The following is a 225,135-nucleotide window of genomic DNA, read 5'->3' as shown; positions in this document are numbered from 1 at the left end:
TCAGGATCATCAGCGAACCGATGATGGCGTGGCTGGCCTCGGTGTGGAGCAGGTGGCAGCCCAGAATGCAGAGGATGGTGATGAGCGAAGCGGTGGAGATGGTGCGGAACCCGCCGCCTATGGGGTGCCGCCCGCAGAACAGCAGATAGGCGTTGGCTGCACAGCCCGCCACCGCAGCGACCAGCGCGGCCCGCAGCGTGCCGCCGAAGATCAGCGCAAAGCAGAACGCGCCCGAAAGCCCGGCCAGAAGCTGCACCCGGCCCTTCGGGAAGGGAATGCTCTGCGCCTGCACCAGGCGGCTCTCGGCTTCGTCGATGGTGGTCACGCTGCCCTCTGCGATCTGACGGGACAGCTGGTTCACCGCAGCCACTCGGCTCAGATGGGTGGTACGGCTGGGCACGTTGCGCACCTCGCTGATCTCGGCGGTGCCCGCACTGGCAAAGATGCCGTTGGTCAGCACATAAACGTGGAACTCCCGCAGGTGGAATGACCGGGCCATGATCTCCATGGTCTGCTCCACCCGGAACACCTCGGCACCGTTTTCCAGCAATGTCTGGCCCGCCGCCATGATAAAATCCATGATGCGGCGGCGCAGTTCTGCGTCGGGATACAATTCCCTGCCGTTCATTGCGTCTCTCCTTACTGTGCCGCAAAGGGCATACGTTCTTGATTTATAAGATAGCATGTCTTGCCCTCTCAGTCAACGCCTTTGGCGTTGCCAGCTCTCCCGCAGGGCGAGCCACTGGCGAACCGGTCTTGGCCGTGCTGACTGCACAGGCCCATGCTGCCGGAAGGCGACGGGCCTTGCTGCTCAGGCAAACGGCTGCTGGCAATGAGGACAGGGCCCGGCCGTTCGGGAGCCGCAGGCGGCAGTGCGCAGGTCTACCCGGCCTGCCAAGGGCTCTCCTTTTGGGAGAGCTGGACGCAAAGCGGCCTGAGAGGGTATTCCCTACCAAAAAACTTCGTTGAAAGGGTTGACAAATGCCGAAAAGGGGATTAGAATAAAGCCAATATCACAAAAATGGCTGTGAAGAGAAGAGTAGGCCTTCGCATTGATCCTTACCAGAAAGCCCGGGCGATGGAAAAGGGCAGGAAACAGGAAGCTGAAAATGGTCTCGGAGCTGTGCGGGCGAGGTGCATGAGCGCTAAGTTCGCAACGGGATGCGCCCGTTACAGCGTCCGGCTGTAAGCAGTGGGAGGAGGAAGCCGCTGCCGCAGCATTGAGGCTGTGCCCGCAAGGGTGCGGTAAACCAAGGTGGTACCACGGAAGTTTTATGCGCTTTCGTCCTTGTGGGCAGTTGCCCGCCGAGGACGGAGGCGCTTTTTTCGTGCTTTCGGCTGCACAAGGCGCAGAAAAATGTGCTGCGCAGTGCAAAAAAATGATGGAACAACAAGAGAGGGAAAACATTATGTCTAAGATTTCGCGTCGTGATTTTCTGAAAGTTACCGGAGCTGCAGCTGCTGCAGCTGCCCTGACCGCATGCGGCGGTTCTTCTTCCACCGCAAGCAGCACCGCTTCTTCCGCTGCCGCCTCTTCCGAGGTGGTCAAGAAGCTGGATAAGATCAGCGTGGCTGTGCCCAACGACACCACCAACGAGGCACGCGCCCTGACCCTGCTGGAGAAGAACGGCTTCTTTAAGCTGAAGGCTGATGCAGGCCTGACCGCAACCGCAAAGGACATCGAGGAGAACCCTCTGAATGTTTCCGTCGATGAGGTCGAGGCTGCTCAGGTGCCCAACGTCCTGCAGGACGAGGACTACGCCGTCATCAACTCCAACTACGCCATCTCCGCTGGTCTGGACCCCATGACCGATGCTCTGGCAATGGAGGACGGCACCTCTGCTTACGTCAATATTCTGGTCTGCAAGGACGGCAATCAGGAAGAGCCGAAGATCAAGGCTCTGGCCGCTGCTCTGCAGAGCCAGAAGGTGAAGGACTTCATGGATGAAAACTACAAGGGCGCTGTGGTGTCCGTTGTGGAGAACCCCACCGACGGCTATGACTCCTCCATCGACTACGATGCACTGAACGGCGAGACCGTCAGCTGCGCTGCTACTCCGGCTCCTCACTGCGAGGTTCTGGAGATCTGCAAGGACATCCTGGCCGAAAAGGGCATCACGCTGGATATTCAGGAATACGACGACTACATCATTCCCAACAACATCGTTGAGGACGGCCAGTGCGATACCAACTATTTCCAGCATCAGCCGTATCTGGACGACTTCAATGCAGAGCACGGCACCCATCTGGTGACGGTTGCCGGCATCCACGTGGAGCCTATGGGCATCTACGGCGGCAAGCAGAGCGACCTGTCTCCCATCGAGGGCTAAGCTCTCCGTCTGATTCAAAGGAGCATTTCTGTGATCGAGATCAAACATCTTTCCAAGACCTTCCAGATGAAGGACGGCGCGGTGAATGCGCTGAAGGACATCAACCTCACCATCCCGGATGGTTCCATTTATGGCATCATCGGCATGTCCGGTGCGGGCAAATCCACGCTGGTGCGCTGCATCAACCTGCTGGAGCGCCCCACCGAGGGCAGCGTCGTCATTGACGGCGTGGAGATGGAAACGCTTTCGCCTGCCGAGCTGCGCGCCCGCCGCCGCGATATCACCATGATCTTCCAGCAGTTCAATCTGCTGATGCAGCGCAGCTGTCTGAAGAACATCTGCTTCCCCATGGAGCTGGCCGGTGTGAAAAAGGCGGATGCCGAAAAGCGTGCCAGAGAGCTGCTGGAAGTGGTGGGCCTGCCCGATAAGGCCAACGCCTACCCGGCACAGCTGTCCGGCGGCCAGAAGCAGCGCATTGCCATTGCCCGCGCACTGGCAACGGACCCCAAAGTTCTGCTCTGCGATGAAGCCACCAGCGCACTGGACCCCAACACCACCCATGCTATCCTGACCCTGATCAAGGACATCAACAAGAAGCTGGGCATCACGGTGGTGGTCATCACCCATCAGATGAGTGTTGTGGAAGAGATCTGCGATCACGTTGCCATTCTGGACGGCGGCGTCGTGGTGGAGGAAGGCTCCGTGCAGGAGATCTTCTCGAACCCCAAAACGCCCGCAGCAAAGCGTCTGGTGGCACCCAACGGCGGCAGCGCCGCACGGGATCTGTCCAGCTTTGCACCGGACGACCATGTGGTGCGCGTCACCTTCAACGGTTCGTCCACGGCAAAGCCGCTGGTGGCAAGCCTTGCCGCAGAAAAAGGCATTCTGGTGTCGGTACTCAGCGCCGATACCCGTGATCTGAGCGGCCAGTGCTACGGCTCCATGCTGCTCAAGCTGCCCACTGATGTGGAGCAGGCAAAGCAGGCTGCGGCCTATATGCGCGCCCAGCCCGGCATTACGGTAGAGGAGGTGACCGGCGAATGAGTATTGCAGATTACGGCTTTGCCATCTGGGAGACATTTTACGTAACGGTCCTTTCCACCGCGTTTGCGCTGGTGCTGGGCCTGCCGCTGGGTGTGCTGCTGGTGGCCGGTGATAAGGACGGCATTCTGCCGCTGCCCGGCTGGCTGATGCACATTCTCAACATCGTTATCAACATCCTGCGCAGTGTTCCGTTCCTGATCCTGATGATCTGTGTATTCCCGCTTACCCGTGCCATCGTGGGTACCACGGTGGGTACCAAAGCCACCATCGTTCCGCTGGTGGTGGCAGCCTTCCCGTTCGTGGCGCGTCTGGTGGAGACCAGCCTGCGCGAGCTGGACGAGGGCGTGGTGGAAGCGGCCCAGAGCATGGGCGCAACGCCGTTCCAGATCATTACCAAGGTGATGATCCCGGAATGCCTGCCCGGCCTGATCTCCAGCATGACCACCGCACTGACCACCATTCTGGGCTACTCGGCCATGTCCGGTGTCATTGGCGGCGGCGGTCTGGGCAAGATCGCTTTGTCCTACGGCTATTACCGCTACCAGACCGATATCATGATCGTGTGTGTCATTTTGCTGGTGCTGATGGTTCAGGTGTTCCAGACTTTGGGCACTGCTTGGGCCACCAGAAGCGATAAGCGGCTGCGGAAGTAACTCCTTCAGTCGCACTTCGTGCGCCAGCTCCCTCGGAGAGGGAGTCTCTGGCGAAGAGGAAAACTTTCCGGTATTGCCAAAGCCGAAAGGCTTTGACGGAAGGAGTCCTCTCCTCATTTTGCCCCCGAACGGGAACTAAAATTTAACGTTTCAATTCCCCGCCGGAGGCTGCAGCACTCCTGCGGGGAATTGTGCTATATGGACAAACCCAGTAAAGGAGTATGTAGTTGAATCGCGATACCATCTGTGTGCAGGGCGGTTACACCCCCGGCAACGGCGAACCCCGCCAGATCCCCATTATCCAGTCCACCACCTTCAAGTATGCCACCAGCGAGGACATGGGCAAGCTGTTCGATCTGGAAGCTGACGGCTACTTCTATTCCCGTCTGCAGAACCCCACCTGCGACCTTGTGGCTAAGAAGATCTGCGAGCTGGAAGGCGGCACGGCCGCAATGCTGACCAGCAGCGGTCAGGCTGCAAACTTCTTTGCCCTGTTCAATCTCTGCGAAGCAGGCGACCACATCGTGGCATCCAGTACCATCTACGGCGGCACCTTCAACCTGATCTCCGTCACCATGAAGAAGATGGGAATCGATGCCACCTTTGTTGATCCGCTGTGCACCGAGGAAGAATTGAACGCCGCATTCCAGCCCAACACCAAGGTGGTGTTCGGCGAGACCATCGCAAACCCGGCCCTGACCGTGCTGGACATTGAGAAGTTTGCCAAGGCTGCTCACGCCCACGGGGTGCCGCTGATCGTGGACAACACCTTTCCCACGCCGGTCAACTGCCGCCCCTTTGAGTGGGGCGCGGATATCGTGACCCACTCCACCACCAAGTACATGGACGGTCATGGCGCGGTGCTGGGCGGTGCCATCGTGGACGGTGGCAAGTTCGACTGGATGGCCCATGCCGAGAAGTTCCCCGGCCTGTGCACCCCGGACGACAGCTACCACGGCATCACCTACGCCGAGCGTTTCGGCAAAGAGGGTGCCTTTATCACCAAGGCTACCGCGCAGCTGATGCGTGACTTTGGCTCCATGCAGTCGCCCATGAACGCCTACATGCTGAACCTCGGTCTGGAAAGCCTGCATGTCCGGATGCAGCGCCACTGCGCCAACGGCATGGCTGTGGCAGAGTTCCTCGAAAGCCATCCCAAGGTGGCCTATGTGAACTATTGCGGCCTGGAGTCCAGCCCGTACCATGCACTGGCGGAGAAGTATCTGCCGAATGGCAGCTGCGGCGTGGTGTCCTTCGGCCTGGCCGGCGGACGCGAAGCCGCCAGCATCTTTATGAAGTCTCTGCGTCTGGCAGCCATCGAGACCCATGTGGCCGATGCCCGCACCTGCTGCCTGAACCCTGCATCCAGCACCCACCGCCAGATGAACGATGAGCAGCTGAAAGCCGCCGGTGTGCCCGCAGAGCTGGTGCGCATGAGCTGCGGTCTGGAAAGCAGCGAAGACCTCATCGCAGATATTGCACAGGCACTCGACAAAATCTGATCCCGAAGGAGAAATCGTCATGCCCCTGATCATCCCCAAAACGCTCCCCGCCTACGACGCCCTCTATGAGGAAAATGTCTTCGTCATGCATCGTGAGCGCGCCCTTGCCCAGCACATCCGCCCGCTGGAAATCCTGATCCTGAACCTGATGCCCACCAAGATCACCACCGAGACCCAGATCGCCCGTCTGCTGGCAAATACCCCCCTGCAGGTGCACATGACCCTGCTGCAGACGGCCAGCCATGCGGCGACCCATGTCTCCACGGCGCATCTGGAGGCCTTTTACAAGACCTTCGATGAAGTGAAGAACAACCGCTACGACGGCATGATCATCACCGGCGCACCGGTGGAGACCATGGACTTTGAGCAGGTGGATTACTGGCCGGAGCTGTGCGAGATCATGGACTTCAGCGAGACGAATGTCTACTCCACCCTGCATGTGTGCTGGGGTGCACAGGCTGGCCTGTACTACCACTACGGCGTGCACAAGCAGCTGCTGCCGGAAAAGATGTTCGGCGTGTTCGAGCACCGGGTCACCCGCCCGTCGAACCCGCTGGTGCGCGGCTTTGACGAGGTGTTCTATGCGCCCCACAGCCGCCACACCGGCATCAGCCGCGAGGATGTGGACAACTGTAAGGCTTTGCGCATCCTTGCCGAGAGCGATGCGGCCGGGCCTTTCCTCATGAGCACCGAGAACGGACGGCAGATCTTTGTCACCGGCCACCCGGAATATGACAAATACACGCTGGATTCAGAGTACAAGCGGGATGTGGCAAAGGGCCTGCCCATCGCCATTCCGAAGAACTACTACCCCGGCGACGATCCGGAGCAGCCGCCGCTGTTCCGCTGGCGTGCCCACGCCCACCTGCTGTATGAGAACTGGCTGAACTACTATGTCTACCAGAACACGCCGTATGACCTGGGGGCCATGGAGCGGGTGAAACACGAAAAATAAAAGCACTGGTCCAAAGGAGGATGCTGCAATGGGAATCGAAACGAACAAATGGGGCTTCCGGGTCGGCAGACTGCCGCACGGCCCCCGGAACAAGATCAGCGATGTGCCGGGCGTGACGGTGGGGCACTGCACACTGGCGGACGGCAATGTCCAGACCGGCGTGACGGCCCTGCTGCCGCATCCGGGCGATGTGTTCCACGATAAGGTGCTGGCGGCCAGCCATGTCATCAACGGCTTCGGCAAGACGACCGGCCTGGTCCAGATCGACGAGCTGGGGACGCTGGAAACGCCGATCCTGTTCACCAATACCCTCAGTGTGGGCACCGTGGAGACGGCACTGGTGAAGTATATGCTGCAGCGTAATCCGGACATCTGCGAGACCACCGGCAGCGTGAACCCGGTCGTCTGCGAGTGCAACGACAGCGGCCTGAACGACATCCGGGGCCTGCATGTGACCGAAGAGCATGTCTTTGCCGCGTTGGCCGACTGCCGGGCCGACTTTGCCGAAGGTGCCGTCGGAGCCGGGCGCGGGATGCGCTGCCACGGCCTGAAAGGCGGCATCGGGTCGGCATCCCGGCAGGTGGAGCTGGACGGGAAGACCTACACCATCGGTGCGCTCGTCCTCTCGAACCATGCCGTTTTCGATGACCTCGTCGTGGCGGGGACGCCCATCCAGACACTGCTGGATGCGAAGATCCCGCCCCATGAGGACAAAGGCTCCATCATCACGGTGTTGGCTACGGACATCCCGCTCAGCGAGCGCCAGCTGCGGCGGCTCTGCCACCGGGCGCTGGTGGGCCTGTCCCGCACCGGCTCCTACTGCGGCAACGGCAGCGGCGAGATCGTGATCGCCTTTACCACGGCCAACCGGATGCCGCATTACGCCGACACGGCCATCCTGCCCATGGCCATCCTCCACGATGACGCCATCAACCCGCTCTTCCGCGCGGTGGCAGAATGCGTGGAGGAAAGCGTTCTGAGCAGCCTGCTCCACGCCGAGACCGTGACCGGAAATCATGGCCGGACGGTGCGCTGCCTGACCGAATTGCTGGAACAATAAACAAAAGCGGGAAACGCTTCCGTGTTTCCCGCTTTTGTTGCATCTTGTCGAAATCTATGCTATACTAAATCTGCTGCTTAGGTAGCAAGGCACTGCACATACGGCAGGCGGTTGGCCTACACTTCCCGAAAGGGGGTGAGGCAATGCGTATTACATTCCATATTGGTGAATTTACGATCACCATTATCGTGAAAAAACGCTGAACCGCCACCTCGGCAAAGGCGACGGTTCAATTTTTGAACTAACCTGATAGCAAGAGGTCAACCGCTTGTCGCAGTGCCTTCTTTGATTTTAGTATAGTGCGTTTTATCGTTTTTGTCAAGTGCGGCGGGAGTTATTTCCGCCGCGTTTTCTTCTTGCGCACGCTGTAGCCAAAGGTGCCCAGCTTTTTGCCCAGTGCCAGATAGTCGCCGTGGCTGTAGACGATGAGCTTTGCCTTTTCGAGACACAGCTTGCCGTTTTCGTCCAGCAGGCTTTCGTCCACATCGCAGGCTACGACCTCTGCCAGAAAGAGGTCATGGCTGCCCAGTGAAATGACCTGCGTGACCCGGCATTCGAGATTGACCGGGCTTTCTTCCAGAATGGGGCAGTCGGTCAGCACGCTGCCGGGGGCAGAATGCAGGCCGCAGGCGGCAAATTTATCCACATCACGGCCGCTTTTTACGCCGCACCAGTCCACCGAACGCACCAGCGCTTCGGTGGGCAGATTGATGGCAAACTGCCCGCTTTCCTGAATGAGGTGGTGGCTGTAGCGCTCCGGCCGAACGCTGATGGACACCATGCTGGGCTGGGTGCAGATGGTGCCCGTCCAGCCGATGGTGATGAGATTGGGCTTTTCCAGCCCGCCGCAGGACACCAATACTGGCGGTTCCGGGTTCAGCAGGGTGCTGCCCCGCCAGCTCTGTTTGCTCATCCGTGATACTTCCTTTCGTAGGGTGCCCAGGTGCGCTCGCTGATGATGTAGCGCGGACGGGCTTTCGTCTCCATATAAATTTTGCCGATATACTCGCCGATCACGCCTAAGCACACCAGCTGCACGCCGCTCATGAAGCAGACGATGCACACGATGGAGGCCCAGCCGGCCACACTGCTGCCCATGGCGGCGCACACGATGGCCCAGATGACTCCGATAAAGCCGACCAGGCTCACGGCGATGCCAGATCCGGTAATAAGGCGGATGGGCTTGTTGGAAAGGCTGGTGATGCCGTCAAAGGCCAGTGCCAGCATCTTGCTCAGGGGGTAGTGGCTCTCACCGGCAAGGCGTTCGTGACGCTCGTAGGTGACTACCTCGCTCTTGAAGCCAACCAGCGGCACCATGCCGCGCAGGAAAATGTTCACTTCCCTGTAGTCGGCAAAGCTTTCCAGCACACGGGTGCTGATGAGGCGGTAGTCTGCGTGGTTGAACACGATGTCTGCGCCCAGAGCGTTCATCACATGGTAAAAGCCCTCGGCGGTGAAGCGCTTGAAGAAGGTGTCTGTATCGCGGCGGCTGCGCACGCCGTAGACCACCTCGGCACCGTCCAGATACTTTTTAACCATCTCGTCCATGGCGTTGATGTCGTCCTGACCATCACAGTCGATGGAAATGGTAACATCGCAGTTGCCGCTGTGCAGTGCCTCCATCAAGCCTGCCAGCACGGCGTTCTGGTGGCCGCGGTTGCGGCTCTGGGAAATGCCGATGAAGTGTTCATCTTCCTTTGCGAACCGGCAGATGAGCTCCCAGGTGGAATCGCGGGAGCCGTCGTTCACGAACAGCACCCGGCTCTTCTCGCTCACAAGGCCCTTTTCGGCCAGCGACTGGAGCTTCTGCAAAAACATCGGGGCCGTGATGGGCAGGACCTTTTCCTCATTGTAACAGGGGATGACGATCCAGAGAATGGGTTTGGACATGAAATGTTACCTCGTTTTATGGATTGTACGCAGGAACGGGCCGTCAGAGCACCATCTGCCGCAGCGCATCCGGCTGCAGCAGCTTGAAGCTGGAACGGTAGGTGTCCAGCAGGCCGTCCCGCTGCATCTGGCTCAGCTCGCGGGAGAGGGCGCTGCGGTCGCAGTTCAGGTAATCTGCCAGCTGGATGCGGGAGAACGGGATGCTGAAGGTCAGGTTGCCAGCCCGCTCGGCTTCACTGAGCAGATAGGCGCACACTTTGGCCCGCAGGCTTTTGAGCACCAGCAGGTCGATGCGGCGGGAGAGGGAAAAATATTTATCGCTGATGGTGCGCACAAGGTTCTGCAGCGCCTGCTGGTGGGCGGCGCTGCCGTCCGAGAGGAGCAGCCGCTCATAGGGGAAGAGCAGCACCTCGCAGCTGGAAGCTGCCACCACGGTGACGGGGCTGTCCAGACTGGAACCGCTCAGCACATCGCCGAACACGCCGCCCGGCCCCATCCGGGTGATGGGCACACGGGCCCCGCCCGGCGCAGGGCGGTAGGCTTCGATGCTGCCGGTGAGCACGATGCCCACCCGGCGGTTGGGCATCCCCGCCTGCACCAGGGCTTCGCCCTTGCCGTAGCTGCGGATCACCGCACCCAGCTCGCTCAGCAGAACGCGGAGCGCGTCGTCTTCGATGCCGGTGAAAAGAGAGGTCGATCGTAACAAAGGAAGAATGTTTTCCATAGCCGTCCTGTGAGGTTTTCTCCGGGCCCTCACCGCCCACTGGCGATTCCGTTGCGCGTGCAACGGTATTTTTGGCTCTATTATAGTAAACTTGAGCCTGTAAAGCAAATGTTTTTCGAAAAATTTGCAAATTTGTTCACGATTGGAACAGATCAAGAGAGGAAGGAACAACACAATGATGAAAAAACTGACATCCCTGCTGCTGTCGGCGGCACTGCTCGTCGGGATGCTGGCCTGCGGGGCATCGGCCAAGACGAACACCACCGTCCGGGTGGCCGGCCTGAAAGGCCCCACCACCATGGGTCTGGTGAATCTGCTGGCCATGGAAAAGAACGGAACAGCTTCCCAGAACTACGACCTGCAGCTTTACGGCGCTGCCGATGAGATCGTGCCCAAGCTCATCAAGGGCGAAGTGGACATCGCCGCCATCCCGGCCAACCTCGCCGCAACCCTTTACCAGAAGACCAGCGGCGGCATCCAGGTCATGGCCGTCAACACGTTGGGCGTGCTGTACGTAGTGGAAAAGGGCGACACCGTCCACCGCTTTGCAGACCTGAAGGGCCGTACCATCCTGTCCACCGGCAAGGGCACCACGCCGGAGTACGTGCTGCGCTATCTTCTGAAGGCCAACGGCATCGACCCGGACAAGGATGTGAAGATCGAATATTACAGCGAGGCATCTGAGGTGACTGCCCAGATGGCTGCCACGAAGAAGGACGCCATCGCTGTGCTGCCCCAGCCCTATGTGACTGCCGCCCAGATGAAGGACAGCAGCCTGCGCGTCGTGCTGGACCTGACCGAGGAATGGAACAAGGTCGCGGATACCCAGCTCATCACCGGCGTGACCGTGGTGCGCACCGCCTACGCAGAGGAGCACCCGGAGGAGGTCATCAACTTCCTGAAGGACTACCAGAAGAGCGTGGAAGCTGCCAACACCGATCTGGACGGCACTGCCGCTCTGTGCGAGGAGCAGGGTGTTGTGGCCAAGGCGGCCATTGCCAAGAAGGCCCTGCCCAACTGCAACATCGTCTACCGCATCGGCGACGAGATGAAGGCAGACGTCAATGCCTATCTGCAGGTGCTCTATGACGCTTCGCCCGCCGCCGTGGGCGGCAAGCTGCCGGATGCAACCTTCTACTACACCGAGGCCACGGTGGCCAAGCGTGTGCAGAAGGCATTCCAGCGCCTGGTCAACTCGCTGAAGTAAACAGGACTTCCATAAAAAAGTGCCGTGCAGCCGCACGGCACTTTTTCATGGGAACAGGAACCCGACCAGAAGCCCCGCCGCTGCCGGGACGACCCAGCCGAAGCCATAGGCCCCCAGCGGCAGGGCGGCGACGAAGGCGGCGGTGAACGGCAGGGCCGCAAGGACGCTCTGCATGGCCGTCAGTGTGACGGTGCAGACGTAGACGCTCCGTTTCTGGAACGCTTTGGGCAGGAACGACAGCGCGATGAGCACGATGGCTGCCGGATACAGTGCGCCCAGAACCGGGGTGGACAGCCGGATGATGCCCGCCAGCCCGATGTTGGAGATGAGCATACTGGCGGCGGCGAAAAAGCCCGCGAGAGCCGGGTAGGGGATGCGGGGGAGCAGGAGGTGGAAATACTGCCCCACACAGGCGATTAGGCCCACGCAGGTGTTGAAGCATGCGATGAGGAAGATGGCCGCTAAGAGCAGCTGCCCGGCCCGGCCGAACAGGGCACTGGCAAGGGCAGAGAGGACTTCGGCACCGGTGGTGCAGTCCGGCGCGGCGGCACCGGTCAGCGCGCCCACATGGCCCAGCATGGCGTAGACCACCAGCATCAGCCCACCCGCGAGGAAGCCCGCCCGGATGGTGTTCTGACGGATGGCGTTTTCCTCAGTGACGCCGAGGGCCTGGATGTTGATCGCGAGGACGGCCCCGAAGTTCAGCCCCGCGAGGGCGTCCATGGTCTGGTAGCCGCCCAGAATGCCTTCGAATGCAGGCAGGCGGGCATAGGCGGCGGCAGGGAAGCCGTACTGCGCGGCCACCGGGTGGAGCAGACAGCCCGCGAACAGGACGAAGATCAGCGCGATGAGGGCCGGGCAGAGGATGCGGCCCAGCCAGTCGGTAAGCTTTTCCGGATGGAGCGCCACGAGGAACGCCGCCGCAAAGAAAACGATGGAGTAGCCCAGCTGCAGACCGCGCCCGCCGCCCACCAGAGGCACCAGCATCTGGAACGAGGTGCTGGCTGTGCGGGGGATGGCGAGGCATGGCCCGATGGAGAGATAGACCAGAATGGTGAACACGAGGGAAAATTTCGGGTGGACCCGGCTGGCAAGCTGGTCGAACCCGCCCGCTCTGGCCACGGCCACCACGCCTGCGATGGGCAGGCCGATGGCGCTGACGGCGAACCCGGTAAAGGCAGGCCAGAAGTTGGAACCGGCCTGTGCGCCGAGATGGGGCGGAAAGATCAGGTTTCCGGCTCCGAAGAACATCGAAAACAGCGTAAAACCGAGGAGCAGGCGCTGCCTGACGGGGAGCTTCTGCATGGGGGAGGGCCTCCTTTCCGGGCGGGATGCCCGATGAACTACTTTACAGTATAGAAGCGAAAACTCCTCACGTCAAGAAAAAGAAAGGTGAAGAATTGTATTCTATCACATGATATGCTATCTTATAAAAGAAAAAACAGGGAACGGGAAGGAGCGGACGAACGCAATGAAACAAACGAAAAAAAGCCGCCTGGAAAAGTGGGCGGCGGCGGGATTCTGGCTGGCGGTCTGGCAGGCTGCGGCCATGGCCGTGGGGCAGGAGGTCTTTCTGGTGTCACCGGTGCAGACGCTGGGCACCCTGCTGGAACTGCTGCCCCAGGCGGAATTCTGGCAGCGCATTGGCTTCAGTGCCGGGCGCATCCTGCTGGGCTTCGGGCTAGGGGCGGTGTCCAGTGTGGTGCTGGCCGTGGCCGCCGGGCGCTGGGCGTGGGTGGAAGCCCTGCTCGCGCCGGTGCTGCAGCTGGTCAAAGCCACGCCGGTGGCAAGCTTTATCATTCTGGCGCTGGTGTGGGTGCGGGGGGCATCGCTTTCGGTGCTCATCAGCTTTTTAATGGTGCTGCCCGTGCTGTACGGTGCGGTGCGCACCGGCATCCAGAGCGCAGACCCACAGCTGTTGGAGATGACGAAGGTGTTTCGCCTTCCGCTGGGCCGACGGCTGCGGGCGGTGTGGCTGCCTGCGGTGCTGCCGGCCTTCCGGCAGGGATGCAGCGTGGCCCTTGGCATCTGCTGGAAGAGCGGCGTTGCCGCTGAGGTGATCGGCCTGCCCAATGGCAGCATCGGCGATGCACTCTACCGGGCCAAGATCACCCTTTCCACCGGGGAGCTGTTCGCATGGACGTTTGTGATCATCCTGCTCAGCGCCGGGTTTGAAAAGCTGTTCCTGGCCCTGCTGGACAGAGCCGTGGCCCGTGTGCTGGGGGAAGAGGGTGTGTAAAATGCAATACAAACTGGAAATTTCGAACCTGACAAAACGCTTCGGAGAAAAAACGCTCTTCGAAGCGCTGGACCTGACCGTTACCGGCCCGGTCATCCTCTGGGCACCCAGCGGGTGGGGCAAAACGACCCTGCTCCGCATCCTTATGGGGCTGGAAGTGCCTACCTCCGGCACCGTGACCGGCGTGGGGAAGGTGGGGGCTGTCTTTCAGGAAGACCGGCTCTGCCCGCAGCTGAACGCCATCCAGAACGTGGAACTGGTGCTCCCGGATGGGAAAACGAAATACAGAGAGCAGATCCACAACGACTTTTTACAGATTGGATTGGATAAAGCCGCCCTCTCGCTCCCGGCACGAAAGCTGTCCGGCGGGCAGAAACGCCGTGCGGCCCTGCTGCGGGCACTCTGGGCCGAGAGCGACACCCTGCTGCTGGACGAGCCGTTCACTGGCATGGACCCCGACACCATGAAAAAGCCGCAGCGCTGCTGAAGGAGCGCTGCGGCGAAAAGGTCGTTCTGCTGGCCACCCACGATCAGGAGGCCATTCAGGAGCTGGGGTGGCGGGTGATGGAATTATAACAATTCTGCCAGGATGCTGTTTTGCACGATCAGCCCGGCGGGGGTCAGCGCAAGGGTGCGGCCGTCGAAGGACGCATAGCCGTTCTTGACGCAGTTTTTGACAAAGGCAAGCTGCGACGTGGAAAATTCCTTCCCGAAGCGGGTCTTGTACTCTACCAGGTCCAGCCCCTTGCGCAGACGCAGCTGTAAAATAAGGTAGTCCTCTGCGCCGCAGCTGCCGTCCATCACCGGGGCGGCGGCATCGTTCAGGAAAGCGGCGGTGTCCGGCGGGTAGTAGAACCGTCTGCCGCCCATGCAGGAGTGCGCCGCCGGGCCAAGGCCCAGATAGTCGCCGCAGTCCCAGTAAATGAGGTTGTGTCTGCCCTCATAGCCGGGCTTTGCAAAGTTGGAGATCTCGTACTGTTTGTAGCCGTGGTGTTCCAGCTGCTCGACGGCGTAGAGATAAAAGTCCGCCGCTTCGTCCGGGGAGGGCAGCCCCTCCGGCGGATGCCGGCCAAACGCGGAGTCCGGCTCGATCTTCAGCAGATATGCCGAAATATGGGTAGCCCCACCACCCTCGATCAGTTCCAGCGTTTCGTCAAACTCGGCTTCGGTGTAGTGCGGCAGTGCCAGCATGATGTCGCCGCTGATGTTCTCGAAGCCTGCCCGCCGCGCGGCTGCGAATGCCGCCCGCGCCTGCCGGGCCGTGTGGGGGCGGCCCAGCGTTTTCAGCTGGCTGTCCCGCGCAGACTGGACGCCGAAGGAGATGCGGTTGATGCCGGCTTCCCGGAAGGCGCAGAGCGATGCTTCGGTGACCGTTTCCGGGTTGGCTTCCAGCGTGACCTCGGCACCGGGGCGGGGAGACGCTGCCGCGATCAGCCGGGCGGCATCCTCCGGGGCCAGCAGGCTGGGCGTACCGCCGCCAAAATAAAGGGTGTCCGGGCGGAGCGGAGCATCCGGCGAAAAGCGGTGCAGCTCCCGCAGCAGGGCGTCCACGTATGCCGAGGGGACGCCCCGCTGGCCGGGTGCGGAATAGAAATCGCAGTATCTGCATTTGGAAAAACAGTACGGAATGTGTAAATAAAGCCCAAGAGACATACAATATCACAGCCTTTTTCATGAAACGTTCATTTCTATGCAGTATACTATATTCCGTAGACCGGAGCAAGGCTCCGGAACAAGATGGGAGGACCTTACCATGGATTACAGAAATTATAACCGCGGCTATGCGGAGCCTACGATGAGCGCATCGGACTATATGAACCGCACCTATCGCTGGATGGCCAGCGGGCTGCTCATCACCTTTGCAATGGCCTATATCACCGCGACAACTCCGCTGCTGTATCTGGTCGATTCGCTTTACCTTGTGCTCACCATCGCTGAGCTGGCCCTCGTGTTCGTGCTCAGCTCTCGTGTACAGACCATGTCGGTGCAGGGGGCAAGGGCGACCTTCTTCGGGTATGCACTGCTCAACGGCATGGTGCTGAGCTACTACTTCCTCGCCTTCTCGGTGGGGACGCTGATCTTAGCCTTCCTTGCCACTTCGCTGTACTTCGGCCTGATGGCGGTCTACGGCACCACCACCCATAAAGACCTGACCGGCTGGGGCCCCCGCCTGATGATGGCACTGGTGGCCATGCTCATCACCGGCTTTGTGGGCATGCTGTTCGGCTTCGGTTTTGGCGGCTCGGTGCTCTACTGCGGCATCGGCCTGGTGGTGTTCATGTTGCTGACCGCCTATGATACCCAGAAACTGCAGCAGATGTACAGCTATTACGCTGCCGACGCCGAAATGGCGGAAAAAGCTTCCATCTACGGCGCACTGACGTTGTATCTGGACTTCATCAACATCTTCCTGTATGTTGTGCGCCTGCTGGGCATGAACAGCCGCCGCCGCAACTGACGATCCTAAAAAATAAGGGATGTGCCCGCCGGGCACATCCCTTATTTTTTATAAGAACAACTGAATAAACCCTGCGCAGCCATCGCACACTACAATCAGAATTTGGACCGTACACAAACGATGATTGGAGTAACGAACCATGGAACAACTCAAAAGATTTCTGCGGGACAAGGGGTTTGCGCTGGCGCTGCTGGCCTGTCTGGTGGCCGCGGCTGCGGCGGGCGTCTGGGCCGTGCGAACCGTCCGGGACGAGCTGAAGGAGAACCTTGACGGCCTGAACGAGCCGGACAGCACTTCGACCTTGCCCGGCATCGACGAAGACCTGACGATCATCCCGGAGGAGGAATATCCCGAATGGCAGCAGCCTACTACGCCCGCCGCAAACAGTGTGGCCAATGTCCCCAAGGCCGACCCGGCCCCCAAAGCCGGGTCTTCAACGTCGTCTGCTGCCTCGTCTGGGCAGGCGTCTGGCTCTGGTTTGGTGCACGAACCCTCCGCACTGCAGGGCGCATCCTCGCCTGCCAGCAGTTCAGCTGCGCCTGCCTCCACGCAGCCCGTCTCGGGCAGGGTCTTGAACGCCTACAGCGGCGATGAGCTGGTGTACAGCAGCACCCTTGGCGACTGGCGCACCCACAACGGCATCGACTATGCAGCCCGCGAAGGCGAAGCAGTTCCTTCCCCGGTGGACGGCAGCGTGGTGCTCGCTGGTGCCGATGGCAGCTGGGGGCCGGTCGTGGCCGTGAAGGACAGCGCAGGCCGTGTCTGGCGGCTCTGCGGTGTGGCCAGCCCCAAGGTGAAAGAGGGCGACACCGTGTCGGCCGGGCAGGTGCTCGGCACCGTGGGCAGCGTGAGCTGCGAGTGCGCCGAGGAGAGCCACCTGCATCTGGAAGTGAAGCAGGGCGACAGCTATCTGGACCCCGCAGCGTGCAGGAACTGAATCAGCGGCCCGCCGGAGGGAAAAAGCCCCCGGCGGGCTTTTTTGTGTGGGGATTTCCAGCAGTTCCGGGCTGGGAAGCGATTGCATTTGGAAGCCGATTCTGGTATGATACAATAGAACAAGTTTCGACAGAGCGTGAACGCAGGAGGAAGCAGGATGGCAAAGGTGTTGATCGTGGGCGGCGGTGCGGCCGGGCTGATGGCGGCGGGTGCCGCCGTGCGGCAGGGGCATCAGGTGACGGTGCTGGAACACATGGACAAGCCCGGCCAGAAGATCCTTGTCACCGGCAAGGGCCGCTGCAATGTGACCAACGACTGCCCGGCAGAGGAGTTTCTGCGCCATGTGCGCACGAACCCGCGCTTTCTGTATTCGTCGCTGGGGGCCTTTCCACCGGCAAAGACCATGGAACTGTTCGAGGGCCTTGGCGTGGAGCTAAAGGTGGAGCGCGGCCGCCGGGTGTTCCCGGTATCTGACAAGGCCGAGGAGATCCGGCAGGCGCTGCTGCGCTACGCCGAGGAGGCCCGCATCGTCCGCGACGGGGCCCAAAAACTGCTGCTGGAGCCGCTGGCCCCGGTTGAGGAGGCTGCCCCTGCGGTGCCGGAAAACCCGCGCCACCCCAAAAAGAAAAAGCCCGGTGCGGCCTGCCGCTGCGTCGGGGTGCGGGGCACCTCCGGCCGGGAGTACCGGGCGGATGCCGTGCTGGTGGCCACCGGCGGCGTGAGCTACCCCACCACCGGCTCTACCGGCGACGGCTACAAACTGGCCCAGCAGGCCGGGCACACCCTCATCGAGCCGGTGCCCAGTCTGGTCAGTCTTGTGAGCCATGACGCGGACTGCAAAAAGATGATGGGCTTGGCGCTGAAAAACGTCACCCTGACCCTGTTCGAGGACAGCAAGGCCATTTTTGACGAGCAGGGCGAAATGCTGTTCACTCATTTTGGCATCAGCGGCCCGCTGACTTTGAGCGCATCCAGCCATCTGGGCGACATGAAAAAACACAAGTATCATGCGGAGATCGACCTCAAGCCCGCTCTCAGCGAGGAGCAGCTTTATGACCGCATCACGCGGGATTTTGCCCTGCTGGCAAACCATGCGGCGCAGGGCGCGCTGGTAAAGCTTTTGCCGTCCAGTATGCAGCCGGTGATGGTGGCGCGCTGGGGCATCGACCCGGCTACCAAGGCAAACCAGATCACCCGGGAGCAGAAGAGGGAGCTGGTGCAGCTGATGAAGCACTGGCGGGTGTCCATTGATGCCCGGGGCGATCTGGCCCACGCGGTGATCACCAGCGGCGGCGTGTCCGTGCGGGAGGTGGACCCCAAAACCATGCAGAGCAAAAAGGCGCTGGGCCTGTATTTTGCGGGCGAAGTGCTGGATGTGGATGCCTATACCGGCGGCTACAACCTGCAGATCGCCTTCTGCACCGCACAGAGTTTTGCAAATAATTTATAATTTATATAGAAGGAGACATACACATGATTTCTGTTGCGATCGACGGGCCTGCAGGTGCAGGCAAATCTACGCTGGCACGCCGTTTGGCGGCTGAAATGGGCTATATTTATGTGGATACCGGTGCCATGTACCGCGCCATCGGCCTGTATGCCCTGCGCGCAGGCAAGGACCCCAAGGACAACGAGGCCGTCAATGCACTGCTGCCGGAGATCTCGCTGCGGCTGGATTCGGTGGACGGCGAACAGCACATCTACCTGAACGGGGAGGACGTCAGCCGGCTCATCCGCACCGATGAGGTGGGCATGGCGGCTTCGGCTGTGGGGGCCAACCCGGCAGTCCGCGCCTTTTTGCTGGATCAGCAGCGCGATATGACCCGGACCCAGAACGTTCTGATGGACGGCCGCGACATCGGCACGGTGGTGCTGCCGGATGCCACGGTGAAGATCTTCCTCACCGCCACGCCGGAAGCCCGCGCCACACGCAGGTGGAAAGAGTATCAGGAGAAGGGCGTGGACATCTCCTTTGAAAAGGTGCTGGAAGATGTGAAACAGCGCGATTATCAGGACACCCACCGCGAGGCTGCCCCGCTGAAGCAGGCCGACGACGCCGTTCTGCTGGACACCTCTGAGCTCAACTTTGAGCAGAGCCTGGATGCCATGAAACAGATCATCGCATCCAAGGTCTGAGAGGAGCGCAATGGTACTCTATTATATTTTGCTCCCGCTGGCGTGGATCGTGTTCCACATCGGGTTCCGGGTGGAGTGCATCGGCCGGGAGAATCTGAAGAAAGTCCGGACGAACGGCTGCATCATCGCACCGAACCATGTCTCCGCCATCGACCCGGTGTTCGTGGTCATCACCCGGTTCTGGGGGCGGCGGATGGTGGTCTTTGCCAAGAAGGAACTGTTCGAGATCAACGCCCTGCTCACATGGTTCTTCCGCTGGATGGGGGCGCTGTGTGTGCGCGGCACCCGCGAAGAGCTGGATGTGATCGACCAGACGGTGGAGGCCTGCCGGAACGGCGGCACACTGCTCATCTTCCCGGAGGGCACCCGCGAAAAGGACGGGAAGCTTCTGCCGCCCAAGAGCGGACTGTTCGTCATTGCGGCGCAGGCGGCGGTGGACGTGGTGCCGGTGCGCATCCTTTACGACACACCGGACGGCAGGATGAAGCTGTTCTGCAAGGTGAAGGTCGTCTACGGCGAGCCGATGCCTGCAGAGCAGTTTGCCATGGAGAGCCGCCGCGACCTGAAGACCCTGCGGGCCAACAAGCAGGCGCTTCTGGACGCATGGGAAGAACTTGGGCAGCAGGCTTGAGTGCACAGGCTTACCCTCTCAGGCGCTTCGCGCCAGCTCTCCCTAGGGGAGAGCTTTTAATCGAACGATAAACTTTATCGAGAATTGCCAAAACCTCCCACTTTGGGGGAGGTGGCATCGCGCAGGCGATGACGGAGAGGGTAAGGCCGATCAAGACAGGAGGATAACATGGAGATTCGTTTGGCGAAGACGGCGGGGTTCTGCTTTGGTGTCAAGCGGGCGGTGGACCTGACGTATAACCTGCTGGATGGGGGCCACAAGGTGGCAACGCTGGGGCCGCTCATCCACAACCCGCAGGCTGTGGCCGATATGGAGCGCCGGGGGGCGCTGGTGGCCGACACGGTGGATGACATCCCCGCCGGGTACGAGGTGGTCATCCGCAGCCACGGCGTGCCCCGCAGCATTTACGACACGCTGGAGCAGCGCGCCCTGGTCTACCACGACGCGACCTGCCCCTTTGTGAAGAAGATCCAGAACATCGCCGCCAGGGCGGAGGCCGAGGGCGCAGTGCTGCTGGTGGCAGGCGACAAGACCCATCCGGAGGTGCAGGGGATCGTGGGCCACACCCGCGGAGAGGTGTTCGTTTTTGCCGATCTGGCCGAGTTGAAGGCATGGAAAGGCCCCTCTGACCCGCAAAAACCCCTGTTTGCAGTTGCACAGACCACATTTCAGGTTACAAAATGGCAAGAAAGTTCGGAGTTTCTCAAAAAAGCCTATACAAACGCCCGAATTTTTGATACAATATGTAATGCGACGTGGGCGAGGCAACAGGAAGCGGAAGACCTCAGCCAAAAATGCGACATCATTGTTGTCATTGGCGGTCATCATTCTTCCAATACCCAAAAGCTGGTACAGGTCGCCGCAAAACACACGCGTGCCGTAACGGTCGAGACAGCGAGCGAACTTCGGCCGGAATGGTTTGCAGATGTTAAAGTGGCGGGCGTGACAGCCGGGGCTTCAACGCCATCGTCTATTATTGAGGAGGTACTTAACAGTATGAGCGCAGAAATCAATGACAGCATGAGCTTTGAGGAGATGCTGAATGCATCCGAGGAAAAGCGTGTTCATGCAGGCAGTATTGTGAAAGGAATCGTGACCAGCATCTCTGCCAACGAGATCCAGGTGGATATCGGAGCGAAGCAGACCGGCTTTGTCAAGCTGAGCGAGCTGACCGATGATTCCTCCGCCAAGGTCGAAGACCTGGTGAAGGTTGGCGATGAGCTGGACCTCATCGTCGAGAAGGTTATGGATCAGGATGGCGTCATCCAGCTCTCCCGCAAGAAGCTCGCATCTCGCAAGGGCATGGAAGAGATCGCTAAGGCCGCTGAGTCCGGCGAGGTCGTCGAGGGCGACGTCACCGAGTTCAACAAGGGCGGCGTTGTGGTCAACGTCAAGGGCGTCAAGGTGTTCGTTCCTCGTTCTCAGGCTACTATGCGCCGTGATGAGGACTACACCGCTCTGGTTGGCCAGCACGTTCAGCTGGTTGTCACCGAGTGCTCCGGCCGCAAGATCGTCGGCAGCATCAACAAGGTGACCGCCGAGCAGAACAAGGCAAAGCGTGAAGAGTTCTGGGCAAACGTTGAGGTGGGCAAGACCTACACCGGCGTTGTCAAGAGCCTGACTTCTTACGGTGCATTCGTCGATATCGGCGGTGTGGACGGTCTGTGCCACATCAGCGAGCTGAGCTGGAACCGCATCAAGCATCCTTCCGAGGTCGTCTCCGTTGGTGACACCATCGAAGTGTATGTGAAGGACATCGACACCGAGAACCACAAGGTCTCTCTGGGCTACAAGAAGGCCGAGGACAACCCCTGGGAGCAGCTGAAGAACAACTACCCCATCGGCAGCACCTTCCATGCTCCGGTCGTCTCCCTGACCAAGTTCGGTGCATTCGTCCGCATCCTGCCGGGTGTTGATGGTCTGGTCCACATCAGCGAGATCAGCAATGACCGCGTTGAGAAGGTCTCTGACGTACTGAAGGTCGGCGATATGGTCGATGTGAAGCTGCTGGATGTCGACTTCGACAAGAAGCGCATCAGCCTGTCTATGAAGGCCCTGCTGAACGACGACGCTGAGTAATCAGCCTTTCGTTCGGAAGAAAAGCTTCTGACACAATGCGATCAACAGCCCCGTTGCCGGGAAAACGGCGGCGGGGCTGTTTTTTATCCCCTCGCAGGCAGGCCCTGCGGTTGAGGAAACGTGAGTTTTATGATACACTGGATCAAAAAACACTGGGAAGTGCTTTCCTATCTCATCTTTGGTGTGCTGACCACTCTGCTGAACATTGTGCTGTATGCGCTGTTCAACAAGCTGTTTGGCTATACAGCCGCCAACAGCTGGGGCAATGTGCTGGATAACATCATCTGCATCCTGTTTGCCTACTGCACCAACCGCGCCTTTGTGTTCCGCAGCAAAACGCAGGGCAAGGCCATGGCGAGAGAATTTGGTGCATTCGTCACCTGTCGTCTGGGTACAATGCTGCTGGACACTGCAATTATGCTGGTGCTGGGCAATCTGCTGGCTGCGCAGGGTGCAGCGCTGATGGACGAGCTGATGCAGGGGGTGCTGAGCGTGGTGGCCCACTGGCTTGGCCCGGATACGGCCATCCAGATGGCAGCCTCCTATGCAGGCACACCGGCGGGGGTCACGGATGGTTCTGCCGCTATTGCCGTCATCGGCGGTGCAGACGGCCCCACGGCGATCTTCGTTACCAGCCGCTACAATGCGCAGGCACTGTGGGGCCTTGCCGTGAAGGTCTTTTCCAATGTACTGGTGATCGTGCTGAACTATGTGTTCAGCAAGCTGATCATTTTTAAGAAAAAGTAAGCAGAACCCTCTCAGTCGCTTGACGGCGACAGCTCTCCCGAAGGGCGAGCTTTTTTTGCAGGAGAAGAAAAACTTCTCCTCCGAGCATAAAGCTCCCCCATTCGGGGGAGCTGGCATCGAGCGTATGCGAGATGACTGAGAGGGTTTTACAAATCATCAACACTTTAGGAGGTACGGTTTTATGAAGCGTGGTCTGAAAGGTTTTGCATTTCTGGTCTCCGGTCTGGTGCTGGGCATCATTGGTGCAACGGTCTCAGCAACTGCAATTGCCCTGAGTGCTGTCGGCATGGCAAAGGTGCGCCGTGCCAGCAAGTAAAAAAGGAGAAAAAAACATGACTCGTGAAGAAATTCTCTCCCATGTCGATCACACCCTGCTGAAGCCGGAGGCCACCTGGCCCCAGATCCAGACCCTGTGTGACGAAGCCATTGCAAACCACACCGCATCCATCTGCATCAACACCTGCTACGTCAAGCAGGCGGTGGAGTATATGGCGGGCCGCATCCCGGTATGCTGCGTGGTGGGCTTCCCTCTGGGTGCCATGGATACCGCCAGCAAGGCGTTTGAAGCCAAGACTGCCATTGAGAATGGTGCCGCCGAGGTGGATATGGTCATCAACATCGGCCGCCTGAAGAACAAGGAGTACGATGCCGTGCGCGAGGACATCCGCGCCGTGAAGCAGGCGGTGGGCGACAAGGTCCTGAAGGTCATCATCGAGACCTGCCTGCTGACCGACGAGGAAAAGGAAAAGATGTGCGATATCGTCTGCGAGGCAGGCGCGGACTACATCAAGACCAGCACCGGCTTCTCCACCGCAGGCGCAAACTTCCACGATGTGGAGCTGATGGTCAAGGGCGTGCATGGCCGCTGCAAGGTCAAGGCTGCCGGCGGCATTTCTACCGTGGAGGACATGGAGACCTTCCTTGCGCTGGGTGCTGACCGTCTGGGCACCTCCCGCGCTGTCAAAATTCTGAACGGCGAGCAGGCAAAGGGTTACTGAGTTTTTTCAACAAAAGCACAGCGAAAGCTGTGCTTTTGTTGCTCAAACCGGTCTTCTTAATCAATTTTGGAATGTTGTATAAAAAGAGTCAGACTGTTCTTGACATTTCGACGAAGAGATGATAAGATATTACGCAGAAAACAACTGAATACCGACTTATCAAGAGCGGCTGAGGGGACAGGCCCTGTGAAGCCCGACAACCTGCGCGTGAGCGCAAGGTGCCAAATCCTGCGGGAAACCGAGAGATAAGAGTGCAACGCTCAGAGCTTCGGTTCTGAGCGTTTTTGTTTGCGCAAAAAATCTTGATGCCGTGTAGGAAGCTGTGAATGGATCACCACATTTTATGGAGGACAACTTTTATGGCAAGACACCTGTTTACTTCTGAGTCCGTCACCGAAGGACATCCCGACAAGATCTGCGACCAGATCTCGGATGCCATTCTGGACGAAATCCTGACCCACGACCCCAATGCCCGCGTGGCCTGCGAGACCTGTGCATCCACCGGCCTTGTGCACATCATGGGCGAGATCACCACCAACTGCTATGTGGATTTCCAGAAGGTCGTCCGCGAGGTGGTGGCAGATATCGGCTACACCCGCGCAAAGTTCGGCTTTGATGCCGACACCTGTGCCGTCATCTCCAACATCGACGGCCAGAGCCCCGACATCGCACTGGGCACCAACGATCAGGTGGGCGGTGCAGGCGATCAGGGCATGATGTTCGGCTATGCCTGCGATGAGACCCCGGAGCTGATGCCTATGCCCATCAGCCTTGCCCACAAGCTGGCAAAGCGCCTGACCGAGGTGCGCAAGAACGGCGAGATGGACTATCTGCGTCCGGATGGCAAGAGCCAGGTCACTGTGGAGTACGATGAGAACAACAAGCCCGTGCGTGTGGATGCTGTGGTCATCTCCAGCCAGCACAGCGACAGCGTCAGCATGGAACAGCTGCGCGCCGATGTGATGGAGAAGGTCATCAAGGCCACCATCCCTGCCGAGCTGCTGGACGAGAACACCAAGTATTACATCAACCCCACCGGCCGCTTCGTTGTGGGCGGCCCGCAGGGTGACACCGGCCTGACCGGCCGCAAGATCATCGTGGACACCTACGGCGGCTATGCCCGTCACGGCGGCGGTGCCTTCTCCGGCAAGGACCCCAGCAAGGTGGACCGCAGCGCTGCCTATGCGACCCGCTGGGTGGCAAAGAACATCGTGGCTGCAGGTCTGGCCAAGCAGTGCGAAGTGCAGGTGGCGTATGCCATTGGCGTGGCAAAGCCTGTGTCCATCATGGTGGATACCTTTGGCACCGGCACCGTCTCGGATGAGAAGATCGAGCAGGCTGTGGAAAAGGTGTTCGACCTGACCCCCGCCGCCATCATCCGCGAACTCGACCTGCGCAAGCCCATCTACCGCAAGCTGGCCGCATACGGCCACATGGGCCGCGAGGATCTGGGCGTGAAGTGGGAGAACACCGACCGCGTGGATGAACTGAAGGCCGCTGTGGCAGCGCTGTGATCGGCATAAGAAACTGAAAAAACGGTCCGGGACCTTTCCGCTGGGAGAGGCCCCGGACTATTTTTTGTGTCGAAGAAGGCGGGTTTGTATGAAAAAACTGTGGTTTTTGTAAAAAACTCACAGAGTCCTACGGATTTTGGAATAACAGCTGTGCAAGGCGCAGAAAATCCGCTCATGGGGGAATTTTTTGGTGTCGAAACGGAGATTTTGTGATAGAATAGAAACAGATATGGACTTCAGCGGTCCTGTTGTCGGCTTGGTTTAAGGAACATGAAGGAGTTGTAACAATGTCTAACGAAGTTAACCCGATGGCATTTTTTCAGGAGCCCAGCGTTGCAGATCTGCGTCTGCTGGCCTGCCCCGGTGCAGAGGAACTGACCGGCCTGATCGACAGACACCTTGTCGAGTGGGCAAAGTCTGCCGGTGTGGAGAAGGATAGCTTCATCATCCCCTGCGACTGCCCCCGCTTCCAGAGTGGCGATGCCAAGGGTCTGGTGAAGGAGTCGGTGCGCGGCGACGATATCTTCATCGTGGTCGATCCCGGCAACTACAGTGTGACCTACAAGCTGTTCAACTACGAGAACCACATGTCTCCGGACGATCACTTCGCCAACCTGAAGCGCCTGATCCAGGCAGTGGCCGGCAAGGCACACCGTGTGTCGGTTATTATGCCCAGCTTGTACGGCGGCCGTCAGCATCGCCGTGTGGTGCACGAAAGTCTGGACTGCGCTGTGGCCCTGCAGGAGCTGCAGACCATGGGTGTGCGCAACATCATCACCTTTGATGCTCATGACCCCCGCGTGCAGAACGCTGTGCCGCTGATGAGCTTTGATAACGCAATGCCCACCTATCAGGTGCTGAAGAGCCTGCTGAAGAAGGACCCGGACCTCTCCTTTGATAAGAGCAAGTTTACCGTGGTCAGCCCGGACGAGGGCGCCATGAACCGCAACATGTACTTCTCCAGTGTGCTGGGCTGCAATCTGGGCATGTTCTACAAGCGCCGCGATTACACCCGCGTGGTGAATGGCCGTAACCCCATCGTTGCCCACGAGTATCTGGGCGAGAGCGTGGAAGGCAAGACCGTCTTCATCGCGGACGATATCATTGCTTCCGGCGAGAGCATGCTGGAGGTCGCCAGCAACCTGAAGGAGCGCGGCGCTGCCAACATCATCGCCAACGCCACCTTCCCCCTGTTCACCAGCGGTCTGGAGAAGTTCGACAAGGCTGTGGCCGAGGGCAAGCTGACCTATGTTGTGGGCACCAACCTGACCTACCGTATGCCTGAGCTGCTCACCCGCGACTGGTATGTGGATGTGGATGTTTCCAAGTACGCTGCCTACTTTGTGGTGGCTCTGAACCACGACATGTCTGTTTCCAGCATCATTGACCCCATCAAGAAGATCGAGGCTCTGCTGGCAAAGCGCGGCTGATCAAACGCAAACCAAAAGGGAGGCTTCCTGCGAAGGAGGCCTCCCTTTTTAGCGTCCGGAAAAGGGTCTGGTTTTACAACGTCCCGTCCTTCAGGCAGCGCACGAGGGCGGGCACTTCGTAGAGGAGCATGAGGACCCAGCCGACGGCGTAGCTGTAGGGCAGCGCCTCGATGTCCATGTGGAGGATGAGGACGAAAACGGCGGCAGCGGCCACACGGCCTGCCATGTTGAGCATACTGCTGTTGAGGGTGATCTTCAGGTCGCCCAGGCCGCGGAAGCCGCCTTGCACACCGTTGGTGAGGGCAGGCATCAGGTAGAACAGGGAGACGAGCCGCAGAAAGCGGACACCAAGCTCCACGACTTCGGGTTGGTCTGCGAAGAGGCGGATGATGGGTTCGGCGCAGACGTAGCAGAGGATCGTGATGCAGACGGCGTAGACGGCTTCGATCTTCAGGCCGCAGAAGAAGCCCTTGCGGACGCGGTCCTTTTTCCCGGCACCCCGGTTCTGCGCCATGAGGGTGGTCATGGCGTGGCCGATGTTCTGCTGCGGGGTATAGGCAAAGTCGTCAATGCGGGAAGCAGCGGTAAAGGCAGCCATAGCGTTGACACCCATGGTGTTCACGATGGCCTGCACCGCGATCTTGCCAAGCTGCACGGTGGCTTGCTGCATGGCGCTGGCCCAGCCGTAGCTGACGGTCTTTTTCAGCAGGGAGCTGTCAAAAATGAGCCAGCGGCGGCCAAGCTGCAGGACGGGGATCTTCCAGCGGATATAGACGAGGCAGAGCGCACAGCAGGCGGCTTCGCTGAGGACGGTGGAAAGCGCACAGCCTTCCGAGCCCCAGGCCAGAACCTCAACAAAGAACAGGTCGCCGCCGATGTTCAGCACAGAGCTGATCATCAGGAAATACAGGGCACTCTTGCTGTCGCCCAGTGCACGCATGGTGGCGGCAAGGAAGTTATAGAAGAAGGTGAAGATCAGGCCTGCAAACACGATGCGCAGGTAGTTCACCGCGATGGGAAGGATCTCTTCCGGGACCTGGAGCAGCCGCAGCAGGGGATTCGCCAGCAGGATGCAGACCAGCGAGAATGCCAGCGAGAACACGGTGCCTGCAATGGCGGTGGTGGACACCTGACGCTCCATCAGCTGGGTATCACCGGCACCGAATGCGGTACTGACCAGAATGCCGGCACCCAGACACATGCCGTTGATAAAAAGGATGGCCAGAGTCATGAGCGGGTTGGAGGTGCCGACGGCGGCAAGAGCTTCCTCGCCCACGAACTTGCCCACGATGATGCTGTCGGCGGCGTTGTAGGTGAGCTGGAACAGGTTGCCCAGCACGAGGGGAATGGTGAAGTTCACCAGCAGCGGTGTGATGCTGCCGGTGGTCATATCTTTTGTCATGGTAGATGCTCTTTTCTGTTGGAATCAAAAATTCAGGTTCTGCCGTCCGCTGAGGATGACGAGGGCCGAACGGCTGGTGCCCTTGGCCAGCAGCTGCGCAGCGGCGTGGAGGGCGGCACCGGCGCTGAGCGAAGCGGGGATGGCATCGGTGATGAGGACCTTCTGTGCGGCGCGGGCGGCGTCGGAGCGGGTGACGGCGGCGACGTTGTCCACCACGTAGGCATTGTAATTTTTGGGAATGAAGCCGAAGCCCATCTCCGGGATGCCGTGGCCGCCCGTGAACCCGCCGCTGAGGGCCTGGCTCTCAAACGGCTCGACCGCCACCATCCGGACGTCGTTCGTCCAGGCTTTGAGCGTTTCGCCCACGCCGGTGATGGTGCCTGCGCTGCCCACGCTGACCACGACGCTGTCCACAAGGCTCCTGCCCTCCCGCGCGATGGCTTTGGCGATGGCGGGGCCGGTGACGCGGCGGTGGTATTCGGGGTTGTTGTCGTTGGCGAGCCAGTTCATATAGTACCAGCCGTTCTCCGCAGCTTTGCTCTCGGCCAGCGCCCGCGCACCGGCCAGACCGTTCCGGGCCGGGGAGTGCAAAATCTGGGCACCGAGGCGGAGCAGATACTCCTGCCGCAGGGCGGGGGCATCTTCCGGCATGGCGATCACGATGGGGTGTCCGGCGGTGCGGCTGGCCAGAGTCAGTGCCGCCGCAAAGGCACCGGTGGAAGCTTCGATGATGGGCTGGCCGGGGGCCAGCGCATGCTGCTCTGCTGCAAGGGCCAGCATCCCTTCGGCAAGGCCGTCCCGGGCCGTGCCGGTGGGGCCTGCAAAGTCCAGATAGGCATACAGCCGTCCCTTCAGCCCGCAGGCGGCAGCATAGCCGCGCAGCTCCACGATGGGGCAGGGCAGCAGGGTCTGGTAAAAGTTCGGATAAATGGCCACGAAATTCCTCCTTCGGTGGGATACATTATAATAATCCTAACGCAAAGCGGGCGGGGCGTCAAGCTGCACTTTGGCAAAAATGGAGAAAATCCGCGAAAAAATCTGGCAGAGTGATGAAGAAAAGCCTTGACAAGGGGCGAACAGTCTGCTATACTCCGTATGTAAAGCAAAAAAACTTTACAAACGATGGAAGGTCAGGGCAGAAACGCACAATGGCAAAAGATCTGGAAATGGGCTATCTGCTGGACTTTTACGGCGAGGTGCTCACCGAGAAACAGCGCGAAATGCTGCGCCAGTATTACAACGATGACCTTTCGCTGAGCGAGATCGGCGAGAACTTCGGCATCACCCGTCAGGGTGCGCGGGATGCCATCAAGCATGGCGAGAACGCGCTGAAGGAGCTGGAGGAAAAGGTCGGCTTTGCGGCGCGTTACCGCCGCGTGCAGCAGAAGCTGGAAGAGCTGGAGCAAATGGTGATCGATGCACGGTTCGAGTGCACCGGCCCCTACGCGAAACTTACCACCACCGAGTATGCAGCCACTTTGACCAAGATGCTGGGGATCATCCGGTCCATGGACGAGGTCAACGAGAGCTGATGCTCAGATCATTCTGAGAGGAGCACCGTACAATGGCATTTGAATCCCTTACCGACCGCCTTGCCGGTGTGTTCAAAAAGCTGCGCGGTCACGGCAAGCTGACCGAGGCAGATATCAAGGCCGCGATGCGTGAGGTGCGCATGGCCCTGCTGGAAGCCGATGTCAACTATAAGGTTGCCAAGGACTTCTGTGCAAAGGTGTCCGAGCGCGCCATGGGTCAGGAGGTCATGGAAAGCCTGACCCCGGCACAGCAGGTGGTCAAGATCGTCAACGAAGAGCTGGTTACCCTGATGGGCGGCAGCGAAGCGGCCCGCCTGAACATCAAGAACAAGGGCCAGACGATCATCATGCTCTGCGGCCTGCAGGGCAACGGTAAAACCACCCACGCCGCAAAGCTGGCAAAGTACTTTATCAAACAGGGCCGCCGCCCCATGCTGGTGGCCTGCGATATTTACCGCCCTGCGGCCATCGATCAGCTGCAGGTGGTGGGCAAACAGGCGGGCGCACCGGTCTTTACGTTGGACGGCGAAAAGCCGCCGGTCATCGCCAAAAAGGCGCTGGCACACGCCAAGGATTACGGCAATGACATCGTGATTCTGGATACCGCCGGTCGTCTGCAGATCGACGATGTGCTCATGCAGGAGCTGGTGGACATCAAGGAAGCCGTTCCTGTGGACGAGACCCTGCTGGTGGTGGATGCCATGGCCGGTCAGGATGCCGTGAACGTTGCCAAGACCTTTAACGAGAAGGTGAGCATCGACGGCATCATCCTCACCAAGACCGATGGCGATACCCGCGGCGGTGCGGCACTTTCGGTGCTGGCCGTCACCGGGAAGCCCATCAAGTTCCAGGGCACCGGCGAAAAGCTGGACGATCTGGATGTGTTCCATCCCGACCGCATGGCAAGCCGCATCCTTGGCATGGGCGATGTGCTGAGCCTGATCGAGCGCGCACAGGAGACGGCAGACGAAAAGGCTGCCGAAGAGACCGCCAAGCGGATGATGGAGAACAAGTTCGACATGAATGACATGCTGGACCAGTTCGCACAGATCCGCAAGATGGGCGGTGCAGGCGCGATGCTGAGCATGCTGCCCGGCGGCAGCGGCATCGATCCCAGTCAGGTCGATGAAAAGGCGTTCGACCGCATCGAGGCCATGATCTATTCCATGACCAAGGAAGAACGCGAGAAGCCCTCCATCATCAACCCAAAGCGCAAGCGCCGCATTGCAGCAGGCAGCGGTACCACCGTGGCCGACGTGAACAAGCTGCTCAAGCAGTTTGAGATGATGCAGAAGATGATGAAGCAGTTCAAGAAAAGCCCCAAGGGCTTTGCCCGCCGCCTGGGCGGCATGATGGGCAACCCCAATGCCTTCCGCGGACTGAAATAATTTTTGTGATACAACCCCCTTGCGGGTTTGTACAATATAATCAACATGCGCCCGCAAGGGCCGCACAAAACAATTTTTGGAGGATATTTACCATGGCAGTTAAGATTCGTCTGCGCCGCGTTGGCGCCAAGAAGGCTCCCTTCTATCGTGTTGTTGTTGCTGACAGCCGCTTCCCCCGTGACGGCCGTTTCATCGAAGAGATCGGCACCTACGATCCCAACAAGGAGCCTTCCGAGATTAAGATCGACGCTGAGAAGGCAAAGCAGTGGATCGCCAACGGCGCACAGCCCACTGATACCGTTCGCGTCCTGCTGAAGAAGTCCAACGTTCTGTAAGTAGGGGAGGGCTGACTCATGCAGGAGCTGTTGCTGGCAGTTGCCCGCGGTCTCGTGGAGGACAAGGAAGCCGTTAAGGTCACGGTGGACGAGCCTCGCGAGGACGGCACCATCGTCTACCACCTGAGCGTGGCAGAGGGAGATATGGGCCGTGTCATCGGCAAGCAGGGCCGGATCGCAAAAGCCATTCGTGTGGTGATGCGCGCGGCTGCTGTGCGGGTCGATGAAAAGGTCCTTGTTGAGATCGACTGAGCACCCTACAGGCCCTTTGCCCTTGCGGCAAGGGGCCTTTTTGATTATAGGAGCAAGATTATGCAGCAATATCTGGAAGCGGGAAAAGTTGTTACCACCCACGGCGTGCGCGGCGAAATGAAGCTGGAGCTTTGGTGCGACGGCGTGAATTTTCTCAAAAAGGTGGGCAGGCTGTACCCCTCGGCACAGGGCGGCAGGGCCTATAAGATCGTGTCCATCCGCGCACAGGGCCAGATGGCTCTGCTGCAGCTGGAAGGCGTGGACGATATGGATGCTGCCCGTGCGCTGCGGGGGCAGGTGTTCTACTTTGACCGTAATGATGCCACCCTGCCCGCAGGCCGCTGGTATGTGGCCGACCTGATCGGGTGCGAAGTGCGGGATGCCGACACCGGCAGGGTGTACGGCGTTGTGACCAGCGTGGATCACCCCGGTGCACAGGATATCTACACCGTCAAAGCACCGAACGGCAAGGAATACATGTTCCCGGGCGTGGATGCTTTTCTGAAAGAGCGCAACCCGCCGGAGGGCTATCTCCTCGTCACCCCCATTCCGGGCCTGCTGGACGATGACTTTGACAGCGAACGGGAGGAAGAGTGAGCCATGGGAATGCGTGTGGACATCGTGACCCTGTTCCCGGAAATGTGCCAGCAGGTGCTGGATGCCAGCATCATCGGGCGTGCGGCAAAGAAGGGCTTTATTGAGACCCACTGCCACCAGATCCGGGACTACACCCTGAACAAACAGAAGCAGACCGACGATTACCCCTACGGCGGCGGCTGCGGCATGGTGCTGTACGCTCAGCCCATCGCAGACTGCCTGCGTGCTGTGCAGCAGGAAGTGGCTTCACAGGGCCGTCCGGCCCCGCATATCGTGTTCCTGACGGCAGGCGGCCAGCGCTACACCGAGGAACACGCAAAGCGGCTGGCCCAGTACGATAATCTGACACTGGTATGCGGCCACTATGAGGGCATCGACGAGCGTGTGATCGATGCTTTTGCGGATGAAGAGATCTCCATCGGTGACTACATCCTCACCGGCGGCGAGTTGGCCAGCCTTGTGGTGGCGGACAGTGTGCTGCGCCTGAAGCCCGGCGTGCTGGCTGAGCAGAAGGGCTACGAGGAAGAAAGCTACTGGGACGGCCTGCTGGAGTATCCCCAGTACACCCGCCCCGAGGTGTGGGAAGGCCGCGCCGTGCCGCAGGTGCTGCTGGGCGGCGACCACCAGAAGATCGATGCATGGCGCGGGGAACAGAGCCGGGAGCGCACCCGCCTGCGCCGCCCGGAGCTGTACGAGAAGTGGTGTGAGACCCACCCTGTGACCGAGCTGCCCAAGTGGAAGCGCGGCGAGAATGTCCGGCTGGTGAAGACCGAAGAGCAGTTCCGGGCCGCTGCACAGCTCTTTGCCGAGGGACGGAAAACCGTCTGTGCTGACGGCTGGACGGCGGAATACCTGGAAACGCTGACGCCGGAAGTGTTCCTGGAGCAGTTGAAACAGGAAAAGAAGGACGGCTGGGCCTGCTACCTGCACTACACGAAGGATGTGGCGGACGGCATGGTCAGTGTGAACCACAAGACCGGCCAGGTCGAGCACCTGTTCGTGAGCGCTGCGGCACGCGGAAAGGGCATCGGTATGAAGATGCTGGACTTTGCCCGCAAAAAGCTGCCTGAATGGCCCCACCCGGAGCTAACTGTGCTGGATACCAATACCCGTGCACTGGCCCTTTACCGCCGGATGGGCTGGGCCATCGAGGGCATCGAGCTGGTGTTCGACCCGGAAAAATTTGAGGATGTGGCCGTGGAGAGCCGCCTGCTCAAGATGCGGTACGAGGGATGAAAAAGCTGCCGAAGCCTGCAAATGTCCGCCGACAGTCGAAAAAATGTTGAAAACTTTTGTATTACCCCGCCAATGACAGGGGAATAATTTTGGTATCTTTGTATAAATGGCGAAAAAAGCCCCCATTATCATTGGGAAAACCGCCAAAAATGCGCCGGGGGGCTGTACAACCGTTTCGACTTGCGCTAAAATAGTCGTAACGCAACAGGCACAGGATACAGATTCTATACCCAAAACGATATTAGATAGGAGCGCTTTACTATGTACGTGAAAGAAGTTACCGTTGAAAATCAGGTTGGTCTGCACGCTCGTCCGGCTACCTTCTTCATCCAGAAGGCTAACGAGTTCAAGTCTTCCATCTGGGTCGAGAAGGAAGAACGCCGCGTGAACGCAAAGAGCCTGCTGGGCGTTCTGTCTCTGGGCATCGTGGGCGGTACCACCATCCGCATCATCGCTGACGGCGCTGATGAGCAGGCTGCTGTTGACGGCCTGATCAAGCTGGTGGAGTCCGGTTTTGCTGAGTAATTTGTGTCTATAAATGGAGCGGCGGGGGAACCTGCCGCTTTTTGTTTTTCAAGGAGAATCCATGACCAAAGCTGAACTGTATCAGAAAGCCTGTATGCTGCCGCTGCTGCCCGGCGTTTATATCATCCGGGATAAGACGGACACCATCATTTATATTGGCAAGGCAAAGCGGCTGCGCATCCGGGTGAGCCAGTACTTCCGCGAGGGCGTGCCCCATGACAACAAGGTCAGCCAGATGATCGCCCATGCCTATGCCTTTGACGTGATCGTCTGCCAGAGCGAGTTTGAAGCGCTGGTGCTGGAAGCCAGCCAGATCAAGGCCCACACGCCGAAGTATAACATCCTGCTCAAGGATGATAAAGGCTACAGCTATATCAAGGTGACAAAGGAGCCATGGCCCAGACTCTCCTTCGTGCTGCAAAAGGAGGAGGACGATGCCGAGTATATCGGCCCCTATACCTCCAGCTTTGCGGCGCGGCAGATGGCAGAAACCGCCATGGATGCCTTTCTGCTGCCAAGGTGCAATAAGCGCTTCCCGCAGGAGATCGGCAAAGGACGCCCCTGCCTGAATGCACACATCGGCAAGTGTATGGCGGTGTGCAGTGGCAGGATCAGCTGCGAAAACTACAATCAGGCCGTCAAGAGCGCCGTGCACCTGATCCGCTACGGCAAAAAGGACATCCTGAAGATCCTCAACGAGCGGATGCAGGAGGCCTCGGACCGGCTGGAATTTGAGACGGCGGCGCTGCTGCGGGACCAGATCGCAGCCATCACCAAGGTGAGCGCCGGGCAGAAGGTCATTGTGGACCCGGATGTGGAGATGGATGTGGTGGCGCTGGCAGGCACGCCGGACAGCGTGTGTGCGGCGGTGCTGCGCTTCCGGGACGGACGGCTGACCGATAAGCGGGAGTTTTTGTTCCACGATACCTCGGACATTGCCGCCGTGCGGGAGGAATTTCTGCCCCGGTATTATCTGGATGACGAACAGATCCCCAAGATCATTGCGGTGGACGAGCTGCCGCCGGACAGCGACGCTTTGCAGCAGGCGCTGAACGAAAAGCGCGGCAGTGAGGTGCAGCTATATGTGCCCCAGCGGGGCGATAAGGCCCATCTGGTGGAGATGGCCCACACCAACGCGGTAGAGCGTCTTGCCCGGGAGAGCGGCCGCTATGCCCGGGAGGAAAAGCTGCTGGACGAGCTGGCGCAGGTGCTGGGCCTTGCAAAGCCGCCCCGGGCCATTGAGAGCTACGACATCTCCAACTGGGGCGATGGCTCCAGCGTGTGCGGCATGGTCACCTTCAAGGACGGCAAGCCCTACAAGGCGGGCTACCGCAAGTTCAAGATGAAGACGGTGGCGGGCACTGACGACTATGCATCACTGGCAGAGACTGTCTCCCGGCGGGCGGCGGCCTACGAACGGGTTCATGAGCTGGCCGCCCATGGGCAGGCCAGCGAGGATTACTTCGGCGAGAAGCCGGACCTGCTGCTGATGGACGGCGGCAAGGGCCAAGTCAGTGCGGCCAAAGCGGCGCTGGCGGGCACCAAGCTGGCGGATGTGCCGCTCTACGGCATGGTGAAGGACGACCACCACCGCACCCGCGCCATTGTGGACAGCGACGGCCGGGAAATTGCCATCAATATGAACCGGGGCACCTTTACCTTTATCACGGCCATTCAGGACGAGACCCACCGCTTTGCCAATGCCTACCGCAAGCAGCAGATGAAGCAGAAGAGTTATTCCTCCACCCTGACGGAGATCCCCGGCATCGGCCCCAAAACGGCCAAGGCGCTGATGGCCCAGTTCAAAAGCGTGGCAGCGGTGCGGGAAGCCAGCACCGCAGCGCTGGAGAATACGCCCGGTGTGGGGCCGCTGTTGGCGCAGACCATTTACGAGTATTTTCACACCTAACAAAAAATCGGACGACCGAAATGGCCGTCCGATTTTTGCTTGGTGAAGAAAAGTTAGTTTTCAGAAGAGATATCTTGACCGAAATATTTTTCGCTCAGCTCCTTCAGGGTGCCGTCGGCACGCAGATCATCGATGGCGGTGTTGATGGCATCCAGCAGGGTAGCGCTGGCATCACCCTTGCGCAGAGGAATGGCAACGTGGGATGCATCCTCGGTCTGGGCCACCAGCTTGAAATCTGCATCCGGGTGGACGTTCAGGTAATCGTAGAAGGAGACATCGGCGTTCAGGGTGGCGTCGATGCGGCCTGCGGTGAGCAGCTGGATGGTCTCTTCCAGCGTGTCGATGCCCTGTACGGTGGCACCGTAGCTCTCGGCCAGTTCCATGTAGGTGGAAGCAAGGCTGTTGGCGGTGGTCTTGCCCTTCAGGTCTTCGAAGGTCTGGATGGTGTCGTTGTCCTTCTTGACGGCAAGGGCAGTGTGGATGTAGCCGTAGGGCTCGGTGAAATCATAGGTCTTGGCGCGCTCATCGGTCACTTCCACGCCGTTGCACACGATGTCGTAGCGGCCTGCGTCCAGACCGGCAAACAGGCTGTCCCAGTCGCTTTCCACGTACTCCGGCTCCACGCCCAGCTTTTCGGCAATGGCGCGGGAGACTTCCACATCGTAGCCCACCAGAGTATCGGATTCGTCGTGGTAGCTCCAGGGCTGCCATGCGCCTTCCAGGGCAACGATCAGCTTGCCGCTGGACTGGATGGCGGCAAGCTGGTCAGCAGCCTCAGCGGATTCGCTCTTGGAACTCGAATTGCTGTTCGAACTGGACGCGTTGGAAGAGCAGCCGGACAGAGTCAGCACGCCGGCAGCGGCCATGACGCTCATAAGAGAAATAAAGGTTCTGCGTTTCATGGTATCATATCCTTTCGAAAGTAAGAGAATCAAATAGAATATAGCAGTTTGCGTTTTTAATGCACAAGCAACATCCGCAAACTGCATATCGCAAATATGCCGTTTTAATAGGGCACTATTTTTGAAACTTGCGATAAATTATGCGTGCTGCGAGATCTTCCGCAAAAATTCGCGGGTGCGCTCCTCTTTGGGGTTGGCGAAAAACTCATGCGAGGGAGCCTGCTCCACTACCACGCCGTTCTCCATGAAAACGGTCTTGGAGGAAACATTGCGGGCAAAGCCCATCTCGTGGGTGACCACCAGCATGGTCATGCCCTCTTCGGCCAGCTGCCGCATCACGGCCAGCACTTCGCCAGTCAGCTCCGGGTCAAGGGCCGAAGTCGGCTCGTCAAAATAGATGATCTCCGGGTCGGAGGCCAGTGCCCGGGCAATGGCCACGCGCTGCTGCTGGCCGCCGGAAAGCTGGCGCGGATAGTAGTCGGCTCGGTCGGCAAGGCCCACCTTTTCCAGCATCTTCATGCCAACGGCATCCGCCTGCTCTTTGGGCATTTTGCGGGCAATGATGAGGCCCTCGGTCACGTTCTGCAGGGCAGTCTTGTTGCGGAACAGATTGTAGCTCTGGAACACAAAGGCCGTCTTTTTGCGCAGCCGGGCAATGTCGGCGCGGCTGGCCTGGGCAAGGTCGAACGTCTCACCGTCAAAGGTGAGCTGGCCTGCGTCGGCAGTCTCCAGAAAGTTCAGACAGCGCAGCAGGGTGGTCTTGCCGGAGCCGGAGGGGCCGAGGATGGCCACTACATCGCCCTTTTCCACGGTCAGGTCCACGCCGCGCAGCACCTGCAGCTCGCTGGTCACTTTGCGTGCACCGGGCCGGTGGAAGATGCCTGCCTGCAGGCGGGGCTTTGTGTAGGTGAAAAAGGATTTGTGGACGTTTTTGATCTCTAACATGGACATGGTTGCCACACTCCTTTCTTACTGGAAGCCGTGGGCGTTGAGCCGACGCTCCAGCAGTGCCTGCAGCTTGGTAATGACCGTGCAGAACAGCAGATACACCACGGCCACCTCACAGTAGATGGGCAGGAAGATGTAGGTGCGGGCGGCCACGCGCTGACCGGCCATGAACAGCTCGGCCACCGTGATGTTGGACGCCAGCGAGGTGTCCTTGATCATGCCGATGAGCGAGTTGGAGAGGGCGGGCACTGCGGTGCGCAGGGCCTGCGGCAGCACGATGCGGCGCATGATCTGCCACCAGCTCATGCCCACGCAGTAACCGGCTTCCAGCTGGCCCTGCGGCACGCTTTCCAGTGCACCGCGCATGGTCTCGGCACAGTAGGCACCCTCGTTGAAGGCAAAGGCGATGACCGCAGCAGGGAAAGCGTCCAGCATGATGCCCACGCTGGGCAGACCATAAAAGATGATGAACAGCTGCACCAGCAGCGGCGTGCCGCGGATGACCCAGATGTAGAACCGTGCGATCTGCCGCAGCACCGGCACATTGGCGTACTGCACCAGCGCCACCACCACGGCCAGCACCATGGCAAGGCTGAAGGAGATGAGGGTCAGCGGGATGGTCATGGTAAGGCCTGCCGTAAGGATACGGGGCAGCGCTTCCCACAAAACGCTGGCCGTGCGGTTGGAAAGAATGGCTTCGAGCATTTGAAAAAACTTCCTTATCTGAAAAAAAGAACCTGCGGAGGTTTGATGAGAGATTTGAAAAGGAGCGTTCGGGCAGGGAATATCCTATAATTCCTACCAGAATACTATAACATGTTTTTCCAATCGGCGCAATTCGTTTGGACAAATCCCCTGTTATTCCTAAAATCGCGGGGAAACACGCGCTAACTTTGTGCAGTCTGGCAAGGAGTTGACGTTGCAGGCGGTTTCGTGTACAATGAGACCAGACGAGCCGCCCACTGCGGCGCACAACAGGCCCGCGACGAAAGCCGCGCGGCAGATTCGGAGGATTTGAACGTGACGAAACGGAAAATCGGTATCCTGGGTGCAGGTACCTGGGGCATGGCTCTGGCACGGATGCTGTGTGTCAGCGGCAATGATGTGCTGGTCTGGTCTGCCATCGAAAAGGAGATCGACGACCTGTCGAGCACCCGCGTGCACCCCAATCTGCCGGGCATGAAGATCCCGGAAGAGCTGCAGTTTACCAAGAGCATTGAGGAAGTGTGCACCGGCAAGGATGTGCTGCTGTTTGCAGTGCCGTCGGTATTTGTGCGCTCCACCACGGCCAAGGCCCGGCCCTATGTGGCCGAGGGGCAGATCATCGTGGATGTGGCCAAGGGCATCGAGCCGGACACCCTGTACACCATGACGGAGGTTCTGGCCGATGAGCTGGGCCGGGAGGGCGGCCCGAAGAAGGTGCACCTGGTAGCGCTCTCCGGTCCCACCCACGCCGAAGAGGTGGCGCTGGATCTGCCCACCACCATCGTTTCGGCCTGCCCGGATGTGGAGGCGGCACAGTTCGTGCAGGAGGTGTTCTCCAACAGCGTCATGCGCGTCTACACCAACGCCGACATCAAGGGCGTGGAGCTGAGCGGCGCGCTGAAGAATGTGATTGCGCTGGGTGTTGGCATCTCCACCGGCCTTGGCTACGGCGACAACGCCCGCGCAGCCCTCATCACCCGCGGCATTGCCGAGATCGCCCGGCTGGGCGTGGCCATGGGCTGCAACATCCACACCTTTGCGGGTCTGGCCGGTATCGGCGACCTGATCGTGACGGCGACCAGTATGCACAGCCGCAACAATCGTGCGGGCATTCTGATCGGCAAGGGCAAAAGCCCGGAGCAGGCCGTGAAGGAGGTCGGCATGGTGGTGGAGGGCATCAATGCCCTGCCTGCCGCGCTGGAACTGGCGGAGCGGTATCAGGTGGAAATGCCCATTGTGCAGACGGTGAACGCCATCGTGAAGGAGGGCATGGGCGCGGCGGAAGCCGTCCGCACCCTGATGGACCGCGACCCCAAGAACGAGCTGCCCAAGGGGTACGAGAAGTAAACCCACAACGCAAACAAAGACTGCTGCATTCCTCATTCCGGCATCGCAGAGGCGGTGCCCGGAGCGTGGAAAGGTGCGGCAGTCTTTTTGTTTTGCAGAAAAATTCAAAATATCTCAAATATTTTACCAAAATAACACCCGAAAGGGTAGTAAGACGAAACGGTTTCTGGTATACTGACTTTGTATGAAAGTTTATGAGGGGGAGTTTTTATGCCTTCAACCTATGCACACCGCTGCTTTGGCGCGGATGTTCTGACCCAGCTGCCGGAAACGCTCCAGAAGAAGATCGAGCCGTACCGTGCGCTGTACGATATAGGCCTTCATGGGCCGGACCTGCTGTTCTACTATAAGGCGCTGCAGTCCAACCCGGTGAACCGGCTGGGCAATGCGATGCACGAGCAGCCGGGCACCGTCTTTTTTGAGCGGGCGCGCGGCGTGATCCGGAACGCCAAAAACCGGGATGCCGCGCTGGTGTATGCGCTGGGGTACATCTGCCACTTTGCGCTGGACAGCACCTGCCACCCGTATGTGGAGCAGTACGTCCGCACCAGCGGCGTGACCCACTGCGAGATCGAGACCGAGTTTGACAACATGCTGCTGCGCCGGGAGGGCCGCGACCCGCTGCACGACCTGACGGCCAGCCATATCCAGCCCAGCCGCATCTGGGCGAATGTGGTGGCTCCCTTCTATGAGGGCGTCACGGTGGATGAGGTCTATCAGGCCATGACCGGCATGGTCTTCGTACACAAGATGCTGCTGGCTTCGAACCCGGTCAAGCGCTGGGTGGTGCTGACGGCCATCCGGGCAGCGGGCAAGTGGGAGTTCATGCACGGGCTGGTGGCGAACCCGCAGCCGAACCCGAAGTGCGTGGAGAGCGGCAAGCGGCTGGATGCGCTGTACCAGAGCGCCATCCCGCTGGCGGTGCGGCTCATCAACGAGTACGTGGCCGGGCTGGACACCGATGCGCCGCTGGATGCGGCTTACCAGCACACCTTTGGAGAGAATTGAGAGGGACTATGGAACAAAACAAAAAATTCAGCCCGACCGGGCTGGAACGCGCGTGGATCTTATACGATGTCGGCAACTCAGCCTTTGTGCTGCTGGTGGCGACGCTCATCCCCATCTTTTTCAACGCTCTGGCGGAAGAAGGCGGCCTGAGCTCAGTGGACTATCTGGCATACTGGGGCTATGCGGCCTCGGCTGTGACCATCATCACGGCGGTGCTGAGCCCCATCCTCGGCACACTGGCCGATACGCGGGGCTTCAAAAAGCCCATCTTCATCCTCTGCCTGTTCGTGGGCGTGGCAGGCTGCTGTGCTATGGGCCTTGCCACTACATGGCTGCCGTTCCTGATCATCTTCATCCTTGCAAAGATCGGCTTTTCGGGCAGTCTGGTGTTCTACGATTCCATGCTGGGCGATGTGACCACCCCGGACCGGATGGACGTAGTCTCCTCCCGCGGGTATGCATGGGGCTACATTGGCAGCTGCGTGCCCTTTGTGGTGTGTCTGGCGCTGGTGCTGGGCAGCGGGGCCATCGGCCTGAGCCAGATGACGGCGCTGAACATCGCGCTCTTCATCACAGCGGCGTGGTGGCTGGCAATGACCCTGCCCCTGCTGAAAACCTACCGGCAGCTGCATTATGTGGAGGTGGAGCAGCACGCCATCCGGCAGAGCTTTGTGCGCATCGGCCACACCCTCAAGCATCTGCGCGAGGATAAGCAGGTGTTCTGGTTCCTGCTGGCCTTCTTCTGCTACATCGACGGCGTGTATACCATCATCGATATGGCCACCGCCTACGGCACGGCACTGGGGCTGGAGACCACCGGCCTTTTGCTGGCCCTGCTGGTAACGCAGATCGTAGCCTTCCCTTCGGCGCTGATCTTCGGGCGGCTGTCGGCGAAGTATCCGTCTACCACCCTCATCCCGGTCTGCATCGCAGCCTACACCGGCATTGCGGTGTTCGCCTTCTTCCTGACCAGTCAGTGGCAGTTCTGGGTACTGGCCGTGCTGGTGGGCATGTTCCAGGGCGGCGTGCAGGCACTGAGCCGCAGCCACTTTGCCAAGATCATCCCGGCTGAAAAATCCGGCGAATACTTTGGCCTGTTCGACATCTGCGGCAAGGGCGCGTCCTTCCTTGGCACCATGATCGTGAGCGTGGGCAGCCAGCTGACCGGCAGCGCCAATGTGGGCGTCGGCTCGCTGATCGTGCTGTTTATTGTGGGCTTTGTGCTGTTCCGGGTGTCCTACAAAGAGGGAGTTATTACGGAGTAATGTACTCTTTTGCGCGCCAAAAGAGAACCAGAAAAGCCGCTTTGAGAAGCTCGGCGGTGGCGAAGCCATGAAAGCCCCAGTGGGGCTTTTAAGCCGCAGACCGGTTTGCGAAGCAAATGCCGCGTGTTCAGCGCGGCAAGGACGGGAGGCACGAATCAAGGGCTGCTCGCCCTTGATAATCCCAAAGAAGAAGGCTCTGCCAAAAAATCGGGCGGTGCGCCAGTCGGCGCAGACGCTTTTCCGATTTTTTAGCAGAGCCGATTTTTATTGGCTGGCCGCACGCAAAAGAGAACATCTCCGGATTGTTTGTTGCGTCTTACAGCGCACCGTGATACAATAAACAAAAATCCATTTGAAAAAGGAGAATCCCAATGAAGCAATATCCCGGTTATACCCTCGTGCGTACCGAGGACTGCCCTGAACAGCACGGAACCCTGACCGTGCTTACCCACGATGTGAGCGGTGCTACGGTGCTGCTGGTGGAAAATGAGGATATCAACAAGGCGTTTGGCATCGGCTTTGGCACCTTCCCGTCCGATGACACCGGCGTGTTCCACATTCTGGAGCACTCGGTGCTGGCAGGCAGCGAAAAATACCCGGTGACCTCGCCGTTCTTGCAGCTGCTCAAAAGCAGCATGGCATCTTTCCTGAATGCGATGACCTTCCCGGATAAGACGGTCTACCCGTTCGCTACGCCCAATGAGACCGACTTCAAAAACCTGATGGATGTCTACCTGAACGCGGTGTTCTGCCCGCTGGCCATGGTGGACAAGAGCGTGTTTGAGCAGGAGGGCTGGCACCGCAGTGCCGACGGCACCGTGAGCGGAGTGGTGTACAACGAGATGCAGGGCGCTCTGGCTGCACCGGATGCTCAGTTGGAAAATGCACTGGAACGGGCCATGTTCCCGGATACGGCCTACGGCTTTGTTTCCGGCGGCGACCCGGCCAGCATCCCGGCGCTGACCTATGAAAAGTATAAGCGGGTATATCACCGCCACTACAGCGCCGACAACTGCTGTGTGACCCTGTACGGCAGGATGGATATGGCCGAAAAACTGGCCTTCCTGGATGAACACTACCTGAGCAGGATGCCCAAGGGCACCAGCCAGCCCAGACTGACGCTGCAGGATGAGCAGCCGGGCGTCTGCGTGAACATTCCGTACTATACCGAAAACCCGGAGCCGGACGAGGTGCAGTGTGCTCTGGCATGGTACACCGGTGCCTTTGCAGACCGGGAGCGGCAGCTGGGCGTGGAGATCCTGCTGGATGCCCTGCTGGGGTCGAACCAGTCGCCGCTGAAGGCGGCGCTGCTGGCCGAAAAGCTGGGCGCAGATATTGACATTGGCTTTGACGACAGCACCCTGCAGCCGGTGCTGGAACTGGTGCTGCGCGGTGCCACCGAAGAGACCGCAGGCCGGTTTGCGGCCGGGGTCCGGAGCGCCGTGGACGACATCCTGGCCGAGGGCATCCCGGAAGACCTGCTGCTGGCCAGTCTGAACGCAGCAGAGTTTGCATCGCTGGAGCGCCCGGGCACCCTGCCAGACGGCGTGCTGGATGCCATCCATGCAGCGACCGGCTGGCTCCACGCCGGGGACCCGACCCTGCTGCTCCACACGAACCAGCTCTTCGCTGCCCTGCGGGAGAAGATGGCCTCCGGCTGGTTCAACGACCTGCTGCGGGAGCTGTTCGCGGCTGCGCCGGTGCAGGTCATTCAGGTGCCGACCCTGCCCAAGGCGGAAGAACCCGATGCAGCCCCGGCCCGTACCGACGGCAAGCTGGCACTGGACCATCCGCTGACGGTGGCAGACCTGGGCGAGGGCAGCCCCAGCGCCGAGGGCGCTGTGGGCAGCGTGGCCGGTGCGGAGCTGCTGCACCATCCTTCCAAGGGCAGTTTGTATCTGAACATCTACTACGACCTCGGCGGGCTGACCACCGAAGAAGTGCAGTATCTGGACCTGCTGACCGATGTGCTGGACGAGCTGGACACTCCGCGCCACACGGCCCGCGAGCTGAACACTCTGCGCAGCACATGGCTGGGCGACAGCCAGGCCTGCATCAGCTTCTGGACCGGGCGGCAGGCGGGGAACCCCTGCCACGCAAAGCTCACCCTGAACATGAGCCTGCTGGAACGCAGTCTGGAAAAGGCTGTGGAGCTGGGCGGCGAATGGCTGTATGAGACCCGGCTGACCGGCGCAAAGGCCGAAGCGGCCTTCGCCCGTGTGCTGAGCCAGCAGAAGTTGAACATGGAACAGCAGTTCATCCAGATGGGCAACCAGTACGCCGCCGTGCGCGCCGGGAGCCACTATTCGGTGGAGTATGCGCTGAGCGAGGCATGCAGCGGCGTGACAGGGTATCACTTCCTGTGCGCGCTGCTGGAACAGGCTGACTGGGCCGACCTGGGCCGGAAGCTGGAAGCCGTGCGGGAAAAGGTGTTGCACCACGCAGCCCTGACCGTCAGTCTGCACGGCAGCGAGGACGCCCGGAAGCAGCTGGAAGCCCTGCTGCCCGGCAGTGCCTTTGCCGAGGGGATGCGTTCGCCCGCCCGGCCCTACACCCAGGCGCTGACGGCTCCGGTGAACGAAGCGTTTATCATTGACGGCGGTGTGAACTACGACATCCTGACCTGGCCGCAGGAGCGGAAGCCGGAGCGCCGGGTGCTGGCCCGCGTGATGAGCTACGAATACCTGTGGCACAACATCCGCGAGGTGGGCGGCGCTTACGGCACCGGCATGGTGACCCGCGCCGAGACGGAGTATCTGTATACCTACCGTGACCCGCATCTGGCCGAGAGCTACGAGACCTTTGCAAATGGCCCGGCGGAACTGGCCGCCCGCGCGTACACCGAAAAGGACCTGACGGATTCCATCGTGGGCACCGTCTCCGAGATGGACAAGCCCATGAAGCCCAGCGCAGAGGCGCGGGACCTCGACCGCCGGTATTTTTGCGGCATCACTGATGAAATGATGGCGGCAGACCGCAAGGCCCTGTGCAGCGTAGACGCTGCCGCGCTGAAGGCCATGGCCGCAGAGCTGGGCACCGCGATGCAGCACGGTACCCGCGTGGCTTTTGGCAGCAAGGATGCTGTGGAAGGCGCAACGGGCCTGTTCGACCGCATCGAGACGCTGTAACACAAGATAAAAGAAGAGATCCCCCGGCGGCTGGAACGCTCTGAACGGAGAGCGGCCCGGCTGACCGGGGATCTTTGCTTTTTTACGGAGTGTCGTCCAGCGTTTCGGCGATGACATAGCGGGGGCGGCGTTTGACTTCGTCGTAGATCTTGGCGAGGTAGTAGCCGATGATGCCGAGGCTGAACATGAGCAGTGTGCCGGTGAAGAGCTGCAGCAGGATGACCGTGGTGAAACCTTCGAGCGCTTCGCCTGCAAAATAGCGGAACAACGCCTCACCGCCCACCAGAAGGGTGGCAATCAACATCAGAAAGCCCATCAGGATAACGAGGTAGAGCGGGGCCGACGTGAAGGACGCCAGGCTGGAAATGGCGTAGCGGATGAGACTGAAGGTAGACCAGCTGCTCTGCCCGGCAGTGCGGGGCTGGACGTCGAACTCCACCCGCGCTGTGCGGAAGCCTACCCACGCCGAGAGGGCGCGGTAGAAGGTGTTCCGCTCCGGCAGATTCAGCAGGACGAGCACGGCCTTGCGGTCCAGCAGCTTGAAGTCGGAGCTGCTGCGCAGGTCGGTCTTGGCCGCCTTGCTGATGAGCCCATAGAACCAGCGGGCGGCGGTGCGGTGGGCGGCGCTTTCGGTGCCGCGCTCGCGCTTGACGCCCTCCACGACCTCGATGCCCTGGGTCCAGAGCCGGTACATTTCGGGGATCGTTTCCACGGGGTGCTGCAAGTCACAGTCCAGCGTGACGCAGCAGTTGCCGCGGGCGGCCTGCAGCCCGGCGTATAGAGCTGCTTCCTTGCCGAAAGCGCGGGAGAACCGGATGCCCCGCACCTGCGGGTACGCCTGCGCCGTCTGGCGGATGACGTCCCAGCTGTTGTCGGTGGAGCCATCGTTGACGAAGAGCACCTCATAGCGGATGTGGGCGGCGGTGAGGACCTCGGCCAGCCGCCGGGCCATTTTGGGGATGTTCTCCGCCTCGTTGTGGGCGGGGAGGATGACGGAGAGAAGCGGTTCAGCGGCCAAGGTGCTCGACCTCCTTTCGGCTGAGGGTGTGCAGGGCATGGGCCTCGACCGCCCGGCCCTCGGACAGGTAGAAGGGGTGAAAATCGGTCTTCTGCGGGTCAAAGAAGGGCCCGCCCGGCTCCACGCCGCCGGGGTGGAAGAGCAGTTCGACCGGCTGGCCGCGTTTCTGCGCCAGACGGAGGTACTGCGGCAGCACGGCCCGGACGCGGTCGGCGTCCATGTGGCCGGAGAAGAGGATGCCGCAGAACAGGGCCGTGGGGATGCCGCTGCGGCGGAATGCGGGGCGGTCGAGCAGCCAGCAGCCGTTCAGCACAGCCTGCTTGACGGCATTGACGGCGGAATAGCTGCCCCAGAGCCGGGGACAGCCGACAAAGGGCGACAGCGGCTCGGCCGGGATGCGCAGATGCTCGACCGGGAGATGGTGGTCGGCGAGGACCTGCAGCAGCGTCCGGAAGACCAGCGGGATCATGTGGGTGTGCTGGTGGCTGTCGATGCGCAGGGGCGTCCCGGCGGGGAAGAGGGCGGCATAGGCGAGGAGCTGACGCTCCAGTTCCCGGTAGAGCTGGGCGGCAAAGGCCCTGCGCCGGGGCGTCAGCGAGAGGTGCAGCAGCCCGGTGAAGGAGTTGCAGAAGCTGCCGTCCGGCCGGACAAGCAGCGGGATCTCCGCAGCGGGAGAAAGGGCTTTGCCCTCCACCAGATTGAGGTGGACGGCCAGCTTCAGCCCGGAAGGGCGCAGCGCGGCGACGGCTTCTTCCAGCGAACCGTTGGGCACGATGCTGACGCTGTTCAGGCAGCCGTGAGTTTGGCAGTCCCGGATGAGGGCGTCGCCGTGGGCGGTCATGCCATAGTCATCGGCGTGAAAATAGAGGATGGGAAGTTCAGTCATCTGCATCGATCCCCTCTCCCGCCCGGATGACGATGGTATCGCCTACGACTGCGACCGAACCGGTCTGCGGCCAAAGGGGCATCTGACGGACTTCGTCCAGTGTAAGGAGCTGTTGCTTTTCTGCGCGGGTGGCAAAGGTGTAGTCGGTGGAGCAGTAGTCGTTCAATGCAGCCGTGAGGACGCTCTGGCCCACCGTCGGATCATCCGCGCGGAGGATGAGGCCGGCCGTGTAGCCGGTCATTTCCGGGGAGAGGTCGGCGGAGTAAGCCCTGGAATCGGGCAGGTGGCCGATGACGGCGATTTGGGTGCAGGCGTCCGCGCCGTCCAGCTGCTCGATGCGGTCTGCAATGCGCAGAAGGGTGCCGTAGGAGCGCTCATAGCTCATCTGGGACAGGTGATAGCAGACATTGGCCAGCACGATGCAGTAAAAGACGATGGCCCCGCCCACGAGGAGGATGGCCCAGCTCCGGAGCGCGGAAGCGCGCGGCGAGAGACCGTCCAGCCGCTCGTAGAACAGCACGAAGCTCAGATAAAAGGCGGCGTAGCCCATGGTCATCAGGTTGTGGTAATCGACGCAGGGGTTGAGGAAATAGAGGGCCGCGGCCCCCAGCGGCAGTGCGGCCAGATAGACGAGCAGGAGCCAAAAGCGGGCCGGGTCGTGCCAAAGGGCCTGCTGTACGAGGGCGGTCAGCAGGAAAACGGCCAGCAGGGCAAAGACCAGAACGTTGAGCACAAACCAGACCGTGAGGCCGTTGTGCAGGTCAAAGAAGAAGCGGAAGAAGCGGGTGATGCAGCCATGCAGAGCCGACCAGAAATGGAGCGAACCGACGGTGTCGATGCCCTGATAGTCGGACAGAGCGGTGCCGGAAAAAGCCAGAACCAGCTGCAGGGCCACAGCATAGACCGCTCCGGCCAGCACACCGCCTGCCAGAAACCGCCCCGCACTGCGGAGGGACGCGGCAGCGCTGCGGCGGTGAAAGAGCAGATCGTCCAGCAGCCAGACCAGAAGCAGGGTGATGGTGACGGTCAGATAAGCCTGATAGATGCCCACGGAGAACCACAGGCAGGCTGCCCCCGCGAAGAAGGAACGCCAGCCCGGCCGGGTGAGCAGAAGCGCGCTGAGGCAGGCGGCCAGCATGGCCAGACAGTAGCCGTCGGCGACGTATTCATAGGCAAAGGTGGATGTGACGGTGGGGAAGGCCGCGATCAAAGCCCCGGTCAGCACCAGCGCCACCGGCTTTTTCAGGTGCAGCAGCGCCGCCACGCAGACCGCCGAACCAGCCAGGAACAACAAGCCCAGCAGCAGGTTCAGCCATGGTAGGTCGTAATAGGAGCTGAGCCCGCAGGCCAGCGAGAGAAAATAGCGGCCATATTGCAGCATCTGCTGGGCATCGTACCGGAAGACGAGGGAATCCCAGTTGGGGAGCCAGTTGGCCATTTTATAAAAGTGCGCGAGCAGGCCGAACCCGAAGGCGGAGAAAAACACGAGCCGCCATTCGGGCCGGAACCTGCGGGCAAGCTGCGCAGGCAGCTGATCGGGGTGTACCATAAAAAACCTCCGAAGGTCGGAATGGAACGAATTTTAGATATAGTATAAACCATTGGAAAACGATACGCCAGCCCATTTTTATGCTTTTCCTTAAAAAATTGAGGGCAGCTCCCCCTGTTTGCGGAAAAAGAACGCGGACAGGGGGATTTTTACACGGCGAGATTGTACGGAATGGAAAACGGATTTGAAAAATTACAGAGCGGGCCTGCAAAAGGTTGCACTGTTGCGAAAAGATTATTGGTGGTATTATGTTGACAAACCAAAACGAAAGGATGTGAAATGAACCGAATGGCGCAGAAGATACGACCTTCGGCGGGCAAGGGGCTGGACAACCTGCACCGCGCCACGGACACGCTGAGCACGATGCTGGCGCAGGAGGTGAAGGAACTGAACACCCGCCAGAAAGCGGCCCGCCGCGACGGTGCAGAGGCGGCCGGGACCATGAAGGGCCTGAAGGAAGCCACTGCGGTGCTCAAAGACCTGGCTGCTGTGGCCAAGGCGCTGAACGAACAGGGCGCGGATGCAGAGGGCCGGGAGTGCGGCGTGGTGCTGCTGCCGACGGTGGAGGATGTATGAAGACAGGAACGAATGCGCCAGTCGTCTGGCGGCCCCAGCCCCGGCAGAGGGAGTTCATGCGCAGACCGGAGCCGGAGGCTCTCTACGGCGGTGCAGCAGGCGGCGGCAAGAGCGACGCGCTGGTGATCGAAGCGCTGCGGCAGGTGCACATTCCGCACTACCGGGCGCTGATCCTGCGCAAGACCTACCCGCAGCTTTCCGATCTGGTGGACAAGAGCCAGGTGTACTACCACAGGGCGTTCCCGCAGGCACAGTACAACGCCACGGCCCATGTGTGGAACTTCCCCAGCGGGGCAAAAATTTACTTTGGCTCCATGCAGTACACCAAGGACCGTACCAATTATCAGGGCAAGGCCTTCGATTTTATCGGCTTTGACGAGCTGACCCACTTTGAATGGGAAGAGTACAGCTACATGATGAGCCGCAACCGTCCCACCGGCCCGGGCACCCGGGTGTACATGCGGGCCACCACCAATCCCGGCGGCATCGGCCACGGGTGGGTGAAGGCACGGTTCATCACGCCCGCACCACCCGGCACGCCTATCACCGAGGAATACACGATAAAGCTGCCGGACGGCACCGAACAGAAGCTGCAGCGCTCGCGGGTGTTCATCCCTTCCAGCATTTTTGATAACCCCGCCCTGCTGGCAAACGACCCCGGCTACCTTGCAAGCCTTGCCAGTATGCCGGAAGCGGAAAAGCAGGCGCTGCTCTACGGCAGCTGGGACAGCTTTTCCGGGCAGGTGTTTACCGAATGGCGCAACGACCCGGCCCACTACGAAGACCAGCGCTGGACCCATGTGATCGCACCGTTCACCATCCCGAAGCACTGGCAGCTCTACCGCGGGTTCGACTTTGGCTTTTCCAAGCCGTTCTCGGTGGGGTGGTACGCAGCGGACGAGGAGGGGCGGCTGTACCGCATCAAGGAGCTGTACGGCTGCACCGGCAGGCCGAACGAGGGCCTGCGCATCGACCCGGTGGAACAGGCCCGGCGCATCCGGGAGGCAGAGCAGAACGACCCGCTTTTGCGCGGCAGGGTGATCCACGGCATTGCCGATCCGGCCATCTTTGATGAGAGCCGCGGCGAGAGCATTGCCGCTATGATGGAGCGCAGCCCGAACTTCCTGCGCTGGTCCCCCGGCGACAACACCCGGCTTGCGGGCAAGATGCAGTTCCACTACCGGCTGGCGTTTGACGGAGAGGGGCGGCCCATGTTTCAGGTGTTCAATACCTGCAAGCACTTTATCCGCACGATCCCGAACCTTGTGTACGACGAAAGCAACGTGGAGGACATCGACACCCGGCAGGAGGATCACATTTACGACGAGTGCCGCTATGTGCTGATGGAACACCCCATCTCGCCGCCCCAGCGCACGGCCCGCCCGCCGGTGGAGGACGACCCGCTGGAACTGCACCGGCAGGCGAGGTTTTATCGGATTTAGAAAGGAGTAGATTTTGGATATCGTGGAAGAAAAACTGCCCATCGGGCCGGAGGAGGTCGCCGAGGCGGCGGCTGTTCTGCAAAAGTACAAGGCAGGCAAGGCAACGCTCGACAAACGGCTGGTGGATAACGAGCTGTGGTTCCGCATGGGCCATTGGAAGAACTACCAGAACCCCATGATGCCCGGCAAGGCCCAGCCTTCCAGCGGGTGGCTGTTCAACAGCATTGCCAACAAGCACGCCGATGCCATGGACAACTACCCGGAACCGAACGTGCTGCCCCGCGCGGCAGACGACGAACAGACTGCGCGGGTGCTTTCGAGCATCCTGCCGGTGGTGCTGGAACAGGCCGACTACGAGCAGGTGTACAGCGACTGCTGGTGGCGCAAGCTCAAACAGGGCACCGGCGTCAAGGGCGTCTTCTGGGACCCGGAAGCGCACGGCGGCCTGGGCGAGATCGCCATCCGGCCCATGAATCTGCTGATGCTCTACTGGGAGCCGGGCGTGGCGGATATTCAGGCATCGCCGAACTTTTTCTCGCTGCGGATGGAGAACACCAGACAGCTGGAGACCCGCTGGCCCCAGCTCAAGGGCCACAGCGCCAGTGTGCTGGATGTGCCCCGGTTCCTCCACGACGGCGGGCTGGACACCACCGAAAAGAGCGTGGTGGTGGACTGGTACTACAAAAAGCCGGACGCCGAGGGCCGGGTGCTGCTGCACTACTGCAAGTTCTGCAACGGCGTGGTGCTGTACGCCAGCCAGAACGACCCGGCGCTGGCAGAAAGCGGCCTGTATGACCACGGGCAGTACCCCTTTGTATTTGACCCGCTGTTCGTGGAGGAGGACAGCCCGGCGGGCTTTGGCTACATCGATGTGATGAAGGACTGCCAGACGGCCATTGACAAGATGAACCATGCCATGGACGAGAACGTGCTGCTGAGTGCAAAGCAGCGGTATGTGCTCAGCGACACGGCAGGGGTCAACGAGGAAGAGCTGGCCGATTTCAGCCGGGACATCGTGCATGTGGTGGGACGGCTCAACGACGACAGTTTTCGTCCGCTGCAGACGGCGGGCCTGCAGGGCAACAGCCTGAGTTACCGCCAGAGCCGCATTGAAGAGCTGAAGGAGATCAGCGGCAACCGGGACATGACGCAGGGCGGCACTGCCGGAGGCGTGACCGCAGCCAGCGCCATTGCGGCCTTGCAGGAGGCAGGCAGCAAACTCAGCCGCGATATGCTCAAGAGCGCCTACCGTGCTTTTGCAAAGCAGTGCTATCTCATCATCGAGCTGATGCGCCAGTTCTACGACGAGCAGCGGGTATTCCGCATCGTGGGGGCCACAGGCCAGAACGAGTTCGTGCCCTTTTCCGGGGCTGCGCTCCGCCCGCAGCCGGTCGGCAGCGTGGGCGGCGTGGAACTGGGCAGCCGGGAGCCGATCTTTGACATCGTGGTGAGCGCCGCCAAGAAGAGCACCTTCAGCCGTCTTTCCCAGAACGAGACGGCCAAGGAGTGCTATCAGCTGGGCTTCTTTGCCCCGGCCAACGTCGATGCGGCTCTGGCAGCGCTGGAAATGATGGACTTTGAAGGCATTGAGAAGGTGCGTCAGAGGGTGCGGCAGAACGGGACGCTGGCCATGCAGCTGGCCGTTTTGCAGAGCCGGTTGACGGCGCAGGAACAGCCGGGGAAGGCCGCTGTGACCGGCCCCGCAGACAATTTGAGCACAAAGGCCGCGGCAGATGCCATGGGCCTTGGAAAGGAGAACCGATGATCCGTGTGATCTACAGTGAACTGGACGGCCCGGAGGGCCTGACCCTGCGGCTGGAAGCGTCCGGCCACGCGGGCTATGCCCCCGCCGGGCAGGACATCGTCTGCGCCGGTGCCAGCACCCTGATGCAGGCTCTGGTGAGCCTGCTGGCAGGGGAAAAGACCGCCCGCAGCGATGCCTGGGATGAGCCGAAAGGCCCCCGGCTGGCCGTGACCGCCGCCGCCCCGCAGGAGCCGTGGGTAGAGGGTGCTTTTGAGCTGGCCAAGGCCGGGTTTGCCCTGCTGGCTGAGCGCTACCCGGACAACCTCCGCTTTGCAGACCTGAGCCGCCGGGGCGAAGCGGCCATGATGGACCTGCAATTGTTCGCAGAGGGCGGCAGCGAGACCGGCGGCGCAGGGAGCGCCCCGGCCCTGAGCGAGGCACAGTCCCGGCAGGCCATCGCCTCCGGCACCCTGAAGCCGGGCCGGGAGGAGGCAGCGCCGCCGGAGACCCCGAAGGAGGAAATCCCGAAGACAAACCCTGGCCCGGAAGCACCCTGTCCCACCCCGGAACCGCCCCGCCCGCCGCTGCCGGAGCATCTGCCGGGCCGACAGGCCGTGGCCGCCCTGCACAGCCGCTGGGCAGCCGAAGAGGCAGCGCTGCGGCAGGTGGTGCCGGAGTTCTCGCTGAAAGCGGAGCTGCAGCACCCGGAGATGCGCCGCCTGATGCAGCTGCCCGGCATGAGGGTGCGGGATGCGTACCGTCTGGCCCACTACGAGGACGCGCTGCGCCAGACCGCCCACGCCGTGGAGCAGGGCGTCGTGGAGCGCATCCGGCAGCGGGCGTCCCGCCCGGCAGAGAACGGCACCCGCCCCGGCAGCGCCGCCGTGACCGGGGCGGATGTTTCCCGCATGACCCGCGCCCAGCGAGAAGCACTGGAACGCAAGGCCCTCCATGGGGAAGTTATCACGTTCTGAACGCAGCTCCTCTGGCAGGGGAGCGCGAATCGAAGAAGTCCGTATGTTACACCGCAAGAAAGAAAGGAAAACCGTATGAACGACACTGCAATGAAGTTTGACCTCCAGCTGTTCGCCGACCCTTCCGCCGCGCGGAACAATACCTCCGGCACCATGACCGCCGAGATGAAGACCTTCTACGAGAAGCGCCTCATCGATCAGGCAGAGCCGCGTCTGGTGCACGACCAGTTTGCGGACTACTACCCTGTGCCCCAGAACGGCGGCAAGACCATTGAGTTCCGCAAGTACGACAGCCTGCCCAAGGCATCCACTCCGCTGACCGAGGGCGTGACCCCGAACGGTCAGGCACTGAATGTGACCACCATCACCAGCGATCTGCACCAGTACGGCGGCTGGACTCCGCTGACCGACGTGCTGCAGATGACCGCCATTGACAACAATGTGGTGCAGGCCACCCGTGTGCTGGCAAGTCAGGCAGGCCGCACCATGGACAGCATTACCCGCGATGTGCTGGCGGGCGGCACCAATGTGATCTATGCGCCCAAGCTGGCCGCAGGCGGCACCGAGACTGCCGTTGCCAGCCGCAAGGCACTGGACAAGACCTGCACCCTGACCCCGAAGCTGTTCTTTCAGGCGGCGGCACAGCTGGGCGCGATGAACGCCGACCCCATTGGCGACAGCTACATTGCCATCATCCACCCCTACGCTGCCTACGACCTGAAGACCAGCAAGGAGTTCATTGAGGTGCACAAGTACGCCGACCCGGACACCATGTTCCGCGGCGAGATCGGCAAGCTGGGCAACATCCGCTTCATCGAGACCAGCGAGGCCAAGATCTGGAAGGATTCCACCTGCCCGGACGGTCTGGCTGTGTTCGGCACGCTGGTGCTGGGTGCCCACGCCTACGGTGTGACCGAGCTGGAAGGCGGCGGTCTGGAGCACATCGTCAAGCAGCTGGGCTACGGCGACGACCCGCTGAACCAGCGCGCTTCCGTGGGCTGGAAGGGCATGCGTGCGGCAGAGCGTCTGGTGGAGCAGTACATGATCCGCATCGAGAGCGTGTCCAGCTACTCGGCCAATGCGGCGGCGAACTGACCCTCTTCTTTGGCGGGCTGGTTCTGGCCCTGCGGGACGAGAAAAACGCAAGACACAAAAACAGGCAGGCCCTGCGGACGGAGGGCAGAAAGGAGAAACGATGAGCGAGAAAAAGGCAGTGCGCATTAAGCTGTTCAAGGATAACAGCCGCTACAAGGGCGATCTGTTCGTCAGCGTGAACGGTGTGAACTATAAGATCCGCCGCGGCGTGGAGGTGGAAGTGCCGCCCGAAGTGGCCGAGGTGCTGGAGCACAGCCAGATGCAGGATGAGCTGACCGCCGCCCGCATTGCGGCAGCCGAAAACGCGGCCCAGTGACCTGAGAAAACAGCGGCCCGGCCGGGAACATCGCCCTGCCGGGCTTTTTTCAAAAACGAAAGGAGTTTTGCAATGACGGTAGAACAGGCATTGGCGCGCGCACGGGAGCTGCGGCCGGGATGCAAGATCTCGGACGAGACCTGCCGCCGCTGGCTCTGCGAAGAAGATGCGCTGCTGCGCCAGCAGCTGTTTGAGAAGAGCGGGACCGACGAATACGCCGCCGCAGGGGCCGACCTCGCGTGGAGCGGGGAGGCGCTGCCCGACGATACGGTACTGCTGGTGCCGGTGCCCTTTGATGCGCTGTATCCGCACGTTCTGTGCGCCCGCATCGATGCGGCCCTTGGGGAGACCGACCGCTACGTCGGGGAGCAGGCTCAGTGCAGCGGTCTGTTGAACGAACTGGCCGTCTGGCTGCGGCAGAAGCACCCGCCCCGCTGCTGGGCGCAGTGGCGCTGGTGAGGAGGTGGACGCGATGAGCGGAACGAGCCGTGCGGCGGCAGCGACCAGCCGCACCCTGCTGCGGGCCTTTGGCGGCCTGAATGAGACGTACAGCTGCAACGAGGCCGAGGCGGGCAGCAGCAAAAATTTCAGCAGCCGGGATTTCCCGGCGCTGAGCACCCGCATCCCCCGCCGCAGGCTGCGGAGCGTCGTGCAGATGAACGGCATCTACCACCTGAACGGTCTGCTGGTAGCGGCGGGGAAGAACCTCATCTACAACTCGGATGAGACCCCGCAGGAGGCCGAGTTTTTCTGGAACGCGGTGGCGGACAGCAAAAAGAAGATGATGGGCATGGGCACCAGGGTCATCATCTTCCCGGATAAGATCGCCTTTGACACGCGGGACCGTTCGGTGACGAAGCTCGGCGCCGTGTGGGACAGCGGCGGTGCCGATGTGGTGCTGACCCCCTGCGATGCGTCCGGCAAGACCTATACCGTTTCCGGCAAGGGTACAAAGGAGCCGGAAAATCCGGCGGACGGGCAGCTGTTCCTCAAGGTGAACAACATCCAGAAGCCGTACAGCAGCGAAAGTATGCTGGAAGTCTACAACGAGGCTTCGGGCAACTGGTCGGCCATCGAGCTGAAGTGGTGCCGGATCGAGGCGGGCGGCATCGGGAAAGACTTTGCCGTCTGGGATACCGTGACGGTGAGCGGCGTGGAGGACGGCGATGATCTGCACTGGAAGGAGCTGAAAGGAGACCGCATCGTCACGGCGCGCGGCGACGACTGGGTGCAGGTGCAGGCCGAGCCGGGCGGCGATTATTTTTACGGGACCCTGACCAAGGGCCGGGAGATGTTCCGCTGGACCGGCATCGACGGCAAAGGCGCAACGATGGAAGGGAACACCGATGCCTTCCGGCTGGAACGCCGCGTGCCGGATCTGGACTACGTTACCGAGTGCGACAACCGGGTATGGGGCTGCGCGCAGAATGAGAACGTCATCTACGGCTGCAAGCTGGGCGACCCCACCAACTGGTTTTCCTACCGGGGCATTGCGGCAGACAGCTACGCAGTGACGGTGGGCAGTGATGGTGCGTTTACCGGCGCGGCCACATGCATGGGCTATGCGCTGTTCTTTAAGGAGAACACACTGCACAAGCTCTATGGCTCCAAGCCTTCGGATTTTCAGCTCACCTCGCTGCGCTGCCGGGGCGTTGCCAAAAACGCGGCGCGCAGCCTGTGTGTGCTGAACGAGACGCTCTATTATCTTTCGCCGGACGGTGTGATGGCATGGGACGGGAGCATCCCCACCAAGGTGTCCGAAAAACTGAACACGGCCCGGCTCTCCAACGTGCAGGCGGCGGTGGGCAGTGCGCTGGATGGTCGCTATTACCTCTATCTGGCGCGGGACAGCGGCCGGGAAGGAGATGCGCTCGAAGAGCGGCTCCTCGTCTACGACACCGAGCGGGGACTCTGGCAGGAGGAAGACGGCTGCTCCTACGCCATGGCCAGCACCGGCGGGCAGCTCTACCTCTGGGATGGGCACGACATCTGGGCCGCCGACCCCAGCCGTGAACGGGACTGGAAGACCACCGAGGGCGTGGAGGAAACGGTGGACTTTGAACTCATCACGGGTGCGTTCGGGATGGACGAGGCCGAGGACCGGTATCTCTCCCGGCTGACGCTCCAGATGGATGCCGTATGTGCCAGTACCGTGGAGCTGGCGATCTGCTACGACGACGGCCCCTGGGAGAAGCTGGCACAATGGGCCGTGGCCGGGAAGCAGAAGCGGTTCGACCTGCACCTTGCGCCCCGCCGCTGCGGCATGTTCCGGCTGCGGCTGACCGGCAAAGGGCAGATCACCCTGCGCAGTCTGGCGCGCACCCTTGCGACGGCGCGGGGCAGACTTATGGAACAGGAGGCATGACAGGATGGCAAGCATTTCGGGCCTGAGCAAGCTGGGCCTGCCCAAGCTCAGCGAGAACATGGACCCGGAGGATGCCCGTGCCCTGCGCAGCTACCTGTACCAGATGCAGGAACAGCTGCAGTATGTGCTGAGCAATCTGGACGTTGAGAACGTCTCGGACGAGCTGGGGGCCAAGCTGCGGAAACTGCAGTGAGAAAGGAGACTCTATGGCAAGCGACAAGAAAAAGAACTACTCCACCGAGGGGCTGAACAGCCGCCAGGAGGTGCAGGATGCACTGGCGTCGGCGGGGTATCAGCCCTCTGAGCAGGTGACGGAAGCAGAAGCGGCCCTGAAAGCGCAGCAGAGCGCTGCCCCCGGCGACTACCAGAGCCGGTATCAGGACCAGATCGACCGCACCCTGAACGACCTGAACGCGCGGAGAGCGTTCCACTACAACTACGCGCAGGACCCGCTGTACCAGCAGTATGCGCAGGCGTACACCCAGAACGCTCACAACGCCAGCGCCGATGCTGCCGCACAGGCCGCTGCGCTGACGGGCGGCTACGGCTCCAGCTATGCGGCCAGCGTGGCCCAGCAGGCCTACCAGCAGCAGATCGGGGCGCTGAATCAGGCCATCCCGACGCTGTATCAGCTGGCGCTGGACACCTACGACAGCGGCGGCGATGCACTGGTCTCCCAGCTGGACCAGCTCAACACACAGGAGCAGAACGCGCAGGGGCTGTATCAGCAGAAACTTTCGGACTATTACACCCGGCTGGAACAGCTGGGCAACGCCTACAACACGGCCTATCAGCAGGACTACGGCCAGTATCAGGACTACCTGAGCCGTCTGGACACCCTGTATGGCAACTACGCCGCGCAGGAGCAGGAGGCCGCTGCCCAGAAGCAGCAGCGGTTCAACAATGCGGTCACGGTGCTGGGCCTCATCGGCGACGCGGTGCAGATCGCGCTCTCCGGCACCACGGGCCTCGGCTCGCTGGCGGGGTCGCTCGTGAACACCGGGTACAACATCTACGCGAACAACCGTGCCTATGAGGCAGACCGTGCGGATACGGCCTGGAACCAGCAGATGCAGGAAAAGCAGGTCCAGAACGCGCAGGCGCAGCAGAAGTACGACAACGACTTTGCGCAGCAGCAGTATCAGGACAAGCTCCGCCAGCAGCAGTTCAATAATCAGGTGACCAGCGAAAAACTGAACATCGCCAAGGGCGAATGGGCCCTCAAGCAGTCCAAGGCGGCCCAGCAGGCCCAGAAAGCCAGCGCGGCCGCGGCCCAGAGAGCGGCAGCAGCGGGGGCTTCGGGCACGTCGGGTCCGGGCAGCGGGAACCTGAACGTGGGCAAGAGCGGTGTGCTGGGCAGCACGGCGGTGCCCTACACCGCCGCCCGCCTGCGCAGCCAGGGCCGGAGCGATGCCGCCATCCGGACGGAGCTGCTGAAGGAAGGCTACAGCAGCAAAGAAGTCGGGGAGATCATGAAGCAGCTCAACAGCTGAAAAAACCAGCCGCAGCGCAGAAGTGGGGGCTTCTGTGCTGCGGCTGGGGTCGTTTTGGAACGGTGGAAGCAGAGAAACGCGGGGCCGTGCTGTTCGAGTCCCACAAGGCATCCAACGTGGAGCCACGGTAGACATTCCTAATGGTCCAGGACCCGCGCACTAACCAACAGCCCACTGGGCTGTTTGTTACCCCGCCGCTGGCGGGGCCGTGCTGTTCGAGTCCCATAAGGCAACTAACGTGGGGCCACGGTAGACATTCCTAATGGTCTAGGACCCGCGGGCTAAGCGACAGCCCGCAGGGCTGATCGCTTACGGTGCTTACGCACCGCCGCCCTGTTCGAGTCCCACAGAGAAACATGAAAGAAAAAAGACCAAGAATCATTTGATTCTTGGTCTTTTTGATGAGAGGGTGCCTTGTGGGACTCGAACCCACGGTCTCCAGATCCACAATCTGGCGCGTTAACCGACTACGCTATGGGCACCACATAGATGCGCCCGAAGGGACTCGAACCCCCGGCCCACTGCTTAGAAGGCAGTTGCTCTATCCACCTGAGCTACGGGCGCACGTTGTAATCCCATTGGGTTCCTTATCTTGGGCAGGCCACCGTCGGAGGCGGGCTGCGAGAAGTATAATACCATACCCATCGGGTTCTGTCAAGCAAAAAAGTGGATTTTTTTGAAATTTTTCGGCCGGGCGGGTCGAGCAGCTCTCAGAGCAGCCGCATTCCGACGATGCCAAGAGAAAAACCGAGCAGGGCACCGGCGATGACATCGCGCGGGAAATGCACCCCGGCCAGCACCCGCAGCACACAGATGGCCACGGTGACAGCGACCATGACGCCGCCGACCGCCGGATAAAAAGAGAGCCACACGGCCGCCAGCACGGAAGCGCTCAGCGCGTGGCGGGATGGGAAGGACTGGCCGTGGGTCTCCTTTTCCACCAGCGGGGTGAAGCCGGGCTGCTCATACGGGCGGGGAAAGTTGAGCTTTTTGCGCAGCAGGGTGCCGCCCAGAAAAACGAACCCCGGCACCAGAATGGCGCGGGCGATGCACTGCATAAAATCGAGGGCGGTCTGGTCCAGCCCGCCCCGCAGCAGCCGGAACCACTGGAGGTTCAGCAGCACCAGCAGCACCGGGTAGCAGACGAACGGCACCGCCGGGAGCCAGTGGTTCAGCAGGATGACGAGCCGCTTTGCCGCCGGGTGGGCGTTCAGCCAGTGCAGGATCTTCTGATAGCGTTCCGGTGTCATGGTGCAGGCCTCCCTTGGTCAGAAACAGGTGTCCAGATAATTTTCCACATCAAAGGGTTCCGGGGTGGAATCCTTGCGCAGGTACAGCGGGTGGTGGGGGTGGCCCTTTTTGCTGCGCCTGCCAAAGGTGACCCACGGGATCTCCCGCTCCCGCGTCAGGGCCACCATCTCCCGCATGAGGCCGGGCAGATAGTCCCGCTTTTCGATCAGCGTGCCCCACGCTGCCCACATGGTGGGTTCGGTCTGGGCCAGAACGGCTTTGAGCCAGCGCAGGTTTTCGTCACACAGGGCGCGGTCTGGCACACGGTCCATATCGTTAGGGTCGGTGGCGCGCTGGGGATACACGTTGAACATGATCCAGCTGTCAAAGCCGTTGGCGGCGGCAAGACGCTCCACACTTTTCAGGGTGGGGTCCAGTGCGCCGGGCTGGGCGGTGCTGGGGTTGATGCCAATGCATACCAGCGGGTGGGTGCCAACGCGGCCCAGTACGTAACGGTAAGGCTGATATGTATGCGGCTCGTAATACCAGATGCCGCCGGGATATTCGCCTGCTTCCAGACGGGGAAGCTGTTCCGTTTGCATAGTCGTTACCTCTCAAAATACGATCTTCTTTTCTATCGTACCTGAAAATTTGACTGAAATCAACTCCTTCGGGGAGAAAATCTCCCACAAATCCAAATTTCATGGTATACTGTGCTTGGAGCCGTGTATGCTCCAAAGAGTGGAAGAAACCCTTCATTTCCCTGGAAGGAGTCTTGCTATGATAGAAGATTACAGAAATGCGCTGCGTGCGGGCCAGCGTGCTTACCGTGCCTGTGTGGCGCGCGGCCAGTCGCCGTATCTGAAAGTCCTGGATGAGATCCTGAACGGTGTGGACATCGTGGCGCAGGAGCCGCTGGGCCTTGTGGAGATCCCGGCGGAAAGCATCGTCGGCACAAAGACCAGCGGCCGTCACACCGCCTTTGCACCGAACTTTATGCCCCTGCTGGAGCCGGACACCGAGTTTGCAGGCAAGTGGTCAAACCTCTGCGATGCACATCTGGAAGAGGGCATCCACACCCCCATCATCGCCTACGAGTTCCTGAACAAATTCTATGTGCAGGAAGGCAACAAGCGGGTGTCCGTCCTCAAATATTATGAGGCTGTCACCGTCCCCGGCACCGTGACCCGGCTCATCCCGGCCCGGAACGATACGCTGGAAAATAAGATCTACTACGAATTTCTGGATTTTTATAAGCTCTCCAAGGTGAACAACGTGCGCTTCTCCAAACTGGGCGGCTATGCAAAATTGCAGACTTTGGTCTGCAAGGCGTCGGGCGAAGCCTGGACGGACGACGACCGGCTGAATTTTTCGTCGCTCTACACCATGTTCAGCCAGCAGTTCTATGCGCTGGGTGGTTCGGCGCTGGACCTGACGCCGGGTGACGCCCTGCTGGTCTACCTTTCGGTCTACCGCTATTCGGACGCCTGCCAGTCCACCCCGGCGCAGGTGCGGGAGAACCTCTCCAAGCTGTGGGATGAGATCAGGATCCTGACCGAGCCCCACGCGGTAACGCTCTCGCTGGAGCCGAACTCCGCCAGCGAGCCGCTGCTGAGCAAGCTGAACATCTTCAGCCAGAAGCCCAGCCAGCTCAAGGTGGTCTTCCTGCACGAATACGACGCCAAAACGAGCGCATGGGTGCGCGCCCACGACAAGGGCATCGAGGCCCTCAAGGCGGAATTTGGCGACCGGCTCGTCATCACCAACCGGGAAAACGTGTCCCCGGAGGTGGATGCGGAACAGATCCTGGAAGAGGTGGCCCACGACAATGCGGATGTGGTGTTCACCACCAGCATCCGGATGCGGCCTGCCTGCCTGAAGGTGGCGGCCCAGCACCCCAAGACCCGCATCCTGAACTGCTCGCTCAACGCGCCGCATCCGCTGGTGCGCACCTACTATCCCCGCATGTATGAAGTGACCTATCTGCTGGGAATGCTGGCCGGTGTGCTGACCAAGACCGACCGCGTGGGCTATGTGGCGGCAAACCCGGTGTACGGCATCCCGGCGGCAGTAAACGCCTATGCGCGCGGGATGCGGGCCGTCCGGCCGGACGGCCATGTGGTGCTCCGCTGGGCCTGTGTGCCGGTGGAGGGCCAGCCGCTGGATTTCTCCGACCGGGAGGATATCACCCTGCTCTACGCCCGCAGCAGCAATGAACCGGCGGACAGCGACCGCGACTTCGGCCTCTGCCGCCGCCTGCCGGACGGCAGCCTGAAGCCGGTGGCGCTGCCGGTGTGGAAATGGGAGACTTTCTACATCGGCATCATCCGTTCGATCTTCAATGGCACCTGGGGCAGCGAGGCCAGCGGCAAGGCAGTCAACTACTGGTGGGGCCTGCAGAGCGATGCCGAGCGGGTGGACTATTATGAAGAGCTGGCCGGCGGCACCCGCCAGCTGCTGAACATCATCGAGGAGAACCTGCGCAAGCATGAACTGGCCATCTTCCCGTCGGGCGGGCTGTATGCGCAGGGGCATGTGAAAATGGTGCCGCAGGGGGATACCTACACGCCCAAAGAGCTGATGGAAATGGACTGGCTGGGCGAATGCGTGGAAGGCGCACTGCCGCTCTACGAGGACCTCAATGTCAAAACGCGCGGCCTGATGGAGATCAATGGTCTGGGCAGCCTGAAAGGGATGCCGCTGTAACGAGCAAAAAATTCAACAGAACGGAGCATTGCGGACGTGAAGATACTTGCGATTTCGGATACCCCCTCCAAAGCACTGTGGGATTACTGCACACGGGAGCGGCTGCAGGGGATCGACCTGATCCTTTCCTGCGGGGATCTGCCGCAGAAGTATCTGGAATATCTTACGAACTTTACGGCTGCGCCCATCTTGTATGTCCACGGCAACCACGACGGCAGCTACCGCCACGATGAGCCGGGCGGCTGCATCTGCGTGGACGATGAGGTCTACGTCTGGAAAGGGCTGCGCATTATGGGACTGGGCGGCAGCATCCGCTACAACCGGGACGAAGATGCCTACCAGTACACCGAGCGGGAGATGCGCCGCCGTGTGCGCAAACTCTGGCGCAAGGCCCATCATGTGGGCGGCATCGACCTGCTGCTCACCCATGCCCCGGCAGGCGGCCTGAACGATGGCTTTGACAAGGCCCACAAGGGGTTCGACTGCTTCAACGACCTGCTGGAAGAATACCAGCCCAGGTGGTTCGTGCACGGCCATGTGCACCTGAACTATGATGCAAAGCTGCCGCGCGTGTGCACCCGCGGCAAGACCACCGTGATCAACGCTACCGAGCGCTATGTGTTCGAGATCCCGGACCCGGACCCGCAGGCCCGGCACAAATTTTTCTGGAAAAATCCCGCCTTCCCGACGGAAGAATGAAAAAGGAGAAGCCCTATGGCACAAACAGAACAACTGGCCCGCCTTGACGCATTGCAAAAGAAACTCTACGCCTATGCCTGCGCGGAGAATTCCCTCTATCTGGACGCCGTGACGGTGGCCCCGAAGAATACCGCCGAGGGCCGGGGCGTGGCTCTCGGCATCCTGGCCGGAGAGCACCAGAAGCTGATGACCGACCCGGAGACGAAGCGTCTGCTGGACGAACTGGCTGCGGCGTCCGGCTCGCTCGATGCTCTCCACAAGCGCGAGGTGGAGCTGCTGCGCCGCGAGAGCGGGAAACTGGCTCGCATCCCGGCGGACGAGTATATGGCCTACACCGAACTGACCAACCGCGCCAGCGATGTCTGGCACAAGGCCAAGGAGAACGATGATTTTGCTTCGTTCTGCCCCGTTTTGCAGGAGCTTGTGGATTACAACCGGAAATTTGCGGGCTACTACGATGCAGCCAAGGCTCCCTACGACGCCTTGCTGAACGAGTATGAGCGCGGGGTGGACACCCGGCAGCTGGACGCCTTCTTTGAGACGCTGCGGGATGGCATCGTGCCGCTTGTCCGGGCCATCAGCGAGAAGCCCCAGGTCGATGACAGCTTCCTGCATCTGGAATATCCGGTGGAGCGGCAGAAGGCCTTTGCTGACTACATCATGGAGGTCATGGGCATCGACCGTGGCCACTGCGGCCTTGGCGAGACCGAGCATCCCTTCACGCTGGAGTTCAACAACAAGGATGTCCGCATCACCACCCATTACGACCTGCACAACGTGGCCTCGTCGATGTACTCTGTTCTCCACGAGGGCGGCCATGCGCTGTACGAGCTGGGTATCCGGGATGACTTGCAGTACACCTGCCTGGCCGGCGGCGTCAGTATGGGCGTCCACGAGAGCCAGTCCCGCTTTTACGAGAACCTCATCGGTCGTTCCCGCGCGTTCCTTGAGGCCATCTACCCCAGGGTGCAGGCGTTCTTCCCGGAGCAGCTGGGCGGGGTGAGCGTCGAGCAGTTCTACCGGGCCGTGAACAAGGTGGAGCCGAGCCTCATCCGCACCGAGTCGGACGAGCTGACCTACTGCCTGCATATTATGGTGCGGTACGAGATCGAAAAACAGCTCATCGGCGGTACGCTGCGGGCAGAGGAAATCCCGGCCGAGTGGGCCCGCCTGTATCGGGAATATCTGGGCGTGGAGGTCCCCAATGACCGGGAGGGCTGCCTGCAGGACAGCCACTGGTCCGGCGGCTCCTTCGGCTACTTCCCGTCGTATGCGCTGGGCAATGCCTACGGCGCGCAGATGCTCCGCAGGATGGAGCAGGCGTTCGATGTGTTCGGGCAGGTGGCAAAGGGCGACCTCTCCGGCGTGACCGGCTGGCTGCGGGAGCATGTGCACCAGTACGGCCAGCTGCTGGAACCGGCCGACGTGGTCCGGAATGCCTGCGGCACCCTTGACCCGCAGGTGTACCTCGATTACCTGACCCGAAAGTACACAGAGCTGTACGCGCTGTAAGCTGTAAAAAACAAACACAAAAGCGGCACCGGATGCAGTTCCGATGCCGCTTTGTTGTTTCACAGTGGAGCCATCACAGTTGTGGGAACGGATGGGACACAGCCGCTCAGAGAGGGAGCTTGCCGCTGACTTTGTTCACGACGTAGTAAGCAGCTTCCTCTTCGGGCTTGATATACACCTTGCAGGACTGCACGCCAACCTTGTGGGTAGCGCGGTAATCGGCCTTGGCACGGTCTACCAGGTCAGTGATGTTGTACTGCTTGCCGCCGTGCTCAACGTAGACTTCCGGTGCCAGCGGCGGACGGCCGCGATGCGCCGTTTTGCCGGTCTTGGCAGTGGTTTTGGCGGCCTTGTCCGCTTTGGCCGTCTTACGCGCAGTCTTTTCCACAGCAGGAGCGTCTGCGGCGGTGGAGACAACGTTTTTTTTCTCAGACATGGATTCAACCTTCTTTCTCAAAAATATCTGCGCTGTATACAGCGCTGGAGGACCCCAATGAAAAGAATCGATTTCAAACGGTCACATATAATTATATAATAGTGACTTCGGAATCATTTGTAAAGAGGTTTTTCGAAAATAGGTCTGATTTCAGCAAGAATCTGCGTAAGAATCTGAAAAAGAATTACTCTTTGCATAGCTCTTCGGCACGGCGGACGATGGGGGAAAGCAGCGAAGAATCCCAATCTTCCGCCAGGACAAATAGATCGTCACAGATCTCCTTCCGGATACGGTCGGTGCTGCGCCGCTGGGCAAGTGTGAACAGCGCAGCCAGGAGCCGCAGCTTCAGGGTGCGAAGCTCCTCCGGTGCATCCCACAGCCGGGCCAGGTCGTAGTTGTCGGTGTTGCCGCAGCGCATGGTGCAGGTGGCGCAGTTGGGTGCGACCCGGTGCTTCTCGGTCTCGACGATGTCCTGCATCCGGCGCAGAGCGTCCTCGGCGGCATCTGCCCTGGCCGCCTGCCGCAGCCCGGCGGCCAGAACGTGGTCGGTGTCTTCGGTCTTCGGTTCATTGACGGTGGCGCGCGCCAGCCCGATCAGCGCGCCCAGCAAGCGGTCCCGCTGGCGCTGTGCAGCCGTCGCAGGAGCAGAAAGCAGTGAATCCATAGATCCTCCTTTTGATCGGGGAACTCTCCCCGGAATGGTGCATTCAGTATACACGAAAAACCCAAAGCTGACCAGAGATTGGGCCGTTTTGGAAAAAAATATTTTTCCGGCTTGATTTTGCGGCAGAAATAGATTATAATATCACTGTTCTGTATGGAATCAGCCGGTGTGTCGGAATGGCAGACGAGGGGGACTCAAAATCCCTTGTGCTAATAACACGTGTGGGTTCGACCCCCACCACCGGCATAAAAAGGAAGCCCTCCAGCTTGTCTGGGGGGCTTCCTTTTTATCTGCGGCGTGTGAGCGGGTCGAACAGCACGACCCTGCACAGCAGGGGAGCAATCAGCCCTGCGGGCTGTTGCTCAGTGCGCGGGAGACCCCCACCACCGGCATAGCAAGCAGCTCGAAACCGAAAGGTTTTGGGCTGCTTTTCTTTTTATCCCCTCACATCCGGCCCGTCTTCACACGTTTGTCTCCACCGGGAAACTGCTGACGGTGTGCTTGAGGGTGTTATAAACGCAGAACTGAAAAAGGGCATCGGAGCTTTCCACGGATCCAAAGGATACGGAAGGTTCCGGTGCTTTTTTGTTATGCAAAAAAGAGATGTTTTCGTGGATCGCCTGCTCCGATTCATCAAACAGGGCACAGGAAAAGAACGCTGCCAGCGTGATAGCAAGGGTACAGGAGCTTGTGCTGTTTGCTATACGCAGCTGCGTAATTGCAAGAGAGCATACGGATCGACAAAACAAAAAAGTATCCCCCACAGTGATAATGGAGGATACCGACCTTTTGATGTTGTTGTTTGAATTCTCCTATTATTTTATCATGGTTATATCTGGAATTCAATAGAAATCTTCACAAATGTACCCCACATGACCTCAGAAAAAAATCGCAGGAATTGAAACTTTTTTGCAAATTGCCCAATTCTGCATGAAAAATCCAGTTGAAAACGTAGGCGGACAAAATAAGTGGTCAGATGGGTGTCTAAGCTATAGAAGGAGACAACAATGGCACGACGGGGAGAAAATATTCGCAAACGCAAGGATGGTCGGTGGGAAGGCCGGTACATCAAGGCACGCACATCAGAAGGCAAAATTCAGTGGGGCTACGTTTACGGTACGGTCTACGCAGAGGTCAAACGGGTGCTGATCCAGAAAAAAGCAGAGGCGGGCTTCTACAACCTGAAAGAATCCGACCTGACCTTTGAGGCATTGGCCGAAGTGTGGCTGCACTCCCTGAAAAACGGCATAAAAGAATCAACATACGCGCATTATTCGTACACACTGCACAAGTATCTTCTCCCTGTTTTGAGCAAAATGCCTGTTGCATCCTTTGAAGAGAGCTTTCTGGAACAGGCCATGCAGCAGATCATCACGCCGATAGATTCCTCACACAAGCCGCTGGGGAACTCTTCTGCACGAGAATGTCTCTCCATGTTGCGCCGTATCTGCAAGTATGCCGCACATTTACGCCTAATCCGTCCGATGGAGCTGGAAGTGGCACTGCCGAAAGCGATCGACAAAATTTCTGCGCCGCTCTCCCCGGCGGAACAGCAGCGGCTTTATCGATATGTACAGGAGAACCCCACGCCTCGCAAAATCGGCTTATTGCTGGGGCTGGAATTGGGGCTGCGTATTGGCGAGATCTGCGGCCTGCAATGGGGCGATTTCGACCTGAAACTCGGCACATTGAAAATCAGCCGAACGGTCTGCCGAATTTCCTGCGGAAACGGGCATACAAAGGTAGTCATCCAAACGCCGAAAACCCGCACGTCGTGCCGGGAAATTCCAATTCCGAAACAGCTGCTTATGATGCTGAAAAAGCTGCGTGGAAATACCAGTAATGCTACATGGTTTCTATCTGGAAACGAGTCTAAGCCCACCGAACCCCGGTGTTACCGGAAAAGCATCAAGGTATATCTGAAACAGGCGACTGTCCGGCAAGTACGTCCGCACGCACTGCGCCACACCTTTGCGACCACCTGCCTGCAGGCGGGGTGCGATGTAAAGACCCTCAGCGAGCTGTTGGGACACGCCAATGCCAACATCACCTTACAGCGTTATGTGCACTCTGATCTGACCCGAAAGCGCCGGGAGATGAACCGAATATTCTCCCATCAGGTGTCCATGAGGGGCAGGGACACACAAAATATGACGTAGTGGCGCATAATTTCTTCACTGTTCCTCCATTATCACTATAGAGGATACCTCTGATTTGCGGGGGGGGGCGAGTTGTATGGCATTGCGCCTGTTTGAGCACAATGAGAAAGCGTATCGTGCGGCAGTCCGGATGATGGAACAGTATGGCAAGGCTGCCATTGTCCATCCCACCGGCACCGGAAAGAGCTACATTGCGTTCAAGCTGATCGAGGACAACCCGGAGAAGGTTGTAATCTGGCTTTCTCCCAGTGAATATATCTTCAAGACACAGCTGGAAAGCCTGAAAAGGAACGACCCGGATTTTCCGTTGGCAAACATTCACTTTTATACCTACGCCAAACTGATGTGTTGCACGCAGGCACAGCTGGACGAAATAGCAGCGCAGAAGCCTGCCTATATTATATTCGATGAATTCCACCGTGCTGGTGCTGAATGTTGGGGCGAAAGCACGGTGGCTTTATTAAAGTTATGCCCGGATGCAAAGTTTCTGGGGCTGACGGCAACAAACATCCGATATCTGGATAATAACCGTGACATGGCTGAAGAACTTTTTGATAGCCGTGTTGCGAGCAACATGACCCTTGGCGAAGCAGTCGTCATGGGTATTTTGCCTGCCCCGAAATATGTGACCACGGTCTACCAGTACCAGAAAGCACTTGCAAAGTATCAGGCGCGGGTAGATAATCTGCGAACACCGGGCATTCAGGATGTGAATCAGAAATATCTGGACGCCCTGCGCCGCGCTTTGGAACAAGCAGACGGTCTGGACAAGGTCTTTGCCCATCATATCACGAATAAGTCCGGTAAGTACATCGTGTTCTGCGCCAACAAGGAGCATATGGACGAAATGGTATCCCATGTGCCGGAGTGGTTCGCCGGGGTCAACCCGGACGTGGTGGTGTATCAGGCCTACTCGGATGACCCGAATACGGACAAGGCGTTTGCGGACTTCAAGACGGATACGAGCAATAGACTGAAATTGCTGTTCTGTATCGATATGCTTAACGAGGGCGTCCATGTAGAAGGCATTTCTGGCGTGATCCTGTTCCGACCAACGATTTCGCCCATCATCTACAAGCAGCAGATTGGCCGCGCTTTGACCGCAGGGGATAATACGACACCACTTATCCTGGATGTTGTCAATAATTTCGAAGGTCTGACCAGCATTTCCGGTCTGCAAAGCGAGATGCAGGAGGCAGTCCATCGGCTCTACGCCAATGGCGAAGGCGATAAAATCGTCACCGAGCGGTTCGAGGTCATCGAACAGGTGCACGACTGCCGGGTACTGTTCGAGCAGTTGCAGGCAAGCCTTTCTTCCAGTTGGGAGCACTATTTCTCTGAGGCCAGCATCTACTATGCGGAACACGGCAACCTGAACGTCCCGAAATTGTACACCACGCCCGGCGGTCTGAGCCTTGGGGTGTGGCTAGTGACTCAGCGCCGGGTGCGCGAGGGGCAGATCCAAGGAAATCTGACCGAGCAGCAGATCGCACGGCTGGACAGCATTGGCATGGTTTGGGGCAACCGGAAGGAAATCGCGTGGCAACGCGGCTTTGAGGTCGCAAAGAAATACCACGACACCTACGGAAACCTGATGGTGCCCGGAAAATATGTAGACCCAGACGGCTATCCCTTGGGACAGTGGATCATCAAGACCCGGCAGCAGAAGCTGAATGGACGCCTGAAGGAAGAACGCATCGCACAGCTGGATGAGATCGGCATGGTGTGGAACATTTTCGATTCCAAGTGGGAAAAGGCTTATGCGCTGGCTGCAGCCTACTACGAGGAAAACGGCAACCTGAATATCCCGCGTTCCTATGTGACAGCGGCTGGTGAACGGCTGGGACAATGGGTCGCAAGCCAGCAATGGGCGTACCCGAAAGGAAAGCTGACGGACGAGCAGGTCGAACGGCTCAACCGGATCGGAATGTACTGGGGCAATCGCAATGACCGCCAGTGGAATGAAGGCTATCAGGAGGCGAAGCGCTACTTTGATGCCCACGGCAACCTGAACGTCCCGGCAGAATATGTGTCGCCGAGCGGTTACAACCTTGGGAATTGGGTCAAACGGCAGCGGTATACCCGCCAGAATCCTGAAAAAAGCTGCGCTGTTCTGACAGAGGAACGCATAGAAAAGCTGGATGAAATCGGGATGCGGTGGGAGAAAAGCAATTTGAAGCGCCCATCTGAGCAGGCGATACAAGCCGAAACCGTTACGGCAAAAGCATGCTAAAACAAGAAATTTAGAAACAAACGCGAATTTATGTGAGGAGAAAAAATGGCTACGAATACGACTGGAATTGAGAAGAAAGTTGAAATTGACCGAAAAAAGAATCTGCATGCCCATCGGCTGTACTGGTTCGTCCGTCGTGTGCAGGATATTGTTCTGTCGTCGGTGGCGCTGGTAGTGCTGTCACCTGTTATGTTGATTACAGCGATTGCTATTGTGGTAGATGACCCATCCGCTGGCCCGATTTTCTCGCAGGAGCGTATTGGGCGCAACGGAAAACCCTTCAAGTTCTATAAGTTCCGCTCCATGTGCCCCAACGCAGAGGCAAAACTGGACGATCTGCTGGACCAGAACGAGATGGATGGCCCTGTGTTCAAGATCAAGGACGACCCCCGCATTACACGCGTGGGCAAGTTTATCCGCAAGACCAGTATCGATGAGCTGCCCCAGCTGTGGAATATCCTGAAGGGTGATATGAGTATCGTTGGTCCCCGCCCGGCACTTCCTCGCGAGGTGGAGCAGTACGGCGACTACGAAAAGCAGCGCCTGTATGTGACACCCGGCCTGAGCTGCTATTGGCAGATCGCCCCGCACCGCAACGACCTCTCTTTTGAAGAGTGGATGGATCTGGACGTGAAGTATGTCAAGGAGCGCAGTTTCTGGGTGGATTGGAAGATCATCTTTAAGACGTTCAAGGTGTGCCTGCTGGGGCATGGGGAGTGAGGATCAACATTCGAAAGTGCTAACCTTGATAGCAACGCTGGACGTGAAGGCCGTATACGCCGATGTGGATTTTGTCGTCATTGCTGCGCCCACAAATGTGCGGCCAATGCAGTTTGCTGAAGTAGGATTGTTGTAAAAGGTCAATAAAAAGCATACGAAATGCTGAAAAGGCTACTTCTTTTAAGTATGTAGAGTGCAGAAATGTCTACTCAACAAAATCAGTTGAGGTCTGATGGTCTATGGTGGAGTTGAATATACATACAAATATAATCGCTTTTGCATAAATATGCGCCGTATTTTACTCTGGAAATCGTGTTTTGTGCAGTAGGACGTTAATACTGATAACTGCATTTATCTGCGTGGTGCGGCAAAGATGCTGGGAGAAAAGTACCGCCTGAAAGTTGGGCTGTCTGGCATCATCGAGGGTAGCCTGCCGATTGGCGGTTTGTCCTCGTCGGCTTCGGTCATTATTTGCTTTTTGTCTGCATTGTGTAAGGTGAACGGCATCCATCTGGAGCCGATGGAGATGATTCTCACGGCAAAGGCGGCGGAAAACCAGTATGTTGGTGTCTCCTGCGGAAAACTCGACCAGAGTTGCGAGGTACTTTCTAAGAAAAATCACTTGCTATACCTTGACACGAAAGACGATAGTTATGAACTGATCCCCACCAGTGAGAAAATGAAGTCTTATAAGGTAGCAATCTTCTTCTCTGGCTTGGAGCGTTCTTTGAAAAACTCTAAGTACAATCTGCGGCAGGATGAGTGCAAGGCAGCGGCCTATGCACTAATGGGCTATGCAGGGATGGACTATGACACCTTTGCAAATACCCGGCTTCGGGATGTGCCTTTCGAAGTATTTGAAGCCTATAAAGATCGTCTGCTAGAATTGTGGCGTAGACGCGCAGAACACTATTACAGCGAGTTAGCTCGTGCCGAAAAGGGTGCAGAACTGTGGCGTAAAGGTGATTTGGAGAGGTACGGTCAGCTTGTTTTTGAAAGCGGAAAATCATCTATTTACAGCTATGAATGTGGCTGTGATGAACTGAAAAAACTGTATGAAATCATGGCTGATACCGATGGCATCTACGGTGGCCGCTTCTCCGGTGCGGGATTCAAAGGCTGCTGCATGGCGCTGATTGACCCAGACAAGGCCGAAGATATTGAAGCAAAGGTCACAGCAGAGTATCTGAAAGCGTTCCCGGCATTGGATGGAAAGTATAGTTTCCATCTGTGTTAGAGCGCAGATGGCGTTGAGTTGTGAGAGGGGAGCACATATAGATGAAATGCTTAATTTTGGCAGCGGGCTACGCTACACGGCTCTATCCACTGACCGAGAATTTCCCGAAGCCGCTCCTGAAAGTGGGCGAGAAGTCCATCCTTGACTGGCTGGTAGATGATTTAGTGGATACCACTGACATTAATGAGTTCGTGGTGATTTCTAACCACAAGTTCGCACAGCATTTTGAGGACTGGAAGAACGAGAAAGTTAAAACTCGGCCTTATGAGATTACTGTGATCGACGATGGCACCAGCACCAATGAGAGCAGATTGGGCGCAGTTAAGGACATCCAGCTGGCGGTGGAAAAGCTGAATCTGGCGGATGATTTGCTGGTTATGGCTGGCGACAATGTGCTGAATTTCAGTCTTTCCAAGTTTGTGGAGTTTGCAAAGAAAAAGAATACTTCCTGTGTGATGTGCCATGAGGAAAATGAACTGAAAAAGCAGCAGAAAACGGCAATCATCACGTTGGATGGCAATGACCTGATTACCAGCTATGAGGAAAAGCCGAAAGAGCCGAAAGGAAATCTGGCTGTGCCGCCGTTCTACTGCTATCGTGCCTGTGATGTAAAGCGGATTCAGGAAGCATTGAATAATGGCTGTGGCTATGATGCACCGGGTAGCTTTGCCGCATGGCTGAGCAAGCAGACACCGATGCACGCTTACATCATGCCGGGTAAACGGTATGACGTTGGCGATTTTAACAGCTATGAGTATGTGAAAAGTGTGTTCTCGAAGTAAGAGGAAACAGAAAAAGAGGAGAAAATAGTCATGAGAGATTTTAAGGATTTAAAAATCGCTGTGGCTGGAACTGGGGCTAGAGATATAATAGGGTCAACCAAGAAAAACTACGATAACTAAAGGGTTTTGACGGCTTGAGTTGTCCTTCAAAAGTTTTATTTGTTGAAAAACTGCAAGAAGTGGGAAATCCTGAGGGCTATATGTAGGTGGCTTTTGGAAGCTCTGTTTTGACCCACAAAAAGGAGCAACAAATAAAGATTGAAGGAGAGTTCAAGCCTACGGTGGATTGCCTTTATGCGACCCGCCGTGGGTTTGTTTGCTTTTGTCCATAAGGAAATAGATTTAAAAAAGATGTTTATCTTGTCGTTGCCGCAGTGACAATAGGGACGAAGAATTGGAGGACGAAATCAGTTGGAGCCAGGATTGAGGTCTGCTATACGATAATGAGATGTCACAAAAAGAACGATAGCTATATTTATGTGATTGCTACAAAAATTGGAATTTCAATATAGCGACTGCGCGGAAACAGGGCTATTCAACAACTTAACACTTGGGTGAGGAGGTGGATAAACATGGCAAATAAATATGCACTGAGGAAATGACAAGAAAGTCACAATAGATTGGTTTTACCATCCAAAAGGATGTGTAACATAGATTGAAATTTAAAAGAAATGTTATGGAGGAGTATAAAAATGTCTGCATTTGATAACGCAACACTTATGATCACTGGTGGTACTGGTTCTTTTGGTTCTACCGTTCTGAAGCACTTCTTGGATTCTGACCTGAAGGAGATTCGTATCTTCTCTCGTGATGAGAAGAAGCAGGATGATATGCGTCACGAGCTTCAGGCCAAGCACCCGGAGAACGCCAAAAAGGTGAAGTTCTACATCGGCGATGTCCGCAATCCCCAGTCCATCCGTGACGCAATGCCCGGTGTTGACTACATTTTCCATGCCGCTGCATTGAAGCAGGTTCCTTCCTGCGAGTTCTTCCCCATGCAGGCCGTTCAGACCAACATCATCGGTACCGATAACGTCCTGCACGCCGCCATTGATGCCGGTGTCAAGCGTGTTGTCTGCCTGTCCACCGATAAGGCAGCTTACCCCATTAACGCTATGGGCATCTCTAAGGCTATGATGGAGCACGTCATCTACGCCAATGCCCGTGTAGCTGCTGAGCGTGGTGGCACCACCATCTGCTGCACCCGTTATGGCAACGTTATGTGCAGCCGTGGCTCTGTCATCCCTCTGTTCATTGACCAGATCAAGGCTGGCAGCCCCATCACCATCACCGACCCCAACATGACCCGCTTCCTGATGAACCTGGACGAGGCTGTGGATCTGGTGATGTTCGCCTTCCAGCACGCCAACCCCGGCGACCTGTTCATCCAGAAGGCTGACGCTTCCACCATCGGCGATCTGGCAAAGGCAGTCCAGCAGCTGTTCGGCGATACCGGTACGAACATCATCGGCACCCGTCACGGCGAGAAGCTGTTCGAGACCCTGATGACCCGTGAGGAGCGTCTGCGCAGCCAGGATATGGGTCATTACTTCCGTGTTGCCGCTGACAACCGTGACCTGAACTACGATAAGTTCGTGGTCAAGGGCGAGGTACATACCATGGCGGACGAGTCTTACACCAGCCACAACACCGAGCGACTGGATGTGGAAGGCACTGTCAAGAAGATTCTGACCACCGAGTATGTCCAGAACGCACTGAAGGGTATCCCGAATGTCTAAAGAAAAGCTGCTGCTGGTTGGAGCCGGTGGTTTCGGGCGCATGGTGGCGGAGCAGGCGATGCTCCAATACGATTGTGCTTTTGTGGATGATGGACAGTCTGTGGGTGCTGAGATCTGTGGCATTCCAGTGGTTGGTGGCCTCGCCGATTTGCCGGAGCTGCGGAAAGAGTACAGTTTGCTGGTGGTCGGCATCGGCAACAATCAGTTCCGGGCACAGGTGTATGAGAAAGGAAAATTACTTGGTTATGCGTTCCCAAACATCGTTGCTCCCAGTGCCTATGTCAGTCCGTTTGCTGAAGTCGGCTGTGGCTGTGTGGTGCTGCAAAACGCTTGTATCCAAAATGGAGCCTCTGTCGGAAACGGTGTTTTGCTGAATGCCGGAACGGAAGTCCACTGTGATGCAGCGGTAGGGGATTACGCCCTGATTTACACTAACAGTGTGATCCGCACTGGTGCGACCGTGGGCAACTTTACCCGCATTGGCAGCAACTGCACCATCTGCAATCATGCAACTGTGCCGGACGGCGCAGATATTCCGGACTGCACCGCAGTACACTAAGAGGTGAGAGAATGAACATTCTAGTCACAGGTGCCAAGGGCATGGTGGGAACCGCCCTGTGCAACAACCTGAAAAACATCCGGGATGGGAAAAACAAGACTCGCCCGGCATTGGATATTAAAGAAATCTACGAGTACGATTTGGACTCCACCCCGGAGGAGCTGGACGAATACTGCCAGAAAGCAGACTTCGTATTCAATCTGGCAGGCGTGAATCGCCCGGAGAACCCGGAAGACTTCATGAAGGGAAACTTCGGCTTTGCATCCGACCTGCTGAACTGCCTGAAAAAGCACAACAACAAGGCAACCATCATGCTGTCTTCTTCCATTCAAGCCACGCTGGCTGGTCGTTTCGGCAACAGCGAGTACGGACGCAGCAAGAAGGCTGGCGAGGAACTATTCTTCCAGTATGCTCAGGAGACCGGGGCTAAGGTTGCCATCTACCGTTTTGTGAACCTGATGGGCCACAGCCGCCCCAAGTACAACAGCGCCGTCAGCACCTTCTGCTGGGCGGTTGCCAATGACGAGCCCTTCACCGTTAATGACCGCAGTACCGAGTTGGAACTGCTGTACATCGATGACCTGGTAGAAGGGATGTTCGACCTGCTGGAAGGCAAGGAGCAGCACTGTGAATTTGACGGTGTGGAGACTGTTCTGCAAGCAGATGGTCGTTACTGCTGCGTCCCTGTGACACACAAGGTAACACTGGGCGAGATCGTAGATCTGCTGCAGGAGTTCAAGGCGCAGCCGAGTACGCTTATGATGCCCAAGATGCCAGACGGTTCCTTTGCTAAGAAGTTGTATTCCCTGTACCTGACCTATCTGCCGACGGACAAGTTCAAGTATGCCCTGAAGATGAACGTGGACAACCGTGGTTCTTTCACGGAATTGGTTCATACCGCTGACTGTGGACAGGTGAGCGTCAACATCTCGAAGCCCGGCATCACGAAAGGACAGCACTGGCACAACTCCAAGTGGGAACTGTTCATTGTGGTGGCTGGGCACGGCTTGATTCAGGAACGGAACATCAACACCGGAGAAACGGTGGAGTTTGAGGTTTCTGGGGACAAGATCGAGGCCGTCCATATGATTCCGGGCTGGACCCACAACATCATCAACCTGTCGGAAACGGAAAATCTGGTAACCGTGATGACTTGCAACGAGATCTTCAACCCGAACCACCCGGACACCTTCTTCGAGCCGGTGTAAGAGAGGATACTGGTTGTCGATAGGAGATTTTTATGGAACACAATTTTACATGGAAAAACGACGGGCGCACCAAGGTCATGATTGGCTGCGGTACCCGTCCGGAGATCATCCGTCTGGCTGCGGTTATCAAACGCTGCCGGGAATATTTTGACTGCTGCGTGGTGTACTACAACCAGAACTGGGACAGAAACCTCTCCACCGTTTTCTGGGAAGACTTTGAACTGAAGAACACCTTCGGGGAGTATGGCCCTGACATTCTGGTTCCCGTGGTGGGCGAGAATTTAGGCGTAACCTGCGGAAATATCATGGGCCGCAGCTATGAGCTTCTGTCTGAATTGCAGCCGGAGGGCTATCTGGTGCTGGGTGATACCAACTCCTGCCTGTCTGCAATCAGCGCAAAGCGGTTGCATATCCCTCTGTTTCACATGGAGGCAGGCAACCGCTGCAAGGACGAGTGCCTGCCGGAAGAGACCAACCGCCGTATCGTTGATGTGATCTCTGATGTGAATATGTGCTATTCCGAGTTCGCCCGGAAGTATCTGGCGGATACCGGCCTGCCCAAGGAGCGTACCTACCAGACCGGCTCTCCCATGGCAGAAGTGCTGCACATGAATCTGGAGAAGATCCAGAAGAGCGATGTGCTGGAACGTCTGGGACTGGAAAAGGATAAGTACATTTTGCTGTCCGCCCACCGGGAAGAAAACATCGATTCCGAAAAGAACTTCCTGAGCCTGTTTACCGCTATCAACGCTCTGGCAGAGAAGTACGATATGCCCATCCTGTACTCCTGCCATCCCAGAAGCAAGCACCGTCTGGAACAGAGCGGCTTCCAGCTTGACCCTCGTGTCCGGGTCAATGAGCCGCTGGGCTTCAACGACTACAACAAGCTGCAAATGAACGCTTTAGCAATCGTCTCCGACTCTGGCACTCTGCCCGAGGAGAGCAGCTTCTATCTGTCCATTGGTCATCCCATCGCCGCCGTGTGCATCCGTACCAGTACGGAACGCCCTGAGGCGCTGGAAGCCGGTGACTTCATTTTGGCTGGTATTACCACTCGGGAACTGCTCAACGCCACCGATATGGCGATTGAAATGAAACAGAAGGGCGTTCTGGGTAAGCCCTGCCCCGACTATGTGGACGAAACCGTGTCCATGAAGGTGGTTCGCATCATTCAGGGATATGTGAATGTGGTCAATAAGATGGTGTGGAGAAAATACTGAGTTACAAAGTGAGAATGCTATGCGACGAGTAAATATATTAGGTGTTGAAATTTCGGCTGTTAACAAAGAAACCGCAATTCAATATTTGTTAGAAAACATGGACAAAGCAAGAGGAGGATATGTTTGCGCATGTAATGTTCATACTACTGTAACAGCACATGAGAATTTGGACTATCAAGCGGTTCAAAACAATTCATTTATGACTTTGCCAGACGGAAAACCCTTATCTAGCGTTGGAGTTCGTCGCGGGTATTCGGAAATGGGGCGAGTGACCGGTCCTGATTTTATGGAGCAAGTGATTGCTACTACAGAAAAAAGTGATGCTCGTCACTATTTTTATGGAACAACGCAAGAAAATCTGAATGCACTACTCGAATACTTAAAAGTGAATTATCCGCAATTATCTATTGTCGGCTGTGAGCCATCGTTGTTTAGGCCGTTGACGATACAAGAAGAAACGGAACTGTGCGATAGAATCAACGAATCGAAGGCGGACTTTGTATGGGTTGCACTCGGTGCACCACGTCAAGAAAAATTTTGTGCGAAACTTAGTAAAAAAACAAATGCCGTTTGGATAGCTGTCGGTGGAGCATTTAATGTTATTTCTGGAGTGATTCCGCGTGCACCGCAGTGGATGCAGGATCACAGCTTAGAATGGTTGTATCGCTGGAGCAAGGAACCAAAGAGATTGTTTAAGCGGTATGCAGAAACAAATTCAAAATTTATTTTTTATCTGATAAAAGAGAAGGTTGAAAAAAGATGAAAAAAAAAGTCTGCATGGTGGTTCCGAGCTTTACGGCCAAGGGCGGGATTACAGCTGTAGTCAATGGCTATCAGAATTCTCAATTGACAGAAGATTACGATGTGCGATTTATAGAAACCTATTGTGATGGAAAGATAATAAAAAAAGTTGCAATATATTTAAAGTCGATTTTTAAGTATTTATATGCTTTGATTTTTTGGAGAGCAGATATTATCCATATTCATTCTTCCTTCGGCGGCAGTTTTTATAGGAAGAAATTCTTTATAGACCTCGGGAGATTGTTCAACCTTAAAATTGTAAACCATATTCATGGATCATACTATGACGAGTTCTATTTTAAAGCTCCTAACTACAAGAAACGGATGATTCAGAAAACATACGAAAAATGTGATATATTTATTGTCTTGAACGAATCAGCAGAGGAAAATCTAAAACAAATCGTTCCTGATAAGCAAGTAGCTGTTATTGAGAACTATGGCATCTTAGAAACATCAGCAATACACAACTACAAGAACAGAAACGAAAATATTGTATTGTTCCTTGGCTTTGTTACAGAAAAAAAAGGGTGTTTCGATATGCCCCGAATTTCAGAGATAGTTTTACGAGAGGTACCAGATGCTCAGTTTATTTTGGGTGGAGTGGGAGAACTCGAAAAGCTTGGAAAGCTTGTAAATATAAATCATTTTAAATTTTTAGGATGGATAGAAGGTGAGAAAAAGAAGGAATGGCTAGAGAGAGCAAAGGTGTTTTTTCTGCCATCATATTCAGAAGCTATGCCAATGTCAATTTTAGAAGCAATGGGATGCGGGTTGCCTATTGTTGCATCTAATGTTGGTGGAATTCCTTCAATTGTGAGAAACAATATAAATGGATTTACTTTTATCCCAGGAGATGTTGAAGGAATGGCGGCGGCAATTATTAAGATTCTCAAAAATAGTAATTTAGCAAACAAGTTATCCGAAAACAGTGCGAGAATTATTGCCGAAGAGTATTCATTAAAGAGTCATATTGATGCAGTTGAGAAACTGTATGATGCACAAGCATGAAATTAGGATATAGAATTCTGGACATTTTTCGAAGAGGATTCAACAAGTTATTAATTGAGCCGGGGATGAAAAAGGCTTTTCTTCTTGCGGAGAAATGGTGAAAATTGGCGCAGGATGTGAACTTAAGCCGTTAAATAATATTGCGGTAGGAAACCATACCGAGATTGGACCACGAGCGTTATTTTGGATAACACGAGCAAAAATACACATTGGAGATAATGTCATCTTTGACCCCGGAGTAACAATAATCACAGGAAATCATCCGACAAATGTTGTCGGATGAAGTATCAACTCTATAAAAGAAAGTGAAAAGCCATTGGATTGTGATCAGGACGTTGTAATTGATAATGTTGTCTGAATTGGCTGTAACAGCACTATATTGAAAGGTGTTCATATCCATGAAGGGGCAATTATTGCAGCTGGAAGTGTAGCGACAAGAAATATTCCACCCTATGAAATGCGGAGGGTGCCGGCAAAAATGATAAAGGATTGATTTACTCCTAAGAAGCTTAATCAACATATAAAAATTATGCAGAGCGAATAGAAGGATAAAGCCGTATGAACAATATACCTAAAGTGATTCACTATTTTTGGTTTGGAAATAATCCCAAGCCTGAGATTGTTACAAAGTGCATTACATCTTGGAAAAAGTATATGCCTGACTGGGAAATCAAAGAGTGGAATGAAAACAACTATGATGTTCATTGTTGTGAATATGTAGAACAGGCATATGCTGCAAAAAAATGGGCGTTTGTTTCAGATTATGCAAGGTTTGACATTTTAAATCGATTTGGCGGATTGTATTTGGACACAGATGTTGAAATTCTAAAAGAAATTCCCGCTAAGTATTTTGAGTCGCCTTTTACGGCAGTTGATAATAACGGAATTGTTGCACCGGGATTGATTATTGCACTTCCTTGTGGGCATTGGTTAAGCCAAATGGTGTTGAAGTCTTATAAATATGATGGGTTTCATGATGGAAAGTTGACTGCAGAGGCCACAATCAATACAAGAGTAAAAGAGATACTCTTGAAAAAGGGATATGAAATAAAGGACGATTATCAGAAAATACAGGATATGATAATCTATCCGTCAGAATTGTTCTGTGGATTTGATGTGAATACACACGAATATGATATTACATCGAAAACACTTTCCGTTCATCACTATGCGTCTAGCTGGATGACGGATAAGCAGTTGAAAAAAAGAAAAATACAAAGCAAAATAAAGAAAGCATTTGGAATTAGCACATATAGAAAGTTGCTAAGATTTAAAAGAGCTATCTTTGGGATATCAAAGGAATAAAAAATATGATTGCAACAATTACGTTTCATCGAGCAATAAATTGCGGAGCAGCACTACAATCTTATGCGTTGCAATGCGCTATAGAGGATATAGGTGAAAAAGCAAGTGTTATTGATTATCGGTGTAAAAAACTTGAAGAGTCGTATAAATTGATTCATACTCCGCTAACAGGTAAGAGTTTGGCATCAGATATTTTGCATTTTCCGATGCAGGCTATCAGAGAGCACAAATTTCGCCAGTTCCAAAAAAAATATATCAGTGTAACAGCCCCGTGTTACACATTAGAGGATCTGAGTGAAATTGAAAAAGATTTCTCGATGATAATAACTGGAAGTGATCAGGTTTGGAATCTTGATCTTACAGGACATGATAAAGCGTTTTTTTTGAATTTCACTGACTATACTAAAAGGGCTTCCTATGCCGCAAGTGTTGGAAAAAAGGAATTGTATAAAGATACAGCAGTGGACTGTCGCGATGAATTGAAACGTTTCGAGTTTCTATCAGTAAGAGAAGACAGCACAGCGGTAGAATTGTGTGAAAAACTTGGGAAGATACCAGAAGTTGTAGTTGACCCGGTGTTTTTGCTGAAAGTTGAGCAGTGGAATCGAATTGCGAAAGAGTCTAAAAGTGCTAAACCATATATTTTTGTATACTGCCTTCATGAGTCATCTGTTTATGATGAAGCCAAAAGACTCTCTGAGAAAACAGGACTTCCGATTGTGTGTGTGCCAGCAAGTTGGCGATGCCCCGTAAAAGGAAAGATAATTCGTGACATGGGACCGCAGGAGTTTGTTTCGGCAATTCGATCGGCGGAATATGTTGTCACAGACTCTTTCCATGCTGCGGCATTTTCGATTATATATAATCGAAAGCTGATTCCAATTTTGAAGAAGGCTTACCCAGAATTGAATGAGCGGCTTACTTCACTGATAAAAATGTGTGGATTAGATGACGTGTTCGAACTAAAAGAAGAAGTATACGATCAAGTGAAGTATAGCGAGATCGGTGAAAAACTTAATACGCATATTGAAAGATCAAAGGATTATCTAAAGAGAATCGTAGATCGAGGAAGAGAAAATGAAAATCAGACTGCGCTGGTGGCCTCAGTTCAAAAAACTTAATCTGACAACAAAAATTTTTGTTATTCTTACTTTGCTATGTACATTTTGTGGAAACACTCCCATCTTGGGATATGTTACGAATATGATGCTTATTATGGTTCTCGTAATGTGTTCCACATGTGTCTTTAAGAGGCTGGGGAGAGAGGTTGTAGTAAATCGTACAAATCGGATTCTCGTATGGTTGCTGGGAGCATTCGCGACTTTTCTGATTTTTCAAAGCCGTTTTTCCTTTGATAAGGGTCTAACACTGATTTATGCAAGACGATATTGCGTTTATACGATTTTTCTTATATTGCTGACGCATGTAAAAGTCTATGATATTATAATTTCATTGTTTAAAGGATATAGCTGGATTGCGGGACTCTCAGCATTACTTATGACCATTCTGACCGGGAAAAAATCTGGAGGTCTACTGGGGGATTATCAGGCCGTTGGCATGATGATGTCAATTGCTTGCATTATATTCGTTATTGACTATTTTGAAAATCGCAAAAACTTTGTCAACATGATTGGATATTTACTATCATTAACATGTGTGTTTGTCAGCGGAAAGCGGACATTTTCTTTGCTAGCTATTTTATGTCTGGTAGGAATGTACCTAATTACAAGTGATAGGCATAAAACACAGAAAGCAGCCAAAATAGCTGTAGTGTTAGGTGTGTCACTGTTGATTCTTTATAATGTATTTCCACCCATCCGAGAGTTAGTGACACGTACTGTGCAACTTAACGCTGGAGGGGATGAGTTTACTCGCACAAGTGGAAGAAGTGGAATGTGGAAGGTGGCAATGAGCATATTCCTTTCACATAAACTTTTTGGAACAGGATTTGCAACATTTGCTGTTTATACGGGTAGCTTTTATCGATCTGAGTTATGGGCGGGAAAATATCTTACCCATAATATATACTATGGTCTCATCTCAGAGACTGGATTGGTTGGAACATTAATTCTCGTTTCATTTTTTTTCTATGCACTTATATGGTCATGCGTTGAATATTTGAAATACCGAAAGCAACTAGATTCTACATCAGTTCGGGTTTCTTTGTATGCTATCTTTGTGCAGATATGGTTTGTAATTTATGGATATTCCGGAAACGGAATATATGACGCAAACGAATTTTTCTTTTACATTATGGCGATTGCAATGATGATTGCAGTTGTACAGGAATCCAAAAATCTGACTTGCTGAATGTTGGAGATTATGAGTGGAGAGGATAGGTGCACAATGATCAATTCTGCAAAAATACCCTGTAGTGGATGTCTTTCCTGTTTGAATATTTGTCCTCGGGATGCTATTTCGTTAGCTGTAGACGAACGTGGCTTTTCCTATCCAGTTGTGAATCAAGGAAAATGTATCCAATGTGGGCTGTGTGAGAAAGCGTGTCCGTGCTATACAGCATTAGAAAATGTTCCAGTCCATGAAATAAAAGGATGGGGAGGAATACACGAGAATAACAATGTGCGGGAAAAAAGCCAATCTGGCGGTGCATTCGCTGCGCTCGCTGAAGTAGTTCTAAAAAGGAAAGGAACTGTATATGGAGCTGCAATCGATAAGGATTTTGAGGTAAAACAGAAGAGAATTGTTGACTTGAGTGAAATTGCATTGCTTCAGGGGAGCAAGTATGTGCAGAGTAATGTTGAAAGAACTTTCACGGAATGTGCAAGAGATTTGCTTGCGGGCAAAGAGGTCTTGTATTCTGGGACATCCTGCATAATCGATGGACTGCTTCATTATCTTCAGACACGTCGTATCAATACGGTCGGGTTAACAACAGTGGACTTAATATGCCATGGTGTTCCGAGTCCGGGACTTTATAAAGAAAACCTAAAAAGACTAGAAAACATTCATAATAGCAGCCTGTTGTCTTTGAATTTCAGAGACAATGGGTATGCCGGATGGCATACCCATTGTGAAACTTATCAGTTTCACAATGGGTGTATTGTTCACGAAAATTATTGGGCTGAGGTGATGTATTCACATATTGCTTTACGAGAGTGCTGCTATGACTGTAAGTACAGTGAGATAGTAAAAAGACCGGCAGATTTAACAATCGCCGATTTTTGGGGTGTTGAGAAATGCCATCCAAACTTTAAAGATGATAATGTAGGATGCTCACTTATTATTACACATACAGAAAAGGGGGAGGCTCTGTTAAAACAGGCTCCAATAAATCTTTTTGAAACAGATACAGAAAAAGCTGTAAGTTGTAATATGACGCGTCCTGCTCATAAACCAAAGTTTTACGATGCGTTTTGGAAGGACTATCACAATAATGGATTTGAGCATGCACTCAAAAAATATACAATTTATGGTGGAACACGCTTTAGAGTGAAACGCAAAATTTTAAAGGTGCTCAAACTTTGGGAGTAAAAATGATCTATTTAAGTGTGATTATCCCGGTGTACAATGCAGAAAAGTATCTTGAAGACTGCGTCAATAGTATTTTGAATCAGCAGTTTTCGGATTATGAAATTCTTCTTATTGACGATGGTTCTACGGATGGGAGCGCAGCTTTATGTGATAGGCTGTCGATGGAAAATGAAGCTGTAAAAACATATCATGTTCCGAACGGTGGTCCGTCAAAAGCCAGAAATTACGCTTTGAAAAAAGCGAGTGGTGTGTTCGTGCAGTTTGTGGATTCGGATGATCTAGTAGAGGAAAATGCGCTGTCTGCAATGTTTGAAAAAGCAAAAGTATCAAAGAGTTGTGCAATCACAGCTATAGCGGATGTGGTAAATCAAAATAATGAAGCTATTCAAACATTGACTGTGCCTGATCAAGGTGAAACGACGATACAAAGTGTTTTAAAAAATCTTACAGTGGAAAGCAAAGCTGTATATTTGCATTATTTATGGAATAAATGGTATCGATTGGATTTTCTAAAACAAAATAATATTTATTTTAGGGAAGATGTTCGTCTTGGAGAAGATTTTTTATTCAACTGTGAGATGTTCATGGTGGCAGAAACAATTGAAGGAACGGATATACCATTGTATCGATATTTTAAGAGAGGCAACGGAAGCCTTTCATCGAGCTTTAATCCATATGAGCTACAAAGAAGGCGGATGATGGATTCTATCTTTTTAAAGCTCTACCAAGAAAAGAATCTCTACAATGGCGCAGATAAGAAAAAAATCGAGCAGATGATCGGTTCAATTGCGTTAGCCAGTATACGTTCAGTTGTAAGCAAAAATGCTCCAAAACTAGAGGCACAGTTGAATTATATCGATTCGTTTTTGGCAAGTGAATATTATGACTTTCTTGATAAGTACCGCAAAATAGGAACCGCGTCTAAAGCAGATAAGATCGAGCTTTTTCTTTTGAAAAATCGGTGGAAATTTGCTTTTTTGATGCTAGAGAGAGTTCGAAAATCAAACTGATATGGGCAGAAAAATGAAAAAAGTTGCTATTGTTACGATTGAATCTTTGAACTATGGGAATCGGCTGCAGAACTATGCGCTACAGGAAATTTTGAAATCACTTAACTGCTCTGTAAAAACATTGCATAGGGTTCATGAATCTAGGACGGTAACCTCATGTGCGAAACGTATGGCCCAGAACATTTTGCAAACAAAGGCCGCAAAATTCCGCCAGTTTGATGTGAATATTGATTTTTCAGATATTATATTGGGAAAGGACGATTATCCCAATGGGTTGGCAGAAGAGTTTGACTATTTTGTGGTTGGAAGCGATCAGGTCTGGAATCCTTACTACGCTTTTGCGGGGGAGAATGCGATTTCTTAACTTTTGCAAAAAATGATCAAAAAATCTCTTATGCTGCGAGTTTTGGTGTGAGCATAATTCCTGAGAAGAAAGAAATAGAATATGCTGAATACCTAAAATCGTTCAAGTCAATTTCCGTGAGAGAACATCAGGGAGCGATTATTGTCAAGAAATTATCAGGCAGAGATGCAACAGTGGTATTAGATCCGACATTGCTACTTGATGAAGAAGATTGGATGAAGGTTGAGAAAAAATCGTTGTGTAGACCAAAAGGCAAATATATTTTTGTTTATGCTTTAGGTGATAAAACGGATCGATTCGAAGAAAAAATCAAACAGTTAAAAGAAAAATATGAGATTTTCGATGTTCGATCAGTTCAAAAAAACGGAAAGGAACTTCCTATTGGACCTTCAGAATTCCTATATTTGATTAGAAATGCTGAAGAGGTTCTCACAGATTCTTTCCATGCAACAGTATTTTCAATTATATTTCATAAGAAATTTGTTACATTCAATAGACCTGGTTTGAATATGAACTCTAGAATCGAGTCACTTGCCGAGTTGACAGGTGCAAAAAATCGATTGACTGAATGTGGCGATTTAAATTGTGAAACAGAAATCAATTATGTAAATGTTGATAGGATACTGGAAGAAGAGCGTAGGAAGTCATTTGACTTTTTGAAGGATGCTCTTACTGATTAAATGTAAGAGGACTTAAAAGTGGCAAAAATTGAGAGAACAAAAAATGCAACAAGAAATATAATATTTGGCGTGATTTTAAAGGCATATCAGATTATTGTACCGTTTTTAATGCGCACCGCCATGATTTATCTCATGGGCGTTCAGTATCTTGGATTGAATTCGCTTTTTACATCTATTCTTCAGGTGCTGAATTTAGCAGAACTTGGTGTTGGTTCTGCTATGATATATAGTATGTATAAGCCGATAGCTGAGGATGACAACGCAACAATTTGTGCATTGATGAAATTGTATAAAACTTATTACAGGATTATTGGCCTTGTTATTGCTGTTATCGGCTGCGCTTTAACACCATTTATCCCAAAGCTGATTTCTGGAGATGTTCCAGATAATCTTAATATTTATCTACTTTATCTTCTGAATCTTGGTGCTACAGTATTATCCTATTGGCTATATGCGTATAAAAATTGCATTTTACAAGCGCATCAAAGAGTAGATATTGTAAGCAAAGTTTCACTTGTAACCAGCACTATACAGTACGCATTGCAGTTATTGGTTTTATGGTTGTTTAAAGACTATTATCTTTATGTTATTGTTCTATTGGCAACGCAGGCATTAACAAATATTGCTACTGCTATGTGTGCAGATAGAATATATCCGCAATTTAAACCAAAAGGTCAAATTGCTACTGAAGAAAAGAAAGCAATCAATAACAGAATCAAGGATTTGTTTACGTCAAAAATTGGAGGTATTATATACGACTCTGCGGATACCATAGTCATTTCTTCTTTTTTGGGACTTACAGCGTTAGCAATCTACCAAAACTATTTTTACATCTTAAACGCAATAACGGGATTGATAACAGTTGTGTTTTCTGCTTGTACAGCTGGAATTGGAAATAGTATTGTTGTAGAAACGAAAGGGAAGAACTATAAAGATTTAAATAAGTTTACGTTTATAATATGTTGGGGTGCTGGTTTTTGTGCTGTTTGTTTGCTCTGTCTTTATCAACCTTTTATGGAGTTGTGGGTTGGTAAAGATTTAATGCTTTCATCCTCGGCAGTGATTTGCTTTGTGGTTTACTTTTTTGTACGACAGTTAAATTCTTTGTTTAATACATATAAAGATGCTTCTGGAATGTGGCATGAGGATAGGTTTAGACCATTAGTTGCAGCATTAACCAATTTGGCTTTAAACCTTATACTTGTGCAATTTATAGGTTTGTACGGCATTCTTATTTCTACTGTTCTAGCAATTGTTTGCGTTGGAATGCCGTGGCTTTTACATAACCTCTTTACAGTAATTTTTGAAAAGAAGTATTTGGTCGGCTATTTAAAAAATCTGTTGTATTACTGCTTCATCATTTTAATTAGTTGTACTATCACTTATTTTATTTGCACGAAGGTAAATGCTGGATTGATAACAACACTTGTTATTAGGGGAGCAATTTGTGTTGTACTTCCCAATTTGATTTATTTGTTTGCGTACTATAAAAGAATAGAATTTACAGATTCGCTTTTATTGGTAAATAAGATGACAAAAGGAAAATTACGGAGTGTTTTAACAAAATTGGGGATGCGAGAGTAAAATGAATGAAAGGAGATTATGAGGTGAAGCCAAAAAAAGTATATGCGGGATATAATGTGAATCAAGATGCGCGCCTCAGCAGTTCCTCTGGTGCCGTTTTTTCTTTGCTTGCAGAAAATGTCCTCTCTCAGAACGGAACCGTATATGGTGTGAAAATGTCGGATGATTGTTATTCGGCGGAATTTGCGCGAGTAACGGATATGGCGGGGCTTGTATGGCTTCGTGGGTCAAAGTATTTGCAGGCTAAAGTTGGGAATACATATAAGCAGATTAAAGATGATCTACTAGCCGGTAAACTTGTTCTTTTCAGCGGAACGGGCTGTCAGGTGAACGGGCTGAAGAACTTCTTAGGAAAAGAATATGATAATCTACTTTGTGTGGATGTGATTTGTCATGGTACACCATCACCAGCTCTATGGAAAAAATATGCAGAATACCAGGAAAAGAAAAACGGTGGTAAACTGAAGGGTATCAATTTCCGCTGTAAAGATGATAGTTGGACGGACTTTGGTATGAAAGAAGTTCTGGCAGAACTTCCACAGGGCGAAGCAAAACAGTTGTATATTTCAAAAGATAAAGACCCTTATATGCAAATGTTTCTGAGGAATTACTGTCTCCGGCCTTCGTGCTACGACTGTGCTGCAAAAAAGGTGAAAATGGCAGATTTGACTATTGCGGATTTTTGGGGAATTAATGATGTGGCTCCCGAAATGAATGATGGAAACGGTACGTCACTTATTTTAATTCGCACAGATAAAGGAATGAAGGAGTTTGAAACTATCAGTAGTAAGCTGAAGCTGAAAGAAGTAGCTTATGAAGATGGTGTGAAAAGTAATCCGGCAGAATATAAGTCTTGCTGTAGACCGTCGCAGAGAGACACTTTTTTTGAGGATATGGACGCTATGGAATTTGAAGAGCTTGAAAAGAAGTATGCTTCTCCAATAAAAGTAACATTTAAAAGTAGAGTAAAAAGAAAAATCAAGAATACAATTAAATCCGCCCTCAGAGCAATCGGGGGGGAGAGAGTATAAGCACAACGAAGAATATGGACTAATCTTTGTGTTTCGTATTTAATTGTCAGGAGTAAAATCAATGAAAGAACTTCCGGTACTATATAAACGAAAAGAAGAATGCTGTGGATGCACAGCCTGTTATTCGATTTGTCCAAAAGCGGCTATATCTATGGTAGAGGATGGAGAAGGCTTTGAGTATCCGCAGATAGATGAAAGTAAATGTATTTGCTGTTATCAATGTTTAAAAGTTTGCCCTTTTAAGATAGAGAAAGAAGCATAAGAGAGGTAATAAAATATGGGAAAGTATTTTGGAACAGATGGTTTTCGTGGTGAAGCCGGAATTACATTAACAGCAGATCATGCCTATAAAGTAGGTCGCTTCCTTGGCTGGTATTACAATGCACTGCGCGCGCGCAACGGCAACAACGAGCCTGCACGCATCGTCATTGGCAAGGACACTCGCCGCAGCTCCTATATGTTCGAGTATAGCTTGGTTGCTGGTCTGACTGCTTCCGGCGCAGACGCCTATCTGCTGCACGTCACTACTACGCCCAGTGTGGCCTACATCGCCCGCGTGGACGACTTCGACTGTGGCATCATGATTTCTGCCAGCCATAATCCCTACTACGATAACGGCATCAAACTGATCGACTGCTATGGCGAGAAAATGCCCGAGGAGATCCTGTTGCTGGTAGAGGACTACATCGACGGAAAGCTCCATGTGTTCGATAAGGACTGGCCGGAGCTGCCTTTCGCTCACAGGGAACACATTGGCTGCACGGTGGACTATGTGTCCGGCCGCAACCGCTACATGGGCTATCTGATCAGCCTTGGTATCTATTCCTTCAAGGGTGTCAAGGTTGGCCTGGACTGCGCCAACGGAAGTTCTTGGAACATCGCTAAAAGCGTTTTCGATGCGCTGGGTGCTGACACCTATGTCATAAACAATAAGCCGAACGGTCTAAACATCAACAATAATGCCGGCTCTACGCATATTGAGGGTCTGCAGAAGTTTGTTGTGGAGAAGGGTCTGGATGTTGGTTTTGCCTTCGATGGTGACGCCGACCGCTGCCTGTGCGTGGACGAGAAGGGTAATGTCATCACTGGTGACCATATCCTGTATATCTATGGCTGCTATATGAAAGAGCGTGGCAAGCTGCTGACCAATACTGTGGTTACGACTGTCATGTCCAACTTTGGTCTGTACAAAGCGTTTGATGAGCAAGGTATCGGTTACGCCAAGACTGCTGTGGGTGACAAGTACGTATACGAGTACATGGCGAAGAACGGCTGTCGTATCGGTGGTGAGCAGAGCGGTCATATCATTTTCAGCAAGTATGCAAGCACCGGCGATGGTATCTTAACCAGTCTGAAGATGATGGAAGTCATGCTGGCTAAGAAGAAGCCGATGAGCGAGTTGGCGGCACCGCTGAAGATCTATCCGCAGGTGTTGGAGAATGTTCGTGTGACCGATAAGAAGGCTGCACAGAGTGATCTGGCGGTGCAGGAAGCTGTGTCTAAGGTTGCTGAGGCACTGGGCGATACTGGCCGTATTCTGGTTCGTGAGTCCGGCACTGAGCCGGTTGTTCGTGTTATGGTGGAAGCACCTGACCATGATACCTGCCAGAAGTATGTCTCTCAGGTCGCGGAGGTCATCAAGGCCAAGGGATACGTTGTCTAACGCATATTTTGCCGATATAAATTGCTTGCCATTCAATGTTTGTAATGCTATACTTGCCTTATAAATACTGAATGGAGGTGTCCCTTATGCCCCGTCCCAAAGGAAGCAAGAACAAGCCCAAGACCGCAAAAGCAACCGTTGACTTTGCTGCACAGATTGCCGAAAAGCAGGCCGCAAAGGAAGCCGCTGCCGCCGAAATTGCATCCATCACTGCGAATATTGATGCGCTGAAAGCCGACCTGAAAACCAAGAAGGCAGAGCTGAAATCTATCGACAAGGATATCGTCAGAATCGAAGCTAAAAAGGTCAAAGCTGAAACCAAAGCAGCGGAATCTGCAAAGAAAGCTGAAGCAGAGGATGTGCTGAAAAAGCTGCTGGCCAGCGGGATGAGTGCGGACGAGATCCTTGAAAAACTGAAATAAACTTTTCAAAATTCTAAACCGTGTGGGTGTGGTTACAAAATCTCATCCATGCGGTTTTATAATAGAAAAATATTTCATATCAAACAACAGTGTGCCTGTTTTTATTCCATGGTCCAAAATCACTTCCGGTGAAATTTCAGCAAAAGAGGTAGCAGGGGAGAGCACAGGCAAAGTAGGGACTGAGCAAATAAACAGTAATGAACATCACAGATAAGAAGTAATCGAATCCGTCAGCACATCAAAACAGCTTCAATCACTTCAAAAGTATTCTTCAAATCAGAGGAAACCTATCACTCAATTCCGTCCATCAACCCCTCATCCAACCCCTCATCACACCCACTCTGAGGAGCGCATCTGGGCAGGGCAAACGCCCCGGCGGAAGCCCCGGTCCCGGACGCTCCGAGGAGTGCACGATACTATGCGAAAATCATATGCACGTAAAAAGAAGTAAAATGTATAGAATAATGCTAAAACAAAAAATCACGAAAAAACTTGCAAATGACGCTGAAACGTGATATAATCGTGGTACGAACAAGCCGGTTTTGGTACGACAACGAGAACTCCTACACCTCTCAGATGGTCCGTACCATTAAGTACTTCGCTGAGAACTGCTAATCACAGCTCTACGCTCAAAAGTGCTTGAGGTGCCGTGCTGAATGACAGCTAGTATTGGCTTTGTTGGTACGAACATGCTGTGATTGGTACGACAACAGGATAACGAGTTCAACACCCTTCCTTTTGCGGGTTTCCGCAGAGGGAAGGGTGTTTTTGTTATGTGAGCTCCATCATAAACCACGCGCCCCTTCCGATGTGGTCTGCCACAGGGAAGGGGCGCATTTGAATGCGGGATATTTTATTTTTTGCTATTTCCCACCCGCATCTTGAAATCGCTGTAGCCGAACTTCACCAGCTCCCGGCAGGTGCCGTTTTCGTCCATTGCCCAGATGGGCGGCAGCGGCATCCCGTTGAAGGTGTTGTTCTTGCAGGTGGTGTAGATGGCCATATCGCCGAAGAGGAGACGGTCGCCCTCGGTGAGGGGAGCGTCGAAGCTGTAGTCGCCGATGATATCCCCGGCCAGGCAGGTCGGTCCGCCGAGCCGGAAGGTGACGGCCCTTTCGCCGGGGTCCCCGGCATCCAGCAGCGGCGGGCGGTAGGGCATCTCGATCACATCCGGGATGTGGCAGGCCGCAGACATGTCCAGAATGGCAAGGCTCGTCTCGCCATTTTGCAAAGTATCCAGCACAGTGGTAACAAGATATCCGGCGTTCAGCGCCCATGCTTCGCCCGGCTCCAGATACACCTGCACGCCGTACTTCGTCTGCGTCTCGGTGATGCAGCGCTCCAGCGTGGGCAGGTCATAGCCGGGGCGGGTGATATGGTGCCCGCCGCCAAAGTTGAGCCACTTCATCCGGGGCAGAAGATCCCCGAACTTTGCGGTCTTCCACCGCCGCCAGCGTCAGGGCCAGTGCATCGGCATCCTGCTCGCACAGGGTGTGGAAGTGCAGTCCGTCCAGTAATTCGGGCAGGGCCGGGTCTGCCTGCACGGCGGCATCCCACTGGGCGCGGGTGGTGCCAAGGCGGCTGCCCGGGGCGCAGGGGTCGTAAATTGCATGGCCTTCCTGCGTGGAGCACTCCGGGTTCAGCCGCAGGCCCACGCTCTTGCCCGCCGCCTTTGCTGCCGGGCCAAACTTTGCCAGCTGGCTGGGCGAATTGAACACGATGTGGTCGGCGTACTGCAGCAGCTCCGCGAACTCGTCTGCCCGGTAGGCCGCGCAGAACACATGGTTCTCTTTTTCCGGCAGCTCTTCTTTGCCAAGGCGGCTCTCGTACAGGCCGCTGGCCTCGGTGCCCGCCAGATAAGGAGCCAGCACCGGGTAAACATTAAAGTTGGAAAAAGCCTTCTGCGCCAGCAGAATTTTGCAGCCGGTGCGCTGCTGCACCCCCAGCAGAAGTTCGCCGTTGCGGCGCAGCTGCCCTTCGTCCAGCAGGTAGCAGGGGGTGGGCAGGGCAGACAGCGCGGTCTCGGAGAGGTTCGCCAGCCCGGCAAAGGGCGGGCGGGTATCGGCCAGCCGCATCAGTCCACCAGCGCCGGGCTGTGGCTCTCGGAACGGGGCAGGCCGTACTTGTCCAGAGCGTCCAGATACGGGTCCGGATCAAACTCTTCCACAGTGTGCACGCCCTTGGTGGTCCACTTGCCGGTGAGCAGCATCAGTGCGCCGCACATGGCCGGTACGCCGGTGGTGTAGCTGATGGCCTGAGAGCCGACCTCCTTGTAGCACTCCTGATGGTCGCACACATTATAAATATAGTAGGTCTTTTCCTTGCCGTCCTTCTTGCCGGTGAAGATGCAGCCGATGTTGGTCTTGCCCTTGGTGCGGGGGCCGAGGCTGGCGGGGTCCGGCAGAAGCGCTTTCAGGAACTGGATGGGCACGATCTCCTGCCCGTTGAAGTTGACCGGGGTGGTGGACAGCATGCCCACATCCTCCAGACAGCGCATGTGGTCGAGATAGCTCTGGCCAAAGGTCATGAAGAAGCGGATGCGCTTTGCCTCCGGGATGTTCTTGGCAAGGGACTCGATCTCCTCGTGGTGCAGCAGGTACATATCCTTGTCGCCCACCTGATCGAAGTTGTATTCCCGCTTGATGCTCATAGCCGGGATCTCCACCCAGTGGCCGTTCTCCCAGTAGCTGCCGGGAGCGGACACCTCGCGCAGGTTGATCTCCGGGTTAAAGTTGGTGGCAAAGGCATAGCCGTGGTCGCCGCCGTTGCAGTCCAGAATATCAATGGTGTCAATGGTGTCGAACTCGTGCTTTTTGGCGTAGGCGCAGTAAGCCTGGGTCACGCCCGGGTCGAAGCCGCTGCCCAGCAGGGCGGTCAGGCCGGCTTCCTCAAACTTCTTTGCGTAGGCCCACTGCCAGCTGTAATCAAAGTAGGCGGAGAAGCCTGCTTCCTTGCAGCGCTTCTCGTAGATGGCACGCCACTCCGGGTCGTCGGTGTTCTCCGGCTCGTAGTTGGCGGTGTCCATGTAGTTTACGCCGCAGGCAAGGCAGGCATCCATGATGGTCAGGTCCTGATAGGGCAGGGCAATGTTCATCACGAGGTCGGGCCGATAAGCCTTGATGAGGGCGATCACTTCGTCCACCTTGTCGGCATCCACCTGTGCGGTGGTGATCTTGGTAGCGGTTTTGGGGGCCAATTCTGCAGCCAGCTTGTCGCACTTGGACTTGGTACGGCTGGCGATGCAGATCTCGGTGAACACCTCGGGCACCTGACAGCACTTGTGGATGGCAACGGAGGCCACGCCGCCGCAGCCGATGATCAGAACTTTGCTCATGATTTTTCTCCTTTATGTCAATGTGTGCAAATTCGGTCAGACCTGAAAGCCGGGCCAGCCCTTGTCCAGCGCGATCAGCGTTTCGCGCAGCACCTTGCAGGCGGTGGCGGTGGAAACGCCGGTGGTATCCAGCGTGGGAGCCAGCTCGTTGAGGTCTGCGGCTACGATGTTGGCTTTCGTCACGGTGCGGATGGCATCCAGCAGCTGCAAAAAGCTCACGCCGCCGGCTTCGGGCGTGCCGGTGCCGGGGAAGCAGGAGGGGTCCAGACAGTCGAGGTCGATGGTCAGGTAGACGGGCACCTTGCTCTCGCACAGCTGTTCCGTCAGCTCAGCAAGGCCGGTAAAATCGAATTTGTGCATCTCGGTGTGCTGGGCTGCAAACTCGAACTCGGCGCGGTCGCCGCTGCGGATGCAGAACTGATGGATGCGGCCGTCGCCCACCAGCTCATGGCAGCGGCGCAGCACGCAGGCGTGGCTCAGCTTTGCACCAAGGTAGTCGTCCCGCAGGTCGGCGTGGGCATCAAAGTGCACGATGTGCAGATCCGGATATTTCTTCACAGCAGCCCGCACGGCACCCAGCGTCACCAGATGTTCACCGCCCAGCAGCAACGGGAACTTGCCGTCCTGCAGGATCTCCTCTGCGCGGGCTTCGATGTCCGCAAGGGCGCTCTCGCTGGAGCCGAAGCACAGCTCCAGATCGCCGCTGTCGAAGATGTCAAAATCGGTCAGGTCGGCATTCTGGTAGGGGCTGTAGGTCTCCAGACCATAGCTTTCGTGTCGGATGGCCGCCGGGCCGAACCGTGCGCCCGGGCGGTAGCTGGTGGTGGAATCGTAGGGCGCACCGTACAGCACGATGCTGGCGGCGCGGTAGCTGCTGTCACAGCCGATGAAGTTTTCAATGTTGGGTTGCATCAGTGTTCCTCCACTTCCCGCAGCATTTCCTCAAGGAATGCCGGCAGGTAAAATGCGCCGACATGCAGCCGGGCGGTGTAATAGCGGGTGCGCATGTTCAGCGCCTTCCATGCGTCTGCATCTAGATCATCGATGGGATGATACTTTTTGCTGGCAAAGCCGAACAGCCAGTACCCAGCCGCAAAGGTGGGAATGTGTGCCTGATACACTCGGCTGATGGGGAAGGTGGACGCAATGCGCTTGTGGCTGCGCTGCATGGCGCTGGCATCCTCGGCATAGAAGGGGCTGCCCTGCTGGTTCACCATGATGCCGTCCGCTTTCAGGGCATTGAAGCAGCTGCCGTAGAACTCGCGGGTGAACAGACCCTCGGATGGGCCGAAGGGATCGGAGGAGTCCACGATGATGAGGTCGTACTCCTCCTCGCAGCGGCGGATATACTTGAGGGCGTTCTCAAAATAGATGTGCACCCGGCGGTCATCCATACGGCAGGCGTTGCTGGGCAGGAAGGCGCGGCAGGCTTCCACCACCTGCGGGTCCATCTCCACAAGGTCGATGCGCTCCACCCGGTCGTAGCGGGTCAGCTCCCGCACCACGCCGCCGTCACCGGCACCGATGACAAGGATGTCTTTTGCCTGCTTGTGCACCGCCATGGGCACATGCACGATCATCTCGTCATAGATGAATTCGTCGCGCTCGGTCAGCATCACATTGCCGTCCAATGTGAGCACCCGGCCAAACTCCGGCGTTTCAAAAATATCGATGCGCTGGTAATCGCTCTGCTTGGAGTAGAGCTGTTTGTTCACCCGGATGCTGTGCTTCACGTCCGGGGTGTGAAACTCAGAAAACCAAAATTCCATCTGCATTCCCTCCTTATGCCAGAACGTTCAGCCGCTCGATGTCCGGGTCCTCGGGGCCGGTCATGCTGCAGCCCTTGGCCTTGGCGTACTCGATGTAGTTCAAAATTTCCTTGGTGATGCGCTCGCCCGGGGCCAGAATGGGAATGCCCGGCGGGTAGCACATGACGAACTCGCTGCACACCATGCCCTCGGTCTCCCGGAGCGGCAGGCTCTTTTTGGGCGCATAGAACGCTTCCTGCGGGCTGGCGGCCACAACGGGGTCGATGTATTCCTGGCTCAGCAGGCCGGAGCCATCGGTCTGGTAGCGGCGCTTGATCTCGGCCAGCGCGCTGACCAGACGCTCCACCTCCTGCGGGCGGTCGCCGATGGAAAGATAGGCCAGAATGTTGCCAATGTCGCCGAACTCGATCTGGATGTCGTACTCATCGCGCAGGATGTCGTACACCTCAATGCCTGCAAGGCCGATATCCAGCGTGTGGACGCTGAGCTTGGTGGTATCAAAGTCAAAAACGGAGTCGCCGTTGCACAGCTCCTTGCCAAAGGCGTAGTAGCCGCCCACGGCGTTGATCTCCTCGCGGGCATACTCGGCCATGTCGGCCACTTGGTGGAATACCTGCCGCCCGCGCTGCGCAAGGTTGCGGCGGGAGATATCCAGACTGGACATGAGCAGGTAGCTGCCGGAGGTGGTCTGGGTCAGGTTGATGATCTGCCGCACATAGCCCGGGTGCACATTGGGGCCGATGAGCAGCAGGCTGGACTGCGTTAAACTGCCGCCGCTCTTGTGCATGGAGACGGATGCCATATCAGCCCCTGCCGCCATGGCAGACACCGGCAGGCCGCCGCCAAAGTAGAAGTGGGTGCCGTGGGCTTCGTCCGCAAGGCAGAGCATCCCGGCATCGTGGGCCATTTTTACGATGGCGCGCAGGTCAGAGCAGATGCCGTAGTAGGTGGGGTTATTCACCAGCACAGCCACAGCATTCGGATGCTCTTTAATGGCCTTTTCCACCTGTTCCCGCTTCATGCCCAGCGAGATGCCAAGGCGCTTGTCCACCTCGGGGTTCACATACACCGGCACCGCGCCGCACAGTACCAGTGCGTTCAGCACACTGCGGTGCACATTGCGGGGCAGAATGATCTCATCACCGCGCTTGCAGGCGGTAAGCACCATGCTCTGCACACTGCTGGTGGTGCCGCCCACCATGAGGAACGCGTGGGCAGCGCCAAAGGCATCTGCGGCCAGCTCTTCTGCTTCCCGGATGACCGATACCGGGTGGCAGAGATTATCCAGCGGCTTCATGCTGTTCACATCCACGCCCACGCACTGCTGGCCCAGAAAGGCGGTCAGCTCCGGGTTGCCGCGGCCTCGCTTGTGGCCGGGCACATCAAAGGGCACCACCCGCATTTTGCGGAACTGTTCCAGCGCTTCATAGATGGGCGCACGGTTCTGGTTCAGCCGGAACCGTGTTCGGTTCTCACTCATGTTTTTCCTCCGTCCCTGATCCCGATGCAAACAAAAAAGCGCAGGACCAACACCCAAAGGTGCAGACCTGCGCTTTGCAAAAAGCGTTTGAATGTGCGCACAAAGCCCCCGGCGGCGAGCCGGAGCCGGACGGTGTGCAGGATCCAAAAGACGGGATTATGAGAGTCTATATAGCAATTCTGCTTTTACTGCTCTTTATTGACCGTTTCACAAGTCTGCACACTGACTGCGCAATTTCATGGTTGTAAAGGAACCAACTTATAAAATTTGAGCTGCTAAGCTCAATCAATAATGGCGGCTGTGCCGCCGGTCGGCAGTGGACCCGGCTGTCCGTATGGCCTTAGCCCCGCTGGGCGGTCCATGGTAAATTGCTTTGAAAAGACTCTGCTATGCTTTGTCTCTCAAAATCAAATGTGATTTTATCATGCCGGTTTCGCGCTGTCAATCCTTTTTTGAAAAAATGTGAAAAAAGGAATGAAAAAATACAGATTATAGAGAAAGCGGCAGGAACCGGGCAGACCAGGCGGATTCGGTGTTTTCCGACACGCTTTGGCGGCGCAGATGGGGCAATTCTGCGTGAAAGGGGGTGTTTCGTGCGTGAAAGGCAGGTGCAGGGGGCGGAAAAATGTGGTACAATCAAGTTGCAAGGGGGGAGCGTAGCGATGGAGCTGCGGATCGCGATTGTTGAAGACCAGAAGTTTGAAGCCCAGCAGCTGGAGCGGCTGCTGCGGCAGGCGTGGGGAGATCCTGTCGTCTGCGACCTGTACGAGAGCGGCGACGCATTTTTGCACAGAGCCGCCGCCGGGCCGTATGCCGTGGTGTTTCTGGACATCTGCATGGAGGGCACGAACGGCATCGGGACGGCCCGGCTGCTGCGGGAAAAGGACCCGCATCTCCTCATCGTGTTTGTGACATCCTCGCCGGAGTACGTGTGGGATGCCTTTCCGGTACATCCATTCGATTATCTGCTCAAGCCTTATAAGGAAGAAAAGTTTGAGCAGCTGGCAGGGGAGCTGCGGCGGGTGCTGTGCCGCCAGCAGCCGGAGCTGGAGGTGCGCATTGCCCGGCAGATCGTGCGGCTGCCGCTGAATAAGATCCTGTATGCGGAATCCCAGAACCACTTCGTCCGGATCGTGTCCGACGACGGCGAATGCCGGGCCGCTGCCACCTTTGCGCAGGTGGAGCAGCAGCTGAAGACGCAGGAGAACTTTCTTGTCTGCAACCGGGGCCTGCTGCTGAACATGGATAAGGTGCTGCGGTTTGAGGGCGACTGCATTGAAATGCTGGACGGTGCCCGGCTGCCCGTCCGCCTGAAGGATAAAAACAGCCTGTTTGCACAATTCACACAATATCAATTCCGCCACATGCAGCGGGAGTTCTGAGAGGAGAAAAACGCCGTGGATGCTGTGTTGTTCGGACGCTACTTTCTCGAATTTGCATTGTTGTATCCGGGGGCCTATCTCTGCCTGGCCCCGCTGCAGGACCACCTGAAGGACCCCAAAACGACCTGCTGGATCGCGGGCGGTGCCCTCACGGCACTGTGCCTTGGGTGTGCAGCGCTGTGCACGATCTTTGAACTGCCCAGCAACGTTTTCCTGCTCCCCATCCTCATCGTCTCGTTCCGGCTGCTGCGATGGCGGACGGAGGGAGTGACCGTCGGCCAGACGGCCTTCCTGTTCTCGATCTCCGCTGTCATGCTGGCGGTCTGTTCGCTGATGGCCGTGGTGCTGAACGCCCGCGCCGAGACCGGCAACCAGCAGGAGGCCAATCTGGTCTCCACAGCGCTGCTGGCACTGGGGCTCTCGGCGGTGCTGAGTGTCCTCTTCCATTTCACAGCCGTCCGGTGGAGCGCATGGCTCTTGCAGGAGTACCACGGCGAAGCCTTCTGGGAGTCGGCATGGCCGCTGCCGGCCATCTATGCGGCCTTCCTCATCTTCTGCGTCCCGCTGGACCCGTCGGTCGTCCTGCTCAACCGGATCATGATCATCGCGGTGCTGGCAGTGAGCATCTCGCTGCTGGGCATCTTTCTGCTGCTGTACGAGATGTACCGCGTGGCAAAGGAGTATGCCCGCAGCTCCCAGCTGGACCGCGAAAACCAGCTGTTGGCCGTGGAGTCCCGCCGCTATATGGAGCTGCGCAGCTATCTGGAACAGACCCGCCACCTGCGGCACGATTTCCGCCAGCACCTGCATGTGATCTCCGGCCTGACCGAGGCCGGGCGGCTGGATGAACTGAAAAGCTACCTGAGCCAGTACGAGAGCAAACTCAGCGATGCCAGACCCACCTTGTGCGTCAACGCTGCGGTGGATGCGCTTGCCGGCCACTACGACTACGAGGCCCGGCAGAAGGGGGTGCCCATCGAATGGAAGCTGGAACTGCCCAAGCTCCTGCCCCTGCCGGAGGCCGACCTGTGCACCATTCTTGGCAACCTGCTGGAAAATGCGCTCCATGCCAGCCAGAAGCTGCCGCCGGAAGAACGGCAGATCAAGGTGCTGGCCCGGATGCTCAGCCCGGCCATGATGGGCCTGATGGTGGAGAACCGCTATGACGGCGTGCTGAAAAAGCAGGGCGGCGTTCTGCACTCTACCAAGCACGAGGGGATCGGCATCGGGCTGGTCTCCATCGAGACCGCCGTCCGCAAGTACAATGGCGATTTGACCGTAGAAACGAAGAACAACGTCTTCCGAGCCAATGTGCTCCTGAATTTATAACGAATCGACAACGCATCAATGGAAAATTGGAGGATCAACACGATGAAAATGACACGACGTAGCTTTCTCAGCGCATCTGCATTCACCCTGCTGGCCTGCGGCCTTGCACCTGCCGCCCATGCGGAGGAGACCAACAGCCTGTTGACCGGACTGCTGGGCAGCAAGGCGGAGACCGCCCTTCCGCCCAAGCCTCTGACCGCCAAGGTCGTGGATGCCAACCCCTTTATGGGCTTCAGCGAGTCCAACATCCACCACGACTGCTACAACACCGACTCCACAGATGCCGTTCTGCCCATCGGCATCTGCCCGGAAGTCAATGTGGCGATGGAAAAGGTCAACCCCAATGCCTCTCCGGCCATCTTCTTTGACAATTTCGACAACCCCATCAGCCCGTTCCTGGGCGGTCTCGCCATCCGGGACCTGGATGCGGAAGAGGTGACCACGCGGGGCTTCTTCTCGCCCACCAAGCACGACGGCGGCGGGTATGTCATCCAGAGCTCCTATTCGTTCGTGGACGGGCGGAACCTCATCGTCTGCCCCACCAGCCACAACCACGTCCTGATGCTCCGTGCCGCCGATGAGAACGGCACCCCGCTGCCGGTGTTCGAAAAGGTGCTGGACATCGATATCAAGGCCGCAGCCGAAAAGGTGCTGGGCAGAACGCTGGACCAGAAGCTCCTTTCCGTTGTCTTTGACTACGAGGGCAACCTCTGGTTCGTGACGGGCGGTTTCCGCATCTACCCCAGTCGGGGCCAGCAGGGCGCGATGGGCTATGTCTCCCATGCCGCCATCGAGGCCATCCTGGCGGGAGGCACGGCCGACCTCGACCACGAAGTCCACGTCTATGCGCCCATCGCCGGGGAAGGTGCCGAAAACGGCATCGCCGCCTGCAAGGAGGGTGCAGTCATCCTGACGAACCTGGCCTGCTACCTGCTGCGGGCCAACAATGGTGTGGAGGTCGTCTGGCACACCGGCTACAACAGCGTGGGTGCCAAGGACAGCCATGAGGGCGACGCCACCACCGGCGGCGGTCTGGCCTGGGGCAGCGGCTGCTCGCCCTCCCTCAGCCGGGACCTGGTCTTCTTCACCGACAATCTGGACACCGTGAGCCTGCTGGCGCTGGATATCCACACCGGTACCATCGTGGCCAGCCTGCCCGTCATCGACGAGCTGCCCGCCAATATGCCGGTCTCGGTGGAAAACTCCGCCATCGTCTACGACCACGGCATCGGCACCATCAGCACCATCGTCTGCAACTGGTTCGGCGCCGGCAGCCCGAACCTCGCCAAACCCGACAACGATTCCTCCATCCAGAGCTACGAGAACATCTACGATCGCAACTGGCTGATGAAGGGCAACAGCATGATCATGCCCGGCATCGAGCGGGTGGATACCATCCGGACCGACGACGGCTGGACCATGAAGAGCGTCTGGTGCCGCGACGACCTCAGCGACACCTCCATGATGAAGCTCTCCACGGCTACCGGTTATATTTACGGCTTCGTGCAGGATGTGGACAGCGGCATGTGGCAGTACATCGTGCTGGATTTTGAGACGGGAAAGACCGCCCTCACCGTGGACGTCGCGTCGCTGTACGGCTACAACAACATGGCCATCGGCATGTATGCCGGGCGGGACGGCAACAAGCTGTACTGCCCCACCGGCTACAAGGAGCTGCTCCGTCTGCAGGACCGCTTCGTCTACCTGCCGGAGATGCCCTACCGCAAGGTGGACCTGGATAAGACCCGCCGCACCGTCGTTTCGGCGGCAGAATTTGCCGCAGCAGGCGGGCAGGGCACCCCGGCGACCTGGCTGCACACCGTCACCTTCGACAACCTCCACCCCCAGACCATTGCCGCCATCCGGGTCAACGGCCTGACCGGCAAGGCCTCCGACTACAAGCTCTACGCCAAGGGCACCGACGGGCAGTATCACGCCTTTACGGGCAGCTGGTCGCTGGAAAATGCCTCCGGCCGTCTCCGCGCGCAGAAGGTGTACGAGATCCGCTTCGCCCTGCAGGACGGCGGCGACTTTGACCTGAGCACGGACGCAAAAGAAGTGACCGCAGCCATCCTGCTGGCCCGTTGACCCCCTGAAAACTGTCCTTCTCTCTTCTCTTTTGAAAACCGCCGTCTGCTTTTGGATTCGTTTGAGCAGACGGCGGTTCTTTTTGGTTGCACTTTGGCGGCAGAGTCGGTATACTAAAGAAAAACAGGGGAAAGGCAGGGGAGAACGATGCACACAGAGCCGCATGGCATCTCGCTGCGCACCAAGGTCGCGGGCTGGCTGGCCGCGCTGTTCCTGGCAGCCGTGGTGGGCGTGGGGGCGGCCACAGCGGTGGGGCAGTGGACTCTGAACTCTTTCGACGCGCTGCTGGAAGACAACGCGGCCTGCTACACCGTGCAGGACGCCATCAAGGCCGAGGCCAGAGCCTTTGAACGCTACGTCCGGGAACCCTCGCAGGAGAACGCGCAGGATTACACGGCAGCCTGCGCGGCTGCGGAGCAGAGCCTGGACGCGCTGCCCTTCGACTGCGGCGTCATCGGGGAGGAACGCTACGCCCGTACCTGGAACCTGAAGCAGGGCTATGCGGGCTATCAGCAGCAGCGGGATGCCTTTTGGCAGCTTCCGGAGACCGCGCCGGACTATGTCGACGCGATGTACGAGGTGATGGGCGCGCAGGACTACCTTGCCGAGTATGCGCTACGTCTGACACAGGCCACGCTGGAACAGCAGAACCTCATTTATAAAGAACGCGCGCTCTTTCTGAAACGGCTGCCCTGGCTCTACGCCGGGCTGCTGGCGGCGTCGGTGGTGCTGATGGCCGTTGTCATCCGGCTGCTGCGCTCCACCGTGGTGGCCCCGCTGCTGCGGCTGGCGCAGGCTTCCCGCAGCATTGCACAGAACGATTTTTCGGGCGAAGACCTGCCCGTCCGGACCAGCGACGAGGTGGGGCGGCTGACGGGAACCTTCAACCAGATGAAGCACGCCATGGCCGACTATCTTGCGGCCCAGACCGCCCTCCACCGGGAAGAGGTGCGGAACCTTGCACTGGAAAAGGATCTGGAGCACACCCGGCTGGAGGTGCTCAAAAGTCAGGTGAATCCGCATTTTCTGTTCAACACCCTGAACATGATCTCCTGCATGGCGCGGCTGGAGGATGCTTCCACCACCGACCAGATGATCGTGCATCTGGGCAGTTTGTTCCGGCACAACCTGCGCACCAAGCGTCAGCAGATCACGCTGGAGGAGGAACTGGACGGGCTGGAGGATTACATTTATTTGCAGCAGATGCGGTTCGATGGACGCATCACTGTGGAAAAGAAGATCGAGGTGGACCCGTCGGCGGTGCGGCTGCCCTCTTTCACCTTGCAGCCCATCATTGAAAACGCCTTTGGCCACGGGCTGAAGGCCTGTGAGGAGGGCGGGCGCATCCTGCTGCGGGTCTGGCAGGAGGGAAACCGCCTGCTGGTCACAGTGGCCGACAATGGCAAAGGCATGACGGAAGCGGAGCTTGCCGCCCTGCAGGAAAAGATCCGGCAGAGCGAGCAGACCGGCAGGAGCATCGGTCTTGGGAATATTTCCCGGCGGATCGCGATGCTCTACCCGGACGGTGCGATGAAGATCAACAGCCGGGCCGGGCATGGAACGGTCATCCGGTTCGAGATCCCGCAAACGACCCAGGAGCAGAAGGAGGAACACGCATGAAGTGCAAGGTGCTGGTGGCAGAAGATGAACTCATTGAGCGGAAGGTCCTGTGCAAGACGCTGCAAAAATATCTGGGAGACCTTATCCTGCTGTTTGAGGCCCGGAACGGCCGCGAGGCCATGGAACTGTTCGAGCAGGAGGCCCCGCAGCTGGTCATCCTGGACATCGAGATGCCGGGCCTGACCGGGCTGGAAGTGGCCCGCAGGATCCGGGAGACAGATAAGAACTGCGGCATCCTGTTTCTCACCGGCTATGATAAATTTGCCTATGCCCGGCAGGCCATTTCGGTCCGCGCGCTGGACTATCTGCTCAAGCCTTACAACGAGCAGGAACTGGTATTCGCGGTGGAGGATGCCATCCGGCAGGTGTCGTCTCCGGTGGCCCATATGGCCCGGCCAAGGGCAGAGGTCCCCACACTGAAAGAAGAGGTGGACGATGTGCGCACGGCCGTCATCCGGTCTGAGATGTATGCGTTCATCGAAAACCACTACCGGGAGGATATCTCCATGCAGGATGCCGCCGCTGCGCTGCGCTACTCGGACGCCTACTTCTGCAAGTTGTTCAAGCAGTGCTTTAAGGTAAACTTCTCCACCTACCTCAACGAGTTCCGGGTGCAGAAGGCCCGGCAGCTGATGACCGACAGCCGGTTGAACCTGAAGGATATCAGCGCCGCCTGCGGCTACAGCGACGCCAACTATTTTACAAGGGTGTTCAAGCGCCTGACCGGCCAGACCCCTTCGGAATACCGTCTGGCGGCCGCCGAACAGGCGGTAAAAGGGGAGTGAATTCTTCCGCCTTCCCTGTGCGCTGCCCTGCCCTGCCTCCCTCGTTGAGGGGGGCTTTTTTGCTGTCCCCCCAGCGCAGACAAAACGCCATGAAAAAAGAGGAAGTTGTCCAGTTTCTTTCGTCTGAGAGAGAAGAAAATTGTACTTGGATACAACAAAGACAAAATCGTACTGCGTTTCACAAAATAATCCGGTTTCGCAAAAATGAACGAGTTGTTAGAATTATTTTGCAAAGAGAAAAGGAAAACCGAACGAAAAGGGAGGATTCGATCCATGAAGAGAAGAACGTTTCTGTCGCTGATGGGCGCAGCGGCAATGTCCGGCGGCCTGATGCTGACGGGCTGCAGCGGCGGCGAGCAGGATGACCGCAAGATCGTGCGCATCGGCCATGTGCAGTCCCAGACCCACCCGGATCATCTTGGACTGGAAGCCTTTGCCAACTACATCAACGAGAAGCTGGGCGATAAGTACCGCGTGGAGGTGTACCCCAGCGAGTTGCTGGGCTCCCAGACCGAAATGGTGCAGCTGACCCAGACCGGTGCCATCGACTTTGTAGTGGCATCCACTGCCATCATGGAGACCTTCAGCGCCAAATACCAAATCTTCAACCTGCCTTACCTGTTCTCCAGCGTAGAAGCCTACCACGAGGCGATGGACGACCCCGAGGTGACGGACCCCATTTTCAAGACCACTTCCAAGGCCGGTCTGGAAACGGTGGCATGGCTGGATGCCGGCACCCGCAACTTCTACACCATCAAGACCCCCATCAACCAGCCCTCCGACCTGAAGGGTCTGAAGATCCGCGTACAGCAGTCGCCCACCAACGTGGAAATGATGCGTCTGCTGGGCGGCACCGCTACGCCCATGGGCTTCGGCGATGTGTACACCGCCTTGCAGGCCGGTATTCTGGACGGTGCCGAGAACAACGAGCTGGCTCTGACCGATAACGGTCACGGCGATATCTGCAAGTATTACTCCTACGATATGCACCAGATGGTGCCGGACCTGCTGGTTGCAAACTACGCTTTCCTGAACGAACTCAGCGACGAGGAGCGCGCGATCTTTGAAGAGGGTTTCCAGATCGTGAAGCGCACCGAGCAGGATGCTTGGGAGGATGCTGTGGCTGAGGCGAAAGATAAGGCCGAGAATGAGCAGCACGTCAACTTTATTTACCCGGACACTGCACCGTTTCAGGAGGCTATGGCCCCCCTGCACGATTCCGTGCTGGCAGCAAACCCGGAATTGCAGCCCATTTATGACCTGATCCAGCAGCACAACGCTGCCCACACTGCGGACTGAGGAGGAGCATCATGGAAAAACTGAGAAATACCCTGAACAAGGTGCTCAACCTGCTGGCAGGTCTGAGCATGACGGTCATGGTGGTGCTGACCACCTATCAGGTCATCGTACGTTATATCTTCAACTCTCCCTCCACATGGTCGGAAGAGCTGGTGGGTTATCTGTTCGGCTGGAGCACCATGCTGGGGGCCACCATCGTCTCTGGCGAGCGCGGCCACATGAACATTCCCGTGCTGGTGGACCGGTTCAACCCCACCATGCGCAAGGCGTTCCACATCTTTGCTGAGGTCATCGCCTTCATCTTCTCTGCGACCATTCTGGTGTTCGGCGGTTTTCAGGTGTCCCAGCTGGCTATGGGACAGCAGACCTCCTCGCTGGGCGTTGCCGTGGGCGTGTTCTACTGGGTCATGCCCATCTGCGGCGTGATCATTCTGGTGTATTCCGTGCTGAACATTATCGGCATCGCCAACGGCTCCATCTGTCTGGATACCCCGGAAGATGCAGACTTTGCAAAGGTGGAAGCCGAAATGGCTGCCGATGCCGACAAGGAAAATAAGGAGGACTAAGCTGTGGCAATTCAAGCGTTACTCGTAATTCTGGCAGTGCTGCTGGTGCTGCTGTTCCTCGGCGTGCCCATCTCGTACGCCATTGCAGTCTCTTCCCTGACTGCCATCCTTTCTTCCATTGACCTGAACGTTGCCGTGCTGACCGCTGCCCAGCGCACCTTTGTGGGCATGAGCAAGTTCAGTCTGACTGCCATCCCGTTCTTTATTCTGGCCGGCAACATCATGAATCAGGGCGGCATCGCCAAACGTCTGGTGGATTTCGTCATGGCCATTCTGGGCAAGATGCCCGGCGCACTGCTGGTGACCAACATCGGCACCAACGCTCTGTTCGGCGCCATCTCCGGCTCTGCTTCCGCTGCGGCGGCTGCTGTTGGCTCCATGATCCGCGACGGTGCCGAGGAGCAGGGCTACGACCCCGCCGTGACCGCTGCCACCAATGCCGCTTCCTCCTGCTCCGGTTTGCTGATCCCGCCGTCCAACGCCCTGATTACCTACTCTCTGGCATCCGGCGGCACCTCTGTGGCTGCGCTGTTCATGGCCGGTTACATTCCCGGCATCATCTGGGCGCTGTGTTGCTGCGTGGTGGGCGTGCTGCTGGCGGTCAAGCTGGGCTATAAAGGCACCCCCGGTAAGTTTGACTGGAAAAATCTCGGCATCTGCACCCTGCGCGCTCTGCCTTCCCTGTCCCTGATCATCGTGGTCATCGGCGGCATCATCGGCGGTGTGTTCTCTGCCACCGAAGGCTCTGCCATTGCCGTTGCCTATGCTCTGATCCTTGCTTTCTGCTACCGCTCCATCAACCTGAAGAGCCTGTGGAAGATCATCGTGGACTCTGCCAAGATGTCCGGCATGGTGGTGTTCCTTGTGGGTGTTTCCAACATTCTGGGCTGGGTCATGGCCTTTTTGCAGATCCCGGATGCGGTTGCAGCAGCCCTGCTGAGCCTGACCAGCAACAAGTACATCATCCTGCTCATCATGAACGTGATCCTGCTGGTGTCCGGCACCTTTATGGATGTGACCCCGGCCATCCTCATCTTCACCCCGCTGTTCCTGCCCATCTGCCAGAGCTTTGGCATGAGCACCATCCAGTTCGGTCTGATCCTCGTGTATAACCTGTGCATCGGCAACATCACCCCGCCTGTGGGCAACGCCCTGTTCGTGGGCATCAAGGTGGGCCGCACCTCGCTTTCCAAGGTCATGCCGTACATGCTTATGTACTATGTGGCCATCATCGGCGGCCTGCTGCTGGTCACCTACTTCCCGGCCGTGTCCATGGCTCTGCCGCAGCTGACCGGTCTGGCGTAAACGCGCATTTCACTCATCTCATTTCATATCTTCTCCGAATGGAGAAAGGCGGCACCCATCTGCAATTCGGGTGCCGCCTTTCTCTTTGCTCTTGCATCGGCAGGCCGGGCTGTATTATACTAAAGACCGAGGTGATAGGAGATGGAGCGACGCGCATTTCTGGCCCTCTGTCTGGCAGGGCTGCTGGCAGGCTGCGGCGCAGAGAAGACGGAACCGGTCACGCCGGAGTTTGTGCTGACCTATGCAGACAATCAGCCGGCCGGATACCCCACCACCCAGGGAGCGGAGCGCTTTGCGCAGCTCGTGCAGGAGCGCACCGGCGGCAGGGTGGTTATCCAGGTGCACAGCGATGCCGAATACGGCACGGAACAGGAGATCTGGGAGCAGCTCGCACTGGGCGGGGTGGATTTTGCCCGCCTCTCGCTGGCCATTGCGGCAGACGACCTGCCCAAGCTGAATGTGCTGCTGCTGCCGTATCTCTACCGGGATGCCGACCACATGTGGCGCGTGCTGGATGGGGCACTGGGCGAGGAATTTTTGCAGGAGTTCACCCGGCGGGAGCTTGTGGGCCTGAGCTGGTACGACGCGGGTGCCCGCTCGTTTTATGCGAAGCAGCCCATCCGCAGCCTGAACGACCTGGCCGGAACGACCGTCCGTGTGCAGGACAGCCAGATCGTCCTGGATATGATGAAGCTGCTGGGGTCACAGCCGGTGACTTTTGCTTACAGCGATGTCTATTCGGCCTTCCAGACCGGGAAGATCGACGCAGCCGAGAATAACTGGCCCGCATACTACCGGATGGACCATTACAAGGTCGCTCCGTATTATACCGTGGATGAGCACAGCCGCGTACCGGAGGTGCAGCTGGCTTCCGGCCGCACCTGGGCCCAGCTGCCGGAGGAATATCAGACCATCCTCCGGCAGTGCGCCAGAGAGTCCGCTCAGTATGAGCGCCAGCTCTGGACCGAGGAAGAGGCCCGCGCCCGCCAAAGTGTGCTGGCCGCCGGCTGCCGGGAGATCACCCTCTCAGAGGAGGAACTGGAAGCATTCCGCACACTGGTCCAGCCGCTCTATGCCCGGTACTGCGGCGAAGAGCTGGAGCTGGTGGAAGCCATTCAGCAGGCCTGACGCAAACGGGAGCGTTCCGCGTTCGGCCGCCGCCGGACGCCGGGCAGACCGGCCCAAAACGAAAATCAAACAGAAATTTCACGATTTAGGGGTTGTGTTCAGGGGTGTGAAATGGTATGCTTGAGAGACTCTGCAGCCTCCTGCGGGAATTCCAGAGGAAGGGAGCGTCTGATAGAAGATGCAGAAGAACACAAAACAACTGATCGCAGCCCTTGCGCTGCTTCTCGTTGCAGCGGTGCCGCTCGGACTGCACATCGCAAACGCAGACCCCACCGACGAGGTTACAGCCAGCGCTGCGGCCAGCAGCTCGGAAGCGCAGGCGGAAGTGCCGGTGTCCAGTGCGGCCAGTGCCGCAGCCTCAGCCAGTGTGCCGGAGCCGCAGCCGGAAGAGGAGCCGGACGCATCCTCGGAGGAAGCGGACAGCAGCGTAGAGAGCGGGGACGCAAGTGCGTTCACGTCCGAAGCAGCCGTTTCGTCGGCGGCTTCGAGCCACGCCGCTTCTTCGAAGCCCACAGCGCATTCGGCGGCTTCGTCGGCGGCTTCGAGCTACGCCGCTTCTTCGAAGTCCGCAGCGCATTCGGCGGCTTCGTCCCATGCGGCGTCGTCTCATGCAGCGTCGTCTTCGACATCGGCCTCGGCCTCGTCTAGCAGCTCGCATACAACGGAGACCACGGATGCAAAGATCAATGCGTATGTGTGGCAGCTCCGGAGCCTGCAAAAACGCAGCAGCAAAAAACTGTATCAGACCGCAAGCAGTGCGTATAGTGAATATATGGAACACCCCGTAGAAGAACGGAATCTGGCGTTGAAGGTCTCTATCGTGCTGGGGAAGACGATGGAATTGACCAAACTGCAGAGCGAATGCGACAAGGAGTTCCAGGAGATCGTCACGGAGCTGCGCCAATACCTGCGGGAAAATGGCTACGACCAGAGCATTGCAGATGCTGCGGAAAAAGAGTACAAAGAAGAAAAAGATGCGATGATCAAAGAGCTGACGAACGTGACCTACAGTCAGGTGACCGGCAAAGGCGAAGGTGCCAAGTGGCTTCAGGAACACGCGGACATGGGCCAGTAAGACCGAACATCATACAAACGCGCAGAGCGTGCTTCCCGAAGCGGGGGAAGCGGCTCTGCGCGTTTTCTGTACCTGGCACTCACAGCAGCTCCGGTAGCTGCCGAAGCACGAAGTGGTTCTTGCGGAAGGTGAGCAGCCCTTCGTCCCGCATTTTGCACAGCTCTTTGGAGAGGGCGCTGCGGTCCAGATTGAGGTAGTCGGCCATCTGCTGGCGGTTGAAGGGGAGGTCGAACTCCATGCCGCCCGCCTGAACGGCCTGACCGGACAGGTAGGTCAGTAGCCGCCCCCGCACGGTCTTGGGGGCGGTGCAGAGGATGCGGCGGGAGAGGGCAAGGTTCTTTTTCATGGAGACACGGAGCAGATTCCGCAGCAGGCGGTCCTGCCAGCTGTGTTCGGCGTGGGGGCGGGAAAGGGCAGACGTGTCCAGAAACAGCACCTCGCAGTCTGCCGCCGCGAGGACGTCTACCATCAGCGGCTCTCCGCAGAACGCATAGGTCTCGGCAAAGGCCTGCCCCTCGCCCACCTCGCTGAGGATGCTCTTGCTGCCCCAGAGGTCGATGCTTTCGATGTGGACGGCACCCCGCAGCACGATGCCGATCTCATGCACGGTGTCGCCGGTGCAGAAGATGGTCTGGCGGCGGGCAAAGGCTTTCCGCCGCAGGCAGCGGCTGCGTTCCATCTGGTCGATGTCGGCCTCGGTCAGGCCCTGAAACAGAAAAATCGAGTGATAATCCATAAAAATCCCTCTTTGTGGTTACAACAACCGAATCTTTGCTGTCATTATAGTATACTGTGCACAGAAAAAGCAAGGAGGATTCCCTTATGATTCGGAAAATCATTCATATAGACGAAGAAAAATGCAACGGCTGCGGTGCCTGCGTCACCGCCTGCCACGAGGGTGCCATCGGCCTTGTGAACGGCAAGGCCAAGCTGATGCGGGACGACTACTGCGACGGCTTTGGCGACTGCCTGCCCGGATGCCCCACCGGTGCCATCACCTTTACCGAGCGCGAAGCCGCCGCTTATGACGAGCAGGCTGTGCTGGAAAACAAGCAGAAAAAGGCCGCTGCCGCTGCTGCCCCGGCACACTCCGGCTGCCCCGGCCACCAGATGCACCAGTTCGACCGCAAACCGGCCCCGGCCTCTGCGGCAGGTGCCGCGATGCCCTCCCAGCTGGCACAGTGGCCTTGCCAGATCAAGCTGGTGCCGGTGAACGCGCCCTACTTTGACGGTGCCAAGCTGCTGATCGCCGCCGACTGCACCGCCTATGCCTATGCGAACATCCATCAGGAGTTCATGCAGGGCAGGATCACCCTCATCGGCTGCCCGAAGCTGGATGCTGTGGATTACAGCGAAAAGCTGACGGCCATCCTCTCCCAGAACGACATCCGGAGCGTGACGGTGCTGCGCATGGAGGTGCCCTGCTGCGGCGGGCTGGAGCACGCTGCCATCACTGCTCTGAAGAACAGCGGAAAGTTCATCCCGTGGAATGTAGTCACCTTCTCCACCGATGGCCGCATCCTGGACCGATAAAAAGAAAGCAAGAGCTGCTGCACGGCGGGTGCAGCAGCTCTTGCTGTTTAAGAGGCTGCTTTCTGAAGCACTTCTGCAAATTTCTCCAGTGCCTGACGGAGCTGGACGAAGTTGTCCACATCGGCGTCGCTCATCCGGGAGGTGGGGGCCACCACGGCAGTCTCAGCGGCGGTGACGGTGCCGCTGAGCGAGATGCGCACTTCGTGTTCAGGAATGGTCAGCAGGATGTGGAGCGGCGTCGTGCCGGAGAACAATTCCTTCAGCGGCAGACCGACGATGCAGGTGAGGTCGGTCTCCCCGGCGGGCAGCTGGTAGTAGGTGTAGCCGTCCAGCGCCCCGGCGGGTGTGACCTTTTGCAGGGCTCCAAGCCCCAGCGTCAGGTTCGTCATGTCCTGCATCTCCACGGCGGAAAGCTCCACGCCCAGCAGGGAAGCCAGCTGGGTCTGGGAGATGTAGCTGCCCATGGACCAGTTGGGCAGCACCAGCCCGGCCAGAGGGGCCGCAGCCACAATCTCTCCGCGCAGGTAGGTGTAGAGCTGCCCGGCGTCGTACAGCGTCTCGTTCGCGTCGATGTACACCCGCGTGAAGGCGGAACGGTTCTTCTGGGAGGTCAGCGTGAACTGAAATCTGCCGGGCGCATACTGGCCGGAGACAGTGCCCTGCGTGGCCCCGACCTGTTCCAGCACCCCGTACAGCGCAGGCGTCCGGGAGGCTGTGGAGGTAACGGTGTAGCGGAAATCGAAGTCCGCCCCGGCCTGAATGGCCTTGACCTTGCGAGACAGCAGACCGTACACCGTGCCGCCTGCCGCCAGGCAGAGCGCCAGCAGGCAGAGAATCACCACGAGGGCGGCACGGCCCCGCTTGTTGCTTTTGGGAGCAGTCATGGAAAAACCTCCTTTATTTCGAGCAGGCGTTCACGAACGCATCGAACAGGCTCTGCATGGCGGGGTCTGCATCGCTGAGCCACTCCGGGTGCCACTGGACGCCGAGGCAGAACCTTGCGTCCGGCTTTTCGATGGCCTCCACGATGCCGTCCTCGCTCAGCGCGGCGAGGGTGAAGCCGGGGGCGACCCGGTCCACGGCCTGATGGTGCTGGCTGTTGACGAGCACGGTGTCCTGCCACAAAATGCGGGAAAGCAGGGTGCCCCGGCGGACGGTGACGGTGTGGACTTTGGCCCAGTGGTCGTTGTGCGGCAGATGTTCGAAGGGCTTGATGTCCTGATACAGGTCGCCGCCCAGCACGGCATTCATGACCTGGATGCCCCGGCAGATGCCCAGCACTGGTTTGTCTGCGGCCAGAAAGGCGCGCAGCAGCAGCGGCTCGGCTGCATCGCGGAGAAGATTCGGCTCGCCGCAGGCGGGGATGCGCGCCTGCCCGTAGAACTTCGGGTCCATGTCGCCGCCGCCGGGCAGCAGCAGGCCGTCGCAGGTCAGGGCGTCCTGCATCGCCTGTTCGGGGTCGCTCAGCTCGACCCAGCGCATCCCGGCTCCGGCGCGGGCCAGACTTTCAATGTATTTGGATTGTGCCACGGTCGGCTCCGGGTCGGTGCTCATCCGCGGCATGGCGATCACAACACGCATATTCAACTGCCTCATTGTTTGCAGCCGCTGCCCGCGAACACGGAGTCCGGCTGCCTTTGTAAAAAGCGGGGAATTGCCCGGTCTGCCAGGGACTCTCCCTTTGGGAGAACTGTCTGCGAAGCGGACGAAGAGGGCAGGCCCGCTGACCGATAAAACAAAAACCCGGAACCATCGGTTCCGGGCATTTTGGCGGAAAGATGGGGATTCGAACCCCAGAACGCTTTTGACACGTTACACGATTTCCAGTCGTGCGCCTTAGACCAACTCAGCCATCTTTCCATATTCGGTTCTGCGTTTTGGGCCGTGGCCCTCAGCGCTCCACTATAATACCTGAAAGAAGCACTTTTGTCAAGGATTTTTTTGAAAAAATTTCAGAAAATCAAAAAATGACACAGGCTCGAAGAAGAAATTCTGAAGGAAATGCCGCTGCCCGATAAATCCTCTTGACGCAAGCCCCAAACGGGACTATGATGAGGGCAGAGAGTGCGCGGAATGGGAAATTCCGCGGGGATTGGAATGTAAATAGGAGGACGATCACAATGAATTATTCAGACGTTTTGAGCAATGCTCGGCAGAACATCGGCAAGTATTGCAAGGCCTGCCCGGTGTGCAACGGCGTGGCCTGCAAAAACCAGATCCCCGGCCCCGGTGCCAAGGGCGTGGGCGATACGGCCATCCGCAATTATAATAAGTGGGCCGAGATCCGCGTGAACATGGACACCCTGTGCGAGGGAGGCACCCCGGACACCCATATTGAGCTGTTTGGCAAGAGCTTCCCCGTTCTTTGCAGGCCCGGTGGGTGCTGTGAACCTGCACTACTCCGAAGCCTATACCGATATGACCTATAATGATGTGCTGGTGCGCGCCTGTGCAGAGAACGGCATCGCTGCCTTTACCGGCGACGGCACCAACCCCACCGTTATGGAGATGGCCACCAAGGCCATTGGCGCAGCAAACGGCTGCGGCGTGCCCACCATCAAGCCCTGGAACATTGATACCATTAAGGAAAAGATGGCCGAGGCCAAGGCCAGCGGCTGCTTTGCCGTGGCCATGGATGTGGACGCAGCCGGTCTGCCCTTCCTGAAGAACATGACTCCGCCCGCAGGCAGCAAGAGCGTGGCAGAGCTGAAGGAGATCGTTGCACTGGCAGGCCGTCCCTTTATCGTCAAGGGCGTTATGACCGTTAAGGGCGCACGGAAGGCAAAGGAAGCCGGCGCGGCTGCTATCGTGGTGTCCAACCACGGCGGCCGCGTGCTGGATCAGTGCCCGGCCACTGCCGAGGTGCTGCCGGAGATCGCAGCAGCCCTCAAGGGCACCGGCGTGAAGATCCTGGTGGACGGCGGCATCCGCACCGGTGTGGATGTGTTCAAAGCACTGGCACTGGGAGCAGACGGCGTGCTGATTTGCCGCCCGTTCGTCACGGCTGTGTATGGCGGCGGCGAGGAAGGCGTGAAGTGCTACATCGACAAGATCGCCGGGGAACTGGCTGATACGATGCAGATGTGCGGGGCACACTCCATCAGCGAGATCACCCGCGAGATGGTGCGCATCTAAAGGGAGAGAAGTAGACAAACCCCTGAAAAATCGGGAGATTCCCGCCTGCGGCGTGAAGATCTCGTTCCGATTTTTCAGGGGTTTGTTGATTTGCGGCGCTGCCGCAGATTCGCGTATTATTTCAGCGTCCCATCCAGCACCTGCTGGTAGTACCACGGTTTCGGGGCACGGAAGACTTTACCGGAAAGGTCGGCGAAGTCGGGCTGGGTGAAGCGGGGGAGGGCAAGCTCCCATGCGCACAGGGCCTGATACTTGAGCTTCAGCTCGCGGTTGGCGGTGTTGTTGCCGTATTTGCTGTCGCCCAGAATGGGACAGCCGATGCTGGCCATGTGTGCGCGGATCTGATGGGTGCGGCCGGTGATCAGCTGCACCTTCAGCAGGGCCAGACGGCCAGAGACGGCGATGGTCTCGTACCGGGTCTCCACTTCCTTGGCACCAGGCTGCTTTTCTTCCACGATCTTCACGATGCCGCGGTCCGCGTCCTTGAGCAGATAGCCGCCCAGAGTGGCATCCGGCGGCATCGGACGGCCGAAGGTGACGCAGAGGTAGGTCTTTTTCACTTCGCGGTTCTTGATGGCTGCAAGGAACAGCTCTTCGGCCTCCGGGGTCTTGGCAACGATGACAAGGCCGCTGGTGCCGGTGTCCAGCCGGTGGCACAGCGCCGGGGTGTACAGGTCGTTCTCCTTGTACTCGCCCTGCTGGTTCAGGTAGAGCAGGGTGCGGTTCAGCAGCGTGTCGTCCTCCGGGCCATCCACGGCAAGACCGGCGGGCTTGTTCACAATGACGATCTGCGGGCAGTCGTAGACCACCTGTGCCGGGCCGCGGGCGTTCTTCCACGCCGGGCCGTCCACACGGCGGTCCGCATCCAGAACTTCATCCAGAATGAACAGCTTGATCTCATCACCGGCCATCACGCGGGTGGAAAGGGGCTGCTTTTTGCCGTTCAGCTTGATCTTGTTCTCCCGCAGGGCCTTGTTCAGGCGGCCCGGGTTCAGTGCCGGGTACTGCTGCATCAGGTAATTGTCCAGCCGGGTAGGGGCAAGACACTTTACTTTTAAAATTTTCACGGGAAATTCCTCTCTATCTTGAAATAGAATGCGTCTTTGAATCGTTTTTATTGTAGCGGAACCGGGCCGTTCCGTCAAGCGAGCGGAACGGAAAAATTCCGGGTTGCTTTTTTGTGAAAAGCGTGTATCATCGGATGCACAGAAAGAAGGGGTTCGTATGAGATTCTATTATAAAGTATGGATGCTTGCTGCGGCTCTGGCTGTCGGCGTAGGGCTGGCAGGCTGCGGGGCGTCCGCTTCTACGGCCAGCAGCCCGGCGGCTTCGAACAGTGCTGTGCCCGCTTCGTCCCGTGTGCAGGAAGAAGGCGTTGTGGAACCTGTCGGCAGTTTTACCATAGAAGACGTGACGAAAACACCGGACACGATCACATTCGTTTCGGCGGATATTGCTTCTGAGGTCAAGGACGGAACCGTCACAGCCCGAATCTACAGCTATGATGCCTACGAGAAAGCTGACATCGATGCGCTGAAAGTAGGCGATAAAATTCGGCTCCACGTAGAATATATGACGGGAAATCAGTATGCCGAAGTGGAAGTGACCAGCATCGAGAAGAACGATCAGTATCATACTGTAACGATCAACGGTGGAATCGAACAGGAGGGTGGTCTGGACCTGATTTTAATGGATGGTTCGGAGTATTACCGTACCATAACATTTGATGACTATCCGGTTTACTATGAAGTCGGTGAAACAGAACTGAGTCTGGCAGAGGATGTAGTGCTGAAGGACAGTTCTGCCGACCCGCAGGCCGAAGCCGTGGAGACTACGGGTGCGGATGCGGTGGCAGCAGCGATCAATGCAGACCCCGATAACTGGACGGTGTACAATACGACCCTTGTAGTACAGGAGGGCAAAATCGTGGAAGTGCACCGCATCTGGGTGCCGTAAGGGAACGCGAAGCCCGGCATGCTCCGGGTTGCGTACAGCCTGCCCGACCTGCCAAGGGCTCTCCCTTTGGGAGAGCTGGCGCGAAAGCGCCTGAGAGGGGCTTGACAAATGCCGCAACCATGCTATAATCTGAATTGAGCGCAAAGGGGAGATTTGCCCGTTTGTGTGGAAAAACAGATTATGACAGATGGCAATGATGGGGTCAGAAAAACAGACGATGCCGCCCAGAGAGAACGCCCGCTTCGGGCTGCAAGGCGTTCCGGCAGAGGGTTTTTCAAGCCGCCCCGGAGCTTCCGGCGACACAAGTCGGACGCAGCGCAGCGTTAACGCGCCGAAAGCGGCAGGGGGCAGAGTCTCCTGCAATTTGGGTGGTACCACGGAGCTTTCACACAGCCTTCGTCCCTTTGTTGGGGCGGAGGCTGTTTTTGTTTTCGCCTGTCATAAAAATACTGCGTCCGGAGGAGGACGCCGGAAAAACCACGAGGAGAGATACAGTTATGCAATGGACCGGTTTGAATGAACTGCGTGAAAAGTACCTGAGCTTCTTTGAGAGCAAGGGCCACCTGCGTCTGGACAGCTTCCCGCTGGTGCCCAAGAACGACCCCAGCCTGCTGCTGATCAACAGCGGCATGGCCCCCATGAAAAAGTGGTTTCTGGCTCAGGAAGAGCCGCCCCGTCACCGCGTGACCACCTGCCAGAAGTGCATCCGCACCCCGGATATCGAGCGCGTGGGTATCACTGCCCGTCATGGCACCTTCTTTGAAATGCTGGGCAACTTCTCCTTCCAGGATTACTTCAAAGAGGAGGTCATTCCCTGGGCATGGGAGTTCCTGACTTCTGACGAGTGGATGGCCATTCCGAAGGACCGCCTGCACATCTCTGTGTACGAAGAGGACGACGAGGCTTACGATATCTGGACCAAGAAGGTGGGCATCGCCCCCGACCACATGGTGCGTCTGGGTAAGGAAGACAACTTCTGGGAGCATGGCTCCGGCCCGTGCGGCCCCTGCTCCGAGATCTACTTTGACCGCGGCCCCGAGTACGGCTGCGGCAAGCCGACCTGCGGCGTGGGCTGCGACTGCGACCGCTATATGGAGATCTGGAATCTGGTGTTCAGTCAGTTCGATGCCGACGGCAAGGGCCACTACGAGCGTCTGGCACGCCCCAACATTGATACCGGCATGGGTCTGGAGCGTCTGGCCTGCGTGATGCAGGGCGTGGGCAACCTGTTTGAGGTTGACACCGTGCAGAGCGTGCTGCACCATGTAGAGCACATTGCCAACAAGACCTACGGCGAGGACGACAAGACCGATAAGACCGATATCTCCATCCGTGTCATCACCGACCACATCCGCAGCTGCACCTTCATGGTGTCCGATGGCATCCTGCCTTCCAACGAGGGCCGCGGCTATGTGCTGCGCCGCCTGCTGCGCCGTGCTGCCCGCCATGGCCGTATGCTGGGCATCACCCGCCCGTTCCTGGTGGAGCTGGTGGAGACTGTCATCCAGTCCAGCGAGACCGCATACCCCGAGCTGCGCGAGCACGATGCTTATATCAAGAAGGTCATCGGCACCGAGGAGGCAAACTTTGCCCGCACCATTGATGCCGGCATGAACATCCTGAACAACATGATCGATGGTCTGGAAAAGGCACATGAGCATCTGCTGAAGGGCCTGGATGTGTTCAAGCTGAACGATACCTTCGGCTTCCCGCTGGATCTGACCAAGGAGATCGCTGCAGAGCAGGGCATTGAGATCGACGAGGAAGGCTTCCACGCCGAAATGACCAAGCAGAAGGAGCGTGCCCGTGCGGAGCGCCTGAAGAAGAACATCTCCGGCTGGAGCGAGGATCTGTTCGGTGCGCTGAATGCAGAGCCCACCGTCTTTACCGGCTACGAGACCCTGAACGACACCGGTGTCGTGGTCGCCCTGAGCGACGAGGAGACCCTGACCGACGCCATTGCTACTGATGAGGAAGCAAAGGACGGCGTGCTGGTGGTTCTGGATAAGACCCCCTTCTACGCTGAGATGGGCGGTCAGGCTGCGGACCACGGCATGCTGAACAGCGCCGACTGTAGCCTGCGCGTGCTGGATGTGAAGAAGACCCCCAAGGGCTACTACGTCCACACCTGCGTGCTGGAGAGCGGCATCGTGAAGGTGGGCGACCACCTGACCGCTCAGGTGGATAAGGAATACCGCATGGCAATTGCCCGCAACCACACCGCCACCCATCTGCTGCAGGCAGCTCTGCGTGAAGTGCTGGGCGACCACGTCCATCAGGCAGGCTCCTATCAGGATGCAGAGATCACTCACTTCGACTTTACCCACTTCAGCGCTGTCACTCCCGAGGAGCTGGCCCGCGTGCAGAAGATCGTGAACGATAAAATCTACGAGTCCATGAACGTCACCGTCCGGGAAATGCCCATTGAGGAAGCCAAGAAGCTGGGTGCAATGGCTCTGTTCGGCGAAAAGTACGGCAAGGTCGTGCGTGTTGTGGACATCGAGGGCTGGTCTACCGAGTTCTGCGGCGGCACCCACGTGAAGAATACCGCCCAGATCGGCGGCTTCAAGATCGTGAGCGAGGCCTCCGTTGCTGCGGGCATCCGCCGCATCGAGGCTGTCACCGGCCGCAACCTGCTGATCCGTGCAAACCTGCAGGAGGCTATGCTGCATACCGTGGCAAACACCCTGAAGGCAAACAACGTGACCGCTCTGCCCGTCCGTGCCGAGGCCGTGATGGCTGAGAACAAGGCTCTGGCCAAGGAGCTGGAAGAGATCAAGGCACAGGTCGCCGCTTCCAAGGTGACCAGCCTGTTTGACAATGCCGAAGAGATCGGCGGCGTGAAGATCGCTTCTGCATACTTCACCGGCACCACCGGCGACACCCTGCGCGGCATGTGCGATACCGTCCGCGACAAGGCTGTGAAGCCCGCTGTGGCGGTTCTGGTGGGCAAGGCTGAGGATAAGATCACCATGGCTGTCACTGTGACCAAACAGGCACAGGAAAAGGGCCTGAAGGCCGGTGCTCTGGTCAAGGAGATCGCTGCCATTGCCGGCGGCAAGGGCGGCGGCAAGCCGGACTTTGCAATGGCCGGCCTGAAGGATGAGACCAAGATCGACGAAGCTCTGGCTGCTGTCGGCGCCATCGTCAAGAAGGCTCTGGGCGAATAAGAAAACGGGTTCGCCCTCTCCGTCAGCGCTGACGCGCTGCCAAAGTTTATGGTTTTGCCAAGGGCTCTCTCTTTGGGAGAGCTGGACGCAAAGCGGCCTGAGAGGGCGGGGACGTTTATAAAATATCAGGAAGGAGTTGTTTCCCATGGAAGATTGTCTGTTCTGTATGATCGCGGAGGGGAAAATCCCCTCCAAGAAGCTGTACGAGGACGAGCAGGTGGTGGCGTTTTACGACATCAACCCGCAGGCCAAGGTGCACTTTCTGGTGGTGCCCAAAAAGCACATTGTCTCTGCCGCTGCGCTGACCGAAGAGGACGGCGCACTGCTGGGCCATATCTTTGCAGTGATCGCAAAGCTGGCTGCGGAGCAGGGCCTGAACAACGGCTACCGCGTCATTTCCAATGTTGGCGAGGACGCAGGCCAGACCGTGAAACATCTGCATTTCCATGTTCTGGGCGGCGAAAAGCTGCCTGTCTGAGCCAAAACCAAACGGAACTACAAAGAGAAGGGGAATTGTTATGGCTGAGACCTATACTCTGCACGTTGCAGGCCTGACCCGTGAGCTGACCATCTGCAAGGTGAATGACCACATGGACATTGCTGCTTTTATCATGCTGGGTGATGCCGAGCTGACCGTGGCTGCTGCCGCTGAACTGCTGAAGAAGTGCCCGGATTTTGATATCCTGCTGACCGCCGAGGCCAAGGGCATCCCTCTGGCACACGAGATGAGCCGCCAGAGCGGCAAGCCCTACGTCTGCGCACGCAAGGGCGAAAAGCTGTATATGACCGACCCCGTGGTGGTGGAGGATCAGTCCATTACCACCGCAGGCAAGCAGAAGCTGGTCATCGACCGCAAGGAGCTGGACAAGATGAGCGGCAAGCGCGTTCTGGTGGTGGACGATGTCATTTCCACTGGCGGTTCGCTCAAGGCTCTGGACGCGCTGGCTGAGCAGACCCAGTGCACCATTGTGGGCCAGGCCGCTGTTCTGGCCGAGGGCGATGCAGCTGAGCGCAAGGATATCATCTTCCTGGAGCCGCTGCCCCTCTTCCTGCACTAAATCATGAGACGCCCGCTCTGCCTCTTTTGCGCCGGTGCGCTGGGGGTGGAGTTGGTGTGCGCCTTTTTGCCGCAAGCATGGCTTTTGCCGCTGCTTGCGGCAATTTTTGTTTGCGGGCTCCTTGCCGCTGTGCTGGGCCGAAAGCCCCTGAAACTGGGCGGCATTCTGCTGCTGGCAGGGGCCGTGCTGGGCCTGGGGGCGGTGCTGCGCACCCACGCCCGGCTGAACGCCCTGCAGACCGCCTATGACGGCACCTCTGTCACGCTGACCGCCGAGGTGGAGCAGGTCCGCACCTCCTTTTATCCGGGCGTCGTGGATGCCGTTCTCCGTGTGGAAACGGTGGACGGCGAAGCAGCGGACTTCCGCGTGGAATGCGCCGCCCTGCCGAGATGCAGCGCCGGGGAGCGGGTGCGCGGGACCTTTGCGCTGGAAGCACTGCCGGAAGGAGAACAGCGTTCCGCCTATGCCGACGGCATTGCGCTGAATGCGGAGCTTGCCGGGGGCACCAAGCTGGAACGTCTGGGAGAAAGCCGCTCGTTCCGCGCCCGGACGGCCCGCCTGCAAAGCCGGTTGAGCGCTGCGCTGCGGCGCGGCATGGCGGAGGACCCGGCGGGTGTTCTGGCCGCAATGGTCACGGGTGACCGCTCCCATCTCTCCACCCGCCTCCGGAATGCGTACCGCGGGGCTGGGCTTTCCCATGTGCTGGTCGTCAGCGGAATGCACGTCTCCATCCTCTGCGGAAGTGTACTGGCCCGGTTCCGACTGAAACGCAGAAAACTTCGCAGCTACGCCAGTTGCCGCCGGAATGCTCTGCTTCGGGCCGGGATGGCAGTGCTGCTGGTGGGAGTGACCAGCTTCACGCCGTCCGTCCTCCGGGCCGGGGCAGCCGTGTGGATCAGCGCGCTGGGCGTCTGGGTTTACGGCCCGGCGGATGCGCTGACCTCTCTCGGCGTGGCGGGTGTGCTGATGACCGCAGGCAACAGCTATGCAGTGTGCGATATCGGCTTTGAACTTTCGTTTGCGGCGGTGCTGGGGACACTGGCGGGTGCCGCACTGGCCCGCCGCAGTGCAGAGCGGTGGGAAGAAAAACGCCGCCGCAACAAAAAAACCGCCGGCAAACGCGGCGGAGTCCTTGCAAACTGTCTGCGGCAGCAGGGGCAGCGGTGTGGGAGACGCTCTGCGTCTCCGGCTGTGCCTGTATGGCGACCTTTCCGGTGCTGGTGCTGCGGGGCCTGAGCACCAGCCTGTATGCGCTGGTCTCCAGCGTGGCCGTGCTCTGGCTGGTCGAACCGATCCTCTTGCTGGGGCTGGCGGCAGCACTCACTGGGCTGGCCCCGGCGCTGGAGCCGCTGCACCGGGCCACGGCGTTCGGGGCAGAAGTTCTGGTGGACCTGCTCGACCACTGGGCCCTGTGGGTGTCCGGCTGGCCGGGTGCGCAGATCTATTTTAATACGGCCTACGCGGCGCTCGTCTGCCTGCTGCTGGCTGCGCTGCTGGGGCTGGCCTGGCACTGGAACATCCGGCTGCGGGCGGCGGTGCCCGCTGTGCTGCTCACAGCGGCGCTGGCCATCGGGGCCGGAAACGCCTTCAGCCGGGATGTGGTCCGCGTAGAACTGGTGGGCAGTAAAATGGCTCCGGCGGTCGTCCTCTCGCAGAACGACCGGGCCGTCGTGCTCTACCGGGGCGGGCAGACCACCCGGAGGGCCGTGGAGACGGCGCTGGAACGCCGGAGCATCCGGACGGTGGAAGCGCTCATCGACCTGCGGATGGACCCGCAGGAGCCTTACACTCTCCGTGCAGAGCAGACCGTCCGGGCAGCTCGGCTGGCTGCGAATACGACCCAAACGCTCCGGACCGACACGGCGTCGCTGGAAGTCCTGCGCACACAGACCGGCTGTGCAGTGCGGTTCACCATCGAGGGGCAGTCGTTTGTGACCCTAAGCGGCACGGTGCGGTTTGCCCAGCCGCTGGAGGTGGACTGGCTGCTGGCGTCGATGGCCAGACCGGACGGTGTGCGCTATCAGGGCCTTCTCACCCGTAGAACAGACTACCGCTGGATGGACGAGGACGGCGGCGGGCAGGAGAAAACACTGCTGTCCTTCCGGCCTGCATCGGCCTGGAAGAGCAGCCGCTCGCCCAGCGCAGGCAGGGCGAAACAGGCGGCGGGGTCCAGCTGACGCAGGGCCGCAGCGAACCGCAGCGGGTCCACGGTGTTGCCCTGCACCATGTCGTAATGGGTGGGGATGGTGCAGGCCGCGCCCAGCCGGACGGCCAGCTGAGCGGCCTCCTCGGCTTCCAGATTGCCGATGCAGTTGCGCTGGGTGCGGAAGAAGTCCTGCCCGTTGATGGGGGCCAGCAGCAGGTCGGGGCGGGGGAGCGCCCGCAGCGTTTCGTACAGATGGGGCGTCAGGTAGGTGTCGCCCAGGTGCACGACCGTAAAGCCGCCGAAGGTAAGCTGATACCCCAGCGCCATGCCGGGGTCGCCCGCATCCAGAATGTGCTCCGGGTGGGCGGCGGAAAAGGCCCGGACGGTGACCCCGCCCAGCGGCAGGATGGAACCTTCCTGCACCGTTGTGATGCGGTCTGCAGGGATGCCGTATTCGGCGGCGAGGGCAGAGCACCCGGCGGGCAGAACGAACCGGGCGGCGGGATGCCGGGCCAGCCCGCACAGGGTATCTTTTGCCATGTGGTCGGCGTGGCCGTGGGTGCAGAGCACGAGGTCTGCCCGCAGTGCCTCCGGTGCAAAGGGAGCTGGGTAGCAGCGGCGGGAGCCGCTGGGGCCGGTCAGGTCGCTGAGCACCGGGTCGATGCAGACGACGGTGTCCTCGTACTTGAAAATGAACCCGCACTGGCCGATAGACCAGACGGCCAGCTGGCTGGCGGGGAGCCGGGTGGATGAAATTTCGTTGAGCAGGGCCTGCCCGCTGCGGTGCCAATGTTCCATGGTACTTCTCCTTTTTTGAAATCGACAGCTTGAGATTTTATTATAGAGGAGCGGACGGCACTTTGCAAGGAAAACAGAGCAGGCCCGCCCCCAAAAGAATATCCGGCAGGGCAGCATCTTGCAAAGAGGCGCGGCTTCGTGCTAGAATGAAAGCGCAATACAAAACGAGGGGGAACGAAGAATGAAGATGCAAACTGTGGCGGTGCTGGGAGCCGGTGCCGTGGGTTCGTATGTGATCTGGGGTCTGGCCGAAAAGCCGGGCATCCGGCTGGGGGTGCTGGCCGAGGGCGAACGCGCCGCGCGGCTGAAGGCAAACGGCATTGGCATCAACGGCAGGACCTACCGCCCGGAGGTCTGGGCACCGGAGGAGGCCCACGGGGTGGACTTTCTCGTGGTCTGCCTGAAATACGGTGCGCTGCCCGGCGCAATGGACAGCATCCGGAAGGCCGTGGGAGAGCACACGGTGGTCATGAGCCTGATGAACGGCGTGGACAGTGAGGAGCGCATCGCTGCTGAGGTGGGGGATGCGCATGTCATCCGCTCGCTCATCAAGGTGGCGTCTCATAAGGAGGCCGACGGTTTCCACTTTGACCCGGACGCCACGCTGGGCATCATCTTCGGTGAACAGGAGGCACCGTTCCAGAGCGAGCGGGTGCAGGCCATCGTGGAACTGTTCGAGGGGAGCGGCATCCACTACCGGGTCACAGAGCACATCCGGGAAGAGATGTGGGCCAAGTTCCGCCTGAACGTCTGCAACAACCTGCCCCAGGCCATCCTGGGCGCGGGCGTGGGCTGCTACCGGGACAGCGTACACATGCAGGCCATCAGCGACGGTCTGCGCCGGGAGCTGGAAGCCATTGCAGCGGCCAAAGGCATCGACCTGCGCATCGCCGATGCCGCTGCCGGGCGGGGCAGTGCCGTGCCGCCCACGGCCCGCTACTCCACATTGCAGGATCTGGACGCCGGACGCCACACCGAGATCGACATGTTCTCCGGTGCCCTGATGCGGATGGGTGCAGAGCTGGGCATCCCGACGCCGTACAACGAATACACCTACCACATGATCAAGGCACTGGAAGAAAAGAACGACGGCCGGTTCGACTATACCGGCAGCGAGGCGGTCACCTGGGCAAAATAACGCAGACCGAAGCCCCCATCCCTGCGGTGCAGAGACGGGGGCTTCGTGCCGTTTAATCGAGGAAGAGCTTGTGCATGTGGTTCATGGGGCCGGAGCCATGGCCCAGATCCAGCATGGCAGAAAGACAGCCGGAAATGTATTCCTTGGCCCGCTCGACCGAGGAGTCGAGGTCATAGCCCTTTGCCAGATTGGACGCAATGGCGCTGGATAGGGTGCAGCCGGTGCCGTGGGTATTGGGGTTTGCAATGCGCTTGCCGCGGAACCATTTGCCGCAGCCGTCCCGCCACAGAAGGTCGTCGGCATCATTGATCTGGTGGCCGCCCTTGCAGAGGACGGAACAGCCGTACTGCTCGCTGATCTTCCGGGCGGCGGCTTCCATCCCGGCGGCGTCGGTGATGGGCAGGCCGGAAAGGATCTCAGCCTCCGGAATGTTGGGGGTGACCACCTCTGCCATGGGCAGCAGCTTTTCGGTCAGTGCCTGCACGGCATCGTCCCGCAGCAGCTTGGAGCCGGAGGTGGCAACCATCACCGGGTCCACCACGATGTGTTTTGCCTCATAGAAGCGCAGCCGCTCGGCGATGGTGCGGATGAGCGGTGCCGAGGATACCATGCCGATCTTGACGGCATCCGGGTAGATGTCGGTGAACACGGCGTCCAGCTGAGCGGCCAGAAACTCCGGCGTCGTCTCAAAAATGCCGGTCACACCTGTGGTGTTCTGGGCAGTCAGTGCGGTAATGGCGCTCATGGCGTACACGCCGTTTGCAGTCATGGTTTTGATATCGGCCTGGATGCCAGCACCGCCGCTGGAATCGCTGCCGGCAATCGTCAATGCGGTTTTCATGAAATAAGACCTCTTTTCTGTAACATCAGGTGTCTGTGTTCAGTATACCATGCCGCGCGGAGAAAGAGAAGAGCTGCGCCGCTTTCTGCACGGAGATCCAATCTCTGCGGGCGGGGCGATTCTTGACAGGAGGGCGGCAGGGCGATATAGTAAGGAGACATGGAACAAACAAACGATTCATTTTTGGGAGGGAACCGGAATGAAAAAGATTTCGACCCTGTTCTGGACATTCCTGAAGATCGGCGCGTTTACCTTTGGCGGCGGCTATGCCATGGTCGCCCTGCTGGAGCACGAATTCGTCGAGGAAAAGCAGTGGGTGTCCAGAGAGGAATTTCTGGATATGGTCGCCATCGCCGAGTCTACGCCCGGCCCCGTGGCGGTGAACAGCGCCACCTACATCGGCTATAAGATCGACGGCACCGCCGGAGCGGCAGCTTCCACGGTGGCCGTCTGCATCCCGTCCTTTGTGGTCATCTACTGCATCTCGCTGTTTTTTGACCGCTTTCTGAGCCTGACGGTGGTGGCCCATGCGTTCCGGGGCATCCAGGTCTGCGTCATCTACCTCATCCTCTCGGCGGGGCTGAAGATGCTGCGCCAGCTGGAACGGAATGCGTTCAACGTCTGCATTCTGGCGGCAGTCATCGCGGCCATGGTGGGCTGTTCGGTGGCGGCGGTGTCGTTTTCGTCCATCTACTACATCCTGCTCAGCGGGGCAGCGGGGGTTCTGCTCTATCTTGTGAAGAAAGCGGGTGCGGGAAGATGATCTATGTGCAGCTGTTCCTGAACTTTCTCATGATCGGTGCGCTGTCCTTTGGCGGCGGCTACGGGATGATCTCGCTGGTGCGGGAGACTGTGCTTTCGCATGGCTGGCTGACCGAGAGCGATTTTTTGAGCTTCATTGCCGTGTCGGAATCCACACCCGGCCCGCTGGCCATCAATATGGCCACCTTCATCGGCTCCTCGCAAGGAGGGCTGCTGGGTGCGTTTTTCGCCACGCTGGGGGTGGTGCTGCCGTCTTTTGTGATCATTCTGCTCATCGCGGCAGTGCTGCAAAACCTGATGAAGTATGCAGGAGTGGAAGCTTTCCTCTCCGGGGTGCGGCCCTGCGTGGTGGCAATGATCCTGGCCACGGCCCTGACCATGGCGCTCTCCACGCTGGCGGGCTTCACGACCGTGGGCGGCGGGGTCTCCGTTTCGGCCCGGTCGGCGGCGGTGTTTGCCCTTTTGTGGGCGGTGCACTTCGCCTACAAAAAGGTAATAAAAAAAGCCCCCTCGCCGATCGGAATGATCGTTCTGGCAGCAGGGTTGGGCATCCTGTTCTGGGGCGTCTGACCCATTCGGGAGAAGTTTCAATAAAAAACAGAATGCCGCCCCGCAGGCTCTCACCTGTGGGGCGGCATTCCGCTATTTGCAATGGGACAAGATCAGAACTTAGGCGGCAGTGGAAGAAGCAGCCACAGAGGAAGCGGCCTCGCTGGAAGCGGCCTCAGAAGAAGCGGCCTCAGAAGATGCAGCTTCAGAGGATGCGGCTTCGCTGGAAGCTGCCTCAGAGGAAGCAGAGACCGAAGCAACGGAAGAAGCCGCAGACTCTGCGGTAGAAGAAGCGGCAGTGGAAGAAGAGCCGCCGCAAGCGGTCATGCCAACAGCCAGAGCCAGAGCAACAACAGCAACACAAACATTCTTGAGTTTCATATCTAAAATCTCCTTACGATCCAAAAAATTCACAGCCGACCCCTCACAGGCGGGGTCGTTCTGCAAAATGATATTCTAGTCCGTTTGTCAAAAAAATCAAGGGCTTTTCGGCAAAGATTGCATTCACAAAGGAAAATCCACACATTTGTTAGAAATATTGCCCAAAAGTCAAGGCTTTTTTAGCAGACTGTCATTTTCACAAAATCTGCAAAACCAGGCAAAAGAAGGACGTACAAAAGCCGCTGCACCAACGGTGCAGAATCCTAGTTTGAATATCCGATTTATGGGACGGCAAAAGTGTATAATGGAAAACAGAATAGGAAAGACCTGTTCGGGACAGAAACAACAGCAGGAGGACACCGCGATGAAAGACTTTGATTTTGGTTACTTTGGCACCGGGGATGAGGGCTATGCACAGTATATGACCGCGTTCGACCGCAATTTCGGCGGCGAAGATACGGACAGCGCGTTCGCCTCGGACGATGACGGAGCGTGCGGCGATGCCGACGCAGAAGACGACGATCCCTTCTGAAACAGGGACGATCCCGTTCACCACATTCCTCTTTCCTGCATAGAACGGCGGGAAGGGGGAATGCGTTTTGAACGGGATCTTTTTTCTGTTGGCGGCGGTCCTGCTGCTGCCAGCCTGCTGCACGACGGTGGGGGCGGCCGGTGTCTTTCTGATGCGGCCGACGCAGGAGCCGAAGACGCGGCGGATGCTCTGCGGCATGGCAGCGGGCATCATGCTGGCGGCCAGTGTGTGGAGCCTGCTGCTGCCGGCCGTCCAGCGGGCAGAGGAGGGGCCGCTGCCTGCGTGGCTCCCGCCCACGGCGGGGCTGGTCATCGGAGCAGTGGGCCTGCTGCGGCTGGAACAGGCGGCGGGGACGCTGCTGACAGGTGCCGGGGCCGGGCACGGCGGACGTATGGTGCTGGCTGTAACATTGCACAACCTGCCCGAGGGTATGGTGGTGGGTCTGGCGGCTGCGCTGGCGCTGTCCGGGGAGGCGGACGCCATGAGTGGCGCGCTGGCTCTGGCGCTGGGCATCGGGCTGCAGAACATTCCGGAGGGCGCGGCGGTCAGCCTGCCGCTATTGCAAAACGGGGAGAGCCGGAAGCGGGCGTTCGGGGCTGGGCTGGCCTCCGGGCTGGTGGAGCCGCTGGGGGCGCTGCTGGCATTGGCCCTGGCGGGCTGGGTGCAGGCCGCTCTGCCCTGGCTGATGAGCGCTGCCGCCGGGTGCATGGTCTGCGTGACGGCGCAAGAGATGATCCCCGAAGCCGTGGAGGCCGATGAGCCTGCCGGGGTCATCAGTGTGGTGCTGGGCTTCGCACTGATGATGGCACTGGATGTGGCCTTGTGAGTGCAATGCACGAAAACTCCATCTGCCTGCAAACAAAAAACTCCCTCGTGAGAGGGAGCGGAAGGGTGCAGCTCAGGAGCCGGACTTTTCGATATACACGCTGGTGGAGGGGAACGCAAAATCCACACCGTCGGCCTGCATGATGTCCATAATGTTCAGGTTCAGGTCGTTCTGCTCTGCAAAAATTCCGCATAGGCGTTGGTCAGCAGGTAGGCGGAGACCAGAATGTTGATGCTGGAATCGCCAAAGTTTGCAAGCTGTACGATGTTGGTACCCTTGTTGGTGTAAGGGCTTGCGTCCAGCATGGTCTGCAAGTCTTTCATCAGCTGTTCCAGCTTCGGGCGGGTGGTGCTATAGGTGACACCCAGATTGAACTTGTAGGGCCGCATGGTGCGCAGGGCGGCGTTCTGCACGGTGGAAGAGCAGATCTTACTGTTGGTGACGATGCTGACCGTTTTGTCCATGGCACGGATGCGGGTGGAACGGAAGTTGATGTCGATCACTTCGCCTTCCACATCGCCCACAGTGATCCAGTCGCCCACCGAGAAGGGCTTGTCCAGCAGAATCACGATGCCGGAAAACAGGTTGCTGGCGCTTTCCTGTGCGGCCAGCGAGATGGTCAGACCAACCAGACCGGCACCGGCGACAATGCTGCCGATGGGAAAGCCGATGACCTGCGCGATGGTGGCAACGCCGAGCACGACCACCAGCACCTTGTAGGTCGTGTTCAGCAGGGCGAGCAGGGTCTTGTTGGAGCGGATCTCCGGGCTGCAGGAAGCCAGCAGCAGGTCGGCCAGATCCGAGGCTTGGTACAGACCCTCGCAGAACAGAAAGCTCATCACGACCTTGTAGGCCACGAGCAGGAATCTGGGCAGGCCGGTGATGGCCCACGGCAGGCTGGTCAGCGCGAGGTAGAGGCCGGTGAAGACGGCCATCCGTTCCAGCGGGCGATCCAGACTGCGCAGCAGGATGGGGGTGGCGGCAAAATGCCAGCTGCGGGCCTGCAGGATGGGGAAGAGCTTCCTGTGCAGCAGCAGGGAGACCAGCGCCCCGGCGGCAAAGAGCAGCAGCGCACAGACGCAGCGCGCCGCCAGGGCAAGCCAGCCTTCCAGATAGAGGGAACCGATCTCGAACGCGAGATCGCGGATGGAAAAGATCATGGCAAAAACTCCTCGGAAATAAAATATTACGCCTCAGTATACCATAAAGCGCGCGGAAAGGGCAACCGAAATTGGGGGTTGACAAGTGCAGCCCGGCGCGTTATACTCTGCCCAGAAAGTTCGTTTCAGGGCGGGGTGAGATTCCCCACTGGCGGTAAAGTCCGCGACCACCCGCAAGGGTGCTGACCCGGTGCAACTCCGGGACCAACGGTATAGTCCGGATGCAAGAAACGGCAGGCAAATCGTTGTCTACGCGCCCTGTTGCAGTGTTTGCTGCGGCGGGGCGCGTTTTTGGTTGTCTTCCCGGTTCCGGTACGGCGCGAAAAGGGCTTTCCAGTTCAATTGAGCGGGGCGATGCGCCCCCACGGGAGGAAATTACCATGAAAAGAAACACGACCCACAACTTGACCGTAGCCGCCATGCTCAGCGCGGTGGCCTTTATCCTGATGTTCATTGAGTTTCCCATTCCGATGCTCATTCCGTCCTTCGTCAAGATGGACTTTTCTGACCTGCCGGCTCTGCTGGGTGCCTTTGCTCTCGGCCCGGTGTACGGTGTGGTCATCAGCTTTATGAAGAACCTGCTGCACATCGTTATCAAGGGCACTTCCACTGCATGCGTGGGCGAGCTGTGCAACTTCATGCTGGGTGCGGTTTTCTCGGTCACGGCGGGCTGCATTTACAAGCACCGCAAGAGCCGCAAAACGGCCATCCTCGGTGCGCTGATCGGTGCAGCGGCCATGGCTGTGTTCAGCGTACCGTCCAACTACTTCATCACCTATCCGGCCTATGTGCAGTTCTACCACATGCCGCTGGAAGCCATCCTCGGCATGTATCAGGCCATCCTGCCTTCTGCAGACAGCCTCATCAAGTGCCTTGTCATCTTCAATATGCCCTTCACGCTGGTCAAAGGCCTGCTGGATGCAGTGCTGTGCATGCTGATCTACAAGCCGCTGTCTCCCATCCTGCACGGCAGAAAGTAAAAAAGGAAAAGACCCTCTCCGTCATTGAAATGAACCCAAAAAGTTAGACAAAAATTGAATTAAGCAGCTCCAACGGTCTGAATCCTGTACTGTACAGGGCTCAGACCGTTTAGTTTTAATTTGATTCGGCGATTGTTGTAATAGTCGATGTAATCGACAATAGCCTTTTCGAGCTGGTCAATGGAATCAAATTTTTCCAGATAGAACAGCTCCGTCTTGAGCAGTCCGAAGAAGTTCTCGGCAACAGCATTGTCCAGACAAGTGGCTTTCCGAGACATACTTTGCGTAATTCCTTTTGCTTTCAGTAGATTCTGGTAGGACTTCATCTGGTATTGCCAGCCCTGATCCGAATGCAGAGTCAGATTGTCAACCTTGTCCGGCAGCTTTTGAAAAGCACCTTCCAGCATATCCGTGATTTGCTTAAAGTTCGGATGGCGGCTCAGATTGTAGCTGACAACTTCGCCATTGAACAAATCAAGAATTGGAGACAGGTAGAGTTGCTGGTCGTTCACTTTGAACTCGGTAACATCTGTGACCCATTTCCGATTCGGCTGGTCTGTCTTGAAATGCCGTTCCAGCAGGTTTGGAGCTACTTCTCCAACTTCGCCTTTGTAAGAACTGTACTTCCTTTTTGCACGAATCTGACAGACTAAACCAAGCTGCTTCATGAGTTTCCGAACCGTCTTGTGGTTCACACAAATATCGTTGTTATGCAGTTCTTTTGTGATTCTGCGGTATCCGTATCGTTTTTTGTTCTCGTTGAAGATTATAACAATCTGTTCCTTTACCATCTGGTATTTGGCAGGATTCTGAGACTGGTGCAGATAGTAGTAGAACGTGCTGCGAGGAAGTCCGGCAAGTTGCAGCAGTGCTTTCAGAGGGTATTTCTGCCTTAGTTCCTGAACTACTTGTGCTTTCTGTTTTGGCGTTCCTCTTCCAGCACCAAGGCATTCAATTTTTTTAAGTAGTCGATTTCCATCCGAAGCCGCTGATTTTCTGCAATAAGATCTTCTTCTACTTGCTTATCCAGCTTTGGCTTCCGACCTTTCTGCGTCCCACTGGCGGCACAGGCTCGTCCTCGACGCTCTAACAGAAGTGCTTCTTCTCCTTCCTCCCAATAAATGCGCTCCCAGTCCCTGAGTGTACGGTCCGAAATGCCATATTCTCTGGACGCTCCCTTAAAGCTCAGGTTTTCTCTGTGGATTCGTTTAATGATTTCTACCTTCTGCGTTCCGTTGTACTTTCGTTGTCCCTTTGGCATACAAAAACACCCCATTTCCTAAACAGTATACCATACTGTCTAACAAATGGGGTGCAGTTCACATTGCTTCGCAATGCCGGAGAGGGTCTTTTTTAGGTTAAGGCTCCCTTTTCCAGCCACTTGCCGCGGGAAAGGCGGAAGAGGAAGAGCAGGCCGCGGATGCAGAGCTCACAGCACATGGAGCCCCACACGCCCGCCAGCCCGAACCGGGGCGCAAAGAAGGAGGCCAGCGTGAGCCGGATGCCCCACATGCTGACAAGGTTCAGCACAAAGCATCCCGTGCTGTCTCCGGCACCCTGCATGGCACCGCTGGCAACGATACTGGCACCGAACATCGGTTCGGCCAGTGCTTCAATGCGCAGCACCCGCGCACCCAGCGCGATGACGGCGGCGTCAGCGGTGAAGATGCCCATCAGCGCCGGGGCAAACACCCACAGCCCCATGCCGGACAGCGCCATGATGCCTATGCCCATGCCGGTGCATAGCCAGGCGAACCGCCTGGCCATGTCCTTCCGGTTGGCACCCACAGCCTGCCCGATGAGGGCGATGGCGGCATCCTGGATGCCGTAACCGGCCATGTAGCACAGCCCCTCGGCGCTGACGCCGAGGCTGTTGGCGGCGATGGCCACCGTGCCCAGCCCCGACACGATGCGCACCAGCACCACCTGCGCCGAGGAGAGGGCTGCGCGCTCTGCGGCCAGCGGGGCACCCACCCGCCAGAGGTTGAGCAGGCAGGCGCGGGTGATCTTCCAGGAGCCGGGCTTGCGGATGCACAGCGGGCCGTCTCGCAGCAGCAGGATGGCCAGCGCCAGCAGCCCGCCGATTACGTTGGAAAGGGCGGTGCCCAGCGCCGCACCCGGAACGCCCAGCCCGGCACCCCAGACGGTGACGCGGGTGCCGAAGAGGGGCAGCGTCCGGGTGGGGTTGATGAGGAAAAAGTTGAACACGACGTCCAGCCCGCAGACGAGGACGCTGATGAGGCCGGGCGTCAGGGCGTCGCCGGTGGCACGGAGCATGGCGGCGTACATGCCCATGGCCATGGTGAAGGGGAGGGCGGCCGACCAGATGGCAAAGTAGGCCGAAGCATCCGCCTGCAGGGAAGGGTCGGCACCCAGCCATCCGGGCAGAAAGCGGCTGATGCCAATGCCGAACCCTGCCGCCGCCAGACCCAGGATGAGGTTGAAGAGCATGGCCTGCCGCAGCACACCGCGTGCGTCGGCCTGGCGGTCGGCGCCGAGATACTGCGCGATCTGGATGGAAAAAGCAGTGTACAGCCCCACCAGGATGCCGTGGAGCAGCCACGTGCTGGAACTGACGATGCCGATGGCGGCCGTGGCTTCGGCCCCGATGTGGCCCACCATGGCGGCGTCGATGTATTCCATGGCGGTGACGACCATCTGCTGCAAAATGGAAGGGACGCTCAGCGCCAGCACGACCTGCGCTGTTTCCCGCAAGGGGATGTCCTCCCCCGGCGCATCCGGGAGGAGAGCTGTTCGAGTGAAAGTGTCATGGCTTCTCCTGTTCGCATAAAAAATGCCCCGTACAGGGGGACAGAGTATACCTATTATATAAGGAAGAATGAAAAATGTCAAACCGGCGTGTTTTGTGCGCAGGAGATTGATTTTTTCAGCCGGGCGTGATACACTTTCCTTACCTATGAGTGAAACAACAGGAGCGGCGCTGTGTGCTGCTCCGGGAAAGAGGAAAATCGTATGCTCCAACTGTTATCGGGCAGTCAGCGCACCGTGGACGCGCTGGGATTTTTACTGGCTTTTGCGCTGACGGCGCTGATGGATTCGGTCTTCCGGGAGAAGCTCCCCCACGACCATGGCCGCGCATTTGCGGTGAACGGCGAGCTTTCCAAAGGCAAGGCCCGCGGCTCCGGCCTCATCTTCGTGCTCTGCATCGCGCTGGTCACGCTGGCGGTGGTACCGCTGCGCACCGAGTATATCATCTATACCGTGCTGCTCATCGCCTCCATGCTCTCTGGCTATTTTGACGATGCCTCCGAGGTGGCCTGGAACGAATACAAAAAAGGCCTCATCGACCTCGTCATCGCCATTGTGGCGGGTGTGACCTACCTGAACTTCAACAGCACCACCGTGAACTTTTTGCAGTGGAGCTTTGCCATCCCGTATCCGCTCTACCTCGTGCTCATCGTCGTCCTCATCTGGGCCAGCATCAACGTCGTCAACTGCACCGACGGTGTGGACGGCCTGTCGGCCAGCCTGGCGGTGGTCAGCATCGGCACCTTCCTGCTGGCTTACGGCGAGGAACTGGGGGACTACAGCACTGCCGCCATCGTCTTCATCGGCGCACTGCTGGCCTACCTGTGGATGAATGCTAAGCCGTCCAGCCTGCTGATGGGCGATGCCGGCAGCCGCGCAATGGGCTTCTTCCTCGCGGTGCTGGCGCTCAAGAGCAGCCACCCGTTCTCCTTCCTGCTGGCGGCGCTGGTCTTTATCGTGGATGGCAGTCTGGGCATCCTGAAGATCAGCCTGAAGCGCTTTTTGCACATTTCCATCCTCAAGAACACCCGCACCCCTCTGCACGACCACGCCCGCAAGAATAAGGGCTGGAGCGACGAGCAGGTGGTGGCCCGCTGGCTCATCCTGCAGGCGGTGGCTTCGGCCTGGCTTCTGCTGCTGACCCGGTAATCGACAAAAATAAAGGTCTGACTTTGTACAGCTTTACAAAACACGGAAATCTGCGCGGAAAAAGTTGTTGCAATTTTCAGATTGAAAGCGAACGAAAAAAACGCTATACTTTAAGCATCGAAAGCAAAGGCGCTTGGTGAACACTCACCGAGCGCCTTTTTTCGTACCCTGCAAAGGCAAATATGCTGTGTTGAGAGGCACTCTTTTTGAAAATTGCGATAGTGCAAATCATCACAAGATTTGAACCAGCCTGAGCAGTCAGAAGAGCATCCAGCGTTCGTGCCTTGAATTTACGCAGGAAAAGCACCTCTCCACTGCATGAAATCATTGAGATACCGCCGCTTTATCCTCTGGCCACGATCTTCTGAGCGCCGCATAGGAAATAAGGAAGTTTGCAAGCCAACCTGCCGGGACTGCAAGCCAAACAAAAGCAATGCCAAAACGCGGTGCACAAATCAAAGCAACAGACAAGCGGATTGCAAGGTTTACCATATTTGCAATAAGAAACGGCCGCATGATTCCAAGTCCGCGAAGAACGCCATCCGTTGCCATCTTGATGCCCATGAAGATGAAAAAGTAACCAAGCCATCTCATATAATCACCGGACACCTGATAGGCCAACGCGGTTCCGTCTTTTCCCAAGAACAACGAGGAAATCTGTGTGTGCAGTGTTTCAATGACCACGAAAGCAAGAACTGCAAAGCATAGATCCAACACCAGTGCAGCATGATACCCTTTTTTGATACGCTCAATTTTCTTTGCGCCAAGATTCTGGGATACAAACGGCGAAACTGCATTGCCGATGGATACGAAGATCAGCGAAAAAACATTTTCTACCCGCATCGTTGCCGCATACCCGGCAAGTGCCTGTGTGCCGAAGGGATTTACCACTGCCTGCACGATCATCATACCGATAGACACTGTGGACTGCTGCAAAACCGATGGTACCGCAATGCGAAGCGTGGAATACAGCTCCTGCCGGTCGAACCTGCTAAAGGAGCTCTTGTATTGCCGCATCCGAGACAGAAAGATCAAAAACGAAAACACGGCAGAAATTCCTTGTGCGATCAAGGTCGCAAGGGCTGCACCAAACACCCCCAGACCAAGACCGGCCACCATCCAGAGATCCATAAAAATATTCAGGATAGATGAGAATATCAGCAGTCCCAACGGAATTTTGGATTCACCGATGGAAGTGAACATGGTGGAAAGAATGTTGTACATGAATAGAAATGGGAAACCCACAAAGTAGACACGCAGATACAATACTGCTTCTTCCAATATATCGGCAGGGGTCTGTAATCCGCTCATCATGAAATGGGAAAAGCAAAAGCCAAAGACACCAAGGACAACGCTTAAGATCAAAAAGCTGATCAGGGACGTTGACACAATGGTTTTCATTTTACCATAATTTTTTGCACCAAAATAGCGGCTTACAAGCACACCTGCGCCCACGCCAGCACCAAGCGCCACACAAATAAAAACATTGGTCAGTGCAGCACAAGCACCAACAGCCGCAAGTGCCGAGGAGCCAACAAATTGACCAACTATTATGGAATCGGCCATATTATATACTTGTTGAAAAAAGCTTCCAAGGATCATCGGCATCGCAAAAACAGTCAGCGCTTTAAGGGGTGGATCTGTGATCAAATATTCATCTTTCGACATGATTATATTCCTTCCAAAAATCGTTTATCGCAAATTTTATCGCAAGTTAAGAAATTCGTGCAACATTCAAACGGCATCTTTGCGATATGCAATTCACCGCTGTTGCATTAAAAGTTGAATTGCTATCGTTTGTCACAGCGTTTTTTCTGCGGCATCCACCACATGGCCGACCAGCACGGAGGTGGTCACGGTGCCCACGCCGCCGGGTACCGGGGTAATGGCCTCGACGAGGGGTTCTGCCTCGTCAAAGCGGACGTCGCCGCAGAGCTTTCCCTCTGCGTTGACATGGATGCCCACATCGACCACGACCTGGCCTTCGCGCAGGCAGTCGCTGCCGATGAAGCCCTGCCGCCCCATGGCAACGACCGCGATGTCGGCCTCTTTGCAGATGGCGGGCAGGTTCTGCGTGCGGGAATTGCAGATGGTCACGGTGGCGTTCTCGCGGTCCAGCATCATGGCTGCGGGCTTGCCTACCACAAGGCTGCGGCCCACTACGACAGCGCGCCTGCCGGAAAGCGGAATGTTGTAATACTTCAGGATCTCAAGGCAGGCCTGCGCGGTGCAGGGAGCATAGCCGAGATCGGTATTAGTGAACACACCGGCCAGAGAATCGTCCGTGATGCCGTCAATGTCCTTTTCCGGAGCCAGCGCTGCGCGGACGGCGCGGTCATCGAACTGCCTGGGCAGAGGGCGGAAGAGCAGACAGCCGTGGATGGACGGGTCTGCGTTGATCTTCCGGATGACCTCCAGAAGCGCGTCCTGTGCAGCATCTTCGGGCAGAAGGAACTGCTTTACGGCGACGCCCACCTTGCTGCAGCGGGTCAGGACGCCTTTTTCGTAGGAAAGGTCGTCCGGGCGGGCACCCACACGCACCACGGCCAGCGTGGGTACGACGTCCTTTTCCCGCATTGCAGCGCAGCGGGCGGCGTTTGCTTCGTTCATAGCGGCTACAACGGGTGCGCCCTTCAAAATCGTTGCCATCAGAATTACCCCCTCGATGAATGTGTGAGTTTCTCGTAGATCTGGTCGGCCTGCGGCACAAACTCCGCCAGCATGGCGTCGGCCTGTGTATTCAGGGCGGTGGCGCGGGCGTTGTCGGCCATCAGCCGGGTGTTGATGGAGACATTGAGCCCGGCGGCCTGCAGGGCGGCTTTGCAGAACAGCGCAGCGCACCCGGCATCCGATACGGCCATCACACTGCCTTTTTCGGCGTATTCCGCCGCCAGCGTGATGCCCTCACAGCAGGCGGACATGATCTCCAGCGGCACAGCACAGGCCCCTTCCAGCGCGGCCTCCAGCACAGCGGCTTTGTGGGCCTGCTGCTCCGGGGTCTCTTTGGGCAGCTTGTAGGCTGCGGCCAGCGGTGTAAAGGCGTCGGCGTCGGCCTGTACCAGCCCTTCCAGCCGCTTGCGGAGGGCGGCGGCACGGCGGTTCAGGATGAGGATGTCCGCCTCCACGGCGGCATATTTTTTCTTGCCGACGGTCAGGCTGCCGACCATATTGCCAAGGGCGGCACCGGCGGCACCCACCAGAGCTGCGGCCCCGCCGCCGCCCGGTGCCGGGGCGCTGCCGGCAAGGTCTTCTAAAAACGCCTCACAGCTCAAATTCATCAGTTCCACGATAGATCCTCTCCTCTGTTACAAATCCGTCCAGCCGCTGGTCGTGCGCGTCCACAGCGGCCTGCTCCACCCGCTGCGCCTCAAAGGCGGTGCCGAGCAGTACAGCGTTCCGGCAGCGGGGCAGGTAGCGGTCATAGTAGCCTTTTCCCATCCCGACGCGGCGGCAGGCGGCATCAAAGGCCGTGCAGGGCACCAGCACCAGGTCAAGCGCTTCGGGCGGGAGCAGCTGCGCCCGTTCCGGGATGGGGGTGCGGATGCCGTACTGTCCCATCTCCCAGCCGTCCGGGCCGGGCACAGCGGCCGTCAGGGTGAAGTCCGCGCCGCAGATGGGGTAGGCGACGGTCTTGCCCTGCTGCACCGCCTCCGCCAGCAAAGCGGACAGGTCTGCCTCCCCGCCGAATGCGGCATAGGCAAGGAGCGTCCGGGCGTTCTGAAAGCAGTTCAGTGCTGCGATGCGGCGGCACAGCGCGGCGTCTGCGGCAGAACGTGCGGCGGCGGAAAGCGCCCGCCGTGCGGCAATGCCCACTTTGCGCTGGGCTGCTTTTTGCATGGAATGATCCATCTGCGGTTTCCTCCCTCGTTTTCGTCGGAGTTTGTGTGGGTCGATTCTGAAAAGTTGCACAAACGCGGGAACGGATTTTCACACAGATATAATAAACGCTGGCCGCAAAAAAAGCAAGGGTTTAGGCGAAAATATGGTTGCGCATCGGGGTTGATTTTGTTATCATAAAGAGGAGGGGAGCAAGGCTCACTTCGGAGCCGCTCTGCCCGGAACGATCTGTCAGAGAGGGGTAGTAAAAATGTACGATGAAATGATGAACACCATCGGTCTGGTGGGCAAGGCTGACCCAGAGCTGGCTGCGGCGATGGGCCGCGAGCTGACCCGTCAGCGGGAGAACATCGAGCTGATCGCCAGCGAGAACATCGTTTCGCCCGCCGTGATGGCTGCGATGGGCACAGTGCTGACCAACAAGTACGCCGAGGGCCTGCCCGGCAAGCGCTACTATGGCGGCTGTGTCTATGTGGACGAGGTGGAGAACATTGCCATCGAGCGTGCCTGCAAGCTGTTCGGCGCAAAATATGCCAATGTTCAGCCCCACTCCGGTGCACAGGCCAATCTGGCAGTTTATTTTGCTCTGCTGGATCTGGGCGATACTGTCATGGGCATGGATCTGTCTCAGGGCGGCCATCTGACCCACGGTTCTCCGGTGAACATGTCCGGCAAGAACTATAACTTTGTCTCTTACGGTGTCAATGCCGATGGCGTGATCGACTATGCTGAGCTGGAAAAGCAGGTTAAAAAGGTGCGCCCCAAGCTGATCGTGGCCGGTGCATCTGCATATCCCCGTGCCATCGATTTTGAGAAGATCGCTGAGATCGCCCACGGCTATGGTGCATATCTGATGGTGGATATGGCCCACATTGCCGGTCTGGTGGCAGGCGGCTATCACCAGAGCCCTGTGCCGTATGCTGATGTTGTGACCACCACCACCCACAAGACCCTGCGCGGCCCCCGCGGCGGTCTGATCCTGACCAACAATCCCATTCTTGCAAAGCGCATCAATTCTGCCGTGTTCCCCGGCACCCAGGGCGGCCCGCTGGAGCATGTGATCGCCGCAAAAGCTGTCTGCTTTGGTGAAGCACTGAAGCCGGAGTTCAAGGAATATGCCCGCAAGATCGTGGAGAATGCACAGGCTCTGGCAGCAGAGCTGCAGGCACGCGGTGTCAAGCTGGTATCCGGCGGCACCGACAACCACCTCATGCTGATCGACCTGCGTGACGAGGAGTGCACCGGCAAGGAGCTGGAAGCACGTCTGGACAGCGTGCACATCACCGCCAATAAGAACACTGTCCCCGGCGAGACCCGCAGCCCGTTCGTGACTTCTGGCGTGCGTCTGGGCACCCCGGCTGTTACCACCCGCGGCATGGGCGTGGCCGAGATGAAGGTGATCGCCGACTGCATCGCCGATTGCATCTGGCACTACGACGAGAAGCGGGACGACATCTCAGCCCGCGTTCTGGCGCTCACCAAGGCGTTCCCCCTGTACGAATAAGAACGGTCAAATTTCTGGCACCTGCTGCACATCCTGCGGCGGGTGCTTTTTTGCGCTTGACAAAAGGCGCACGGGCATGTCATACGGATACGCGTGGTTGGATATTGCAAACCAAAAAGAATGCTGTGGCAGGCGGGGGAAGAATGAACCGTGGGCGGCTTGTATCTTTTGCGGAAATCGGCTATAATGGGGCGGCAAAAGGATGAAAAAGGAGACAACACCATGTGGATCTATCTGCTGCGCCATGGCAGAACTGAATACAACGCCCAGAAACGGTATCAGGGCCAGCGGGACATCCCGCTTTCGCCCGAAAGCGCGGCCCAGCTGCGGCGGGCGGACTTTTCCCCGGAGGTCGTCTACGTGACGCCGCTGCAGCGCACGTCGCAGACGGCAAAGATCCTCTTTCCGGATGCAAAATTGGTGCCGGTGGAGGGGCTGAAGGAGATGAACTTCGGCCGGTTCGAGGGGCAGAAGTTCGTCCGTGTGGAGCAGGACCCGGAGTATCTGGAGTGGGTCCGGCAGAACGAAGCCAGCGCTCACCCGGACGGGGAGCGGAAGAGCGATTTCTGTGACCGCGTCTGCGCGGCGTTTGCCGCTCTGGTGGACAAGGCACTTGCCGACGGCGAAGAGCGGCTGGTCATTCTGGCCCACGGCGGCACCCAGATGGCCGCCATGGAGCGGTTCGCGGTGCCGCACAAGACCTTCCACGCATGGTGCGGGCCCAACGCGGGCGGCTTTGTGCTGGACGCCTGCGACTGGAAGGCGGAACACATCCTGCACGTGGTGAAAACCGTCCAGTACACGGAGGAAAACGCATGATGGAGCGCGGATTGCTGCATCTCTATTGGGGCGATGGAAAGGGCAAGACCACCGCTGCCATGGGCCTTGCGCTGCGCGCATTGGGCAGCGGAAAGCGGGTGGTGATCCTGCAGTTCCTCAAAGGCGGCAAAAGCGGCGAGGTGCCGCTGCTGGAACAGCTGGGTGCAAAGGTGTACCGCGGCAAGGCGGGGCAGAAATTCGTGTTCCAGATGAACGAAGCGGAAAAGGCGGCTACGCGGGCGCTGCAAAATGAGAACCTCCGGGCTGCTATGGCCCAGCCGGCCGATCTGCTTCTTCTGGATGAGGCCGGTTCCGCATGGGAACTGGATATGGTGGACAAAGAGCTGCTTCAGTCGGCGGTTCTGCACCGGCCGGATGAGCAGGAATGCGTGCTTACTGCCCATGCTGCGCCGCAGTGGATGCTGGATGCGGCGGATTACAGCACCGAGATGAAGTGCTGCCGCCACCCCTACCAGAAGGGCATCGCCGCCCGGCAGGGGATCGAATATTGAAAAAAGTGCCCCGCCCTCTGGTTTTCCAGAGAGCGGGGCACGATTGTCATACGGTGGCCAGCACCGCCAGGATGCTCTGCCAGTGGGGGTTCTGCGCGGCAGGGGCAGCGCGGCGCGGGGCCGGGCGCTGGGCAGGAGAACGGACAGCGTCCGCCGGGCAGGTGAAGGGCGAGCAAAGCTCCGCCTGCCACTGCGCGGCCAGCTCCATGGCCTGCGGGCAGTTTTGCAGGGTGCGGCGCTCGCTCCCGGCCAGAAAATCACCCAGCCAGCAAAGCAGCGCAGCGAGAGGCAGGCAGTCAGCGGCCTGTGTGCTCCAATAGCACCAGTGTCCGCCACGGCCCACATAGCTGTCCACGGTGATGAGTGCCCCATCGCGGGCCGACTGCGGCAGGGAAGGGCAGGAGGTGTCCGAAAGAAGTCGGAGCTGGTTCACGAGAAATTCCGTGCGGGCCGGGTCAAAGGCATCGTCCCGGATGCAGGCGGAAAAGTCCGCTGCGTCCAACAGGGCGTCCGCTTTGGTGGGAAAACGGCCGGTCATTTCGCCGGATGCGTTGTGGCACAGCTGCCAGCCCTTGCGGAACAGCTGGAAGTTCAGGTAGCGGCGACCCATGGTGGAATAGAAGACCCGTGCGCGGCCGGATGCGTTCCGGCGCAGCTCGATGTAAGCATCCGCGCCGCCAAGGTCCTGCACCTTTACGCTCAAAATCAACGAGAAATCGCGCTTCTGTGCGGACATGACCTGGTGCATCTGCTCGAAGTAACGATTGGCATCCATAGCGGGTCTCCTTCCTCGTACAACCATTGATTCGTTCTTTTCTGGCTGTATTATAGCATAAGTTGTCACAAATTACAACTAAAAGTTTGAAGATTGCAAAAATATTTTTGCACATTGGGGGAAAGGGTAAACACTATGGTTGTAAACAAAAGACCGGAGCCGCAAACATGCAGTCCCGGTCTTTTGGTGCGAGGAGTCAATCGCCCAGTTCACGGATCTCGTTCTGGATCAGCCGCCCGGCCGCGCGGGCCAGTTGGTCCATGCCGCGGATACGGGCCATGTTTTTGCCGTAGATGCGCTCGGCATCGGGGATGGAGCGGTCCTCGCCCATGAAGACAGCGGAGACCCGCAGCCCCTTGCGGCGAAGGGTGCGCACCTCGGCAGCGGCATCGTCCACACCGAAAGCCCCACCGTAGTCGTGCCCCAGCGGGTTTTCCGAAGAGGGCGGCACACGGCGGCTGTCGTTGGGCGAAGCGTCCGTCAGCACGATGAGCAGATGCCGCGGCGCAGGACCGGGCGCAAACCGCAAAAGATCGCCTGCTGCCCGCAGGGCAAGGCCGTCACGGTTCCAGCCGGAAGCAAAATATCGGTTGATGTTTTGCAGGTTTTTGTCTGCAAAGCCTTTGAGCACACGCAGTACGGTGTAGCCCCGCAGGCTGGAAAAGCAGCTGACCCGCACAGGGATGCCGCAGGCGGTCAGGCTCTCGGCAAGGATGACGCCCTGCGCTGCGATGACCTCCTGACAGTGCAGGCGGGAGGCCGACGCATCCAGCAGCAGGTCCACGGTGAAGGCGGGCTGGTTCTCCTCCTCAGCGCAGCGGAAGACGCGGGCGTCGTCCAGCACAGGGGCCCGCCAGACCCGCACGGGGTCCAGACTGCCGCTGCGGGCCACCCGCGCATGGGGCTGCTGGTGCACAAGGATGCAGTTGCGGATCTGCTCGGTGAGCCGCAGCACCACACTGCGGTGCAGTTCCCGATTTTTGGCGTAATAAGCGCGGTTGCGGTCGGCCTGAAGTTCGGCCTGCTCAGCCAGATGTTTTGCCTCCGGGGTGGGGGCCTGCTCCGGGCTTGGCACACCGGCGCTGAACCACAAATGGCACCCCAGATGGTCGCCCACGCAAAGCTCCTGCTCAGCCTTGCGCAGCCGTTCCGGTGGGTAGAGAGAGCGGCCGAAGCAGCTTTCGATGTAGGCGCGGTCTTCGGCGGCGTTCTGCCGGAGGGTGATGCGGGCCAGCCGCTTGTCCACCGCCAGCCCGCCGCTGCCTGCGGCATCCACCGCGCTGGAGTGCTCGACCATGACGCGGTCCGTTTTGATCATCTGGGTGGGGAGCGTTTTGGTGGCAAGCGAAGCCAGAAGCCCTTCGAGATGCAGGTGCAGCGCGGCCTTTTTGTGCACGGTGCCGTCAAATAGCTTCGCGCGGGCAAAGAGGGCCAGCAGGGCCGGTTTCAGCGCAGCCGGTTCCGGCGGCGTCTGCGGGGCCAGCGCGGCGGCAAGGCCGGACTCGTAAGGGGTCATCACCGGGTCGGTGCGGCCCAGCACACGCCGCCAGCGTGCGGCCTGCATGGTGTAGACCAGCTGATTTTTTGCCATCCACTCCTGACGGGAGAGCTTGTATTGAATCGCAAAAAAGTAATCTGCATGGGCATGGCGCAGCGCTTCCAGAACCGGGCGGCGGGGCAGCTCCAGCCGATAGGCTGCGCTTTCGAGGTAGAGCCAGGTCAGGTCGTCGAGTTCGGCCTCCCGGATGTCGCCATCCCAAAGCCCGAACAGGCTCCGGATGAGATCGTCGCCGTAATATTTGTGCACCAGGCCCACGATGCAGTTCATGTAAAAATCGGTGGTGCCGTCGGTATAGCGGGCCAGAAACAACGGCTCAAAGCCATAGGCTCCTGCAGCAGCCCAGACCTGATTGGCCGCACGCCGCTCCTGCGCGGTGTAACTCTGGGCTTCCATCAGCGGAACAGCTTTGCGGCAGTGAGCTGCGCCGGGATGCGGGCGGCGATGACGTCACGGATCAGGCCCTGCTCATAGGAGTCAAAGGCCTTGTTGGTGATGCCCATATCCAGTGCCGCGCCTGCCGGGATGCCGCGCCGGATCAGCCGCAGGGCATCCAGCATACCGCGCAGATCCAGCGCCTTGGTGGAAATTTCTGCACTGTCGCATTTTTTCTGCAGGTCAAGGAACAGCAGGGCGAACTGGTGGACATAGTTTGCGTGCAGGTCGGGGAACTGGGCACGGAGCAGCTTTTCCAGATCGTCCTGCGTAATGGTGGGCATCTGGATGACCACGAAACGGGAGGTGAGGGCCTCGTTCAGCTCACGAGTGCCGGCATAACCGTAGTTCATGGTGGCGATAAAGCGGGTCTCCTCCGCCAGCGGGATGCGGTCGTAGCCGGGCACATCGATGGCGCGGCGGAAGTCCAGCACCGCGTGCAGCACGGCCAGCGCTTCGTTTTTGGCCATGTTGATCTCATCCAGCACACCAAAGCCGCCGCACTGGGCGCAGCGGTATACCGGGCCGGGCCGGAACACCACCTGACCGTCCGCAAAAGTGTCCATGCCGATGAGGGATGCTGCATCCATGTTTACATGGAAGGAGATGTCCCATGCGGGACGGCCAAAGGCGGCGGCAAGGTTTTCGGCCAGCACGTTTTTGCCGGTGGCTTTTCCGCCTGCCAGCAGCAGGTTTTCGCCGCAGAGCAGCGCCGCCAGCGCCTGCTCCCAGACGTCCTTACCATAATAGGTAAAGGCCGACACCGGGATGCGGGGGCGCAGAGCTTCGGCCAGCGGGTGGGCTGCGCGGTATTCTTCCACAGCGGCGAGCAGCGCGGGATCGACGCCCTCCTGCCGCAGGGTCTCAAGCAGATCAGACATGAACGACACCTTCTTCATGGGTTGGCAGTGCCAAACCGATTTTTCAGCCTTATCATAGCACAACCGCCGCCGTTTGTGTAGGGGCAGGCGGCTGGAAGCTGGCAAAAATTCGCAAAGAAATTGCGGGGCCGATGAAATGGTGTTAAAATAGAGAAAAACGGAAGGGGACAACTGCCATGAGACACGAACACCGCCGCTGGAAGGTCTGCTTTGGGAAAAATTTCTGGGGAACACAGGAGGGAAACGACCCCGGCGAGGAACTGCGCGTGGACCGCGAATTTGAATGGCATGGGTACAAGTGGCGCATTCCGGCGGTCTACCGGTGCCGACAGGGATTGGTCGTGGACTTTGCGATGGAGGTGCCGCAGGAAGAACTGCGGGCCTATATGGAAAAATGGGGCCTGACCGAAGACGGCGAATGCAGCCGCACCCTGACCAGAGCCGAGGAACAGCAGATGGAACAGGAAAACCCGTTGAATGTGGGGTTCTGTGCGGAGCTAGAACTGAATGGGATGCGGCTGCATTCCAGAGATGGCTGCGGGGCGGGCTATCTGCCGGGAGAGATGGCCGGCGATGATACAGGCGCAGCGTTCCTGCGGCATTATGGGCTGGATGAAACGACGGTCTGGAAGTTCTGGCGGGAAAGCTACCCCTGGGCGACCCGGAGCCGGAAGAGCTGCCCGAAGCGCTTCCGTGCCCTGGAGGTGCGGCTGGAAGCGGAACTGGAACAACACCCGGCGGAACGGTTCCGGACCCCTGCGGTGGGCGGGTCGGTGACGCTGCACGAACCGGGAAACGCACAGACCTATCAGCTGACTGCATTGGATGTCCGGTCGGAAACGCTGGAACTTCCGGACTGTGATGGCTGGGAGTGGCCCAACCGCTTCTGTATGATGACCTACCGCCTGACCCCGGCTGCCGAAAATTTCTTCCTCTCCGACTGCGCTGAGGGGGACCACCCGCGCCGCCGACCCCGGAATCTGCCGCCCGAACGGGCAGCGTTGGAAAAGAAGTATGGACTGGAACCGCAGGGGGAAGGGGATGCGGCCATCGCTGTCATTGGCGGGGCCGACGGCCCGACGGCGGTGTTCTGCACGGTGCGCGGGAGTGCAGACGAGGCAGAAGGTGTGGCTGCGGCGTGTTCCTCCTGCTATTTTGAGCCGGTGGAGCCGGAACACATCACCTGGCAGGCGGCATTCTGCCGAAGACCCTGCGCTGGTGCCGTGGTTTCCCTGCTCACAGCGCCCTGATGCCGCAGCACGGTGCGGGGCTGCGGTTTCGGAAAACACGAAAATGCGAAAATTGCGCAGTTCCGATTGACAAAACGCTGAGTTTATCGTATAACCTATATAGAGAAAGTCTGCCCGGAAGGGCGTGGAATCTCCCTGGTTCCGGCGCAGGGTGCTGCCCGGCACCGGCAAGACTGGAAAGTGAGGCAGCAACGATGAAGCAATTCCTGAAGCGGCTGATGCTCGGTGTGGTGACGCTGGCAATGTTCTGTTGCGTGACGCCGCTGGCATTTGCGGACAACCCCAACTATTACACCATCTATCTGGAGCGGCAGGGCGGCATCGGCACCCCGGAGTACGTCTTCGTCTACCGCATCAAAACTTCGGATGGCACGGAGAACTACCGGATCTCCAGACTGCCCACCCCCACCATGGAAGGCTACCTCTTCGATGGCTGGTATACGGATCTTGTGGGCGGCGATAAGATCAAGCCGGCTGAGTACGAGTTCCAGGAAGATGGGCAGACCCTGTATGCCCACTGGACGCCTGTGTCGGGCGAGTCCACCGCGAAGCCGGAGCCGGAGGCAGCCGAACAGCCCGCCAGCACCTTCCGGCTGGAGGACCACCTGGGCGAGATCCTGATCGTCGGAACGACGGTCCTGGTCGTGACACTGGTTGCGATGCACGGCTGAGTCGGCCTGCATTGCTGAAACACAAAAACGAATCGAATGTTTGAAAGAGAGGAATCCCTGTTATGAACGAAATCAAGATGCCCGCTGCTTTTGCCGAGATCGACGAGAACGAGATGGTCTACCTGAACGGTGGCTCGATCACCGATACCGAGGCCTGGAAGATCTTCCTGAACGTTGGCACCCTGTTCAACTACATCGCCCGCGTCTTCTCTGCTGGCAGCTCCATCGTCAACAACGTCAATGTCATCGTGACCACCATCCACACCCTGAACGGCTTCAAGCTGACCAGCAAGAACTAAGAACTCCTCCCCAAAGAGCAAGACTTGCAGAGAGCTGTTTACCTGCACCACGGGCGGGCAGGCGCGGTATGCCCTGCGCTGCGTCCGGACGGACAAATGACCGGCTCCCTTGCAAAATGTACTCGCTTTCCCACCGGAAGGCGAGTATTTTTGTGTTATCCACACCGAGAGGAGGACGACACATGGGGGAAGGCGTTCGGGCGGCATTCGGGCTGGCCGGTGGGCTGGCGCTGTTTTTGTTTGGGATGGAGAACATGAGCCGGGCGTTGCAGCAGGCGGCAGGGGAGCGGATGCGGGGATTCCTGCGCCGCATCACCCGCACACCGCTCACCGGGGCGCTGGCGGGGCTGCTGGTTACGGCGGTGCTGCAGAGCAGCTCGGCCACCACGGTGATGGTCATCGGGTTCGTCAGCGCCGGGCTGATGGAGCTGCCGCAGGCCGTGGCCGTGGTGTTCGGGGCCAATGTGGGCACCACCATGACAGCCCAGCTGGTGGCATTCCGGCTGGCGGACTGGGTGTTCCCCATCCTGTTTGCGGGGGTGCTGGTCTGGCTGCTGGCCCGGCGGGAGCGGACGCGGCAGCTGGGGCTGGCGGTGTTTTCGTTCGGCCTGCTGTTCGACGGCATCGAGGTTTTGTCCGGCGCGATGGCTCCGCTGGCCGAACACCCGGTCTTCCTCCGCTGGATGACGCAGGTGCGGCATACGCCGCTGCTGGGGCTGCTGCTGGGCACCGGGATGACGCTGGCGGTGCAGAGCAGCTCGGCCACCATCGCGGTGCTGCAGCGGGCCGCACAGCAGGCCGGGCCGGACGGCATCCACAGTGTGCTGGGGCTGGCCGGTGCCCTGCCCATTTTGCTGGGGGACAACATCGGCACGACCATTACGGCGGTGCTGGCGGCGGTGGGTCAGCCTACGGATGCCCGGCGGACGGCGGCAGCGCACTGCTGCTTCAACCTGTCGGGCAGCGTGGTCTGCCTGCTGGCCCTGCCCTGGATGACAAGACTGGTGGAGGCCGTCTCGCCCAAGGGACCGGAGCTGGAAGTGCTGGCGCGGCAGATCGCCAACGCCCACACCCTGTTCAACCTGCTGTGCACACTGGTGTGGCTCCCGCTGACGCCGGTGATGGTCTGGCTGGTCTGCAAACTGGTGCCGCAGCCCCAAAGCTCCCGCTGAAACGGCAAAACCGGCGGTTTTTCTGCAAAGAGAGTTGTTTGTCCATTGACAAGGGTTCCCGGCTTGTCGTATACTGACAATGCCTTGAAAAAAATGCCGCACACTGCGGTGCAAAAAAGAGGAGCGAAAGAATATGAAAAACAACAACAGCATCAAACCAGTGGTCGCCGTCGGCATCGGCGCAGCCCTGTTCTTTGTTCTGGGCCGGTTCGTGGCCATTCCCAGCCCGGTGCCCAACACCAACATCAGCCTGCAGTACGCCGTTCTGGCCCTGCTGGCCGCGATGTACGGCCCGGTGGTCGGCGGTCTGATCGGCTTCATCGGCCACACCCTGATCGACCTGTCCTGGGGCGGCAGCCCGTGGTGGAGCTGGGTCATCGCTTCGGCCTTTGTGGGCGTTGTGGTGGGCCTGTTCGCCAAAAAGCTGGACCTGCAGGAGGGCGAGTTTGGCAAAAAGAAGATGGCCGCCTTTACGGTCGCCAACATTGCAGCCCATCTGCTGGCCTGGATCGTGGTGGCCCCGGTGCTGGATATCCTGATCTACGCCGAGCCGGTCAAGAAGGTCTTTGCGCAGGGTGCCTTTGCCGCTGTGTCCAACATCATCACCGCTGTGGTGGTGGGCGGCCTGCTGGTGCTGGCCTACACCAGGACCATCGCCAAGAAGGGCTCTCTCGACCAGGAGTGATCCCGGCCGGAGCGACTCTGGATGGAACCCGCAGCCTTTCCCTCGGCCATCCGCCGGAGGAAAGGCTTTTTGTTTGAACAGCTGAGGTAATTTGCCCATGGCAGAACGTAACGAACCCATCATCTCGTTCCGAGATTTCTCGTTCCAGTACCGCGCCCAGAAGCGTCCCACGCTGACCGGCATCGACCTGGACATCTATCCGGGGGAGCGTGTGCTCATCGCAGGCCCGTCCGGCAGCGGCAAAAGTACGCTGGCAGGCTGCATCAACGGCCTGAACCCCTTTTCGAACCCCGGCGTGTGCACCGGAACCCTGACCGTGGACGGCGTGGATGCGCCGCACAGCAGCATCTTTGAGCTGTCGGCCCATGTGGGCACGGTATTGCAGGACCCGGATGGCCAGTTCATTGGCCTGACCGTGGGCGAGGACATCGCCTTTGCGCTGGAAAACAGCTGTATGCCGCAGGAGGAGATGCACACCATCACCCGCCGCGCTGCGGAGCTGGTGGGCATCGAGAACCACCTCGGCTATGCACCGCATGAGCTTTCCGGTGGGCAGAAGCAGCGGGTCAGTCTGGCGGGCGTTATGGTGGATCAGGTCAAGATCCTGCTCTTCGACGAGCCGCTGGCCAACCTGGACCCGGCCACCGGCAAGCAGACCATGGAGCTCATCGACGAGATCCAGAAAAAGACCGACACCACCGTGCTCATCATCGAGCATCGGCTGGAGGATGTCCTCTGGCGGAGCGTGGACCGCATCGTCCTCGTGAATGAGGGCAGAATTCTGGCTGACCTCCGCCCGGACGCGCTGCTTTCCACCTCCCTGCTGACCGAAAACGGCATCCGGGAGCCGCTCTACCTGACCGCTCTGCGGTATGCGGGCGTGGACATTACCCCGGAAAAGCACCCGTCGCATGTGGACAGCCTCGTCCTGAACGAAGCCGACACCACGGCCCTGCGAAACTGGTTCACCGCCTATCCGCAGCCGGAAGCGGCCCCGGCCCCGGAACCGCTGCTGGAAGTGCGGGACCTGAGCTTTGGCTATCAGAAGGGGCAGGCGACCCTGAAGAATGTCCGCTTCTCCATCGGCAAAGGGGAGATGGTCAGCATCGTGGGCCGGAACGGCGCGGGCAAATCCACGCTGTCCAAGCTCATCTGCGGGTTCGAGACGCCGGATGCGGGCGAGATCTTCCTCAACGGCAGATCGCTGGCTGAGGAGAACATCCGCCGCCGTGCCCAGCACATCGGCTATGTGATGCAGAACCCCAATCAGATGATCTCCAAGACCATGATCTACGACGAAGTGGCACTGGGACTGCAGCGCTCCGGCCTGACCGAAGCGCAGATCCGGGAAAAGGTGGAACAGACGCTCAAGATCTGCGGGCTGTATCCCTTCCGGAACTGGCCAGTATCGGCGCTGAGCTTCGGCCAGAAAAAGCGTGTCACCATCGCCAGCGTACTGGCGCTGGACCCGGAGCTTATCCTGCTGGACGAGCCTACGGCGGGCCAGGATTTCCGCCATTACACCGACATCATGGAGTTCCTGCGGGGGCTGAACGCCCAGGGCGTCACGGTCGTGATGATCACCCACGACATGCACCTGATGCTCGAATACACCCAGCGGGCGCTGGTCTTCTGCGACGGTGAACTCATCGCGGACCGCAGCCCGGCGGGCGTTCTGTGCGACCCCGCCCTCATCCAGCAGGCCGCACTGAAGGAGACCAGCCTCTACACGCTGGCCAACCGCTGCGGCATTGCGCCCGCGCAGGAATTTGTGGAGCGCTTCATCGCGCAGGACCGGGAGGTGCGGGAACATGGCCGCTAAAACTGTTTTGAATTATCTCCCGCGGGAGAGCGTCATTCACAAGCTCACCGGTACCACCAAGCTGGCGTTCTTTCTGCTGTTCACCTTTGCCAGCATGATCACCTACAACACCTGGGTTCTGCTGGTGCTGCTGGCGGTCAGCCTGGCCGCGTTCAAGTTGAGCCGGATCAGGTTCCGCGAGGTGCGGTTCATGCTGGTGTTCATGCTGGTGTTCCTGCTGCTGAACAACCTGTTCATCTTCCTGTTCGACCCCGACCAGGGCACGACGCTGTACGGCACCCGCACGGTGCTCTGCCACCTGTTCTGGCGGTATGACCTGACGGCCGAGCAGCTGTTTTATATGTGCAACATCTCGCTCAAGTATTTCGTGGCCCTGCCCGTGGCCATCCTGTTCATCTCGGCCACCGACCCCAGCGAGTTTGCGGCCAGCCTGAACAGCATCGGCATTTCGTACAAGGTGGGCTACTCGGTGGCCATTGCGCTGCGGTACATTCCGGACATCCAGCGCGACTACCACAGCATCAGCCAGGCCCAGCAGGCCCGCGGTGTGGAGCTTGGCAGAAAGGAACCCTTCTTCAAGCGGCTCAAAAACTCCGTCAACATCCTGCTGCCGCTCATCCTGACCAGCCTGAACCGCATCGACACCATCTCCAACGCGATGGAGCTGCGCGGCTTTGGCAAAATGAACAAGCGCACCTGGTACACCCAGCGGCCTTTCGTCCGCTGCGATCTCATCGCGCTGGGTGTCGGGGTGCTTCTGCTGCTCCTCAGCCTCACCGTGACCATCCGGTTCGGGCGGTTCTACAATCCGTTTGTGTAAAGAGCAGGCGGCTGGCTCATTGCCACCCTGGTGGCGAATGCGGTATAATCTTTGCAGGAACCACCGATCATAGAGAAAACAACCGTTTCATCCTGGTTATTCCAAGGCAGTGCGGGCAGTGCGCACAAGATACTCCATAGCCTCCACCGGGTATTGCCCCGCGGCAGTCTCACCGGTCAGCATCACGCTGGCCGCGCCGTCCAGCACGGCGTTGTAAATGTCACTCACCTCGGCACGGGTGGGCACCGCGCGGGTGCACATGCTGTCCAGCATCTGGGTCACTACCATAAAGGGCACGCCTGCAGCCCGGCAGGCGGAGGAAAGCTGCTTCTGGCAGCGGGGCAGCTCCCACAGCGGCATGGCATTGCCAAGGTCTCCGCGGGCGATCACCACCTCATCCACAAGAGGCAGGAACTCCGGCAGGGCCTGCACCCCCGCAAGGCTCTCGATCTTGGCAAAAATGCGGATCTGCCCGGCCCCGGCCTGTTCCAGCGCCCGGCGCAGGGTGCGGATGTCCTCGGCCCCCCGCACGAAGGGCAGCATCACCCCGGTAACGCCGCAGGCTCCCGCCAGCTGCAGGTTTTGCAGGTCTGCCTCCGTCAACGTGGGGGAGGCTACCGCCAGCCCCGGCGCCGCAAGGCTTTTGCGGCTCTGCAGGGTGCCGCCGCGCACCACGGTACACTGCAGGGCCGCGCCGTCGGCTCCGGCAACCTGCACAAGGAGCCTGCCGTCGTCCAGCAGGAGGTTTTGGCCAGGCCGGGCCGCCTGCACCAGCGCCGCCGGGCAGGGAACACCCCCTTGCCCCAGCCGGAGGCTCTGCCCCGGTTCCAGCACAAGGGGCTGGGTCAGTGTGCCGATGCGCAGTTCCGGCCCCTGCAGGTCGATCAGCAGCTGGCGGATGCCGGCTGCGCGGATCATGGCCAGCCAGTCGGTGTGCGCCGCCAGCGGCCCGTGGGAAAGATTCATGCGGATGCCGGTCATGCCGGCTTCCACCATGTGCTGCAAGATCGCCGGCTGTGCGCAGGCCGGGCCGATGGTACCATAAAAATCCAAAAGATCACCCGATTTCGTTTTTTCTTATTGTAACATGGAACCGGGTCGTTGAAAAGTGGTGTTGTACAATAAAAGTTGACACAGGGAACGCAAAGAGCCAATATCTGTCAACGGATATTGACAAGATCAAAATGAGATAGACTTCCCCGAAAGGGATTGCTTATCTCATTTTTTGTTGTAAGCTGAAACTGCAATGAATCAGATCGCAGCAAGAACAGGATACAGGAAAGTGCAGCAGGCAGACAACTTCTGAACCGTTTGTCCCCGCTCATACAGTGTAGGAGGACCATAGTTTGGGAGGTGCGTTGTATGTTGTTGACTCTGCTGCAATTTTTTGCCACAAAGTTTCTGGTTCTGGCGCTTCATCTGGAAGCGGGGAGCTTCCCCAAGCCCCTGAGCGCACGGGAAGAGGTCGAGACCTTTGCGGCCCTGCGGGCGGGCGACCCCACGGCGCGGGAAACGCTCATCCGGCACAATCTGCGGCTGGTGGTGCATGTGGCGAAAAAATACTACGCCCTGCCCGGCGATCAGGACGACCTTATTTCCATCGGCACCATCGGCCTGATGAAAGCGGTGGATACTTTCGACTCTGACCGTCGGGCACGCTTTTCCACCTACGCCAGCCGGTGCATTGAAAATGCTATCCTCACCCGAGCGAACGCCGGATGGAGAATCGGAACCATCTCCACCGCCCTCAGGGGCATTCTCGTCCTCTTCCGGGTCTACCGGGAAGGTGGTCCAGTCGATCTCATCCTCCGGTGAGCCGAAGAGCACCACATGCGCCACCTTGCCGTCCCACACCACCTTGCGCACCACCGTGCGGATGGCGGCACGTTTCTGGGTCACGGTCATATCGTCGATGTTGTCGTGGAACACAGTCAGCAGTTGACGCATCAGGTCAAATTCCATCCCTGCCAGAACGCCTTCGTCCGTAAGGCTTTCCAGCTCCCGGATGCGGGAGCTCAGGGCGGCATCCTGACCGTTCAGCTCCTCGATGCGCTTTTTCAGATGGACGGCGGCGGTACTGTCGCCGAAATCTGTCAGCGAATCAATCAAGGAGGTGATCTTCCGCTGCGTCTCGGCTTGCTCCTTGCGCAGGGCAGAAAGCTTGGTCTCACACTCGGAGCGATTGCCCGCGTGGGCGTTCCGTGCTTTTTCCAACTGTTTCATAAAGTCGCTGGAATGGTCGGCAAGGTGCTTGACCTGTTCACAGATGGCGGCATCCAACAGATTGCCGTTGGCGTTGGACACGCTGCAAAGCTCCCGGCGGCTGCGCTCCTTCAGCTTGCACATATAGGGAAAAACCACCCGCCCGTCTGCCGTTTTGCGCCCGGTGACCTTGGGGTACATCCGGCTGCCGCAGGAGCACCACAGCAGACCGGTCAGCAGCGCCTCGTTGCCGCGGGATGCGTGGTAGGACTTGGATTTGTTCCGCTCCAGCGATTCCTGCACCCGGATCCACCGGTTGGAGGAAATGATGCCGGGGTGTTCGCCCACTGAAACGATCCACTCGCTGATGGGATTGTAGACGGTGGCACGCCCCTTTTCCTGATCGCTGCGGTTGTAAGCAAGCACGCCCCGCACGCCGTCAAAATCGGACTCCGGGGCGAACAGCTCCGCTTCGTTGTCCACAAAATACTGATAGGCGTCCTTGTCTGCAATCAGGTAGACAGGATTCTGCAAAATAAACTTGATGGAAAACCGGGTGAAAGAACGCCCATTTTTGTTTTGATGCCCTGCCGCAGCAGCTCGGTCTCGGTCATGGTCAGGGAATCGTACTGCTCATAGAGGTCGAAAATTTTGTAGATGATCTCTGCCTCATCCGGCAGCAGCTTCAGCTTGCAAGCTTTTTTTGTCTTGCCGTCCACCGTGATGCTCTTGACGCTCTCGGAGGCGTATCCCGTGGGGGTGGTGCCGCCCAACCAGCGCCCGGTCTTTGCCAGTTCGTGCATATTATCCCGGATGCGCTCTGCAATGGTCTCCCGCTCCAGTTGACTGAACACCGATGCGATGTACATCATGGCACGTCCCATGGGGCTGGAAGTATCAAAGCTCTCCCGGATGGACACGAAGTCGATGCCCAGCCGTCCCAGTTCTTCAATCAGGCTGGAAAAGTCGCTGATGTTGCGGCTGATGCGGTCCAAACGGTAGACCACGATGGCCTTGAATTTCCGGTCCTTGGCCGCAGTCATCATCTTTTTGAAATCCGGGCGGTTCAGGTTGCCGCCGGAAAAGCCCTCGTCCTCAAAGACAACGGCATGTTCCGCGGCGGCATCGCCGTAGTGAGTGCGGATATATTCGCGGCAGAGGTCGATCTGATTTCCGATACTTTCGCCCTTGCCGGTATAGCGGGACTTGCGGGAATAGATGGCAATGGTGTCAGCAGTTTTGGCCATGAGATACTCTTTTCCTGTTGTCCGGTGGCCGTAGATGCGGCTATTGTAGCATGGCAGGCCATCTTTGTAAAGAAAAATAACGATAGTCATACATATTTCATCATACTACGAACGGAGGTGTCAAGGATGTGACAAGGCAGAACAAGCGGAGAAGTCAGGATGTTTGACTATTTCTATGGGCAGTCGGGCGAGATGTTCTCGTATTTCCGGGTGCCCCAAATTTTATTCCGGGACATAAAATTCAAGGACCTGTCCACCGATGCCAAAACGCTGTACGGCATCCTGCTGGACCGCATGGGGCTGTCGGTGAAAAACGGATGGCTGGATGAGCAGGGAAGGGTGTATATCATTTTTCCCATACAGGAGGTTATGGATGCGCTTGGCTGTGCCGATAACAAGGCAACGAAGCTCTTTCGTGAGCTGGAAAACGCCGGACTTGTTGAACGGAAACGCCGGGGCTTGGGAAAGCCGAACCTCATCTACGTCAAAAACTTTGCAGACCCGCGTTTCCGGAATCGTGAAAAGAACGGTTCCGGTGCCGCGGATTCAGCGCAGCAGGAAACGGCAAAATCACGAGGAAATAAGACTGAGTGGAATAATATTGAAATGAGTGAGACTGACCCTTTCTTTTCCGAGAAAGGGGACGGTGCGGATGAGCGCACACGACTGGAAGAATATTTTTCGCAGTCTTTGGAGGTAGACCTTCTGCTCCGGCTCTGCCCGGATGATGAGGACACCATCTATCAGATCGTGGACTTGCTTGTGGACACCTGTTCCACCAAACGCAAGATGTTGCGGATCGCCGGAGACGATAAGCCCACCGAGGTGGTACACAGTCGGCTGAAAAAACTGAATGCCGACCACATCCGTTTTGTGCTGGATTCTCTGGCAGAAAACACCGCCCCGGTGCGAAACATGAAGCAGTATCTGCTGGCGATGCTCTACAATGCGCCCACCACCATGAACCTCTACTATCAGAACAAGACGAACCACGACTTTGCGCGCGGTTCACCGAAAGCGGGGTGATGTTATCGCAAAGAAAGCTACGATTATCGCAGTCACCAATCAAAAAGGCGGTGTGGGGAAAAGCACCACCTGTGAGAACTTAGGCATTGGACTGGCAATGGAGGGCAAGAAAGTCCTGTTGGTGGACACCGACCCGCAGGGGTCTTTGACCATCAGCATGGGCTGGCAGCAGCCCGATGAACTGCCCACTACCCTCTCTACCCTGATGCAAAAAGCCATGAACGACCAGCCCATTCAGCCCGGTGAGGGCGTTCTGCACCATGCGGAGGGCATTGACCTGATCCCGGCAAACATCGAACTGGCAGGACTGGAAGTAGCCCTCGTGAACAGTATGAACCGGGAGAAGATGCTCAAGCAGGTGCTGGACAGTGCCAAACGGGAGTACGATTTTATTTTGCTGGACTGTATGCCCTCGTTGGGGATGCTGACGATCAACGCACTGGCGGCGGCAGACGCTGCTTTGATTCCTGTGCAGGCACAATACCTGTCTGCAAAAGGCTTGGAGCAACTTTTGCAGACCGTGCAGAAGGTTCGGCGGCAGATCAACCCGAAGCTGAAAATCGAGGGTATCTTGCTGACCATGACCGACAACCGCACCAACTACGGAAAACAGATCAGCAATCTAATTCGTCAGGCATACGGGAAGCACCTGAAGGTGTTTGACCAGACCATTCCCCGCTCCGTTCGTGCGGCTGAAATCAGTGCGGCAGGCAAAAGCATCTTTGCCTATGACCCCAAGGGCAAGGTGGCAGAAGCCTACAAATCTCTCGCAAAGGAGGTGCAGGCGGATGCCGATCGACAACGGAAACTTAGCGCTGAAAGGGCTAGATGACCTGTTTTCCACCGAGGAAAACCGACAGGAGGAGCAACGGGAACAGGTGCAGCAGATTCCCATTGACGACCTGCACCCCTTCACCAACCACCCCTTCAAGGTGCTGGACGATGAAGCCATGACCCGGACGGTGGAGAGCATCGCACAGTACGGTGTGCTGGCTCCGCTGATTGCCCGCCCTCGCCCAGACGGTGACGGCTATGAGATCATCTCCGGGCACCGCCGTCAGTATGCGGCTAAACTTGCCGGGCTGGACACGCTGCCGGTCATTGTGCGGCAGATGTCGGACGATGCTGCCGTGATATTGATGGTGGACAGCAATCTCCAACGTGAGAACATCCTGCCCAGTGAACGGGCTTTTGCCTACAAAATGAAGCTGGAAGCTCTAAAAAATCAAGGTGCTAGGTCGGATTTAACTTCGCCGCAAGTTGCGGCGAAGTTCCGCAGCGATGATGCAGTTGCCAAAGACCAAGGCATAAGCGGTGATACAGTTCGACGTTATATCCGCCTGACCAACCTCATCCCGGAAATGCTCGACCTCGTAGATCAAAAGAAGATCTCCTTCAATCCCGCTGTGGAGCTGTCCTATCTGGACGAAAGACAACAGCGGGATTTTTTAGAAGCCATGGATGGTACCCAAAATGCCCCATCTGTATCGCAGGCTCAGCAACTAAAGAAGATGGCGCAGTGCGGTGAGTTCACCTATGAAAAGGCGTTTGATATTTTGGGGCAGGAAAAGAAGAGTGAGCAGGACACCGTAACTATCAAAAACGACATCCTGCGCAAATACTTTCCGCGCAGTTACACGCCCCGGCAAATGGAAGAAAAAATCATTCAGCTTTTGGATGCGTGGCAACAGCAACGGCAGCAAGCCAAGCTGAAAAAGCGTAAGCAGGAAGCAGAACGATGAACGTAAGACCCGGTTGGGTCTTTTATTTTTGCAAAAATTCAGGAGGTAACGCCCATGAACAATACGATTCCTTTTCACTCAGCAACTCACGCCCCGCAGATCACGGTAGACGTGAACATCCTGTCCATGCTGAAACAGGCGACATCCTGCTTGACCGAAATGGCAAGCGAGAATGTCTACCTTGCCGCCATCGGCCCGGACATGGAGCTGACCATTATCATGGAGGAGGATGCTCCTTCCATTCTTCCCTGTTTCGACGAGGAAGATGCCCTGATCGCCGTGAAGGGTGCGCCGCTGTTTATCAGCTACAATCCGGCGCAGGTCCTCAAGCTGGCAGGCAAGCGGTACCTGACCGGTCCGGTCATCTTCTACCGCACCGATGGGCACAGCACCATTGTGTCCCTGACGGTGGAGGATATTTATCGCTTTCAGACCTATCTGGAAGATCACAGCACCACCCTGATGGCAGATGGGCAGAAGCTGACCTGCATCTGCATTGACTGAGGTGTGCCATGCTGAACTTTTTTATCGGTTTCGCTTTTTTTGAAGCGGGTGTCTTTTTCGGCTTCTTTGTGGCGGCTCTGATGCAGGCGGCACGAAGCGACGAAATCGGACTGAACGGAAAGGAGGATTCACATGGAAGAAAACACTCTGTCAGTGCTGAAAATTGCGCCGGGACAGCATCCGCAGCAGGTCGAGATTGACAACGACCTGAAAGCCTTGCAACAGGCGGTGGGCGGCTCCATCGGCGCAAGCTACCCCTTTGCCGATGACCCGGTTGCCATCGTTTACAACGACGACGGCAAGCTCATGGGTCTGCCGTTGAACCGTGCCCTGCGGGATGAAAACGGGCAGATGTACGATGCCGTTGCCGGGACTTTTCTGGTGGTGGGTCTGGGCGAGGAGGATTTTGCATCCCTGCCCCCGGAGATGGCGCAGAAGTACGAGCAGCTTTTTCATCAGCCGGAAGCCTTTCTGAAGCTGGGCAACCGTCTGCTGGTGCTGCCGGTGCCTGATGAATCTCCGGCAGAAAAGCCCCGCACCAAGCCTCCGGCAGAGCATGACCGCTAAAATCACCCTGCTGCACGGGAGGTGATGGCAGTGCAGGAAGAAATCGAACAGAAAACATTCAACATTATGATCTCCACCACAAAGCTGTCCGCCCGGACCGTCCTGCGGGCAGTAAAAGCGGCGTTTCGGCTGTACCAGTCCAAAGCATCCCAAGGCAAGCAAAGCGTCCGCACCCTGTTGCGGCAAAACCGGGGCGTGTCCAGCGTGGAGATCAGCAAGACCGGCATCCGTGGTCTGGAACGTTATGCCAAAAAGTACGGCATCGACTATGCCATCCGCAAGGACACCTCCGAGGTGCCGCCCCGGTATCTGGTCTTTTTCAAAGCACCGGACGCAGAAGCATTCAACTCGGCATTCAAGGAGTATTCGGCATCCCTGCTGAACAAGGACAAACGCCCCTCGGTGCTGGCACGATTGCAGGAACTGGTGCAGGCAGCGGCAGAACTCCCCGGCAAAGTCCGGCACAAGGAACAGGAGCGCGGACTGTGACCACGAAAAAGCTGACAAAGCTGCTGGCACTGTATCTGCCCTATCTCCTGCTGGGGCTGGTAGCAACCAATCTTGGCGAGGCATGGCGGCTGGCCGAGGGTAAGGAGCTGGGTGATAAGATCATGTCCATGATGGGCATCATCCCGATGACGTTTGCAAACCCGCTGCCAAGCCTGCACCCACTGGATCTGCTGGTAGGTTTGTGCTGCGGTGCAGGGCTACGGCTGGCGGTCTATTTGCGTGGAAAAAACGCCAAGAAGTACCGGCATGGCATGGAGTACGGCTCTGCCCGGTGGGGGACGCCCAAGGACATTGAGCCGTTCATGGCTCCGAAGTTTGAGGACAATATCATCCTGACCAAAACGGAACGGCTGATGATGAGCAATCGCCCACCTGACCCCAAGAACGCCCGGAACAAAAACGTGCTGGTGGTCGGCGGCTCCGGCAGCGGCAAGACCCGGTTTTGGCTCAAGCCCAACCTTTTACAATGTCACAGTTCCTATGTGGTCACTGACCCGAAGGGTTATAATTATTGAGGATAAAGCAAAGATGCGTTTACAAAATCAGAAAAGTATCGTATCTTTGTTACATATCGTATTCCCACTAAAAATAAAAGAAGGTGAAACTATGGCAAAATCCAACCAAGGAAAAATCACGGCACTGTACGAAAGGCTTTCCAGAGATGATGAGCTGCAAGGTGAATCTAACAGCATTTTGAATCAGAAAAAGTATCTGGAAGATTACGCTCGCAAAAACGGCTTTAACAACATCCAGCATTTTACGGACGATGGATACAGTGGAACGAATTTTAACCGTCCCGGCTTCCAGTCCATGATTGCCGAAATCGAAGCCGGGCACATTGCAACTGTCATTGTAAAGGACATGAGCCGTTTCGGACGCAATTATCTGGAAGTTGGATTTTACACAGAAATTCAGTTTCCTTCAAAGGGCGTTCGGTTTATCGCCATCAATAACAATGTGGATAGTGCCAATCCCACGGACAATGACTTTACCCCTTTCCTGAATATCATGAACGAGTGGTACGCTAAGGACACCAGCAATAAAATCCGTGCCGTTTTCAAATCGCGGATGCAGGATGGCAAACGGTGCAGCGGCAGTATTCCCTACGGTTATAAGCGGGTTCCCGGTGATAAGCAAACCCTTCACGTAGATGAGGAAGCAGCTTCCGTTGTCCGCAGGATCTTCGATATGGCAGCCAGCGGTGCCAGTCTTGCGCAAATCGGTCAGACGCTTTCGGACGAAAAAGTGCTGATTCCGTCTGCATACGAAGAACGGCATCATCCCGAAGCTGCCCGAAACCATTCGTACCACGACCCCTATCGGTGGAATACGACCACCTTGACCTATATTCTTGACCGGCAGGAATACCTCGGCCATACAGTGCTATGTAAAAGTATCCGTGAAAACTTCAAGCTAAAAAAGCGCCGTGCTGCAACCATGGAAGAAAGGATCGTATTCAAAAACACTCATGAGGCTATCATCGACCAAGAAACATGGGATCAAGCACAGCGTCTGCGCAAGAGGAATCCGAAAAAACTTCCGAGTGGAACATACTCGCACCGGTTAGCCGGAATGGTATTCTGCGCCGACTGTGGCTCCCGAATGAGCTTTTCCAGCCCCGAATCTAAACATCGGGATTCTGATGTGGTGTATGATTCGGATTCTTCATGGCAGTGCAGCAAATACCGTAATATGTACGTTTCCTGCACATCCCATTTTATCAAGACCTCAACCATTGAAACCGCTATTCTCAATGCAATCAAAGCGATGACAAAAGAAATTATTGAAAATGAGGATGAATTTGCCGAGCAGCTTCAAGCTGCATGGGAAAACCAAAACACACAGGTATCTTCCGAGAGTAAAAAAGAACTGCATTCAGTTCAAAAAAGAATGAACGAGTTGGACGCTTTGATTCGGAGCCTATATGAAAACAGCGTCTTAGGAAAAATCCCCGAACGACAGTATCAGCGTTTGATGGCGCAATATGATGAGGAACAAACTGTCTGCGAAGCTCGCATTGCCGAGTTGAAGAAAGAACTGGACGTCGTTGAAACAACGAAAGTTGATCTGAAACGCTTTATCAAACTGATTCGGAAATACAAGGAATGTGAAACGCTGACAGATGAAATGCTGTACGAACTGGTAGAAAAAGTGGTGATTCATTCCGCATCTGGCGGACGGACGATCTACCGTCAGCAGCAAATCGACATCTACTTCAATTTTATCGGTGATACGTTTCCTAGTCAAATTGAGATTAGTCGCGGCGACAAGAAAAATCTTACAGAACAGCAACTTGCCAAGCGTAAGAAATATCAGAAAACTGCCTGGGAAAACCGCAAAAAGAAACGTGCCGCTCTGCGTGAAGCTGCTAAAACTGATCCACAGGCGGCAGCAGAGTATGAAGCCCTCTTGCAGAAAGGCCGTGAACGATGCCGCAAGTATGCCCAAAATAAAAAGCTGGCTCAACAGGAGTCTGCTGATACAGTCCCCATTCAATTTGAACCATCTGAAGAAATGAAAGGAGAATCCGCATGAACGAACTGAAGAAATCCATCCATGACAACGCTAACGGTCTGGACTACACCCTTGTCAACGACCACTATCTGCCGAACCTGACTGCCAGCAGCCCCGGCAGAGCACCCCACCGGGCGGTGGGGTCGCCTACATAAGATGTACCTGAAAGAACATCATCCCGTCCGGTACAATCAACTGCTCCTGTCCGGGGAGCTGGATAGCTACCTTGCCAAGCTGGACAAACAGACCGAGGAGCAGCTTGCATTGACCGTCCGGCAGATGCAGGAAGCTGAGGGCGTGACCGAAGCACTGAAAGCCGCCGATCAACTGGAATGGGTGCGCCGAATGAACAGCATCCGCAACCGTGCCGAGGAGATCATCAAGTCTGAGCTGATTTTTGTCTGATACAATGTCGCATCTCTGACCGCCCTGCACAACGCACGGCAGTCTTTTTTGTTACATCGGGTCTGCACAGGGCAGGCCCTTTTTTAATACGGAGGAACAAGCCTATGAAGCTGACGTTTGAAGAAAAGAAGCTGCTCTACACCTATGGCTGCGCTGATCTGGAGTTGACCCGCAAGCGGCTGTGCGGAGTTGCCGGGCTGACGGTTGACCCCGACCAGAACAAGCTGGTGCTTGACTTCTGCCGGAAGCTGGAGGACGAAACGCTGGCAGACTGGTACGACCAGATGTTCTACTTCGTCCGTTCCGAGATGGAGCATTACGCCATGATGCAGAAAATGTCACGGGACATCGAGGAGGACGAGGACTGGGGACCGACCATCTTTGACAAATCCGAGGAGGGAGAACTGATTGACGATGTTTAAGCTGGAGACCATGATCTACGCCAGCGAGGACGGGACTTACAGCGTGTTCACGCTGAATCCTGACTTGCAGAAACAGCTTGATGCCCTTGCAACGCAGCACCCGGAGGTGTGCCAGCGGAAGGCAAGGGGCGAAGCGGGTGGGGTGACGTATCAGGTGCGGGGTGCTGCGCTGGCTATCCAGCCGATGCGGGGCTCCTGAAAGCGATAACCGATCTGCTATGGTAAAATAATCTCCAATCGGCTACCGTATCCCTGCAAGTCATCATTGGTTTGTGTAAACACAAAGAAGCGGCGGCTCTGAAAATTGAGCCGCCGGTTCAAAATGGGCGCGCGGATATGTCTGCTGTACGACGGCTTTTTTTCTTTTGCCGTCGTGCGGCAGGTGTTTTTACTTTTTATTCTTTTGTGCTACATGGACGATTATGGCAACTAAAATAATTGCGGCGACCATACCAATTAAAGGGAGCCATGTGTCGGTGATGCTTTGCAATACGGCATTCCAGTTTACATTTTCGGGCAACATAGTTTAGACCTCCAATTCTCGCTGTTCTGTGACAATACGTTTACAGGAAAGATACGTTGCAAGGAAATAACTTCCGTAGACAAGCAGAAAAAGAACGATTGTCAGTCCGATATTTGTTGCGATATGGATGTTCATAAATTCTTCCACCACAGCCATTGCTTTGCCAATCAGAAAAGCAGAATACACGCCAGCGACGACTAGCGGAATGGCAAAGAACACGGCTGTCTGCACAAAAAGCGTATGATCGATTTGCCTGCGGCCTGCCCCCAGCTTTTGCAGCAAGCCATAACGATACACATTGTCGGTCGTTTCGGTAAGCTGTTTTAATGCTAGAAGTGCGGCGCAAATCAGCAAAAAGACCAACCCGATATAGCAGCAAAGGAAGCTCACCAAGGCATCAAGGCCGTAGAACGTCTCATACATCATGTTCTTTTCGGCATACCGATAGCCGTGTGTACTATCCAATCCAATCGGAATCATCTTTTGCAAAATTTCATTGGAATCTGCATTGGGCTCATATTGCACCAAAAGCGCATTTACATCTTTTTCAAGAGATGCGGTGACGGAATCGGGAACGATCAAGGTGCCGCGGTCATTGTTGCCAACCGACGTCATAATGTATGTTTCCTGCAAAACTTTATCTTCTGCACGCTGTAAAGTCGCCCCGCCAACCGTGATTTCCGGGTGGCTCTGCAATGCAGCAGCAACATACTGATACGTTCCATTGTAATTGCAGTTCAACAGGTATTGGCCATCGTTCAGCGTGATGGGTGCTTTGTTCTGCATGGCTAAGGCACGATTCAAGTCCGAAATGGAGATTACGGAAACCTTGCTGTCAGGAACTTTTTCATCAATCGGCCAAAATTTGACTTTCTGTCCTTCAAATAGTTCAGAGTAGGTTATATCGGCCTCGTAAACACTGATTTGCTCTGTAGCTTTGGCGTAGTTGCTTATGGTAATATCGTGTGCAGCGAGATAGGCAGCAATATCGCTGTCCCCATCAACAGAAACATTGGAAAGCACGTTCAAATCATAGGGCGTTGCAGATTGGGACATTTTGTTCATAGCAAGCGCTGTGCTTGCGCCAATCGACACGGCGCAGATCGTGATGGTCAGCAATCCGCATACAACCGTTACCACAAGATAATTGGTTCGGATTTTGCTGCCAATCTGACGGACAAGGAACGTATTCAGACCCTTCAGGTAAAAGCATTTCCTTGCACTTGCTGCTTGCATGAAAACGGCTGACAGCGAGTAGAACAGCAGAAAAGTTCCCGCGACCAATGCCGCCGCTGCCAACTGGAACAGATTATTTTCATGCGATGGCAGAATCCCGTTTTTGTTGAACAGTGCGGCAGAAATTCCGATGCAAAGCAGCGAGAGCAGGAATAGACAAACCGGCAAGATACGGTTTTCAGTCTGCATACTTTCGTTTTTTCTGCCGTCCGTCAATAGGTCAATCAATTTAACATTGGTGACAGACCGAATATTGAAAAGCATGACGATAAAAAAGATGATTGTGAAACACAACACGGTTTGGCGAAGCGCTCCGGCTGAAAACACGATCCGAAACTTTTCAAGATTGATTGCAAAAAGCCGCAATGCAATTAAAGAAAAACCTTGCGAAAAGAAAAAGCCCAAAAGCAATCCTGTGCCCAGCGCAATGATGCCAACACAAAGCGTTTCGCCTGCAAACAACCGGGAAATACGCCATTTTTTCATGCCGAGCATCATATACACGCCTAATTCCTTTTTGCGGCGTTTCAATAAAAATTGATTGGCATAAAGAATTAGGAAAGCCAGAACAACCGCAATCATAGTGGAAAGCGTAGAAAGCATAATGCCGAGCTGACGATATAAGAGCGTGCCGGTCATGCCCATATTGGAAAAAGCCGGCTGGTCAGAAATGGAATTGAACGCATAGAACAAACTGACCGAAAGGGTCAGCGTAAGAAAGTAAATCAGATAGTCACGAATGTTCTTGCACACATTTCGGAAAATCAGCTTACATGTGTTCACTCTGTTCACCTCCCAAGACGGAAACTACTTCCAGAATTTTTGTAAAAAATTCTTTGCGCGTATCCGTCCCACGATGCAGTTCGTTGAACACCTGCCCATCTTTGATAAACAAAATGCGATTGCAATAGCTGGCAGAAAAAGCGTCATGAGTTACCATGAGAATCGTTGCTGAAAGCCGCTCGTTCAATTCAGTCAACATTGTCAACAACATTCGGGAAGAATTGGAATCCAGTGCGCCGGTCGGCTCATCTGCCAGTACGATGGCGGGATTTGTCACCATCGCTCTTGCGGCAGCTACTCTCTGCTGCTGACCGCCAGACATCTGATAGGGATATTTACCCAATACATCCTGAATGTTCAGCGCTTGGGCAATCTGTGGAATACGCTGCTCTATTTCACTGGGTTTGGCACCTGCGATGGAAAGGGCCAGAGAAATATTTTCATAGGCGGTCAAGGTGTCCAGAAGATTGAAATTCTGGAAAATAAACCCCAGCTTTTTTCCACGGAAATCTGCAAGCTGTGCTCTATGCAGCATCGTGATATCCTTTTCCTCTACATAGATATGACCGCTGGTGACGGTATCAATCGTGGAAATGCAGTTCAGCAAGGTGGTTTTGCCAGAGCCGGAAGCACCCATGATGCCGAGAAATTCTCCTTTGCGAACAGAAAAAGAAATGTGGTCGATGGCTTTTGTCAGGTTGCCTTTGTTACCGTAAAATTTTTGGATGTCATCCACCCGTAAGATCGTATCGCCCATAGGTCAGGCTCCTTTCTCAAAAGCGCTTTGCTTTTGTGCTTTTACTCTACCACAAGGAATTTTCCGATGCCATTAAATTGGATTACATTTGTATTACCAAAATGTAAGGTTGAAAAAAGCGAGGCTTTACAGCCCCGCCGCCTGCAAATAGCTTTCCGTAGGAAAAACCATCGTCACAGTCGTTCCCTGTCCCGGAACGCTGGAAATAGAAAGTGAGATATTCATTTTTCGACATAGCCTTTGGCTCAAGTACAAACCAATGCCGGTCGATTTGGAATAACGGCGGCCGTTTTCACCGGTAAAGCCTTTGTCGAACACGCGCGGCAAGTCAGCAGCAGGAATACCAATGCCATTATCGGAAATGAAAAGAGATACTGTGTTTTTCTCTGCTCTGGCCGAAAATTCAACTTGTAAATTATCTTTCCGATATTTGATGGCGTTGGACAGAATCTGTCCGATCACAAAGGTGCAGCTCTTGCTGTCTGCGGCCACGGGAATATCCAGTTCCTTTAGAACCGGCTTTCCACCGACCTGAATCAACGGCTTTGAGTACGTTTTTAGCGCAGCGTACACCAATGCCTGCAAGGTGGTTTTCTCAACCTTAAAGTCCTTTTCCACATCGGTACTGCGGGCGTAATATAGCACCTGCTCCACATAAGCATCAATTTTCCGCAGTTCATCGTCAATTCGCAGTGTGGTGGGATTTTTTTCATTTTCAACGATCAGCCGGGCAGAGGTGATAGGCGTTTTGATTTCATGCACCCATGAATCAAGGTATTCCCGATATTCACGGTTCTCCTGTTCTGCACAGGCAAGCTGGTCGTTCTGATATTTGTTGCAGCACCGCAGAACGTCCACCAAAATCTGCCCCTCTAAAAAATGAGGCGGCACCATTAACTCACCTAAAAGTGTTTTTATGTCCATCTGCTCTGTCATTCTTTGAAGCAGATTATAAAATCTCTGCTTGCGGAAAAAATCATACAGCAGCGCTGTACTGTACGCTGCAAGTAAAATCACCTCGGCAAACAGAATAAACACAGCAGGTGTTTCAATCAGCCAGAGGAGCGCAAGCAGCACGAGTGCAGCCACCAGCATACAAATCAGGGAAAAGATATGGTCAAGCAGATACTCGGATAACTTCATACGCAATACCCTAAACCACGTTTCGTTTCCAGATAGTCCGGCAGACCGATTTCGGCCAGTGCTTTCCGTAACCGAACGATGTTGACATTCAATGTGTTTTCGTCTATAAATTGTTCACTCTGCCAGAGTTCATCAATAATAGCATCACGGGGAATAATGTTGCCCTTGTTCACCATAAGCAGGCGCAAAATCCCAAGTTCATTTTTGGTAAGTGATTTTTTGTTCCCTTGATAGCTGATTTCCGCCTTGAGCAAATTTAAGGTCAAGCCTTTGTGCGTGAGAACGATGTTGTCCTGTACTTCATAGGTCCGAGCCAGAAGTTTTTGGATTCGCGCCAAAAGAATCTGTGCATTGTACGGCTTTGCAATATAATCATCTGCGCCGATGTTCAAGCTCATCAACTCGTCAAAATCGCTGTTTCTGCTGGTAAGTACAATGATAGGAAGATTGGATTTCTGTCGGATTTCTCTGCATACTTGGAAACCATCCTGATAGGGCAGATTGATGTCTAAGAGAATCAAGTTAGCCCCTGATGAAAGAGCAGCTTGCACAATGTGGTGAAAATCATCGCTGCTGTCGCATTGGTAGCCGTACTTTTGAAGAAGCTGAACAAGTTCCTCGCGGATTGCCGGTTCATCTTCTATAATGAAGATTTTCATGCTCACACCTCCTAGACGTATTATATTCGTTATCTCAAAGAATACAAGGCGGTAAATATGAATTATAAAATGTTTGTAACCGAATAAAAACTTTTGAAAAAGGAGAGCGATGCCATGACCCAACCCAAAACAGACCTTGCCTATCTCCGCAGCGAAAAAGCCAAAGCCGCGCAGAAGTTGCGCTCTTGCCAGCACCGGGAGAAAATCCTTGAACGTCAGATGTCAAAGCTGAACCGGAGAGAGCGTGTGCATCGCCTTTGCACTCGTGCCGGAATGCTGGAAAGCTTTTTGGTCTGTCCGGGAGAACTGACCGACGATCAGGTGATGGAGCTTTTGAAGATCTCGTTCCGTCAACCGGAAGTCGTGCTGGCTCTTGCAAAGATGGTGCATGATGTTCACGAACGCAGCAACGTTCAAAACCCTTTAGAATAAAGGGCGCAATTATACACCGTTCCGGTGAAATTGCGGTCTTGCAGACGGCTCGATGAAATCGAAGCTGGCGTTTATGCGCCAGCCCGATTCCATCCCAAGAAAAACTGCATTTTCCTTGCGCTGCTTTGCAGCTGTCCTTTTGCCCGCTACCATAAAACACGCATAGAAAAAGCCGATTGGAAACAGAAACATTTCCAATCGGCTTATCTTTTTGTTAGGCAGATTTCTTTTCAGCTAATGCCCGGACTTCCTCAATTGAAAGGTCGGTGTACTTTGCCACCTTTTCACAAGGCACACCATCTGCCAACATTGCCAATGCGTGTTTGACCGATGTTTCATGCTCGGTTTCATCCCGCATCTTTTCCATAGCTCTGCACATAGCTGCCACTCCCTTCGTGTCTTCTTTAAAATAACGAACCCTCTGTGCCAAAATGGAATAATTCATATCCTTCGAGTTGGTACAGAAAAAGTCGTGCATCAGTTTTCCTAATGCGGTCTCGTCCTTGATTTGTGAGTTCACATAAACGATGTGCGCCTGATCGTTGAAAGCCGTTCCAGTTTCCCGAACTGTACGGTCAACATGATAAATTGGAAGGCCTGCCTTTAATACGTCATTTTCCGTGATAAAGATAACGTATGTTTCGTTCAGCGCATCGTAATCATCGCCCGCATCAGTCAGGTTTGCATCCAACAGACTACTGTTATACCGTGCACGTTTTTCACTCGCACCACGGTCACTGCGCTGCACCTCAATATTATATGCACGGTTTTCCCGATCTACCGCCAAAATATCCAAACGAACGGAACGGCCTTGCAGATTTTTAATGCTGTACTGGCCATGAACCTCTTTAACGGTCAAGTCATCACGTTTCAAGATGATCTGCAAAAGGAACTCAGCACAAGCACGCTCTTCAAACACCGCAGCCATGAAATCATCATCAATCAACCGCAATCCACGCAACCGCTGCAAATCTTCTTCATGTTTCCGTTCAAAATCCAGTTCCTGTTGTGATTTTCTTTCCGACATTGGCTCACCAGCTTTCTGCTTACTTATCCAAAATAATAGTACCATAATTCCGTGATTTTTACAAGAGAACGATTCAAATGTCATCAGGGGGTGATGCCTATTCCGTGTCCGCATTTCAAAATCACCATCGTCAAGCGCAGCCAAGGACAGTCCGCTGTTGCCGGGGCCGCTTACCAGAGCGGCGAACGGCTGTTCAGCGAGTACGACCAGAAAACAAAATTCTACAACAAGAAGAAAGAGCTTGTCCACGCCGAGATCATGCTGCCGTCCCATGCGCCGCCCGGATTTGCAGACAGGCAAAACCTCTGGAACGCCGTAGAAGCCGTGGAGAACCAGTGGAACTCCCAGCTTGCACGGCGCATCGTGCTGGCGTTCCCAGTGGAGGTGCCGAAAGAACAGTATCTCTCCATGATAAAGGAATTTTGTCAGGAGCAGTTTGTTTCCAAAGGGATGATTGCTGACTTTGCCATCCACGACAAGGGCGATGGCAACCCACACGCCCACATTCTGCTGACGCTCCGGGCAATGGACGAACACGGCAAGTGGTTGCCGAAAGCCAGAAAGGTGTACGACCTTGACGAGAACGACGAGCGCATCCGGCTCGCTTCCGGCAACTGGAAGTGCCATAAGGAAAACACGGTGGACTGGAACGACCAGAAGTATGCAGAGGTCTGGCGGCATGGTTGGGAAACCATCACCAACCGCTATCTGGAAGCAGCTGGCAGACCGGAACGTGTTGACTTGCGCTCCTTTGAACGACAGGGCATCCAGCAGATACCGACCGTGCATCTCGGCCCTGCTGCACACCAGATGGAAAAGCGTGGAGTGGAAACCTTTCTCGGCAACCTGAACCGGGATATTCGAGCCGCCAACAGCCTGATGCTGTCCATCCGCAGCGCCATCCGTGGTTTGCAACACTGGATCGCAGACCTGACTGAAAAGAAGCAGCTTCTTCTGGATGCTCTGGAAAAAGCAAAGGAACCCACGCTGTCCGACTTGCTGGTGGACTACTTCAATCTCCGCAACGAGCAGCGCAGCGAGTGGTCTGGCAAGGCAAAACTGAAATGCGCTGTCCGGGACTTTGAGGAAGTCAAACGGGCTGTGGACTACCTGAAAACCCATTCTCTGAACACCATCGAGGATTTGGACACTGCAATTTCTAACCTGAACCAGACAGCTGCCCCTCTCCGCAGGCAGTTGAAGCAGAACGAAGACCGTATGCGGGCAATCGCCCAGATCAAGGACGCTGCTGCCATCCATGCCAAGCTGAAACCTGTCCATGATACCTTTATCAAGAAGAACTTCAAGCTGACCAAGGACGCTTATGCCGCCCAGCACAAGGACGAGTTGGAATCATTCAACAAAGCCGTCCGCACCCTGATGAAGCTGAACGGCAGCACCGCGGTGGACTTTTCGGCATTGGATGCCGAATTTTCTGCGCTGCAATCCAGCAGCGCAGAGCTGCGCACCAAACTGGAAACCTTGCAACCGGACGTCTTTGCCCTGAAAAATATCCGCAAGTATATTGACATGGTGCTGAATAAGCAGCAGCTTTCTGCACCGGGCGGCAAGACCTCGGAGAAGGAATCGGTGCTGAAGAAGTTGAACGATAGCAAGGCAGCACTTGAACAGAAAAAATCACAGACCCAGCCAAAAGAAAGCGAACACACATTGTAAAAGGAGAAGCGCAAATGAGCAAAACTATCACATTGACCGAACATCGCCCCGCTGACGGACTGTTGACCATGCGAGTCAGAAACACAACTTACAACGTCAACATCTTTTTCAACCCGAATGCAAAGAGCACATTGGATTCTCAAATGCGAAAAATCATCCAAAAAGAAGCGAAAGCTGGCAATTTTTAAATTTGCAGCAACATCTTGATTTTTTATCTTGACAAAATGCAGCCCAATGGAGCGGCGAAGAAGAACTGTGTATCGAAATGGAGAACATCGGTGGCAGGGTTCGCTTCTGTCACTTTTGGAATGAGCACTACTCCATGGTGCAGTTGACGGAAGACCGAAACGGAAAATACTCCGCAGCCTACGTTCTGGATGTAGAAACCACCCCGGATGTGCGTAAGGTGGCGGCATTGCAGCCACAGAAAGAACTTGCGGACTGTATGCAGGTGTGGGGCGTTTCGCTTCTGGATGCGCCTGTTCCTGAACAGATGAAGTACGATTCTCTTGCAGAAGCCGCTTCTCACCTCATGCAAGTTTTGAACGACCCAGAGCACATCACCGGGTAAAAAGCGTCCCGAAGGGATGCGCAGCCTGCATTGGAAAATGCAGATTAAAGGGGCTTGGGGCATTCCTCAACAAGCATTTTGCAACGCAAAATAGCGTTTGTATATACGAGCGCCCTGCTTGCTGGTACAATGTCATCGATGAAACAAAAATAGTTTCATCAAAGACGGTTATATGGTTGTGCCGATTTCCAAAACATAGTAATATTGAAGTACTAACTGGGGCTGAAAGTGGCAAAACTGCTTGCTTGGTTTCCATTCAGGAATTACTAACAGCGTAGACCGTCCGTTCGCTTCGTATACCGTCAGCGTCACAAATTGACACCAATTTATCATTCTTCACGAAGTATGTGCTAAAATCTCTTGACAGCACCTCACAAAATATGTTATCTTTTGTAAACATCCTTGAAAAGATATGACATTTTCTGGGGACCGAACACAAACCGATTTTTCTCTGGAGGAAAGACCCATGAAACAGGAGATCATCCGCAAACTGAGCGCTGCCGTGGCCATGAGCCTCGTTGTTGGCGTCTCTCTGGCCGCCTGCGGCGGCAGCAGCAGCTCCACCGCTGCCGGTGTGACTAAGACCGGCTCTGCCGACGGCTTTGGCGGTGCTGTCACCGCCACCCTGACCGTGGATGCCAACGGCACTGTTACCGACTGCAAGCTGGAAGGTGCACAGGAGACCGAAAGCATCGGCGGCGCTGCACTGGAAGAGCTGTCCAAGCAGGTCGTGGCCGCCAACGGTCCCGCCATCGACGGCGTTGCCGGTGCCACGGTGACCACCAAGGCCGTCCGGAAGGCTGTTGCCGCCGCACTGGGTGTGGAGCTGGCCGAAGAGGCTCCCGCCGACTCTGCTGCCGCAGCCCCCGCTGAGCCCGCCGCCATCGTCCCGGTGGAAGGCGGCATCCAAATCGGTCAGGCCTATGCTGCCGCCCACGGCACCAAGTGCTTCACCGAAGCGGTGGCTGTGGTGAAGGATGACGTCATCCTCGCCGCCTACCTCGACGATTTCCAGTTCACCAGCGCCGATGCAGGCGTGACCGCTGTGCCCAACTCCGACTCCGACTTTGCCGCAGGCTACGCCGAGGGCAAGGTGCTGATGTCCAAGCGGGCCAACGCTGATTATTACAGCAAGATGATGGCCGAAAAGGGCGGCTCCACGGTCGCTCTGGACGCAAACTTCGATGCCATCCAGAACTTTGCTGTCGGCAAGACCATCTCCGAGCTGGAGGATGTGGCCGCCAAGGGTGCCGAGGCTGTGGACGCCGTCTCCGGCGCAACGCTGGTGGATACCGCCGGTTATCTCTCCGCCATCGTGGATGCCGCCAAAAACGCCCAGACCACGCAGGCCGTGGAGTTCAACGGCAGCTCCGAGGACCTGAAGCTGAATGTGGTCTATGGGGCCGCACACGGCACCAAGTGCTTCACCTCCGGCGCTGTCGCCACCGCCGGGGACACCATCGTGCTGAGCTACATTGACGAGTTCCAGTTTGCCGGTTCGGACGCCGGGGTCGTCGGCGTGCCCAACTCCGATTCTGACTTCGGCGCAGGCTACGCCGAGGGCAAGGTGCTGATGTCCAAGCGGGTCAACGCCGATTACTACAGCAAGATGATGGCCGAAAAGGCTGGTTCCACCGTTTCGCTGGATGCCAACTACGACGCCATCCAGAACCACGTGAACGGCATGAGCATTGCCGACGCCGAGGCTCTGAGCAAAGATGAAAAGGCTGTGGACGCCGTTTCCGGTGCCACGCTGGTGGATACTGCCGGCTACGTTGGTGTGCTGGTGGATGCCGCAAAGTAAGGCAAGAAAAATAACGTTCCTCTGAACACAGCAGCGCCCGCCGGGAGATTTCCCGGCGGGCGCTGTTTATTGTATGCTATTGGATCCAGAACGGTCCGCCTAAACCGAGGGCCGCGCTGCGCGCTTCTGGCGTTCCTTTTCCCTGTACATCCGGTCGTCGGCTTCGCGGAGGAAGGCGGGCAGGTCTTCGACCAACGACTGCCAGAACGAGCCGATGGCTGCATCCACCTGATGGCGGACCAGTGCCGCCCGCAGAGCTTCCACCTGCTGTTCAAATTTTTCCTGCGTGACCGGGCAGCAGATGACCACGAACTCGTCCCCGCCGATGCGGCAGGCTTCACCGGGGAACACATCGTTCAGCGCGTCAGCTGCACGGCAGATCAGGGCGTCGCCCGCCGCATGGCCGAAGCAGTCGTTGCAGCGCTTCAAGCCGTTGAGATCCATATCACACCTCCATTTTTACACACTCGGCATAGGTCAGCGGGAACGAAGCTTTCAGGACAGCGCTTTTCCGCACCGTCCAGCCGTTTTGCCGCAGGAAACGCAGGTATTCCTCGCTCGTCCATCTGCTGTGGAGAGGGAAGCCTGCCAGCTTCATGAAAGATGCCTTGACCTTGCCGGAAAACGAGTTTCCCGCGTGGGTGAAGGTCGGCGCGATGAGCACGCCGTCCTCTTTCAGCACCCGCTTGATTTCTTGTAGGGCTTTTTCCGGCTGCAGCACGATGTGCAGCGCATTGGACACGATCACCACATCAAAGGACTTATCCGCATAGGGAAGGCGGAACATATCCTGCACGGAAAAGTGCAGCTTGGCAGAGTGGTTATCACGCTTGGCCTCTGCAATCATCTCTGCGGAGGCATCCGTCGCCTCGATGTGCGCTGCCGCGTTCACAATGTGCTTTGCAATCAGTCCCGTGCCGGTCGCCAGCTCCAGCACCGTTTTGGCTTTCACCACCGGTCGGATCAGCTTATACATCTCTTCGTATGCCGCCCGATCCTTTCGCATAAAGCGGTCGTAACGACCGGCATTTTTGTCCCAGAAGGTCTTTCGTTCTTTCATAGCCGTTGCCCTTATCTCTTCTTTATTTTTTGCCGCATTGTGCCTCTCGGAAAGGATTCAAAGTGCCACTACGCTTCCATGTAGCACACTTCGTGTCTCCTTAGAAATCGAGGGTAACGGTCAAAGCCATCCGTTTGCACCATGGTCAAAATGCAAAAAGCGCAGCCGCAGATATTCTCTGCGGCTGCGCTTCGATCCATTTTCAAAGCTTTGGCATCACTCAACGCCATATTGTTGTCTAAATAAATCAGCGACGATGTTTTGCTTTTGAGGCATCGGGCGGCCGGACGAAGCCAGACTCGCCGCCTACTCCGCGCAGAGCTCAGCCACCAGAGCGTCCATCTGCGCTTCGCTGGTTTGGTTCAATGCACCACGCAGAGACACTACCGTTTCGTAAAGGTGGATATCCTTCATCTCCTCCAATTTGGTGCGCATCAGCCGCGCGGCAGCAGGTGCCCAAGAGCCGTCTTCAATAAGGCCAACCCGGCGGTTTCGGAATCCCTTTGTCCGTAAATGTTCCAAAAACTCCCTCATGGGCGGAAACAGTCCTCCGTCATAGGTGGAGCTGGCTAAAACCAACTTCCCGCAGTAGAACGCACTGGCAACAGCGTAGGAAAGATCTGTCACAGTGAGATCACATATGTTGACCTGTACGCCTTTTTTCTCTAATTTACCCTTGAGGGTCTTCGCCGCATGGGCAGTATTTCCATGGATGGATGCGTGAGCGATCAGGATGCCCTCCGGTTCTTCCGGTTTCCATTGTGACCAGAGATCATAGAGCCGCAGGTACTCCCCCAAGTCTTCTGTGAGCATGGGGCCATGGAGCGGGCAGATCGTTTTGATCTCCAGCGCGGAGATTTTTTTCAGCAGAGCCTGCACCTGTGCGCCATATTTCCCGATAATATTGTAATAATACCGTCGGGCCTGCGGCACCCAGGGGGCACGGGCAGTCCGTTCCAGTGAGCCAAAGCGTCCGAAGGCATCCGCCGAGAACAGGATTTTTTCCGTTTCCTCATACGCCGTCATCACCTCCGGCCAGTGTACCATCGGCGCCAGCAGAAAGCGCAGCCGGTGCAAACCCAAGGAAAGCGTATCTCTTTCGCCAACCTCCAGCATACGGTCTTCCGACAATGCACCTGTGCCGAAGAACTGCTTGATCAGGGTAAATGTTTTCGCGTTTCCCACGATCTTCATCTCCGGGTACTTTTGTGCCAGCCGCATGAGGCTGCCGGAATGATCCGGCTCCATGTGTGTAACCACAAGATAGTCGGGGCTGCGCCCCTCCAACACCCGCGCCACATTGGAAAGCCATTCTTCCGCTGCCCGTGCGTCCACGCTGTCCATCACGGCAATCTTCTCATCCAGAATGACATAGGAGTTGTAGCTCACTCCCATAGGCTGGACAGAGTACTGGTTTTCAAAGAGTGCCAATGTGTTATCATCCACCCCTACATAGCGGATGGCATCTGTTACCGTTTGAATGGTCATAATACAAAACAACTCCTTATCATCTGTTCAAGACCTGCATCTCTGGGTTCTTCTCCCCGAATTTCTCGCGCAGCGCACTGCAGATATCCTCCCGGGACTTGCCCTGTTTCTCACCGTTTTTAATGAGCTTGTACGCCTGGAACAGCGCCGAGGGGCCGATCTCGCTGCTGAAAAAGCCGATGCCCTGATTCCATGCCAGCAGCTCGAACACGTCGTCCAACGCGGCACTCTCCACACCGTGGATATATGCCTTTACCAGCTCCCGCGCCGCCTGCCTCATCCGGCCCGCACCGACAGCGTTGGTCAGGGACAGCAGCAGCCGCGTTTCATAGGGCAGTACGCGCTTCTCGCTCTGCCATGTGGTCTCCCAAAAATCCACGGCGATCTGCCCCAGCTTTTCATCGATCATGGGATAGTTCAAAAGAGCCAGCGGCTTGAAGGGAGCGGAGTTGTCGCCTTCCTTCTTCTCCACACGGCAGAACCAGACATGGAACTCCGCCTCACTCCGCCGCTCGGTGTGGTGCTCGTAGCCCAAGCCCTCCATGACAACGTACAGTGGATGCGGCTCAAAGGTCTGGATGATGTGTAATCCTTCGCCCACCTCCAACGCCTCAGCTCTTTTCTTCAGCCCTTCAAAGAAGCTGCCCTGTATATGGCGCACATCCACGGTCTGAAACCCCTGCGCCTTATTCTTCCAGTTTTCGTAGCTCATGCGGTTATTCTCCTTTCTTCACTCGATAAAACCAGATGTGATATTCGCTGCCGCTTACCTTCTCCGTGTGATGCTCAAAGCCCATAAGGGCCAGCACCGGGTACAGGGGGACAGGCTCGAAGGTCTGGATGATATGCAGTCCTTCGCCGTTTTTCAGCGCGGCAGCCTTTGCCTTCAATGCGGGGAAGAAGTCCATCTTTTTGCCCCGCACGTCCATCACTTCAAATGTTCCGATTTTGTCCTTCCAGTTCTCATAACTCATAGTCTTTGCCTCTCTTGCAGAAAGCTCACACCTCTTCAAAGGAATCCTTACCCACGTCGTCTAGCTTAGGACAGCCCACCAGGGTGATGTGTCCCTTGATGAACCGCTCGTGGAAAGCGGCGTAGGCATAGGCGGTGCAGTCGGCGGCGATCAGGAGCCGTGCGCCGTCAAAATACGGGGCGTTTATCCTGATCGATTTCAATGATCCGTCGTTTCATGTTCGATCCTCCTGTTGCTTTTGTGCGTTCATTGTACTATACTAAGAGCAATAAGTCAGTTGAATTTTCAACGAAAGAGAACTTTTTATGAAAGAATTTTTTCCGGTACTTCATACGGCGGCGCTTTTCTCCGGCATTTCCGATGATGAGCTTGCCGTCATGCTCTCCTACCTTGGGGCGAGGATCGACACCTTCCCCAAAGGCTCACGCCTGCTCCGCGCCGGGGAGCAGGTGGAGGAGGTGGGTCTCGTGCTGGCGGGCAGTACCCTCATCGTGCAGGAGGATATCTGGGGAAACCGCAACATCCTCTCTAAGACCGGGCCGGGGCAGACCTTCGCGGAGGTATTCGCCTGCGCGCCGGGAGCGGTGCTGAACGTGAGCGTAGAGGCGGAGAGCGCGGTGACGGTGATGTTTCTGCACATAAGGCGCGTTTTGAGCGTGTGCCCCTCCGCCTGCTCCCACCACAGCCGGATCATCCGCAACCTGCTGGACGAACTGGCAGAGAAGAACCTGCGGCTCAACGAAAAGCTCACCCACATGGCCCAGCGCACGACGCGTGCAAAGCTAATGTCCTATTTTTCCGCCGAGGCCCAGCGGCGCAGCGTCTATGAGTTCGACATTCCGTTTTCAAGGCAGCAGCTTGCGGATTACCTCGGTGTGGAGCGCAGCGGGCTGTCTGTAGAGCTTGGAAAAATGCGGGATGAGGGCCTGCTCGACTTTCACAAAAGCCATTTCCTTCTCAAAACGCCGGAGACTGACCGTCCCTTTCCTTCTGCGCGTTAAGGAGCCCTCTTTGGGCGTATTGGCAAGTGCGGATAACCCCGTCAGCCACGGAGCGTCGGGGTTTTGCAGATGGAAGAAGCAGCTATACTACGCATAAAAACACAGCCGCAGAGTACATCTGTGGCTGTGTTTTGTGTTCAGTTGCTCACTGTTGTGTGGACTGGATATGGAGAGACAACACATCTCCCGATCTTACATGGGTTATCTTATCTGCCATCACTCTGGCAGTTTGCCTTGCAGATATGTCGGCATTCCCGCTGCGGTCGTATCCGGCCTGACCTTAAACATGGCTTTTTGAATCTACCTCCCTTATCGGTTTTCCGCGATATATTTCTCCGCCATGTGAACTGCCACCGCGCCGTCCGCCACGGCGGTGACCACCTGACGGAGGGGCTTCGTCCGCACGTCGCCCACGGCGTAAACGCCGGGAATACTGGTTTCCGTGGTCTCTCCGGCCACGATATAGCCGCCGCCGTCCAGCTCCAGTTGACCCACCGCCAGCGCCGTGGCGGGCTGTCGGCCCACGCTGACAAATACGCCGTCGCAGTCCACCACGCTTTCCTCACCGGTGACGGTGTCCCGCAGGCGGACGCCGGTCAGCCTGTCCCCGGAAAGCAGCGCGGAAACGACGCTGTTCCAACGGAATTCCACGTTTTCGGCCTGTGCCAGCGGCTCGTGATAGATCTTGGTGGCCCGCAGGGTGTCTCTGCGGTGGACGAGGATCACTTTTTTCGCCACGCGGCTGAGAAGGAGGGCATCTGCCGCGGCGGAATTGCCGCCGCCCACCACGACCACCGTTTTGCCCTTGTAAAACATCCCGTCGCAGGCGGCGCAGTAGGCCACGCCTCGGCCCACCAGTTCCGACTCTCTGGCCACGCCCAGCGTTCTGGGGTTCGCACCGGTGGCCAGCACCACGGTTTTCCCCAGAAAGATCCCCTCGCTGGTCTCCACGAGCTTGGGAACCGCCGTCAGATCCATGCGGAGGACTTCTGCGTATTCGCTGCGTGCCCCGAAGCGCTCCGCCTGCTTTTGCATCTTCTCCGCCAGAGAGAAGCCGTCTATCCCGTCCTCAAAGCCGGGATAGTTGTCGATCTGCTCGGTCAGGGCCATCTGCCCTCCGGCGGACAGTTTTTCCAGCACGATGGTGTCCAGCCCCGCCCGTGCCGCGTACAGGGCGGCGGTGTAGCCGCCCGGTCCGCCCCCCACCACGAGCATATCATAAACATGATTGTTGTTCATATCTAAACCCTCCGTTATTTCGCCAAGGCTTCCTGAATGAAACGGTCGATTTCTGCCTTTGAGCCGGGCGCGGTGATGGAATCCACGGCCTTTCCGTTCCGGTACAGCACCAGAGTTGGGATGTCCTCGATCCCCTCGGCCCCCGCCAGCCGCGGCTCCTCGTCAATGTTGATCTTGCCGACGGCGAGGCTGTCCGCGTATTCCTCTCCGATCTTCTCATACGCGGAGCCGATCCTCCGGCAGTAGCCGCACCAGGGCGCCCAGAAATCCACCAAAACGGGCTTTTCCTTCCGGATCGCCTGCTCAAACTGCTCCTGATTCATGTTCATAGCTGCCATATCTGCCAGCTCCTTTCCTTTGTTTGGGTATTCTCAAGACTCCGGTCTCGCCCCACACCACATCGTGACCTCAACCTGAGATGACGGTAGCCATATAAAAAATACCTCCTATTTTCCTTACTCAGACTCTGACTGATAGGTTCTTCTTTTCTAATGGAACATACGCTTAACCGCAGATCGACGGTCGCGCATTTTACCGTTGCCTTGCTTCCCCCAGAGTCGTTACATGTGGTACACCGCAGCGGAGCGAAGTCCTTCCGGCAGGCCGTCGGGCGCAGCAGGTGAAAGTTCCCAGCGTACCTGCCCCGCCCACTGGGAGGCGACGGCGGAGAAGTGGAGCATGACAATACCGAGATCCAATGCGGCATCCAAATTATCGGTGTAGGCATCCTCCTGCTGCACCAAATAGATGCTGTGATCCTGCACAAGGAAGCCATAGGGCTGACGGTTGAGATAGCTGGGGGAGAGCGAAGCGGCGTAGAAGGACTGCCAGAGCATATCGTCGTAGAAGTCCATCATCTCGTCAAGCCCAGACTTGTTGCTCCAGCTCCCCATGTGAACCAAATCGTGCACGCCCTTTTTGGGCGCGTAGTACTGCTGCTCGGCCCGCACATCGATCTGAGACATACTTAGGATATTCAGCCGCAGCTTTTTTGCGGTCTTTTCCCCGTAGCCAAAGGCAACGATTGCCGCCACCTCTAACGGGGTGGCGAGAGACAGTGCCTTTTTGATTTTGTCGCTGTCGGTGAAGGTCATCCAGCAGGTGTCAATGTCCAACTCAGTCAGCTTGAGGACGAGATCTTCCATCATGTAGCCGGCGTTGATGGCCGCATAGGAATGCGAGGCAGACATAAGGAGCAGGTAGTGCGGTGCTCCGATGAGAAATTGATTATAGCCCGCTGAGCTCTCCAGCGCCGGCTGTGCATCCTTGTCCAAGACGATCAACTCCGTTGCAATCTCCGGGACAAGACGGGGGCAGGTCTTTTCATAGTAGGATCGGAGCTGGCCGATAGCCTCGCTCGGAACTTCCTTTTCGCGGAATGCGCGAACGGATCTGCGATTTTGAATCATAGCGCTGTAATTCATAGTAGTATCTCCTATTCTGATGTCTTTGGTTTTCTTATAAATCGTCTATCAGTGCGGTGCTCTTGGCGTAGGCGGTACTGCGTGCCTCAAAGAAATCGGTCTTGACCATGTTGGCGTCGGCGTACTGGCTGACCCATTCCATGCTCTCCGGTTCGCTCTCAAAGCCTGGATACAATGCGGGATAGCCAAGGCTCGTCCAGCGGAGGTTGCCGAGATAGCGGATGTAATCGCTGATCATCTGCCGGTTCAGCCCCGGGATGTCGTCGCCGATCACATAATGCCCCCATGCGATCTCCTGCTCCACGCCCTCACGCATCATCTCGCGCAGCGCTTGTACGCTCTCGGCGGTGAACAACTCCGGCTGCTCCTTTTGCAGCTCCGTGATGATATTGCGGAACAGCCACAAGTGCGTGTTCTCATCGCGGTTTATGTAGCGAATCTCCTGCGCCGAGCCGGGCATCTTCCCGTTTCGGGAGAGATTGTAGAAGAACATAAAGCCGCTGTAAAAATAGATGCCCTCCAAAATATAGTTTGCCATCATCACGCGCAGCAGCGTGGAAGCGTCCTTCCGCTCCTGAAACTCGTTGTAGCAGTCCCCAATGAAGGTGTTGCGGCGCAGCAGATGCTCGTCCGTTTTCCATTGGTAGAGGATGTCATTGCGCTCCACGGGGGAACAGATGGTGTCGAGCATATAGCTGTAGCTCTGTGAGTGGACACACTCCTGAAACGCCTGAATGGACAGGCAGAGATTGACCTCGTTGGCGGTAATGTAGGCGCCGATATTAGGCAGGTTCGCTGTCTGAATGGAGTCCAAAAAGACAAGAAAACTCAGAATTTTATCGTAGGCGCTGCGCTCGGCTGACAGCAGGCGGGGATAGTCCTTCACATCCTGCGAGAGATTGATCTCCTCAGGGATCCAAAAGTTGTTCATGGCCTGCCGGTACCAGTCGCTGACCCAAGCGTACTTCATATTGTTGAAGTCATTGAGGTTGGTGGTATTGCCGCCGATCATGCGCCGCAGGCGCACATCAGGGTCGCCCTCCGGGTTAAAGAGGGGCTTTTTCTTCAGTTCCGTCATGCTATCCTCCTTATGACGAGCAGCTTTCGCAGGCCTCGACCTCAAGGGCCTTGCTGCGGACATAGTAAATGGTCTTGACGCCGGCCCTCCACGCCTCCAAATACAGTCTGAGCACCTGACGCATGGAATAGTCGTTGGTGATATAGAGATTCATGCTCTGCGCCTGGTCAATATGTCTCTGGCGAAGGCCCGCGGCGCGTACCGACCAGCTTTGGTCGATCAGATGCGCTGCCTTATAGTACCACCATGTGTCCATAGAAAGCTCCGGAGCAACGCGGGGCAGCATGCTGCCCTTTTTTTCCTCTAAAAAGAATTTCTTCATAATTGGATCTATGCCCGCCGACGTGCCGGAGAGGATAGATGTGCTGGAGGTCGGTGCGACCGCCAGCAGATAGGCGTTGCGCATTCCCTGCACCGCCACCGTTTTCGCAAGCGCCCGCCACTTTTCGGAGGTATAACCCCGCTTTTCAAAATACGCGCCAGTCTGCCAGTCGCTGCCCTCAAAGAGCGCGTAACGACCCTTTTCCAGTGCCAGAGCTGTGTCCGCCTTGACAGCGGCGTAGTTGATGAGCTCGAACACTGCGTCGGTGAAGGCAAGGTGCTCATCGCTCTCCCAGTGGATGCCGCGCTTTGCCAGCATGTGGTGGTAGCCGCTGACGCCCAGGCCGATGCTGCGGTACTTCTGATTGGTAAGCCGCGCGTATTCCAACGGGTAGAAGTTGAGGTCGATCACATTATCCAGTGCGCGGATGGCCGTTTCCACCGTGCGTTCCATATAGGCCTCGTCCTCCACCGGCAGATTACCGAGAGACAGACTCGCCAGATTGCAGACCACAAACTCACCTGGGCGTGTGGCCGTCACCACAATTGTGTCGCCGTTCTCCGTGTGCACCTCAGTGCTGATGTGCTCGATGGGTGCCATGTTCTGCGCGATCTCCGTACAGAGATTGGAGCAATAGATCATTCCCGTGTGGCCGTTTGGGTTCATATGATTTACACTGTCGCGATTGAAAGCGAAGGGTGTGCCGGTCTCCACTGCCGAGCGAAGCACCAGCCGCACGATGTCCTTGACGGTGACGCTGCGCTTTTCGATGCGCGGGTCATTGACGCAGTCCAGATACCGCTTCTCCCATTCTGTACCCCAGTAATCCTCCAGTGCGTAGCCCTTGACCGTGAGGATCTCATGCGGACACATGAGATGCCACGGCGCGTCTATGTTCTCCTCCGCCAGTCGCCAGAATAGATCCGGATAGCACACGGCGGGAAACACATCATGTGCCTTCATGCGGTCGTCGCCGTTATTGGTGCGCAGTTGAAGGAATTCCGGCAGATCCCGGTGCCATGCGTCTAAGTAAACCGCCACAGCGCCCTGCCGCATCCCCAACTGATCCACCGCCACGGCGGTGTCGTTGACCAGCCGGATCCAGCGGATAACACCGCCTGCCGCCCCTTGAAAGCCGCGGATGGTGCTGCCTGCAGCGCGCACCTTACCGAAGTACATCCCCATTCCACCGCCGAATTTAGAGACCTTTGCGAAGTTGTCCAGCGAGCGGTAGATGCCGTCCAGACTGTCCGGCACAGTGTCCACAAAGCAGCTTGAAAGCTGATGGTAGGGCTTTCGTGCGTTGGACATGGTAGGTGTCGCCATTGTGACCTCCATACGGCTGAGCATATCGTAAAAGCGTTTTACCCACCCCATGCGGTCAGAGCCTTCGTTCATAGCAAGATGCAGCGCGATACCCAAAAACATCTCCTGCGGTGTTTCCAGCGGCACGCGGCTGCGTGACTGGATCACATAGCGTTTGAGCAGCAGGTCAAGGCCGGAGTAGGTGAACAGCTCGTCCCGTTCCGGGCAGAGAAAGTCCTCCGCCATGGCAATCTCCTCGTGGGTATAGTGGGCAAGGATATAGTCACCGTAGAGTCCCTTATCCGTCAGATAGCGAAGCTTGCCATAGAGGTCGCAGACGCCGCGCCCCTCCCATTCCTGTGCGTTGCGACAGCGAAAGGAGTGGTTCAGAAGCCGCGCCGCGATGAACTCCCACTTGGGTGCCTCTGCCGTAGTCAGCTCTACCGCCGCCTTGGTCAGTGCCTCAGCCCGCTCATCCTCCGTCATGCCCAGACGACAGAAACTCTCAAACTTCATTTGAAGCGCCGCGAGGGAGTAGACTTCCTCGGTAAAATCCATCTGGATGCGGCGCAGCACCTCGTCAAGCGAGTCATCCCCCACCGTCCGCGCGATGGTATGCCGGACACGGCGCAGCGCAGACCGCTTTTCGCGGTAGAGGATGTACGCCTTGGCCACCTCATAGTGTCCGCACTCCATGAGCGTTCGCTCCACCTCGTCCTGCACACGTTCCACGGTGAGCGGCACTGTGACGGAGAGATTGTTGAGAACGGTGGCGAGGATCTCATCCATCTCTCTGCTCCCGATCTCCTTGCCCTGTCCGTCAAACGCCTTTTTCATGGCGTTGAAAATTTTCTCCTGTTGAAAGGGAACAGACTCCCCGTTTCGTTTTCTGATCTCCATTTCGATCCTCTCATCTTCTCCGGTCACTTCTCATGTCCTTTTGGGAAAAGAGCGGGCAAGCGCAGTATCACGCTTGCCCGCTCTATTTTTGAAAGCCGGTTTTTCTGCAGCCGACGCGGCGGGGCTGTTTGTTGTCTGTTGTCTTGGTTTTGGCTTTCCTGCCAGTTACTTCATAGATTCCAGAATGGCGTCCGCCAGTGCTTCCAGCTCAGTGCGCTTGTCCGTGCCCATGGACGAGGCGAGGCTGAGCCGCTCGTTGAGCACCGTCATGTTCTTAAGCTCATTGTTGACGAATTTCTGCATGAGGTCACCGGACTTCACCGCCCATGAGCCGTTTTCAATGATGGCAAAGGTGCGGTTTTGCAGATTCAGTGCCTTCATATCCATGAGGAAGTCATGCATGGCAGGGTAGATGCCGAGGTTGTAGGTCACAGAGGCCAGGACAATGTGACTGTACTTAAACGCCTCGGAGATCAGCTGGGAGACATGAGTGGAGGACACATCGTACATCGCCACCTTGCTCATGCCCTTATCGCAGAGCGACGTCGCCAGAGCCTGCGCCGCGTTCTCCGTGTTGCCATACATAGAGGCGTAGACGATGAGCACGCCCTGGGTTTCAGGGGCATAGCGGCTCCATGTGTCGTACTTTTCGATGAACCAGCCCAGATCCTTGCGCCACACGGGGCCGTGGAGCGGGCAGATGTACTTGATCTGATCCAAAACGCCGCCGGCCTTTTTCAGCAGGAGCTGGATGTGGGGGCCGTACTTGCCCACGATGTTGGTGAGGTAGCGGCGGGCGTCGTCCAGCCAGTCCCGCTCGAAGTCCACCTCGTCGGCGAACAGCTTGCCGTCCAGCGCGCCGAAGGTGCCGAAGGCGTCGGCGGAAAAGAGGACGCCGTCGGTGACGTCGAGGGTCACCATGGCCTCCGGCCAGTGAACCATAGGCGCGCCCACAAAGGTGACGGTGTGCTTGCCGAAGGAGAAGGTGTCGCCCTCCTTCACCTCGATGCACTCATGTCCGTCCACATGGAAGCCGAACTGCCGCATGAGCATGAATGCCTTCTCGTTGGAGATCAGTTTCACCTTGGGATGGCGTAGCAGGATCTCCTCGATGCAGGCGGCGTGATCCGGCTCCAGATGGTTGACCAGCAGGTAGTCCAGCTCGCGGCCATCCAGCACATACGCCAGATTTTCCAAAAGCTGGCGGCAGGCAGACCAGTCCACCGTGTCAAAGAGCACCGTCTTTTCATCCAGCAGGCAGTAGGCGTTGTAGCTTACGCCCCGGGGAATGGGAAAGCAGTTTTCAAACAGGGCCAGGCGATGGTCGTTGGCGCCCACCCAGTAGAGGTCGTTCGTTACTTTACGCACGCAATACATCTTATCTTGCCTCCTTCACGGCCTCAAGCCTTTACAAATTGATCCTTCGTCTCCGCGCACTCGGGACACACCCACTCGGCGGGAAGCTGCTCAAAGAGCGTACCGGGCGCGATCTCGCCGTCCTCGTCGCCCAACTCCGGCACATACTCGTAGCCGCAGCCGCTGCAGACGTAGCGGTCGCCGATGGGAGCGGGCTTCGGCGGCGTGGGCCGCTTCATCTTTACCATGGGCGGCGCGGGCAGCTTTTCGCCGCTATCCAGCGCGGCAGTGAGCAGGGGCAGGATCTCCTCCACATCGCCCACGATGCCGTAGTCGCAGTTCTTGAAGATAGGCGCGTTACCGTTCTTATTGATGGCCACGATGGTGGAGGCGTCCTTGATGCCCTTAAGGTGCTGGGATGCGCCGGAGATGCCGCAGGCGATGTACAGATTGCCGGTGAACTTCTGACCGGACATACCCACATAGCGGTTCAGCGGCAGATATTTGAGAGTCTCCGCCACAGGGCGGGAAGAACCGATGGCCGCGCCGGCGGCCTTGGCCAGCGACTCTACCAGTTTCATGTTCTTTTTCTCCCCGATGCCCTTGCCCGCGGAGACCACCCGCTCCGCCTGCGGGATGGGCGTATCCATAGGAATGCCCACGGAGAAGTCGTGACCATCCTTCTTCAGCGCCGCCACAAGGTCGGCCACCTGCTGGGCAGCATCCCCCTCCCGGAAGATGGTCTTTTTGCGAATGCCCGTGATGGGCGCGGGTTTCTTGGCCGCCGAACGGCTCTCGCCGCCGGAGCTCTTGCCCAGCCTGCCCAACAGATGAGAGGCGATGACCACCCGCTGGATCTCATTAGTGCCCTCGTAGAGGGTGGTGATCTTGGCGTCGCGGTAGGCCCGTTCCACCTCCATGCCCTTGAGGTAGCCGCTGCCGCCGTGGATCTGCAAGGCATCGTTGGTGACCTCCAGCGCGATGTCCGAGGCGTACATCTTCGCCATGGCGGACTCCATGCCGTAAGGCGCGTGCTGCTCCTTCAGCTCCGCCGCGGAGTAGATGAGGAACCGGGCGCAGCGCAGCTTGGTTGCCATATCCGCCAGCTTGAAGGCGATGCTCTGCTGGGCCGCGATGGGCTTGCCGAATTGGACGCGCTCCTTGGAATAGCTCAACGCGTGCTCAAACGCGCCCTGGGCGATGCCCAGCGCCTGCGCGGCGATGCCGATGCGTCCGCCGTCCAGCGTGGACATGGCAATCTTGAAGCCCTCGCCCTCCTTGCCCAATAGGTTTTCCTTGGGAACCTTCACGTTGTTGAAGATCAGCTCCGCCGTGGAGGAGGAGCGAATACCCATCTTGTCATAGTGGTCGCCGAACTCAAAGCCCTTCCAGCCCTTCTCCACGATGAAAGCGGAGATACCCCGGGTGCCGATGTCCGGCGTGGTGACGGCGAAAACCACATAGGTGTCCGCCTTAGGGGCGTTGGTAATGAAGATCTTGCCGCCGTTGAGGAGGTAGTAGTCCCCCTTATCCAGCGCCGTGGTCTCCGTGCCGCCGGCGTCGGATCCGGCGTTGGTCTCCGTAAGGCCGAAGGCGCCGATCTTCTCGCCCTTGGCCAGCGGAACCAGATATTTCTTCTTCTGCTCCTCGGTGCCATAGGCGAAAATGGGCCATGAGCCGAGGGAGACGTGGGCGGAGAGGATTACGCCCGTGCCGCCGTCCACACGGGCCAGCTCCTCCACCGCGATGGCGTAGCTCAGAGCATCAAGACCGGCACCGCCGTACTCCTTGGGGTAGGGAATGCCCATCCAGCCCAGCTTACCCAGCTTCTTGACAGCCTCCTCGGGAAACTCGTTGTTCTGATCCATTAAAAATGCGAGGGGCTTGATCTCCTCCTCCGCAAAACTCCGGATCTTCGCGCGCAGCTCTTCGTGCGCCGACGTGGTTTGAAACAGCATACGGGTACCTCCTTTTAAAATTTTACAGCTTGCTTGTATCTTGGGGATCGGATCCGCCGGTCAGCAGCCTGCGCAGGCTCACGGCACGGAACGCCTCGTCCTGCTTTTGCTGCAAGGCCGCCAGCTGACAGTGGATGGTGCACCGCCCATGCTTGTCCTGCCAGCGGCATTTATATCCCGGCTCCATGCAGGCGCACAGGATGCCCCGCTCCCCCACGACCCCCATGAGATCGTAGAGGGAGGTCGCGTCCAGATCGCAGGACAGCGCGCAGCCGCCGAGAGCGCCGCGGCTCACCCGCACCAAATTGCCGGCGGAGAGCTTGCGCAGAATCTGGTAGGCAAACTGATTGGGGATCAATTCCGTTTCCGACATCTCGGCCACCGAATGCTTCTCCCCGTCCAGCAGCACCCGCAAAATGCGCAGCGCGTAGTCCGTCTCTTTGGTGATGATCATGCTCCACATCCTCTTTTCGCTTGCTTGTTAATACTATCATATCAATCTTGATAAATTTTGTCAAGATTATTTCAAAAAAAATATTGCTTTCATACAGACCGCCCCAGCCCGGGTCAGCTTCGCTTTCCATTCAGCGAAAAGCCATGTTCCTTACAATTATAGAAGCCAAAAAGCTGTGCCGTGGCAGTCCGCCGAAAGCAGAAAAGACTATGCCTGAAAACCAGAAAGCGGAGAAATTGGTTGGGGCTCGCAGGGGTCGCCCATCCAAGGCGGATGAGGCGATTCCTGACAAGCCTAAGCCATCCAACCGAAACAAGCAATAAAGTGCGTGCTTTTCATTTTATTCATGCCGATCATTCTTGGGAGACAGTAGAAAAATTTCCATTGTTATTGACATGATGTGCGTTACAGAGTAAAGTATTCATCAAGACTGATTCGCAATAAAGAATATCATGGTCGTTCCGTGATCGAGGTCATTATGATAAAAGGAAATGTAAAAATAGATCGCAAAAATCTCATCAGCATCCTGCAAAGCTGCCTTGTGCTGATTTTGGTGATCTTTGTCGCTCTGATGATGGTCGAGATCGGCAACCTGAAGGGCACGGCCCGCGTCATCAATTATGCCGGGCTGGTGCGCGGAGACACGCAGCGGGCGGTAAAGCTGGAGATCACAGGCACCCGAAACGATGAGTTGATCGCGTATTTAGACGATATCTTAAGCAATCTGACATCCGGAGAAGGGCACTACGAATTGGTAAAGCTCAAGGACGCGGCCTATCAGGAAAGGCTGGACAGCCAGCGTGCCTACTGGGAGCGGCTCAAGGCGGAGGTCGCGGCGGCCAGACAGCGTGGATATGAGAACACCCAAATCGTTGCCATGAGCGAGACCTATTTTGAAATGGCGGACGAAACGGTGTCTGCCGCGGAACACTATTCAGAAAAGATCGCCATGAAGATCCGCACTATTGAGATCCTCTCGGCACTGGATATGCTGTGCCTGGTGATCCTGATCATGCTCCAGACCGCCATGGCACTGAAAATGGCCCGGAAAAACCAACTGCTGGAGCAGAAGGCATACATCGACATCCATACCGGCCTGCCCAACAAAGGCTCCTGCGAGGAGCTTCTCAACAACAGGGAAATTCTCCGGGAGTCTACGGCCTGCGTCATATTTGACCTGAACAATCTGAAAACCGTCAACGATACGAGGGGTCATTCGGCGGGTGATCAACTGATCCTGAGCTTTGCCCGGCTTTTACGCCGGGTGATCCCGGAAAAGCATTTCGTGGGCAGATACGGCGGCGACGAATTTATGGCGGTCATTTACCATACGGACCGGCAGGAGGTGGAGGGCATACTGGACAGTCTGCGCAGGGAAGCCGACGCTGCAAACCGTGACGGCAATCAGCTTCCTCTCAGCTACGCCTACGGTTGGGCGATCTCCGCCGATTATGAAGGCTGCATCATGCAAACGCTGCTGGACAAGGCCGACTATTGCATGTACGAAAATAAGCGAGCCTACTACGCCACCCACGACCGGAGAGCGCCAAGGCCATAAGGCTCTTTTCAAACGAAAAACAGCAAGAACGAATTCGTCGCCACTATTGCGAAAAAAGCCTGGCCTGACGAAGAAAGGACAGGGAGGCGGCACTGAACGTCCACGTCGCAGTTGTGATGGAGGTACTGAAGGCTGGTGGCAGCGTGCAGTTCATCAGCTTCGTTAGCTTTGAGGTGAAGGGGTGCGCTGCCTGATCTGCCAGTTCGATGGTTTGCTGTACAGGAAACTCACCAGCAGGTACTTTACGATGAACGCTGGGGCGAGGGACGGACGACTATCTTCTTTGCTGCACAACTGCACCATTTTCTCATACACGGACGATAGATCCAGCACTGCCTCACATTTCCGGAGGATGGTCTCCTGCTGCATTAGATACTCGATTAATCTGCCAAGCTGATCTGGCCATTGCTGTAACGATACACAGCTGCCCTCCAGGTACAAGGTTTTTGCTGGATTTTTGCCAGTTCTCTTGCTCCAATTATACAACAGATTGGCCTCTATGGATTGAAATATAAGGCTTTTTCTTTTATTCAGTGCATATTAAGTTAGGATGTGCAGTAGATGCTCCATTTTACCGCAGGACAAAGTCTTTTTCTGTGACAAGGTTACATTGATAAAAAAATCCGGTGCTTTTGGAGCACCGGATTTTAAGAAGGTGAATTACGCTTTCCACAGACTGTGGAGGTTGCAGTAGGCGTAGACCGCCTCGACCTCATCGCCCTCGCAGAGAGCGAAGCAGACCTCCGGCTTTTCGCCGGGATGCAGTTCCTTACGCTGATTGCCCTGCTTGGTCTGGAGAGATACCCATTCGATGTAGTGCTCCGGCAGCATGGGGTGCTCTACGGAGCCGACCTTGACATGGACGATGCCGTTTTCCACCGTCCAGACAGGAACGTGCTTCTCCACGGCGGCGTCGGTGGTGCCGGGAACGATCTCGCTCATCGGCTCGCCGCAGCAGACGACAGGGACGCCTACGTCCTTAACTTTGGCAATGATGTTACCGCAATGCTTGCAAATGTAAAACTTCTGCTCCATGATAATTCTCCTTTTCTTTCTTTAATAGTTTTCTGCGTGAATTTCAAAATAGCTCTGGGGATGGTTGCAGGTGGGGCAAACCTCCGGGGCCTTCTCGCCCACGACGATGTGACCGCAGTTGCGGCACTCCCACACCTTGACCTCGCTCTTGGCGAAGACCTCCGCCATCTCCACATTGTGCAGCAGGGCACGGTAGCGCTCCTCGTGGTGCTTTTCAATGGCGGCGACCAGGCGGAAACGCTGGGCCAGCGCATGGAAACCTTCCTCATCGGCTGTTTTGGCAAAGCCGTCGTACATATCCGTCCACTCGTAGTTCTCACCCTCAGCGGCGGAGAGAAGGTTTTCTGCGGTGTCGCCAATGCCGTTCAGTTCTTTGAACCACAGCTTGGCGTGTTCCTTCTCATTATCAGCGGTTTTGAGGAACAGTGCCGCGATCTGCTCAAAGCCTTCCTTCTTGGCCTTGGATGCAAAATAGGTGTACTTGTTGCGTGCCTCGGACTCATCGGCAAAGGCAGCCATCAGGTTTTTTTCGGTTTGAGTTCCTGCGTATTTCGTTTCTTTCATGGTGGATACTCCTTCCTGTTTTTCTGCTTTTATTGTAGCAAATCTATGATTTTCTTCTGTGACGAAGTCACATTCCTTGCATGGGAGCTTTCCTACCTTTGTATTCGGTATATTCCGATTGTAGCACTTTGAGCAGAAAAAAACAATTTTTTCAAAAGCTGCTACATTTTCCGTCCTCATATGTGTGTCGGCTGATATTCGGAGTCGAATGCTACATGTGAGCCTTGTTCGTAATGCCCACCGATCATGACCGTAGCGGCAGTCACAGCATCCACATGAAAGCGTTCCCGGTAATGCTTGCATTTTCGTAAAAAAACGTTATAATTGAATCAGTTAAATCAAAGGAGGTATCAAATCATGAAATCACATAAATACTGGTCCTTAGGCGCACTTTTCTGTATGTTGGGATGCATTTATTCTGGAATCAAAAAATCTATGACTGCGCATAAATACTTTGCCTATTCTTCATTGCTTTGTATGGGCATGTCCATTTATTCCGGTCACAAACTGGTTTCTCCAAAGAAGAAAAAAATCACTAAATCAAATAATAGTGAGAATGGTTAAACAAAAAATTTCCTTTCTTTATCTTTATTCTCCTTGCCCTGCGGGACCAGTATGATTTTGAATACGGAACCGATAAAGAGGTTGATGGTGCTGTCATCAACGACAAGTGCAAGGCTCTGGCGCAAAAGGTCAAAGAGATTATCGACACCAAATCTTCGTTTGCTGACTGGCTGAACAATCAGAACGTCCGCAATCAGTTGAAGCTGGAGATCAAAATCTGCCTTGTAAAAAACGGCTATCCTCCACAGTACAGCCCCGAAGTTCTCAAAAAGGTCATGGAACAGGTAGAGAACTTTGAGGAGAACAATTAAATCATCCATAAAGAAAAAAATACAGCTATATTCAGGCTTCACACTGAAATATAGCTGTATTTTTTTGCATCGCTAACAATTGTTGTGCTTTCTCTTGAAAACAGCGTAAAGATTTATTATAATAAGATAAATAGTTGTGGATTTTGCAAAGGAGCTGTGAGGAATGAATCGGAACTGCCGCCGTAAAACAGAAAAGGTCTATGTGAAGGTGAACTCTGATTTTGACGCAACCGGCTATATGCAGCCCCGGCAGATCACATGGGGCGATGGCCGGACGTATCCCATCGAGCAAGTGCGGGACTTTCGCCCCGCAAATACCATTGCCGATATGCCCGGCGACTGTTATACTGTAATGGTAAAAGGGCAGGAGCGGCACCTGTTTTTCGAGCGTTCCGACCCACGGTTTCCATCCCGGTTCGGCAGATGGTTCGTGGAGGTGGAAACCAAATAACACAGAGGAGGGCTGAAGTATGGCAGCGCCGCGCACCTATCTGGCAATCGACCTGAAAAGTTTCTATGCCTCGGTGGAGTGCGTAGACCGCCATCTGGACCCCCTGACCACCAATCTCGTGGTGGCAGATGCCTCCCGCACCGAAAAGACCATCTGCCTTGCGGTGTCGCCCTCCCTGAAGGCCTACAAGATACCCGGCAGAGCACGGCTGTTTGAAGCCGTTCAGCGGGTGAAAGAGGTCAACGCTCAGCGGCTGCAAACTGCCATCCGGCAGAAAAAGGCAGTCCGGGGAGAGGATGGAAAATACCACTTTGCCAGAACCTCTTTTGATGCCAATGCCCTGAACGCAGACCCTGCACTGGGGTTGAGCTACATCGTTGCGCCGCCCCGGATGCAGCGGTATCTGGACGTTTCCACTCAAATCTACAAGACCTACCTCAAATATGTGTCCCCGGCGGATATCTACCCCTACTCCATCGACGAGGTTTTCATTGATGTGACGGGATATCTGCCCTACTACCACATGAGCGCCCACGAGCTTGCCATGACCATGGTGCGGGAGGTGCTGTACAACACCGGTATCACCGCAACGGCAGGCATCGGCACCAACCTCTACCTTGCAAAGCTGGCCATGGATATTGTGGCAAAGCATATCCCGGCGGACAAAGATGGTGTCCGCGTTGCAGAGCTGGACGAGCAGTCTTACCGGTATCTGCTGTGGAACCACCGCCCTCTGACGGATTTCTGGATGACTGGCCCCGGCACCGTCAAGCGACTGGAAGCCCACGGTATCTACACCATGGGGGATTTGGCACGGTTTTCCATCCATGGAGAAGATCGACTGTATGAGATTTTCGGCGTAGATGCAGAAATCCTTATTGACCACGCATGGGGCTACGAACCCTGCGGTATGGCTGAGATCAAAAGCTACAAGCCCAGCACCAACAGCATCAGCGAGGGACAGGTGCTTTCCACTCCTTATCCGTATGATAAAGCAAAACTCATTGTCCGGGAAATGGCAGAAATCTTGATGTTCCGGCTCACCGAAAAGAAGCTGGTGACGGAATCCATCACCTTGGAGATAGGCTACGACCGGGAGAATGTGGACAAGGGCGGTTATCGTGGTCTGACCCAGACCGACCGCTACGGCAGAACCATCCCCAAGGCAGCCCACGGCACCGTCCGGTTTGATGCGCCCACCAATCTGGGCAGCACCCTCATCAACGAAAGCGCAAAGCTGTTTGAGCGCATCACCGACCCGGCGCTGACGGTGCGGCGCATTACCATCAATGCCAACAAGGTCACGCCGGACGAGGGCTTCTATCAGGTGGACTTTTTCACCGACACCAAGAAGCTGGAAAAGGAGAAAAAAACTCCAGCAAGCCATGCTGGGTATCAAGAACAAGTACGGCAAAAACGCCGTGCTGAAAGCCAGCAGCTACGAAGAGGGTGCTACCATGCGACAGCGCAACGCACAAATCGGCGGGCATAGTGCAGGAGGTTCGGCGGGAGGTTCGGCGGGAGGTTCAGATGGAAAACTACAAAAATAGCAAAATCGGGCGGGAGACCGCCCAAAAGTACGGGAACATCCTAGAGATGGAACGCCCCCAGACCGAAGAATCCCTCCGCAAGCACCCCCGCATGACCCTTCAGAACCGTGCCAAGATCTTCTCGCCCTTCTCTCCGCTGCGGGGCTATGACGAGCAGCTTGCCGCAGAAAAGCAGCGCACCGAGCGGGTGACCAAGCGCATTTTGACCGAGGAAGAAATGTCGGCTCTGTCCGATCGGCTGATGCAGGTCACCAAGGGCATGACCATCACGGTGCGGTACTTCAAGGAGGATACCGCCCATCCGGAGGTTCCGGCGGTGGGCAGCTACCTCACCCTGACCGGAAAAGCAGACCGCATCGACCCGGTGTTCCGCACCTTGCAGGTGGGCGACACCGTGGTGCCCTTTGAAGATCTGGTGGAGGTCAGCGGGGAGGGTATCATGGACATTGATGTGTATCTGGGCATCGGGGAAGAATGAGATGACAAGAAATGTTGAAAGAGATATTTATGGGACAGTTCTTTCGATAAAATAACCTCAGAAGAAGCAAAACACACTTCGGATGGAGGAAAATACAATGGCAAACGATGATTACGGCTATTTTGGCAAAGGTGACACGGGCTATGCCCAGTACATGACGGCCTTCAACCGCAACTTCGGCGGCTCGCCCGCCCTCGCCCGGACGGTGACGGCTATCTGGGCAAGCAGGAACATCACGTCTCCAGAATTTTGTACTGAAAAAAGGGCTGCTGCACAGGGAACAGACCTTGTGCAGCAGCCCCTTATGGTATGTAGTAACTCAGTCCTTCTTCTCTGCTGTGCGGGCAAAGAAGTTGGCGAGGATCGCACCGGAAATGTTATGCCACACGGAGAACACAGCGCCGGGGATGGTAGCCAGCGGATACTGTGCAAAGTGTGCGGCGGCCAGACTGGTTGCAAGGCCGGAGTTCTGCATACCCACCTCGATGGAGATCGCGCGGCACTTGGTGGAGTCCAGCTTGAGCAGCTTGCCCACGCCAAAGCCGGTGAGGTAGCCCAGCACGTTGTGCAGGATGACCACCACAAGGATCAGCAGACCGCTGGTCATGATCTTGGCGCTGTTGGCGGAGACCACGGCGCAGATGATCAGCACGATGGCGGTAGTTGAGACCAAAGGCAGCACGCGGACGGCTTCCTCGGTGAATTTATGGAAGAAGTGATTGACCACAAAGCCCAGTGCGATGGGCACCAGCACCACCTTGACGATGGACATGAACATGCTCATGGGGTTCACGTCAACACGCTGGCCAGCGTACAGCAGGGTGAGCAGCGGGGTGAGGAGCGGAGCCAGCACGGTGGAAACAGCGGTCATGCCAACGGACAGTGCAACGTCGCCCTTGGAAAGGTAGGTCATCACGTTGGAAGAGGTTCCGCCGGGGCAGGTGCCAACCAGGATCACGCCAATGGCCAGCTCGGTGGGCAGGTGGAACACCTGCGTGAGCGCCCATGCCAGAAACGGCATGAGGGTAAACTGTGCAACGCAGCCCACGATCACATCCTTCGGACGGCTGAACACCACCTTGAAGTCCTCCGGCTTCAGGGTAAGGCCCATGCCGAACATCACGATGCCCAGCAGGTTATTGACCCACGCCGTCTTTACCACGCTGAACGGGCCGGGGAAGAACAGGGCACCCGCGGCCACCACAATAACGATGGCGGCCATGTACTTGCCCACAAAGTCGCTTACTTTTTCCAGTGTTTTCATGATGAAATCTCCTTTTTCAAAACACTTATTTTTGCGGATGCAAAGGCAATGAAACATCCGGAAAATGGCTTTCCCGCAAACAAAAACGCCCTTGTCCCCTACGGTCTGTAAGAGACAAAGGCGTGTAATATCCTCTGCGGTACCACTCTTATTGCCAGCACAACGCTGACCACTCAGTGCACGTCCAACAACGCGCGGCCCGTGATAACGGGGGCCTGCCGTTCCTGCTTACTGGGGCGCACACCGTCCATTCAGCCGGAAAGCTCGGAGAGGATCTTCCCACGGATGCCCTGCACTGCCTTGCACCAACCGGCAGCTCTCTGCAGCATTCCTTCCGGGTACTTTTTCTCGTCATAGCCGAATATTTCACTGCCACGGAGTATACTCTTCTGCCGGATCGAAGTCAAGAAAAACGACCCTTCTGGTTTTTCATCCGGCTCACGCCAAAAGTGAAGCTGATTCATGCAATGGCTGCTTTGTCGTTCCCTGCGGGTATTCGCCCTTACTGTGCCGGTGACACGGAGACATTTTTCGTTGCTCATGCCGCAGAGTATTACTGGTAAAGGCGCTGGAAAGAGATGGACTAATTTTCTGAAAGGGATTTTTATGGGACAACGCTCCTGATAGAATAGGCTCAGAAAGAGAAGCAAAACACACTTCGGATGGAGGAAAATACAATGGCAAACGATGATTACGGCTATTTTGGCAAAGGTGACACGGGCTATGCCCAGTACATGACGGCCTTCAACCGCAACTTCGGCGGCTCGTCCGGCGGCGGTGGCGGCGGCCACAACAATGGCGGTGGCAGTGGCGGAGACGGCAGCGGCTGCGGCTGCCTCATCGCCATTGCGGTGGTGGTCGTGCTGGTGCTCCTCGGCATGGGAAGCTGAGGGCAGCCCCACGGTGCAGAGCTGCTTGTGGTAAACGGCGGAAAAAACTAAAAAGCACTTGACCCTGACGCAGCGTCATAGCGTATACTGTGGCTGTCGCAAGGGAGGATAGCAAGATGATGACAGTGAACGAAGTGAGCAAGCGGACCGGAGTGAGCATCCGGACCCTGCAATATTACGATAAAATCGGTCTGCTGCATCCGGCGCATCGAACGCAGGCGGGATATCGCCTGTATGATGATACTGCACTGGAACGTTTGCAGCAGATCTTATTGTTCCGGGAACTGGAATTTTCACTGGAGGATATCCGAAAAATTCTGAAAAACCCGGAGTTTGACCGGGAAAAAGCACTGGAACAGCAGATCACACTTCTGACATTGAAAAAGCAGCATCTGGAAAAGTTGATCGCTCTTGCGGAGAAGATTCGGACAACAGGAGGAAATGTTATGGATTTCAACGCATTTGACACACAGAAGATCAGGGAATACGCAGAACGTGCAAAGAAAGAGTGGGGCAAAACCACAGAGTATCAGGAATTTGAGGCAAAAAACGCCCGGCGGACGCAGAAGGAATCCGGCAGCATCAACGAGCAGTTGATGAGGCTTGTAGCGGCATTCGGAACGCTGCAAACCAGAGAACCGGCAGACCCCACAGTACAGGCACAGGTGAAGAAGCTGCAGGAGTTTATCACCGAGAATTACTATACCTGCACGAAGCCCATTCTGCATCAACTTGGACAGATGTATGGTGCCGGCGGCGAGTTTACGGAGAACATCAACGCTGCCGGGGGAGAGGGTACGGCAGAATTTGCGCAGAAAGCCATTGAGATTTATTGCCGATAAGTGAGAAGCTGTCTTACGTGATCCAGTCACAGAAAATATAACTAGGAAATGTTATCATATAGCCACAGGAAACACCAACAACATTCCGATGGAGGATTTGAATATGAAGGCAAAGTTTTATATCTGTGAGCACTGTGGCAACCTGGTCACCACCATCCACAACGCAGGCGTTCCGCTGGTCTGCTGCGGCGAAAAAATGAAGGAGCTGCTCCCCAACACGGTGGAAGCCAGCGGCGAAAAGCATCTGCCGGTGGCAGAGCTTTCCGGCAGTACCCTCACGGTCACGGTGGGCGCGGTGGAGCACCCCATGGTGGATGTGCACCACATCCAGTGGATCTTTGTGGAGACCGAAAACGGCGGACAGCTCCGCTATCTTACCCCCGGGCAGGCACCCAAGGCGGTGTTTGAGCTGGGCAGCGAAAAGCCGGTGGCGGTCTACGCCTACTGCAACCTGCATGGTCTGTGGATGACGAAACTTTAAGAAATAAACAGGCTCCTGCCAGTGGTTAAACGCTTGCAGGAGCCTGTTTTTTGCGTGCAACCAGAGGATCGATGCAGTGTTGAAAATGTTCTGCTTGACCTTGTGCAGAGGATGAAGTATGATACTCGCAAGAAACCAACTTACGAGTGTATTTTATGCAACTACGCTTTGTGGAGGAACTACCATGCCGTTTCTGATGATCCGCAACGACATCGCCAAAGTGGCGGCGGATGCCATTGTCAACCCGGCCAACCGGAACCTTTTGCAGGGCAGCGGCACCAGCCGCGCCATCTATCAGGCGGCAGGGGAGCAGGAGCTGACCGCTTCCTGTGAAGCCATCGGCCGCTGCGATTTGGGCAGGGCCGTGTGTACCCCGGCGTTCGGTCTGCCCGCAAAATATGTTTTCCATGCAGTCTGCCCAGCGTGGCACGGCGGCAGGTTCGGCGAAGCAGAACAATTAGCCAGTGCCTACCACTCTGCACTGAAATTAGCCGCAAAGTACCACTGCGAAAGCGTGGCTTTCCCGCTGCTGTCCAGCGGGAACTATGGCTACCCCAAAGAACAGGCCCTCCGCATTGCGGTGGACACCATCACACAGTACGTCATGGAGCACGACCTGACCGTGTATTTGGTGCTTTACGACCGGGACTCGCTGGCCGTGAGCCGGAAGCTGTTCGCCTCGGTGGAGGAGTACATTGACGACCACTATGTAGCACAGAACGATGAAAGCTACCAGTTTGACCGTTGGCACAGAGAATTGGCAGAGCGTCGGCGCAGGTTGGAGGAAGATACTGCGCTTGCCGACAGAGAGTACCGGAAGAACAGCAAAACACCCGCCTGCGTATTGTGTGCAAAGTACAGTACACGGGCGGGTGTGGTTTTGTTGTGGTTTGTTCGCACTGTCAGAACAGGTCGAAACATAATTTTTGTGGAGTTCCGTCCAGCAGATACCGGATATAGAGACGGTCGTTTTCCGCTTCTGCCTGCACCTGCGTGGCGTGCTCAAAGAGGGTGCGCAGACGGCGGTACTCTGCCCGCTGCGCCTCTGTGTAGCGGGACGGCATATCCGAGGTAAGGAACACATTGCCCAGCAGGGCATTGACCGTGGCAAGGGTGCGTTTTTGCTCTGCCGTCAACTTGCAGTTTTCCTCCCGGAGGAAGAACACATCCGGGTTGCTGCCATAGGCACGGCCATTGAGCTGACGCCGGAACACCGTGTTGTTGATGGCCTGCTTTGTGGACACCCGCTCCCGGTGGAACAGGCGCATATACCACACATCGTCCCAGTCCAGCCCTACGTCACAGCTGACACGGCAGTAATCCACCAGCCCGAAAGCCGGCATCACCGGTACGCCGCAGCCGAGAATCTGCTTTTGCCCGCACCATGTGCGCAAAAGCTCCATAGCACGGTACATCCGGGCTGCCCGGCTCTCGCGGGCGTTGCCAAAGGGGGCAGCACCGTACAGAAAATCCAGCTTGACAAGGTCGAAGCCCCAGTCGTTCAGCACCCGGTCAAACACCCGGCGCAGATAGTCCAGCACCGCCGGGTTGTCGATATCCAGCGCATAGAAACTGCTCCAGTTGCTGCCGCAGCACCACGGTGCACCGTTCACCTTCAGCAGCCAGTCCGGGTGCTGTCGGAAAAGGGCAGAGTCCTTTTCGCACACAAAGGGTGCAAGCCATAGCCCAGCCTGAAATCCGGCGGCGTGAATTTCCTCCACCATGCCTTTCAGCCCGTGGGGGAATTTCTGCGCATCCGTTTCCAGCCAGTCGCCCACCTTCGGCTCCCAGCCATCGTCGATCTGGAACAGGTCTTCCGGGCAAAGCAGGCTGCGGCAGCCGGTCAGGTCCTCCCGGATGGTGTCCTCGGTGATGTCCTGATAGCGGTTGTACCAACTGGAATAGCCTGCCAGCTTCTTTTCAGTCCGGGGCTTGATGCCCATAGCCTGAAACCAGCCGTCAAACACCTCAGTCTCGCCGCCCTCGGCAAAAAACAGGTCAAGGAGTGGAAAACTGCCGCCGGGATGCTCCACCCCGGCGCAGTCCCGTTCCAGCGTCAGCAGGGCTTTGCCGCTGTCGTAGCGGAGGATGGTGTAGCCCGGCTTCTCGTCCAGCGATGCCACCAGCCGGAACTGCTTGCCCTTGCGGAAATAGCAGTAGGAAAAGCCGTGGCTTTGCCCCTTTTGATGCCCATAAGGCGCAAAATGATAATCGCCGTAGCGGTCAAAGGCGTATTTTTTGCGCAGAAAGCCGGGGATGTGGTCGGTGCCACGCAGCTTGCCGTTCCGGTCCAGCTCCGGGCTGTAGGTCCATGTCTGGTAGCCGTTCATGAACAGACGCTCGTTTGCTTCCATCGTCCACGGCATCTCGGCACGCACCGCCTTCAGCGTCCCGGCGGGCAGGTCTGCCGTCAGATGCAGCGCACCGCCATTCTCCGTGACCGTGCAGTTGCCTGTCTGTACGCCGCCGGAAGTTTCCGCGTACCAGTGCAGCGTTTCAGTCATGGTGCGTTTCCTCCCCGTGGAGCTGTGCGCTGATCTCGGCAGCGCGGGCATCGGTCAGAACGAACTTGCGGCGGAACAGCACCAGCGCACCTGCCAGCACCAGCATGGGCAGAACGGTCATCATCAGGCGCAGACCCAGCAGGGTTCCGGCGCTTTGTACTGCCACCGGGCCGGTCTCCTCCGTGTTGCCCACAAGACCGATGAGGTCCAGCCCGATGCCGGTCAGGAATACCGCCACGCCGGAGGCAGCCTTGACCACAAAGGTCTGCATGGAAAAGATAACGCTCTCCTCCCGGCGTCCGGTCTTGAGCTGACCGTAATCCACGCTGTTGGAAAGGAACAGGGTGGTCAGCACGGTCAGCATTCCGTTGCAGGCGAACACCACCACGCCCGGAATGCACAGCAGGGCAAGGCCGTGGGACAGGCCGGTCAGGCAGAACACCAGCAGCGTGCCGTAGCCGCACAGCGCCAGCACAAGGCTGAGCTGAAATACCTGCGTGCTGCTGAGTTTTTTGCGCAGCAGCGGGTAAAGCACCATCATGCCCAGAATTTGAGCCGCACCGCCCACGGTGGAAAACAGGGTGTAGGTGGCTTTCCAGCCTGCACCGCCAAGGTCGTACTTGAAGAAATAGATGATGAAGTTGGAGGTAAGGTACAGTGCCGAGTTGATCAGCACGATGCTGCCCACCACTACCATAGCCTGATCGTTGCGGAACAGGGCGGAGAACATCTCCTTTACGGTGGCGGTCTTCATCTCACTGGGGGTGGTTTCTTTCATGGAAATGCAGCACACCAGCTCTGTCACTGCAAAAATTACCGCTACGATCAATGCTACCCAGCGGAAGCCAGCGCGCTCGCTGTCGCCGCCAAGGGCTCCCACCAGCAGCATGGTGAACATGGCGATAAGAGCCGAACCAACGCCTGCACAGGTACGCCCCACCATGGAGAGGTTCTCCCGGTCTTTTGGGGTGCGGGTCACGGCCGGGATCATGGACCAGTACGGAATATCCATCATGGTATAGGTGACGCCCCACAGGATGTACACCACGCTGAAGTAGACCATCAGCACCGCTTCGTCCAGCACCGGGGCAGCAAACAGGGCATAGAGTACCAGTGCATTGAGCAGCGTGCCGGAAAAGATCCACGGACGGAAACGTCCCCAGCGGGTGCGGGTCTTTGCCACCAGAACCCCCATAAAGGGGTCGTTGAAGGCATCAAAGAACCGGGCCGCCATGAGCACGACGCCCACAAAGCTGGCCGAAAGCCCCAGCACATCCTGATAATAATACATGACGTAAGAAGCCGACAGGGCATATACCATATCCTTGCCCACGGCACCAATACCAAATGCGGTTTTCTGTTTCAGGGTCAGTTCCATACAGCGTCCTCCTTTTCAATGGTGAACCGCACCGCAACGGGCTGGGTCTGCGGGGCAGAAACGGTCAGCAGGGCTTCTCCGGCCATACCCACGGTGCGCAGATAAGTACCGGTCATGCCGCCTTCTGCCACGGTGGTCTGCGGGCCCACAAGGGCGGCGCTGCCCTCCACCGCAAACTGCACCGGGAACTGTGCGTAGGGGGCAGGGGTGCCATTCTCGTCCAGAATGCGCACCCGGACAGCCGCCATATCGTAAGTATCTTTTTCCCGAAGCGCCGTCCGGCTGACCTTGACTTCCAAGTGCAGCTTTGCACTGGGGCAAAGGGTCACGCTGCGCACCACGTTGCCGTCCTGCACGGCATCGAACCGCCAGCGGGTAGCTTCGCCGCCCCAGTTGCCCACATATTTGCCGTAAAGCGCCACGCCATCTTCAAAGCTCATTTTGTAGTGTAGCATACACCAGCCGAATTTGACCTTGTAGGCAAGCGGCAGTCCCGCCAAGCCATATTTCCCGGCAGCCAGCAGGCAGTCCCGCACAGCGGCTGCCTTGGAGGAAGAAAAGTGCTCCTGCGTTTCCAGCAGCTCGCCAATGGGATCGTCCATCACAAAGGGCGGATGCGGTAGGGCCGTCCACTCGCTTTGGCGCAGTGCGGTGACAAACACATCGTTTTTGTACAGCTTTACCTGCTGGGCATTGCTGAAAACATAGGCTGTGCCCAGCTGCCCGGCGGGGTTATCGCCGATGTCCATGGAGGAGCTGACCGCCAGCACCGGGTCAGCGTCACCCTGACTGGCATAGACTGCTGCCGCCAATTTGGGGTTGCGGAAGCTGTCCAGCACACCGTGGTAGCAGATTCGGTCTCCGGAGCCGAAATCTTTATGGGTCTGGTAGTCGAACATACACCAGCCAAAGCACCCGGCGTGTTCCCCGCTGCCGTAAGCGGCATTCTGAACCCGGACATGCCGCAGGGCGTGTTCCTGTCGATGGGGACCATCGTCAAAGGCTTTTGTGGGGTACATGTGACCGTTGCACTCCGAGATGAGCAGCGCCTTGCCCATATCCGGGGTCACGTCCTTTTTGGGCTTTGCACCGGGCGTTACGCCGTTGTGGGAAAAATCGTTGTAGGCATAGACATCCTCCAGCAGATGGCTCTTTTCCAGATACCGCACGCCGGAAGTGGCACGGCTTGGGTCCAGCTGATGGGCAATCTCGTTGGTGCGGGTGTAAAAGGCATCGTCGTCCACGCTCTCGTTGATGCGCACGCCCCACAGGATAATGCTGGGGTGGCTGCGGTTTTGCAGGAGCATCTCCCGCAGCATCTCGCAGGCGGCGTCCTTCCAGTTGTCATCCCCGATGTGCTGCCAGCCCGGCAGCTCGGTGAATACCAGCAGACCCCGGCGGTCGCACTCATCCAGAAAATACGGACTTTGAGGGTAGTGGCTGGTGCGCACGGCGGTGCAGTGCAGTTCCTCCCGCAAAATGCGGGCATCCTCCCGCTGCAGGCTTTCCGGTGCGGCGTAGCCGATGTAAGGGTAGCTCTGGTGTCGGTTCAGACCCCGCAGAAAGGTCTTTTTGCCGTTGAGGTAGAAGCCATCCGCCCGGAACTCTGCGGTGCGGAAGCCAAACGTCACCTGTTTGCGGTCGATGGGCTGTCCGGCTGCGTTCAAAAGCTCTGCCGTGGCATGATGCAAAACCGGGTGCTCGGTATCCCACGGCTGTGCGTCCGGGACGGAAAACTGCATCTTCCCGGTTTCTGCCGCCTGTGCGGTCTGCTCTGCCAGCAGGGTGCCGTCTGCGGTCTCCAGCCGGATGCGGACCGCCACGGCTGCGGGTGTAAGCTCTGCCGTCCACTGCACCACAGCCTCTTGCAGGGTGGGGGTGTAGATGAACAGGTCGGTCAGGCGGCTTTCTGCCGTGGCCTCCAGCCAGACCTCCCGGTACAGCCCGCCGTAGGTCAGGTAGTCGATGACAAAGCCAAAGGGCGGGATAGCCGGGTCTTCTCTGGTGTCCAGCTGCACGGTCAACAGATTTTCACCCTCCCGATCTACAAGGTCGGTGATCTCCACCGTAAAGCCGGTATAGCCGCCCCGATGCTGCCCGGCAACCCTGCCGTTGACCCGCACCACCGCCTGATGAGCAGCTCCGTCAAAGCGGACAAACAGCCGGGGCGCAGCCTGTACCGGCGGCACCCGGAACCGCTTGCGGTAGCCGCAGACCATCTCGTAATCGGCCGGAGAGGCATAGTGCAGCGGCACCTCCCGGCAGGTATGGGGCAAGCGAACGGCTTGTTGTTTTGGTACAGGCAGCCCCTTGCCAAAGGCTTCCGTCCAGTGTCGTGTAAACTCCCAGTCCTCGCAAAAGCTGTGTTTCATCGCAGCAGCACTCCTTCCAGTAAAATCGAGATCATTTCTTCCAGCACAGCCACATACTGCACCCCGCTTTCTGCCAGACTGCGGTCTGCCAGAAAGCTCTCGATGGATGCGGTGATCATCTGCCGCAGCACCGGCAGGGACACCGGACGCATGACTCCCTCTGCCACAGCCTGTTCCAGCAGCGCCATGGTGGGCTCCCACCCGTTTTCCAACTGACTGCGCACCCGCGCCGCCACCACCGGGTATTTCTCGTCCAGCTCCTTCATCTGCCGCAGGTCCAGCGCGGCGTATTCCGTCGGCATGGCAATGATGACTGCCCGCAGCTTTTCCTGCAAAGTACCGCTGCCTGCCAGAATTTCCTGCTTGCAGCGGTGGATGTCCGCAAAGGCGTGGTCTACCATGTCCAGCAGAAGGGCCTCCTTGGAGGGGTAAACGGTGTAGATGGTTTTTTTGCTGATGTGCAGCGGCTCTGCTACCTGCTGCATGGTGAAATGCAGCCCCTGTTGACGGAATAACTGCATCGCCTGTGTGCGCACCAGCGCATCGAGCTTTTCCTGCATGAGCGTCCTCCTTGTGGAAACTGTGCTTGCTTTTCTGGTTTCCATTCTAGTGCGGAAACCGAGCTAAATCAAGCGGTTTCCGCATTTTCTGCGTTCTGCCAAGAAAGTGCAGACATTTTGCAGCAGAATGACAAAAACGAACCCCGGCGTGCCTTGAAAGCTGCCGGGGGCTTTTGCGTGCAGGTGCTTTTCCGCAGCGGCAAGCCCTCGTCAAAACTCCGGGTGCCATTCATCCCGGATGCCAATGTCGGCACAGACGATCTTTCCGCACAGCGGCGCAGAAGTTTCTGCGATATGCAAAGGCTTATAGCTGTCGAAGGTTACGGTCAGATCTGCATGGGCAGCGCCCTCGGCAACCTCGCCGGTGTCCGTATGGATGCCGCTGGGCAGGTCTACGGCCAGCACAAAGGCACCGCTCTTGTGCAGACGGCGCATCAGCCCGCAGGCAGCAAGGCCGGAAGGCCGCAGCTCACCATGGAACCCGGTGCCGTAGAGGGCATCCACAGCAGCATCAAAGCGCTGGGTTTCCAGTACGGAACCGTCGGCGCAGATGTGCACTGGCAGGGAGTGCAGACGCTCAAAGTTGCGGATGGCGTCAGCGGTTTTTGGCTCGCCCTCGGCCAGAAGAACGGTCACATTCCAGCCATCTTTTGCGGCGGCGCGGGCAATCACGAACCCATCGCCGCCGTTGTTGCCCTTTCCGCAGACCACCAGCAGCCTGCCGGGATGTGGGAACTGCTTTTGCAGTTCAGCGTAAGCCGTCAGCCCGGCGTTTTCCATCATTTGCAGATAGGGCAGACCGTGGGCATCCCCGGCTCGTTCAATTTCCTTCATCTGCGCAGCCGTCACAATGCGATGTTTCATGTTGGCACCTTCTTTCTGTCTTTATTATAATGGATGAGAATGTTTGGAACAAGATGAAAGATACCGGTGCATAGAATCTGTCCCCGGAGAGTTGGAACAAGCCCTCCGGGGACATTTTTGTTTTTCGGAAGCTTTTCCACAAGGGAAAATCATGGTATACTGGACCCAAAGCCATAAAATGGGAGGTACCGTTATGAAGTGGGGAATTTTAGCGACCGGCACCATTGCCAAAAAGTTTGCGTCTACGGTGGAACAGATGGGCGCAGAGAGGGAGCAGCTTGTTGCCGTGGGGTCACGGCACATGGAAAGCGCACAGGCGTTTGCGCAGCAGTACGGCATTCCCTGCTGCTATGACTCCTACGAAGCCCTTGCCGCCGACCCGGAGGTGGAGGCCATCTATATCGCCACCCCCAACACCCTGCACTACGAAAACTGCAAGCTCTGCTTGGAGCAGGGCAAGCATGTTTTGTGCGAAAAGCCCTTTACCATCAGCCCGGAGCAGGCTCAACAGTTGTACCGTCTGGCAGAGGAAAAGCACCTCTTTCTCATGGAGGCATTCTGGATCTGGCTGCTGCCGCTGTACGACCGCCTGCGCGAGATTCTTGCGACTGGCACCATCGGGGAGCTGAAGCAGATCACCTGTCAGTACGGCTTTGTTGCCTCCGGTGCCCGGAAGGACCGCAAGTTTGATTCCGGTCTGGGCGGCGGTGCGCTGCTGGATATCGGCATCTATAATCTGGGCTTTCTGCGCATCCTCACCGGACAGGACCCGGAGAAGGTGGAAACCAAAGAGGTCCACATCAACGAGTACGGCACCGACGATTACAGCCGCCTTGCGCTGACCTACCCCGGCGGCTGCATGGCAGAGTCTGTCCAGACCATCGGGCAGGAGTTGGAGCGCAACGCCCGCATCGTTGGCACCAAGGGCAGAATCTTTCTGCCGGATTTCCAGCACGCCGAGACCATGACGCTGGAAGTGGAGGGCAAAGAGCCGGAGGTCATCCGCTGCCCGGTGGACATCAACGGCTTTGAGTATGAGATCCGGGAAGCAAGCCGCTGCGTCAAGCTGGGACGTACCGGCAGCGACCGCTACACCCCGCAGGATAGCCTTGCCTTGACCCGCCTGATGTACGACACCCGCATGAGCTGGGGCATGAAGTTTGCGGGTGAGGTGTAAGCACACACCTTGCCGCAAAGGGCTTTTTGCGTGCGGAGACTATGGCATACGGAGAGCGGCAACTCGGAATTTGACAAAGGAGTGTGATTGTATGAAAAAGAAGCTATCTGTTATGGCTGTAATCATTTTGGTTCTCGCGATATGTGTATCGGCATGGTTTTATGGATACTACAATCGCAAAAGCAACGACAATCTTCCCACTCTGACGGCAATCGCAGAAATGAGTGAAGCCGATGTTAATAGCCTTTTGCCAGGGTACCATATTGACCAGCTTAGAGAGGTATGGGGGAAGCCTGATACCAGTGAAAACAGCACTGCATGTTGGAAACTTGGGAATGACACTACTCTCGTTGTAAGTTATAAAAATAATGGTATAATTGCAATTTGTGGCCTTAAAGACGATAGCGGTGCCTCCATAGGAGAATAACAAATTCCAGTTTGGAGAATTGAGAAAACGGAATTTACCTATTAAGACATATAAACTCTTGACAATAAAACTCCTATATAGTATGTTTTTAATAAACTACTATATAGGAGCTTTTGTATGGAAATGAATGGAGGATTTCTTGTCACCAAAATAAAACAGCTTGGAGACCGGATTTTCGAGAAGATTCTCAGTGAAAAGAATATTGATGCGTTTAATGGAGCCCAAGGGCGTATTCTTTATGTGCTGTGGCAGAAGGATGGTATTTCAATCAGGTCACTCTCGACTAAATGCGGATTAGCGATAACATCTCTTACGACGATGCTGGAAAGAATGGAAAATCAAGGGCTGATAAGCCGTGTTCCGTCTGAAACGGATAAAAGGAAAACACTCTTGTTTCTGACTGAGAAAGCACATTCCTTAAAGGGCGAGTACGATTCTGTATCTGACGAGATGGGAAGTATTTACTACAAAGATTTTTCAGAAGAAGAAATTGCCCAGTTTGAGGAATACCTCGACCGTATCAGAAAGAATCTTGAGGGTTGGCAGGAATCATGAGTATTTGTATCAAAGAGCAGATTCAAAACATGAATATCGTCATTGGCTGCACAGTGGGGTGTACATATTGCTATGCCCGCAACAACGTGAAACGCTGGCATATGATGGATGACTTCGCTGACCCTGAATTCTTTCCGGGTAAGCTCAAGATGATGGAAAAGAAACGTCCGCAGAACTTTCTCCTTACCGGCATGAGCGATCTCTCCGGATGGAAGCCGGAATGGAGAGACGAGGTATTTGCAAAGATCCGTGAAAATCCACAGCATCAGTTTCTGTTTCTGACCAAGCGCCCCGATCTGCTGGATTTTGATACTGATCTGGAAAACGCATGGTTTGGCGTTACGGTGACGAGGAAAGCAGAACTGTGGCGTATTGACGCCCTTCGGAAAAACGTCAGAGCAAAACATTACCATGTTACCTTTGAGCCGTTATTCGACGATCCCGGCACAGTTGACCTTTCCGGAATCAATTGGATCGTTGTCGGCACCATGACCGGAGCTCAGAGCAGGAAGATTCATACGGAGCCGGAATGGGCATGGTCTCTGGCGGACCAGGCACATAAGCTCGGCATTCCGGTGTTTATGAAGGAAGACCTTGTCCCTATCATAGGGGATGAAAATATGATTCAGGAAATGCCGGAAGAATTTAATAAAGTGTTAGAGGTACAGAAATCATGGAAGAAGTAATAAATGGAATCCTCATTCGTGAGGTGGAAACAAAGAACATTATGACGAAGTCTAGTCTGCCGGTAGGCGGTTACTCGGTCAATCCCTATGTGGGCTGTACACACGCCTGCAAGTATTGCTATGCTTCTTTTATGAAGCGCTTTACCGGGCACACGGAAGAATGGGGCACATTCCTTGATGTGAAGCATTGGCCCGAAATTAAAAATCCGAAGAAATATGCCGGACAGCGTGTGGTCATCGGTTCTGTGACGGATGGCTACAATCCACAGGAGGAGCAATTTGGGAATACCAGAAAACTTCTGGAGCAGCTGATCGGCAGTGACGCAGATGTTCTGATCTGCACAAAGTCTGATCTTGTGGTACGAGATATTGATCTGCTGAAGAAGCTTGGACGAGTAACCGTTTCATGGTCGATCAACACACTGGATGAAAATTTCAAGAACGATATGGACTCTGCTTCGAGCATTGAGCGGCGTATCGCTGCTATGAAGCAGGTATATGAAGCAGGTATCCGTACAGTCTGTTTTGTATCCCCGGTATTTCCCGGTATCACGGATTTTGAAGCAATCTTTGAGCGGGTAAAGGATCAGTGCGATCTGTTCTGGCTCGAAAATCTCAATCTTCGAGGCGGTTTCAAAAAGACAATTATTGATTATATCGCCGAAAAACATCCTGATCTTGTACCACTTTACGACGAGATCTATAACAAGCATAACCGCAGCTACTTTGAAGCACTTGAAGTAAAAGCCGCGGAAATGGCTAAGAAGTATGATTGTCCCTTTGTGGATAATGAAATGCCTTATGGAAGAGTCCCGCAGGGACATCCGGTAATCGTGGATTATTTCTATCATGAGGAAATCCGTGGGACAGAGAATACCGGGAAAAGAAATCGCTAACTTCCAGTTTGACAAGGAAGTGCTTTGCATGAAAAAGCGTATATCAAGGATTCTCGGTTTAATAATGCTGATTATAGCTATTGCATTTATAGTGTTTGCATTGAACCATCCAGAAATGAGTTTTCCTTGGAACAATACCATTACTTGGTTACTGTATGGTTTATATATTCTTGTGACAGTCATGTTGCTTATTGCGCCTAAGACGAAGAAGTGAAAAAATCCAGCTTGCTGGGCAGACAGGTAACTGAAAAACACAAAATGAGGGAGCAGCCATGGTACTTTATTTTACGGGAACCGGCAACAGCCGGTATCTGGCGCGGCGCATTGCCGAAGGGTTGGAGATGCCGCTTTACGACCTGAACGCCTGCATCAAGGCAGAGGATACCGCCCCGGTGCAGACCGGGCGTGACGTGGTGCTGGTCACGCCTACCTACGCATGGCGTATCCCCCGGGTGGTGTCGGAGTGGCTGGGCAAGACCGAGCTGACCGGGGCAGAGCGTATCTGGTTTGTGATGGATTGCGGCAGCGAAATTGGCAATGCGGCAGGCTATAACCGGCAGCTTGCAGTGCAAAAGCAGCTGCAGTATATGGGCACAGCCCAGATCATCATGCCGGAAAACTACATTGCCATGTTCAATGCACCCCAAAAGGAGCAGGCACGGAGCATCGTGGAGCAGGCAGAGCCTGCGCTTCAGAAGGTGCTGGCGCAGCTCAAGGCCGGGCAGGAATTTCCTCCGCCGAGAGAGAACCTCTACGACTGCTTTATGAGCGGCCCGGTGAACCCGGTGTTCTATCGCTTTTTTGTAAAAGCGGATGCCTTCCGGGTAACGGATGCCTGCATCGGCTGCGGTAAGTGCGTGGAGTTGTGCCCTCTGAACAACATCCGTCTGGAAAACGGCAAGCCGGTCTGGGGCAAAAACTGCACCCACTGTATGGCGTGCATCTGCTATTGCCCCAAAGAAGCCATCGAGTACGGCAAAAAGAGCAAAGGCAAGCCCCGGTATCACTTTGAAGCACTGGAAAAGAAGCAGCAGGACGTGTGAAGGAGAGCGGAAATTAGATGAAGTTTTTGTACTTACATGGGTTGGGACAAAAACCAGACAGTTGGGACAGAGTAATAAAAGAAACGAAGGTCTCGGACAGCAGCGTCTGCTTGAGTTTGGCAGAGATGCTGGAGGACAAAGCGGCCACTTATGGGGAACTGTATGCTGCATTCTCAGGAGAGTGTGATAAGGAACATGATGAAATCGTCTTGTGCGGGCTTTCCTTGGGTGCTGTTCTGGCACTTAATTATGCGATAGACCATCCGAATAAAGTAAAGGCACTGGTGCTAATTGCAGCACAATATAAAATGCCTGAAAAGCTATTGAAGTTCCAGAATATGCTGTTTCGCTTTATGCCGAATACAATGTTCAAGCAATTTGGATTCAAGAAAGCAGATGTGATCAGCTTGTGCGGTACGATGACGGAATTGGATTTCAGGGATTCATTATGTAAGGTGTCCTGTCCGGCATTGATCGTTTGTGGGGAAAAGGACAACGCAAACAAAAAAGCCTCAAAGGAACTTGCCAGTTATTTGAGCGATTCCCACTTCCATGAACTTCTGAAAGCAGGTCATGAAGCAAACATAGAATCTCCGGAGGAATTGGCAACAGTGTTACAGGAATTTTATGATAATGTCGAATAAACTACGATTCATCAAAGAAAGAGGACTGTAAAATGAACATCGAAGAACGGGCGGCACAGGCTGCCGCATGGAAAGCTACTGGACAGTGCAACTGTGCACAGGCGGTGCTGAAGGCATTTGAGGACAAGCTGCCGGTGGATGCCGACACCCTGATGAAGCTGGGCGCAGGCTATGCCGCCGGCATGGGCTGCATGGAGAGCACCTGCGGCGCACTGATCGGCGCTGTGATGGTGGCGGGCATCGTCACCGACGGCAAGGGCACACCCCGCATTTCTAAGGAACTGCTGCAAAACTTTCAGGAAAAGTGCGGTGCTACCATCTGCAAGGATCTGAAGGGGATAGAGAACGGCGCACCGCTGTGCCCGTGCCCGGAGTGCGTCCGCAACGCTGTTCTGGCACTGGGCGAGGTGCTGGGAGAGTAAGATGAAGAAGATCTTGTCTGTTTGCCATGGCAGGATGTGCTGGAGGGGTGCACCGCCCTGCTGGAAGAGCTGCGATAAAAGGGAAAGGGGATGACGAAACGTTATTGCAAGGGCGAACGGTTTGCTGACCTGTCGTTTGCCCGGGAAGTCTTTGAAAGAATAAACCTATTGACATGGTGCGAAAATGGGTTTATACTATCCCCAACACAAGGAAGGGAGCGCAGACAGATGAAACATACAGCAGATGCCCGGCACAGACTACCCGGGCGAATGCGCTGCTCCCAGACAAATTCCCGGCAGACAGACTGAGAAAAAACAGGAAGATGCCGTTGTCTGGGAGAAGTGCCCGAACATACATCGTCACAATAAAAGGAGAACCGACAATGGCTGATTATAAACTGTGGAACGCACTGAAGAATGCTAAAAAATATCGCTGGGTGGAGCTTTCTCACTCGCTGAACAACGAAAGCCCCTACTGGTCCGGCATCCCGGAAGGCTCTGTGGAGCTGGCAAAGACCGTGTGGGACTGGGGCAAGCCGGAACTGGAATGCCTGATCCAGACCTTCAAATTCCCCGGACAGTTCGGTACCCATATCGACTTCCCAGGTCACTTCATCAAGGGCAAAGCGCTGTCCGAAAAGTATGATGTGAACGACCTGATTTTCCCGCTGGTGGTCATTGATATTTCTGAGCAGGCCAAGAAAGACCCTCGCTACGCTGTGACAGTGGAGGACATCAAGGCCTATGAAGCAAAGTACGGTCCTATCCCGGATGGTGCGTTGGTGGCTCTGCGCAGCGACTGGTACAAGAAGTGGCCGGATATGGATGCGCTGTCCGGCATCGACGCAGAGGGCAAAGAAAATGCTCCCGGCTGGTCGCTGGAAGCATTGGAGTATATCTACAAGGTGCGCAATGCCGCCGCCAACGGCCACGAAACGCTGGATACCGATTCCTCTGCGGTGGCGGAGGAAAAGGGTGACCTTGCCTGCGAGCGCTATGTTCTGGACAACGACAAGCTGCAGGTGGAGGTACTTGCAAATCTGGATAAAGTGCAGCCTGCCGGTGCGGTGGTCATTGTTTCTTATCCCCGCATTGAAGGTGCAACTGGTCTGCCCGCACGGGTCTGGGCTATTACCGAATAAGAGCGGAGAAGTGGGAAAATGTCCTTTCCCCCTGCCACCAGCGCCATGCTGCATAACCTTTCCACCCTTGGCATCAGCCTGCGCAGTATGACAGACCTGTTGGAGCAGAAGTCTTCCCTGTAAAAATGGTACGCCGGAGCGTCCGCAGATGCTCCGGCGTATCGAAATGATAGATCTCCCAGCCAAAAGGAGGCTGCTGCACAAATACTGCGCAGCAGCCTCCTTTTTGTTCAGATGAATCGGCAAAAGCCCAGCCAGCAGCCCAGCAGGAAGAAGAGCAACACTTTACCCAGCACCGGCAGCCATAGACGCTTGCACAAGGTGGTATCCCACCGGTGGATGTTCTGCTTGGGGCAGGTGCCAACGCAGGCTTCACAGGCGATGCATTCCCCGCTGCGCAGGCTGGTTTCCTCCAGCTTCAGGCACACCGGGCACTGCTGTTTACAGGCATTGCAGCCCGGGATGCAGCCGTCGCTCTGCCGGTGCAGCCGCGCAAATGGCAGCACCGGCAGCAGGGCAAACACCGCTCCCATGGGGCAGAGGAACTGACAGAAGAACCAGGGCTGCACCGCCATACCCAGCAAAATGAGCACAAGCAGCCCGATGCCCACACCAAAGCCCTCCGGCGGCAGATGCAGAGCCGTCAGGCGGGAAAACACCTCCCACGGGCTTGCGCCGGTCAGCATCTTTTCCTGCCGGGTCACATACAGTGCTACCAGCCATGCCAGCAGCAGATATTTGACCTTCTGCCCCAAAAGCACCGCCCGCTCCGGCAGACGGAGCTGCTTTTTGCGGTGGAACAGCTTTTTTTGAATAAGCCCGGAAAGCGCCCAGACGGCATCGCCCAAGCTGCCGAAGGCGCAGGCGTACCCACAGAAAAAACGGTCGAAAAGCAGGGTGAAGCCGCACAGCCCCAGCAGGGAAAGTGTGAAGCTGTCCACAGAGAGCACCTCGCCTGCACCAATGTGCAGAAAGATCTGTTTTACCCCGGAAAACCCGGCCACGAATTGTAGGCTTCAACTTCGGCAATTTCCTGCTTGCGCTGGCTTACCGCTGCCGCCCGGATCAGCGCCACCTGCTGGTATTGCCACAGTACCCCCAAAATGAGCAGCAGGTTCACCGCCCGGAGGAGAAAATTTTTGTATTTCATTCTGCTGCTCCTTCCGTTTCAGATTCAATCCCGGTCTCTTCCGGCGGCAGTGCCGGCTCGGATGTCGGCAGCACTTCCTCAGAAGATGCCGGTTCCGGTTCAGAGGATGCCGGTGCATCTGCAGGGAAAAGTTGCTGCCATACTTCCTTGAGCCACACGGGAACGGCGCTCTTTTCCTCCGGCTGCACCACCTCCACGGTGGGCGCGGTGACCGGCGTTTCCCCGGGCTCTGCTGCTTCAGACGGTGCGGTTTCCTCTGCCGTCTCTTCCGATGCAGTCTGCTCCGGAGCGGTTTTCTCTGCCGGGGCAACAGCGGCCTTTGCCAGTGCCAGCTTGACTGCGTTCAGAATTCCGGTGGAGGAGTAGGTGGCGCCGGAAACAGTATCCACGTTGGGGCTTTGTCCCTCCAGAATGGCGGGGATGACCTGTTTTGCCCGGGAGAGATATTCCTCCTCGTCCTCGGCGCTCAGGATCGTGATATCGGTAATTTTATCCTCTGCCACCGTGACCTGCACTGTGATCTGCCCATCAAAGCCCATGGCTTCGGCAGTGTAGATGCCGTCCAAGTAGATGGAGGGAGCCGTAAATTCCTCCACCACAAGCGTTGCAGCGGGCTTTGGCTGGGGCGGCAGGGGATTGTTGACCACCTCGCCGGTCAGGGCGTTCTGCACTGCGCCCAGAATGCCCCGGCTGGTATAGGTGGCCTCGGAAACGGCATCCACCTTCCAGCTCTGAGTCTCCACCACGGTGGTCAAAAGCCGCTTGGCACGCCGCAGAAACTGCTTGGTCTCGTGGGATGCGTCCAAGATCTCCACCTCCGTGATGCTGCCGTTTTCCATGGTGACCTGTACTCGGACGGCACCGCCGTAGCCCCGGGAAGAGCCGACGTAAACGCCGTCGGCATAGGGCAGCTTGGGCAGGGTTTCTTCCTCCGCTTCGGAGGAAGCGGCTTCCACAGGCTGCTCCACCACGGTTGTCAGCTTTTCCGGCACGGCGGCCAGCACCGGAACGGTGCGGGGCAGGGCAAAAAGTACAGCTGCCGCTGCCGCCACCGTCGGGAGAAGCTGCACCAGCGACAGCAGTGTATGGCATCGTTTTTTGTTCATTCCAACTCCTCCTGACACGGAAAAGCAAGGCCGCCTGATGCCAAGCGACCTTGCCGTTTTGTGTTATATTTTACAATAAATTAGGCAGTTTCCCGTGTATTCACAGCGCCACATTGACCGGCAGGACATACACGCCGTCGGCGGCGTAGAAGGTGATCTGAGTAATCGTTTTGCCGATGATGGATGCAAAGTAAGGATCATCGGCATTGAAGCCCAGCTTGGTACCATGCCAGATGTTGGTCACATGATGCAGGCCGTACTCACTGCCATCGGCGGTGGTCAGAACTACGCCGTAGACCTTGTTGGCCTTGTAGTCCAGATCAAAACCGGAGATTTTCATCTCGTAGGTGGCATGGTGACCGTTGGTATTCAGCTCTACAGTGGTGCCCTCTACGGTGGTCTCGGTAGCGTGGACCTTGCCAAACTCCCACTTGCCGCTCAGCAGGTTATACCATGCGGTGATGTAGTAGGCAGGGGTCTCACTGAGCTTGTAGTAAGCGTAGCTCTCGTTCTCAAACAAGGCATCTGCGCCGGTGTAGGTGGTGGTGGATTCCTTGCCCTTCAGGGTAACGGTAATGTCGTAGCTGTCGGCATCGGTGACCTGCTTTGCATTCTTCAGCGCCCACGGGGTCAGCACCTTGACCGGGAAGGAAACGCCGGTGATGTCGGTGCCATCTGCGTTGACGTGGTAGGAACCGGCGGCAAGGTTGCCTGCACGGGTCTTGTTCCTGGTGGCGCTGGTCACAGCGTCGATCTCAGATGCGTTGTCCACACCGGCAGCCTTGTAGAAGTCGGCGTAGGGGATGTTCATCTGGACATAGCTGGAGGTCAGGCAGTTTTCCTGTTCCACCTCTTCCGCAGCGAAGGCCGGGACTGCCACAGCGCATACCAGCATAGCGGCCGCAAGTGCACCTGCAAATACTTTTTTTAATCTCATGGTAACACACCTCTATCTCAGTTTTAAAAAAACAGTTAGCTTTACCTAACAAATGATGCAAAAAAATGCAGGGGAAAAACCCCTCAGATGGTTAGGCAAAACAAATTCTCGAAGTAAAAATAGCACTCCCACCGGGCGTTGTCAAGTAGAAACCGGAAAGTTTGCAGAGGTGAATTTTTCGATGCAGGAAACGATCTGCATCCTCTATACCGCAAAGCCCTTGACCTTTTTGCCGGAGCGCAGTATACTGCTTGTACGGTTAGTTACATTTAACTGCAAGGAGGTACTACATCATGCAAGACGCGTTCTGGGGGATCCTGATTCCATTTCTAGGTACAAGCCTTGGGGCGGGCTGTGTGTTCTTTTTGAAAAACTCTCTGCGTGACCGCATCCAGCGCGCCCTCACCGGCTTTGCCGCCGGAGTGATGGTGGCGGCATCGGTATGGAGCTTGCTGATCCCGGCTATGGAGCAGGCCGCAGATCTGGACAGGCTGGCGTTTTTCCCGGCGGCGGTGGGCTTTTGGCTGGGCATCCTGTTTTTGCTGCTGCTGGACCATCTCATCCCGCATCTGCACCAGAACAGTTTGCAGGCCGAAGGGCCAAAAAGCCAGCTCCAGCGCACCACCATGATGGTTCTGGCGGTGACGCTGCACAACATCCCGGAGGGTATGGCAGTGGGCGTAGTCTATGCCGGATACCTTGCCGGAACTGCTCAGATCACCGCCGCCGGGGCGCTGGCACTTTCTCTTGGCATTGCCATTCAGAACTTCCCGGAAGGTGCCATCATCTCCATGCCACTGCGGGCGGAAGGAATGAAAAAAGGCCGGGCATTCTGGGGCGGCGTGCTGTCCGGCATCGTAGAGCCCATCGGGGCAGTGTTGACGATTCTGGCGGCAGGCATCGTGGTGCCTGCTTTGCCCTATCTGCTCAGCTTTGCAGCCGGTGCCATGCTGTATGTGGTGGTGGAGGAACTGATCCCGGAAATGTCGCAGGGACAGCACTCCAACGTTGGCACGGTGTTTTTCGCGGTGGGCTTCAGCGTGATGATGGTGCTGGATGTGGCACTGGGGTGACGGTTTGGGGACGGAAGCGAAATCTCTTTCAAAATCTCCGAAAATTCCTAAATTTCTTGACAGAGGAGACGGAAGGGCGTATTATTTTGGCAGAAGGACCGCTGAGAAGCGGCTTTTTATAAGACTGAAAGTTAGCTTTATCTAACTCGTAACTCTGCCCTATACGAAGAAATATATCTCTTCTATTTACAGGTGGAAAATAAATAGAGAAGGAGCGTATCACGATGAAGATCTACCATTTTGGTGCAGAGGATGCCCCAGTGCTGTTGCTGCTGCCGGGCACCTGTTGCCATTGGAAAAGCAATTTCGGTGCGGTGATCCCGCTTCTGGCTGACAGCTTCCGGGTGCTGTGCGTCAGCTACGATGGCTTTGATGAGACTGAACAGACCGAATTTCCCACCATGCTGGAGGAGACCGAAAAGATCGAGGCCTACCTCAAGAACCACTGCGGCGGTCGCATCCGGGCGGCCTACGGCTGCTCTCTGGGCGGCTCGTTTGTGGGGCTGCTGGCGGCGCGGCAGAACATCCACATGGACTACGGCATTCTGGGTAGCTCCGATTTGGATCAGGCGTCGCCGCTGACGGCAAGCTTGCAAACGGATTTTCTGCTGCCATTGATCTACCCTGTGGTGCGGGATGGAAAGATTAAGGCGAAATTTCTCCAAAAGCGTCTGGATCAGCGTGCCAGAGAGTCGGGGGATTATGTCAAGGCTTTTCTGAAAATGTTTGGCGATGCCCGCCCTTATGTGACCATGCAGAGCTGCAAAAACCAGTTCTACTCCGATCTTATTACCCCGCTGCCGGATAAGATCCATGTGCCCGGTACCGAGATCCATATCTTTTACGCCCTGAAGATGGGCAAAAAATACCGTGCCCGGTATCAGCAGCATTTTGCACATCCTGTTCTCCATGAGCAGAACTTGCAGCACGAGGAATTGCTGGCCTGTCATCCGGTGCAGTGGGCGCATCTGGTAAATAGTATTGCAATGTGAACGGTAAACAGAAAGAGGGTGGCGTTATGTCCTTTTTTGAAAACACCCGCAAGCCCGTAGGCCTTGGCGGGAAGATCATGGTTGCTATGATGAACCTTGGACACAGCGCAATGGCAGAATGGGGGCTGAGTTTTTTACAGCCTGCCCCGGATGCCATGGTGCTGGACTGCGGCTGCGGCGGTGGAGCGAACATTAAAACGCTGTTGAAACTGTGCCCCAAAGGCAGGGTGCAGGGCATCGACTACTCAGCCGTCAGCGTGGAAAAAGCGCGAAAAGTCAATGCCAGAGCCATTGCGGCAGGACGGTGTACCGTGCAACAGGCAAGTGTGGCAGAGCTTCCGTTTGAAGCGGAGCAGTTTGATGTGGTGACCGCCTTTGAAACGGTCTATTTCTGGCCGGAGCTTGCACAGAATTTCAGAGAGGTTTATCGAGTGCTGAAGCCCGGCGGAATCTTTTTCATCTGTAACGAAGCAAACGGCGAAACGACAAAAGACGACAAATGGACGCAGATCATTGATGGCATGACCATCTATACGGACACTGCACTGAAAGCGTATCTGGAACAAGCAGGATTCTGTCAGATCCAGAGCCACAAAAATAAAAAAGGCTGGCTGTGCGTTACGGCACAGAAATGAGGTGCGATCATGTCGAAAAAGGCAACGGAATTTCAGAGAAAAGCAATGAGCCGCATGTACCGGGGCAAGGAAATCTTCAAGCCATTGAACACCGGCTGGATCGACGAGAATGTTGCCTGCGTGCGCGAATGGGTGGCGAACATCTTCTTCTACCGCAAAGGCGATACGACCATTATGGTCGATGCGGGATATAACTACGACCGCCTTGCCGAAAAAATGGGCTGGCTTGGGATTGATCCGAAGTCGATACACCATATCCTTATCACCCATCAGGACACCGACCATGTGGGTGCGGTGGAAGCAGACAGTCCAGAGCTGTTCCGAAATGCGAATCTGTACATCGGTGAGATCGAGAACCGGTATCTCACCGGCGAGGTGCGGCGAAAAGTCATCTATCATCTCTATAAATTGCCGCAGGTCACGATCAACAACGAAAAGGTGCTGCTGCATGACGGCGAGGTTTTCGACATTGACGGCATCAAAATCGAATGCTTCCTTGTTCCCGGTCACACCTGGGGGCATATGGTCTACCTCATTGACGATAAGTACCTTTTTACCGGCGACACGCTGTGGTTTGGCGCGGACGGCGGCTACAGCTTCATTTCCTCGCTGGCGGAGGACAATAAGCTGGCTGTGCAGTCACTGGCGGAGCTGGAGCGGAAACTGCGCGCACGTGGGCTGCATCCATATTTCATCACCGGTCACACGGGATGGACGGACAATTTTGCCTTTGCGTTTGCCCACAAAGACAAGAGCTGTTCACCATTCAAAAAACGAGTACACGACCCATCGGCACCCTATGATGCCTACGACGAATCGGACGACACCGAAGAAAATGCAAAGAGCGGTTTTCTGAAAGGCGTGGGAAGATGAAGGACAGCGAATTACAAATTGACCGTAGCTGCCATGTGCTATATTCCAAACCCTGCAAAAAGGAAATTCTGGCGAAAATCACTCTGCACTATCCGGAGGTGGAGCGCGAGGCGGTCTGGGAGCAGGTGCAGCTGAGATACGCAGAGCTTCTTTCCAAGTGGCGCACCGACCTCGGCGGTAAAAAGAATTTTCACAACGGCGTAGGCGGCACCTACGACTGCATCGTCATCATGTGCTTTTACGATGTGTGCCGGGATGTGATCACATTCCGCGAAATGGAAGAGATCGAAGAAAATCTGATCCTGCCGTCCTTCCGGAAGCTGCGATTCGTTGACATCAACAAGCCATTCTGGAAAAAGCTGATGTATCGGGCATTCAGCACCGCCCAAAAGCACTGTGACACATGGCATGATTACGAGATGGATGTTGCGCCTTACGAAAACAGCAAGCCCATCTATTATGAATTTACGGCGTGTCCGGCGGCGGAATTTGCCAAGCGGTTCGGATTTGCGGACATTATGCCCGCCCTGTGCAATGCGGACTATGCGTCCATGGAACTGCTCCATGCCAAGCTCGTGCGGACGACCACCTGCGTGGACGGCTGCCGATGCGACTATACCATCTGCGGCGATAAGGATCCATACGTAAAGGAACATCCCGAATACCGGGATGAAAACGGATACAGGAGGAATAAGTAATGCTTTTACAGGTGATTCTGGAATGTCTTGGGCTGGGGGCTTTGCTGGTTCTGGTCTGCGCTGTGGGAATCCGCAAAGGGGCTGTTGGGATGGTGCATCTTTACAGCCCGGAGGTGCAGGAGCGGTGCATTACGCTGGGACTTACAACACACGAGAAAATCAAGCGAAATTCTCTACTTTTCAAAGCAGTCTGCATTCCCGGCTATATCGGCTATGTGCTGGTCTGTGTCTATGGAATAAACGGTGCAAAGGGCTTTGTTCAGGGTTTCTGGCAGTTACTCGTCATCTTGTCCGTTATGAATCTCATGGACCGCCTGTTGGTTGACAGCTATTGGGTGGGGCACACGAACGCATGGACGATTCCCGGAACGGAGGATCTGAAGCCCTACATTACTGCAAAAGACAAACAGAAAAAATGGATTTTCGGTACGGTAGGTATGGCAGCCATAGCGATGGTGCTGGCGGTCCTTATGACGGCTTTTATTCACTGAGGAAAGGAGAGACAATGAAGTTTAAGACATTGGGAAATCGGAATGCTCCCGCTGTTTTGTTTTTTCACGCAATGGGCGTGACGGGGGAGAGCAGCGAACCGGTTGCAAACTATTTACAGGATCGGTATTTCTGTATTTTACCTACCTCCACCGTGTACTGCAAAGGGCAGAAATATGTCAGCAAGGCAGACGAGATTCGTCAGGTGGAAGCATATCTGAAATCGCAGGGAGTGGAACGCCTTGAACTGGTTGTGGCTTCCTCAATCGGTGCCGACCTTGCCATGGCTTTTTTAACAGGCACGAAGCTGCCCATCGGACATGTTTTCTTTGACGGCGGGCAGTTTGCACAAATCGGAAAAGGTACGCGCCGCATGATGACACCGTTTCTGTATCTGGCCATCAAGAGCCTGTACTGGTCAAAGGGCGGCACATTGAAAAAGATCCTGTGGTGTGACGATGATTCCATAAAGCCGTATTTTATAGCCGCAGGGAAAAATCTGACCTACACAAATTTGCGGCGACAGATTCTGGACAGCCTGGAGGATAAACCCTTTCCAGCACTTTCCGAAGAACTGCAAAAGCATCTCTATTTCGAGTTTGGCAGCATAGAAGATCATTTCAAATACCGTCAAGCGGTGATAGAAGCCTATCCCTGCGGCCATTATCCCGTCTTTGAGGGATACGACCACATGCAATATCAGATTCGTGATCCGAAGGGCTTTGCTGAAATGCTGGCATTTATCGCTGCGCATGACGGTATGCCGAAGCTGCCGTTTATCAGAAAGTGAGAGGACCCGATATGAAATACAAAATCGAGAAAAACACCGTGCAGGAGACGCTGATCCTCCCGCTGTATTCCCGGAAGCTGTGTACCGAGCTGTATCCGAACCTTTACCAAGACGAAACAGCGGTTCGGTTGCTCGACCAGATCGACTACGATTTTTCGCAGGCAGAGGAAAACTCCCGCAGCCTGATGCAGCGGTTCGGTGCGCTGGAGGTCGCCATGCGGCAGAATGACCTTGCCTTTGAGGTGCAGGCATACCTGAAAACGCACCCCTGTGCGGCGGTAGTCAATCTGGGCTGCGGGCTGGATAACACCGGCAGAGCCTGCGACAACGGCAGATGCAAGATCTACAATCTGGACTTTCCGGATGTGATTGCCTTGCGGCAGCAGCTTCTGACCGCCGGGGAGCGGGAGCAAAACATCCCCTGCGACCTGAAAGACCCCGCATGGCTTGACAAGATCGATGCCTCCGGCGGGGCGGTGTTCTTTGCCTCCGGGGTGTTCTATTACTTCCTGACGGAGCAGGTCAAGGCGCTGGTGCAGGGGATGGCAGATGCTTTTCCCGGCGGGGTGCTGGTGTTCGATGCCGCCAACCGCACGGCGGTAAAGATGATCGCCAAAACGTGGCTCAGGACGGCGAAAATCAAGGATGTGGGAGCATATTTCGCGGTTTCGGACGCTCCCAAGGAGATTGGCGAGTGGGACAACCGCTTGCAAGTGACAAGCAGGGGCTATATGATGGGCTACAACGATTTGAAAGATCCTTCTGTCAGCGGCTTTTTCCGATTCCTCGCAAAGGTCGGGGACAACGGGATGAAAATGCAGATTGTGAAGATCGGATTTGGAGACAGACAATGAAATATGCCGGAATGCCCTTTGGAATGTGGGTGCTGTTTTCAGGCTCCTTTCAAAAGCAGCTGACCGCGGTGCTGGGCTATGATGCAGCCACCGCAAGAGCCATCACGAAAAAGGCAAAGCCGCAATACCGGCAGATCATTCGCAGGCTGCCGGAGTTTGAAAAAGCGGACCGCTTCAAGATGAACATCGTCAACTGCGCAATGCTCGGCGCGTTCATCCTCTCCATGCCGCAACGCCCAGAGGTGGACAGGCTGACGGATTACTACGCAAGATCCATGATGACAAAGCCCATGCAGTGGTTCTGCCGCAAAAGCGGAAAAAGCAAGTTCACCCCAAAGGATATTGCCGCCCTGAAAGCCGCCGACCGCAACCCCTACTCGTGGAACATGGGATTTTACGAATACCCGGATGGCAGCGGCTACGAGGGACGCTTTACAAAATGCGGCATCTGTGTGCTGATGAAGGAACTGGGGCTGTACGACCTGACCCCTGCTTTGTGCCATCTGGACTACACCATGAGCGAAGCAGGCGGTGTGACAAATTTTGTGCGGCAGTATACCCTTGCTTCCAGCGGGCCCTACTGCGACTGCGGGTACAAAAAGAAAGGGTAACGGACGATGCTTGTCAAGTCGATAACAGAGGAAGAAATTTACGGTATTGGCCATACCTTCGGCTATTATGACTATGAAGAGGAAACAGGAATGTCCGCTGCCTTTTCCGGGAAAGAAGCCACGGCAAACTATATCTGCGCTTATGTGCGCGGGGTGCTGCGGGGCGGTTTTCTACATACCACCAACGAGCGGGGCGAGGGCTATATCGCCTATAAGCTGCCGAAGGAGAAGATGGGCCTCAAGACCATGTGGCCCATCGCCTGTGGAATGCTGTACAACTCCACCCTGAAACGCCTTCTGCAATTTGGTATTGCCATCAAGCGGGGCGGGGCCTCCCTGCAAGACCGCATGGACAAGGAAAAGAAGCCCTACATCTTCGTTGGACTTGTCTGTGTGCGGGAGCAGTATCAGGGGCAGGGCTATATGCGAAAGGTGCTGGACCTTGCCTTTGCCGAGGGCGACCGGCTGGGCGTGCCGGTGATCCTGGAAACGGATGCAAAAAGCAAGTGCGACAAATATGTGCATCTGGGTATGGAACTTGCCGAAACGCATGATCTTGGCACATATGGCAAGCTGTATGACCTGATTAAGTACCCGGAGCCGACCAAAGCAAACGGGACAGTGTGAGGAGAGGCGGTGCAATGAAGAAAGAAAAACAAAACTGTTTATCCGCTGGTGCATATGATAAAACCAAAGGGAGTTCTGCCCGGACCTTCGTCCGTGACGGAACTCCCCTTTTTTAGCTTTATAGAAAAACCATAAGTCATCTGCCACGCTCAGCGGAGCAAAAACCACACACCCAGCAGGATCGCAAGGAAGATCAGGTTGGACAGGGTGAACAGCCCAAAATACCGCTTCTTCCCCTGTGGCAGCTCCCGTGCGATCTGCCGGTAGGAAATAAGACTGGCCATGGATGCGATCAAAGTGCCAAGACCTCCGAGATTGGTGCCGATGATAAGGGCTTGTGTCTCTGCCGTGAACCCGGACAGCAGCAGGGCGGCGGGAACATTACTGGTGACCTGCGAAGCAAGAACCGCCACAAGAACTTCCCGGCCGGTCAGAAACTCCTGCAGCCAGCCGGAAAAGGCCGGAATGCGCCCCAGATTGCCAATGAAGATGAAAAAAGCCACAAAGGTCAGAAGCAGGGAATAGTCCACTGCCCGTAAGGTGTGCGGGTCTGCAAAAAGAACGCAGACGAGTACAGCGACAAAGGCAATGCCATAAGGCAACACCCGGATCACGGACAGCAGGCAGACGGCAAACAGAACCAGATACAGCAGGATGATCTTCTGATCTCCCTGAGATGCAGAAGAAGAAACAAGCTCGTCCACGGAGAGGGCGTCAGAGGCTTTCCGGCAGACCAGCGCTGCCCAAGCCAGCAGCAGGAGCAGAGAGACCAGGGTGTAGGGCAGCATAAGAAGAACAAATCCCCCGATGCTCATGCCGCTTTTTCCGTAAAGATAGAGGTTCTGCGGGTTGCCGATGGGGGTCAGCATACTGCCAAGGTTTGCCGCAATGGTCTGCATACAGACCACCGGGATCAGAAGAGCGCGGCGGACATCCGCTCCCAGACGGCTCAGGACCACGAACGTAAAGGGAACGAAGGTCAGCAGGGAAACATCGTTGGTGATGAACATGCTTCCGAAAAAGCACAGCCCGACCAGTACCAGCGTCAGCTGAAAGGTGCTGTGGGTACGGGACAGCAATGCCCGGCCCAGTCCATCAAAAAAGCCCTGCCGCCGCAGCCCGGCCATGACCGTCATCAGGGAAAACAAAATCGCCAGCGTGCGCAGGTCGATGTAGCCGAGATACTGCGCATCCGGCAGAACAAAGAAGGCGGAGACAACGGCCAGCACAGCGGCTGCGGTGAGGACCGTTTCCTGCTGAATGAATTGTTTGAGTAGTTTCATAGAGACACATCCTTGTAATTGTAAAGGCTGCC

Annotated in this window: 221 protein-coding genes, 4 tRNA genes, 10 pseudogenes, 2 riboswitches and 1 other annotated feature (1 of these 238 running past the window's edge); of the genes and pseudogenes, 153 read left to right on the top strand and 82 right to left on the bottom strand. The window is 56.5% G+C overall.

What is annotated here, in order from left to right; translation table 11 throughout:
• Window positions 1-628, bottom strand: the 5' portion of a protein-coding gene (locus ACNQFG_RS14950; protein WP_423405430.1) for a threonine/serine ThrE exporter family protein. 167 nt of this gene lie to the left of the window's left edge; 628 of the gene's 795 nt are visible here — the first part of the coding sequence; the start codon lies at window positions 626-628; its stop codon lies off the left edge, out of view.
• Window positions 629-1,409: 781 nt separating this feature from the next.
• Between ACNQFG_RS14950 and ACNQFG_RS14945 the strand changes: the two genes are divergently transcribed.
• The 6 genes from ACNQFG_RS14945 (at window position 1,410) to ACNQFG_RS14920 (ending at window position 7,544) form a co-directional block, all read left to right on the top strand.
• On the top strand, window positions 1,410-2,330 hold the full coding sequence (locus ACNQFG_RS14945; protein ID WP_423405429.1) for a MetQ/NlpA family ABC transporter substrate-binding protein: 921 nt from the start codon (window positions 1,410-1,412) through the stop codon (window positions 2,328-2,330).
• Between the two features lie 30 nt (window positions 2,331-2,360).
• Window positions 2,361-3,374, top strand: coding sequence for a methionine ABC transporter ATP-binding protein (locus tag ACNQFG_RS14940; RefSeq protein WP_423405428.1), 1,014 nt, complete (start codon window positions 2,361-2,363; stop codon window positions 3,372-3,374).
• On the top strand, window positions 3,371-4,027 hold the full coding sequence (locus tag ACNQFG_RS14935) for a methionine ABC transporter permease (protein WP_097773982.1): 657 nt from the start codon (window positions 3,371-3,373) through the stop codon (window positions 4,025-4,027). Before ACNQFG_RS14940 ends, ACNQFG_RS14935 begins: the two co-directional genes overlap by 4 nt.
• Window positions 4,028-4,254: 227 nt before the next feature.
• Entirely contained in the window at window positions 4,255-5,529 is a 1,275-nt protein-coding gene (locus tag ACNQFG_RS14930; protein WP_423405427.1) for an O-acetylhomoserine aminocarboxypropyltransferase/cysteine synthase family protein, read from the top strand.
• A gap of 19 nt (window positions 5,530-5,548) precedes the next feature.
• Window positions 5,549-6,484, top strand: a complete 936-nt coding sequence (gene metA, locus ACNQFG_RS14925) for a homoserine O-acetyltransferase MetA (RefSeq protein ID WP_423405426.1) — start codon at window positions 5,549-5,551, stop codon at window positions 6,482-6,484.
• A gap of 28 nt (window positions 6,485-6,512) precedes the next feature.
• On the top strand, window positions 6,513-7,544 hold the full coding sequence (locus tag ACNQFG_RS14920; protein ID WP_097791939.1) for a P1 family peptidase: 1,032 nt from the start codon (window positions 6,513-6,515) through the stop codon (window positions 7,542-7,544).
• Between the two features lie 334 nt (window positions 7,545-7,878).
• On the opposite strand, the gene ACNQFG_RS14915 is transcribed toward ACNQFG_RS14920, so the two are convergent.
• From ACNQFG_RS14915 to ACNQFG_RS14905, 3 genes are read right to left on the bottom strand one after another with little or no spacing between them, the layout of a single operon-like run.
• Window positions 7,879-8,457: a flavin reductase family protein gene (locus ACNQFG_RS14915; RefSeq protein WP_423405425.1), complete on the bottom strand. Its 579-nt coding sequence runs from the start codon at window positions 8,455-8,457 to the stop codon at window positions 7,879-7,881.
• Window positions 8,454-9,434 carry a glycosyltransferase family 2 protein gene (locus tag ACNQFG_RS14910; protein WP_423405424.1) on the bottom strand — a complete coding sequence of 327 codons (981 nt, stop codon included), beginning with the start codon at window positions 9,432-9,434 and terminating at the stop codon, window positions 8,454-8,456. Before ACNQFG_RS14910 ends, ACNQFG_RS14915 begins: the two co-directional genes overlap by 4 nt.
• Window positions 9,435-9,477: 43 nt before the next feature.
• Window positions 9,478-10,140, bottom strand: coding sequence for a Crp/Fnr family transcriptional regulator (locus ACNQFG_RS14905; RefSeq protein ID WP_423405423.1), 663 nt, complete (start codon window positions 10,138-10,140; stop codon window positions 9,478-9,480).
• Between the two features lie 196 nt (window positions 10,141-10,336).
• Here ACNQFG_RS14905 and ACNQFG_RS14900 point away from each other — a divergent pair, with 196 nt between their 5' ends.
• Window positions 10,337-11,365 (top strand): ABC transporter substrate-binding protein, encoded by a 1,029-nt coding sequence (locus ACNQFG_RS14900; protein ID WP_423406607.1) that lies wholly within the window; start codon window positions 10,337-10,339, stop codon window positions 11,363-11,365.
• A gap of 45 nt (window positions 11,366-11,410) precedes the next feature.
• On the opposite strand, the gene brnQ is transcribed toward ACNQFG_RS14900, so the two are convergent.
• Window positions 11,411-12,670 (bottom strand): branched-chain amino acid transport system II carrier protein, encoded by a 1,260-nt coding sequence (brnQ, locus tag ACNQFG_RS14895; RefSeq protein WP_423405422.1) that lies wholly within the window; start codon window positions 12,668-12,670, stop codon window positions 11,411-11,413.
• Between the two features lie 166 nt (window positions 12,671-12,836).
• Between brnQ and ACNQFG_RS14890 the strand changes: the two genes are divergently transcribed.
• Together ACNQFG_RS14890 and ACNQFG_RS14885 are read left to right on the top strand one after the other, a co-directional pair.
• Complete coding sequence (locus tag ACNQFG_RS14890) at window positions 12,837-13,604, top strand: ABC transporter permease (protein WP_423405421.1); 768 nt, start codon at window positions 12,837-12,839, stop codon at window positions 13,602-13,604.
• A 1-nt stretch (window position 13,605) separates the two neighbouring features.
• Complete coding sequence (locus ACNQFG_RS14885; RefSeq protein ID WP_423405420.1) at window positions 13,606-14,091, top strand: ATP-binding cassette domain-containing protein; 486 nt, start codon at window positions 13,606-13,608, stop codon at window positions 14,089-14,091.
• A gap of 83 nt (window positions 14,092-14,174) precedes the next feature.
• Here ACNQFG_RS14885 and hemW read toward each other — a convergent pair whose 3' ends face one another.
• On the bottom strand, window positions 14,175-15,257 hold the full coding sequence (gene hemW / locus ACNQFG_RS14880) for a radical SAM family heme chaperone HemW (RefSeq protein ID WP_423405419.1): 1,083 nt from the start codon (window positions 15,255-15,257) through the stop codon (window positions 14,175-14,177).
• Between the two features lie 100 nt (window positions 15,258-15,357).
• Between hemW and ACNQFG_RS14875 the strand changes: the two genes are divergently transcribed.
• The 11 genes from ACNQFG_RS14875 to ACNQFG_RS14825 all read left to right on the top strand — a co-directional run bounded on the left by ACNQFG_RS14875 (window position 15,358) and on the right by ACNQFG_RS14825 (window position 26,533).
• The gene (locus ACNQFG_RS14875) at window positions 15,358-16,062 is read left to right on the top strand and encodes a Bax inhibitor-1/YccA family protein (RefSeq protein WP_423405418.1); all 705 of its coding nucleotides are present in this window, start codon (window positions 15,358-15,360) and stop codon (window positions 16,060-16,062) included.
• Between the two features lie 139 nt (window positions 16,063-16,201).
• The gene (locus ACNQFG_RS14870) at window positions 16,202-16,999 is read left to right on the top strand and encodes a peptidoglycan DD-metalloendopeptidase family protein (RefSeq protein WP_423405417.1); all 798 of its coding nucleotides are present in this window, start codon (window positions 16,202-16,204) and stop codon (window positions 16,997-16,999) included.
• 135 nt (window positions 17,000-17,134) lie between these two features.
• Window positions 17,135-18,448 (top strand): NAD(P)/FAD-dependent oxidoreductase, encoded by a 1,314-nt coding sequence (locus ACNQFG_RS14865; RefSeq protein WP_423405416.1) that lies wholly within the window; start codon window positions 17,135-17,137, stop codon window positions 18,446-18,448.
• A 23-nt stretch (window positions 18,449-18,471) separates the two neighbouring features.
• Entirely contained in the window at window positions 18,472-19,134 is a 663-nt protein-coding gene (cmk, locus tag ACNQFG_RS14860; RefSeq protein ID WP_423405415.1) for a (d)CMP kinase, read from the top strand.
• Window positions 19,135-19,144: 10 nt separating this feature from the next.
• Window positions 19,145-19,765, top strand: coding sequence for a lysophospholipid acyltransferase family protein (locus ACNQFG_RS14855; RefSeq protein ID WP_423405414.1), 621 nt, complete (start codon window positions 19,145-19,147; stop codon window positions 19,763-19,765).
• 168 nt (window positions 19,766-19,933) lie between these two features.
• Window positions 19,934-21,844 carry a bifunctional 4-hydroxy-3-methylbut-2-enyl diphosphate reductase/30S ribosomal protein S1 gene (locus ACNQFG_RS14850; protein ID WP_423405413.1) on the top strand — a complete coding sequence of 637 codons (1,911 nt, stop codon included), beginning with the start codon at window positions 19,934-19,936 and terminating at the stop codon, window positions 21,842-21,844.
• A gap of 129 nt (window positions 21,845-21,973) precedes the next feature.
• Entirely contained in the window at window positions 21,974-22,591 is a 618-nt protein-coding gene (locus ACNQFG_RS14845) for a GtrA family protein (protein WP_423405412.1), read from the top strand.
• A 181-nt stretch (window positions 22,592-22,772) separates the two neighbouring features.
• Window positions 22,773-22,907, top strand: a complete 135-nt coding sequence (locus ACNQFG_RS14840; protein ID WP_005944717.1) for a hypothetical protein — start codon at window positions 22,773-22,775, stop codon at window positions 22,905-22,907.
• 16 nt (window positions 22,908-22,923) lie between these two features.
• A complete protein-coding gene (deoC, locus tag ACNQFG_RS14835) occupies window positions 22,924-23,589 on the top strand; it encodes a deoxyribose-phosphate aldolase (RefSeq protein ID WP_120080940.1) in 666 nt (221 codons plus the stop codon).
• Window positions 23,590-23,742: 153 nt separating this feature from the next.
• A riboswitch (SAM riboswitch) is annotated at window positions 23,743-23,841 on the top strand.
• Window positions 23,842-23,948: 107 nt separating this feature from the next.
• Window positions 23,949-25,103 (top strand): methionine adenosyltransferase, encoded by a 1,155-nt coding sequence (gene metK / locus ACNQFG_RS14830; protein ID WP_423405411.1) that lies wholly within the window; start codon window positions 23,949-23,951, stop codon window positions 25,101-25,103.
• Window positions 25,104-25,390: 287 nt separating this feature from the next.
• Window positions 25,391-26,533, top strand: coding sequence for a ribose-phosphate pyrophosphokinase (locus tag ACNQFG_RS14825; protein ID WP_423405410.1), 1,143 nt, complete (start codon window positions 25,391-25,393; stop codon window positions 26,531-26,533).
• A gap of 73 nt (window positions 26,534-26,606) precedes the next feature.
• Here the strand turns inward: ACNQFG_RS14825 and ACNQFG_RS14820 are convergent, their stop codons facing one another.
• Together ACNQFG_RS14820 and ACNQFG_RS14815 are read right to left on the bottom strand one after the other, a co-directional pair.
• Window positions 26,607-27,935 carry an MATE family efflux transporter gene (locus ACNQFG_RS14820; protein WP_423405409.1) on the bottom strand — a complete coding sequence of 443 codons (1,329 nt, stop codon included), beginning with the start codon at window positions 27,933-27,935 and terminating at the stop codon, window positions 26,607-26,609.
• A 24-nt stretch (window positions 27,936-27,959) separates the two neighbouring features.
• Window positions 27,960-28,871: a pyridoxal-phosphate dependent enzyme gene (locus ACNQFG_RS14815; RefSeq protein WP_423405408.1), complete on the bottom strand. Its 912-nt coding sequence runs from the start codon at window positions 28,869-28,871 to the stop codon at window positions 27,960-27,962.
• Window positions 28,872-29,083: 212 nt separating this feature from the next.
• On the opposite strand from ACNQFG_RS14815, the gene ACNQFG_RS14810 reads away from it, so the two are divergent.
• The 8 genes from ACNQFG_RS14810 to uvrC all read left to right on the top strand — a co-directional run bounded on the left by ACNQFG_RS14810 (window position 29,084) and on the right by uvrC (window position 35,709).
• On the top strand, window positions 29,084-29,467 hold the full coding sequence (locus ACNQFG_RS14810) for a sigma factor-like helix-turn-helix DNA-binding protein (RefSeq protein WP_423405407.1): 384 nt from the start codon (window positions 29,084-29,086) through the stop codon (window positions 29,465-29,467).
• A 32-nt stretch (window positions 29,468-29,499) separates the two neighbouring features.
• Entirely contained in the window at window positions 29,500-30,855 is a 1,356-nt protein-coding gene (ffh, locus tag ACNQFG_RS14805) for a signal recognition particle protein (RefSeq protein WP_423405406.1), read from the top strand.
• Between the two features lie 92 nt (window positions 30,856-30,947).
• Window positions 30,948-31,190 (top strand): 30S ribosomal protein S16, encoded by a 243-nt coding sequence (gene rpsP, locus ACNQFG_RS14800; RefSeq protein ID WP_005944692.1) that lies wholly within the window; start codon window positions 30,948-30,950, stop codon window positions 31,188-31,190.
• An 18-nt stretch (window positions 31,191-31,208) separates the two neighbouring features.
• A complete protein-coding gene (locus ACNQFG_RS14795) occupies window positions 31,209-31,442 on the top strand; it encodes a KH domain-containing protein (protein ID WP_005934928.1) in 234 nt (77 codons plus the stop codon).
• 60 nt (window positions 31,443-31,502) lie between these two features.
• Window positions 31,503-32,039 (top strand): ribosome maturation factor RimM, encoded by a 537-nt coding sequence (gene rimM / locus ACNQFG_RS14790; RefSeq protein WP_005944690.1) that lies wholly within the window; start codon window positions 31,503-31,505, stop codon window positions 32,037-32,039.
• A gap of 3 nt (window positions 32,040-32,042) precedes the next feature.
• Entirely contained in the window at window positions 32,043-33,275 is a 1,233-nt protein-coding gene (gene trmD, locus ACNQFG_RS14785) for a tRNA (guanosine(37)-N1)-methyltransferase TrmD (RefSeq protein WP_423405405.1), read from the top strand.
• Window positions 33,276-33,536: 261 nt separating this feature from the next.
• Window positions 33,537-33,800 carry an HPr family phosphocarrier protein gene (locus tag ACNQFG_RS14780; protein WP_005920365.1) on the top strand — a complete coding sequence of 88 codons (264 nt, stop codon included), beginning with the start codon at window positions 33,537-33,539 and terminating at the stop codon, window positions 33,798-33,800.
• Between the two features lie 61 nt (window positions 33,801-33,861).
• The gene (gene uvrC / locus ACNQFG_RS14775; protein WP_423405404.1) at window positions 33,862-35,709 is read left to right on the top strand and encodes an excinuclease ABC subunit UvrC; all 1,848 of its coding nucleotides are present in this window, start codon (window positions 33,862-33,864) and stop codon (window positions 35,707-35,709) included.
• 53 nt (window positions 35,710-35,762) lie between these two features.
• On the opposite strand, the gene ACNQFG_RS14770 is transcribed toward uvrC, so the two are convergent.
• The 3 genes from ACNQFG_RS14770 to ACNQFG_RS14760 form a co-directional block, all read right to left on the bottom strand.
• Window positions 35,763-36,611 carry a transporter substrate-binding domain-containing protein gene (locus tag ACNQFG_RS14770; RefSeq protein WP_423405403.1) on the bottom strand — a complete coding sequence of 283 codons (849 nt, stop codon included), beginning with the start codon at window positions 36,609-36,611 and terminating at the stop codon, window positions 35,763-35,765.
• A gap of 138 nt (window positions 36,612-36,749) precedes the next feature.
• Complete coding sequence (locus ACNQFG_RS14765) at window positions 36,750-37,562, bottom strand: amino acid ABC transporter ATP-binding protein (protein WP_423405402.1); 813 nt, start codon at window positions 37,560-37,562, stop codon at window positions 36,750-36,752.
• 18 nt (window positions 37,563-37,580) lie between these two features.
• Complete coding sequence (locus tag ACNQFG_RS14760) at window positions 37,581-38,264, bottom strand: amino acid ABC transporter permease (RefSeq protein ID WP_423405401.1); 684 nt, start codon at window positions 38,262-38,264, stop codon at window positions 37,581-37,583.
• Between the two features lie 228 nt (window positions 38,265-38,492).
• Here ACNQFG_RS14760 and ACNQFG_RS14755 point away from each other — a divergent pair, with 228 nt between their 5' ends.
• The 4 genes from ACNQFG_RS14755 (at window position 38,493) to ACNQFG_RS14740 (ending at window position 45,012) form a co-directional block, all read left to right on the top strand.
• Window positions 38,493-39,611: an NAD(P)H-dependent glycerol-3-phosphate dehydrogenase gene (locus tag ACNQFG_RS14755; protein WP_423405400.1), complete on the top strand. Its 1,119-nt coding sequence runs from the start codon at window positions 38,493-38,495 to the stop codon at window positions 39,609-39,611.
• A gap of 210 nt (window positions 39,612-39,821) precedes the next feature.
• Entirely contained in the window at window positions 39,822-40,619 is a 798-nt protein-coding gene (locus ACNQFG_RS14750; RefSeq protein WP_423405399.1) for a zinc dependent phospholipase C family protein, read from the top strand.
• An 8-nt stretch (window positions 40,620-40,627) separates the two neighbouring features.
• Complete coding sequence (locus tag ACNQFG_RS14745) at window positions 40,628-41,884, top strand: MFS transporter (protein ID WP_423405398.1); 1,257 nt, start codon at window positions 40,628-40,630, stop codon at window positions 41,882-41,884.
• A 371-nt stretch (window positions 41,885-42,255) separates the two neighbouring features.
• A complete protein-coding gene (locus ACNQFG_RS14740) occupies window positions 42,256-45,012 on the top strand; it encodes an insulinase family protein (protein ID WP_423405397.1) in 2,757 nt (918 codons plus the stop codon).
• A gap of 82 nt (window positions 45,013-45,094) precedes the next feature.
• On the opposite strand, the gene ACNQFG_RS14735 is transcribed toward ACNQFG_RS14740, so the two are convergent.
• The 3 genes from ACNQFG_RS14735 to ACNQFG_RS14725 are packed head-to-tail and all read right to left on the bottom strand — an operon-like array spanning window position 45,095 to window position 48,465.
• A complete protein-coding gene (locus ACNQFG_RS14735) occupies window positions 45,095-46,030 on the bottom strand; it encodes a glycosyltransferase family 2 protein (RefSeq protein WP_423405396.1) in 936 nt (311 codons plus the stop codon).
• Window positions 46,020-46,922 carry a carbohydrate deacetylase gene (locus tag ACNQFG_RS14730; protein ID WP_423405395.1) on the bottom strand — a complete coding sequence of 301 codons (903 nt, stop codon included), beginning with the start codon at window positions 46,920-46,922 and terminating at the stop codon, window positions 46,020-46,022. The genes ACNQFG_RS14735 and ACNQFG_RS14730 overlap by 11 nt, the downstream gene beginning before the upstream one ends.
• Window positions 46,909-48,465, bottom strand: coding sequence for a glucosyltransferase domain-containing protein (locus tag ACNQFG_RS14725; RefSeq protein ID WP_423405394.1), 1,557 nt, complete (start codon window positions 48,463-48,465; stop codon window positions 46,909-46,911). Before ACNQFG_RS14725 ends, ACNQFG_RS14730 begins: the two co-directional genes overlap by 14 nt.
• A gap of 279 nt (window positions 48,466-48,744) precedes the next feature.
• Here ACNQFG_RS14725 and ACNQFG_RS14720 point away from each other — a divergent pair, with 279 nt between their 5' ends.
• The 10 genes from ACNQFG_RS14720 (at window position 48,745) to ACNQFG_RS14675 (ending at window position 58,470) form a co-directional block, all read left to right on the top strand.
• Complete coding sequence (locus ACNQFG_RS14720; protein WP_423405393.1) at window positions 48,745-49,041, top strand: chemotaxis protein; 297 nt, start codon at window positions 48,745-48,747, stop codon at window positions 49,039-49,041.
• Complete coding sequence (locus ACNQFG_RS14715; RefSeq protein ID WP_423405392.1) at window positions 49,038-50,483, top strand: phage terminase large subunit; 1,446 nt, start codon at window positions 49,038-49,040, stop codon at window positions 50,481-50,483. The genes ACNQFG_RS14720 and ACNQFG_RS14715 overlap by 4 nt, the downstream gene beginning before the upstream one ends.
• A 10-nt stretch (window positions 50,484-50,493) precedes the next feature.
• Window positions 50,494-52,248: a portal protein gene (locus ACNQFG_RS14710; protein ID WP_423406606.1), complete on the top strand. Its 1,755-nt coding sequence runs from the start codon at window positions 50,494-50,496 to the stop codon at window positions 52,246-52,248.
• Window positions 52,245-53,201 (top strand): ribosomal-processing cysteine protease Prp, encoded by a 957-nt coding sequence (locus tag ACNQFG_RS14705; protein ID WP_423405391.1) that lies wholly within the window; start codon window positions 52,245-52,247, stop codon window positions 53,199-53,201. The genes ACNQFG_RS14710 and ACNQFG_RS14705 overlap by 4 nt, the downstream gene beginning before the upstream one ends.
• Window positions 53,202-53,276: 75 nt before the next feature.
• Window positions 53,277-54,296, top strand: a complete 1,020-nt coding sequence (locus ACNQFG_RS14700; protein ID WP_423405390.1) for a N4-gp56 family major capsid protein — start codon at window positions 53,277-53,279, stop codon at window positions 54,294-54,296.
• A 100-nt stretch (window positions 54,297-54,396) separates the two neighbouring features.
• Complete coding sequence (locus ACNQFG_RS14695; protein ID WP_423405389.1) at window positions 54,397-54,612, top strand: hypothetical protein; 216 nt, start codon at window positions 54,397-54,399, stop codon at window positions 54,610-54,612.
• Window positions 54,613-54,684: 72 nt separating this feature from the next.
• Window positions 54,685-55,071 (top strand): hypothetical protein, encoded by a 387-nt coding sequence (locus tag ACNQFG_RS14690; RefSeq protein WP_423405388.1) that lies wholly within the window; start codon window positions 54,685-54,687, stop codon window positions 55,069-55,071.
• Between the two features lie 13 nt (window positions 55,072-55,084).
• Window positions 55,085-56,977 carry a hypothetical protein gene (locus ACNQFG_RS14685; protein WP_423405387.1) on the top strand — a complete coding sequence of 631 codons (1,893 nt, stop codon included), beginning with the start codon at window positions 55,085-55,087 and terminating at the stop codon, window positions 56,975-56,977.
• Between the two features lie 4 nt (window positions 56,978-56,981).
• Window positions 56,982-57,170 (top strand): hypothetical protein, encoded by a 189-nt coding sequence (locus ACNQFG_RS14680; protein ID WP_423405386.1) that lies wholly within the window; start codon window positions 56,982-56,984, stop codon window positions 57,168-57,170.
• Window positions 57,171-57,183: 13 nt separating this feature from the next.
• Window positions 57,184-58,470: a cell envelope biogenesis protein TolA gene (locus ACNQFG_RS14675; protein WP_423405385.1), complete on the top strand. Its 1,287-nt coding sequence runs from the start codon at window positions 57,184-57,186 to the stop codon at window positions 58,468-58,470.
• A gap of 407 nt (window positions 58,471-58,877) precedes the next feature.
• Here the strand turns inward: ACNQFG_RS14675 and ACNQFG_RS14670 are convergent.
• The 4 genes from ACNQFG_RS14670 to ACNQFG_RS14655 all read right to left on the bottom strand — a co-directional run bounded on the left by ACNQFG_RS14670 (window position 58,878) and on the right by ACNQFG_RS14655 (window position 60,302).
• Window positions 58,878-58,953, bottom strand: a tRNA-His gene (locus ACNQFG_RS14670).
• Between the two features lie 7 nt (window positions 58,954-58,960).
• Window positions 58,961-59,034 (bottom strand) — tRNA-Arg (locus ACNQFG_RS14665).
• 146 nt (window positions 59,035-59,180) lie between these two features.
• Window positions 59,181-59,720, bottom strand: a complete 540-nt coding sequence (locus tag ACNQFG_RS14660) for a phosphatase PAP2 family protein (RefSeq protein WP_423405384.1) — start codon at window positions 59,718-59,720, stop codon at window positions 59,181-59,183.
• An 18-nt stretch (window positions 59,721-59,738) separates the two neighbouring features.
• Window positions 59,739-60,302, bottom strand: a complete 564-nt coding sequence (locus ACNQFG_RS14655; RefSeq protein WP_423405383.1) for a DUF1643 domain-containing protein — start codon at window positions 60,300-60,302, stop codon at window positions 59,739-59,741.
• 178 nt (window positions 60,303-60,480) lie between these two features.
• Between ACNQFG_RS14655 and ACNQFG_RS14650 the strand changes: the two genes are divergently transcribed.
• From ACNQFG_RS14650 to ACNQFG_RS14640, 3 genes are read left to right on the top strand one after another with little or no spacing between them, the layout of a single operon-like run.
• Entirely contained in the window at window positions 60,481-62,406 is a 1,926-nt protein-coding gene (locus ACNQFG_RS14650) for a BMP family ABC transporter substrate-binding protein (protein ID WP_423405382.1), read from the top strand.
• A gap of 36 nt (window positions 62,407-62,442) precedes the next feature.
• On the top strand, window positions 62,443-63,105 hold the full coding sequence (locus tag ACNQFG_RS14645; RefSeq protein ID WP_423405381.1) for a metallophosphoesterase family protein: 663 nt from the start codon (window positions 62,443-62,445) through the stop codon (window positions 63,103-63,105).
• A gap of 15 nt (window positions 63,106-63,120) precedes the next feature.
• Window positions 63,121-64,617 (top strand): carboxypeptidase M32, encoded by a 1,497-nt coding sequence (locus tag ACNQFG_RS14640; protein ID WP_423405380.1) that lies wholly within the window; start codon window positions 63,121-63,123, stop codon window positions 64,615-64,617.
• 106 nt (window positions 64,618-64,723) lie between these two features.
• On the opposite strand, the gene ACNQFG_RS14635 is transcribed toward ACNQFG_RS14640, so the two are convergent.
• Window positions 64,724-65,053, bottom strand: coding sequence for a DUF6465 family protein (locus ACNQFG_RS14635; RefSeq protein WP_423405379.1), 330 nt, complete (start codon window positions 65,051-65,053; stop codon window positions 64,724-64,726).
• Between the two features lie 184 nt (window positions 65,054-65,237).
• The gene (locus tag ACNQFG_RS14630; RefSeq protein ID WP_118553550.1) at window positions 65,238-65,717 is read right to left on the bottom strand and encodes a hypothetical protein; all 480 of its coding nucleotides are present in this window, start codon (window positions 65,715-65,717) and stop codon (window positions 65,238-65,240) included.
• A gap of 162 nt (window positions 65,718-65,879) precedes the next feature.
• On the opposite strand from ACNQFG_RS14630, the gene ACNQFG_RS14625 reads away from it, so the two are divergent.
• The 25 genes from ACNQFG_RS14625 to ACNQFG_RS14505 all read left to right on the top strand — a co-directional run bounded on the left by ACNQFG_RS14625 (window position 65,880) and on the right by ACNQFG_RS14505 (window position 90,934).
• A tRNA-Leu gene (locus tag ACNQFG_RS14625) sits at window positions 65,880-65,963 on the top strand.
• 896 nt (window positions 65,964-66,859) lie between these two features.
• Complete coding sequence (locus tag ACNQFG_RS14620) at window positions 66,860-67,876, top strand: tyrosine-type recombinase/integrase (RefSeq protein ID WP_423405378.1); 1,017 nt, start codon at window positions 66,860-66,862, stop codon at window positions 67,874-67,876.
• 76 nt (window positions 67,877-67,952) lie between these two features.
• Window positions 67,953-70,109 (top strand): Helicase associated domain protein, encoded by a 2,157-nt coding sequence (locus ACNQFG_RS14615; protein ID WP_423405377.1) that lies wholly within the window; start codon window positions 67,953-67,955, stop codon window positions 70,107-70,109.
• Window positions 70,110-70,154: 45 nt separating this feature from the next.
• Window positions 70,155-70,829, top strand: coding sequence for a sugar transferase (locus tag ACNQFG_RS14610; RefSeq protein ID WP_423405376.1), 675 nt, complete (start codon window positions 70,155-70,157; stop codon window positions 70,827-70,829).
• Between the two features lie 349 nt (window positions 70,830-71,178).
• Window positions 71,179-72,066, top strand: a complete 888-nt coding sequence (locus ACNQFG_RS14605) for a hypothetical protein (RefSeq protein ID WP_423406605.1) — start codon at window positions 71,179-71,181, stop codon at window positions 72,064-72,066.
• A gap of 41 nt (window positions 72,067-72,107) precedes the next feature.
• On the top strand, window positions 72,108-72,848 hold the full coding sequence (locus ACNQFG_RS14600) for a nucleotidyltransferase family protein (protein ID WP_423405375.1): 741 nt from the start codon (window positions 72,108-72,110) through the stop codon (window positions 72,846-72,848).
• 692 nt (window positions 72,849-73,540) lie between these two features.
• Window positions 73,541-74,587, top strand: a complete 1,047-nt coding sequence (locus ACNQFG_RS14595; RefSeq protein WP_302275130.1) for a polysaccharide biosynthesis protein — start codon at window positions 73,541-73,543, stop codon at window positions 74,585-74,587.
• Window positions 74,580-75,146, top strand: a complete 567-nt coding sequence (locus ACNQFG_RS14590; protein ID WP_302275132.1) for a lipid carrier--UDP-N-acetylgalactosaminyltransferase — start codon at window positions 74,580-74,582, stop codon at window positions 75,144-75,146. Before ACNQFG_RS14595 ends, ACNQFG_RS14590 begins: the two co-directional genes overlap by 8 nt.
• Before the next feature lie 11 nt (window positions 75,147-75,157).
• Window positions 75,158-76,354 (top strand): NAD-dependent epimerase/dehydratase family protein, encoded by a 1,197-nt coding sequence (locus tag ACNQFG_RS14585; protein ID WP_423404499.1) that lies wholly within the window; start codon window positions 75,158-75,160, stop codon window positions 76,352-76,354.
• Window positions 76,355-76,386: 32 nt separating this feature from the next.
• Window positions 76,387-77,574 (top strand): UDP-N-acetyl glucosamine 2-epimerase, encoded by a 1,188-nt coding sequence (locus ACNQFG_RS14580; protein WP_423404500.1) that lies wholly within the window; start codon window positions 76,387-76,389, stop codon window positions 77,572-77,574.
• Window positions 77,575-77,593: 19 nt separating this feature from the next.
• Window positions 77,594-78,337: a WecB/TagA/CpsF family glycosyltransferase gene (locus ACNQFG_RS14575; protein WP_423405374.1), complete on the top strand. Its 744-nt coding sequence runs from the start codon at window positions 77,594-77,596 to the stop codon at window positions 78,335-78,337.
• Complete coding sequence (locus ACNQFG_RS14570; RefSeq protein ID WP_302275584.1) at window positions 78,334-79,383, top strand: glycosyltransferase family 4 protein; 1,050 nt, start codon at window positions 78,334-78,336, stop codon at window positions 79,381-79,383. Before ACNQFG_RS14575 ends, ACNQFG_RS14570 begins: the two co-directional genes overlap by 4 nt.
• 94 nt (window positions 79,384-79,477) lie before the next feature.
• Window positions 79,478-79,666: a hypothetical protein gene (locus ACNQFG_RS14565; RefSeq protein ID WP_423405373.1), complete on the top strand. Its 189-nt coding sequence runs from the start codon at window positions 79,478-79,480 to the stop codon at window positions 79,664-79,666.
• A gap of 275 nt (window positions 79,667-79,941) precedes the next feature.
• Window positions 79,942-80,688, top strand: a complete 747-nt coding sequence (locus tag ACNQFG_RS14560; RefSeq protein ID WP_423405372.1) for a glycosyltransferase family 32 protein — start codon at window positions 79,942-79,944, stop codon at window positions 80,686-80,688.
• A gap of 5 nt (window positions 80,689-80,693) precedes the next feature.
• Window positions 80,694-81,809 (top strand): polysaccharide pyruvyl transferase family protein, encoded by a 1,116-nt coding sequence (locus ACNQFG_RS14555; RefSeq protein ID WP_423405371.1) that lies wholly within the window; start codon window positions 80,694-80,696, stop codon window positions 81,807-81,809.
• Window positions 81,766-82,998, top strand: a complete 1,233-nt coding sequence (locus ACNQFG_RS14550) for an O-antigen ligase family protein (protein WP_302275587.1) — start codon at window positions 81,766-81,768, stop codon at window positions 82,996-82,998. Before ACNQFG_RS14555 ends, ACNQFG_RS14550 begins: the two co-directional genes overlap by 44 nt.
• Window positions 82,999-83,034: 36 nt before the next feature.
• Window positions 83,035-84,180, top strand: coding sequence for a Coenzyme F420 hydrogenase/dehydrogenase, beta subunit C-terminal domain (locus ACNQFG_RS14545; protein WP_423405370.1), 1,146 nt, complete (start codon window positions 83,035-83,037; stop codon window positions 84,178-84,180).
• Window positions 84,181-84,182: 2 nt separating this feature from the next.
• Complete coding sequence (locus ACNQFG_RS14540; RefSeq protein ID WP_423405369.1) at window positions 84,183-85,190, top strand: glycosyltransferase; 1,008 nt, start codon at window positions 84,183-84,185, stop codon at window positions 85,188-85,190.
• 1 nt (window position 85,191) lies between these two features.
• Window positions 85,192-85,554, top strand: a complete 363-nt coding sequence (locus ACNQFG_RS14535; protein WP_423405368.1) for a hypothetical protein — start codon at window positions 85,192-85,194, stop codon at window positions 85,552-85,554.
• Entirely contained in the window at window positions 85,509-86,234 is a 726-nt protein-coding gene (locus ACNQFG_RS14530) for a polysaccharide pyruvyl transferase family protein (RefSeq protein WP_423406604.1), read from the top strand. The genes ACNQFG_RS14535 and ACNQFG_RS14530 overlap by 46 nt, the downstream gene beginning before the upstream one ends.
• Before the next feature lie 18 nt (window positions 86,235-86,252).
• Window positions 86,253-87,818 (top strand): lipopolysaccharide biosynthesis protein, encoded by a 1,566-nt coding sequence (locus ACNQFG_RS14525; RefSeq protein WP_423405367.1) that lies wholly within the window; start codon window positions 86,253-86,255, stop codon window positions 87,816-87,818.
• Window positions 87,819-87,823: 5 nt separating this feature from the next.
• Window positions 87,824-88,849 (top strand): Coenzyme F420 hydrogenase/dehydrogenase, beta subunit C-terminal domain, encoded by a 1,026-nt coding sequence (locus ACNQFG_RS14520; RefSeq protein ID WP_423405366.1) that lies wholly within the window; start codon window positions 87,824-87,826, stop codon window positions 88,847-88,849.
• 61 nt (window positions 88,850-88,910) lie between these two features.
• A complete protein-coding gene (locus ACNQFG_RS14515) occupies window positions 88,911-89,111 on the top strand; it encodes a 4Fe-4S dicluster domain-containing protein (protein ID WP_302275593.1) in 201 nt (66 codons plus the stop codon).
• 15 nt (window positions 89,112-89,126) lie between these two features.
• Window positions 89,127-90,512 (top strand): phosphoglucosamine mutase, encoded by a 1,386-nt coding sequence (glmM, locus tag ACNQFG_RS14510; RefSeq protein ID WP_423405365.1) that lies wholly within the window; start codon window positions 89,127-89,129, stop codon window positions 90,510-90,512.
• 86 nt (window positions 90,513-90,598) lie between these two features.
• Window positions 90,599-90,934, top strand: coding sequence for a hypothetical protein (locus ACNQFG_RS14505; RefSeq protein WP_423405364.1), 336 nt, complete (start codon window positions 90,599-90,601; stop codon window positions 90,932-90,934).
• A gap of 853 nt (window positions 90,935-91,787) precedes the next feature.
• On the opposite strand, the pseudogene ACNQFG_RS14500 reads toward ACNQFG_RS14505, so the two are convergent.
• From ACNQFG_RS14500 to ACNQFG_RS14480, 5 genes and pseudogenes are all read right to left on the bottom strand, one after another.
• Window positions 91,788-93,009, bottom strand: a pseudogene (locus ACNQFG_RS14500) (carboxynorspermidine decarboxylase).
• Complete coding sequence (locus tag ACNQFG_RS14495; protein ID WP_423405363.1) at window positions 93,009-94,268, bottom strand: saccharopine dehydrogenase C-terminal domain-containing protein; 1,260 nt, start codon at window positions 94,266-94,268, stop codon at window positions 93,009-93,011. Before ACNQFG_RS14495 ends, ACNQFG_RS14500 begins: the two are co-directional and overlap by 1 nt.
• Before the next feature lie 36 nt (window positions 94,269-94,304).
• Entirely contained in the window at window positions 94,305-95,180 is an 876-nt protein-coding gene (speB, locus tag ACNQFG_RS14490; RefSeq protein ID WP_005943304.1) for an agmatinase, read from the bottom strand.
• Complete coding sequence (gene speE / locus ACNQFG_RS14485) at window positions 95,180-96,037, bottom strand: polyamine aminopropyltransferase (protein WP_044953854.1); 858 nt, start codon at window positions 96,035-96,037, stop codon at window positions 95,180-95,182. Before speE ends, speB begins: the two co-directional genes overlap by 1 nt.
• 13 nt (window positions 96,038-96,050) lie before the next feature.
• Window positions 96,051-97,517: an aminotransferase class I/II-fold pyridoxal phosphate-dependent enzyme gene (locus ACNQFG_RS14480; protein WP_097775018.1), complete on the bottom strand. Its 1,467-nt coding sequence runs from the start codon at window positions 97,515-97,517 to the stop codon at window positions 96,051-96,053.
• A 662-nt stretch (window positions 97,518-98,179) separates the two neighbouring features.
• Here ACNQFG_RS14480 and ACNQFG_RS14475 point away from each other — a divergent pair.
• The 10 genes from ACNQFG_RS14475 (at window position 98,180) to ACNQFG_RS14430 (ending at window position 110,094) form a co-directional block, all read left to right on the top strand.
• Window positions 98,180-98,899, top strand: a complete 720-nt coding sequence (locus tag ACNQFG_RS14475) for a LytR/AlgR family response regulator transcription factor (RefSeq protein ID WP_423405362.1) — start codon at window positions 98,180-98,182, stop codon at window positions 98,897-98,899.
• Between the two features lie 15 nt (window positions 98,900-98,914).
• Window positions 98,915-100,228 carry a GHKL domain-containing protein gene (locus ACNQFG_RS14470; RefSeq protein WP_423405361.1) on the top strand — a complete coding sequence of 438 codons (1,314 nt, stop codon included), beginning with the start codon at window positions 98,915-98,917 and terminating at the stop codon, window positions 100,226-100,228.
• 42 nt (window positions 100,229-100,270) lie between these two features.
• Window positions 100,271-102,316 (top strand): hypothetical protein, encoded by a 2,046-nt coding sequence (locus tag ACNQFG_RS14465; protein WP_423405360.1) that lies wholly within the window; start codon window positions 100,271-100,273, stop codon window positions 102,314-102,316.
• 147 nt (window positions 102,317-102,463) lie between these two features.
• On the top strand, window positions 102,464-103,936 hold the full coding sequence (locus ACNQFG_RS14460; RefSeq protein WP_423405359.1) for a sensor histidine kinase: 1,473 nt from the start codon (window positions 102,464-102,466) through the stop codon (window positions 103,934-103,936).
• The gene (locus ACNQFG_RS14455) at window positions 103,933-104,721 is read left to right on the top strand and encodes a response regulator transcription factor (RefSeq protein ID WP_423405358.1); all 789 of its coding nucleotides are present in this window, start codon (window positions 103,933-103,935) and stop codon (window positions 104,719-104,721) included. Before ACNQFG_RS14460 ends, ACNQFG_RS14455 begins: the two co-directional genes overlap by 4 nt.
• Window positions 104,722-104,994: 273 nt before the next feature.
• Complete coding sequence (locus ACNQFG_RS14450; protein ID WP_423405357.1) at window positions 104,995-106,020, top strand: TRAP transporter substrate-binding protein; 1,026 nt, start codon at window positions 104,995-104,997, stop codon at window positions 106,018-106,020.
• An 11-nt stretch (window positions 106,021-106,031) separates the two neighbouring features.
• A complete protein-coding gene (locus tag ACNQFG_RS14445; RefSeq protein ID WP_005939311.1) occupies window positions 106,032-106,586 on the top strand; it encodes a TRAP transporter small permease in 555 nt (184 codons plus the stop codon).
• 3 nt (window positions 106,587-106,589) lie between these two features.
• Window positions 106,590-107,891 (top strand): TRAP transporter large permease, encoded by a 1,302-nt coding sequence (locus tag ACNQFG_RS14440; RefSeq protein ID WP_423405356.1) that lies wholly within the window; start codon window positions 106,590-106,592, stop codon window positions 107,889-107,891.
• Between the two features lie 141 nt (window positions 107,892-108,032).
• The gene (locus ACNQFG_RS14435; RefSeq protein ID WP_423405355.1) at window positions 108,033-109,019 is read left to right on the top strand and encodes a TRAP transporter substrate-binding protein; all 987 of its coding nucleotides are present in this window, start codon (window positions 108,033-108,035) and stop codon (window positions 109,017-109,019) included.
• A 178-nt stretch (window positions 109,020-109,197) separates the two neighbouring features.
• The gene (locus ACNQFG_RS14430; protein WP_423405354.1) at window positions 109,198-110,094 is read left to right on the top strand and encodes a hypothetical protein; all 897 of its coding nucleotides are present in this window, start codon (window positions 109,198-109,200) and stop codon (window positions 110,092-110,094) included.
• Between the two features lie 79 nt (window positions 110,095-110,173).
• On the opposite strand, the gene ACNQFG_RS14425 is transcribed toward ACNQFG_RS14430, so the two are convergent.
• Window positions 110,174-110,830: a Crp/Fnr family transcriptional regulator gene (locus ACNQFG_RS14425; protein WP_423405353.1), complete on the bottom strand. Its 657-nt coding sequence runs from the start codon at window positions 110,828-110,830 to the stop codon at window positions 110,174-110,176.
• A gap of 86 nt (window positions 110,831-110,916) precedes the next feature.
• Here ACNQFG_RS14425 and ACNQFG_RS14420 point away from each other — a divergent pair, with 86 nt between their 5' ends.
• Window positions 110,917-111,627 (top strand): ATP-binding protein, encoded by a 711-nt coding sequence (locus ACNQFG_RS14420; protein WP_423405352.1) that lies wholly within the window; start codon window positions 110,917-110,919, stop codon window positions 111,625-111,627.
• A 47-nt stretch (window positions 111,628-111,674) separates the two neighbouring features.
• Here the strand turns inward: ACNQFG_RS14420 and ACNQFG_RS14415 are convergent, their stop codons facing one another.
• The 3 genes from ACNQFG_RS14415 to ACNQFG_RS14405 form a co-directional block, all read right to left on the bottom strand.
• Entirely contained in the window at window positions 111,675-112,511 is an 837-nt protein-coding gene (locus ACNQFG_RS14415) for a hypothetical protein (RefSeq protein ID WP_423405351.1), read from the bottom strand.
• A 13-nt stretch (window positions 112,512-112,524) separates the two neighbouring features.
• Entirely contained in the window at window positions 112,525-113,208 is a 684-nt protein-coding gene (locus tag ACNQFG_RS14410) for a gamma-glutamyl-gamma-aminobutyrate hydrolase family protein (RefSeq protein ID WP_423405350.1), read from the bottom strand.
• Between the two features lie 187 nt (window positions 113,209-113,395).
• A tRNA-Ser gene (locus tag ACNQFG_RS14405) sits at window positions 113,396-113,487 on the bottom strand.
• A gap of 260 nt (window positions 113,488-113,747) precedes the next feature.
• Here ACNQFG_RS14405 and ACNQFG_RS14400 point away from each other — a divergent pair.
• A pseudogene (locus ACNQFG_RS14400) lies at window positions 113,748-114,762 on the top strand (alpha-hydroxy-acid oxidizing protein).
• Window positions 114,763-114,878: 116 nt separating this feature from the next.
• Here the strand turns inward: ACNQFG_RS14400 and ACNQFG_RS14395 are convergent.
• A complete protein-coding gene (locus tag ACNQFG_RS14395; RefSeq protein WP_423405349.1) occupies window positions 114,879-115,829 on the bottom strand; it encodes an RluA family pseudouridine synthase in 951 nt (316 codons plus the stop codon).
• Window positions 115,830-115,986: 157 nt separating this feature from the next.
• Between ACNQFG_RS14395 and ACNQFG_RS14390 the strand changes: the two genes are divergently transcribed.
• The 6 genes and pseudogenes from ACNQFG_RS14390 to ACNQFG_RS14365 form a co-directional block, all read left to right on the top strand.
• Window positions 115,987-116,718 carry a hypothetical protein gene (locus ACNQFG_RS14390; protein WP_423405348.1) on the top strand — a complete coding sequence of 244 codons (732 nt, stop codon included), beginning with the start codon at window positions 115,987-115,989 and terminating at the stop codon, window positions 116,716-116,718.
• 497 nt (window positions 116,719-117,215) lie between these two features.
• Window positions 117,216-119,888, top strand: a complete 2,673-nt coding sequence (gene alaS, locus ACNQFG_RS14385; protein WP_423405347.1) for an alanine--tRNA ligase — start codon at window positions 117,216-117,218, stop codon at window positions 119,886-119,888.
• Window positions 119,889-120,033: 145 nt separating this feature from the next.
• A complete protein-coding gene (locus ACNQFG_RS14380) occupies window positions 120,034-120,366 on the top strand; it encodes a histidine triad nucleotide-binding protein (protein WP_005946271.1) in 333 nt (110 codons plus the stop codon).
• A gap of 40 nt (window positions 120,367-120,406) precedes the next feature.
• A complete protein-coding gene (locus ACNQFG_RS14375) occupies window positions 120,407-120,946 on the top strand; it encodes a phosphoribosyltransferase family protein (protein ID WP_423405346.1) in 540 nt (179 codons plus the stop codon).
• A 3-nt stretch (window positions 120,947-120,949) separates the two neighbouring features.
• Window positions 120,950-122,182: a ComEC/Rec2 family competence protein gene (locus ACNQFG_RS14370; protein ID WP_423405345.1), complete on the top strand. Its 1,233-nt coding sequence runs from the start codon at window positions 120,950-120,952 to the stop codon at window positions 122,180-122,182.
• Window positions 122,146-122,400 (top strand): annotated as a pseudogene (locus ACNQFG_RS14365) (ComEC/Rec2 family competence protein); the annotation flags it as partial. The gene ACNQFG_RS14370 and the pseudogene ACNQFG_RS14365, both read left to right, overlap by 37 nt.
• Window positions 122,401-122,993: 593 nt before the next feature.
• On the opposite strand, the gene ACNQFG_RS14360 reads toward ACNQFG_RS14365, so the two are convergent.
• On the bottom strand, window positions 122,994-123,890 hold the full coding sequence (locus ACNQFG_RS14360; RefSeq protein WP_423405344.1) for an MBL fold metallo-hydrolase: 897 nt from the start codon (window positions 123,888-123,890) through the stop codon (window positions 122,994-122,996).
• A 181-nt stretch (window positions 123,891-124,071) separates the two neighbouring features.
• Between ACNQFG_RS14360 and ACNQFG_RS14355 the strand changes: the two genes are divergently transcribed.
• On the top strand, window positions 124,072-125,028 hold the full coding sequence (locus tag ACNQFG_RS14355) for a ketopantoate reductase family protein (protein WP_423405343.1): 957 nt from the start codon (window positions 124,072-124,074) through the stop codon (window positions 125,026-125,028).
• A gap of 52 nt (window positions 125,029-125,080) precedes the next feature.
• Here ACNQFG_RS14355 and thiD read toward each other — a convergent pair whose 3' ends face one another.
• Window positions 125,081-125,869, bottom strand: coding sequence for a bifunctional hydroxymethylpyrimidine kinase/phosphomethylpyrimidine kinase (thiD, locus tag ACNQFG_RS14350; protein WP_423405342.1), 789 nt, complete (start codon window positions 125,867-125,869; stop codon window positions 125,081-125,083).
• Between the two features lie 199 nt (window positions 125,870-126,068).
• Between thiD and ACNQFG_RS14345 the strand changes: the two genes are divergently transcribed.
• Together ACNQFG_RS14345 and ACNQFG_RS14340 are read left to right on the top strand one after the other, a co-directional pair.
• Window positions 126,069-126,632, top strand: coding sequence for a chromate transporter (locus ACNQFG_RS14345; protein ID WP_118552654.1), 564 nt, complete (start codon window positions 126,069-126,071; stop codon window positions 126,630-126,632).
• A complete protein-coding gene (locus tag ACNQFG_RS14340) occupies window positions 126,629-127,201 on the top strand; it encodes a chromate transporter (protein ID WP_423405341.1) in 573 nt (190 codons plus the stop codon). The genes ACNQFG_RS14345 and ACNQFG_RS14340 overlap by 4 nt, the downstream gene beginning before the upstream one ends.
• Before the next feature lie 99 nt (window positions 127,202-127,300).
• Here ACNQFG_RS14340 and ACNQFG_RS14335 read toward each other — a convergent pair whose 3' ends face one another.
• Window positions 127,301-127,561, bottom strand: a complete 261-nt coding sequence (locus tag ACNQFG_RS14335; protein ID WP_423405340.1) for a hypothetical protein — start codon at window positions 127,559-127,561, stop codon at window positions 127,301-127,303.
• Between the two features lie 364 nt (window positions 127,562-127,925).
• Here ACNQFG_RS14335 and ACNQFG_RS14330 point away from each other — a divergent pair, with 364 nt between their 5' ends.
• Both ACNQFG_RS14330 and ACNQFG_RS14325 read left to right on the top strand, forming a co-directional pair.
• A complete protein-coding gene (locus ACNQFG_RS14330; RefSeq protein ID WP_179859538.1) occupies window positions 127,926-128,093 on the top strand; it encodes a hypothetical protein in 168 nt (55 codons plus the stop codon).
• Between the two features lie 196 nt (window positions 128,094-128,289).
• Window positions 128,290-128,919 carry a ZIP family metal transporter gene (locus ACNQFG_RS14325; protein WP_423406603.1) on the top strand — a complete coding sequence of 210 codons (630 nt, stop codon included), beginning with the start codon at window positions 128,290-128,292 and terminating at the stop codon, window positions 128,917-128,919.
• Window positions 128,920-129,080: 161 nt separating this feature from the next.
• Here ACNQFG_RS14325 and ACNQFG_RS14320 read toward each other — a convergent pair whose 3' ends face one another.
• Complete coding sequence (locus ACNQFG_RS14320) at window positions 129,081-130,079, bottom strand: mechanosensitive ion channel family protein (protein ID WP_423405339.1); 999 nt, start codon at window positions 130,077-130,079, stop codon at window positions 129,081-129,083.
• Between the two features lie 117 nt (window positions 130,080-130,196).
• Window positions 130,197-130,316, top strand: a riboswitch (FMN riboswitch).
• Window positions 130,317-130,459: 143 nt separating this feature from the next.
• Here ACNQFG_RS14320 and ACNQFG_RS14315 point away from each other — a divergent pair.
• Window positions 130,460-131,059 carry an ECF transporter S component gene (locus ACNQFG_RS14315; RefSeq protein ID WP_423405338.1) on the top strand — a complete coding sequence of 200 codons (600 nt, stop codon included), beginning with the start codon at window positions 130,460-130,462 and terminating at the stop codon, window positions 131,057-131,059.
• Window positions 131,060-131,118: 59 nt separating this feature from the next.
• Here the strand turns inward: ACNQFG_RS14315 and ACNQFG_RS14310 are convergent, their stop codons facing one another.
• The 3 genes from ACNQFG_RS14310 to ACNQFG_RS14300 form a co-directional block, all read right to left on the bottom strand.
• Window positions 131,119-132,015: an IS3 family transposase gene (locus tag ACNQFG_RS14310; protein ID WP_423406535.1), complete on the bottom strand. Its 897-nt coding sequence runs from the start codon at window positions 132,013-132,015 to the stop codon at window positions 131,119-131,121.
• A complete protein-coding gene (locus ACNQFG_RS14305; protein WP_173016547.1) occupies window positions 131,964-132,320 on the bottom strand; it encodes a helix-turn-helix domain-containing protein in 357 nt (118 codons plus the stop codon). The genes ACNQFG_RS14310 and ACNQFG_RS14305 overlap by 52 nt, the downstream gene beginning before the upstream one ends.
• A gap of 92 nt (window positions 132,321-132,412) precedes the next feature.
• Window positions 132,413-133,774: an MATE family efflux transporter gene (locus ACNQFG_RS14300; protein ID WP_423405337.1), complete on the bottom strand. Its 1,362-nt coding sequence runs from the start codon at window positions 133,772-133,774 to the stop codon at window positions 132,413-132,415.
• Window positions 133,775-134,032: 258 nt separating this feature from the next.
• Between ACNQFG_RS14300 and ACNQFG_RS14295 the strand changes: the two genes are divergently transcribed.
• Window positions 134,033-134,977, top strand: coding sequence for a phospho-N-acetylmuramoyl-pentapeptide-transferase (locus tag ACNQFG_RS14295; RefSeq protein ID WP_423405336.1), 945 nt, complete (start codon window positions 134,033-134,035; stop codon window positions 134,975-134,977).
• Window positions 134,978-135,301: 324 nt separating this feature from the next.
• On the opposite strand, the gene ACNQFG_RS14290 is transcribed toward ACNQFG_RS14295, so the two are convergent.
• From ACNQFG_RS14290 to ACNQFG_RS14275, 4 genes are all read right to left on the bottom strand, one after another.
• Entirely contained in the window at window positions 135,302-136,645 is a 1,344-nt protein-coding gene (locus ACNQFG_RS14290) for an MATE family efflux transporter (RefSeq protein ID WP_207698744.1), read from the bottom strand.
• A gap of 132 nt (window positions 136,646-136,777) precedes the next feature.
• On the bottom strand, window positions 136,778-137,626 hold the full coding sequence (locus ACNQFG_RS14285) for a bifunctional 5,10-methylenetetrahydrofolate dehydrogenase/5,10-methenyltetrahydrofolate cyclohydrolase (protein WP_423405335.1): 849 nt from the start codon (window positions 137,624-137,626) through the stop codon (window positions 136,778-136,780).
• 5 nt (window positions 137,627-137,631) lie between these two features.
• Window positions 137,632-138,264 (bottom strand): cyclodeaminase/cyclohydrolase family protein, encoded by a 633-nt coding sequence (locus ACNQFG_RS14280; protein WP_423405334.1) that lies wholly within the window; start codon window positions 138,262-138,264, stop codon window positions 137,632-137,634.
• Window positions 138,239-138,826, bottom strand: a complete 588-nt coding sequence (locus ACNQFG_RS14275; protein ID WP_423405333.1) for a 5-formyltetrahydrofolate cyclo-ligase — start codon at window positions 138,824-138,826, stop codon at window positions 138,239-138,241. The genes ACNQFG_RS14280 and ACNQFG_RS14275 overlap by 26 nt, the downstream gene beginning before the upstream one ends.
• A 238-nt stretch (window positions 138,827-139,064) precedes the next feature.
• Between ACNQFG_RS14275 and glyA the strand changes: the two genes are divergently transcribed.
• From glyA to ACNQFG_RS14260, 3 genes are all read left to right on the top strand, one after another.
• On the top strand, window positions 139,065-140,318 hold the full coding sequence (gene glyA / locus ACNQFG_RS14270; RefSeq protein ID WP_423405332.1) for a serine hydroxymethyltransferase: 1,254 nt from the start codon (window positions 139,065-139,067) through the stop codon (window positions 140,316-140,318).
• Between the two features lie 222 nt (window positions 140,319-140,540).
• Complete coding sequence (locus tag ACNQFG_RS14265) at window positions 140,541-141,137, top strand: histidine phosphatase family protein (RefSeq protein ID WP_423405331.1); 597 nt, start codon at window positions 140,541-140,543, stop codon at window positions 141,135-141,137.
• Window positions 141,134-141,649 (top strand): cob(I)yrinic acid a,c-diamide adenosyltransferase, encoded by a 516-nt coding sequence (locus ACNQFG_RS14260; RefSeq protein WP_423405330.1) that lies wholly within the window; start codon window positions 141,134-141,136, stop codon window positions 141,647-141,649. The genes ACNQFG_RS14265 and ACNQFG_RS14260 overlap by 4 nt, the downstream gene beginning before the upstream one ends.
• A gap of 46 nt (window positions 141,650-141,695) precedes the next feature.
• On the opposite strand, the gene ACNQFG_RS14255 is transcribed toward ACNQFG_RS14260, so the two are convergent.
• The 3 genes from ACNQFG_RS14255 to ACNQFG_RS14245 form a co-directional block, all read right to left on the bottom strand.
• A complete protein-coding gene (locus ACNQFG_RS14255; RefSeq protein WP_423405329.1) occupies window positions 141,696-142,424 on the bottom strand; it encodes a hypothetical protein in 729 nt (242 codons plus the stop codon).
• Between the two features lie 196 nt (window positions 142,425-142,620).
• The gene (locus ACNQFG_RS14250) at window positions 142,621-144,378 is read right to left on the bottom strand and encodes a hypothetical protein (protein WP_423405328.1); all 1,758 of its coding nucleotides are present in this window, start codon (window positions 144,376-144,378) and stop codon (window positions 142,621-142,623) included.
• On the bottom strand, window positions 144,378-145,298 hold the full coding sequence (locus ACNQFG_RS14245) for an AAA family ATPase (protein ID WP_423405327.1): 921 nt from the start codon (window positions 145,296-145,298) through the stop codon (window positions 144,378-144,380). The genes ACNQFG_RS14250 and ACNQFG_RS14245 overlap by 1 nt, the downstream gene beginning before the upstream one ends.
• Before the next feature lie 176 nt (window positions 145,299-145,474).
• Between ACNQFG_RS14245 and ACNQFG_RS14240 the strand changes: the two genes are divergently transcribed.
• The 7 genes from ACNQFG_RS14240 to ACNQFG_RS14210 all read left to right on the top strand — a co-directional run bounded on the left by ACNQFG_RS14240 (window position 145,475) and on the right by ACNQFG_RS14210 (window position 152,017).
• Complete coding sequence (locus tag ACNQFG_RS14240; protein ID WP_423405326.1) at window positions 145,475-146,548, top strand: hypothetical protein; 1,074 nt, start codon at window positions 145,475-145,477, stop codon at window positions 146,546-146,548.
• 194 nt (window positions 146,549-146,742) lie between these two features.
• Complete coding sequence (locus tag ACNQFG_RS14235; RefSeq protein WP_423405325.1) at window positions 146,743-147,219, top strand: InlB B-repeat-containing protein; 477 nt, start codon at window positions 146,743-146,745, stop codon at window positions 147,217-147,219.
• A 62-nt stretch (window positions 147,220-147,281) separates the two neighbouring features.
• The gene (locus ACNQFG_RS14230; protein WP_207686245.1) at window positions 147,282-147,518 is read left to right on the top strand and encodes a hypothetical protein; all 237 of its coding nucleotides are present in this window, start codon (window positions 147,282-147,284) and stop codon (window positions 147,516-147,518) included.
• A 182-nt stretch (window positions 147,519-147,700) separates the two neighbouring features.
• Window positions 147,701-148,690, top strand: a complete 990-nt coding sequence (locus tag ACNQFG_RS14225; protein ID WP_423405324.1) for a Na/Pi cotransporter family protein — start codon at window positions 147,701-147,703, stop codon at window positions 148,688-148,690.
• Between the two features lie 133 nt (window positions 148,691-148,823).
• Window positions 148,824-149,375, top strand: a complete 552-nt coding sequence (locus ACNQFG_RS14220; protein WP_207686247.1) for an ECF-type riboflavin transporter substrate-binding protein — start codon at window positions 148,824-148,826, stop codon at window positions 149,373-149,375.
• Window positions 149,376-149,472: 97 nt separating this feature from the next.
• Complete coding sequence (locus tag ACNQFG_RS14215) at window positions 149,473-151,197, top strand: ABC transporter ATP-binding protein (RefSeq protein ID WP_423405323.1); 1,725 nt, start codon at window positions 149,473-149,475, stop codon at window positions 151,195-151,197.
• Window positions 151,187-152,017, top strand: coding sequence for an energy-coupling factor transporter transmembrane component T family protein (locus ACNQFG_RS14210; protein WP_423405322.1), 831 nt, complete (start codon window positions 151,187-151,189; stop codon window positions 152,015-152,017). Before ACNQFG_RS14215 ends, ACNQFG_RS14210 begins: the two co-directional genes overlap by 11 nt.
• Before the next feature lie 96 nt (window positions 152,018-152,113).
• On the opposite strand, the gene ACNQFG_RS14205 is transcribed toward ACNQFG_RS14210, so the two are convergent.
• Window positions 152,114-153,070: a pyruvate kinase gene (locus ACNQFG_RS14205; protein WP_423405321.1), complete on the bottom strand. Its 957-nt coding sequence runs from the start codon at window positions 153,068-153,070 to the stop codon at window positions 152,114-152,116.
• Window positions 153,071-153,379: 309 nt separating this feature from the next.
• On the opposite strand from ACNQFG_RS14205, the gene ACNQFG_RS14200 reads away from it, so the two are divergent.
• Window positions 153,380-153,832 carry a sigma-70 family RNA polymerase sigma factor gene (locus ACNQFG_RS14200; protein WP_423406602.1) on the top strand — a complete coding sequence of 151 codons (453 nt, stop codon included), beginning with the start codon at window positions 153,380-153,382 and terminating at the stop codon, window positions 153,830-153,832.
• 495 nt (window positions 153,833-154,327) lie between these two features.
• Here the strand turns inward: ACNQFG_RS14200 and ACNQFG_RS14195 are convergent.
• Both ACNQFG_RS14195 and ACNQFG_RS14190 read right to left on the bottom strand, forming a co-directional pair.
• A pseudogene (locus tag ACNQFG_RS14195) lies at window positions 154,328-154,753 on the bottom strand (recombinase family protein); the annotation flags it as partial.
• A complete protein-coding gene (locus ACNQFG_RS14190) occupies window positions 154,732-155,466 on the bottom strand; it encodes a recombinase family protein (RefSeq protein ID WP_423405320.1) in 735 nt (244 codons plus the stop codon). The gene ACNQFG_RS14190 and the pseudogene ACNQFG_RS14195, both read right to left, overlap by 22 nt.
• 159 nt (window positions 155,467-155,625) lie before the next feature.
• Here ACNQFG_RS14190 and ACNQFG_RS14185 point away from each other — a divergent pair, with 159 nt between their 5' ends.
• The 11 genes and pseudogenes from ACNQFG_RS14185 to ACNQFG_RS14135 all read left to right on the top strand — a co-directional run bounded on the left by ACNQFG_RS14185 (window position 155,626) and on the right by ACNQFG_RS14135 (window position 163,355).
• Complete coding sequence (locus tag ACNQFG_RS14185; RefSeq protein WP_423405319.1) at window positions 155,626-156,492, top strand: DUF6017 domain-containing protein; 867 nt, start codon at window positions 155,626-155,628, stop codon at window positions 156,490-156,492.
• 4 nt (window positions 156,493-156,496) lie between these two features.
• Entirely contained in the window at window positions 156,497-157,324 is an 828-nt protein-coding gene (locus ACNQFG_RS14180) for a ParA family protein (protein ID WP_423406601.1), read from the top strand.
• Complete coding sequence (locus ACNQFG_RS14175) at window positions 157,281-158,234, top strand: ParB/RepB/Spo0J family partition protein (protein WP_423405318.1); 954 nt, start codon at window positions 157,281-157,283, stop codon at window positions 158,232-158,234. The genes ACNQFG_RS14180 and ACNQFG_RS14175 overlap by 44 nt, the downstream gene beginning before the upstream one ends.
• Before the next feature lie 54 nt (window positions 158,235-158,288).
• The gene (locus tag ACNQFG_RS14170; RefSeq protein WP_423405317.1) at window positions 158,289-158,738 is read left to right on the top strand and encodes a hypothetical protein; all 450 of its coding nucleotides are present in this window, start codon (window positions 158,289-158,291) and stop codon (window positions 158,736-158,738) included.
• Window positions 158,739-158,864: 126 nt separating this feature from the next.
• On the top strand, window positions 158,865-159,305 hold the full coding sequence (locus ACNQFG_RS14165) for a DUF3846 domain-containing protein (protein WP_423406600.1): 441 nt from the start codon (window positions 158,865-158,867) through the stop codon (window positions 159,303-159,305).
• A gap of 30 nt (window positions 159,306-159,335) precedes the next feature.
• Window positions 159,336-159,794 carry a PcfB family protein gene (locus ACNQFG_RS14160; RefSeq protein ID WP_349150768.1) on the top strand — a complete coding sequence of 153 codons (459 nt, stop codon included), beginning with the start codon at window positions 159,336-159,338 and terminating at the stop codon, window positions 159,792-159,794.
• Window positions 159,791-160,318, top strand: a pseudogene (locus tag ACNQFG_RS14155) (type IV secretory system conjugative DNA transfer family protein); the annotation flags it as partial. The gene ACNQFG_RS14160 and the pseudogene ACNQFG_RS14155, both read left to right, overlap by 4 nt.
• 103 nt (window positions 160,319-160,421) lie before the next feature.
• Window positions 160,422-162,350 carry a recombinase family protein gene (locus ACNQFG_RS14150; protein ID WP_423405316.1) on the top strand — a complete coding sequence of 643 codons (1,929 nt, stop codon included), beginning with the start codon at window positions 160,422-160,424 and terminating at the stop codon, window positions 162,348-162,350.
• A pseudogene (locus ACNQFG_RS14145) lies at window positions 162,347-162,734 on the top strand (TnpV protein). The gene ACNQFG_RS14150 and the pseudogene ACNQFG_RS14145 overlap by 4 nt, the downstream one beginning before the upstream one ends.
• A gap of 104 nt (window positions 162,735-162,838) precedes the next feature.
• The gene (locus ACNQFG_RS14140; RefSeq protein WP_423405315.1) at window positions 162,839-163,156 is read left to right on the top strand and encodes a hypothetical protein; all 318 of its coding nucleotides are present in this window, start codon (window positions 162,839-162,841) and stop codon (window positions 163,154-163,156) included.
• Window positions 163,149-163,355, top strand: a complete 207-nt coding sequence (locus ACNQFG_RS14135) for a hypothetical protein (protein ID WP_423406599.1) — start codon at window positions 163,149-163,151, stop codon at window positions 163,353-163,355. The genes ACNQFG_RS14140 and ACNQFG_RS14135 overlap by 8 nt, the downstream gene beginning before the upstream one ends.
• 189 nt (window positions 163,356-163,544) lie before the next feature.
• Here ACNQFG_RS14135 and ACNQFG_RS14130 read toward each other — a convergent pair whose 3' ends face one another.
• The 5 genes from ACNQFG_RS14130 to ACNQFG_RS14110 all read right to left on the bottom strand — a co-directional run bounded on the left by ACNQFG_RS14130 (window position 163,545) and on the right by ACNQFG_RS14110 (window position 168,257).
• Window positions 163,545-163,679, bottom strand: a complete 135-nt coding sequence (locus ACNQFG_RS14130) for a hypothetical protein (protein ID WP_270834177.1) — start codon at window positions 163,677-163,679, stop codon at window positions 163,545-163,547.
• A gap of 3 nt (window positions 163,680-163,682) precedes the next feature.
• Window positions 163,683-165,698 (bottom strand): FtsX-like permease family protein, encoded by a 2,016-nt coding sequence (locus ACNQFG_RS14125; protein ID WP_423405314.1) that lies wholly within the window; start codon window positions 165,696-165,698, stop codon window positions 163,683-163,685.
• On the bottom strand, window positions 165,685-166,455 hold the full coding sequence (locus ACNQFG_RS14120; RefSeq protein ID WP_097793307.1) for an ABC transporter ATP-binding protein: 771 nt from the start codon (window positions 166,453-166,455) through the stop codon (window positions 165,685-165,687). The genes ACNQFG_RS14125 and ACNQFG_RS14120 overlap by 14 nt, the downstream gene beginning before the upstream one ends.
• 126 nt (window positions 166,456-166,581) lie before the next feature.
• Complete coding sequence (locus tag ACNQFG_RS14115) at window positions 166,582-167,598, bottom strand: sensor histidine kinase (RefSeq protein ID WP_423405313.1); 1,017 nt, start codon at window positions 167,596-167,598, stop codon at window positions 166,582-166,584.
• Window positions 167,595-168,257, bottom strand: a complete 663-nt coding sequence (locus ACNQFG_RS14110) for a response regulator transcription factor (RefSeq protein WP_419055813.1) — start codon at window positions 168,255-168,257, stop codon at window positions 167,595-167,597. The genes ACNQFG_RS14115 and ACNQFG_RS14110 overlap by 4 nt, the downstream gene beginning before the upstream one ends.
• A gap of 114 nt (window positions 168,258-168,371) precedes the next feature.
• On the opposite strand from ACNQFG_RS14110, the gene ACNQFG_RS14105 reads away from it, so the two are divergent.
• Entirely contained in the window at window positions 168,372-168,689 is a 318-nt protein-coding gene (locus ACNQFG_RS14105) for a DUF3847 domain-containing protein (RefSeq protein ID WP_423405312.1), read from the top strand.
• A gap of 9 nt (window positions 168,690-168,698) precedes the next feature.
• Here the strand turns inward: ACNQFG_RS14105 and ACNQFG_RS14100 are convergent, their stop codons facing one another.
• Both ACNQFG_RS14100 and ACNQFG_RS14095 read right to left on the bottom strand, forming a co-directional pair.
• Window positions 168,699-168,887 carry a hypothetical protein gene (locus ACNQFG_RS14100; protein ID WP_055192375.1) on the bottom strand — a complete coding sequence of 63 codons (189 nt, stop codon included), beginning with the start codon at window positions 168,885-168,887 and terminating at the stop codon, window positions 168,699-168,701.
• Window positions 168,888-168,903: 16 nt separating this feature from the next.
• Complete coding sequence (locus tag ACNQFG_RS14095) at window positions 168,904-169,716, bottom strand: PD-(D/E)XK nuclease family transposase (protein ID WP_055192377.1); 813 nt, start codon at window positions 169,714-169,716, stop codon at window positions 168,904-168,906.
• Between the two features lie 99 nt (window positions 169,717-169,815).
• On the opposite strand from ACNQFG_RS14095, the gene mobQ reads away from it, so the two are divergent.
• From mobQ to ACNQFG_RS14075, 4 genes are all read left to right on the top strand, one after another.
• Window positions 169,816-171,393, top strand: coding sequence for a MobQ family relaxase (gene mobQ, locus ACNQFG_RS14090; protein WP_423406598.1), 1,578 nt, complete (start codon window positions 169,816-169,818; stop codon window positions 171,391-171,393).
• A gap of 14 nt (window positions 171,394-171,407) precedes the next feature.
• Window positions 171,408-171,581 carry a hypothetical protein gene (locus ACNQFG_RS14085; RefSeq protein ID WP_423405311.1) on the top strand — a complete coding sequence of 58 codons (174 nt, stop codon included), beginning with the start codon at window positions 171,408-171,410 and terminating at the stop codon, window positions 171,579-171,581.
• 77 nt (window positions 171,582-171,658) lie between these two features.
• The gene (locus ACNQFG_RS14080) at window positions 171,659-171,964 is read left to right on the top strand and encodes a hypothetical protein (RefSeq protein ID WP_423405310.1); all 306 of its coding nucleotides are present in this window, start codon (window positions 171,659-171,661) and stop codon (window positions 171,962-171,964) included.
• 466 nt (window positions 171,965-172,430) lie between these two features.
• Window positions 172,431-173,768 (top strand): FMN-binding protein, encoded by a 1,338-nt coding sequence (locus ACNQFG_RS14075; protein WP_097779472.1) that lies wholly within the window; start codon window positions 172,431-172,433, stop codon window positions 173,766-173,768.
• Between the two features lie 99 nt (window positions 173,769-173,867).
• Here ACNQFG_RS14075 and ACNQFG_RS14070 read toward each other — a convergent pair whose 3' ends face one another.
• From ACNQFG_RS14070 to ACNQFG_RS14045, 6 genes and pseudogenes are all read right to left on the bottom strand, one after another.
• Window positions 173,868-174,212, bottom strand: a complete 345-nt coding sequence (locus tag ACNQFG_RS14070) for a GGDEF domain-containing protein (protein WP_423405309.1) — start codon at window positions 174,210-174,212, stop codon at window positions 173,868-173,870.
• A gap of 1 nt (window position 174,213) precedes the next feature.
• Window positions 174,214-174,828: a class I SAM-dependent methyltransferase gene (locus tag ACNQFG_RS14065; RefSeq protein ID WP_423405308.1), complete on the bottom strand. Its 615-nt coding sequence runs from the start codon at window positions 174,826-174,828 to the stop codon at window positions 174,214-174,216.
• A gap of 306 nt (window positions 174,829-175,134) precedes the next feature.
• Window positions 175,135-176,316, bottom strand: coding sequence for an FprA family A-type flavoprotein (locus tag ACNQFG_RS14060; protein WP_423405307.1), 1,182 nt, complete (start codon window positions 176,314-176,316; stop codon window positions 175,135-175,137).
• Window positions 176,317-176,335: 19 nt separating this feature from the next.
• On the bottom strand, window positions 176,336-177,028 hold the full coding sequence (locus ACNQFG_RS14055; RefSeq protein ID WP_423405306.1) for a DUF2249 domain-containing protein: 693 nt from the start codon (window positions 177,026-177,028) through the stop codon (window positions 176,336-176,338).
• Window positions 177,029-177,032: 4 nt separating this feature from the next.
• Complete coding sequence (locus ACNQFG_RS14050; RefSeq protein ID WP_097771454.1) at window positions 177,033-177,290, bottom strand: DUF2249 domain-containing protein; 258 nt, start codon at window positions 177,288-177,290, stop codon at window positions 177,033-177,035.
• Between the two features lie 52 nt (window positions 177,291-177,342).
• Window positions 177,343-177,480, bottom strand: a pseudogene (locus ACNQFG_RS14045) (ferredoxin); the annotation flags it as partial.
• Between the two features lie 115 nt (window positions 177,481-177,595).
• Between ACNQFG_RS14045 and ACNQFG_RS14040 the strand changes: the two are divergent.
• Entirely contained in the window at window positions 177,596-178,291 is a 696-nt protein-coding gene (locus tag ACNQFG_RS14040; RefSeq protein WP_097771455.1) for a Crp/Fnr family transcriptional regulator, read from the top strand.
• A gap of 309 nt (window positions 178,292-178,600) precedes the next feature.
• Here the strand turns inward: ACNQFG_RS14040 and trxB are convergent, their stop codons facing one another.
• The 8 genes from trxB to ACNQFG_RS14000 all read right to left on the bottom strand — a co-directional run bounded on the left by trxB (window position 178,601) and on the right by ACNQFG_RS14000 (window position 188,327).
• Window positions 178,601-179,530 carry a thioredoxin-disulfide reductase gene (gene trxB / locus ACNQFG_RS14035; protein ID WP_117476252.1) on the bottom strand — a complete coding sequence of 310 codons (930 nt, stop codon included), beginning with the start codon at window positions 179,528-179,530 and terminating at the stop codon, window positions 178,601-178,603.
• A gap of 14 nt (window positions 179,531-179,544) precedes the next feature.
• Complete coding sequence (locus ACNQFG_RS14030) at window positions 179,545-179,868, bottom strand: thioredoxin family protein (protein WP_423405305.1); 324 nt, start codon at window positions 179,866-179,868, stop codon at window positions 179,545-179,547.
• A 222-nt stretch (window positions 179,869-180,090) separates the two neighbouring features.
• Entirely contained in the window at window positions 180,091-180,954 is an 864-nt protein-coding gene (locus ACNQFG_RS14025; RefSeq protein WP_337679504.1) for a nitroreductase family protein, read from the bottom strand.
• A gap of 34 nt (window positions 180,955-180,988) precedes the next feature.
• On the bottom strand, window positions 180,989-182,032 hold the full coding sequence (locus ACNQFG_RS14020; RefSeq protein WP_217212252.1) for a ribonucleotide-diphosphate reductase subunit beta: 1,044 nt from the start codon (window positions 182,030-182,032) through the stop codon (window positions 180,989-180,991).
• A gap of 10 nt (window positions 182,033-182,042) precedes the next feature.
• Window positions 182,043-184,559 (bottom strand): ribonucleoside-diphosphate reductase subunit alpha, encoded by a 2,517-nt coding sequence (locus ACNQFG_RS14015; protein ID WP_423405304.1) that lies wholly within the window; start codon window positions 184,557-184,559, stop codon window positions 182,043-182,045.
• Between the two features lie 165 nt (window positions 184,560-184,724).
• Window positions 184,725-185,936 (bottom strand): FprA family A-type flavoprotein, encoded by a 1,212-nt coding sequence (locus ACNQFG_RS14010; protein WP_005946385.1) that lies wholly within the window; start codon window positions 185,934-185,936, stop codon window positions 184,725-184,727.
• Window positions 185,937-185,959: 23 nt separating this feature from the next.
• Entirely contained in the window at window positions 185,960-187,873 is a 1,914-nt protein-coding gene (locus tag ACNQFG_RS14005) for an acyl-CoA dehydrogenase family protein (RefSeq protein WP_005946387.1), read from the bottom strand.
• A 22-nt stretch (window positions 187,874-187,895) separates the two neighbouring features.
• Window positions 187,896-188,327: an RrF2 family transcriptional regulator gene (locus tag ACNQFG_RS14000; RefSeq protein ID WP_423405303.1), complete on the bottom strand. Its 432-nt coding sequence runs from the start codon at window positions 188,325-188,327 to the stop codon at window positions 187,896-187,898.
• Window positions 188,328-188,790: 463 nt separating this feature from the next.
• Here ACNQFG_RS14000 and ACNQFG_RS13995 point away from each other — a divergent pair, with 463 nt between their 5' ends.
• Complete coding sequence (locus ACNQFG_RS13995; RefSeq protein WP_423405302.1) at window positions 188,791-189,885, top strand: GGDEF domain-containing protein; 1,095 nt, start codon at window positions 188,791-188,793, stop codon at window positions 189,883-189,885.
• A 162-nt stretch (window positions 189,886-190,047) separates the two neighbouring features.
• Here ACNQFG_RS13995 and ACNQFG_RS13990 read toward each other — a convergent pair whose 3' ends face one another.
• The 3 genes from ACNQFG_RS13990 to rbr all read right to left on the bottom strand — a co-directional run bounded on the left by ACNQFG_RS13990 (window position 190,048) and on the right by rbr (window position 191,484).
• The gene (locus ACNQFG_RS13990; protein WP_423405301.1) at window positions 190,048-190,371 is read right to left on the bottom strand and encodes a hypothetical protein; all 324 of its coding nucleotides are present in this window, start codon (window positions 190,369-190,371) and stop codon (window positions 190,048-190,050) included.
• A 174-nt stretch (window positions 190,372-190,545) separates the two neighbouring features.
• Window positions 190,546-190,920 (bottom strand): desulfoferrodoxin family protein, encoded by a 375-nt coding sequence (locus ACNQFG_RS13985; protein WP_005921786.1) that lies wholly within the window; start codon window positions 190,918-190,920, stop codon window positions 190,546-190,548.
• Between the two features lie 21 nt (window positions 190,921-190,941).
• Window positions 190,942-191,484 (bottom strand): rubrerythrin, encoded by a 543-nt coding sequence (rbr, locus tag ACNQFG_RS13980; protein ID WP_423405300.1) that lies wholly within the window; start codon window positions 191,482-191,484, stop codon window positions 190,942-190,944.
• A 357-nt stretch (window positions 191,485-191,841) separates the two neighbouring features.
• Between rbr and ACNQFG_RS13975 the strand changes: the two genes are divergently transcribed.
• The 6 genes and pseudogenes from ACNQFG_RS13975 to ACNQFG_RS13950 all read left to right on the top strand — a co-directional run.
• Complete coding sequence (locus tag ACNQFG_RS13975; RefSeq protein WP_423405299.1) at window positions 191,842-192,048, top strand: DUF6219 family protein; 207 nt, start codon at window positions 191,842-191,844, stop codon at window positions 192,046-192,048.
• A gap of 20 nt (window positions 192,049-192,068) precedes the next feature.
• The gene (locus ACNQFG_RS13970) at window positions 192,069-192,359 is read left to right on the top strand and encodes a type I restriction enzyme endonuclease domain-containing protein (protein ID WP_423406597.1); all 291 of its coding nucleotides are present in this window, start codon (window positions 192,069-192,071) and stop codon (window positions 192,357-192,359) included.
• Window positions 192,360-192,522: 163 nt separating this feature from the next.
• Window positions 192,523-192,810: a hypothetical protein gene (locus ACNQFG_RS13965; RefSeq protein WP_005921159.1), complete on the top strand. Its 288-nt coding sequence runs from the start codon at window positions 192,523-192,525 to the stop codon at window positions 192,808-192,810.
• Between the two features lie 19 nt (window positions 192,811-192,829).
• Window positions 192,830-194,360, top strand: a pseudogene (locus tag ACNQFG_RS13960) (DNA methylase).
• Entirely contained in the window at window positions 194,341-194,838 is a 498-nt protein-coding gene (locus tag ACNQFG_RS13955; protein ID WP_423405298.1) for a hypothetical protein, read from the top strand. The pseudogene ACNQFG_RS13960 and the gene ACNQFG_RS13955 overlap by 20 nt, the downstream one beginning before the upstream one ends.
• A 97-nt stretch (window positions 194,839-194,935) precedes the next feature.
• Window positions 194,936-195,025, top strand: a pseudogene (locus ACNQFG_RS13950) (HFLK protein); the annotation flags it as partial.
• Window positions 195,026-195,157: 132 nt separating this feature from the next.
• Here the strand turns inward: ACNQFG_RS13950 and ACNQFG_RS13945 are convergent.
• Complete coding sequence (locus ACNQFG_RS13945; protein WP_097777253.1) at window positions 195,158-196,102, bottom strand: bile acid:sodium symporter family protein; 945 nt, start codon at window positions 196,100-196,102, stop codon at window positions 195,158-195,160.
• 107 nt (window positions 196,103-196,209) lie between these two features.
• Window positions 196,210-196,466, bottom strand: a binding site (T-box leader).
• A gap of 313 nt (window positions 196,467-196,779) precedes the next feature.
• Here ACNQFG_RS13945 and ACNQFG_RS13940 point away from each other — a divergent pair.
• The 4 genes from ACNQFG_RS13940 (at window position 196,780) to ACNQFG_RS13925 (ending at window position 199,390) form a co-directional block, all read left to right on the top strand.
• Window positions 196,780-196,992 carry an HFLK protein gene (locus ACNQFG_RS13940; RefSeq protein WP_097782042.1) on the top strand — a complete coding sequence of 71 codons (213 nt, stop codon included), beginning with the start codon at window positions 196,780-196,782 and terminating at the stop codon, window positions 196,990-196,992.
• 116 nt (window positions 196,993-197,108) lie between these two features.
• Window positions 197,109-197,834 (top strand): MerR family transcriptional regulator, encoded by a 726-nt coding sequence (locus tag ACNQFG_RS13935; protein WP_423405297.1) that lies wholly within the window; start codon window positions 197,109-197,111, stop codon window positions 197,832-197,834.
• A gap of 103 nt (window positions 197,835-197,937) precedes the next feature.
• Complete coding sequence (locus ACNQFG_RS13930; protein WP_423405296.1) at window positions 197,938-198,315, top strand: desulfoferrodoxin family protein; 378 nt, start codon at window positions 197,938-197,940, stop codon at window positions 198,313-198,315.
• A gap of 184 nt (window positions 198,316-198,499) precedes the next feature.
• On the top strand, window positions 198,500-199,390 hold the full coding sequence (locus ACNQFG_RS13925; RefSeq protein ID WP_423405295.1) for a macro domain-containing protein: 891 nt from the start codon (window positions 198,500-198,502) through the stop codon (window positions 199,388-199,390).
• 400 nt (window positions 199,391-199,790) lie between these two features.
• Here ACNQFG_RS13925 and ACNQFG_RS13920 read toward each other — a convergent pair.
• The 5 genes and pseudogenes from ACNQFG_RS13920 to ACNQFG_RS13900 all read right to left on the bottom strand — a co-directional run.
• Window positions 199,791-200,258 (bottom strand): annotated as a pseudogene (locus ACNQFG_RS13920) (glycoside hydrolase family 36 protein); the annotation flags it as partial.
• Window positions 200,259-200,811: 553 nt separating this feature from the next.
• Window positions 200,812-202,197: a glycoside-pentoside-hexuronide (GPH):cation symporter gene (locus tag ACNQFG_RS13915; protein WP_423405294.1), complete on the bottom strand. Its 1,386-nt coding sequence runs from the start codon at window positions 202,195-202,197 to the stop codon at window positions 200,812-200,814.
• On the bottom strand, window positions 202,188-204,569 hold the full coding sequence (locus ACNQFG_RS13910) for a glycoside hydrolase family 2 TIM barrel-domain containing protein (RefSeq protein WP_423405293.1): 2,382 nt from the start codon (window positions 204,567-204,569) through the stop codon (window positions 202,188-202,190). The genes ACNQFG_RS13915 and ACNQFG_RS13910 overlap by 10 nt, the downstream gene beginning before the upstream one ends.
• The gene (locus ACNQFG_RS13905; RefSeq protein WP_423405292.1) at window positions 204,566-205,129 is read right to left on the bottom strand and encodes a TetR/AcrR family transcriptional regulator; all 564 of its coding nucleotides are present in this window, start codon (window positions 205,127-205,129) and stop codon (window positions 204,566-204,568) included. The genes ACNQFG_RS13910 and ACNQFG_RS13905 overlap by 4 nt, the downstream gene beginning before the upstream one ends.
• 210 nt (window positions 205,130-205,339) lie before the next feature.
• Window positions 205,340-205,993, bottom strand: coding sequence for an NAD(P)H-hydrate epimerase (locus ACNQFG_RS13900; protein ID WP_423405291.1), 654 nt, complete (start codon window positions 205,991-205,993; stop codon window positions 205,340-205,342).
• Window positions 205,994-206,186: 193 nt separating this feature from the next.
• Here ACNQFG_RS13900 and ACNQFG_RS13895 point away from each other — a divergent pair, with 193 nt between their 5' ends.
• From ACNQFG_RS13895 to ACNQFG_RS13855, 9 genes are all read left to right on the top strand, one after another.
• Window positions 206,187-207,170 carry a Gfo/Idh/MocA family protein gene (locus ACNQFG_RS13895; protein WP_423405290.1) on the top strand — a complete coding sequence of 328 codons (984 nt, stop codon included), beginning with the start codon at window positions 206,187-206,189 and terminating at the stop codon, window positions 207,168-207,170.
• A 91-nt stretch (window positions 207,171-207,261) separates the two neighbouring features.
• Complete coding sequence (locus ACNQFG_RS13890; protein ID WP_423405289.1) at window positions 207,262-207,597, top strand: hypothetical protein; 336 nt, start codon at window positions 207,262-207,264, stop codon at window positions 207,595-207,597.
• 117 nt (window positions 207,598-207,714) lie between these two features.
• Window positions 207,715-208,152, top strand: coding sequence for a radical SAM mobile pair system MarR family transcriptional regulator (locus ACNQFG_RS13885; protein WP_423405288.1), 438 nt, complete (start codon window positions 207,715-207,717; stop codon window positions 208,150-208,152).
• On the top strand, window positions 208,149-208,838 hold the full coding sequence (locus ACNQFG_RS13880) for a radical SAM mobile pair protein A (protein ID WP_423406596.1): 690 nt from the start codon (window positions 208,149-208,151) through the stop codon (window positions 208,836-208,838). Before ACNQFG_RS13885 ends, ACNQFG_RS13880 begins: the two co-directional genes overlap by 4 nt.
• Entirely contained in the window at window positions 208,826-209,734 is a 909-nt protein-coding gene (locus ACNQFG_RS13875) for a radical SAM mobile pair protein B (protein ID WP_423405287.1), read from the top strand. Before ACNQFG_RS13880 ends, ACNQFG_RS13875 begins: the two co-directional genes overlap by 13 nt.
• A 272-nt stretch (window positions 209,735-210,006) precedes the next feature.
• Window positions 210,007-210,777, top strand: a complete 771-nt coding sequence (locus tag ACNQFG_RS13870; protein ID WP_423405286.1) for an EFR1 family ferrodoxin — start codon at window positions 210,007-210,009, stop codon at window positions 210,775-210,777.
• Between the two features lie 17 nt (window positions 210,778-210,794).
• A complete protein-coding gene (locus tag ACNQFG_RS13865) occupies window positions 210,795-211,421 on the top strand; it encodes an alpha/beta fold hydrolase (RefSeq protein ID WP_154258574.1) in 627 nt (208 codons plus the stop codon).
• A gap of 32 nt (window positions 211,422-211,453) precedes the next feature.
• A complete protein-coding gene (locus tag ACNQFG_RS13860; RefSeq protein WP_005934047.1) occupies window positions 211,454-211,843 on the top strand; it encodes a C-GCAxxG-C-C family protein in 390 nt (129 codons plus the stop codon).
• Between the two features lie 383 nt (window positions 211,844-212,226).
• Window positions 212,227-212,985, top strand: a complete 759-nt coding sequence (locus tag ACNQFG_RS13855; protein ID WP_044953415.1) for a cyclase family protein — start codon at window positions 212,227-212,229, stop codon at window positions 212,983-212,985.
• Window positions 212,986-213,215: 230 nt separating this feature from the next.
• Here ACNQFG_RS13855 and ACNQFG_RS13850 read toward each other — a convergent pair whose 3' ends face one another.
• The 4 genes from ACNQFG_RS13850 to ACNQFG_RS13835 all read right to left on the bottom strand — a co-directional run bounded on the left by ACNQFG_RS13850 (window position 213,216) and on the right by ACNQFG_RS13835 (window position 216,178).
• Window positions 213,216-213,989 (bottom strand): 4Fe-4S binding protein, encoded by a 774-nt coding sequence (locus tag ACNQFG_RS13850; protein WP_423405285.1) that lies wholly within the window; start codon window positions 213,987-213,989, stop codon window positions 213,216-213,218.
• A complete protein-coding gene (locus ACNQFG_RS13845; protein ID WP_005939690.1) occupies window positions 213,968-214,135 on the bottom strand; it encodes a hypothetical protein in 168 nt (55 codons plus the stop codon). Before ACNQFG_RS13845 ends, ACNQFG_RS13850 begins: the two co-directional genes overlap by 22 nt.
• Window positions 214,132-215,241 carry an FMN-binding protein gene (locus tag ACNQFG_RS13840; RefSeq protein WP_423405284.1) on the bottom strand — a complete coding sequence of 370 codons (1,110 nt, stop codon included), beginning with the start codon at window positions 215,239-215,241 and terminating at the stop codon, window positions 214,132-214,134. Before ACNQFG_RS13840 ends, ACNQFG_RS13845 begins: the two co-directional genes overlap by 4 nt.
• Before the next feature lie 100 nt (window positions 215,242-215,341).
• Window positions 215,342-216,178 (bottom strand): hypothetical protein, encoded by an 837-nt coding sequence (locus tag ACNQFG_RS13835; protein ID WP_005939696.1) that lies wholly within the window; start codon window positions 216,176-216,178, stop codon window positions 215,342-215,344.
• Between the two features lie 290 nt (window positions 216,179-216,468).
• Between ACNQFG_RS13835 and ACNQFG_RS13830 the strand changes: the two genes are divergently transcribed.
• The 10 genes from ACNQFG_RS13830 (at window position 216,469) to ACNQFG_RS13785 (ending at window position 223,820) form a co-directional block, all read left to right on the top strand.
• Window positions 216,469-217,251 carry a ZIP family metal transporter gene (locus ACNQFG_RS13830; protein ID WP_044953416.1) on the top strand — a complete coding sequence of 261 codons (783 nt, stop codon included), beginning with the start codon at window positions 216,469-216,471 and terminating at the stop codon, window positions 217,249-217,251.
• Between the two features lie 224 nt (window positions 217,252-217,475).
• On the top strand, window positions 217,476-218,243 hold the full coding sequence (locus ACNQFG_RS13825; protein ID WP_423405283.1) for an alpha/beta fold hydrolase: 768 nt from the start codon (window positions 217,476-217,478) through the stop codon (window positions 218,241-218,243).
• Window positions 218,244-218,269: 26 nt separating this feature from the next.
• Entirely contained in the window at window positions 218,270-218,878 is a 609-nt protein-coding gene (locus tag ACNQFG_RS13820; protein WP_423405282.1) for a class I SAM-dependent methyltransferase, read from the top strand.
• Window positions 218,879-218,887: 9 nt separating this feature from the next.
• Window positions 218,888-219,751: an MBL fold metallo-hydrolase gene (locus tag ACNQFG_RS13815; protein ID WP_423405281.1), complete on the top strand. Its 864-nt coding sequence runs from the start codon at window positions 218,888-218,890 to the stop codon at window positions 219,749-219,751.
• On the top strand, window positions 219,748-220,449 hold the full coding sequence (locus tag ACNQFG_RS13810; protein ID WP_423405280.1) for an L-2-amino-thiazoline-4-carboxylic acid hydrolase: 702 nt from the start codon (window positions 219,748-219,750) through the stop codon (window positions 220,447-220,449). Before ACNQFG_RS13815 ends, ACNQFG_RS13810 begins: the two co-directional genes overlap by 4 nt.
• Complete coding sequence (locus tag ACNQFG_RS13805) at window positions 220,449-220,940, top strand: hypothetical protein (RefSeq protein WP_423405279.1); 492 nt, start codon at window positions 220,449-220,451, stop codon at window positions 220,938-220,940. The genes ACNQFG_RS13810 and ACNQFG_RS13805 overlap by 1 nt, the downstream gene beginning before the upstream one ends.
• Before the next feature lie 14 nt (window positions 220,941-220,954).
• Window positions 220,955-221,728, top strand: a complete 774-nt coding sequence (locus tag ACNQFG_RS13800; protein ID WP_412289568.1) for an alpha/beta fold hydrolase — start codon at window positions 220,955-220,957, stop codon at window positions 221,726-221,728.
• An 11-nt stretch (window positions 221,729-221,739) separates the two neighbouring features.
• Window positions 221,740-222,582 (top strand): class I SAM-dependent methyltransferase, encoded by an 843-nt coding sequence (locus ACNQFG_RS13795; RefSeq protein ID WP_423405278.1) that lies wholly within the window; start codon window positions 221,740-221,742, stop codon window positions 222,580-222,582.
• The gene (locus ACNQFG_RS13790) at window positions 222,579-223,193 is read left to right on the top strand and encodes an L-2-amino-thiazoline-4-carboxylic acid hydrolase (protein ID WP_423405277.1); all 615 of its coding nucleotides are present in this window, start codon (window positions 222,579-222,581) and stop codon (window positions 223,191-223,193) included. The genes ACNQFG_RS13795 and ACNQFG_RS13790 overlap by 4 nt, the downstream gene beginning before the upstream one ends.
• A 6-nt stretch (window positions 223,194-223,199) precedes the next feature.
• Entirely contained in the window at window positions 223,200-223,820 is a 621-nt protein-coding gene (locus tag ACNQFG_RS13785; RefSeq protein WP_423405276.1) for an N-acetyltransferase, read from the top strand.
• A gap of 149 nt (window positions 223,821-223,969) precedes the next feature.
• Here ACNQFG_RS13785 and ACNQFG_RS13780 read toward each other — a convergent pair whose 3' ends face one another.
• Window positions 223,970-225,103, bottom strand: coding sequence for an SLC13 family permease (locus ACNQFG_RS13780; protein ID WP_423405275.1), 1,134 nt, complete (start codon window positions 225,101-225,103; stop codon window positions 223,970-223,972).
• Between the last annotated feature and the right edge of the window lie 32 nt (window positions 225,104-225,135).

Origin of the sequence: Faecalibacterium prausnitzii, from assembly GCF_049532945.1 — a bacterium.
Classification (GTDB): Bacteria; Bacillota; Clostridia; order Oscillospirales; family Ruminococcaceae; genus Faecalibacterium; species Faecalibacterium prausnitzii_N.
Note: the sequence above shows the minus strand (reverse complement) of the source record. Positions and strands in the feature narration are given on the sequence as shown.

Excerpts from the sequence above, each read along its gene's own strand:
- ACNQFG_RS14945 (WP_423405429.1), top strand. The coding sequence starts at position 1,410 with ATGTCTAAGATTTCGCGTCGTGATTTTCTGAAAGTTACCGGAGCTGCA.
- ACNQFG_RS14935 (WP_097773982.1), top strand. The coding sequence starts at position 3,371 with ATGAGTATTGCAGATTACGGCTTTGCCATCTGGGAGACATTTTACGTA.
- metA (WP_423405426.1), top strand. The coding sequence starts at position 5,549 with ATGCCCCTGATCATCCCCAAAACGCTCCCCGCCTACGACGCCCTCTAT.
- ACNQFG_RS14920 (WP_097791939.1), top strand. The coding sequence starts at position 6,513 with ATGGGAATCGAAACGAACAAATGGGGCTTCCGGGTCGGCAGACTGCCG.
- ACNQFG_RS14915 (WP_423405425.1), bottom strand. The coding sequence starts at position 8,457 with ATGAGCAAACAGAGCTGGCGGGGCAGCACCCTGCTGAACCCGGAACCG.
- ACNQFG_RS14910 (WP_423405424.1), bottom strand. The coding sequence starts at position 9,434 with ATGTCCAAACCCATTCTCTGGATCGTCATCCCCTGTTACAATGAGGAA.
- ACNQFG_RS14900 (WP_423406607.1), top strand. The coding sequence starts at position 10,337 with ATGAAAAAACTGACATCCCTGCTGCTGTCGGCGGCACTGCTCGTCGGG.
- brnQ (WP_423405422.1), bottom strand. The coding sequence starts at position 12,670 with ATGCAGAAGCTCCCCGTCAGGCAGCGCCTGCTCCTCGGTTTTACGCTG.
- ACNQFG_RS14890 (WP_423405421.1), top strand. The coding sequence starts at position 12,837 with ATGAAACAAACGAAAAAAAGCCGCCTGGAAAAGTGGGCGGCGGCGGGA.
- ACNQFG_RS14885 (WP_423405420.1), top strand. The coding sequence starts at position 13,606 with ATGCAATACAAACTGGAAATTTCGAACCTGACAAAACGCTTCGGAGAA.
- hemW (WP_423405419.1), bottom strand. The coding sequence starts at position 15,257 with ATGTCTCTTGGGCTTTATTTACACATTCCGTACTGTTTTTCCAAATGC.
- ACNQFG_RS14875 (WP_423405418.1), top strand. The coding sequence starts at position 15,358 with ATGGATTACAGAAATTATAACCGCGGCTATGCGGAGCCTACGATGAGC.
- ACNQFG_RS14870 (WP_423405417.1), top strand. The coding sequence starts at position 16,202 with ATGGAACAACTCAAAAGATTTCTGCGGGACAAGGGGTTTGCGCTGGCG.
- cmk (WP_423405415.1), top strand. The coding sequence starts at position 18,472 with ATGATTTCTGTTGCGATCGACGGGCCTGCAGGTGCAGGCAAATCTACG.
- ACNQFG_RS14855 (WP_423405414.1), top strand. The coding sequence starts at position 19,145 with ATGGTACTCTATTATATTTTGCTCCCGCTGGCGTGGATCGTGTTCCAC.
- ACNQFG_RS14850 (WP_423405413.1), top strand. The coding sequence starts at position 19,934 with ATGGAGATTCGTTTGGCGAAGACGGCGGGGTTCTGCTTTGGTGTCAAG.
- ACNQFG_RS14845 (WP_423405412.1), top strand. The coding sequence starts at position 21,974 with ATGATACACTGGATCAAAAAACACTGGGAAGTGCTTTCCTATCTCATC.
- ACNQFG_RS14840 (WP_005944717.1), top strand. The coding sequence starts at position 22,773 with ATGAAGCGTGGTCTGAAAGGTTTTGCATTTCTGGTCTCCGGTCTGGTG.
- deoC (WP_120080940.1), top strand. The coding sequence starts at position 22,924 with ATGACTCGTGAAGAAATTCTCTCCCATGTCGATCACACCCTGCTGAAG.
- metK (WP_423405411.1), top strand. The coding sequence starts at position 23,949 with ATGGCAAGACACCTGTTTACTTCTGAGTCCGTCACCGAAGGACATCCC.
- ACNQFG_RS14825 (WP_423405410.1), top strand. The coding sequence starts at position 25,391 with ATGTCTAACGAAGTTAACCCGATGGCATTTTTTCAGGAGCCCAGCGTT.
- ACNQFG_RS14820 (WP_423405409.1), bottom strand. The coding sequence starts at position 27,935 with ATGACAAAAGATATGACCACCGGCAGCATCACACCGCTGCTGGTGAAC.
- ACNQFG_RS14810 (WP_423405407.1), top strand. The coding sequence starts at position 29,084 with ATGGCAAAAGATCTGGAAATGGGCTATCTGCTGGACTTTTACGGCGAG.
- ffh (WP_423405406.1), top strand. The coding sequence starts at position 29,500 with ATGGCATTTGAATCCCTTACCGACCGCCTTGCCGGTGTGTTCAAAAAG.
- rpsP (WP_005944692.1), top strand. The coding sequence starts at position 30,948 with ATGGCAGTTAAGATTCGTCTGCGCCGCGTTGGCGCCAAGAAGGCTCCC.
- ACNQFG_RS14795 (WP_005934928.1), top strand. The coding sequence starts at position 31,209 with ATGCAGGAGCTGTTGCTGGCAGTTGCCCGCGGTCTCGTGGAGGACAAG.
- rimM (WP_005944690.1), top strand. The coding sequence starts at position 31,503 with ATGCAGCAATATCTGGAAGCGGGAAAAGTTGTTACCACCCACGGCGTG.
- trmD (WP_423405405.1), top strand. The coding sequence starts at position 32,043 with ATGGGAATGCGTGTGGACATCGTGACCCTGTTCCCGGAAATGTGCCAG.
- ACNQFG_RS14780 (WP_005920365.1), top strand. The coding sequence starts at position 33,537 with ATGTACGTGAAAGAAGTTACCGTTGAAAATCAGGTTGGTCTGCACGCT.
- uvrC (WP_423405404.1), top strand. The coding sequence starts at position 33,862 with ATGACCAAAGCTGAACTGTATCAGAAAGCCTGTATGCTGCCGCTGCTG.
- ACNQFG_RS14770 (WP_423405403.1), bottom strand. The coding sequence starts at position 36,611 with ATGAAACGCAGAACCTTTATTTCTCTTATGAGCGTCATGGCCGCTGCC.
- ACNQFG_RS14765 (WP_423405402.1), bottom strand. The coding sequence starts at position 37,562 with ATGTCCATGTTAGAGATCAAAAACGTCCACAAATCCTTTTTCACCTAC.
- ACNQFG_RS14760 (WP_423405401.1), bottom strand. The coding sequence starts at position 38,264 with ATGCTCGAAGCCATTCTTTCCAACCGCACGGCCAGCGTTTTGTGGGAA.
- ACNQFG_RS14750 (WP_423405399.1), top strand. The coding sequence starts at position 39,822 with ATGCCTTCAACCTATGCACACCGCTGCTTTGGCGCGGATGTTCTGACC.
- ACNQFG_RS14745 (WP_423405398.1), top strand. The coding sequence starts at position 40,628 with ATGGAACAAAACAAAAAATTCAGCCCGACCGGGCTGGAACGCGCGTGG.
- ACNQFG_RS14740 (WP_423405397.1), top strand. The coding sequence starts at position 42,256 with ATGAAGCAATATCCCGGTTATACCCTCGTGCGTACCGAGGACTGCCCT.
- ACNQFG_RS14730 (WP_423405395.1), bottom strand. The coding sequence starts at position 46,922 with ATGCAGATGACTGAACTTCCCATCCTCTATTTTCACGCCGATGACTAT.
- ACNQFG_RS14725 (WP_423405394.1), bottom strand. The coding sequence starts at position 48,465 with ATGGTACACCCCGATCAGCTGCCTGCGCAGCTTGCCCGCAGGTTCCGG.
- ACNQFG_RS14720 (WP_423405393.1), top strand. The coding sequence starts at position 48,745 with ATGAACCGAATGGCGCAGAAGATACGACCTTCGGCGGGCAAGGGGCTG.
- ACNQFG_RS14715 (WP_423405392.1), top strand. The coding sequence starts at position 49,038 with ATGAAGACAGGAACGAATGCGCCAGTCGTCTGGCGGCCCCAGCCCCGG.
- ACNQFG_RS14705 (WP_423405391.1), top strand. The coding sequence starts at position 52,245 with ATGATCCGTGTGATCTACAGTGAACTGGACGGCCCGGAGGGCCTGACC.
- ACNQFG_RS14700 (WP_423405390.1), top strand. The coding sequence starts at position 53,277 with ATGAACGACACTGCAATGAAGTTTGACCTCCAGCTGTTCGCCGACCCT.
- ACNQFG_RS14695 (WP_423405389.1), top strand. The coding sequence starts at position 54,397 with ATGAGCGAGAAAAAGGCAGTGCGCATTAAGCTGTTCAAGGATAACAGC.
- ACNQFG_RS14690 (WP_423405388.1), top strand. The coding sequence starts at position 54,685 with ATGACGGTAGAACAGGCATTGGCGCGCGCACGGGAGCTGCGGCCGGGA.
- ACNQFG_RS14685 (WP_423405387.1), top strand. The coding sequence starts at position 55,085 with ATGAGCGGAACGAGCCGTGCGGCGGCAGCGACCAGCCGCACCCTGCTG.
- ACNQFG_RS14680 (WP_423405386.1), top strand. The coding sequence starts at position 56,982 with ATGGCAAGCATTTCGGGCCTGAGCAAGCTGGGCCTGCCCAAGCTCAGC.
- ACNQFG_RS14675 (WP_423405385.1), top strand. The coding sequence starts at position 57,184 with ATGGCAAGCGACAAGAAAAAGAACTACTCCACCGAGGGGCTGAACAGC.
- ACNQFG_RS14660 (WP_423405384.1), bottom strand. The coding sequence starts at position 59,720 with ATGACACCGGAACGCTATCAGAAGATCCTGCACTGGCTGAACGCCCAC.
- ACNQFG_RS14655 (WP_423405383.1), bottom strand. The coding sequence starts at position 60,302 with ATGCAAACGGAACAGCTTCCCCGTCTGGAAGCAGGCGAATATCCCGGC.
- ACNQFG_RS14650 (WP_423405382.1), top strand. The coding sequence starts at position 60,481 with ATGATAGAAGATTACAGAAATGCGCTGCGTGCGGGCCAGCGTGCTTAC.
- ACNQFG_RS14640 (WP_423405380.1), top strand. The coding sequence starts at position 63,121 with ATGGCACAAACAGAACAACTGGCCCGCCTTGACGCATTGCAAAAGAAA.
- ACNQFG_RS14635 (WP_423405379.1), bottom strand. The coding sequence starts at position 65,053 with ATGTCTGAGAAAAAAAACGTTGTCTCCACCGCCGCAGACGCTCCTGCT.
- ACNQFG_RS14630 (WP_118553550.1), bottom strand. The coding sequence starts at position 65,717 with ATGGATTCACTGCTTTCTGCTCCTGCGACGGCTGCACAGCGCCAGCGG.
- ACNQFG_RS14615 (WP_423405377.1), top strand. The coding sequence starts at position 67,953 with ATGGCATTGCGCCTGTTTGAGCACAATGAGAAAGCGTATCGTGCGGCA.
- ACNQFG_RS14610 (WP_423405376.1), top strand. The coding sequence starts at position 70,155 with ATGGCTACGAATACGACTGGAATTGAGAAGAAAGTTGAAATTGACCGA.
- ACNQFG_RS14600 (WP_423405375.1), top strand. The coding sequence starts at position 72,108 with ATGAAATGCTTAATTTTGGCAGCGGGCTACGCTACACGGCTCTATCCA.
- ACNQFG_RS14595 (WP_302275130.1), top strand. The coding sequence starts at position 73,541 with ATGTCTGCATTTGATAACGCAACACTTATGATCACTGGTGGTACTGGT.
- ACNQFG_RS14590 (WP_302275132.1), top strand. The coding sequence starts at position 74,580 with ATGTCTAAAGAAAAGCTGCTGCTGGTTGGAGCCGGTGGTTTCGGGCGC.
- ACNQFG_RS14585 (WP_423404499.1), top strand. The coding sequence starts at position 75,158 with ATGAACATTCTAGTCACAGGTGCCAAGGGCATGGTGGGAACCGCCCTG.
- ACNQFG_RS14580 (WP_423404500.1), top strand. The coding sequence starts at position 76,387 with ATGGAACACAATTTTACATGGAAAAACGACGGGCGCACCAAGGTCATG.
- ACNQFG_RS14575 (WP_423405374.1), top strand. The coding sequence starts at position 77,594 with ATGCGACGAGTAAATATATTAGGTGTTGAAATTTCGGCTGTTAACAAA.
- ACNQFG_RS14570 (WP_302275584.1), top strand. The coding sequence starts at position 78,334 with ATGAAAAAAAAAGTCTGCATGGTGGTTCCGAGCTTTACGGCCAAGGGC.
- ACNQFG_RS14565 (WP_423405373.1), top strand. The coding sequence starts at position 79,478 with ATGGTGAAAATTGGCGCAGGATGTGAACTTAAGCCGTTAAATAATATT.
- ACNQFG_RS14560 (WP_423405372.1), top strand. The coding sequence starts at position 79,942 with ATGAACAATATACCTAAAGTGATTCACTATTTTTGGTTTGGAAATAAT.
- ACNQFG_RS14555 (WP_423405371.1), top strand. The coding sequence starts at position 80,694 with ATGATTGCAACAATTACGTTTCATCGAGCAATAAATTGCGGAGCAGCA.
- ACNQFG_RS14550 (WP_302275587.1), top strand. The coding sequence starts at position 81,766 with ATGAAAATCAGACTGCGCTGGTGGCCTCAGTTCAAAAAACTTAATCTG.
- ACNQFG_RS14545 (WP_423405370.1), top strand. The coding sequence starts at position 83,035 with ATGATCAATTCTGCAAAAATACCCTGTAGTGGATGTCTTTCCTGTTTG.
- ACNQFG_RS14540 (WP_423405369.1), top strand. The coding sequence starts at position 84,183 with ATGATCTATTTAAGTGTGATTATCCCGGTGTACAATGCAGAAAAGTAT.
- ACNQFG_RS14535 (WP_423405368.1), top strand. The coding sequence starts at position 85,192 with ATGGGCAGAAAAATGAAAAAAGTTGCTATTGTTACGATTGAATCTTTG.
- ACNQFG_RS14520 (WP_423405366.1), top strand. The coding sequence starts at position 87,824 with ATGAAAGGAGATTATGAGGTGAAGCCAAAAAAAGTATATGCGGGATAT.
- ACNQFG_RS14515 (WP_302275593.1), top strand. The coding sequence starts at position 88,911 with ATGAAAGAACTTCCGGTACTATATAAACGAAAAGAAGAATGCTGTGGA.
- glmM (WP_423405365.1), top strand. The coding sequence starts at position 89,127 with ATGGGAAAGTATTTTGGAACAGATGGTTTTCGTGGTGAAGCCGGAATT.
- ACNQFG_RS14505 (WP_423405364.1), top strand. The coding sequence starts at position 90,599 with ATGCCCCGTCCCAAAGGAAGCAAGAACAAGCCCAAGACCGCAAAAGCA.
- ACNQFG_RS14495 (WP_423405363.1), bottom strand. The coding sequence starts at position 94,268 with ATGAGCAAAGTTCTGATCATCGGCTGCGGCGGCGTGGCCTCCGTTGCC.
- speB (WP_005943304.1), bottom strand. The coding sequence starts at position 95,180 with ATGCAACCCAACATTGAAAACTTCATCGGCTGTGACAGCAGCTACCGC.
- speE (WP_044953854.1), bottom strand. The coding sequence starts at position 96,037 with ATGGAATTTTGGTTTTCTGAGTTTCACACCCCGGACGTGAAGCACAGC.
- ACNQFG_RS14480 (WP_097775018.1), bottom strand. The coding sequence starts at position 97,517 with ATGAGTGAGAACCGAACACGGTTCCGGCTGAACCAGAACCGTGCGCCC.
- ACNQFG_RS14475 (WP_423405362.1), top strand. The coding sequence starts at position 98,180 with ATGGAGCTGCGGATCGCGATTGTTGAAGACCAGAAGTTTGAAGCCCAG.
- ACNQFG_RS14465 (WP_423405360.1), top strand. The coding sequence starts at position 100,271 with ATGAAAATGACACGACGTAGCTTTCTCAGCGCATCTGCATTCACCCTG.
- ACNQFG_RS14460 (WP_423405359.1), top strand. The coding sequence starts at position 102,464 with ATGCACACAGAGCCGCATGGCATCTCGCTGCGCACCAAGGTCGCGGGC.
- ACNQFG_RS14455 (WP_423405358.1), top strand. The coding sequence starts at position 103,933 with ATGAAGTGCAAGGTGCTGGTGGCAGAAGATGAACTCATTGAGCGGAAG.
- ACNQFG_RS14450 (WP_423405357.1), top strand. The coding sequence starts at position 104,995 with ATGAAGAGAAGAACGTTTCTGTCGCTGATGGGCGCAGCGGCAATGTCC.
- ACNQFG_RS14445 (WP_005939311.1), top strand. The coding sequence starts at position 106,032 with ATGGAAAAACTGAGAAATACCCTGAACAAGGTGCTCAACCTGCTGGCA.
- ACNQFG_RS14435 (WP_423405355.1), top strand. The coding sequence starts at position 108,033 with ATGGAGCGACGCGCATTTCTGGCCCTCTGTCTGGCAGGGCTGCTGGCA.
- ACNQFG_RS14430 (WP_423405354.1), top strand. The coding sequence starts at position 109,198 with ATGCAGAAGAACACAAAACAACTGATCGCAGCCCTTGCGCTGCTTCTC.
- ACNQFG_RS14425 (WP_423405353.1), bottom strand. The coding sequence starts at position 110,830 with ATGGATTATCACTCGATTTTTCTGTTTCAGGGCCTGACCGAGGCCGAC.
- ACNQFG_RS14420 (WP_423405352.1), top strand. The coding sequence starts at position 110,917 with ATGATTCGGAAAATCATTCATATAGACGAAGAAAAATGCAACGGCTGC.
- ACNQFG_RS14415 (WP_423405351.1), bottom strand. The coding sequence starts at position 112,511 with ATGACTGCTCCCAAAAGCAACAAGCGGGGCCGTGCCGCCCTCGTGGTG.
- ACNQFG_RS14410 (WP_423405350.1), bottom strand. The coding sequence starts at position 113,208 with ATGCGTGTTGTGATCGCCATGCCGCGGATGAGCACCGACCCGGAGCCG.
- ACNQFG_RS14390 (WP_423405348.1), top strand. The coding sequence starts at position 115,987 with ATGAGATTCTATTATAAAGTATGGATGCTTGCTGCGGCTCTGGCTGTC.
- alaS (WP_423405347.1), top strand. The coding sequence starts at position 117,216 with ATGCAATGGACCGGTTTGAATGAACTGCGTGAAAAGTACCTGAGCTTC.
- ACNQFG_RS14380 (WP_005946271.1), top strand. The coding sequence starts at position 120,034 with ATGGAAGATTGTCTGTTCTGTATGATCGCGGAGGGGAAAATCCCCTCC.
- ACNQFG_RS14375 (WP_423405346.1), top strand. The coding sequence starts at position 120,407 with ATGGCTGAGACCTATACTCTGCACGTTGCAGGCCTGACCCGTGAGCTG.
- ACNQFG_RS14370 (WP_423405345.1), top strand. The coding sequence starts at position 120,950 with ATGAGACGCCCGCTCTGCCTCTTTTGCGCCGGTGCGCTGGGGGTGGAG.
- ACNQFG_RS14360 (WP_423405344.1), bottom strand. The coding sequence starts at position 123,890 with ATGGAACATTGGCACCGCAGCGGGCAGGCCCTGCTCAACGAAATTTCA.
- ACNQFG_RS14355 (WP_423405343.1), top strand. The coding sequence starts at position 124,072 with ATGAAGATGCAAACTGTGGCGGTGCTGGGAGCCGGTGCCGTGGGTTCG.
- thiD (WP_423405342.1), bottom strand. The coding sequence starts at position 125,869 with ATGAAAACCGCATTGACGATTGCCGGCAGCGATTCCAGCGGCGGTGCT.
- ACNQFG_RS14345 (WP_118552654.1), top strand. The coding sequence starts at position 126,069 with ATGAAAAAGATTTCGACCCTGTTCTGGACATTCCTGAAGATCGGCGCG.
- ACNQFG_RS14340 (WP_423405341.1), top strand. The coding sequence starts at position 126,629 with ATGATCTATGTGCAGCTGTTCCTGAACTTTCTCATGATCGGTGCGCTG.
- ACNQFG_RS14335 (WP_423405340.1), bottom strand. The coding sequence starts at position 127,561 with ATGAAACTCAAGAATGTTTGTGTTGCTGTTGTTGCTCTGGCTCTGGCT.
- ACNQFG_RS14330 (WP_179859538.1), top strand. The coding sequence starts at position 127,926 with ATGAAAGACTTTGATTTTGGTTACTTTGGCACCGGGGATGAGGGCTAT.
- ACNQFG_RS14325 (WP_423406603.1), top strand. The coding sequence starts at position 128,290 with ATGGCAGCGGGCATCATGCTGGCGGCCAGTGTGTGGAGCCTGCTGCTG.
- ACNQFG_RS14320 (WP_423405339.1), bottom strand. The coding sequence starts at position 130,079 with ATGATCTTTTCCATCCGCGATCTCGCGTTCGAGATCGGTTCCCTCTAT.
- ACNQFG_RS14315 (WP_423405338.1), top strand. The coding sequence starts at position 130,460 with ATGAAAAGAAACACGACCCACAACTTGACCGTAGCCGCCATGCTCAGC.
- ACNQFG_RS14305 (WP_173016547.1), bottom strand. The coding sequence starts at position 132,320 with ATGCCAAAGGGACAACGAAAGTACAACGGAACGCAGAAGGTAGAAATC.
- ACNQFG_RS14295 (WP_423405336.1), top strand. The coding sequence starts at position 134,033 with ATGCTCCAACTGTTATCGGGCAGTCAGCGCACCGTGGACGCGCTGGGA.
- ACNQFG_RS14290 (WP_207698744.1), bottom strand. The coding sequence starts at position 136,645 with ATGTCGAAAGATGAATATTTGATCACAGATCCACCCCTTAAAGCGCTG.
- ACNQFG_RS14285 (WP_423405335.1), bottom strand. The coding sequence starts at position 137,626 with ATGGCAACGATTTTGAAGGGCGCACCCGTTGTAGCCGCTATGAACGAA.
- ACNQFG_RS14275 (WP_423405333.1), bottom strand. The coding sequence starts at position 138,826 with ATGGATCATTCCATGCAAAAAGCAGCCCAGCGCAAAGTGGGCATTGCC.
- glyA (WP_423405332.1), top strand. The coding sequence starts at position 139,065 with ATGTACGATGAAATGATGAACACCATCGGTCTGGTGGGCAAGGCTGAC.
- ACNQFG_RS14265 (WP_423405331.1), top strand. The coding sequence starts at position 140,541 with ATGTGGATCTATCTGCTGCGCCATGGCAGAACTGAATACAACGCCCAG.
- ACNQFG_RS14260 (WP_423405330.1), top strand. The coding sequence starts at position 141,134 with ATGATGGAGCGCGGATTGCTGCATCTCTATTGGGGCGATGGAAAGGGC.
- ACNQFG_RS14255 (WP_423405329.1), bottom strand. The coding sequence starts at position 142,424 with ATGGATGCCAATCGTTACTTCGAGCAGATGCACCAGGTCATGTCCGCA.
- ACNQFG_RS14250 (WP_423405328.1), bottom strand. The coding sequence starts at position 144,378 with ATGGAAGCCCAGAGTTACACCGCGCAGGAGCGGCGTGCGGCCAATCAG.
- ACNQFG_RS14245 (WP_423405327.1), bottom strand. The coding sequence starts at position 145,298 with ATGTCTGATCTGCTTGAGACCCTGCGGCAGGAGGGCGTCGATCCCGCG.
- ACNQFG_RS14240 (WP_423405326.1), top strand. The coding sequence starts at position 145,475 with ATGAGACACGAACACCGCCGCTGGAAGGTCTGCTTTGGGAAAAATTTC.
- ACNQFG_RS14235 (WP_423405325.1), top strand. The coding sequence starts at position 146,743 with ATGAAGCAATTCCTGAAGCGGCTGATGCTCGGTGTGGTGACGCTGGCA.
- ACNQFG_RS14230 (WP_207686245.1), top strand. The coding sequence starts at position 147,282 with ATGAACGAAATCAAGATGCCCGCTGCTTTTGCCGAGATCGACGAGAAC.
- ACNQFG_RS14225 (WP_423405324.1), top strand. The coding sequence starts at position 147,701 with ATGGGGGAAGGCGTTCGGGCGGCATTCGGGCTGGCCGGTGGGCTGGCG.
- ACNQFG_RS14220 (WP_207686247.1), top strand. The coding sequence starts at position 148,824 with ATGAAAAACAACAACAGCATCAAACCAGTGGTCGCCGTCGGCATCGGC.
- ACNQFG_RS14215 (WP_423405323.1), top strand. The coding sequence starts at position 149,473 with ATGGCAGAACGTAACGAACCCATCATCTCGTTCCGAGATTTCTCGTTC.
- ACNQFG_RS14210 (WP_423405322.1), top strand. The coding sequence starts at position 151,187 with ATGGCCGCTAAAACTGTTTTGAATTATCTCCCGCGGGAGAGCGTCATT.
- ACNQFG_RS14200 (WP_423406602.1), top strand. The coding sequence starts at position 153,380 with ATGTTGTTGACTCTGCTGCAATTTTTTGCCACAAAGTTTCTGGTTCTG.
- ACNQFG_RS14190 (WP_423405320.1), bottom strand. The coding sequence starts at position 155,466 with ATGGCCAAAACTGCTGACACCATTGCCATCTATTCCCGCAAGTCCCGC.
- ACNQFG_RS14185 (WP_423405319.1), top strand. The coding sequence starts at position 155,626 with ATGTTTGACTATTTCTATGGGCAGTCGGGCGAGATGTTCTCGTATTTC.
- ACNQFG_RS14175 (WP_423405318.1), top strand. The coding sequence starts at position 157,281 with ATGCCGATCGACAACGGAAACTTAGCGCTGAAAGGGCTAGATGACCTG.
- ACNQFG_RS14170 (WP_423405317.1), top strand. The coding sequence starts at position 158,289 with ATGAACAATACGATTCCTTTTCACTCAGCAACTCACGCCCCGCAGATC.
- ACNQFG_RS14150 (WP_423405316.1), top strand. The coding sequence starts at position 160,422 with ATGGCAAAATCCAACCAAGGAAAAATCACGGCACTGTACGAAAGGCTT.
- ACNQFG_RS14140 (WP_423405315.1), top strand. The coding sequence starts at position 162,839 with ATGAAGCTGACGTTTGAAGAAAAGAAGCTGCTCTACACCTATGGCTGC.
- ACNQFG_RS14135 (WP_423406599.1), top strand. The coding sequence starts at position 163,149 with ATGTTTAAGCTGGAGACCATGATCTACGCCAGCGAGGACGGGACTTAC.
- ACNQFG_RS14130 (WP_270834177.1), bottom strand. The coding sequence starts at position 163,679 with ATGTTGCCCGAAAATGTAAACTGGAATGCCGTATTGCAAAGCATCACC.
- ACNQFG_RS14120 (WP_097793307.1), bottom strand. The coding sequence starts at position 166,455 with ATGGGCGATACGATCTTACGGGTGGATGACATCCAAAAATTTTACGGT.
- ACNQFG_RS14115 (WP_423405313.1), bottom strand. The coding sequence starts at position 167,598 with ATGAAGTTATCCGAGTATCTGCTTGACCATATCTTTTCCCTGATTTGT.
- ACNQFG_RS14110 (WP_419055813.1), bottom strand. The coding sequence starts at position 168,257 with ATGAAAATCTTCATTATAGAAGATGAACCGGCAATCCGCGAGGAACTT.
- ACNQFG_RS14105 (WP_423405312.1), top strand. The coding sequence starts at position 168,372 with ATGACCCAACCCAAAACAGACCTTGCCTATCTCCGCAGCGAAAAAGCC.
- ACNQFG_RS14095 (WP_055192377.1), bottom strand. The coding sequence starts at position 169,716 with ATGTCGGAAAGAAAATCACAACAGGAACTGGATTTTGAACGGAAACAT.
- ACNQFG_RS14085 (WP_423405311.1), top strand. The coding sequence starts at position 171,408 with ATGAGCAAAACTATCACATTGACCGAACATCGCCCCGCTGACGGACTG.
- ACNQFG_RS14080 (WP_423405310.1), top strand. The coding sequence starts at position 171,659 with ATGGAGAACATCGGTGGCAGGGTTCGCTTCTGTCACTTTTGGAATGAG.
- ACNQFG_RS14075 (WP_097779472.1), top strand. The coding sequence starts at position 172,431 with ATGAAACAGGAGATCATCCGCAAACTGAGCGCTGCCGTGGCCATGAGC.
- ACNQFG_RS14070 (WP_423405309.1), bottom strand. The coding sequence starts at position 174,212 with ATGGATCTCAACGGCTTGAAGCGCTGCAACGACTGCTTCGGCCATGCG.
- ACNQFG_RS14065 (WP_423405308.1), bottom strand. The coding sequence starts at position 174,828 with ATGAAAGAACGAAAGACCTTCTGGGACAAAAATGCCGGTCGTTACGAC.
- ACNQFG_RS14060 (WP_423405307.1), bottom strand. The coding sequence starts at position 176,316 with ATGACCATTCAAACGGTAACAGATGCCATCCGCTATGTAGGGGTGGAT.
- ACNQFG_RS14055 (WP_423405306.1), bottom strand. The coding sequence starts at position 177,028 with ATGAGCTACGAAAACTGGAAGAATAAGGCGCAGGGGTTTCAGACCGTG.
- ACNQFG_RS14050 (WP_097771454.1), bottom strand. The coding sequence starts at position 177,290 with ATGAGTTATGAGAACTGGAAGGACAAAATCGGAACATTTGAAGTGATG.
- ACNQFG_RS14040 (WP_097771455.1), top strand. The coding sequence starts at position 177,596 with ATGAAAGAATTTTTTCCGGTACTTCATACGGCGGCGCTTTTCTCCGGC.
- trxB (WP_117476252.1), bottom strand. The coding sequence starts at position 179,530 with ATGAACAACAATCATGTTTATGATATGCTCGTGGTGGGGGGCGGACCG.
- ACNQFG_RS14030 (WP_423405305.1), bottom strand. The coding sequence starts at position 179,868 with ATGGCAGCTATGAACATGAATCAGGAGCAGTTTGAGCAGGCGATCCGG.
- ACNQFG_RS14025 (WP_337679504.1), bottom strand. The coding sequence starts at position 180,954 with ATGAATTACAGCGCTATGATTCAAAATCGCAGATCCGTTCGCGCATTC.
- ACNQFG_RS14020 (WP_217212252.1), bottom strand. The coding sequence starts at position 182,032 with ATGACGGAACTGAAGAAAAAGCCCCTCTTTAACCCGGAGGGCGACCCT.
- ACNQFG_RS14015 (WP_423405304.1), bottom strand. The coding sequence starts at position 184,559 with ATGGAGATCAGAAAACGAAACGGGGAGTCTGTTCCCTTTCAACAGGAG.
- ACNQFG_RS14010 (WP_005946385.1), bottom strand. The coding sequence starts at position 185,936 with ATGTATTGCGTGCGTAAAGTAACGAACGACCTCTACTGGGTGGGCGCC.
- ACNQFG_RS14005 (WP_005946387.1), bottom strand. The coding sequence starts at position 187,873 with ATGCTGTTTCAAACCACGTCGGCGCACGAAGAGCTGCGCGCGAAGATC.
- ACNQFG_RS14000 (WP_423405303.1), bottom strand. The coding sequence starts at position 188,327 with ATGATCATCACCAAAGAGACGGACTACGCGCTGCGCATTTTGCGGGTG.
- ACNQFG_RS13985 (WP_005921786.1), bottom strand. The coding sequence starts at position 190,920 with ATGGAGCAGAAGTTTTACATTTGCAAGCATTGCGGTAACATCATTGCC.
- rbr (WP_423405300.1), bottom strand. The coding sequence starts at position 191,484 with ATGAAAGAAACGAAATACGCAGGAACTCAAACCGAAAAAAACCTGATG.
- ACNQFG_RS13975 (WP_423405299.1), top strand. The coding sequence starts at position 191,842 with ATGAAATCACATAAATACTGGTCCTTAGGCGCACTTTTCTGTATGTTG.
- ACNQFG_RS13965 (WP_005921159.1), top strand. The coding sequence starts at position 192,523 with ATGAATCGGAACTGCCGCCGTAAAACAGAAAAGGTCTATGTGAAGGTG.
- ACNQFG_RS13955 (WP_423405298.1), top strand. The coding sequence starts at position 194,341 with ATGGAAAACTACAAAAATAGCAAAATCGGGCGGGAGACCGCCCAAAAG.
- ACNQFG_RS13945 (WP_097777253.1), bottom strand. The coding sequence starts at position 196,102 with ATGAAAACACTGGAAAAAGTAAGCGACTTTGTGGGCAAGTACATGGCC.
- ACNQFG_RS13940 (WP_097782042.1), top strand. The coding sequence starts at position 196,780 with ATGGCAAACGATGATTACGGCTATTTTGGCAAAGGTGACACGGGCTAT.
- ACNQFG_RS13935 (WP_423405297.1), top strand. The coding sequence starts at position 197,109 with ATGATGACAGTGAACGAAGTGAGCAAGCGGACCGGAGTGAGCATCCGG.
- ACNQFG_RS13930 (WP_423405296.1), top strand. The coding sequence starts at position 197,938 with ATGAAGGCAAAGTTTTATATCTGTGAGCACTGTGGCAACCTGGTCACC.
- ACNQFG_RS13925 (WP_423405295.1), top strand. The coding sequence starts at position 198,500 with ATGCCGTTTCTGATGATCCGCAACGACATCGCCAAAGTGGCGGCGGAT.
- ACNQFG_RS13915 (WP_423405294.1), bottom strand. The coding sequence starts at position 202,197 with ATGGAACTGACCCTGAAACAGAAAACCGCATTTGGTATTGGTGCCGTG.
- ACNQFG_RS13910 (WP_423405293.1), bottom strand. The coding sequence starts at position 204,569 with ATGAAACACAGCTTTTGCGAGGACTGGGAGTTTACACGACACTGGACG.
- ACNQFG_RS13905 (WP_423405292.1), bottom strand. The coding sequence starts at position 205,129 with ATGCAGGAAAAGCTCGATGCGCTGGTGCGCACACAGGCGATGCAGTTA.
- ACNQFG_RS13900 (WP_423405291.1), bottom strand. The coding sequence starts at position 205,993 with ATGAAACATCGCATTGTGACGGCTGCGCAGATGAAGGAAATTGAACGA.
- ACNQFG_RS13895 (WP_423405290.1), top strand. The coding sequence starts at position 206,187 with ATGAAGTGGGGAATTTTAGCGACCGGCACCATTGCCAAAAAGTTTGCG.
- ACNQFG_RS13890 (WP_423405289.1), top strand. The coding sequence starts at position 207,262 with ATGAAAAAGAAGCTATCTGTTATGGCTGTAATCATTTTGGTTCTCGCG.
- ACNQFG_RS13885 (WP_423405288.1), top strand. The coding sequence starts at position 207,715 with ATGGAAATGAATGGAGGATTTCTTGTCACCAAAATAAAACAGCTTGGA.
- ACNQFG_RS13880 (WP_423406596.1), top strand. The coding sequence starts at position 208,149 with ATGAGTATTTGTATCAAAGAGCAGATTCAAAACATGAATATCGTCATT.
- ACNQFG_RS13875 (WP_423405287.1), top strand. The coding sequence starts at position 208,826 with ATGGAAGAAGTAATAAATGGAATCCTCATTCGTGAGGTGGAAACAAAG.
- ACNQFG_RS13870 (WP_423405286.1), top strand. The coding sequence starts at position 210,007 with ATGGTACTTTATTTTACGGGAACCGGCAACAGCCGGTATCTGGCGCGG.
- ACNQFG_RS13865 (WP_154258574.1), top strand. The coding sequence starts at position 210,795 with ATGAAGTTTTTGTACTTACATGGGTTGGGACAAAAACCAGACAGTTGG.
- ACNQFG_RS13860 (WP_005934047.1), top strand. The coding sequence starts at position 211,454 with ATGAACATCGAAGAACGGGCGGCACAGGCTGCCGCATGGAAAGCTACT.
- ACNQFG_RS13855 (WP_044953415.1), top strand. The coding sequence starts at position 212,227 with ATGGCTGATTATAAACTGTGGAACGCACTGAAGAATGCTAAAAAATAT.
- ACNQFG_RS13845 (WP_005939690.1), bottom strand. The coding sequence starts at position 214,135 with ATGAAATACAAAAATTTTCTCCTCCGGGCGGTGAACCTGCTGCTCATT.
- ACNQFG_RS13840 (WP_423405284.1), bottom strand. The coding sequence starts at position 215,241 with ATGAACAAAAAACGATGCCATACACTGCTGTCGCTGGTGCAGCTTCTC.
- ACNQFG_RS13835 (WP_005939696.1), bottom strand. The coding sequence starts at position 216,178 with ATGAGATTAAAAAAAGTATTTGCAGGTGCACTTGCGGCCGCTATGCTG.
- ACNQFG_RS13825 (WP_423405283.1), top strand. The coding sequence starts at position 217,476 with ATGAAGATCTACCATTTTGGTGCAGAGGATGCCCCAGTGCTGTTGCTG.
- ACNQFG_RS13820 (WP_423405282.1), top strand. The coding sequence starts at position 218,270 with ATGTCCTTTTTTGAAAACACCCGCAAGCCCGTAGGCCTTGGCGGGAAG.
- ACNQFG_RS13815 (WP_423405281.1), top strand. The coding sequence starts at position 218,888 with ATGTCGAAAAAGGCAACGGAATTTCAGAGAAAAGCAATGAGCCGCATG.
- ACNQFG_RS13810 (WP_423405280.1), top strand. The coding sequence starts at position 219,748 with ATGAAGGACAGCGAATTACAAATTGACCGTAGCTGCCATGTGCTATAT.
- ACNQFG_RS13805 (WP_423405279.1), top strand. The coding sequence starts at position 220,449 with ATGCTTTTACAGGTGATTCTGGAATGTCTTGGGCTGGGGGCTTTGCTG.
- ACNQFG_RS13800 (WP_412289568.1), top strand. The coding sequence starts at position 220,955 with ATGAAGTTTAAGACATTGGGAAATCGGAATGCTCCCGCTGTTTTGTTT.
- ACNQFG_RS13795 (WP_423405278.1), top strand. The coding sequence starts at position 221,740 with ATGAAATACAAAATCGAGAAAAACACCGTGCAGGAGACGCTGATCCTC.
- ACNQFG_RS13790 (WP_423405277.1), top strand. The coding sequence starts at position 222,579 with ATGAAATATGCCGGAATGCCCTTTGGAATGTGGGTGCTGTTTTCAGGC.
- ACNQFG_RS13785 (WP_423405276.1), top strand. The coding sequence starts at position 223,200 with ATGCTTGTCAAGTCGATAACAGAGGAAGAAATTTACGGTATTGGCCAT.
- ACNQFG_RS13780 (WP_423405275.1), bottom strand. The coding sequence starts at position 225,103 with ATGAAACTACTCAAACAATTCATTCAGCAGGAAACGGTCCTCACCGCA.